This is a genomic window from Microbulbifer sp. YPW16, assembly GCF_021290385.1.
GTDB lineage: Bacteria > Pseudomonadota > Gammaproteobacteria > Pseudomonadales > Cellvibrionaceae > Microbulbifer > Microbulbifer zhoushanensis.
The window spans coordinates 2,807,307-3,037,992 of record NZ_CP089928.1; the positions used below are offsets into that span (position 1 = coordinate 2,807,307).

Consider the following 230,686-nt stretch of genomic DNA (forward strand, 5'->3'; position numbering starts at 1 on the left):
AACACCGTATCACCGTGCAGCCGGCATTGCGCCAGCTGCTGCGGCGGATTGATGTGGAATTCCGCCTGTTGCAGGGCCGTGGCGGCCAGGTGCTGGATGCGCCCCTGGACCGCGGCCTGGTCCGCAACCTCCTGTTTTACGTCTACATGGCCGGGCCAAACGGCCCGCGCTGCCAGCAGCTGTACGACACTTTTGCCCTCGATCGGGCGGTGCCGGGAACACCACGGCCCGATACTGGCGAGGCGCTTGCCATGGGCCCCGAGGCCATGGGCACCGCCGTGGCCGCCCTGCGCGAAGAGTTGCAGAGTGTGCGCGAGGCTCTGGACCCCACCGTCGCTGCAGCCGAAACGGTTTCCCTCGCTGACACCGCTACGATCGCCCAGCGTATCGCCGATACCCTGGGGGTCCTGGGGCTGGAAAATCATCGCATACGCGCCCGCGGTATCTACGAAAGCCTGCGCGATGCGTCGCGCAGCGGGGATCCACAGGAACTCCTGTTGCAGGCCGCGGGTGAAGTGGTACAGCTGGATTCGGCACTGGCTGCGACAGTCAGCCGCCAGCACCAGGAGCATGCGGAACAGCCCCTGATGGGCGACGCCACCGACTCGGTACTGAGGGAGGCGCGCGCGGGCCTTGAGTCAGTAAAGGAATCGGTAGTCGAGTACATCGCCAGTCACTGGGATGTGCGGCACCTGGACAGGGTCCCGGAACGGCTGCAGGAAGTCGGCGGTGGTCTGGAGATGGTGGGTTACCGCCGCGCAGCGGACATTGTCTCTGCCTGCACCCGCTATATTTCCGAGCGCCTGATCGAGGCAGCCGAGCAGCCTGAATGGAAGCTGCTGGATACCCTGGCAGATGCCATTACCAGCGTCGAGTACTACCTCGAGCGGCGCGCGGACGGCATCGAGGATGCCGATATGCTGCTGGCCCTGGCGGAGGACAGCGTCACCGCCCTGGGCTTCCAGGTTAAGGGTGACAGTGCCGACGCAAGCGTATCGGAACTGCAGGACGACGCAGGGGTTGCCGCGGAAGCTGTGCCGGCGGTGGAAGAGCCCACCGCTCCTACAGCGGATTACTATGCGGACGAATCCCTCAGCGGGGACGCAGGTGCTGCGACAGAAATCCCGGTCGCGGAGGCAGGGCCGCCCTCGCCAGAGGAAGCGACAGAATTCCCGGCTGCCGATTTGCAGCAAGGCTCGGCTGAAGCGGAACCCCCGGCCGAGACCGCCGCATCCGCCTCGTTTGTCGATGACGACGATGAGAGCCTGATCGACGACGAAATCCTCGAGATTTTCCTGGAAGAGGCCGCCGAGGTCCTGGAAACAATCGGCGAGTACTTCCCCCGCTGGGCTGAAGATTTCAGCGACCACGATGCCCTGATCGAGTTTCGCCGGGGCTTCCACACCCTCAAGGGTTCTGGCCGCATGGTCGAGGCGCTGGATATCGGCGAACTGGCCTGGTCGGTTGAGAACATGCTCAACCGCGTGATCGATGAGACGGTCAAGCCGCAGCGTGGCCATGTCCACCTGATAGAGCATGTCTGCGCCAAGCTGCCATCGATGATCGAGGGCTTTCGCCTGCAGACCGGCGATCCGGAGCCCGAGCGTACCAGCCAGCTGCAGGAGTGGGCCGACCAGTTGTCCCGCGGCGAAGTCCCCGCAGGCCTGTCCGCCCCCGAAAAAGGTGCTGCGGTCCCGCAGGAGGACCAGCCTGCCGCAGAGCCCGTGCCTCCGGCGCCCGAGGATTCCGATTTTGATGACAATGCGCAGTTGTGGGAGATTTTTGCCCAGGAGACCGAGACGCATCTAGCCACCCTGGATGAGTACCTTGCTGCAATGCGCGAGGCCGCGCCGGTCTACGATGTGCCCTCGGATCCACTGCACCGCGCCCTTCACACCATGAAGGGGTCTGCCCATATGGCGGAAGTCACCCCGGTGGCAGAACTGGTCGCGCCGCTGGAGCGATTCGTGAAAGAGCTGCGCACTTACCAGGTGCGTATCGACGAGGACATTTACGAGCTGCTCGCGGATGGCGCCAGTTACGTGCGCATCGTGCTCGAGCAGATACGCGGCCAACAGCCGATCCACATCGAGAAGGCTGAACAGTTCCTCGCCCGCACCGAAGAGCTGCAGGAACGCTCCGTCGGTCACCTGATCCGCGAGCGCGAAGCGAGCGAACCGCGGGAGGTCGATCCGCACCTGCTGGCGGTCATCATGGCCGATGGCATGAAGGTCCTGCTGGATGCGGACGAGGTGCTGAACGCATGGCGGCGCACCCCGGAGAATACCGCGCAGCTGAAACCTGTGGCGGAAGAGTTGGAAGTGCTGGGTGAGGCCGCACGCCGTGCGCAGCTGCCAACCCTGGCAGAGCTGTCCCAGTTACTGCTGGAAGTTTACGTGCGCATCCTCGACGGACGGCTGGAGGGCGAACCGGCCCTGTGGTCGACGCTCGACCAGGGCCACAGCGAATTGCTCGACCTGGTGGATGCGGTGGCCGCGGCCCAGGACCTGCCGGACGTCAGCGATGCGGTGGGCGAGGCCCTGCGCTCACTGGCGCACGGTGAGAGCGTCAGCGAGGATGACGACTTTGATTGGGCTGAGCTTGGAATCGACCGGGCCGACCTGCCGTTAACCGGTGACAGCGAAACGGAAGCTGAACCGGCGGCCGGCAGTGATGATGCCGCAGGCAGCTCGGCCGGAAGCGACTGGGCCGGTCTGGGTATCGATAGCGGCGACCTGCCGACAACCCGGGGCGGTGAGCAGGAGTACGACCTGGCCGGGCAGGATGACTTCAGTGACCTGGGGCTCGACCCGGAACTCCTGGGCGAGTCCGGCAACGGGGATAAACCTGCTACAGCCGGTGAGGAGCAGCCTGCTGCGCCGGTTGTGGAGCCGTCCAGCACGGCGGCACCAGCCACTGGCAGTGACCAAACCGCGCACCTGAATGCCCTCCTGGCTGACATCGACCCGGATGTGGTGGATGTATTCATGGAGGAGGCCGGTGACCTGGTCGATGAACTGGAAGAGTTGATCCAGGGCTGGGAGGCCGATCCCGCGGACTACAGTCGTGCGGAAGCACTCAAACGCGTACTGCATACGTTCAAGGGCGGCGCACGCATGGCTGGCCTGATGGGGCTGGGTGAAGTGGCCCACCGTTTCGAAACCGTAATTGAGGCTATGCCTCCCCGCGAGCACCCAACCGGCGGTTTCTTCACCGATGCCCATGGCATCTATGATCGCATCGCTGCCGGTGTTGAGACCGTGCGCGCGTGGATGGGCGGTGATTCCCTGGAAGAGTTTGCCCTCCTGCTCGAAACTGCCTGGGCCGACAGCCAGGTGGCCGATCTGCTGCAGGTGGCGGAGATCATCGAGGAAGACGGGGTAAGCCCGGTCGAAGCCGGCCAGCCGGAAGGCGATAGCCAGGCTGCCGACGACGACGGAGCGGTTGAACCGGAGCAGGAAAAGGACGAGCAGCAGGTGCCGGCATTGCTGGGTGCTGTGGAAGTGGGTCCGGCCCCGGCCACTACGGTCGAGTCGGCTGCCAATGTGCTGCCGTTTGTACGTAAGAAAGACAGCCTGAAGGACAGCGACCAGCGCTCCGGAAACCGCGGGCAGCCGCAGGAAATGGTGCGGGTCGCGGCGGAGCTACTTGAGGAACTGGTGAACCTGGCGGGGGAAACCTCAATCTCCCGCAGCCGCCTTGAGGAGCAGGTGAGTGAGTTCGGTTTTGCGCTGGACGAGATGGATTCGACCATCACGCGCCTGAACGAACAGCTGCGCCGCCTGGATATGGAAACCGAGGCGCAGATCCTGTTCCGCCAGGAGCAGCTCGCCGAGCAGGATGACAACTTCGACCCGCTGGAAATGGACCGCTACTCATCCATCCAGCAGCTGTCGCGCTCTCTGCTGGAGTCCACCTCGGACTTGCTGGAGTTGCGCAACACCCTGGGCAACAAGGCCCGTGATACCGAAACGTTGTTGCTGCAGCAGTCCCGTGTAAACACCGAGTTGCAGGAAGGCCTCATGCGCAGCCGCATGGTGCCTTTCTCACGCCTGGTGCCGCGCCTGCGCCGTATCGTACGGCAGGTCAGCGCTGAGCTGGGCAAGCAGGTCGACCTGGTCTTCTCCAACGTAGAGGGGGAGCTGGACCGTTCCATGCTCGAGCGTATGGTGGCACCGCTGGAGCATATGCTCCGCAATGCGGTGGACCACGGGATTGAGTCGCCGGAATTGCGCGCGGAATCTGGCAAGCCCGAGCGCGGTCGGATCACTGTCGCACTGGAGCGCGAGGGCAGTGAGGTGGTGCTCACCATCAGCGATGATGGTGCCGGTATCAACCTGATGAAAGTGCGTGAGAAGGCGATCGAGCGCGGCCTGATGCGTGCCGATGCGGAGCTTTCGAACAACGAGATCCTGCAATTCATTCTCAAGGCGGGCTTCAGCACCGCCGACCAGGTGACGCAGATTTCCGGTCGCGGCGTGGGTATGGATGTGGTGTCCGCCGAGATCAAGCAGATCGGTGGCGCCGTGCATATTGAGTCGCAATACGGCACCGGCACCAGCTTCACTGTGCGTCTGCCCTTTACCGTGTCGGTCAACCGGGCACTGATGGTGAGTGTGGGGGATGATGTTTTCGCCCTGCCGCTTAATACCATTGAGGGTATCGTGCGCCTCAGCCCCTACGAGCTGGAGCACTACTACAAATCCCCGGATGCCCGTTTCGAGTATGCCGGTGAACCCTACCAGGTGAATTACTTCGGTACCCTGTTGCAATCCGAGGCGCGGCCCAAGCTGGGACTCGATGAATCCCAGCTGCCAGTGTTGCTGGTGCGCTCCGAAGGGCATGCAATGGCATTGCAGGTGGATGCCGTGCTGGGCAGTCGCGAGATCGTGGTAAAAAGCCTGGGGCCCCAGTTCGCCGCGGTGCAGGGGGTCTCCGGGGCCACTGTAACCGGTGACGGTACCGTGGTAGTGATTCTTGATGCCCACGCGCTGTTGCGCCAGCAGGCCGCCCTGCTGGCACGTCCCCCGGAGCCGACCCTGGCGCTGGCGCCGCGGGTGAGGCAGGAAGCGGAACAGGCACAACAGCGGGTCATGGTGGTGGATGACTCGGTTACCGTGCGCAAGGTCACCACGCGCTTCCTGGAGCGTGAGGGTTACCTGGTGAATACCGCCAAGGACGGTCAGGACGCCGTGATCCAGCTGCAGGATATCCAGCCCGATGTCATCCTGCTGGACATCGAGATGCCGCGGATGGATGGTTTTGAGGTGGCGCGCCATATTCGCGGTAACAGCCTCCTGCGCGACATCCCCATCATTATGATCACATCGCGGACCGGCCAGAAGCACCGTGAGCATGCGCTCTCCCTGGGGGTAAACCACTACCTGGGCAAGCCCTACCAGGAAGAGGTGCTGCTGGAGGCAATCCGCGAGTACACCGCAGAGACGGCCGGCCAGTGACGGGGACAGAGACGATCGTGAGAGAGGTGGGTGTATGAGTGGAACAGAAGCGCTCTCGCTGGAGACGCCCCAGGAGGTCAGCAGCCTGTTGCTGCCCCTGGCGGATGGCCAGCTGCTGGTGCCGGTGGATATCCTGTCCGAGGTAATTGCCCTGCAGGCGCCGGTATCGGCTTACGATGCGCCGGACTGGTACCTGGGCGAGATCAACTGGCGTGAGCAGCGGTTGCCAGTGCTGTCTTTCGAGGTAATGCGCGGCCAGTCACTGTCATCCATGGACGACAGCGGTCGCATTGCCGTGCTGGCCACCGGTAACCCCGCCGGACGCCTGCCGTTTTTCGCCATGGTGCTGCGCGGCACGCCGCGCCTGGTACGGGTTACGCCTGACCAGTTGATGGGGCGGGACCGTCCCTGCGCCATGGGTGAGTTGATGCATGTTTCCCTGGCAGGCGAAGAGGCGGTGATCCCGGACTTTACTGCCCTCGAGCGCGCCTGCCTCGAGTACCGGAGCCGTAACTAGCCTTACTCCTCACCGGTACCATCCAATAAAAAACGGGGCCAGCTGGCCCCGTTTTTTATTGGCAGGATAGAGCCCCTGATCGGGGCTGCGACTGCGATTCCGGCCCGATCAGAACAGTTCCTCGGGCAGGGACTCCTCTTCTTCTTCATTGTCACCGGCACTGTTACCGGAAGAGGGGTAGCCGGGCCGGTAGGAACTGTAGGACTCGTGTCCGGGCACGCGGTTCTCACGGAAGACCTCGAACATGCCGCCACGGGAGGTGCGCAGTCCGGTGCGCGGGTTGATGCGCACAGTAACGATATTGTCCGGCTGTGGCAGGTGGCGTTCCGGCAGGCCCTCGAGAGCGGTTGACATGAAGTCGATCCAGATTGGCAGGGCGGCGGAGCCACCGTACTCGTTCTTGCCGAGTTCAGTATTGGAGTCGAAGCCCACCCAGGCGCTGGTGGCCAGGTGCGGGCTGTAGCCGGAGAACCAGGCGTCGCGCGGGCCGTTGGTGGTACCTGTCTTGCCGGCAATATCGCCGCGCTTCATGGAGAGTGCCTTGCGGCCGGTGCCGCGCTTGACCACGTCCTTGAGCATGGAGTCGATGATAAACGCCGTTTCCTCGGTCATGGCGCGCGGGGCGCGCGGCAGAGCCTGGGCGGTGGGATCGGCATTGAGCGGATTAACCTGCAGCGTGCGCAGCTCGATCGGCTCCTCCTCCGGCAGCACCTCTTCGTCCTGCACCTCGGCCAGGTCGATGGGCTCCGCCGCCAGTCCTCCTTCCCCCGGTTCTTCGGCCAGGTCCCCAGGCTCGTCGCAATCGCGACAGACTGTCAGCGGCAGTGCCTGGTATATGGTTTCACCATTGACGTCCATCACCCGGTCGACCAGGTAGGGCTCTACCCGGAAGCCGCCGTTGGCAAAGGCCGCGTAGCCGCGCACCATCTCCAGCGGCGTGAGCGCCGAGCTGCCCAGGGCGATGGTGAGGTTGCGGGCCAGCTTGCTGCGCTCGAAGCCGAAGTTCTCGGCGAAATCCAGGGCATAGTCGATGCCGAGCGCCTGCAGGAGGCGGATCGACACCATGTTGCGGGACCGGTACAGGGCCTTGCGCAGGCGGGTGGGGCCGAGGAAGGTGCCGGTATCGTTCTCGGGACGCCAGACATCCTGCAGGTTGGTCTCCTCGAAGATGATTGGCGCGTCATTAATCATGCTGGCGGCGGTGTAGCCCTTCTCCAGAGCCGCTGCGTAGATGAATGGCTTGAAACTGGAGCCCGGCTGCCGCGCTGCCTGGGTGGCACGGTTGAAGTGGCTCTGGCGGAAGTCGTAACCACCAACCAGCGCGCGGATGGCGCCATCCTCCGGGGCCAGCGAGACCAGGGTGCCCTGGGCCGCAGGTACCTGGGCGAGGTGCCACTCGACACGTACCTCCGGCTCCTCCAGCACTGCCGCCGGCTCGCCGGGATCCGCAAAGGGATCGGCTACCGGCTGGCGGTCATCGGCATCAGTAAGCTCCTCGGTCGCGTCGACGGCTACCGCCTCCTGGTCCCGGGGGTCGATTTCCACGCGACGCAGCCGGATCACGTCTCCCGGTGCGAACATCTCCTCTGCCGATTCAATGCGGGCGCCGCGGGCATTTTCGGAAATGTAGGGCCGGATGCTGCTCAGGCCATTTTCCCAGAGCACCTCTACCACACTGCGATCGCGCAGCTGTACCTGCAGGCGCTTGGGTTCTACGGCGGTGACCACTGCCGGCTCCAGCCCGCCGAGGACCGGAATTTCATTGAGCAGGTCGACCATCTGGTCGTTGTCATCCAGTAGCTCTTTCTCCAGGCGCTGCTCGGGGCCGCGGTACCCGTGCCGGCTGTCATAGGACTCGAGGCCTTTCTGCAGCGCGTCCTGGGCCGCCTCCTGCAGGCGGCTGTTGACGGTAGTGATGACCTGGTAGCCCTCGGTGTAGGCGCTGTCCCCGAACAGGTCGACGGCCTCCTTGCGGGCCATCTCGGCAATATAGGGGGCGTGCAGGTCGAGGTCGCGGCCGTGATAGCGGGCGGATACGGGCGCGGTGATGGAGTTCTTGTATTCCGCCTGGCTGATATAGCCCAGGTCGAGCATCCGCTTCAGGATCCAGTTGCGGCGCACCAGCGCCCGGGTTGGATTGGCAATCGGGTTGTAGGTCGACGGTGCCTTGGGCAAGCCGGCCATCATCGCCCACTGCGCCAGGCTCAGGTCACTGATCTCACGACCATAGTAAACCTGTGCTGCGGCCTGGAAGCCGTAGGCACGGTTGCCGAGGAAAATCTTGTTGATATAGAGCGTGAGGATCTGGTCTTTGCTCAGCTCGCGCTCGATCTGCAGTGAGAGCAGGATTTCATTGAACTTGCGCAGGAAGCGCTGCTCCCGGCTGAGGAAGAAATTGCGGGCGACCTGCATGGTCAGGGTGCTGCCACCGGACTGAATGGAGCCCGTTTGCAGGATTTGTGAGGCAGCTCTCATTAGGCCTTTAATGGAAACGCCCTTATGGGAGTAGAATCCCGCATCCTCTGCCGCCAGCACCGCCTTGATAAACATCTCCGGGGTTTGCTCGATCGTTATCGGAGTTCGGCGCTTTTCGCCGAACTCTCCGATCAACTTCATATCCTGGGAGTAAACGCGCAGGGGAGTCTGCAGGCGAATATCGCGCAGGCTCTCAATCGAGGGCAGCCCGGGCTTCAGGTAGATATAAATGCTGGAAAACGCCATGCTGGCGGCAGCGACCCCGGCAAGGGCGAGCCAGAGCAACGATAGCAGACGGTTGCGGGCTTTTTCGGTCATGAAAGTACTTCTGTTCAGTCTGTTCAGGTCTTAACCGGGTCAGATTAACAATTATACGAAGATTGTGCGCTATTACCTATGAAAATGCTGGTTGCAGCTTTAATTTAAAGTGCTATAACATCAAACCCTCATAACCCACGGAAAAGATAAGAAAAATGGGGATGCTCCCTTTTCTCAATAAAGGTCCCAGAGCCATGCTGGGCCTCGATATTAGCTCGACCGCGGTAAAGTTGCTGGAGCTGAGTCGCAACGGCAGCAAATACCGGGTCGAATGCTATGCAGTCGAGCCGCTGCCGCCCAATGCCGTTGTGGATAAGAATATCAACGATATCGAGGCAACGGCGGAAGCAATCCGCAAAGTTGTGCGTCGCTCCAAGACCCGCCTGCGCCGTGCCGCGGTTGCCGTGTCGGGCTCGGCAGTGATTACCAAGACCCTGGAAATGGCCTCCGACCTCAATGACGACGCACTGGAAGCGCAGATCGCCCTGGAGGCGGACCAGTATATCCCCTACCCGCTGGATGAGGTGAACCTGGATTTTGAAGTGCAGGGTCCTTCCAGTCGCGGTGAGGGCCAGGTAGAGGTCCTGCTGGCGGCCTGTCGCAGCGAGAATATCGACCAGCGGGTCACCTCCCTGGCGGGGGCCGACCTGCAGGCAGCCGTGGTGGACGTAGAGGCCTACGCAATCGAGCGCGCCTATACCCTGCTGGAGCGCCAGTTCCCGCCGCAGGAGCAACTGGTGGTGGCGGTCGTGGATATCGGCGCCACCATGAGTGCGCTGTCGGTACTTGTTGATGGTAAGACTGTATACACGCGCGAGCAGCTGTTCGGCGGCCGCCAGCTTACCGATGAGATTCAGCGCCGCTACGGCCTGTCCGCGGAAGAGGCAGGGCTGGCCAAGCGCCAGGGCGGCAGCGGCCTGCCCGATGACTATTACCCGGAGGTGCTGGAGCCGTTCCGGGACGCGGTGATCCAGCAGGTGACCCGCTCCCTGCAGTTTTTCTATTCCTCTACGTCATACAGTGACGTGGATTACATCCTGCTCGCCGGTGGCGTGGGGGCGATGGACGGGCTGGCCGACCTGGTCAGTGAGAAGCTGGGCAAGCCCACGGTCGTGGCCAATCCTTTTCACGATATGGCAGTGGCCTCGCGGGTTAACCGCCAGGCGCTGGCGAGCGAGGCCCCCTCACTGATGATTGCAGCCGGCCTGGCAATGCGCGAACGGGAGTTCTAACCATGGCAAATATCAACCTGTTGCCCTGGCGCCAGGAATACCGCGAGCAGAAACAGAAAGAATTCTCCCAGGTGCTGGTGGCAGTAGTCCTGGCTGCCGGTGTGGCGTCCTTCCTGTGGATGAAGGCTGTCGATGGACAGATCGACAACCAGAACGAGCGCAACCAGATACTGCAGGCCGAGATCAACGTGCTGAACAAGCAGGTCCGCGAAATCAAGGACCTGAAAAAGCGACGCCAGGAATTGATCGACCGCATGCGGGTTATCCAGGAGTTACAGGGTAATCGCCCGCTGTCAGTGCGTTATTTCGATGAGATGGTCCGCGCTACGCCAGAGGGGCTGTGGCTGGACAGCCTCAAGCGCAGTGGCAAAACCATCCAGGTCGCCGGCGTGGCCGAGTCCAACAACCGGGTGTCCTCTTTTATGCGCAACCTGGACGGCTCGGACTGGTATCAATCGCCCAACCTGACGGGGGTCACCGCCCGTCCCGAATTTGGCGAGCAGGCCAGCGCTTTCCAGCTGACCGTGGACGTGACCGGGCGCAAAAAAGACGGCGAAGAGTCGGAAGAAGAACAGAACGCGCAAGCGGGTAAATAAAGGAACCGGTTCATGGCATTGGAGGATACGCTCAAGCAGCTCAACGAGCTCGATATCAGTGATATCGATTTTTCCCGCGTGGGTGTCTGGCCAGTGGCTGGTCGCGTGGCACTGCTCACTCTTGTGTCGGCCCTGATCGTCGGGTTGGCTTACTACTTCCTTATCAGTGACCGCTACCAGCAGCTGGAGTTCGCGCAGAAAAAAGAAAAAGAGCTGTTTGTCGAGTTTGAGAAGAAATCATTTGAGGCCGCCAACCTGGACGCCTATCGGGAGCAGTTGGCCGAGATGGAGGAGACCTTTGGCGCATTGCTGCAGCAGCTACCCAAGGATACCGAGGTTCCTGGCCTGCTGGAGGATATCGACGAATTTGGCCGCGGCAGTGGCCTCACCATCCAGAAAATTGCGCTGGAGCAGGAGCAGGTGGGCGAATTCTATGTCGAGCTGCCGATCCGCATTGAGGTGCAGGGTGGCTACCACGAGTTTGGCGCCTTTGTGAGTGGTATCGCCGGGATGCCGCGGATCGTGACACTGCACGATTTCACCATTCAAACCAGCAAGGATGGTGGTGCCCTGCTCAATATGGCCATCAATGCCAAGACCTACCGCTACAAAGAGCAGGAGGGTGAAGGATGAGCAGGCATTGGATCCCATTGCTGGGCCTGATGGTCCTCTCCGGTTGCAGCCTGGATGGCGGGCACAGTGATCTGCGGCAGAAAATGACCGAGATCAAGCACAAGCCCAAGGGCCAGATTGAGCCCATCCCGACGTTTACCCCTTACAGCCCATATGTCTACAGTGCCGCGGCTGAGCGCAGCCCCTTCGCGCGCCCGGTACTGGAGTCAGACCAGCGCCTGGTGGGCCGGCGGCTCGATGTGGCCCCGGACTCGGATCGCCAGAAAGAGTTGCTCGAGCAGTTCAACTTCGACGCGCTGTCAATGGTCGGTACGCTTGCCCGTGGCGGGCAGTTGTGGGCACTGATCGACGACGGTGATGGGGGGATTCACCGGATCACCGTGGGTAATTATGTCGGCAAGAACCACGGCAAGGTGGTCAATGCCTCGAAATCACAAGTGGATGTACTGGAGATCGTGCCCGATGGCACCGGGGGCTGGATTGAACGGCCCCGCGCTCTGACTTTGGAAGAGAAGGACAACAACTAATGAACAACAAGCAGCTCGCCAAGGTTTTGGCTCCATTCAAGGCGCTGTTGCTGGGACTGGCGCTGTTTCCGCTTGCGCTTCATGCTCAGACGAACCAGTTGACTGACATCCAGTTCTCGGAACTGCCGGGCAGCCGCTTACAGCTGCGTCTATCGTTTTCGGACACCCCACCCGAACCCACAGGCTACACCATTGAGGAACCCGCGCGAATCGTGATGGATTTCGCCGGGGTCGAGAGTGTCCTGCCACAGAAGAAATACTCCCTCGGTGTGGGGGCGGCACGCAGTGCCGTGGTGGTTTCCAGTGATGACCGCACCCGCCTGATCGTCAATCTCGATGAGCTGCCGGTGTATACCAGCGAACGCCAGGGCAACCAGGTGGTGATGGAAATCGGCGCCGACTCCGCTGCCACCGCCAGCGCGACTTCGGCGCCGGCTGCCGCAGCGAGCACAGGCTCCAGTGGTGCCATTGACCTGGGCGGCCAGCAGCGTTTCCGGGCGGCATCCAATGTGGCGATCAACAATGTGGATTTCCGTCGCGGTGAAAGCGGCGAGGGCAAGGTGATCGTCAGCCTGAGCGACCCGGCGGTCAATATTGATGTGGAGCGCACCCGGGGCAAGATCTACCTGACGTTCCTGGGCGCCGACCTGCCGGACTCCCTGCGCCAGCGACTGGATGTCACTGACTTCGCCACGCCGGTCAATGCAATTACCGTGGATTACGATGGCCGCAATACGGTCATAACCGTGGATCCCAACGAATCCGACTACGACTACCTGGCCTACCAGGCGGACAACGAGTATGTGCTGAGCGTGAAGCCGCTGACGGTGGCCCAGCAGCGTGAGAAAGCCCAGGAGTTCCAGTTCAGCGGGGAGAAGCTGTCGCTGAACTTCCAGGATATCGAGGTGCGGTCGGTATTGCAGCTGATCGCGGACTTCACCGACCTGAACCTGGTGGCCAGTGATACCGTGTCGGGCCGCATTACGCTGCGCCTGGACGGCGTGCCCTGGGACCAGGCGCTGGAGCTGATCCTGCGCGCCAAGGGCCTGGACAAGCGCCAGGAGGGGAATGTGATCATGGTGGCGCCGGCGGCAGAGATCGCCGAGCGCGAGCGCCAGGAGCTGGAAACCCGCAAGCAATTGCAGGAGCTGGCGCCGCTGCGCACCGAGTATATCCAGGTGCGCTATGCGGATGCGCGGGAACTGTTTTCCCTGTTCTCCGGCCGCGGTGCCGGTCAGGGTGGCGGGGACCGGGGTAACTTTGCCGGTGGCCAGCAGGATTCAAGCGACCAGCGCAGTATCCTCTCCGCCCGCGGCAGTGCGATCGTCGACGAGCGCACCAACACTATTATCCTCACCGATACCGAGGAGAAGATTGCCCAGTTCCGCGAGCTGATCGAGGCCATCGATGTGCCCATTCGCCAGGTGATGATCGAGGCGCGCATCGTCAATGCCAATACCGACTTTATGCGCGAGTTCGGTGTGCGCTGGGACTATACCGAGGATCACGACATTAGCGACGACACGATTGGCATCGGTTCCGGGCGCCAGGCTTCGGGAATTCGTGACGGTGATGGTTCCGGTCCGGATGTCAACGCGCCCCAGGCCGCATTCAGCCCGGTTATTTCCGACCTGAGTGTGACCAACCCGGCGGGCAGTATTGCCTATGCCATCCTGAAGGAAGACTTCTTCCTGGGCCTGGAGCTGTCCGCTCTCGAGGATGTGGGTAAAGCGGAGATCGTCTCCCAGCCCAAGGTGGTGACCGGTGACAAGCAGCAGGCCAGCATCCAGTCCGGTGTGGAAATCCCCTACCTCGAGGCCACTTCCTCCGGTGCCGCCTCGGTAACTTTCCGCGAAGCGGTGCTGGAACTGAACGTGACGCCGCAGATTACGCCGGACAACAATATCATCATGGACCTGACCATCGACCAGAACAGTGTCGGCGAGCTGTTCACCGATATTGTCAGTGGCAGCCAGATCCCCGCCATCAACATCAACTCGCTGCAGACCAAGGTGCTGGTGCGAAACGGTGAGACCATTGTGCTGGGTGGCATCTTCGAGAGCCAGGTGCTGGAAGGGGAAACCAAAATCCCGCTGCTGGGTGATATCCCTTACCTCGGTCACCTGTTCAAGACCACAACGCGTAGCAATGACAAGCGTGAGCTGCTGATGTTTATCACTCCGCGCATCATGGAAGACGATCTCTTCTTCACGAAGTAAATTCCGGTGATCAACCGTGCTATCTTTCTTGTCGGCCCCATGGGGGCCGGCAAGTCAACTATCGGCAAACTACTGGCGGCGGAGCTGCAACTTCCCTTCGCCGATTCTGACCGGGTGCTGGAAGAGCGCACCGGGGCGGATATTCCATGGATCTTCGACGTCGAGGGCGAGGAGGGGTTTCGCCGTCGGGAGACCGATGTGCTGCGGGACCTGTGCCGTGGCCCGGTGCAAGTTGTCGCCACCGGAGGCGGTATTGTGCTGGCGGAAGAGAACCGGCGCCAGTTGCGAAAACACGGGCTGGTGGTCTACCTGCAGGCGAGCCTCGACCAGTTACTCGAGCGCACTTCCAAGAACAGCAACCGTCCACTGCTACAGGTACCGGATCCCCGGGCCCGCATCGAGGAACTGTTGCGCGAGCGCGATCCGCTGTACCGCGAGGTCGCCGATATTATCTGCGATACCGATTACTGTACGCCGCGGCAGGCAGCGTTAAGGGTTGCCGCCCGCCTGACCTCGTCGGTTTCCCCGGCCGACTGAGCGGGGCCGGACCCGCCAATTTCCTTTCCAACGGTTGTGATAAAGTGCGGTTCGTCGCAACCAGCAGGCGCTGGCCTGTTGTCTGATTCCCGCTATGGGCCATTGCCATCGCCAACCGGAGGGCGCAATGCACGAATTGAATGTCGAACTCGGGGAGCGCAGCTATCCCATCCTTATCGGATCCGGGTTGTTGAGTGAAAAGCGTTACCTCGCTCCCTATATCCGTGGCCGCCAGGTATGTGTCGTCACCAACGAAACAGTGGCGCCGCTCTATCTGGAAAAGTTACTGGATGGCCTGCCGGAATGCGACCTGCTGGACACGATTGAGTTGCCCGACGGCGAGGCCTTCAAGACCCTGGAAACCCTGAACCGTATCTTCGACCGCCTGCTCGAGCGGCGCCATAACCGCAGCACGACCCTGGTGGCGCTGGGTGGCGGCGTGGTGGGGGATATGACCGGCTTTGCGGCCGCGTGCTACCAGCGAGGCGTGGATTTTATCCAGGTACCGACCACCCTGTTGGCCCAGGTGGACTCCTCTGTGGGCGGCAAGACCGGGGTCAACCACGCACTGGGCAAGAACATGATCGGCGCCTTCTACCAGCCGCGCCTGGTGCTGGCGGATATGGATACCCTGGCCAGCCTGCCGCCGCGGGAACTCGCCGCCGGAATTGCCGAGGTGATCAAGTACGGCATGATCTGTGATGCGCCATTCTTCGACTGGCTCGAGCAAAATATGGCGCAGCTGCTCGCCCGCGATCCTGCAGCGCTGGCGTTTGCGGTCGAACGCAGTTGCCGTGCCAAGGCGGCAGTGGTGGCGGAAGACGAGCGGGAATCCGGTCGCCGGGCGATCCTCAATTTTGGCCATACCTTCGGTCACGCCATTGAGACGGTGCAGGGGTACGGCAGCTGGCTGCATGGCGAGGCAGTCGCTGCGGGTATGGTGATGGCTGCGGAGCTCTCCCGGTTGCGCGGTGAGGTTGAGCCGGAAGTGGTCGACCGGCTGCGCCGCCTGCTCGATCAGGCGCAGCTGCCAACCAGGGCGCCGGAGGCCATGTCTGTCAGTCAGTTCCTCGATGCGATGGCAGTGGACAAGAAGGTGATCGATGGCCAGCTGCGGCTGGTTTTACTGCGCAATCTCGGCGAGGCGCATGTCGTTGCGGGCACCTCCCGTGAACTGCTGGTCGAGGCGTTGCAAACCTGCGGGGCGCTATGACAGCAGGCGCCCCAAAGCCGGGCAACTGAGGACTATTTAACAAAAGCCTATACTGAAAGAAGATAAGTCGGTTTTTGCCTCTCTGAGCAGAAGATAAGACTGCCAATTCTTGCAATTTCAGGAGGGCGCAAGTAATATTGCGCGCCCTTTGGAAAAAGCGGCCGAGAAAAAGCGCCAAATAAGAAAAAAGCCCCGCACGAGGGCTTTTTTTGTCTGGGCCCGGCCAAAAGATAATGCGAGGAGATCTATGGGTAACGGTCTTTACAGGTTGGACGAGTTCAAGGACAACTGCGGCTTCGGCCTGATCGCCCATTTGAAGGGCGTAGCCAGCCACAAGCTGCTGGAAACTGCGATCGAGTCCCTGACCTGCATGACGCATCGCGGCGGTATCGCCGCCGATGGCAAGACCGGCGACGGGTGCGGCCTGCTGATTCAGAAACCCGACGCCTTCCTGCGTGCAGAGGCGCGCAGTGCCTGTGGCGCAGAACTGACCGATAGTTACGCTGTCGGCGCGATCATGTTGCCCCTGGATGAGGCGACTGCCAGCACCGCCCGGGATATCCTCGATGGCGAAATGGAGGCCCAGGGGTTCCGTGTGGCCGGCTGGCGAGAGGTGCCGACCAACCCCGAGTGCCTGGGGCCCATTGCCCTGGAATCCCAGCCCCGTTTCGAACACCTGCTGATCAACGATGCGGAAAAGCCGATGGGCGAGGCACGCTTCAATGCCCGCCTGTTTGTTGCCCGCCGCCGCGCAGAGCAGAAGCTGGCCGAACAGGGCCTGGATGAGGTCTATATCGCCAGCCTGTCGGCCCAGGTTGTGTCCTACAAGGGCCTGATGATTCCCGCCGACCTGCCACGTTTTTTCCCCGAGCTGGCTGACCCGCGCCTGGAAACTGCGATCTGCGTGTTCCACCAGCGCTTCTCCACCAACACCATGCCCCGCTGGCCACTGGCGCAGCCGTTCCGCCTGCTGGCGCACAACGGCGAGATCAACACCATTACCGGCAACCGCAACTGGTCTGTGGCCCGCACACCGAAGTTCGCCAGCGAGCTGCTGCCGGAACTGGCGGAACTGGCACCACTGGTGAATCGCGAGGGGTCCGACTCCTCCAGTCTCGACAATATGCTGGAAATGCTGACCATCGGCGGCATGGAACTGCACCATGCGGTGCGCATGCTGGTGCCGCCGGCATGGCAGAACGTGGAGGGGATGGATTCCGACCTGCGCGCCTTTTACGAGTACGTCTCCATGCACATGGAGCCCTGGGATGGCCCCGCTGGCCTGGTAATGACTGATGGGCGTTACGCTGTCTGCACCCTGGACCGCAACGGCCTGCGCCCGTCGCGCTGGGTGATTACCAAAGACGATTTCATCACCGTGGCTTCGGAAATCGGCACCTACGACTACGACCCGAAGGATGTGGTCGCGAAGGGCCGCCTGGGCCCGGGCCAGATGCTGTCGGTGGATACCCGCGAGGGGAAGCTGCAGCACACTGCCGACATCGACAACATGCTCAAGCAGCGCCAGCCCTACAAGCGCTGGCTGAAGGACAAGGCGCGCCGTATCCGCTCCACCCTGGTGACTGCACCGGTGGACAACAATTTTTCCTACGAACAGTTCAAGGTTTACCAGAAGCTGTTCAGCTCCTCGCTGGAGGAGCGTGACTCTGTCGTGCGCCCGATGGCCGAAGCCGGCCAGGAGGCAGTGGGTTCCATGGGGGACGACACGCCCATGGCGGTGCTGTCGCGCTACAACCGCTCGATTTACGACTATTTCCGCCAGCAGTTTGCCCAGGTGACCAACCCGCCGATCGATCCGCTGCGGGAAACCATCGTCATGTCCCTGGAAACCTGCCTGGGACGGGAAAAGTCGGTGTTTGAGGAAACGCCGGAGCACGCCAATCGCGTGATCCTCTCGTCGCCGGTACTTTCGCACATGAAGTACACCGCGCTGCTGGACGTCAACCGGGTGGGCTTTGAATCGCGGATCTTCGACCTGAATTACGATCCGTCCAAGCTCGACCTGAAATCAGCCGTGGAGCAGCTCTGCGCCGACGTGGAAAAGGCGGTTCGTGATGACGGCATCGTGCTGGTGGTCCTGTCGGATCGCGAAATAGCCGACGGCAAGCTGCCAATCGACGCGCTGCTGGCCACCGGTGCCATACACCACCACCTGGTGCATGCCGGCTTGCGCTGTGATTCCAATATCGTGGTGGATACCGCCAGCGCCCGCGATGCGCACCAGCTCGCCTGCCTGGTGGGCGTGGGCGCGACCGCGGTGCACCCGTACTTCTCCTACAGCATCATCAATCACCTGATTGAGACCGGGGAGCTGCTGCTGGATGCCGCCGAGGCCCAGAAGAACTACCGCAATGGCATCATCAAGGGGATGCTGAAGATCCTGTCCAAGATGGGCATCTCCACCGTGGCCTCGTATCGCGGCGCGCTGCTGTTCGAGCTGGTGGGCCTGGACCGCGAGGTGGTGGACCTGTGTTTCCCGGGCGCTGCCAGCCGTATCCAGGGGGCGGGCTTCGCTGACCTGCAGGCGGATATGGCCGCGCGCGCGAAGATCGCGTGGAAGTCCCGCAAGCCGGTTTCCCCGGGCGGGCTGCACAAGTTTGTCTACGGCCAGGAATACCATGCGTTCAACCCGGATGTGGTCATGTCGCTACAGCAGGCAGTGCGCACCGGCGACTACTCCGCCTGGCGCGACTACGCCGAGCTGGTGAACAAGCGCCCGGTGGCCACACTGCGCGACCTGCTGGCCTTCCGCGACGACCTGCAGCCGGTACCCCTGGAAGAGGTGGAGCCGGCGGAGAGTATCCTGCGCCGTTTCGACAGCGCCGCCATGTCCCTGGGGGCACTCTCCCCAGAGGCCCACGAGTCGCTGGCGCAGGCGATGAACCGTCTCGGCGGCCGCTCCAACAGCGGCGAGGGCGGTGAGGACCCGGCGCGCTTCGGCACCGACAAGGTATCCAAGATCAAGCAGATCGCCTCCGGCCGCTTCGGTGTCACCCCCCATTACCTGGTCAATGCCGAAGTCTTGCAGATCAAGGTGGCCCAGGGCGCCAAGCCCGGTGAGGGCGGCCAGTTGCCAGGCGGCAAGGTCAATGACCTGATCGCGCGCCTGCGCTACTCCGTGCCCGGGGTGACCCTGATTTCCCCGCCGCCGCACCACGACATTTATTCCATTGAGGACCTGGCGCAGCTCATCTATGACCTCAAGCAGGTCAACCCGGATGCGCTGGTTTCGGTCAAGCTGGTATCGCGGCCGGGTGTCGGCACCATTGCCGCGGGCGTGGCCAAGGCCTATGCGGACCTGATCACCATTTCCGGTTATGACGGTGGCACTGCCGCCAGCCCGATTACCTCGATCCGCTACGCCGGTTCCCCGTGGGAGCTGGGCCTGGCGGAAACCCACCAGACCCTGCGGGCCAATGACCTGCGCGGCAATGTGCGGGTGCAGACCGATGGCGGGCTCAAGTCCGGCCTGGATGTGGTCAAGGCGGCAATGCTCGGTGCCGAGAGTTTCGGTTTCGGCACTGCGCCGATGGTGGCGCTGGGATGTAAGTACCTGCGTATCTGCCACCTGAACAACTGCGCCACCGGTGTTGCCACCCAGAACCAGCAGCTGCGGGATGAGCACTATATCGGCACCGTCGAAATGGCGATGAACTTCTTCAAGTTTGTTGCCGAGGAGACGCGCGAGTGGATGGCGCGCCTGGGTGTGCGCACTATGGATGAGCTGGTGGGCCGCGTGGACCTGCTGCAGGCCCTGGATGGGGATACGGACAAGCAGAAAAAGCTGGACCTGTCGCCACTGCTGCATACCGACGAGTTGCTGGCCAGCAAGCCGCAGACCTGCCAGGTATCGCAGAACGATCCCTGGGACAAGGGCGAGCTGGCGGAGCAAATGGTTGCCGAAATCCTGCCGGCGATCGACAAGCTTGCCGGCGGCGAGTTCAGCTATCGCGTGACCAACTGCGATCGTTCCATTGGTGCGCGCCTGTCCGGTGAGATCGCGAAGCGCCACGGCAACCAGGGCATGGTGGACGCACCGGTGAAACTGCGCCTGGAGGGTGTTGCCGGCCAGTCGTTCGGCGTATGGAATGCCGGTGGCCTGGAGATGTACCTGGACGGTGACGCCAACGACTATGTGGGCAAGGGAATGGCCGGTGGCAAGCTGGTCATCCGTCCACCGGCGGGCAGCAGCTTCGAGTCACAGAAAACCAGTATCGTCGGCAACACCTGTCTTTACGGCGCGACCGGCGGCAAGCTGTTCGCCGCCGGCCGTGCGGGCGAGCGATTTGCCGTGCGCAATTCCGGTGCCTTTGCGGTGGTGGAGGGTGCCGGTGACCACTGCTGTGAATATATGACCGGCGGTATGGTGGCGGTGCTGGGCAAGACCGGGGTCAACTTCGGTGCCGGGATGACCGGCGGCTTTGCCTACGTGCTGGACCTGGAACGCGACTTCTTCGACAAGTGTAACCACGAGCTGATCGAGCTGCGCCGGATCAGCAGTGAGACCCTCGAGCCCAACCAGAGCCACCTGCGCGAGGTGATCGAGGAGTATGTTAACGAGACCGGCAGTGAATGGGGCGCGGAGTTACTGGATAACTTCGACGATTATCTCCACCGCTTCTGGCTGGTGAAACCCAAGGCCGCGAGCCTCGCCGGCTTGCTGGCGGATGTGCGCAAGCGTGGCGAATAAAGGGGTGATGAAAATATGAAAGATCGATTGAGCAATGATTTCCAGTTTATCGATGTGGATCGCACCGATCCGCCGAAAAAAGACATCATCACCCGCACCAATGAGTTTGTGGAAATTTACCAGCCGTACAGTGAGCGCCAGGTCGCCAACCAGGCGCACCGCTGCCTGGATTGCGGTAATCCCTACTGCGAGACCGGCTGCCCGGTACACAATTTTATTCCCAACTGGCTGCGTCTGATCTCCGACGGCAACATCATGGAAGCGGCCGAGCTGAGCCACCAGACCAATACCCTGCCGGAGGTGTGTGGCCGGGTATGCCCCCAGGATCGCCTGTGCGAGGGTGCCTGTACCCTGAATGATGGTTTCGGTGCAGTTACCATCGGCAATGCGGAGAAGTACATTACCGATACCGCCTTTGCCCTGGGCTGGCGGCCGGACCTGAGCCATGTGGTCAAGACCGACAAGCGCGTTGCCGTGATCGGCGCCGGCCCGGCGGGTCTGGGCTGTGCCGACGTGCTGGTGCGCAATGGCGTGCAGCCCGTGGTGTTCGACAAGTACCCGGAAATCGGCGGCCTGCTCACCTTCGGCATCCCCGAGTTCAAGCTGGAGAAGTCGGTGATGCAGCGCCGGCGCGAGATCTTTACCGAGATGGGCATCGAGTTTTGCCTCAATACCGAGATCGGCAAGGACATCAGCTTTGAGCAGTTGCTGAATGACTACGATGCAGTGTTCATGGGTATGGGCACCTACACCTACATGAAAGGCGGTTTCCCCGGCGAGGACCTGCCCGGTGTGCATGACGCACTGCCGTTCCTGGTGGCCAATGTAAACCGCAACATGGGCTGGGAGAAGAACCCGGAAGAGTTTATCTCTGTTGAGGGAAAGCGCGTCGTGGTACTGGGCGGTGGTGATACCGCCATGGACTGTAACCGCACTTCCATCCGCCAGCGGGCGCGCAGCGTTACCTGTGCTTACCGCCGGGATGAAGAGAATATGCCCGGCTCCCGCCGGGAGGTGGCCAATGCCAAGGAAGAGGGCGTACGCTTCCTGTTCAATCGCCAGCCGGTCGAGATCGTTGGCGATGGCAAGGTGGAAGGCGTCAAGGTGGTGACCACCGAGCTGGGTGAGCCGGATGAAAACGGCCGCCGCCGCCCGCAGGTGGTGCCCGGCTCGGAGGAGATCATCCCTGCGGACACGGTGCTGGTGGCCTTCGGTTTCCGTCCCAGCCCGGCGGACTGGTTCGGCGAGCACAAGATCGACACCGCTGACTGGGGCGGTGTGGTGGCGCCGGAGGAGCAGGAGTTCAAGTTCCAGACCTCCAATGAAAAGGTCTTTGCGGGTGGTGACATGGTGCGCGGCTCCGACCTGGTGGTGACCGCCATCTGGGAGGGGCGCCAGGCTGCCGAGGGCATCCTCGACTACCTCGACGTCTGATCCCTGCCATCCGGTCCCCGGTCGCCGTACTCCTGGCGGCCGGGGGCGCAATTGCCTCCCACTGTCCTAGACCTGCTGTCCTCTGTACAATGGCCGCCCATTTTTCGACCGCGGCCAAAGCACCCATGTCCGACAGCAGCTATCCCGAACTGAAAAACGACCGTTTCCTCCGTGCCCTGCAGCGCCAGCCGGTGGATCGCACCCCCGTATGGATGATGCGCCAGGCCGGTCGCTACCTGCCGGAGTACCGGGCTGCGAGGGCCCAGGCGGGCAGTTTCATGGACCTGTGCCGCAATACCGAACTGGCCTGCGAGGTGACCCTGCAACCGCTGGAGCGCTACCCGCTGGACGCCGCCATCCTGTTCTCCGATATCCTCACCATCCCCGATGCCATGGGGCTGGGGCTCTATTTCGAAGAGGGCGAGGGGCCCAAGTTCCGCAAGCCGGTCCGCACGCGGGCCGAAATCGAGTCGCTGGAGGTGGTGAACAGCGCCCGTGACCTGGACTATGTCATGAATGCCGTGACCACTATCCGTCGCGAGCTGAACGGCCGGGTGCCGTTGATCGGTTTTTCCGGCAGTCCCTGGACCCTGGCAACCTATATGGTGGAAGGCGGTTCCAGTCGCGATTTCGCACGCTGCAAGGAGATGCTTTACTCCCAGCCCGAGCTGATGCACCACCTGCTGGGGGTGCTGGCCGACTCTGTTACTGATTACCTCAATGCCCAGATCCGCGCCGGCGCCCAGGCTGTGCAGATTTTTGACACCTGGGGGGGTGCCCTGAGTCACGGTGCCTATCGGGAGTTCTCCCTCCAGTATATGGCGCGCATCCTGCAGGGACTGATCAAGGAGGCGGACGGGCGCCCCGTGCCGGCGATCCTGTTCACCAAGGGCGGTGGCCAGTGGCTCGAGGCCATGGCTGATACCGGCGCCACTGGCCTGGGCCTGGACTGGACCACGGATATCAGCGCCGCGCGCCAGCGGGTAGGGGATCGTGTGGCCCTGCAAGGGAACCTGGATCCGGCTGTACTGTATGCCTCACCGGAGAAAATCCGCACCGAGGTGGCGGCGGTGCTGGAGTCATTTGGTCACGGTTCCGGGCATATCTTTAACCTGGGGCACGGCATTACACCGAAAGTCGATCCGGAACATGCACGGGCCATGATCGAGGCGGTCTGCGAGCTGTCCCCCCTGTACCACCAGTAAAGTTTCCGTTGGGGCGGAAGGAAGTTTCCTGTTCTGGCAGGAAACTGGCGGTTTCTGTCACTGTAACTATCGAGATCGTGCACCAGAGTGGAATCTCGTGCTATAAAGACGAACTGGTACAGGCGCGGGTGAGCACTGCGTCACTTAAATAATGTGAAATAAATAAAATTTGACGGAAACCCTCACGAGCGTGGCGATCCAGCAGGTCAAGGTTTATACGGAGCAGCTACAGCGCGGCATGTTTGTATCCCGGCTCGACCGGCCGTGGACGCATACACCCTTTGCGCTGCAGGGCTTCTACATCCGTGACCTGGAGGAAGTTCGCCAGCTGCAGAAATACTGCCGCTACGTCTATGTCGATATCACCAAGACGGTGGGCGATGTAGGCGCCAGTTTGCGACGGTTGTCACGCCTGAATGCGGGCGGTGACAGGGAGCCCGTGGCCGCTTCATCCCGCAACCGGGCAAAAGTACCTGCCCTCATACCCTGCCGGCCCGTGCAGGTTTCCCACCAGGCCTATCCGCCGCCGGTCGCCGCACGCAAGGCCGCACCCAGGGCACGAAGACTACTCCGGCAACTCGAGGCATGCCTGCACGAGGTGATGGTGCAGGTCAGTAGCCAGGGGCCGCTGCCCATCCCCCAGGTAACTGCCGTGGTGGAAGAGCTGGTGGACAATGTGCTCCGCAGCCCCGACGCCGCAGCCTGGCTTGCCCGGGTGCGGGAAAAAGACGAATACACCTACAAGCACTCGATGCGGTCCGGCATCTGGGCGGTCATCTTCGGTCGCCATATTGGCCTGGGGCGTCACGAACTGGTGCAGCTGGGACTCGCCTGCCTGCTGAAGGATGTCGGCAAGCTGCAGCTGGACGACAGGGTGCTGCGGGCGGGGCGGAGAAATGCCAAGGTTGAGCGGGAGTATCGCCGCTTTGTCGATTACAGCGTCAAATTGCTGTCCACAGAGCCCCGCCTGGATCCGCAGGTGGTGAATATTGTCCATTGCCACTGTGAACGCCATGACGGCAGTGGTTTCCCGAGGGGCCTGCGGGGAGACAAGATCCCGGTACTGGCACGCATGTGCGGCATCGTCACGTTTTACGATGAGGCCACCAATCCCCGCAGTGAGGCTTTCCCGGTGGCACCATCCCGGGCGGTCGCCCAGCTCTACGACCTGCGGGGGATCGGCTTCCAGGAACAGCTGGTGGTGGAGTTTATCCAGGCAATAGGCCTGTACCCCACCGGCACTGAGGTCGAGCTGTCCACCGGCGAGGTGGCGGTAGTGGTGGAGCAGACATACCATCATCGCCTTCGCCCGCGGGTAATGGTGGTGCTGGACCGGGACGGGCAGGCGCTGCCCAAGCCCCGGTTACTGGACCTGGCCGTGGATGACGATCGCAAGCAGCGCCTGATAGAGCGCGGCAAGCTGGGTCCCAACGACAAGATCACCATCGTCCAGGATCTCGAGCCGAGCCGTTACCCCGGTGTGGATGTTGCCGCGATAAGGGATCACTACCTGCTCAAGGATGGCGGCATCGCGGCCGTATTTACCCGCCTGTTCTCCCGCTAGATTCCTGTTGCCCGGGCCTTACTTGTTGCCGGCGGTATTCGGCTGTCGGGGGATGGGCCCGGCCAGCATCGCTAGCAGTATTGACCCGGCCACCATGCCTCCCAGTGAACCCGCCAGCGTGGCCACGCTGATTCCCAGATCCAGCAAAATCCCCACCACTAACGGCGACACAGCGGTCGACAGGATCATCACACCCTGCGACACCGATCGAATTGCGCCCAGGTGGCGGGTGCCGTAACGCTCCGGCCACAGGGCGCCGGCGGCAGTGCCGGTGCCCGCCTGGGTGATGCCGAACAGGGTCAGGTAGGCGAGTGGTGCCCAGGGAGCCTCGAACAGGGCCAGTAACAGCAGTCCCGCCACCATGGGCACTAGGGCCAGCGGCAGGCTGCGCTGCGCACCGAACCTATCCACCAGGCTGCCGGCCAGGAAGAGCATCAGCAGGTGGCCCGCCGCATAACCGCTGAAAGCGGTCCCCAGTAATGTGAGGGACCAGCCCCGGGCCTCGCCGATTGCGGCCTGGTGGAAAAGAACGGCGGTTACGACTACCGGGGTCATCAGGATCGCCGGCAGCAGCAGGTAGAAGCCCGGGTCCCGCAATACCTGGGCCCGGCTGAAACCCTCCCCGGCGTCCTCGTTCCCGTCCCCTCCGGCCTGGCTGTGCTGGCCGGCGCGGGCGAGCCACAGCAGGGTGGGCAGTGCCAGGCCCAGCAGCAACAGTGCTGATGCGATCCAGGCGCTGCGCCAGCCGAATGCCTCGATCAGCCAGGCACCGCCGGTGGGCAGCAAGGCCTCGGCGAGTGGAAAGCCCAGTGCGGCCACTGCGATCACCTTGCCCCGGTTGCTGCTGAAATAGCGCCCCGCGGTGGTCATACCCAGGTGGGTCATAAAGCCCTGGCCGGCAAAGCGCAGCAGGAAGAACCCGGGCAGCAGCATCAGGGCGTGATTGGCAAACGCCATCACCAGGCAGGCTGCCGCCAGTAGTACAACGATCAGGGCCGTGATGCGACGCAGCGGCCAGCGGTCCACCAGGCTGCCGCAGGCCAGCAGGGCCAGGGCCGAAACCAGGGTGGCGGCACTGTAGCTGGCGCCGTACCAGGCGTTACTGAGGGCGAATTCCTCGCGCAGTGCACCGCCGAAGATCGAGATAAAAAAAGTCTGCCCGAACCCGGAGGCGGCCACGGCGAGCAGCGCGAAAAATACCAGGTGGGCGCGTTCGCGCATGAATGCGGGAAGCTGTGGCATTGCAGTCAATTCATCCGTGGGAGGGAGCGGCCCCGCGCCGGGGCCGCTATGGTGTGTGGATCAGGCAATATCGCCGAAGTGCCGGCCCATGCGGACCTCGGTTTCCGCCGTCAGGGATTCGAGCCAGTTCACCCGCTCGGCGCCGAACAGCATGATCACGGTGGAGCCCAGTTTGAAACGTCCCATTTCCTCGCCTTTCTCCAGCTCTACCGGTTTGCTGTCGCGATAGTTGATGGTCTGCACCCGGCGCTTCAGCGGGGCCACCAGGCCGGCCCAGACGGTCTCGATGCTGGCGACGATCATGGCCCCCACCAGGATCATTGCCATGGGCCCGGCCGCCGTGTCGAAAACACAGACCACACGCTCATTACGGGCAAACAGTCGCGGTACGTGCTCGGCAGTCACGTCGTTCACGGAAAACAGCTGCCCGGGGACGTAAGTCATGCTGCGCAGGGTGCCGTCCACCGGCATATGCACACGGTGGTAGTCCCTGGGGGAGAGATACACCGTGGCGAAGTGGCCACCGGTAAACTGGGCCGCCAACTGGGCATCCCCGCCCACCAGCTCCATCAGGCTGTAGTCGTGGCCCTTGGCCTGGAAAACGCGGCCGTTCTGGATTTCACCGAGCTGGCTGATGGTGCCGTCGGCCGGGCAGGCAATGGAGTTCTCCCCCTCGACCACCGGCCGTGCACCGTTTTTCAGTGCCCGGGTGAAGAAATCATTGAAGGATGCGTAGGCGGTGTAGTCCGGCTCTGCAGCCTCGCTCATGTCGACGCCGTATTTCTCCACGAACCAGCGGGTAAACGGGTCCTTGATCGCCTTGATGCGGGTCTCCGCCAGCCAGCCGGCGGCGCGGGACAGGGCGTGTTGCGGGGTAAGGTACTGCAGTGTGGTAAAGACTTTTGGATGCATATCAAATGCCTGCTGGCCAGGCTCCTAACTGGTAAAACTTGGAATATATCGATGCCGGGTGAGTGCCTAGGTTTCCACCGGGGTGTCCGGCAGGTTGCCCCACTCGCTCCAGGATCCTGGGTAAGCGCGGATATCCAGGCCCAGGGACCTGCCCACCAGCCAGGTAAACCCGGAGCGGTGGTGGCTCTGGCAGTGGGTTACGATTTTTTTACTGTCGTCGATGCCCAGCGCCGCCAGGAATTCCCGCGCATCCGCGCGGATGCGCAGGTTACGACCGGGATCCATCAGCTGGGTCCACTCGCAGTTGATGGCGCCGGGAATATGGCCACCGCGCATCGCCACCACTTTCTCGCCGCTGTATTCCTGCGGTGAGCGCGCATCCCAGACACAGAAGCTGGGGGAGTCGAGCTGCTGGCGGATCTCGTCAGTATCCATTAGCGGTGCCGGGTCGATTGCCAGGGAGATCTCGCTGGGGGTAATTTCGGGCTCGTCGGTCGTCAATGGCAGGCCTGCAGCGCGCCAGGCGTGCATGCCGCCGTTGAGATAGCTGTACTGCCGGTGCCCGATAACCTCCAGGGTCCAGAGGAAGCGACCGGCCCAGCCGCCACCCTCGTCATCAAAGGCCACCACGTGGAGGTCCGGGCGCAGGCCGATGGCGCGGAACACCTGGGTCAGGCGCTCGACAGTGGGCAGTTTGCCCGGTGCCGGTGGAGTTCCCGCCAGCAGGGCCTGGAAGGGCAGGTGCAGGGCGCCGGGAATATGGCCGCTGGCATAATTCTGGGGGGAGCTCAGGTCTACCAGCAGCAGGTCCTCGTTCCCGAGCCGGGCGGCGAGCTGCTCCGGTTCGACGATCAGTGGCAGTGATGCGGACAAGGTGCGTCTCCTTTCATTCGATTCCCGCTGATCCCGCTCTCCGCTGGCGCAACCGGCGGATCGGCGATCATTCCTCCTGCAGGCTGTTGCGCAGGTGGATAAAGCTGTTCATGCGTCGTTCGCTGATTTCGCCCCGGGCCAGGGCCTCGTTGATGGCGCAGCCCGGTTCGCCCTGGTGGCGACAGTCCCGGAAACGACAGTGACCAATAAATGGCCGGAACTCGACGAAGCCCTCGAGCAGGTCCGCCTCGCTCATATGCCACAGGCCGAATTCGCGAATGCCGGGGGAGTCTATCAGATCACCGCCGGTGGGCAGGTGAAACAGTTCTGCCGCGGTGGTGGTATGGGTGCCTTTCTGGGTCGCCTGTGACAGCTCCCCGGTGCGCGCTCCGGCCTCCGGCAGCAGCGCATTGACCAGCGATGACTTGCCCACGCCGGACTGCCCCACGAATACACTGGTGCCCTGTGCCAGGGTTTCCAGCAGCCCTGGCAGCCCCTCCCCGGTTTTGGTGGACAGCCGCAATACCGGGTATCCCAGCCCGGGGTAGGGAGCCAGCAGGTCCTCGAGCGCGGCGCGGTTGCTGTCGTCGATCCGGTCGATCTTGTTGAGAACCAGCAGCGGGTGTATCCCGGTGGTTTCGGCGGCGACCAGGTAGCGATCGATGGCATTGGCGAAGGGCTCGGGATAGGGGGCGATGACGATCAGGATGCGATCGATGTTTGCGGCCACGGTCTTCAGGTCACCATAGCGATCCGGCCGCTGTAATTCCGACTGTCTTTCCAGGCGGGCGCCGACGACGCCAGTGCCACCGCTGCGCTCACCGAAGGCTGGCCGCCAGGCCACCCGGTCCCCGGTCACCAGGGTGTCGATATTGGCGCGCATATGGCAGCGCTGGCGCAGCTCGGGGTCGCTGCTGCTCTCCACCAGTACCTGGGTACCGTAGTTGGCGATCACCAGTCCGGTCTGTTCCGGCCCCAGGTCGCCTTCTTCGAGGACGTGTTCAGCACCTTCCGCGCGTTTGCGGGCACGCGCCTCGCGTTCCTGCTGGATTTTCTCAATGCGCCACTTCTGGCGCCGGTTCAGTTTGCGTTTGCTCATCTGCTCATCGTAATCGGTGCCGGTGGCGATTCGTCGCGGATTATAGCCTGACCGAAGCGCCCGGCGTTGTTTTCGCGGTTTAGTTTGCATCCGGGGGCAGTTGCGGTAACTTGCTGCCATGCAGAGGAGACCCGCAGTGGACCAGAACAACCTTATCTGGATCGACCTGGAAATGACCGGCCTCGATCCGGAAAAAGAGCGCATCATCGAAATTGCCACCATCGTTACCGACTCGCGGCTGACCATACTGGCCGAGGGGCCCACCATGGCCGTTCACCAGAGCGACGCCTTGCTGAATGCGATGGACGAGTGGAACACCGAGCAGCACGGTGGTTCCGGGCTGGTGAAGCGGGTGCGCGAATCCACTATATCCGAGCGCGAGGCCGAGCGGGAAACCATCGACTTCCTGCGCCAGTGGGTGCCGGAGGGGGCCTCCCCCATGTGCGGCAATTCCATCGGCCAGGACCGCCGCTTCCTGGTGCGCTATATGCCCATGCTGGAGAGCTATTTCCACTATCGCAACCTGGATGTGAGCTCAGTCAAGGAGCTGGCCCGGCGCTGGCGCCCGGATGTGCTGGAGGGGGTCAAGAAGGAAAGCAGCCACCTGGCGCTGGACGATATCCGCGACTCCATCAACGAGCTGCGCCATTACCGGGACAACTTCTTCCGGCTCTGATGCTCTGCGGGAGTGGTGGCACAAAAGGGCGGACACAAGGTGCGCCCCTACGTGCGTGACGGGCCCCGGAGAGGTGGGCGAGGACCGGTTTCAACGCTGGACCGTAGGGGCGGATCTTGTATACGCCCGGTTGCCGGCTGGCAGCGGTGACAAACGCAGGGTTTCTCCTATGGCTCCCGCCTGATTTTGCGTTTTCGACGTCGCCCGCTGCGCAGGCGCGCCAGCGCCCACTGGATATGTTCCGCAACCAGCGGCGTGGTGCTTGCAAGGCGCTGTTCCAGCGCCGCGATCACTTCCGGGCTTGCCTCGCCGTTGCCCAGGGCCACCGCCAGGTTGCGCTGCCAGCGCTCGTAGCCGATGCGGCGGATGGCTGAGCCGGCGGTGCGATCCAGGAACTCCTGTTCGGTCCAGCCAAACAGGGTCAGCAATTCGCCGTCGTCGAGGCCGTGGCGCGGGTGGAAATCCGCTTCCGCGGTGGGTTTGGCGAATTTATTCCAGGGGCAGATGATCTGGCAGTCGTCACAGCCGAACACCCGGTTCCCCATGGGCTCGCGGAATTCCTCGGGAATCGCGCCCTTGTTCTCGATGGTCAGGTAGGAAATGCAGCGCCGCGCATCCAGCTGGTAAGGGCCCACAAAGGCATCCGTCGGGCAGACCTTCAGGCAGGCGGTGCACTCGCCGCACTGGTTTGGCTGTTCACTGTGATCCACCGGCAGGGCCAGGTTGGTGTAGATTTCACCGAGGAAGAACCACGAGCCGGCGCCGCTGTTCAGTACCATGCAGTTCTTGCCGATCCAGCCCAGCCCGGCCTTTTCCGCCAGTGCCCGCTCCATCACCGGGGCGCTGTCGGTAAAGGCGCGGCCGCGGGCGTCCAGGCCGTGGTCCGCGCAGAATGCTTCGATCTGTGCCGCCAGCCTGGCCAGCCGCTTGCGGATCAGCTTGTGGTAATCGCGGCCGGTGGCATAGCGGGATACATAAGCCTTGCCCGGGTCCTTCAGTACCCGAACGGGTTGGGTGTCTGGTGGCAGGTAGTCCAGGCGCACGCTGATGGCGCGCAGGGTGCCGGGCTCCAGCAGGTCCGGCCGCCAGCGCTTGGCGCCGTGGGCCGCCATCCAGTCCATATCACCGTGGTGGCCGGCGTCGAGCCACTGCTGCAGGCGCTCACCGTGACTCTCCAGCTCGCAGTCGGTAATGCCTACCTGCTGGAAGCCCAGCTCCCGCGCCCAGGTCCTGATCCTGGCGGCCAGTTCAGAGAGCAGTTTGTCGGTGGCAGCGGTGTCGCTCATGGGGCTCCGTTGGGCCGCGCCTCAGGAGGCGGCGGGATCGTGGGACAGGGGACAAATTATACGCCCGGAAAGGTATACTCCCGGGTATTCCGCAGGGCCGGGGAAGGCCCGGCGGCGGCTATTCTGCCACAGATTAAAAATTAACCACACTGGAGCCTCCCAGGGAAGCGCAATGGAAGTCCCACATCCCCTCTACAGCGCCGAGTCGGTCCGCGAGCTGGACCAGCGCACCATCGCCGCGCTCAAGATCCCGTCGATCACGTTGATGAAGCGGGCCGGCCGTGCCGCCTTCGCCCAGCTGCAGGCGCGCTGGCCCGAGGTGGGGCGTGTGCAGGTGTTCTGCGGTGGAGGCAACAACGGCGGCGACGGTTACGTGATTGCGGCCCTGGCGGCGCAGAAGCAGATCCCGGTGACTGTCTATGCATGCGTGGAACCGCAGAAACTGTCCGGCGATGCGCAGGAGGCCTTCCGCTACGCAGAACGCGAGGGCGTGCATATCGTGACCTCGCTGGCCGAGATGGACAGCGCCGACGCACATACCGTGATTGTCGATGCCCTGCTGGGCACGGGCTTTTCCGGTGCGGTGCGGGAGCATATGGCCCATGCCATCGAACGCATCAACAAGTCCCCGGCGCCGGTGCTGGCGGTGGATATGCCCTCCGGGGTGGAGTCTGACAGTGGGGCAGCCGGGACCGCGGTCCAGGCAGATATCACTGTAACCTTTATCGCGCGCAAGTTCGGCCTGTTCTGCGGCCGCGGTGCGGCGCTGAGCGGCGAGGTGGTGTTTGCCGGCCTGGGTGCGCCGGATTCGGTATATCGGGATATGCCCCTACTGGCGCAACGTTACGACGGCGCCAGTGTGCCACGGCTGCCAGAGCGCCCGGCGGATGCTTACAAGAACCAGTTCGGCCACGTGCTGGTGGTTGGGGGTGATCGCGGCTTCGGTGGCGCGGCGATGATGGCGGCGGAATCTGCAGCGCGCACCGGCGCCGGCCTGGTTTCCCTCGCCACCCGGCCCGAGCACCTGCCGGCGGCGCTGACGCGATGCCCTGAGGTGATGGCGCGCCCGGTGATTTCCGGGCAGGAGCTCGAGCCGCTGCTGGATGCTCCCAGCGTGATAGCGGTGGGCCCGGGGCTGGGTCGCGACCCCTGGGGCGAACAGCTGCTGGCGCGCGCTGCCCGCGCACAGGTGCCGGTGGTGCTGGATGCGGATGCCCTCAATATCCTCGCCGGTGGACGCGTGCTGGCGGGGCACCGGCGCGACGACTGGATTCTTACGCCCCATGTGGGTGAGGCGGCAAGGCTGCTGGGCTGGGAGACTTCCGAGGTGCTGGCTGACCCGCGCGGTGCCGCGCAGGCGATTCAGGAGAAGTTCAGCGGTGTGGTGATACTCAAGGGAGTGGGAACCCTGATTGCCCACGAGGGCGGGGTGGACCTGGTCAACAGCGGCAACCCGGGCATGGCCTCCGGGGGCATGGGCGACCTGCTTACCGGGATCGTCGCTGCGCTGGTTGGGCAGCACATGCCGCTGCCGAAGGCAGCGCAGCTGGCAGTGTGGCTCCATGGTGAGGCGGGTAACCGCGCAGCCACAGATGGCCAGCGCGGCCTGCTGGCCACCGACCTGCTGCCCTGGATAAGAAAACTGGTGGACTGATGGAACTGAACCGGCAGCTGGCTGACGAAGAGTCCACTGTGGCAGCGGGGGAGGCGCTGGGTCGCGCCTGCCTGGCAGTGGGGATGCCGGCCGGCATGACTGTGCACCTGCACGGCCAGCTGGGCGCGGGCAAGACGACATTCTGTCGGGGCGTGCTGCGGGCCTTCGGCCATCGCGGCGCAGTCAAAAGCCCCACCTATACGCTGGTGGAGCCCTATGAGCAGGGGCCGCAGCGGGTGTACCACTTCGACCTCTACCGCCTGGGCGACGCCGAGGAGCTGGAGTTTATGGGGGTGCGCGACTATTTTGCGCCCGATAGCCTGAGCCTGGTGGAATGGCCGGAGCGGGGTGAGGGTGTACTGCCGCCCGCGGACCTGGTGGTGGCACTGTCGGTGCCGCAACAGGGGCGGGCACTGCGCATGCATGCGCAATCCGGGCAGGGGGAGCGGGTGCTCAGGGCAATTGCTCCCCTGTTGGGATAAACTTACCGCCGACAGGGCAGGGACAAGCGGCAAGAATAACGTTAACAGGGCTGAACCATGAATCGAGTCTGGCGTCGACTTAGCGGCCCGGCCTGTGTGCGGGCAGCGGCACTTTTTCCTCGACATCTTTCACGGCTTCTCGCGCAGCATCGCGGTCAACAGCGTCTAACTTTGCCGGGGGCACTGGCCCTTATTGCAGTGCTGTTGCTCCCTGCCGGGGGGGCGCTGGCGACCGAAGTCCAGGGGGTACGCCTGTGGCGGGCCCCGGACCACACACGACTGGTATTCGACCTCAGCGGTCCCGCCGAGCACAAGCTGTTTACCCTGAATAACCCGCACCGGGTGGTGATCGATGTGGACGACACCCGCCTGGCGGCAGCGATTGAGGGGCTGGAGCTGGAAAACACGCCTATCGAGCAGGTGCGCCATGCCCGGCACAACAAGAAAGACCTGCGGGTGGTGCTGGACCTGAAGCAGGAAACCAAGCCGCGCAGTTTCGCCCTGCGACGCCTGGACGAAAAACCCGATCGCCTGGTGATTGACCTCTACGATCACGTCGTGCAGCAGGAGAAAACCGTGCTCGAGGTCAGCCGGGAGCGCGATATCGTGATCGCCATCGACGCCGGCCACGGCGGCGAGGACCCGGGCGCATCCGGTCCCGGTGGGCTGCGCGAGAAGGATGTGGTGCTGGCCATCAGCCGGCAGCTGCACAAGGCGATCGACAGTCGTCCCGGTTTCAGTGCCAAGCTGGTGCGCACCGGTGATTACTATATTCCACTGCGCGAGCGGGTGAACAAGGGGCGCAAGATGCGCGCCGACCTCTTCGTCTCCATTCATGCGGACGCCTTTACCCGCAAGGATGCCCGCGGCGCCGGTGTGTACGCGGTCTCCTCCCGCGGCGCCACCAGTGAAACCGCGCGCTTCCTGGCGCAGCGGGAAAACGAGTCCGACCTGATTGGCGGTGCCGGCAGCCTCAACCTGGGCGACAAGGACGACACCCTGGCTGGCGTGTTGCTGGACCTGTCGATGACGGCAACCATGAATGCCAGCCTCGATGTGGGCGCGAGTGTCCTGGCGCAGCTGGGCCAGGTGACCCACCTGCACAAGAAGCAGGTGGAGCAGGCCAATTTCTCGGTGCTGCGCTCGCCCGATGTGCCCTCGATCCTGGTGGAGACCGGCTTTATCACCAACCCCCATGAGGCTCGCCGGCTGCGTGACCCGTCATTCCAGCGCAGGCTGGCACAAAAACTCAGCGAAGGTATAGTGGCGCACTTCAGTAGCCGCCCGCCGGCGGGATCCTGGCTCGCCGCCAATGCCGGCCAGAACCGCAAACACACCATCGCCCGCGGGGATACCCTGTCGGCGATTGCCGCGCGCTACAACGTTTCGGTTACCGCGCTGAAAAAGGTCAACGGCATCAGCAATTCGGTGATCCGGGTGGGCCAGACGCTGAGGATTCCCTCGGGCTGAGGCCCGTCACATAAAAAGACCCCCGATACAGGAGCCTGTTCACAGGCCGTTATTCCCGTTTATGCACGACAAGATCCAGCAACTCTCCCCGCGCCTCGCCAACCAGATCGCCGCCGGCGAGGTAGTCGAGCGCCCCGCGTCCGTGATCAAGGAGTTGCTGGAGAACAGTCTCGATGCCGGCGCCACGCGCCTGGACGTGGAGATCGACAACGGCGGCATCAAGCGTATCAAGGTGCGGGACAACGGCAAGGGCATCGGCCAGGATGACCTGCCCATGGCCCTGGCCCGCCACGCCACCTCCAAGATCCATGCGCTGGAAGACCTGGAAGCGGTGGCTACGCTCGGTTTTCGCGGCGAGGCGCTCGCCAGTATCTCGTCAGTGGCGCGCCTGGCGTTGACCAGCAGCCGCGACGAGAGTGGCAAGGGCTGGCAGGTCAGTGCCGAGGGCCGCGACATGCAGGCGCAGGTGGCCCCCGCCGCGCACCCGCGTGGCACCACCGTCGATGTGCGCGACCTGTTCTTCAATACGCCCGCAAGGCGCAAGTTCCTGCGCACCGAGAAGACCGAGTTCAACCGGGTTGACGACACCATCAAGCGCCTGGCGCTGTCGCGGTTCGATGTCGCCATTACCCTGCGGCACAACGGCAAGGGGGTGCACAACCTGCGCGCCGGCAGTGGCCGGGTGGAAATGGAGCGCCGGGTATCGCAGGTCTGCGGCCCGGCCTTTATGCAGAATGCCCTGCACATCGACGTGGAGCGCAGTGGCCTGCGCCTGTGGGGCTGGGTGGCGGAGCCGGCCTTCTCGCGCTCGCAGGCCGACCTGCAGTTTTTCTACGTCAATGGGCGCGCCATTCGCGACAAGGTGGTCAGCCACGCAGTGCGGCGCGCCTTCGCCGACGTACTCTACCACGGCCGCCATCCCGCGTTTGTCCTGTACCTGGAGCTCGACCCGGCTTCGGTCGATGTCAATGTGCACCCCACCAAGCACGAGGTGCGCTTCCGCGACAGCCGCCTGGTGCACGATTTCCTCTTCGGCAGCCTGCACCGGGCGCTGGCTTCCGTGCGGCCGGGGGACCGGGACGACGCCAATGGCGGCGAGGCCCCCGCGGGCCAGCCGCTACAGCCATCGCCGGCGCCGGCGGTCGCGGGAGTGGCGGCGGGGGAGTTTGCCGGCCAGCAGCGTATGCCCCTGTCCTCCTCACCTTCGCCGGAGCGTTTGCAGGGCCAGATGCAGGGGTACGGGGCGCTGCACCAGCCCTATGCTGGTGGCGCCGCGGTGGCCGAGGCATCACCTGCCGCCCCGGCATCGCAGGGCTGGAATGCATCCCTGCCGGCTGAGGCCGATGACGCCGCGGCGCCCCCCCTGGGCTTTGCCCTGGCGCAGCTGCATGGCATTTATATCCTGGCGCAGAATGACCAGGGGCTGATTGTGGTGGATATGCATGCGGCCCACGAGCGTATCGTTTATGAACAGATGAAGACCGCCCATGCCGCCGGCGGTATCCAGGCACAGCCATTGCTGGTGCCGGTGAGCCTGGCGGTGAGCCAGCGCGAGGCGGATTGCTTTGAGGAGCGCAGTGAGGTCTTTACCGCGCTAGGCTTTGTTCTGCAGCGGGCGGGACCGGAGACCCTGCTGGTGCGGCAGGTACCCACCATGCTGCATGGCGCCGAGGTGGAGCAGCTGGTGCGGGACGTACTTTCTGACCTGCTGGCCCAGGGTGGCAGCGACCGGATCGGGGAGCGCATCAACGAGGTGCTGTCCACCATGGCCTGCCACGGCTCGGTGCGGGCCAATCGCAAGCTGACGGTGCCGGAGATGAACGCCCTGTTGCGGGATATGGAGCGCACCGAGCGCAGCGGGCAGTGCAACCACGGCCGCCCCACCTGGACCCAGGTGAAGCTGGGCGACATGGATAAGTGGTTTATGCGCGGCCAGTGAACCCGCGGCAAGGATGATGCAAGCTTGAAAAATGCCAACGGCGGCGACCTGCCGCCCGCCATTTTCCTGATGGGCCCGACGGCCTCGGGCAAGACCGACCTGGCCATGGCGATCGCCGACCGGTTGCCCGTGGAGCTGGTCAGCGTCGATTCGGCGCTGGTCTATCGCGGCCTGGATATCGGTTCGGCGAAGCCCGGTGCCGCCGAGCTGGCGCAATACCCCCACCGCCTGATCGATATCTGTGATCCGGCCGAATCCTATTCCGCCGGTGATTTCCGCCGCGATGCGCTGGCGGCCATGGATGAAATCACTGCCGCCGGGCGCATCCCTTTGCTGGTTGGCGGAACAATGCTGTATTTCCGTGCTCTATTGGAGGGAATGGCTGAACTGCCTGCGGCGGATCCGGCCGTGCGTGCCGAGATCGAGGCGCGGGCGGCGCGGGAGGGCTGGCCGGCACTGCACGCAGAGCTAGCCGGGGTGGACCCGGAACTGGCTGGCGAGCTGCATCCGAACCATTCGGTGCGAATCGAGCGGGGCCTGGAGGTTTACCGCCTTACCGGGCGGCCGCTGTCGGAGCTGCGGCGCGAGCAGGCTCGCGACCCGCTTACCGATCGCTACCGCGTGACCCAGCTGGCACTGCTGCCGCGGGACCGCGCGCTGTTGCACGAGCGCATAGAGCGACGCTTCCTGCGGATGCTGGAGCACGGGTTCGTGGATGAGGTGCGCGCCCTGCACGCGCGGGGCGACCTGCACGCGGACCTGCCGGCGATTCGCGCAGTGGGCTATCGGCAGGTATGGCAGTACCTGGCCGGTGAGCTGGATTACGACGAAATGGTCGCCGCGGGGATCGCCGCCACCCGGCAACTGGCCAAGCGCCAACTCACCTGGCTGCGGCGCTGGCCGGACCTGGCGCGGATTTACCTCCAGGCGCCGGATGGCACATTGCGCAAAAATGACGAAATCTTGGCGGAAGCCTTGAAATTTCTCGCATGAGCAGCCATAACGTGGGTGTGCCGTCCTCAGGTCGGTATTGATCAGTCAGTTATTATCACAGAGTCCGGCGATTTCCGGCTCATTTTGTACGCGTATTCAACCGTAACCGTTCTTTAGTTCGCGGCGTTCGCGAGCGCGATTATGGCCTGCATACGGCTTCCAGCTTTTGACAAGGAGAAAAAAGATGTCAAAAGGGCACAGCTTACAAGACCCTTACCTCAACGTTTTGCGCAAAGAGCGTATCCCGGTTTCCATCTATCTCGTAAATGGCATCAAGCTTCAGGGGCAAATTGAATCTTTTGACCAGTTCGTGGTGTTGCTCAAGAACACCGTGAGCCAGATGGTATACAAGCACGCCATCTCCACCGTAGTGCCGTCCCGTGCGGTGCGCGTGCCGCTGCTGAACCCGGCGGCCCAGGGTGGTGCTGAAGGTGCTGGTGAAGGTGGTGAGCGCGACAGCTTCGCCTGATCCCGCCCTGCCCGAAACGCAGTGAGTGCCCCGGCCCGCCGGGGCTTTTGCGGTTGGGGGGCGGCAATAGCCGTGCCCGCAACAAGCCTTTTCTGCCGTGGGGAGCGGTAACCGTGATTCCCCGGCAACAGTTGAGAATTCCCATTGTTTTTTGATCGACCGGAATCCGGTGAACTGGCGGTGCTGGTGCACCTGGAACTGTCAGCAGTCGACAGCCCCGAGGACCCGCGCGAATTCGAAGAGCTGGCCCTGTCCGCCGGTGCGGACCCGGTCACGTTCATTTTTGGCCAGCGCGCCAAGCCCGATCCCCGTACTTTTGTGGGGCGCGGCAAGCTGGAGGAAATCCAGCAGGCGGTCAAAGAGCACGGCGCCGAGCTGGTGATTTTTGACCACAACCTGTCGCCCAGCCAGGAGCGCAATGTCGAGCGTGAGCTTCGCTGCCGGGTGCTGGATCGCACCGGCCTGATCCTGGATATCTTTGCCCAGCGCGCCCGCACCCACGAGGGTAAGTTGCAGGTGGAGCTGGCACAGCTGCGGCATATGGCCACGCGGCTGGTGCGCGGCTGGACCCACCTGGAGCGCCAGAAGGGCGGTATCGGCTTGCGCGGGCCCGGTGAGACACAGCTGGAAACGGATCGCCGGCTGCTGCGGGCCCGTATCGACTCCATCGAGAAGCGCCTGGAAAAGGTACGCCGACAGCGCGACCAGGGGCGCCGCGCCCGCACCCGTGCCGAGGTGCCCACGGTATCCCTGGTAGGCTATACAAACGCGGGCAAGTCCACGTTATTCAACCGGCTGACCGATGCCGGCGTATATGTCAGGGACCAGCTGTTTGCGACGCTCGACCCCACCATGCGACGGGTTGAGCTGCCGAGCGTGGGTGGCATGATCCTGGCCGATACCGTGGGCTTTGTCTCGCACCTGCCGCACCGGCTGGTCGAGGCGTTCCGCGCCACCCTGGAAGAGGCGGCCAGTGCCACGCTGTTGCTGCACGTGGTGGATGCTGCTGCGGACGATCGCCTGCACCTGATGGAGGAGGTGCAGTTGGTACTCGAGGAAATTGACGCCGCTGACTTGCCGCAGCTGGTGGTGTACAACAAGATCGACCTGCTGGCGGCGAAAGAGCCCACCATCGATCGCGATGCCGACGGCGTGCCGCGGGCGGTGTGGGTGTCGGCGGTCACCGGGGCCGGGTGTGACCTGCTGGTGGAGGCCATTTCCGAACGCCTGGGCGAGCAGATGGTGCGGGGGCAGCTGCTGGTTGCCCCGCGCCACGGGCGCCTGCGGGCACAGCTGTACGAAATCAACGCGGTCAAGCACGAAGCCTACCGCGACAACGGCGACGTCGAGCTGGAGCTGGTATTGCCGCGGGGCGACCTGCAGCGATTACTGGCACCCTATGCCGATGCCGGCGACGGACCGCAGTGGCGGGCGTCGGAGTGACGGAAAACCGGTAGCGATCAATGCTAGAATCGCGCCGCAACGAACAAGATTCTCAGAGAGTTGGAGTAAGTCGATGGCCTGGAACGAGCCGGGTGGTAATAACAAGGACCCCTGGGGCGGCGGTGGAGGTAACAATCCCAACGGCGGCCCGCCGGACCTGGATGAGCTGCTGCGCAAGCTGCAGCGCAAGTTGAGCGGCATTTTCGGTGGCGGTGGCCCCGCCAGCGGCGGCGAGTCCGGCCGCTTCCCGTGGGCGCTGGTGGTGATTGTCGTGGCAGTCCTCTATGGTCTGCTGGGCTTCTACCAGGTCAACGCCAACGAGTCGGCCGTGATCATGCGCCTGGGCAAGTACCACGGCACCGAGATGTCGGGGCTGCACTGGAATCCGCCGCTGATCGACAGTGTCACCAAGGTGAACATGACCGAAGTGCGTACCGAGCGCACCACCGGCCAGATGCTCACCGAGGACGCCAACATCGTCGAGGTGGTGCTCACGGTCCAGTGGCATATCGATGACGCGGAGTCCTTTGTGCTGCGGGTGGCCGACCCCCTCAAAAGCCTGCAGGAAGCCACCGACAGCGCGCTTCGCCATGTGGTCGGCTCGGCGACGCTGAACGGGGTTATCTCGCAGAACCGGACCCAGGTCTCTGCCGACACCCAGCAGCGCCTGCAGGAGTACCTTGACCTCTACCAGACCGGTATCCGCGTCGACGTGGTCAACCTGACCGATGCCAAGGCGCCGCGCGAGGTGCAGGACGCCTTTGATGACGTGACCAAGGCCCGCGAGGACGAGGTGCGCTTCAAGAACGAGGCCCAGGCCTACGCCAACCAGGTGATCCCGGTGGCACGCGGTAGCGCCCAGCGCATGATCGAGGAGGCCGAGGCCTACAAGGCCCGCGTGGTCGAGCTGGCCCGGGGTGAGACAGTCCGCTTTGAAAAACTGCTGACCGAATACCAGCTGGCCCCGGCGGTGACCCGCGAGCGCCTGTACCTGGACACAGTGCAGGACGTGATGAGCAATACCTCCAAGGTGATGGTGGATGTCGAGGGCGGCAACAATATGATGTACCTGCCACTCGACAAGCTCGCCGAGGGCACTGCCAGTAATGCGGCCCAGCGCAAGGATACTTCCCCCCAGGTGATCGACGAGATCTACCAGCGTGTGGTGGAGCGCCTGCGCACCGAGGCTGCCAACAGCCGCCGCAATCGCGATGTACGGTAAGGGGGGAGAAGCATGAACAACAGAACTCTCGTAATCATCGCCGCGCTGCTGCTGGCAGTGCTGGCGATCTCCTCCAGTGCCTTCGTGGTCAAGGAGACCGAAAAGGCGGTGCTGCTGCGTTTCGGTGAACTGGTGCGGACCGACTATGAGCCGGGTCTTTATTTCAAGATTCCGCTGGTACATGAGCTGCGCAAGTTCGACGCGCGAATCCAGACGGTCGATTCACAGCCGGTGCGGATGCTCAACTCGGAAAACAAGTTCATGATGGTGGACTCCTATGCGAAGTTCCGCATCTTTGACGTGAGCCGTTTCTATGTCGCCACCCGCGGCGACGAACGCAACGCGGTGCGCCTGCTTTCCGAGCAGATCAATAACCGCCTGCGTAACCAGTTCGGTGTGCGCGACCTGCACGAGGTGGTGAGTGGCCAGCGTGATGAGCTGATGTCCGAAATCACCACGAACCTCAATGAGGTGGCGCAGACAAACCTGGGCGTGGAAGTGATTGACGTGCGGGTGAAGCGCATCGACCTGCCGCCGGAAGTGTCGGAATCCGTGTTCCAGCGGATGCGTGCCGGCCGGGAGCTGGAAGCCCGTGACCACCGCGCCAAGGGCCAGGAGGCCAGTGAGCGCATCCGCGCCAATGCGGACCGCCAGGTGGTGGAGATCGAGGCCGAGGCCGAGCGCAAGGCCGAGGAGCTGCGCGGTGAGGGGGATGCCACGGCAGCTTCCATTTACGCGGCCGCCTTCAGCAAGGACCCGGAGTTCTATCGCTTTACCCGCAGCCTCAAGGCCTACCGGGAGTCCTTCAACGATCGCGCGGATATGCTGTTGATCGAGCCGGACAGCCAGTTCTTCCGCTACCTCAAGGATGCCGAGGGGGAGAGGGACTGAGTCCCCCCTAACCGGCCGGTCAGGGCACATAATGCGGTGCCGGGGGGGCATGGTGCCCCCGGCCCGGTTGTTACCCCTACCTTCCGCCGGCCACTTGATGGTAAAATCATGCAAACCGGGCGTCGCCCGGTTTTTTTGTGGGCTGCCGGCCTGTCCGGCCGGTTCCCGTCGCTTCACAATCAGCGCCTGTTGCAATCATGACCCAACCAGATCGCTGGATGCTGCCGGAAGGCATCGCCGAAATCCTGCCCGCGGACGCCAAGTGCATCGAAACGTTGCGCCGTCGCCTGCTGGACCTCTATCACAGCTGGGGCTACGAACTGGTAATCCCGCCGATGGTGGAGTTTACCGATTCCCTGCTGATCGGCATGGGCCGCGATATCGACCTCAGCACCTTCAAGGTGACCGACCAGTTGTCCGGGCGCACCCTGGGCATTCGTGCGGATATCACTCCCCAGGCCGCGCGCATTGACGCTCACAGCTTCCCGCGTGCCGGCGCCAACCGGCTGTGCTATGCCGGCCAGGTGCTGCATACGCGCCCGCGCACAGCCATGGGCTCCCGGGCCCCGATCCAGATCGGTGCCGAACTCTATGGTGTCGACAGCCTGCAGGCCGATATCGAAGTCATCTCGCTGATGCTGGAAAGCCTGCTGGCCGCCGGGGTGGAGCAGATCCACCTGGACCTGGGTCATGTGGCAATCTACCGCAGCCTGGCGGCAGCCGCCGGCCTGGATGCCGAGCAGCAGGGCGAGCTGTTCGGGATGCTGCAGAGCAAGGCCAGCGCCGATATCCAGCAGTGGGTCGCCGACAATATTGGTGAAACCCGCATCGCCAGCTGGCTGTGTGCGCTGCCGGGCCTCGCCGGCGGCAATGACTGCCTGGCACGGGCGCGGGAGCTGTTCGACGAGGCGCCGCAGGCCCTGCGGGAGGCACTGGCGGACCTGCAGCAGGTGGCTGACGCCCTGGCGCAGCGCTACCCGGCAGTGGAGCTCTTCTTTGACCTGAGCGAAGTGCGTGGCTACGACTACGAAACCGGGCTGGTGTTCGCCGCCTATACCCCGGGCCACGGCCAGGCTCTGGCAAATGGCGGCCGCTATAACGGTATCGGGTCGGTGTTCGGTCGCGAGCGTCCGGCCACCGGCTTCAGTACTGACCTGGTGGCCCTGAATACCCTCGGCCGCGATTCACTGGCGGAGCCCGGGGCAATCTTTGCCCCGCAGGTGGATGGCGAGTCCCTGTGGCGCAAGGTGGATGCCCTGCGCCGCGCGGGAGAGGTGGTGATTACCGCCATGCCCGATATCGGTGAGGGGGAGATCCTGGAACGTTGCGACCGTGAACTGGTTGAGCGCGATGGTGAATGGGTGGTGCAGCCGCGGGGCTGAACCGGACTAAGATTATTGAATTTGCAGCGGCGGCCGCTGCAGTATCACGTGGATTCAGAGATTTAGGCAAATGGGTAAGAACGTAGTAGTGCTGGGCACCCAGTGGGGCGACGAGGGCAAGGGCAAGATCGTCGACCTGCTGACCGAAAAGGTCTCCCTGGTGGTCCGCTTCCAGGGCGGGCACAACGCCGGCCACACCCTGGTCATCGACGGTGAAAAAACCGTCCTGCACCTGATTCCCTCGGGCATCCTGCGCCCCAGTGTCACCTGCCTGATCGGCAACGGCGTTGTGCTGTCGCCGGAAGCATTGCTGAAGGAAATGGCCGAGCTGGAGGACAAGAGCGTGCCGGTGCGTGAGCGCCTGCGCCTGTCCCCGGCCTGCCCGCTGATCCTGCCGGTGCATGTGGCCCTCGACCAGGCCCGGGAAAAGGCACGCGGCGATAACCCCATCGGTACCACCGGGCGCGGCATCGGCCCGGCCTATGAGGACAAGGTGGCCCGCCGCGGCCTGCGCCTGGGCGACCTGTGCAACTGGGATTACTTCTGCGAACAGCTGAAAGAACTGCTGGAATACCACAACTTTGCCCTGACGCAGTATTACAAGGTGGACCCGGTCAGTTATGACGACATGGTGGCGGAGGCGAAGGTGTGGCGCGACCAGCTGGTGCCGATGATCACCGACGTGGCCGACTGGCTGCACTGCGCCCGCGAGCGCGGTGAGCACATCCTGTTTGAGGGGGCCCAGGGCTCCCTGCTGGATATCGACCACGGTACCTATCCGTTCGTGACCTCATCCAACACCACCGCCGGGGGCACCGCCACCGGCTCCGGTTTCGGCCCGCTCTACCTGGACTATGTACTGGGTATCACCAAGGCCTATACCACCCGCGTCGGCGGCGGTCCTTTCCCCACCGAGCTGGGCTGCGACGTCGGCCGCCACCTGGGCGAGAAGGGCCACGAGTTTGGCGCCACCACCGGGCGCCAGCGTCGCACCGGCTGGTTCGACGCCGTGGCGGTGCGCCATGCCATCCGCATCAACAGTATTTCCGGCCTGTGCTTGACCAAGCTGGATGTGCTCGATGGCCTGGACGAGGTGAAGATCTGCACCGGCTACCGCAACAGCGCCGGTGAGGAAGTGCCGGTACCCTTCGACGCCGCTGGCTGGGAGGGAGTCGAGCCGGTATATGAGAGCCTGCCCGGCTGGAGTGATACCACCTTTGGCGTCCGCCGCGAGGCTGACCTGCCCGCCAATGCGCGTGCCTATATTGCCCGTATCGAGGAACTGGTGGGTGCGCCGATCGACATCGTCTCCACCGGCCCGGATCGCAGCGAGACCATCGTGCGTGAAACCTCGGCCCTGTGCGAGATGGGTATCCACAACCCCAGCGTCTGAGCCGCCGGGATCGATAGCCAGCGCGGCCGGGAGCCTGCCCGGTCGCGTTGCCGGAGCCCCCGGCCGGGGGCTCACGTTGACCAATTCCTCCTGCCTGTATTGTGAACAGCCGGTCCGTCATGGCCCTTGCTTTCCTCCCCATCTCTGTTGATGATGGAACCCGTTTTCAGAATTTGGTCACATTCCTGTGCCATACTCCAGACTCATGATTTTCCGGGGTAGTCCATGTCATCCAGTACCGCCGTCTCGCGCTACAGTCTCGCCGAGGAAATCGCCAACAGCGTCACCCACGGCATCGGCGCACTGCTCGCCATTGCCGGGCTGGGCATACTGTGCGGGTTCGCCGCGGTCTATGGGGATGCCTGGCATATTGTCAGCTGCAGCATCTACGCTGCCACGCTGATTCTCTGTTTCGGTGCCTCGACCCTCTATCACAGTGTCACCCACGAGCGCGCCAAGGGCGTCCTGCGCACCATTGACCATGCCTCCATCTTCCTGCTGATCGCCGGCAGCTACACGCCTTTTACCCTGGTTACCCTGCGCGAGGCTTCCTCGCCCGCGGGCTCCTGGGGCTGGTGGCTGTTCGGGATTATCTGGGGGCTTGCCCTGGCGGGGCTGGTGATCCAGTTTACGCCGCTGAAAAAGGTGCGTGCCCTGTCGATTACCCTCAGTGCCCTGATGGGGTGGGTGGTGGTGGTGGCGGCCAAGCCACTGCTGGATAACCTGGCACCCGGTGGCCTGTGGCTGCTGCTGATCGGCGGCCTCTGTTATACCGGGGGTATCGCCTTCTACCTCTGGCGCAGCCTGCGCTTTCACCATGCCATCTGGCACCTGTTCGTACTGGCCGGCGGTATCCTGCATTTCTTTGCGGTGCTGATTTACGTTATCCCCTGATTCCGGCGGGCCGTGGGTGACGACGGGGTTGGCGCCAGTGCTTGACCGGCGTCACGCTCTACACGATTCGACTTTCAGTTTGCCGTCGCCGGCTCTACCCTATGGCGAGCACTGACTGTCGAAGGAGTTTGCATGTCCAGTCTGCCCGTATTGCGGCCCGCACTGTCCCAATGGCTCACCCGTGCGGGGCTTGCCCTGTGCCTGGTTTTCTCCACACCACTGTTGGCCGCTGATGCGGGCTTCCAGCAATGGGTGAAGGAATTTCGCCAGACCGCCCTGAATAACGGTATTTCCCCGGAAGTGTTCGATCGCGCCTTTGAGGGCATTGATTCTCCGGATCAGTGGGTACTGGACAAGGCCAGCTACCAGCCGGAGTTCAAGGCGCCGGTGTGGCAGTACTTTGACAACCGGGTGCAGAAGCGCGCGATCCGCATGGGCCGTGCCAAGAAAGAAGAGCTGCAACCCTGGCTGGACAAGATAAAACAGCGCTATGGGGTCAATCCCAATATCCTGCTGGCGATCTGGTCGATTGAATCGAGCTTCGGTGCCATCCTCGATAATGACAGGGTAATCCGCAATGTGGTGCGGTCGCTGGCAACCCTGGCCTATGCGGATCCCAAGCGCAGCAAGTTCGGTCGCCAGCAGCTGCTGGCGGCGCTGAAAATCCTCGAGAGTGGCGACGTCGACGAGAAGCACCTGGTGGGTTCCTGGGCCGGCGCCATGGGGCATACCCAGTTTATCCCCACCAGCTACCAGGCCTATGCGGTGGATATCGACGGCGATGGCAAGCGCGACATCTGGAACTCCGTACCGGATGCCCTGGCCACGGCCGCCAGCCTGCTCTCCAGTAACGGCTGGCGCCGCGGGGAGACCTGGGGTTATGAGGTGACGATCCCCGAGCGCAAGCTGCCTGCCGGCAAGCTGCCGCTGCGCAAGTGGGAGCAGCTCGGCGTCAAGCGGGTCAATGGCAAGCCGTTCCCGCGCCCGGATGATATTGCCGAATTGAAGCTTCCCGCCGGTCGCGAAGGCCCGGCTTTCCTGATGCTGAAAAACTTCTTTGTGCTCAAGCGCTATAACAACTCCGATCGCTATGCCACGGCGGTGGGCCTGCTGGCGGACCAGATCGGCGGCGGCAAGGGACTGGTCAAGGACTGGCCGCGCCCGTTTACCCCGCTGGACCCGGCCCAGGTGGAGGAAATGCAAAAACTGCTGAAGGCCCGCGGCTATTACGAGGGTGAGATCGACGGCAAGGCCGGCTCGGGTACCCGCAAGGCGGTGCAGCAGTTTGAGAAGGAGATCGGTGTTGAGGTCCAGGGCTACCCGAGCAAGGAGGTGCTGGAAGCCCTGCGCGAGCGCCAGTAATAGTGAAAACCCCTGTTTAATCCAAACAGTGCCGGGCTTCAGCCCGGCACTGTTGTTTCAGGGCCGCTCAAAAGTTCTCATCCGGCAGCAGGCTGTCCTGTAACAGTTCCAGGTTCTCGGCCACTTCCTGGGGTTCATGGAAGTAGGCAATATGGAACATGGCATCGCCTTCCTGCACCAGCGGGAGGTTCTGGCGCCCGATCACAATGCCATCGGCATTACAGGGTACCCGGTCGATCTCCTCGCCGAACAGGTCGGAGATGGAAGCCAGCGCCTCACCTTTCAGTACATGGTCACCCAGGTCCTTGCGATAGTTAACTATGCCGCTGCCGGTGGCCCGCAACCAGCCACTGCGCCTGGCCACAAAGGGTTCGATATTGCCCTTTTTCTTCACTCGCGGCAGCATTTCCAGGTGACGCATGACATTGATGATGCCCTTGTGGCCCGCCCGTACGCAGAACTCGTCAAAACGCAGGGCCTCGCCGGCCTCGTAGAGCAGGATACGCACGCCCAGGTCGGCTGCCGCCTGGCGCAGGGAGCCGTCGCGCAGGGTGCTGTTCAGCAGCACGGGCACACCGAAGGCGCGGGCCATGTCACGGGTGGGCTGGTCGTCGAGGTTGGCGCGAATCTGCGGCAGGTTGCTGCGGTGGATGGCGCCGGTATGCAGGTCGATACCGTAGTCGCACTTGGAGACAATTTCCTCCAGGAACACATGGGCCATACGCGCAGCCAGTGAACCCTTGTCGGAACCGGGGAAGGAGCGGTTCAGGTCGCGCCGGTCCGGCAGGTAGCGGGACTGCTCCAGAACCCCATACACATTGACTACCGGTACCGCGATCAGGGTGCCGCGCAGGTTCTTGAGGCTGCGACTGCCAATAAGTCGGCTGATGATTTCGATACCGTTCAGTTCATCGCCGTGAATGGCGGCACAGACGAACATGGTTGGACCCGGTTTCTTGCCGCGCTTGACGTAAACCGGGATCGCCATGTCTGTGCCGGTATAAAGCCGGACAATCGGCAGTTCGATGCGGCGGGTTTCCCCCCGGGCAACCTCGACACCGCCAATAGAAAACTTTTCTGCCATTGCTCCCTTCCTGGCTGCTGCTGGCACTCATTGTAGGTGCAATAGGGTCGGGAAAGCGATGGCCATGATTTCTGCGCCTGGCAGGCCGGGAGTCATCCTTCCGACAGGGCTATTCCGCGGGACAGAAGTACCGGTGACAGGGGCTGGTGGTGGCAGCCTTTGGGCACACGGTAACCGCAGTTTTGCGAACAGGTAACAGGTGTATGATCGGGGCAGCCGCCGGCAGCGGATTGCCGTCCGTGTTAGGGTAGGCAATCTGGCGCAACGATTGGAAATTTGCCTGGGGGAATAACCGTGGCTATTAAAGAATCCGGTTTTGCCATGCCGCCGTTGCTCGACACCAAATCCGGCGAGCGCCGCCGGGTGGGTTTTGAGCTCGAGTTCTCCGGTGTGACGCTGAAGCAGGCCGGTGAAGCGGTACAGTCGGCGCTGGGTGGGGAATTACACTCCGATTCCGTGGCCGAGCTGTCGCTGCACAACGAGCTGGGCCGCTTCAACATCGAAATCGACTGGGACTTCCTCAAGCGCGAGGCCGCCGAAGCGGGGGCCGAGGAGGGTGGCGACGGCTGGCTGGAGTTGCTCAGCCAGGCGGCGTCCCTGGTGGTCCCGATTGAGGTGGTCTGCCCGCCATTGTCCCTCGATCGGCTAAAGGATCTGGAGCCGCTGGCCCCGGCATTGCGCGAGGCCGGTGCGAGGGGTACCGAGGATTCGCTGATCGCCGCTTACGGGGTGCATATCAATGCCGAAATCCCGCAACTGAATGCCGAGACGCTCGACGCTTACCTGCGCGCATTCGCCCTGCTGCAGTGGTGGCTGGTGCAGGCGCATCGGGTGGATATCGCCCGGCGTGTCAGTCCCTATATCGACCTCTACCCGGAAACCTATATCCGCCTGTTGCTGGAGCGGGAAAAACCCACCCTGGACAACGTCTTCCGCGATTACCTGCAGCACAATGCGACTCGCAACCGCGCCCTGGACCTGTTGCCACTGCTGGCGGAAATTGACGAGGCGCGTGTGCGCCGGGCCGTGGACGACCCCCGCATCAAGCCGCGCCCGGCTTTTCACTACCGCCTGCCCAACTGCCAGATTGAAAAGCCGGGCTGGTCGCTGGCCTCCAGCTGGAATACCTGGTGCGTGGTAGAGGCCCTGGCAGCGCGACCGGAATGGCTGGCAGAACTGGGCGAGGCATACCTGGCGCGGAGCCAGCCCCTGCTGGGCGTGAACCGTGGAAACTGGACTGAGTTTATGTCGGTATGGCTGAGCGACCACGGATTGGTGTAACCGGCACGGCCAGCCGCTGGTCGCCGGGCTGGTGGTGTACGGCCGCTGCGCTGCGACTGGCGGGCGCGACACCGGAGCGTATCAGCGTCCGCCATAAGCCCACGGGCCGCCCCCTGCAGGGGCTGGTCATTGGTGGTGGCGACGATATCAGCCCGGAACACTATCACGGGGACCTGCGGGAAAAAGTGAAATCCGACCCCGAGCGCGACCTGCTGGAAATTCACTGGATTGAATATGCCCTCAAGCATGGCCTGCCACTGCTGGGTATCTGTCGCGGCGCCCAGCTGATCAATGTGGTGCTCGGTGGCGACCTGCACCTGGATATCCGGCCATTGCGGCGGAAAACCTACAACCGTCCCGGGCTGCTGCCCACCAAGCAGGTGTTCCTCACAGAGGGATCGGCATTGTCGCGCCTGGCCTCACGCAAAAAGTTACGGGTCAACAGCCTGCACCACCAGGCAATCAACCGGCTGGGCTGGGGCCTGCGAATCGTCGGTGAGGACCTCGACCATTTCACCCAGGCCGTGGAGAGTGCCTCGGGGCAGCCCATCATCGGTGTCCAGTGGCACCCTGAGTACCTGTTCTACCTGCCCTCCCAGTTCGGGCTGTTTCGCTGGTTGCGGAGATGTGCCGGGTGATAGTCGAGTACCTGATCCTTTTCTCCTCTGCTTTTCTCGCCGCGACCATCCTGCCTTTTTACTCTGAGGTGGTACTGTTCGCGCTGTTGCGGGAAGGTGGTGACCCGGCACTGCTGGTGGCGGTGGCAACACTGGGGAACACCCTCGGTGCCGTGGTGAACTGGGTGCTGGGGCGCTACCTGCTGCATTTCCAGGACCGGCGCTGGTTTTATTTCTCCCGCAAGCAGATCAGCCGTGCCCAGGAGTGGTTCCAGCGCTATGGTTTCTGGTCCCTTTTGCTGGCCTGGATGCCGGTGGGCGGTGATGCCCTCACCCTGATCGCCGGCATCATGCGCGTGCGCCTGTGGCTATTCGTACTGCTGGTGGGGATCGGCAAATGTTTGCGTTATATCTCTGTGGTGTACCTGCAGCAATGGTCGGCCTGGTAGTTCCGTAGCGGCACTAGTCGAAAATAATCGCTTAAGCCCCCTGTGCCCTGCCGGGGCAGGGCACCCTTCACCATTGTCTCTTCCCGTATTGCTTTGTACCGGACGCTGTCACCGCAGCAGGCGCTAGCGGGGCCCGGGGCGCTGGACTAGGCTGGGACTGCATACCAACTATTGTGTAGATGTGCCCGGGCGTTCGCTGTGACAGGCCTGGGATCCTGGGATTACCCTCTCTTGTCGGGCTGGGGACATGGCGGCGGACAAGCAAAGTGAGACAAACGGCGGAGCCGCGAGTAAGCGGCAGGTGCGTGGGTGGCTGATATTACTGGCCCTGGCGTCGCTGGCATCGCTCTACTTTTACATCCGCTACCAGGAGCAGCAGGAGGTCTTTACCAATACCTACTACTTCCGCACCCTGCAGGAAGTCGCCGCAGAACTGGATACACGCCTTGAGCAGCTCTACAACGTAAACTGGTGGGGCGAGAGCGACGTCAAGATAGTTTCTATTTTCCCGACGTATAAACCGGCCTCTGACGCGGATTGCCTCGGGGTCAGGGAAGTAGTGCGAAAAGGGGAGCAGAAGGCCCACGATTCCGTCTTTACCCTGAAGGGAAGCCATGTCATCGGCTGTCTCGGTTCCGGCAGGGGTTACGAGGTTTCCATCAGTGATGTGCTTCCTGATCCGGGCGGCGACTTTGTCCTCTACCTGCTCGCCGATGCGGGTGGCAGGGTTCTCGGCAGCACTGGCGGGGCCTCAGGTCTTTCGATCATCGATACGCGCGCGATCAGTCGTGAAATCCAGGCGCAGGGAGGACAGAGTTGGCTGGGATTGGTCTCGAAGAAAGAGGGCCCCGAGATCGACGAAAGGAAAGAGTTGCCAGGGCACAGCTATTACGTGGATATGGTACTGAGTTCCGGGGCGTCGCGGGTATATATCCAGCCATACCGCCTGCGCTCGGGAGTCGATTTACTGATTCCGCGGAGCGATGGAGAGAATGGGGAGGGGTTCGCGCCATCAGACCACCTGTACCTGATAGGGGTGCTGCCCGACCGGTTGCTGGACCTGAAGGAGGACAAGCGCTGGAATCTCAGCCTGCTGCTGCTCTCAATCATGTTCCTGGCTTCCTGCTGGACCGTCGCGCGGCTGGTGATGATGTCCCGCAACGAACCGCTGGGTACGTTTTTTTACTGCGCCACCTTTGCGGGTACTTTTGTTGTCTTCATTATGGTTGTGGCCCTGTGGCTCGCCTGGGGTGAGCGCGCCGCAGAGGTCGCCCGCAAACAGGCCAACGCAAGGGAATTGTTACAGGAGACCTCCGCGCGCCTGGAGAGCGAGCTCTACTGGCTGTTCCGCGACCTGGAGAGCTTCCACACCTATTACGCCCGGCTGTTGTCATCCGGGGTTCACCCAGAGGCAGGCACGAAACCTGAAGGCACGCCCGGCGCTGCGGGCGAGCTACGGGATCCCGGGTTACTGGTGCTGCCAGGGGGGAATGTTAATTGCCGCCAGGTTGAGGCAGTGACCCTAGGAGACGGGAGCGGCTATGAACGACCCGAGGAAGCTGAAAAGGAATGGACCCTCAGTCCTGATGAGGTTGCGGTTGCACGCAGTATCACCGACAAGCGTTCTGAGGGGCTGCTGCCATTTTCCCAGGTTTACCTGTTTGGTTGTGGTGCGCGACTTGTCACGCCAGGCGAGGTCGGCGAGAGGTTCGATAGCAGCCAGATGGCTGCACAACGCGGACCCAAGTTGATCAATGTCTTCCTGATGAACCAGAGCGGCGACCGGGTGTTGCCGACCTTCCAGTTTGTCGAAAGCAACAAAACACCGATCAGTTATCCACTTGGGCACCGGGATTATTTTCGCGAAGTGCGCGCGGGTACAGGCTGGCACGGGGTTTTCGCGCGCGGTAGCGGGCCTGCGCCGGTCAGTGGATGCTGGGCCACTTGCGCCGACCCGGAGCATGGCATCGACGAAGGGGATACCCGCAGTATCCACAATTTTTATATCCAGCGCCTGTTGAACTTCAGCAGCGGAACTCGCGGCACCACGGTCGGTATGCCGCTGGCTAAAGAAGGGGTAGGGGCGGCAGATGGTGCCGACTGGCCGCCCGGCGACTATATCCTCGGGTCCGATATCCTGTTGCCCTCGATGACGCTCAATGAGTGGCACGAGCCGCAAAAATTGCAGGACCTGGTGTTGATGGTGGTGGATCGCTCCACAGGTGACGTCCTGTTTCATATGGATCACCGACGGACCATGGTGGAGAACCTGTTTCACTCGGGGCAGGGAACGGTAGCAATCAGTCAGGTGATTCGCTCGGGCCTGTATCGCAACCGGGCGGTGCCCGGGTTTTACCGCGGCATCTCGGGTGATTTTATTGCCGGGCGGTTGCCGCTGGAGCAATGGGTGGCTGTGGCGTTTATTCCCGACGATGGTACCGACAGCCTGATGACGAATTTCTTCCTGTCGATGACGGCGGGGATGGGACTTTCGCTGCTGCTGGTGACCGCACTGCTATACGCACTGCCCGCCATTTTTGGGGATCCCAAAGCGCGGCTGGGTATCCCGCTGGCGATCAACCGCCATAACACACTGTTGTTTACTTCAATCCTGATTGCCAGCCTCTACCTGGGTTTCCGCATGGGCTCGGTGATACTGGGGGAGCTCGGCGAGGGCCCTGTATCGACGGCGGCCCCGGTATGGGCGCCCGTTATCGCACTGTTGCTGGTGCTGGCCTGGGGGTGCTGTCGCTATTTCCACATGCGGCGCGTCTCCGGTGGTGATGCAGGGCTGGCACCGGACCGCGGGCTGCTGGTCCTGCTGACGCTGTATTTCCTGTTTGGCCTGGCGATTATTGGCCAGCTGCAGCGTGTCGGAAATACACCGGTTTCGGCGATGCACTGGTACTTTTCCAGCAAGCTCTACCCGGCACGTCTCAACCAGGAGCTGGCCGAACTGGAAACGATCGCGCTGACCCGTTACCCCAATACTATCAAGCGATTTGCTGCTGATCCGCTGGACCTGTTACCGATCAGCCCGCGCTGGCGGACGGCGCTGGCCTGCACCCGCGACGGCAAGCCTTCGAACCAGCGGCATCGGCTGCCGGCAGAAATCGGCACCTTTAGCCAGCTCACAGCCACCACTGGGGTGGCGAACTGGCTTCGACGCTATGTGCTCGGATGGACCAATGACGGTCGCTGGCGGGCAGGCCACGCGCCCGATCCGTGCGACGATGTTGGGAAAGTCGACAGCCCTGGCGGTGGGCAGGCAGAACTCCCCGATGCCAGCCCTGCTGGTGACGGCACATTACAGCTGGCTGGCCACATGGCGTTGTATGTTGTCCTGCAGGTGCTGGTATTCCTGGTGATCTGCCGTCTCTGGCTGATGTTCTACCGGCGTGTTATTACTCCCAGGATGTTTGGTACGCCGGATTTCCTTGTGCACCTGAAGCAGCTCTCAGGACCGGGCGGGCGCCTGCGCGGCGTTCGGCCGGCACCAGGACTGGTTGTGGATTTGTGTGATAAGGAAGTCACGGGTATCGGCCTGGATATGCTGGTGCACCAGGCCGGCCAGGACAATGGTCCCGCCACGCCGGTACTGGACCTGCTGCTGGCCCACTGCCCGGCGCTGCGTACCAGCAGTGAGGATGAAGAGCAGTTTCCCGAGGTGCGTGTCCGGCTCAATGGGATGGGTTCCCGGGGCGGGGCACCGGTCGCCGGCAAGGCGCCAGCAATCTGCCTGGAAAATATCGAGACCTGCCTCGCTACCCCGCCGGGGCGCGCGCGGTTGCTGCAGTTGGTCCGGCAGTTAAAGTCCATGCAGCTGTCAGGACGTTTGTCGGAACTGCGCCTGTGCCTGGAGAGCCAGTGCTTCGAGACCTTGTTGCTCAATGCCCATGCGCCGGCGCCCGGACGCAGCTGGCCCGATGCGCAGGAGCGGGCAGCCTGGGCCGAGTTGCTGATGGACTTTACCGTCGACTTGCCGCAGGCGCTGGTGGAGCGCGCAGATCCGGCTTTTGTGATTGAGGAGTGCCGGGGTGGCCGGTTGCTGCGCTACCTGATCCCTGAACTTGCCGAGCACGCGCGCGGGTCAAGCGGTCGCCTGCGACAGGGCTGGCGCACCCTGCTGGACCGGCACAAGACTGGGCCGGAGTGGGCCTCGATTCTGTGTATCCTGCTAAAGGCCGGCGCCCGTTTCCGCTACCAGTGGGAAGCCTGCTCAAGTGAAGAGAAGCTGGCCCTGTACTACCTTGCGCGCGGCAAGCGCATCAATCCCGCAAACACCCAGGTACTTGAACAGCTGGCGATACAGGGCCTGGTGCGCATCGAAAACGGCCGCGTGCAGATCGTGAACAACAGCTTTGCCTACTTTGTCCTGAACGCCGAGGATCTGGAGTCCATGCGCCAGTTGCTGGAGAGCGGTCACCAGGGCGCCTGGCTCACTTACCGGTTGCCGGTGACGCTGGTGATCCTGCTGCTGGTTGGGGCAATCGCCATCAGCTCGGGGAACTCGATTTACCTGATAGTGGCCACAGTGATGGGATTGCTGGGTAGCATTGGCAGCCTGGTTGGCAGCGCGCGGATGATTCATGAGAACCTGCGCTAGCCACCGTACACACTTCGGGCAGGACTCTCTCGGCAGGGGTTGATCGCGGATTTTGCTGGCAGGTTCGTAAGAAGCTTCAACAGGCGGAATGCGATGCCTTGGCGTGGCTTTGTCGAGCAACCGGGCTGGTCCCATTATTGGCGACTCTATCCCAGTCGGCTGGCCAGCTGCAGCTGCCTGCTTCCGAGCTGAACTACTCCTATACAGGCCCGCGGCCGGAATACTGGTTGCCCGCACCAGGTAAAAAGCACGCAGTCTCCGCGCGGCGCACTGCAGGCGCCGAAGTTATTGCGTCGCCTCTTTTCATTCTGGGGTCCTGTTGCGCCACTCGTGCCGCCAGTGGTCCGGCTTGTCGCGCAACCCGGCAACCGACAGGCGGAAATATGCGAACATAACGCCAAATTTCTGCCAGGGAGATAATGATTCGTGAATCAGGACCAGAACGCACCGTTGCGAGAGGATGTCCGCCTGCTTGGCGAGGAGCTCGGATCGGTTCTGCGTGAGCAGGCCGGCGAACCGCTCTTCGAAACCGTGGAAACCATACGCCAGGCGGCGGTGGAGAGCCGTGGCCAGGGTGAGATGCAGGCGGGGCGCCTGCGCAAACTGCTGGACCCGCTGGACGATGACACCCTGCTGGAGGTAGCGCGGGCGTTCAGCCAGTTCCTCAACCTGGCCAATATTGCCGAGCAGCGCCATCGCGAGCGCCTGCACCGGCATCACCAGCGTTTTCCGGGAGACCCGGACACCGACCAGGGCCTGCGACAGGTACTTGCCGAGCTGAAAAAAGCCGGTGTCGACAAGGCTAAGGTGCGCTCGGTGCTGGACCAGTTGTCTGTGGAGTTGGTGCTTACTGCACATCCTACTGAGGTCACCCGCCGCACCCTGATTCGCAAGTACGACCGGATTGCCGACCTGCTCACCGACCGGGACCGGCCCGACCTCACCGAGGAGGAGGCGGAGCACCTGCGCCGCCACCTGCGCGAACAGATCCTGTCCGCCTGGAGCACCGACGAGATCCGCCGTGAGCGCCCGACGCCGGTGGATGAGGCCAAGTGGGGGTTCGCCACTATCGAACAGTCCCTGTGGCGAGCGGTGCCGGCAGTCATGCGCGAAATCGAGGCGGAGCTGGAGCTGGCGGGCCTGGACCCGCTACCGGCAGACTGGGTGCCGATCCGCTTTGCCTCCTGGATGGGCGGCGACCGCGATGGCAATCCCAATGTGACTGCCGCTGTTACCCGCCGGGTGCTGCAACTGGCCCGCTGGATGGCCGCGGACCTGTACCTGCGCGATGTGGAAAACCTGCTGGCTGACCTGTCCATGCATCGCGCCAGTGATGAGTTGCTGGCGCGCACCGGGCCCAGTCATGAACCCTACCGGTTACTGTTGCGACAGGTTCGCGACCAGCTGCAGTTGACCCGCGAGCAGATGGAAGCGCGGGTCAACGGCAATCCAGAGCCGGCGGGAGAGGGTTACACCAGCGGCGCACAGCTGGCCGGCGAGCTGCGCCTGATTGATCGCTCCCTGCGCGAGGTAGGGCTGTCCGCCATCGCTGATGGCCAGCTGAAGGATACCCTGCGCCGGCTAAACTGTTTCGGCATCACCCTGCTGCGCCTGGATATCCGCCAGGAGTCCACCCGCCACAGCGACGCACTCGATGCCATCACCCGCTACCTGGGCCTCGGCAGTTACGGGGACTGGGACGAGCCGACCCGGCAGCGCTTCCTGCTGGCGGAACTGGAGAATCGCCGGCCGCTGGTCGACAGCGCCTTCTACCAGAGCGAGTTCTGTGATGACGAGGTACGCCAGGTGCTGGAGACCTGTGGCGTGATTGCAGAGCAGGGACCGGAGGGGCTGGGTGCCTACGTGATTTCCATGGCCCGGGCCTCGTCCGATGTGCTGGCGGTAATGCTGCTGCAGAAGATTGCCGGGGTGCAGGAACCCATGCGGGTGGTGCCGCTGTTCGAGACCCTCGATGACCTCAACAACGCCGGCGATATCATGAGCGCGCTGCTGGAGATTCCGTCTTACCGGCAGCGTGTGGCGAAGGGCCAGGAAGTGATGATCGGTTACTCCGATTCCGCCAAGGATGCCGGCTTCCTGGGCGCGGCCTGGGCCCAGTTCCGCGCACAGGAGGGACTCACGGCAATTTTCCGCGAGCACGGTATCCCGCTCACCCTGTTCCACGGTCGCGGTGGCTCCATTTCCCGCGGTGGCTCGCCCACCCGCATGGCGCTGTTGTCGCAGCCGCCGGGGTCGGTCGCCGGCCGTATCCGGGTCACCGAGCAGGGCGAGATGATCCGCTTCAAGTACGGGCGGCCGTCCGTGGCCGCCTACAACCTGGAGCAGTACGTGGCCGCCACCCTGGAGGCCACCCTGTTGCCCCCGGCGGAGCCGCGCCCCGAGTGGCGCGCGGCCATGGACCGGCTCACCGAGGTATCGGTCAACAGCTATCGCGAAGTGGTGCGCGACGATCCGGCGCTGGTGGGTTACCTGCGCACCGTCACGCCGGAAACCGAGCTCAGCCGCCTGGCCCTGGGTAGCCGGCCGGCACGGCGCAAGCCCGGCGGTGGGGTCGAGACCCTGCGGGCAATTCCCTGGGTGTTTGCGTGGACCCAGATCCGGCTGATGCTGCCCGCGTGGCTGGGCACCGGCGCGGCGCTGGAGAGTGCCCTGCAGAGCGAGGAGGGCGCCGCCACCCTGCGCACCATGAGCGGGGAGTGGCCGTTTTTCCAGACCGCGGTGGATATGCTGGAGATGGTGCTGGCGAAATCCGACACCCGGGTGGCGTCCTGGTACGAGGAGCGGCTCACCGGCGACGCTGAACTGGTTCGCCTCGGTGGCCTGCTCCGTGAGCGGCTGGCTCACACGGTATCGGCACTGCATGAACTGACCGGCCATGAGAGCCTGCTCGACAACAACCCGGTCATGCGCTGGTCGATTCGCGTGCGCGACCCCTATACGGATCCGCTACACCTGCTGCAGGCGGAGCTGATGGCGCGGCTGCGCGAGCGCGATACCGACCCGGTGCTGGAGAGCGCGTTGATGGTCACCATTGCCGGCATCGCCGCGGGGATGCGCAATACCGGCTGATGCCCGCCGCCGGATGGGGCAGAAATAAAAAAGGCCGACTCGCGAGAGTCGGCCTTTTTTGGAATTGGTGCCCAGGAGAAGACTTGAACTTCCACGACCTTGCGGTCACTAGCACCTGAAGCTAGCGCGTCTACCAATTCCGCCACCTGGGCAATTCGACGGTGTGCGCCGTCGAGGGTGCGCAATATAAAGAATTTCCGGGGCGTGTCAATCGCCGACTGTGACCGGTGCGACCCGAATCGTTAGTGCGGCGTAGGACAGGGGGCAGGGGGCCCCAACGAAAAAAGGCCGACTCTCGCGAGTCGGCCTTTTCGGAATTGGTGCCCAGGAGAAGACTTGAACTTCCACGACCTTGCGGTCACTAGCACCTGAAGCTAGCGCGTCTACCAATTCCGCCACCTGGGCAATTCAGCGGCGTGTGCCGTTGAGGTCGCGAACTATAGAGATTTGGCCGCAGGGTGTCAACGGCCTTTTTTGCGTTTAATTCAACTTTTTCTGGTATGGTCGGGAAACGCGGGGAAATCGCTTATACTGCCAGCAATGAGCGGCAACACCGACCGGCCGGTTCCCGGCCATATTCTCAATTCCCCGCCGCCTGCAGACTCCGCCGGATGATCCCGGCGACCGTGGATGAGCCGCGGTTCCCCAACAACGGACGATGTTTTGACACGAGACAAACCTACAAACCATACCGACGCCGATCCCCACGCCCAGCGCGAGGCGGAGAAATACGACAAGCCGGTGCCCAGTCGCGAATACCTGCTGCAGCTGCTGGAGCAACAGCATGAGCCGGTGTCCTGGGAGGCGGTGGCGGAACTGCTGGATATCCACGATGAGGATCGCCGCGAGGGCGTGCGCCGGCGCCTGATCGCCATGTCCCGGGACGGGCAGATTGCCAGTAACCGCGCCGGGGATTTCGGTGTGCTGGACAAGATGCACCTGGTGCGCGGGCGTGTGATCGGCCATCGCGACGGCTTTGGCTTTGTCTCGCCCCGTGACGGTGGCGACGACCTGTTCCTGTCCCACCGGCAGATGCGCAAGGTATTCGACGGGGACGAGGTGCTGGTACGCGAGACCCCCGGTGGCTTCCGCGGCAAGCGCGAGGCGGCGGTGGTCCGGGTGCTCAAGCACAATACCCGGCAGCTGGCAGGTCGCCTTTACCAGGAAAATGGCATCTGCTTCGTGCGCCCGGACAACCCGCGCATCAACCAGGACATCATGGTGGCGGCGGACAAGGTGGCCGGTGCGGCGCACGGCCAGTACGTGGTGGTGGATATCGTCACCCAGCCCAGCCGCGACAGCCTGCCCCAGGGCGAGGTGGCGGAAGTGCTGGGCGACCACCTGGCGCCGGGGATGGAGATCGATGTCGCCATCCGCAATTACGGCCTGCCCCATACCTGGCCGGCAGCGGTGCAGAAAGAGGTGGATGCCATCGCCGATGAGGTGGGGGAAGCGGACAAAAAGGCGCGGGTCGACCTGCGCCAGCTGCCGCTGGTGACCATCGATGGCGAGGATGCCCGCGATTTCGATGATGCCGTGTTCTGCGAGCTGATGCCGGACAACAGCTGGAAGCTGCTGGTGGCCATCGCCGACGTGTCCCATTATGTGCACCCGGGCAGTGCCCTGGACGAGGAGGCACACAGTCGCGGCAACTCGGTGTATTTCCCCGATTTCGTGCTGCCCATGCTGCCGGAGAAACTGTCCAACGGCCTCTGTTCCCTGAATCCGGAGGTTGATCGCCTGTGCATGGTCTGCGAAATGCAGATTGACCAGCGCGGGGAGATCCGCGATTTCCGCTTCTTCGAGGGCGTGATGCGAAGCCATGCGCGCCTGACCTATACCCAGGTGGGGCAGATGATCGAGGAGCGCGACAGCCGCGACAGTGGCCTGCGCAAGCAGTTCGCCGCGCTCACTCCACACCTGGATAACCTGCACGACCTCTACCGGGCACTGCGGGGCGCGCGGGACCGGCGCGGCGCGATCGATTTCGAGACCACCGAAACCCGGATCCTGTTCGACCAGCAGCGCAAGATCGAGCGCATCGTGCCGGTGCAGCGCAACGACGCCCATAAGTTGATCGAAGAGTGCATGCTGGCGGCCAACGTCTGTGCCGCCAAGCTGGCGGAACTGTCGGAACTGCCTTCACTCTTCCGTGTGCACGATACCCCCAAGGAGGAAAAGCTCACCAACCTGCGGGAGTACCTGGGTGAGCTGGGGCTGCGCCTGCCAGGCGGGGCAGAGCCACAGCCGATGGATTTCCAGGTGTTGATGGAGCAGGTGGAGGGGCGTGCCGACGCCCACATCATCCAGATGATGATGCTGCGCTCCATGAACCAGGCGGTGTACCAGCCCGAGAATCGCGGGCATTTCGGCCTGGACTATGAGGCCTATGCCCATTTCACTTCGCCGATCCGGCGCTACCCGGACCTGCTGCTGCATCGCGAACTGCGCTGGCTGATTCGCAATGGCAGCGCCAACCCGGCGGCGGTGGCCAAAAAGGTTCACCCGGTGCCGGGTGCTGAAGCCATTCCCCGGGAAAAGATCATTCCCTACGACATGCCCGCCATGGTCCAGCTGGGTGAGCACTGCTCGATGACCGAGCGCCGGGCCGACGACGCCACCCGCGATGTGGTCAGCTGGCTCAAGTGTGAATACCTGCAGGACCACGTGGGTGAGGTCTATCCCGGGGTGATCAGTGCGGTCACCGGCTTCGGCCTGTTCGTGGAACTGGACCAGCTCTATGTCGAGGGGCTGATACATGTCACCGCGCTGCCCAAGGACTACTACCACTTCGAGCAGGCGCACCAGCGCCTGGTGGGTGAGCGCAGTGGTACCCGCTACCACCTGGGCGATTCGGTAACCGTGCAGGTGGCACGGGTGGACCTGGAAGAGCGCAAGGTGGATTTCACCCTGGAAGAGCTGTTGACGAGCCCCAAGCGCAAGCGCCCGCGTAAAGGAAGCGGGGGTAAAGAGAGCGGAGGCAAAGAGAAAGAGACCCGGGTCAGCCCGCGCGCCATGGAGATGGCGGTTGAACACCAGCAAGAGCGGGGCCGGCGCAATGGCTCGGGTGGCGCCAAGGGCCCGGAACGGGATGCTGCAAAAAAAGCCGGCCGTGCCGCCGGTAGCCCCTGGAAGAAGCGCCCGGAAACACCCCCGGGCGAAACGCCATTCCGCAAGCGCAAGGTGGGATCCGCTGAGACCGAACCGGTTGCAGCGACCCCGGCCACAGGGGAATCCGCCCCTGCCGGTGGTGAACAGGGGGAAGAGGCGCCCCGCCGGCGCGGTCCGCGCCGGACCCCTCCCCGCAAGGGAGGCAAGCGCCCCGCAGTGGCCGCACGCAAGGCGGCGCAGAAAGCCGCCAAGGCCGGTAACGGCAAGGGCAAGAAGAAAGTCCGCAAGAAGCATGTCGCCGCCAAGGGCAAGAAGAAAAAGTAGCCAGGCACGTGCAGGTTCCCGTTGACCCAACCAGTTGAATTGGATTTATGGCCACAGAGATCGTCTATGGCCTGCACGCAGTGCAGGCTCTCCTGAAAAGCTCTCCCCAGCAGGTACAGGAACTGCTGCTACTCCGTGGGCGGCGGGACCAGAAGCTGCAAAAGCTGGTCCGCCAGGCGGAGAAAAATGATATTGCCCTGCGCTATGTGGACCGTCGGGCCCTGGATGAAAAGGTGGGAGACGATGGCAACCACCAGGGCGTGGTGGCCGTATGTGCGGGGGCCGCGAAAGTCTACGATGAACGGTTCCTCAAGGAACTGCTGGAAACGCTCGACCAGAAATCCGAGGCGCCTTTCCTGCTGATCCTCGACGGCGTAACCGATCCCCATAACCTGGGCGCCTGCCTGCGCTCCGCCGAGGCCGCGGGGGTACACGCGGTGATTGTGCCCAAGGACAAGTCCGCCGGTCTCACACCGACTGCGCGCAAGGTTGCCTGTGGCGCAGCCGAAGTCCTGCCGCTGGTGACAGTCACCAACCTGGCGCGCACCATGCAGCAACTGCAGCAGGCGGGGGTATGGATTTTCGGCGCCGCCGGCGAGGCCGAGCAGGATGTGTTTGCTGCCAGCCTCACGGGTGGTGTCGCCCTCGCCATGGGTGCGGAGGGCTCGGGCCTGCGTCGCCTGACCCGGGAGCACTGCGACCACCTGATTCGCATTCCCATGGCTGGAGAGGTGAGCAGCCTCAACGTCTCCGTTGCCACTGGTGTCTGCCTGTTCGAGGCGGTGCGCCAGCGCGCCAGCTGAACCCCGGAATAGCGGTCCCGCCGCCATTGCGTTATCCCATTGCTGAAAGCTGTGCCGGTTGCGATAGTGGCCGGCAAGCCTTTTTTTGCCAGGCAATTGAAACCTCTCGCAAAATCCGGCGGTAATCGACGCCTGGGTTCAGGCGTTGCGTCAGAATACACCCCCCTCCTGCTAAATTTTCCCCGCGGCAGAATTTTCCGGAACCCTCTGTCCCGCCCGCTCGTGTAACAGCGACAGGCCGCCTCAGCAGTATGCCTCCCCTCCGGGGACTTCCGCATTGGGCCGGCATTACCCCAAGTTCCAGCCAATCGGGAGTAGTGGTTTGAATACCTGGCTGACGCGTTTTTTCCATGCCCCGCGCTCACCGGAAGACCGGTTTGTGTCCCTGGTCTCGCCCCACCTGCGCCGAATGTACCGCATGGCTTACCGGTGGACCTTGAATGCTCACGAGGCCGAAGACCTGGTGCAGGACGTGCTGGTGCGGCTGTTGCCGAGAACGGCAGAGCTGGAAAGCGTCGAGCGGCTGGGACCCTGGCTGGTACGGGTGCTCTACCGGCGCTTTGTCGATCTTTACCGCCGCCGCTGCGCATCACCCATTGATCCCAGCCAGTCGCTGGATGACACGGATCAGGAGAGTCGATTGCCCGGTGATGGCGGTGAAGATCTCAGGCGTACTGAAATGCAGCGCGCATTGCAGAGGGCCCTGCAGGAGCTGGACGATGAATGGCGCGATATCGTGTTACTGCACGATATGGAGGGCTACACCACAATCGAGGTGGCGGACATCATGGATATCAGTGTGGGGACTGTGAAGTCCCGCCTGCATCGCGCCCGCGCCAAGCTTAAAAAAAGTCTCTCCCCCGGAACCCTTCAGATTTCTGAAGCGTGTTAGTGAGCATAGGAGCAGCTCATGCGATCGAGGCACACAGTGAATCATCCCGCCCCCGCGCAACTGGCCGACAATGAGTTAATTGGCGTTCTCCGGGATATGCCAGTCCCGCAGCCGGACGCCGGTTACGAGCGCCGGGTACTCCGTGCGGTACTGGATTCGCAGCAAGCCCGAAATAAGCGTCCGGCCTGGTTTTTCCAGCCGACGCGCTGGCCGGTGGCAGCTGCCGCCATCATGTTGCTCACCCTGGTTTTCTCCCAGGGCGCACTGCGGGAACGGTCGCCGATGGCGGGCCAGGCATGGGCTCCGGTTGGGCAAACTCCGCATACAGTGCATGTGGTGCTGGATAGCCCGCGCCAGCTGCGGGGCGCAATCATCCGTGTGACCTTGCCGGCCGGTGCTGTGCTGGAGGGGTACCGCGATGTCGATACCCTGCAGTGGCAGGCGGATATTCCTGCCGGTGGCAACCGGCTGTCCCTGCCGCTTCTGGTGCAGGAGGGTATCAGCGGCGGGACTGTCCAGGTGGAAATAGAGCATGGCGGCGCGCGCAAGGCGCTGGAAATTTCAATCCCGTCGCCACCGGATGGCGGCGGTGCGTCCATCACCAAAACCTGAAAGCAGGTTGTTTTTTTCCAGAAGAGGTAAAGGAAGATGTTACGGAAAAATCTACTCGTCCTGGGGCTGGCCACTGGCGCCTGCCTGGCATTGCCAGCCCATGCCCAGGAAGTTGAAAGCCAGGCCGACCTGGATGTCACCATGTCGGTTGTCGAGGACGCACAGGATGCACAGGATGTGCTGAACAGCATTGAATTGCCACCGGAGTTGCGGGAAGTGGCGGAGCAGCAGATGGCAGCCATCATGGCGGCGATGGAAGCGGCCCGGGCAGGGGAGTCGTCAGGTGAAAGCCCGGCCAGCCTCGATCCCGAGACCCAGGCGCGATTTGCCGAGGCCCTGGAGCGCAGCCGCGAGCTGGCTGCCAGTAATACTGCCGCCGCCAATGCCGCAGTAGCGGATGCCCAGCTGGCCGCCGAAGCCGCGCGTGAGGCGATCGAGGAAGCGGTGAAGAACGGACTTACCGGCGCGGAAGTCGAGGGCATTATCGACCAGATGATGCAGGATATTCTCAATAGCCTGCCGGATGATGTGCGCGAGCAGATGCCGGCTGACATCAATACCCTGATTGAGGACGCGAAAGGCACCAGTACTGAAAGTCCCGAAACCTGACCTTGGAATGTAACCGTGCCGGCACCGGGCCCTGTCCCGGTGCCGGTACTCGAATTGCAAATGGATAGGTAACAACGGGGTAAGGAAAGTGAAGGTAAAGGAATACCTACGGGGCCTGGCGCTCGTGACCGCTCTGGCTGCGGCATCACATTCGATGGCAGCAGTCGAGCTGGACGATGGTGTTGAGGCTTTCAGGGGTGGGGACTACCAGCGCGCACTGGTAGTCTTTAAATCGCTGGAGGCCCGTGGAAACGACAGCACGCGACTGAAATATAATATCGGCGTCACGCTGGTGAAGCTGGGGCGCCATCGCGAGGCCGGAACCTATTTTTACCGGCTCCTCGATGACCCGGAGTGGCGCGACCTGGCGCGCTACAACCTGGCGCTTACAGCGGAGAAGCGCAAGCGGCCACTATTGGCTGCAAAGCACTACCGGCAGGTGGCGCAGACTACTGATTCGGAAAAGCTGCGCAAGCTCGCCGCAAGCCGCCTCAACGCACTGGCTGCCGATGAACGCGGGGCCATGTCCCGCCAGTGGCTCGGACTCGCCAGTCTTTCAGCCGGCTATGACGATAACGCCTACGCGCTACAGAATGACCTGCTCGCCGATGTGGAAACAGGGGATGACAATTTCACGGAGCTCTTTGCCTGGGGGCAGTACCGCCTGCATGGGAGCCCGGCAGATGGCTGGCGGCTGCATGGATACGCCTTCAGTCGCCGTTACCGGGAACTGGAAAGCCTCAACCTGAACAGCGTGAGTGCAGCCCTGTCCCGGGACCGACGCTGGAATGGCTGGGACACGGAATTGGGGGTGGCCGGGGAGTTTATCTACCTTGGTGGCGACCAGGTTTCCCGACAGCTCAATCTTGTGGGCCGGCTTGTGAGGGAGTTCGGTCTGGGTAGCCTGTCACTGTCTTACCTGCCGGGCTATTACCTGGGCGGGGAGGGCTACGAATACCTGGACGGCTGGCGGCAGCGGGTGGCGGTAAAGTGGCGCCGTCCGCTGCTGGCGGGTGAACTTCTGGCATTCTACCAGTACGACAGTAACGACCGTGCCGATCTGGAGCGGGAAGCCCGGGATTATTACAGCTACTCGCCGGCCCGGCATTCGCTGGGCGCTGAGCTGGAATGGCCGCTGACACTGCGCTGGAGTGTTTCCGCCGGAATGGAGTTTCGCCAGAGTGTGTATGACGGCACCAACCAGGTGACCGGTGATGACGGCTCTGTCGTGCGGTATCAGCGTGAGTCGGATCGATTCAAGTCCTGGCTCGAGACGCGCTACCGGCTGAGCCCGAGATTCAGCCTCGATGGTAAGGTACTCAATATCGATAACCGTGAAAACCGGGATATCTATACATTCGATAAAACCGAGTTCAGTCTGGGGGTCAGTTATATTTTCTGATCCCGGCGGAATCGGCCGGGGAGGGTAGAGCTGCATGTTTTCCCTGCCCGTCACTCCCTGGCCAGAGGTGCTTTTCCGGCGGCTTCATCGAATCCTGTAGACCTCTCCCTTGTCTATGCCGTGAAGCCGCCATTTTTAATTACAGTTTCATGTTCGTTGGTAATCTATTTATGCTTCGCACTTTCCCTTATTCAGGGGGCGAAGCCCGATAGAAAATATATTTTTCTTCGAGTGGCCCCTCAATCTTCAATCCCTGCCCGGATTGCCTCTCCTTTGCCTTTGTGAGTCTTAAATTATTGCTTCCCTGGTTTTTGCCTGCTTTGTTGGTTGGGTCGCGGTCATGCCGGGCCAAAAAGGTAAGCAAGATTATTGCTGCGCCAAAATTTTCCGCCATTGGATTTGCCGTGCTTTCGCTTGTGACCTGCCGCAGTGATGAGAACCCTGGCCATGTCACTTCCGGCCGGCGCACGGGGGTTTACCCGGGAATGGTGCGATACGGTCTGCGTAACCTGCGTGGGTAATACTACCGGTTGCCTGAATAAGGATGGCACCTTCGCCAGTAACGCCAGTAACGCCAGTAACGCCAGCATCTGCAGTGATCCCGCCTCTGCCTACGCTGTTGTGCGAGCCGGAACTGGAGGAAGGGGGCTCGACTGCCCAGTGACCGCCACCAACCTCAGTGAGGTAGTGGATTTCAAGATGCTGCACCTGTTTCACCTGCAGGGCCGTGTGAGCTACCGCGTGAACCAGTTGTTCTATCCCCCCCCGGACCTGGAGGGTGTGTATGCGCGGGTGTTCCTGCCGGCATCGCATTCCCTGTTGGGTTACCTGCGCAAGTGCCAGGGGGGCGGCAACAGGCCGCCGCTTACTGCCGGGTGCCATAGAGCTCGGCCGCCGGGCGGTACATCACCCATGAGGTGAGCACATACTTGTCACCGGAGGTGGGTACATTGCCCCGATGGGTATGGGTGAAACCGCAGGGTGACAGTACCAGGCTACCCCGCCGCGGCTTCAGGCGAATATCCTGGTAAATGAACTCGGTCTCGCCCCCCTCCTCCACATCATTCAGGTAAAGAAGCCAGAACAGCACCCGGTGCAGGGATTTCTGCCCGGGATCGGTGGGGTGTGGGTAGTGTTCCGAGTGCCAGTGACGGAACCCGCCGGTGGATTGGCGGTAGTGCTGGAAATTGATGCCGTCGAAGTGGAAGATCCCGGAGACCAGCATCCGCAGCTGCTCATCGGGAAGCTGCGCGATATCGTCGCTGGCCAGGTTCCGTGGCGCCTGCAGGCTGTCATCGTAGATGGTCGGGGAGAGGGCGCCGGTAAGCATATGCGGGTAGCGCCGGCAATAGGCCATCAGTGCGCGCAGCACCACCTGGTTGACGGAGGTGCACTCCTCCCGCCAGGACTCCATGCTGGAGATATACAGGTCAGAGCTGTTTTTCTTGCTCTTGTCCACACCGGAGCCGATGCGGCCCGCCTGCTTGTCGGGTGCGCTGTCGAAGCGCTGTATCAGGTGATCGCATACTTCTGCCGGAACCGCATCTTCAAACATTGCGACCAGGGAATCCATGAAAACCGCCTCTCTGTAGTTATTCTTGTGATCGTGGCGCCCGCAGTGCAAGGCCTGCAGTGCCGCTACGGAATATTCGCATGTAGTGCGGGGACAGGAAAGCGGTGGAGATCGTGACAATGGCCGGGGACCAGGCACGGGTTGCCGTCCCGGTCACCAGTGCTGCAGTCCCCGGTGCCCATTGTCATCACTGTGCGGGCATTTGCCCCACGAGTGTTGCCGGGGGAATTCTTCTGGCGGGTGCGGGTCGAAGCCAGTCAACGGCTTGCGCAATCGTGATCGCGTTATATGCCTGTCTTTGAGATCCCTGTTTCTCCTTGCCGGCAGTTAATGGTTTTTCATTGCAGCAAAACTGTGCGGAACGTCTGTTTGGGCGAAGCCTGTGGGGCGTTGGGAAAATAATTGCTCCTGCCCGGGAACCTTTTCCCTGTCTGACACGTGTAGGATGCACAAGCAGTCTGTGTGCGATTTCTAGGGGGAACGGGTAAGCCCGATGACGTTTTTACGCTGGCCGAAAAGACCGGAAGACCGGTTTACCGCCCTGGTGCGCCCGCACCTGCGCCTCCTGCATCGCATGGCCTACCGCTGGACACAGAATAACGACGAGGCTGAGGACCTGGTGCAGGACATCCTCACCCGCCTGTTTCCGAGAGTCGACGAGCTGGAGAGGGTGGACAAGCTGGGCCCCTGGCTGGTCCGGGTGCTGTATCGGCGCTTTGTCGACCTCTATCGTCGCAATGCCAACTCCCCCATTGACGATAGTGTCGAGCCCTCCGGGGATGATGCACTGTTTGACGAGCGGCTCACCGTAGAGAGTGAGCAGCTGGAGAGGTTGATCCTGCAGCGCGAACTCAACCGGGCCCTGTCCTCGATCGACAGCGGCTGGCGGGATGTGGTTCTGCTTCACGATGTAGAGGGTTATGCGGTGCTGGAAGTGGCCGAAATCCTCGACCTGAGTGTGGGCACGGTGAAATCGCGATTGCACCGTGCACGAAAAAAATTGCGTTTGGCGCTGGAAACGGGAACCAAAACCGTTGCCGAGTCGTGTTAAGGGACAAACGGGAGCGAATGATGATGCATTGCAGACAGGCACAGCAGCAGCTTGAACAGCTCAAGCCCGAAAATGAGCCGGATCTGCTGGCACACCTGCGTCGCTGTCATGATTGCCGGGAATATGCCGAGGACCTGCGGGTCGCTCGCCTGCTGCGTACCATGCCGGCTCCCGAGCCGGAGGCAGGCTTCGAGAGTCGTGTTCTGCGCACAGCGATCAGCCAGTCGCGCGGGGTGCCGCAGGGGGCGAATGCTGTCGGCTGGAAATTGGCCACTGCCGCGAGCCTGCTGCTGGCGATCTTCCTGGCCCTGCCCCGGCAGGCGCCGACTCCAGCGGAGCCGGTTGGGCAGCTGGCGGGAACCGTGAGCCCAGGGGTGATGCCGGTAACACTTGCCCTGAAGAGTGGGCGGGACCTGGCAGGTGCAAAAATCCGGGTGGTAATGCCAGAGCACCTGGAAGTGGACGGATTCGAGAACCAGCGCGACCTGCAGTGGCGCACGGACCTGAAGGCCGGGGCCAACCGCCTGACACTTCCGATACGCCAGCGTAATGATCGCGGAAATGATGTGATTCTGATCGAGATAGAGCACGAGGGTGCCCGCCGGGAATTCCGGGTACCGGTCCCCGGCGGTAATGGTGCCGTCTTGCAGGGGCAGGATGCACAGGGAATGCAAAAGATATAGAGAGAAGTTGAAAAGCGAACCACGATGAGGTGGACAATGAAAGCTTATAAGAACTTGCTGATTGCAGCCGTATTCCTGTCGTCCCAGGTTGCACTACCAGCGCTCGGACAGGAAGAGGCCGATAATGACGACCTCGATATTGAAGTAACCGTGGTCGAGGCAAACGAGAGCGCCGCAGACGCTGTCAACAATATCGAGCTGCCGGAGGCGATCAGTGATGTTGCCCGCATGGCGATCCAGGAAGGTGGCCTGGCGGTGGCCGAGGCGGCACGCAGTGGCGAACTGGGCGGTGATGACCAGGAGCTGGAAGAGGTGGCCGGGGATGTAGAGGCTGCTGAAGAAGCGGCCATGAATGCGGAAGCAGCACTGGCCGAAGCGGCAGCCAATGCCAATGAGGCCGCTCGTGAGGCTATTAATAATGCGCTCTCCGGTGGGGGGTCCGCTGAGGAAATCCTGGAGAATATCCCGGACGATGTGATTGAGAACCTGCCTGAGGATGTGCTGGACAGGTTAAACGAAGTGCTGGATAACAGGCCGGATATAGAAACCCCCGAGGTCGACACGCCATCGGGCGGGTGATTCGCGCAAGGAAAAATGTGGTTTCAGGCTGGGCAGGAATGCCCGGCCTTTTTGTGTATATAAAAGAGGTGTTTTGTGCGCACGATAATAAATGCATTGGCAGCCTGTTGCCTCGCCTCCAGTGCGACCGTGGCAAGCGCTGAGCAGGATGCTTTCTCCCAGGGGACCACTGCATTCAAGCGCGGAGACTATGGCGTGGCCCTGGAGCGTTTCGAGGCCGCCCGTGCGCGTGGCAACCGTAGTAACAACCTGTCCTACAACCTGGGGGTGAGCCTGTACAGGCTGGGGCGCTATCCGGAGGCCAGCGTCTGGTTTGAGTCCCTGCTCGACAGCCCGCAGTGGCACGACCTGGCACTGTTCCAGCTGGGGCTGGTGGCAGAGAAGCAGGGAGACCGAAAGCTGGCGCAGCGGCGCTATAAAAGAGTAGCGGCGTCGCGCTCGGAAAAGCTGCGTCGCCTCGCTGGTGTCCGGCTGGATCACCTGGATGACCCAGCCAGGCCTGCCGGGCCCGCGCGTGACAGCGGGGCGGCCCGCGGTGGCGGCCGGCGCGGCTCGGCGCTGCTGAGACTGGCCGCGGGCTACGATGACAACGCCTACGCCCTGCGGGATGAGCTGCTGGCGGGTGCGTCCGAAGGGGAGGATAGCTATACGGATCTTTTTGCCTGGGGCCAGTACCGGCTGGCAGGCACGCCAAGCGACGGCTGGCGCCTGCAGGGGTACGCCTTCCGGCGTTCTTACTCCGAGTACAGCTCCCTCGATCTCAGCAGCCTCAGTGCCGGTGTCGCCCGGGACCTGAGTTGGGGGGCCTGGCAGCTTGAGCTGGGCGGTGCGGCCGAACAGGTGGGCCTCGATGGCGAAGAGGTTTTCCGACAGCTGCGCCTCCAGGCCAAGGCCCGGCAGCGGATCGGTGACGGCGAACTGGAGCTTTCGTTTGTGCCCTCACGGTTTTCCGGTGGCAGTGGCTACGAATACCTGGATGGGACGCGCCAGCGGTTCGGGGCCGACTGGGAACAGCCCCTGGGCCGCGCGCAGTTGGAAGTGGGCTACCAGCTGGACCTGAATGACCGCGACGACCTGCTGGTTGCCACGGAGACGGGTGACAACTTCTACAGCTACTCCCCGGTCCGGCACACCTTCGGCGCCGAGGTGCAGTGGTCGCTCGCTGGCAACTGGTTACTGTCTGCAGGTTCCGAGTACCGGCTGAGTACCTATGACGGTGAGAACCGGCTGGTTGACACCGACGGTGTCGTGCGCGAGGCGCAGCGGGAAGCCGATCGCCTCAAGGCGTGGCTGGGCTCCCAGTGGCTGGTGTCGCCGCGGCTGCGCCTGGCGGGCAACCTGACATTCACCAACAACGAGGAGAATTTCGCGGTGTATGACCACGACAAAACCGAGGCCAGCCTCGGCGTCACCTACACCTTCTGATTGTCCCCGACGGCCCGTCGACAAGCGGGCCGACAGTTTTTCCCGGCGCACAGGGAAGCGTGCCGGCTTTATTCCAGCCAGCGTTGCAGTTCCGCAACGATGGCGTCCGGTGCCCGCAGCCAGCTCAGGTGCGGGTTGCCGCCGGTCAGCGGTAGGTCGAGGTGGCGTACCTCGCCCCCCAGCAACGAGGCCAGTCGCGCAGTTGCCGCCGGTGGCGCGAAGTCATCGCCGCTGATGGCCAGGTGCAGGGAGGGTCCTGCCCGGTTCTCACCAGTTTGCCGCCGCTCCGGCGCGAAGCGTCCGCTGAATACTGAGGCTGCCCAGTCCGTCATTACCCCGCGCGCCTCGCGACCGCCAAAACCCAGTACCCGGCCGGGGAAATAGCCCAGCAGGTGGCCGCTGCCCCAGGCCAGCCCCGCCAGGGCCAGCACTTTCATACGCATGCTGCCCTGCCAGCAGCGGAAATGCAGGTGTCCCGCGGCGACCGTGACAATACGCGCCTGTCCCGTCAGCCCCTCCCTCGCAGCCAGTGTCGCCACCTGGCCGCCGATACTGTGGCCGAGAACTGCCGTCGGCAATCCCAGCCGCTCCAGCAATGAAGGCAGGAACCCGTGCACCAGGTCGTTGTAACCGAAGTCCGAGCGCCGCGATGGGCGCGGCCGGCTGGTCCCGGTGCCAGGCAGCTCGGTGACCGCACTGCTGTAGCCGGCTTCCGCCAGGCTCTCCTGCAGGCGCTGGTAGCGGGAGGCGGGCACGCCCAGGGCGGGCAGCACAAGCAGCAGCGGGGCGTCGCCGCGGGGCCTGCGAAGCATGACCGGTACCCGGAAGGGACCGAACTGGTGATCGAGTATCTCCTGGCTGGGTGCCATGGCAGCTCCTGAGTTTCCGGGGTGGAGGGGAGTAAGTTACCCCCGGTCGGCGGATGCTGACATGACTGGAAAGATGAAACCGGTTGGCCACTTGCCCCGGGGGTGGCTGAGGGTATGCTGGATCGATTGATCAACTTGCAACCAGGGTGGCAAGTGCATAGAATACGCCGCCCGCGATGTGCCCCCGCAAACAGGGCCGTCGCTCTCCTTGCCTCACCGGACTGTCCGGGAGGCTGTTTAACCCGTAAGGAGCAAAAATGCGTCATTACGAAATTGTATTCCTGGTTCACCCGGACCAGAGCGAGCAGGTACCCGGCATGGTGGAGCGTTACACCGCCACCATCAAGGACAGCGGTGGCCAGGTTCACCGCCTGGAAGACTGGGGCCGTCGCCGCCTCGCCTACCCGATCAACAAGATCCACAAGGCGCACTACGTTCTGCTGAACGTCGAGTGCACCGAAGAAGCTCTGGAAGAGCTGACCACCAACTTCCGTTACAACGATGCCGTGCTGCGTAATATGGTGATTCGCGAAGATGAAGCGATCACCGAAGAGAGCCCGATCATGAAGGCGGAAAAAGAGAGCCGCGAGCGCAAGGCCGCCCGTGCCGAGCGCAGTGAGCGCCGCGAGCGCGCCGAGAAGGACGACAAGTCTTCCGGCGAATCCAAGCCCAGCGAAGAGCAATCTTCCGACCAGGCAAGCGAAGAGTAAGGGGGTTACCAGATGGCACGTTTTTTCCGTCGTCGTAAGTTCTGCCGTTTCACCGCGGAAGGTGTAAAGCGTATCGACTACAAAGATCTCGATACCCTGAAGGCCTACGTTTCCGAAACCGGCAAGATCGTACCGAGCCGTATCACCGGTACCAAGGCCCGTTACCAGCGCCAGCTGGCCACTGCGGTCAAGCGCGCTCGTTACCTGGCACTGCTGCCGTACACGGACAGCCACGAAGCCTAAGCAGCCGTTTTGCTTAGAATCGTTACAAGAGAAGCTATCTAAATATGCGCGCCCTGGCTGAGTTTATTATGCGCGGGCGCGTGCGGGCGGTGCTCACTGCGATGGTGGGTATCCCCCTGATCAGCCCGGCAGCGCTGGCCCTGGTGAGCCTGCGCAAGGGGACCAACGATGGCCTGATGGTGCTGGTCTGGGCCTTGTTGCCGGTGGTTGCCGGTGGCATGAGCGGGGTCTTTTCCCCGCTGATGACAGGCCTGGGAGCCACGCACCTGGCAGCGGTCTTCTGTGGTGCCCTGGCACTGCGCGGGACCCGCTCCTGGACGTCGGGGCTGGTGGTGCTCACCGCAGTAGCCTCAGCGGGAATCCTGGCGACATCGCATTTCAGCGGTGGCCTGCTGGAGACCCTGTTGCAGGCTGCCACGGAATCCGGTGGTGCACAGGCCGACCAGTTGCGCCAGGTCTTCAACAGTGAGGCCCTGGCCACCGGTTACCTGGCACTGGTGTCGGCGATTACCGCCACCCTGGCGCTGGTACTGGGCCGCTGGTGGCAGGCGCTGCTGTACAACCCTGGCGGGCTGCGTGAGGAGTTCCACCAGCTGCGCATGCCGCTGCCGCTGGCGGCGACGGCCATGTTGCTGTGGGTATTCTGCCTGTTGACCCCGGGGCTGGCTTTCTGGGGCGCAGTGGTCGCCTTCCCGCTGGTACTGGCCGGCATTGCGCTGATCCACTCGCTGGTAGCCCAGCGGGGCTGGGGGCGCGGTCCACTGGTGGCCATGTATGTGGCGCTGGTAATCGCGGCACTGCCGCTGGCCGGGTTCCTGTGTGGGCTGGCGCTGATCGATAGCTGGATTGATATTCGCGGGCGTTCCGCCAACAAGTAGGAACGGGCCGCACAATACTGAAATTGAGGAAACCGAGATGGAAGTTATTCTGCTCGATAAAGTAGGCAAGCTGGGCAACGTGGGTGACCGCGTTGAGGTCAAAGCCGGTTTCGGCCGCAACTTCCTGCTGCCCACTGGCAAGGCCATCCGTGCTACTGCCGCCAACATCGCCGAGTTCGAAGCCAAGCGCGCCGAGCTGGAAGCTGCCGCCGCCGAGAAGGTGAAGGCTGCCGAGGAGCGTGCCGAGAAGCTGTCCGGCCTGACTGTTACCATCACCGCCAATGCCGGCGATGAGGGTAAGCTGTTCGGTTCCGTGGGCGCCGGTGACATCGCCGAGGCAATTACTGCCGACAGCGTTGAAGTGGCCAAGGCCGAGGTCAACCTGCCGGAAGGCACCCTGCGTGAGACCGGTGAGTACGACATCGACGTACAGCTGCACGCTGACGTTGTCGCCACCGTCAAGGTTGTGATCGTCGCAGAATAAGCGCCACGCGCTTATCTGGCGGCCGGGCGGCCCCTGCGGTTCGCCCGCCGGGCCGGGCATTCTCCCGGGTGAACCTGGTTCACTCCAATGGGATGCCCATCTGCGGCCCAGTCGCGCTACAATCGGGCGCTGGATTCCCTGTGGGTCCAGCGCCCGATCTGTTTCTGGTAGTCAGTTATTGCAATGAACGAAGAATACGCCGCAGCGGAAGAAGAACTGCAGACCGAGGAGACCTCGCCCCTGCCGCACTCTGTAGAGGCGGAGCAGTCGGTGCTGGGCGGCCTGATGCTGGATTCCAGCCGCATCGATAGTGTGGCGGAGCAGCTGGGCGAGCAGGACTTTTTTGTCGCCAGTCACCGGGTGATCTTTGGCGTAATGACCCAGCTGGCGGACGCGGAACAGCCGCTGGACATCGTCACCCTGGCCGAGGCCCTGGCCAGTCGCGACCTGCTGGCAGACGTCGGCGGGCCTGCCTACCTGGCTGAACTGGCCGAGAACACCCCCTCCGCGGCAAACATCGTCGCCTACGCCAAGATCGTGCGTGAGCGCTCGATGCTGCGCCAGCTGATTGCCGCTGCTGGCGAGATCAGTCGTACCAGCTTCAACCCCGGCGGCCTGGCCTCGGCGGACCTGCTGCAGATGGCCGAGCGCCGGGTGGCGGAAATTGCCGAGGGGCGGGCGAAGGACGGTGGCTTTGTCGGTGTCGACGCGCTGCTGAAAAAGACCGTCGAGCGGATCGACGAACTCTTCAAGACCGAGGGCGACCTCACCGGCCTGGGGACCGGCCTCACCGAACTTGACCAGCGCACCTCCGGCTGGCAGCCCGGCGAGCTGATCATCCTCGCCGCGCGCCCGTCCATGGGCAAGACCGCGCTGGCACTCAACTTTATCGAGACGGCGATGCTCAGCCAGGAGCGACCGACGCTCGTGTTCAGTATGGAGATGCCCTCCGACTCCCTGGTAATGCGGATGCTGTCCTCGATCGGGCGCATCGACCAGGGCCGTATCCGCAACGGCAAACTGCAGGAAGATGACTGGCCCAAGCTCTCCAGTGCGGTGCAGAAGATGAAGGGCAAGGCCCTGTATATCGATGACACCCCCGCGCTGTCCCCCAGTGAGGTGCGGGCGCGGACCAAGCGCACCGTGCGCGATCACACCAACAAGCTGCTGCGGGAGAATCCGCAGATGAGCCGTGAGGACGCCGAGGCGAAGAGCCAGCCGGCCCTGATCATGCTGGATTACCTGCAGCTGATGCAGGTGAAGGGGGCCACCGAGGGGCGTACCCAGGAGATCTCGGAGATTTCCCGCTCCCTGAAAGGGCTGGCGAAAGAGTACGAATGCCCGGTCATCGCCCTGTCACAGCTGAACCGGGGTGTGGAGCAGCGCCCCAACAAACGGCCGATGAACTCTGACCTGCGGGAATCCGGTGCAATCGAGCAGGACGCGGACGTGATCCTGTTTATTTACCGCGACGAGTATTACAACGAGGACAGCCCCGACAAGGGGATGGCGGAGCTGATTATCGGCAAGCAGCGGAACGGCGAGATCGGCACCTGCCGCGCGGCCTTCGTGGGCAAGTACACGCGCTTCGACAACCTGGCGCCGGAGTATTACCAGGGCGACGACTGACGCCCCGTTTCCCCCTCCTGAAACAGAAAGGGCGATCCACCCGGATCGCCCCTGTCATATCCACAGCCGTAATCACCTGGCTGTGCGGTCTGCCCTATAACTGCACCACTACGTAGACCTCCTGGCCATCGCGCTGGGTGGGCATAAAGTACTGGTCGCCGTAGCGGTAGTACTGGACCCCGTTGATAATCTCCGCCGTGTAGCCTGTGGGCAGGCTGTCCAGGACTTCTCCCGGTGCGTAGCCAGTGCCACCCTTGACCGGCCCGCTGCCGCCTTTTATCGGGGCTGCGGGCACGGGTGGCACGGGTGGCGCGAGTGGCGCGGGTGCCGCTATATTGGCCCCGGCGGGCGGGGGGACAACCACATAGACCCGGCGCGCGGGATGCCACTGGTAAAAGGCGTCGGCGTACTGGTAGAAGATCGCGCCACCGATTTCCACCCGCACGGCGCTGCCCGGCAGGGAGACCACCGAGGCACCCAGGGGGGCGGAGACCACCACGTAACCGGCCGGACCGTGGCGGTAGAAATGGCCACCGTGGTAGTAGAAGGGCCTGCCACCGACACTCAGGTTGACAAAGCCATGGGGCAGTACCGGGAAGGTCAGCCCCAGCGAGATTCGCGGGCCGTGGCTGCCGCGCCAGTGGCGGGGGCCGTGGTGATGGCGCTTGAAGTGATGATGGCCGTAGCCGTGGCGCTCGTAGCCGGCGCCGCGGGCGTCGGCGGCGGGGGCAAACGCAAAGGCAGTCAGCACCACCACGGCGGCCACCCATAGCGTCGTTTTCAACGATTTCATGGCTTCTCCGGCGAAGCGAGTACTTACATTAGTTTAAATTTTAACCCCTTTCATTGGCCCGGCGCCATGGCCATTTGTTAAGAATTGTTGCCTGCTCCGCCCGGAAACCCCCGGTCACTGCCGGTTGCGCTGGACAATACCCATCAGTTTGTAGAGCAGTTGGGCGGCGGCGAAGTCATAGGCGTGGAAGCCCTCGATGGGGGCGAACTCGAGCAGGTCGAAACCAATGATCTCCCGCTGCCGGGCCACCGATTCGAACAGGTTCAGCGTCTGGTACCAGCCGAGCCCCCCGGGGACCGGGGTGCCGGTGGAGGGGAAGACCGATGGGTCGATCCCGTCCACGTCCAGGGTAAAGAACACCCTGCTGGGAAAGTCCTCGGGCAGCGCAAACTCCTGGACATTGGCAGGTACCAGCTCGTGGGCATCCAGGTAGTGCACCCCGTACTTCTGTCGCGCCCCCATTTCCTCCTCGCAGTAGGCACGGATGCCCAGCTGGAACAGTGGCACACCGGCCTCCACCACCAGGCGCATGACACTGGCGTGGCTGTGCTTCTGGCCCTCGTAGCGGTCGCGCAGGTCGGCGTGGGCATCGATCTGGACCACGCCGAAATCCTCCACCCCTGCATCCAGCAGGCCCTTGATGACTCCCCAGGTGACAGAGTGCTCACCGCCAATTCCTACCGGCATCTTGCCCAGTTCCAGCACCTCGCGGGTAGCGGCGGCAATGTTTTCCATCACCTGTTCCGGTGTGCCGGAAACATTCACCGGCGAGCGGGTATGGATGCCGAGCTCGCAGGGTGAGGAAAAATTATCAAAGGTTTCCAGCTGCCAGGAGGCCTCGAGGATCGATGCCGGCCCCTTGCCGGTACCGCCACCGTAAGACACCGTTTCCTCATAGGGGATGGGGATAATATGGAACAGGGCATCCTCGGCGCGGGGCTGGTCGATCTCGGAGCCGAGGAAGATGGGGTAATCTTTGTCTGAAAGCATTGTTGCTCGTCCCTTCGGGGCGGATTGGGTTAACGGGTTGCGCCGGGCTGGCCGGCCACCTGCGCACTGGCGGTCAGGAGAGGCGGCCCTTGAAGTCCTCATAGCCGAACTCCTTCACGATCTCCAGCGCGTCGGTAGACGAATTCCACAGCGCGATGGCTGGCAGTGGAATGCCGTTGAAAGTGTTGGTCTTGACCATGGTGTAGTACGCCATCTCCTCGAACACCAGCCGGTCGCCCACCTGCAGGGGCTCGGCGAAACTGTACTCGCCGATACTGTCGCCGGCCAGGCAACTCTGGCCGCCCAGCTTGTAGGTATGCGGCAGTTCCCCCGGGCGTGCCGCACCGGTGATGTCGGGTCGGTAGGGCATTTCCAGGGTGTCGGGCATATGGCAGGTGGCAGATACATCCAGGATTGCCTGGTCGACGCCGTTCCATGCCAGGTCCACTACCTCGCCCACCAGCACACCGGAAAACAGCGAGATGGCCTCGCCGGGCTCCAGGTAGACCTGCACGCCATGGCGTGCCGAGAAGGCCCGCACGGCATCCACCAGCGCATCCACCTGGTAGTCACCGCGGGTAATGTGGTGGCCGCCGCCGAAGTTGATCCACTCCATCCGGGGTATCAGCTCGCCGAACTTCTCCTCCACCGCGGCAATCGTGCGCGCCAGCGGGGCGAAATCCTGTTCACACAGGGTATGGAAGTGCAGGCCGCTGATACCGGCCAGGTCCTCGTCCTCGAACAGCGCACGCGGGATTCCCAGCCGCGAGCAGGGCGCGCAGGGATCGTAGAGGGCGTTGGTGCCCTCGGAGTGCTCGGGGTTGATCCGCAGGCCGAAGCGTAGCTCCGGGCGCTGTTGTTGTGCCTCCAGGCACAGGGCACGGTAGCGCTTCCACTGGGAAAAGGAGTTAAAGATCACATGGTGGGCAATGCCAAGGATCTGGCGCAGCTCGTCCTCCTTGTAGCCGGCGCTGAAAACATGCACCTCACGACCCTGGTCGCGACCGCCGTACTCCTCGTAACCGAGGCGCGCTTCGTGCAGGCCGCTGGCACAGGTGCCGCTCAGGTACTCGGCGATGAGATGCCCGGTGCGGAACATGGAGAAAGCCTTCAGCGCGGCCAGCACTCTGGCGCCGCTGCGTTCCTGCACATCGGCCAGCACAGCGAGGTTGTCCCGCAGTGCCGCCTCGTCCACCACGAAACAGGGGGAGGGAACCCGGGAGGGATCGAAATTACCGAAATAATCTTTGCGGGGCGTCAGGTCCATAGGTGCTCATTGTTACATGCCGGGCGCCGCCCCCCTGTGACGGGGCGACAGCGGCGGTCCCGGCTGGTGTGTGGGAGGGCGTTACTGGAATGGCTCGTCCAGCCAGGTTTCCTGCCAGGGCAGGCCGTACTGGTTCAGGTCGTGCATAAAGGGATCCGGGTCCAGCTGTTCCAGGTTCCACACCCCGGGCTTCATCCATTTGCCCTCCAGCATCATCTTGGCACCGATCATTGCCGGTACACCGGTGGTGTAGGAAATGGCCTGGGATTTTACCTCCCGGTAACACTCCTGGTGGTCACAGATGTTGTAGACGTAGTAGATCTTTTCCTGGCCGTCCTTGTTGCCGCGGACGATATTGCCGATACAGGTCTTGCCCTTGGTCAGCGGTCCGAGGCTGGCCGGGTCGGGCAGCAGCGCCTTGAGGAACTGGATCGGCACAATCTCCTGGCCCTGGAACTCGATCGGCTCGATGCTGGTCATGCCCACGTTCTGCAGCACCTCCAGGTGCTTCAGGTAGCTGGCACCGAAGGTCATCCAGAAACGGGCGCGCTCGATCTCGGGGAAATGCTTCGAAAGCGACTCCAGCTCCTCGTGATAGAGCAGGTAGATGTCCTTCTCGCCAATGCCCGCAGGGAAGTCGAACACGCGCTTCTCTTCCATCGGCTTGGTGGTGATCCACTCGCCGTTTTCCCAGTAGCGGCCGTTGGCGGTGATCTCGCGGATATTGATCTCGGGGTTGAAGTTGGTCGCAAACGGCAGGCCGTGGTCACCGGCGTTGCAGTCGATGATGTCCAGCGTCTTGATGCGGTCAAAATGGTGTTTTTTTGCATAGGCGGTAAACACACTGGTGACGCCGGGATCAAAACCGCTGCCCAGCAAGGCCATCAGGCCGGCCTTCTCGAATTTTTCCTGGTAGGCCCATTGCCACTTGTACTCGAACTTGGCCTCCTCGGGTGGTTCGTAGTTGGCGGTGTCCAGGTAGTGCACGCCGGTTTCCAGGCAGGCATCCATGATATGCAGGTCCTGGTAGGGCAATGCAACGTTGATCACCATGTCCGGCTTGACCTTCTCGATCAGGGCGACCATTTCCTTCACGTTGTCCGCATCTACCTCTGCAGTATCAATCTTGCGCGGCAGCATCCCGGCTATCTTGTCGCACTTGCTCTTGGTGCGACTGGCGAGGGTGATGTGCTCGAACACTTCCTCGACCTGGGCGCACTTGTGTGCCACTACCTGGCCGACGCCGCCGGCGCCGACAATCAATACGTTGGCCATGCAAATCCTCCGTTAATTTCCGTGCCCGGGTAAGGGTAATTGTTCTGGTAGCCCGCTACCCGGTTACTAAAAAAGGCCTTAATTCAGGGAGCGCCCGGGGTTATTTCCCCGGCGGCGCCCATGGCTATTTTCAAAAGCCCCGTGGCTATTTCTCAAAATAGGTATAACCGCTCATGCTGGCGGTATAAGTGTGCAGTATCTGCTTGCGCTGTTGCGGGCTGATGCGGCCGTCCTTGACTGCCTTTTCCGCCAGCTTGCGGAACCGTTCGAACATGTCCTGCGGGCGGTACTCAACGTAGCTCAGCACATCGGCAATGCTGTCACCCTGTATTTCGCGGTTGTAATCGACGCTGCCGTCGCCGTTGATCCGTACATTAACCACATTGGTGTCGCCGAACAGGTTGTGCAGGTCGCCGAGGGTTTCCTGGTAGGCGCCCACGAGGAAGGCGCCCAGGATATAGTCCTCGCCGTCTTTCAGGGGGTGCAGCGGCAGGGTTTTCTGTTCTTCCTGGCGGCCGATAAAGCGGTCGATCTTGCCGTCGCAGTCACAGGTGATATCCGCGATGATCGCCGAGCGGGTAGGCGCCTCATCGTGGCGATGAATCGGTACGACCGGGAAGACCTGGTCGATGGCCCACATGTCCGGCAGTGACTGGAACACACTCACATTGGCGTAATAGATATCAGACAGCACCTCGGGTAGCGCCTGCAGGTCCACCGGGATTTCCTCGGCCTCGTCGAGCAGGGCGCGAATTTTCTGCGCCGCCTGCAGGAACAGGTTCTCCGCGTTGGCGCGCTCGCGCAGGCTCACCTGCCCGTGCAGATAGAGCGAGCGCACTTCATCGCGGTAGTACAGGGCATCGTTATAACTCTCCTGCAGGTTCTTTGCGGTCACATTGTTAGCCGCATCCTGGAGATAACGCAGCATCGGGTGGTCGTCTTCGGTGATTTTCGTGTGTTCCAGTTCCACCGGCTCAAAGCGGGTGGTGTCGAGGATGTCGAAAAGCAGTACCGAGGAGTAGGCCACGGTGGCGCGGCCCGATTCGGTAATGATCACCGGGTGGGCCACGCCCTCGCTGTCCAGGGTGCCCATGATCGCTTCCACCACATCCACGCAGTACTCGTCGAGGGAGTAATTCTTGCTGTGCGTGTAGTTGGTCTTGGAGCCGTCATAGTCCACTGCCAGGCCTCCGCCCAGGTCCAGGTAGCCCATCGCGGCGCCTTCTTCCACCAGGTCCGCATAATAGCGGCACGCTTCCAGAACGCCGGTGCGAATGTCGCGGATGTTCGGTACCTGTGAACCCAGGTGGTAGTGCAGCAGCTTGAGGCAGTCGAGCATATCGTGGTGGCGCAACTGGTCCACCATGGCGATCAGGTCGTTACTGCCCAGGCCGAAAATACTGCGGTCGCCACTGGTGGCATTCCAGTAACCGCCCACCTTGGAGGCCAGCTTGATGCGCACGCCGATATTGGGGCGCACCTGCTCCCGTTCGGCGCAGGCGATAATGGTGGCCACTTCCGATGGTGTCTCCACCACAAAAAATACCTGCACGCCCAGGCGCTGTGCCTGCAGGCCCAGATTGATAAATTCCTCATCCTTGTAGCCGTTGCAGACAATCAGGGACTCGGTATTGTCGAGTGTCGACAGCGCCGCAATCAGCTCAGCCTTGCTGCCCGCCTCCAGGCCATGATTGAACGGGCTGCCAGCGCGTGCAATTTCCTCGATCACCTGGCACTGCTGGTTCACCTTGATCGGGAAGACGCCACGGAACACATTGTTGTAGCCGCACTGCTCGATGGCCCGTGCGAAGGACGTGTTGATCAGCGCAACCTGGGCGTCCAGCAGGTTTTCGATGCGCAAAAGCAGCGGCATGCCCAGGCCGCGCTCCATGGCGCCCCGTGCAATTTCCAGCATGGACACGGACTGCGTGTTGCCATCAGTAGTGGGTGCCTGCGCGGTAATCTCGCCTGCCTCGTTAAGGTCGAAATATCCTGCCCCCCAGTTGCGGATACCATACAGGTCCGCGGAATCTTCCCGGGTCCAGTCTATTATCTGCTGCTGCTTCATGGCGTCTTATCTGTTGCGTTTGTTCGGGCGCGAATCTTGGGCCCATCGCTTTCCGAAAGCAATAACTATAGATTCAAAAAAACCGCTTTTTTACAGCGGAAAAATTAAATTTTTATTCGGTTTTTTCGCGGCCGGTTTTGTCGGCGTGAAAAGCTTTCCCTGGAGGAGCCTGGATAGGCTCCATGCTGCCCGGTTTGCGCGCACAGGAGCGTGAAACACAGCGCACTTCGGCAAGCTGCCGGCATCTTTTCGCCGGGCTGCGGGTCGCCGACAAGAAATGAATGAAGTTTCAGTTTTGTGGCGCTGGTTACTTTATGGCGCCGGGCAAATTAATGCCGGGAGGGATCGGTGACTGGATTGGTAGGGGCAGCGGGCAGGCATAAAAAAGCGGCCCGGGGGCCGCTACAGGTCTGCTGATGGAGTCGCCTGGGGGATCAATAGAACCCGGGGTTCTCGACAATCCGGTAACCGCGGTGTCTGTGATCCCAGACGTAATAAGTGTCATAGGCCACGTAGTAATTGAGCCCGCCGAAGGTCAGGGAAATCGCTGTGCCGGGCAGGCTGGTGACCACCGCGCCGATGGGCGGGCGGGCCACTACATAGCCGTGATCGTGGCGACGATAGAAGATCCCGTCACTGTAGAAGAAGCCGATGCCACCCAGGCTGATGCGAACATAGTTGCGCGGCAGGTGGCGCCAGCGGTAACCGTAGTGGTAGTGTGACGGGCGCCAGTGGTGGCGGTGCTTGCGATAGTGGCGCTTGGTGTAATAGCGGTCCTTGTAATGGCGCTCTTTGTAGTGGCGTTTCTTCCAGTGCTTACGCTCGTGTTTCTTCCAGTGCTTGCGCTCGTGTTTTTTCCAGTGCTTGTCGTGTCCGCGTCCCGGGTGGCCATCGTGGCCCCTGCCGGTATGCTTGTAGCGATCACCGTGGCCCCGGCGATCGCCGTCGTAATCACCCCGGCCGCGACCCCGGCGATCACCGTCGTAGTCACCGCGGTCATGACGCTTGCGCTTGTGGTCACCGCGGCGCTTGCCGTGGTCCTCACGCTCGGCGCGGCGGTGCTTGCGCATGGCGTCGTCAAAGGCCGACCCGGACAGCTGGGAGTCTTTCTGGTAACCGCGGAAACCGCTACGGCCTTCCCGGTCAGCAAACGCCGGGCCCGCCAGAAGCAGGCTGGTGGCTGCGATTACAGTAATCAGTTTTTTCATGGCTCTGTCTCCATCGTGCGATCGAGGCGCAGGGGGCCACCTCTCGTACTGTGGGGCACAGTGTGACGGGATGCGACTGAATCTTTCCTGAACCGATGCACAGATTTCCATTCAGGTTGCCGCGGTGCGGCAGCGCGGACCGGGGGATAAAACCGAGGAATTGTTCTGGTTTGGCGAATCTGCCGGCTTTTAGGGGTGTTTTCGCCGCGTTTTTGGCGGAGATGGGCGATTCTGTGGCGCTGCTTATATTGTCCAACGGATAGCCAGCGAGTATGATGCGGCGCTATTCGAGACCCCTTTCGCTACCCCTGAAGTGATTGCGATGCAAGTATTCCACCATGTGGCCAGCCTGCGTGAGGCGCTGGCCGAGGCCCGCAGCGCCGGCAAGACCATCGGTTTCGTGCCCACCATGGGCAACCTCCACGATGCCCATATCCAGCTGGTCGAGACCGCCCGGCAGCACTGTGACGTGGTGGTGGTATCCATTTTCGTCAACCGGCTGCAGTTCGGCCTCAATGAGGACTGGGACAAGTATCCCCGCACGCTGGAAAACGATATGGCGCGCCTGCGGGCGGCCGAGTGCGACTTCCTGTTCCACCCGGAGGAGAGCGAGATCTACCCCAACGGCATGGACCAGCAGACCCGCGTCGTCTGCCCGGCCATGACCGATGTGCTCTGTGGCGCCAGCCGCCCCGGGCACTTTGAGGGTGTCACCACGGTGGTGGCCAAGCTGTTCAATATCGTACAGCCGCACAAGGCGGTCTTCGGGATCAAGGATTTCCAGCAGCTGGCGGTGATCCGCCGCATGGTGGAGGACCTGTGCATCCCGGTGGAAATCGTCCCGGCACCGGTACACCGGGAGCCCGACGGCCTCGCCATGAGCTCCCGCAACAGCTATATCACGGCACAGGAGCGCCCGCGGGTACCGGTGCTCAACCAGTGTCTGAACTGGGTAAAGGAGGAGATCGAGGGCGGGCGCCGCGATTTTGCCGATCTCGAGGCAGAGGCGTGGAAACGCATCGAACAGTCGGGTTTCAAGGTGGACTATTTCTCCATCTGCAACAGCCGTAACCTCGAGCCGGCCGCACACGACGATACCGAAATCACCATCCTGGGCGCCATGTACACCAGTGCCGCGCGCCTGATCGACAATGTTTCCCTGGAACTCTGAGGGGAGGTAGCCCGATGCAGATCGAAATGTTGAAGTGCAAGCTGCACATGGCGGCAGTGACCCAGGCTGAACTCTGGTACGACGGTTCCTGTGCCATCGACCAGGACCTGGTAGAGCTGGCGGGCCTGCGCGAGTTCGAGAAAATCGATATCTACAACGTCAGTAACGGCGAACGCTTCCATACCTATGTGATCCTGGCGGAGCGCGGCTCCGGCATCATCTCCATGAACGGTGCGGCCGCGCGCCGGGTACAGGTGGGCGATCGCATCATCATCGCTTCCTATGCGCAGGTGAGCGAAGCCGAGGCGGACAGTTTCAAGCCGAAGCTGGTCTACCTCGACGAGCACAACCGCGTCGAGCGCAGTACCAACACTATCCCGGTGCAGCTGGCCGAGGCCTGAGTCACCGCAAGCGACCGGGGATCAACCAGCACCCGGATCTCCCCCGGGCCCGTCTCCACTGAACTTTATTTGCTCCCCGCCCCTGTAGGGGCGAGCCCTGTGTTCGCCGGGGCGGTGGGCGGGAACGGGCGGAGACAAGATCCGCTCCTGCGGCATATTCCCCAGAGCTAATGGATACACGGCGGGTTCCATTCGCCAGTCACGCCGCCCATCTGGGGGCCTTGGGAGCCGGCAATCCCCAGCCTACCATCTGCCTGTTGCCCGCAACCCGACAGGCACCGTCATGCTTACCTGCCCGAAATCCGGAAAGGCAGTGTCCTGGGCAGACCTGCTGAAATCCGGGTGCCGGATCTTTATCGGCTCCAATGCCGCTGTTCCCAACGCCCTGGTGGCGGACCTGATCGATCACAGCCGTGGCCTGCACGACATCGAGGTCACCCATATCCTCACGCTGTCCGACAACGTGTGGGCCGAACCCCGCTACCGGGACCTGTTCAAGGTGAATTCACTGTTTATCGGTGGCGAGAAGGTGCGCGATGCGATTGCCGAGGGCCGTGCCGACTACACGCCCTGTTTCCTGTCGGAAATCCCACAGCTGTTCCGTGAGCAGGTCCTGCCCCTGGACGCGGCGCTGGTGATGGTCGGCCCCCCGGATGAGTTCGGCTACTGCTCGCTCGGGGTCAGTGTCGATGTGGTTTCGGCCGCAGTAAGGTTTGCCCGCAGGGTGGTGGCCCAGGTCAATCCACGGATGCCGCGCACCAGTGGCCACAGTTTCGTGCACGTGCAGCAGATTGATGCCTGGCTGGAACAGGCGCAGGAGCTTCCGGAAATACAGCCGCCGGAGCTGGACCAGGTCACCGAGCAGATCGGCCAGTACGTCTCGCTGCTGGTGGATAACGGGGCCACGCTGCAGCTGGGTATCGGCAAGATCCCCGATGCCGTACTGCGTTACCTGGGCAACCACCGCGACCTGGGGGTGCACAGTGAGATGATATCCGACGGTATTATCGACCTGATGCAGAGTGGGGTGATCAATAACCGCAGGAAAACCTTTCACCGCGGCAAGGCCGTGACCACTTTCTGCATGGGCACGCGTCGCCTTTACGATTTTGTTGACGGTAATCCGCACGTGGAGTTCTACCCGGCGGAACATGCCAATTCCCCCACCAGGATTGCCCGCAATGACAAAATGGTTTCCATCAATGGTGCCATTGAAGTAGACCTGACCGGGCAGGTGGTGTCCGATTCCATTGGTCGGAAGTTCTACAGTGGTATCGGCGGCCAGGTGGATTTTATCCGCGGTGCGGCCCTCAGCCGCGGTGGCAAACCGGTTATCGCCCTGCCGTCCACTACCCGTGACGGGCAGCACTCCCGTATCGTGACCACTATTACTCCCGGTGGCGGGGTCGTTACCTCCCGCGGCCACGTGCATTACATTGTCACCGAGTACGGCATTGCGTCGCTGCACGGCAAGAGTATCCGCGAGCGCGCCCTGGAGCTGATCCGCATTGCCCACCCCAGGTTCCGCCGCGAACTGCTCGAGCAAGTGCGGAAATTTTACTGGGTACCTGAATACCAGGAGCTGGCGCCCACCTCGGTGCCGGAACTGGGGCCGGTGGAATCGAAGCGGTTTACCTTTGACGGTATCCGCTACACCCTGCGCCCATTGCGGCCTGCGGATGAGCGCCTGTTGCAGGAATTCTTCTACACCCACAACAAGGAGACCCTGCTGATGCGCTACAACCACCACGTGACGCAGATGTCGCGGGAAAAGTCCTGCAGCCTTGTGAGCGTTGACCAGCGCCGCGACCTGGCGCTGTGTTTTACCGATCGCCAGGGGCAGGCCGAGGTGATCCAGGGAGTGGGGCGCTATTACTACATTGCTGCCGACAACAGCTGCGAAGTGGCATTCGTGATCAAGGAGAGCCGCCGGGGCAAGGGGATAGCCACCACGCTACTGGAGGAGATGGAGGGCATTGCCCGCAGTCGCGGGATAGACCGCATGGTGGCCTGTGTGCGCCGGGACAATCACCCGATGCTGGCGGTATTCGAGAATCGCGGCTTCCAGGCCATACCCGGCGAAGACCTGGATGAGGTCACGCTGGCACTGGATCTCGGTGGGGAAAAACCGGCATAGTGGGGTCCTCTTCCCGTTTGGCCTCAGGCAGCAACCGCCAGGAGCGCAGCATGTCCATCGGTTTCTTTACCCACCCGGCCTGCTCCCTGCACGAGATGGGTGAGGGCCACCCGGAGCGGCCCGCCCGACTGGCCGCGATCCAGGACCAGCTGCTGAGCAGCGGGCTGGATTTTGTCCTGCGCCACTTCGAGGCCCCGGCGGCCACCCGGGCGCAGCTGGAGCGGGTACATGAGCCCGCCTATGTGGAGTCCATCTTCGCCCGGGCGCCCAGTGATGGCCGCGAGATCCTGGATCCGGATACATCCATGTGCCCGGATTCCCTGGAGGCCGCATTGCACGCCGCCGGTGCGGCTGTGGCGGCGGTGGACCGGATTATGGCCGGCGAAATACCCTCTGCTTTCTGTGCCGTGCGCCCCCCGGGGCACCATGCCGAACGCGATCGCGCCATGGGCTTCTGCTTGTTCAACAATATCGCCATCGGCGCGGCCCATGCCCGCCAGCACCACGGCCTGGAGCGCGTGGCGATCGTCGATTTCGATGTGCACCATGGCAACGGCACCGAGGATTTCGTGCGCGGTGAGCAGGGCTACCTGTTCTGCTCCAGTTTCCAGCACCCGTTCTACCCGTTTTCCGGTACCGGCGACCTCCCGGCACATATCATCAATTCACCACTGGCACCCGGTGCCGGGGGGGGCGAGCTGCGTCGCGTGGTGGAAGAAGACTGGTTGCCGGCACTGGAGGCTTTCCGGCCGCAGATGGTATTCATCTCCGCCGGCTTTGACGGCCACATCGAGGACGACATGGCACAACTGCGTTTTGTCGAGGAGGATTACCGCTGGGTAACCGACCGGGTGCGGGAACTGGCCGGGCGCCATGCGCAGGGACGCATTGTATCCACCCTGGAGGGCGGCTACGCACTGGGTGCCCTGGGGCGCAGCGTCGCGGCCCACCTGCAGGGGCTGATTGGCAACTGAGCCCGGCGCCAGGGGCGGGCTATTCCTCGTAGATGGCGTAGAACTTCTTTACCGATCCCAGGGTCTCCCAGGTGCCCCTGAAGCCTGCTGGTATGCAGAAGGCATCACCGGTGGCCACGCGCTCGCTGTGTCCATCGCTGTCGGTGATTACTGCCTCCCCCTCGATGATGTAGCAATACTCGTCCTCACTGTAAGTGAGCTCCCACTTACCGGCATCAGACGACCAGATGCCACAGAAAAAATTATCCCTGGAATTGGTGAAAAAGTGCTCGGTAAGTTGCTGCGGCTGTCCCGCCAGCAATTTGTCCGGTGCCACCGGGCCCGCCTCGCGCTCCCCGGCGCCCTCTTCGATTCGCAACAGTTTAACGGCCATGTTGCCGGTACTCCTTCTTATGATTCTCCAATCACAAAAATGTGATCACTTTTTTATGGGTGCTTATTGTGCCAGCGAGCGGCAAAAATGGCACGTGAATCCGTGGGCGACCGGGATTCATTTTTGCCTGCGCGTTATGATGGATTGGAAGGCTGGCTGACAGCGTTGTCATCCTGTCGTTGCCAGTGGTATAACAGGTCGGGATACTGGCCGGCGTGCCCAGCAGCCGCTCTGCCGCCGGCCAATGCGCTACCCTCTGGAGACATGTCAGCCAGGGCGTACGCCAACAGCCCGATAATTCTAATAAGGGAGAAAACGATGTCCGAAGTCCATACTCATCCCGTACCCCCGGAATTTGCCGCCGACGCGCATATCAGTGCGGAGGACTACCAGGAGTTATACCGACAGTCCGTGGAAGACCCAGAGGGGTTCTGGTCACAGCAGGCCAAGGATTTCCTGCAGTGGGAAAAACCCTTCACCCGGGTGGTGGAAGAGGACCTGAAGAAAGGCCATGCGGCCTGGTTCGCCGATGGCGAGCTGAACGTCACCGTCAACTGTATCGACCGGCACCTGCCCGCGCGCGCAGAACAGACTGCGATCATCTGGGAGGGTGACGATCCCGCTGACAGCAAGCACATCACCTATGCCGAGTTGCACGAGCAGGTATGCCGCCTGGCCAACCTGCTCAAGGCCCGCGGCGTCAAAAAGGGCGACCGGGTCTGTATTTACATGCCCATGATTCCCGAGGCCGCTTATGCCATGCTTGCCTGCGCCCGCATCGGGGCTGTGCACTCGGTGGTCTTCGGCGGCTTCTCCCCCGATTCACTGAAAGACCGCATTCTCGACAGCGACTGCCGCCTGGTGATCACCGCCGACGAGGGTGTTCGCGGGGGGCGCAAGATTCCTCTCAAGGCCAATGTGGACAAGGCGCTGTCCAGCTGCCCGGATGTGCACACTGCCATCGTGGTCAAGCGCACCGGTGCCAATGTGGACTGGGACAGCAAGCGCGATATCTGGTATGCGGAATCAGTGGCGGAGCAGGAAGCAGAGTGCGAGCCCGAGATAATGAACGCGGAAGACCCGCTGTTTATCCTCTACACCTCCGGCTCCACTGGCAAACCGAAAGGCGTGCTGCATACCACCGCCGGCTACCTGCTCATGGCCACCATGACATTCAAGTTCACCTTCGATTACAAGGAAGGGGAAGTGTTCTGGTGCACCGCGGACGTGGGCTGGATCACCGGCCACAGCTATATCGTGTACGGCCCGCTTTGTGCCGGCGCCATAACGCTGATGTTCGAGGGTGTGCCGACTTACCCGGATGCTTCCCGCTGCTGGGAGGTGGTGGACAAGCACAAGGTCAATACTTTCTATACCGCGCCCACTGCTATTCGTGCATTGATGGGGGCCGGCGATGAGTTCGTGACAAAAACCGACCGCGGCTCCCTCAAGCTGTTGGGTACGGTGGGGGAGCCCATCAACCCGGAGGCCTGGGAATGGTATTACGAGGTGGTGGGCGACGGCCGCTGCCCGATCGTGGATACCTGGTGGCAGACCGAGACCGGTGCCCACCTGATTACCCCGCTGCCGGGGGCCATGGATATGAAGCCCGGCTCCGCCACCCGACCGTTCTTCGGTGTGCAGCCGGCACTGCTGGACGAAAAGGGCCGGGAAATCGACGGGGAGGGCGAGGGTGCCCTGGTAATGAAGGCCAGCTGGCCCAGCATGATCCGCTCGGTGTTCGGTGACCACCAGCGCATGATCGATACCTATTTTTCCACTTTTCCCGGTTACTACTTCACTGGCGACGGCGCGCGCCGCGACGCGGATGGCGATTACTGGATCACCGGGCGTATCGACGACGTGCTGAATGTGTCCGGCCATCGCCTGGGCACGGCAGAGATCGAGAGTGCTATTGTCCTGCATGATGACACTGCCGAAGCGGCGGTGGTGGGGTATCCCCACGATATCAAGGGCCAGGGCATCTACGCCTATGTGACGCTGAAAGCCGGCCACGAACCCTCCGATGCGCTCAAGCAGGAACTGATCGACCTGTGTGTGAAGGAAATCGGGCCCATCGCCAAGCCGGATATCATCCAGTGGGCCCCGAGCCTGCCCAAGACACGTTCAGGCAAGATCATGCGCCGCATCCTGCGCAAGATTGCCGGCAACGAGCTGGATTCGCTGGGGGATACGTCCACCCTGGCGGACCCCTCGGTGGTGGAGGACTTGATCGAGCAGCGAGCCAACCGCTGATACTGGCGCTGGCTACCTGCCGGCAGTAGCCCGGCCGCAAAAGCGAACCCCAGGGGTTCGCTTTTTTTGTTTTCCGGCTGGAGGTCGGTGCCCGGAATCGAGGGATGCAGCGGAATTGCATTCCTGTGCCCGGAGGCAGGGAAGGTATCAAGAAGGCCTGCAGGAACTACCGACCAGAAAACAGGGCGTCGACGGGATCCGCGCTGCCGGCAGCGCGCCTTAAAAATTTCGGTGCCCTCACGCTTCAACTGATCGCGGTACCCCGCTGCCGGTGCATTCACACTGAAGTGTATCGCTGCCCGAAAACCAGGAGCACTGGTGTGCTCGATTATTTTGTCGGGTAGTATGTCCTGCATGTCCCCCGATAGCCCCGCGAACGAAGACATGACACCATTGAACCAGCAGCAATATCTCTGTGAGCACTATCGCTTTAATGCGGAGCAGCGCCTGAAGGGGTTTAATTTCTTTGTTGTCCTGTCGATTTTTGCCGAGGGCGGTATCTTTACTGCTGTTGAGAAAGGCTTCCACCCGCTGATCCTTACCCTGCTGGGTGGCTTTGTGCTGATTCTGTGCTGTGTTTTCTGGCTGGTGGACGCCCGCAGCCGGCAACTGCTGGCCATGGCCAAACCGGGGTTGAAACTGCTGGAGGCAGACCTGCCGCCGGCAGCGCGTATATTTACCCGCGACAGCGAGGAACGGGGCGGGTTGGTGCGGTTCACATTTGCGATCCGCGCGTTACTGGCAGCGCAGTTTATTTTCGGTGCCGGAGTGGCCTTTTACGGCCTCTGGCAGTGGCTGGTATAAATCGGGGGAATCACCTTGAACCCGGATGGCTTTCAATCCCGCTTGCCCACACTAAATGGGGACGGTGTGCAGTTACGGTGGCTGGAACCGGCGGACCTTCCTGTATTACAGCGGCTTTTCGGTGATGACGAGGTGGTGCGCTTCATGGCCCTGTCCCGCCTGGAAACACGAGCCCAGGCAGAGGTTTTCCTGGAGTCCATTGTCGAGGGGTTTCTCGAGGGCAGTCTGTACCAGTGGGGCCTGGAAGCGGGAGGGCAGCTCGTGGGGACCTGTACCCTGGCGGGTATCGACCGCGACAACCGGCATGCGGAGATCGGCTTTGCACTGGAGCGCGCCCATCGCGGGCGCGGGCTGATGGCACGTGCCACCCGGGCACTGCTTGGCTTCTCTTTTCGCTTCCTGGCGCTGCACCGTATCGAGGCAGATGTGGACCCGCGCAATACCGCCTCCATCCGACTGCTGGAAAAACTGGGGTTTGCACGAGAGGGGTTGCTGCGGGAGCGCTACCGGGAGCAGGACGGTTACCAGGATGCCCTGGTCTACGGGCTGCTGGCGCGGGAGTGGCAGGGAATACCCGCCACGGATTCACAGCCTGTCGGTAGATAGTGACCCGGGTCACCCGGTGCAGGCAGCTGTCGGTTCCCCCTGTGCCCGGCCCCCTGCATGTATCCCATGCCCGCCTTCAGGGTGGGAGAGATTGACTACACTTCCGGCATATCGTTGAAGCCCTGTTCCCTTTTTCCCGATTCGCCGGAGGAAGTCGTTAATGCTCGACCATGTTGGCGTGCATGTGCACAGCTATGAACGCAGCAAGGAATTTTACCGCCTCGCCCTGGCGCCGCTGGGTTACGAGTTGATCCTGGAATATGCGGGCTGGGCCGGCTTTGGCTGGGCCGACCGGCCAAGCCTGTGGATCCGGGGCGGGACCAGCATGACCCCGGCCCTGCACCTGGCTTTCCGGGCCGAAGACCGCGACGCGGTGCGGGAATTTCACCGGGTCGCGCTGCAGGCAGGCGGCAAGGACAATGGAGAGCCCGGCCTGCGGCCGGAACAGCATGCAGATTATTATGCGGCATACGTACTGGATCCGGATGGCAACAATGTGGAAGTTGTTTGCCACTTGCCGGAACTGTCCGAGCCCTGAGCCGCAGGGTTAGCCCCCGGGTTGCGCCGGGGGCCGACGGCCCGGTAATGCGGTCCGGGCAGCCTCTTTTCTTTTCCGGTATCCTGCCTGGTCACCAATATTAACAATAAATAACCAGCAACCATGCAGAATGTATTTATTACCGGCAGTGGCAGCTTCCTGCCCGGTTTGCCGGTGGATAACCGGGAAATGGAAGGGCGCATTGGCCTGCTCGGCCCCCACAGCCGTCGCCTCAAGTCGGCGACCCTGCGCCAGAATGGAATTCGGCAGCGACACTATGCAATAGGTGCAGGTGGCGACTACCTGTTTACCAATGCGGAAATGGCTGCGCGGGCGGTCGAGGCTGCATGTGACCGGGGTCGGCTGGACAGCAGCAGCCTGGACTACCTCGCCGCCAGCACCACCCAGGGGGATATGCTGGTGCCCGGCCATGCCAGTGCCGTTCATGGTGAGCTGGGCAATGGCGCGCTGGAATTGGGGTCGTTCCAGAGCGTATGCGCCAGCAGCATGATGGCGATCAAGTCAGCGTACCTCGGCGTGAAGGCAGGGGAGCACCGGCGCGCGGCCGCCTGCGGGAGCGAGTTCTCGAGTCGCTGGTTCCAGCCCGGGTTTTACGATTCAGTTGACTTTTCCACGATGGGGACCGGGGAAGCTTTCCAGTATGAATTCCTGCGCTGGACACTGTCCGACGGCGCCGGCGCACTGTTGATGGAGACGGAACCACAGCCCGGTGTGCCCTGCCTGCGTATCGACTGGATCGAACAAAAATCCTTTGCCCACCGTTTCCCCTCCTGCATGTCCGCTGGCAGTTCCCCCGGCCCAGATGGCAATCACCGTCCCTGGGCGCATTTCGGTTCCCCGGCCGGTGCCATCGAAGGGGCGGCTTTCCCGCTGCGCCAGGATTTTACCCTGCTGGAACAGATGTTCCCGGTCTGGGTTGGCTATTACCTGGAAGTGTTGGAACGCCGGGAAATTGATCCCGCCCGCGTGAAATATTTCCTGCCCCACTATTCGGCCCGGGCCCTGGGGGAGCGCATGAAACAATTGCTTGCAAGTGCCGGGGCGATGATTCCGGAAGAGCGATGGCGCAATCACCAGGACCAGGTCGGTAATGTGGGCAGTGCTTCAATTTTCCTGTTGCTCGACCGCCTGTTACGGGAAGAGCAGCTACAGGAGGGGGACAGGGTCCTGTGCTTTGTCCCGGAGAGCGGCCGTTGCCTGGCCGCATTTATGTGCCTGACGGTGGTATGAAAATATGGGAAGCGAATTGAGCGAGGCCCAGAGGCTGGTCCGCGAGCTGGGGCAGACCTGGGCGGAATTTGAAAGCCAGCTGGTACAGGTGCCCATTATCGCACGGGCGCTAAGGGGGGCCATTCGCCTGGAGGATTACCGCCAGTTACTGCACGATCACTACCAGCAGGTTATTGACGGCGCCTGCTGGATATCCCGGGCGGCCTCCTCAATTGGCCGCGAGCATCTCGAGCTGCGCTCGCAGTTCCTGCGCCACGCGGGCACCGAACACCGGGATTACCAGATGCTGGAACGGGATTACCAGGAAGTCGGTGGTGAACTGCGACAGTTGCGAGAGGGGCAGAAGAACATCGGGGCCACTGCACTTTCGGCCTGGATGATGCAACGGGCTTCGCAGCCGGATCCACTGGACCTGCTGGGGGCCATGTTTATCATCGAGGGGCTAGGCAAGCATTTCGCCGGTATTTTTGCCCGCGCCCTTCAGCAGCACCTGAACCTGCAGGATAGCCAGGTGAGTTTTTACCGCTACCACGCCGCACATGATGAAGATCACCTGCAGCAGCTCCACGACGTGTTCGATTCGGGCCTGTTGGAGGTGCCGGGAATGGCGGGGCGTATTGCGCACACCGCGCGGGTGACCGGTCGTCTTTACCTGTTGCAGCTGGAAGAGCTGGGGAATTACTGATGGGCTGGAAAAGCGATTTTGAACAGTCGAACCTGAACCATTCGGATCCAAATCCCTGGCTGGTGCTCTACCTCGATCGCAGCCTGCCAATCCATGACGGTGCCAAGCGCGCCTTGCTGGCCGGCCACAATACCTGGTCGCGCCGGCTGCTGTTGCCGGTGGTGCGGCCGCTGGCCCGTCTCTCCATTGTGCTGGTGCAATTGCTCCGCCTGCTGATCCCGGAGCGCTGGCATTCCTCGCGGATATTACACCGCACCATTTACTGGGGACTGCGGTACTTTGTGCGTGCGGACGCCAACTACCTAATCCTGCGCCACTTCAATATCGGCACGGAACTGCTGCAGTTTATTGCCGACAATGTCGGCGGCGTTGAGATCGGCAGTACCCGCCCGTTGCGGCCGCGGGAGCTGGCAGACCTGCTGGATGATACATTCCTGGTCCATGACCTCAATATTTATAATTTTATCGGCGACCTGAACAGTCAGCTGGCGGAGCAGGGGCGCGAGATCCTGCCGGCAACTGAGCTGGACTTCAGTGCCATCTCCGATGGGGATTTTGACCTTGAGCCGGGCGGGCAGTATGCCACCAGTGTCCTGGACCTGCAGACGGCGATCGAGTTGTACACCCCCCTTTACGCTCTTTTCCTTTCAGATCACGATTTCTGGCGTGCCAGTAACTCCCTGCAGCTGGATGAAACCATTTCGATCTATATTGGTAAGTTGCTAAACGACAGTACGGCCCTGTCGCTGGTCAATAATCGCCACCCTATGGTCCCCCACACAACATTGCAGGCGGGGTTCCGCCTGATGCTACATGGCCTGGATGCAGAGATCCTGCACGGCTACCTGCGACAGCTGAAACGGGCGGGCCAGTCCGGGGCAGCGGAGCAGGTGAGTGATGAGGGACGCGAACATGCCGTTGCCGGGACCTGATTGGCGGCAGTGATGAACGCGGAGCCGGGGCGACAGGTTCGCCTTGCTCCGGAACAGGATTGGCTGGGCTTCCAGCATCAACTACAAGGATATCGCCATGCGACCCCATGCTGCCCTCAGTGTTCTCAGGATTGTCCTGGTTATTACCGGGCTGTTTTTCATCTTTGGCATCTACGCCATGATGATGTGGGTCTGGCCCGAGGGCTGGGGCTGGACGCCAAGGCAGCCCGAGTATGAACAGATGATCATGGGTATCTACGCCACCCTGGGCGTGTTCCTGGTTCTCGCCGCGCGGGACCCGCTGGCCAATGCCAGCCTGATCTGGTTTACCGTCTGGTCCAGTCTGGTACATGGCCTGATCATGCTGGTACAGGCCATTGTCGACAGTACCGAGCGGGCCAACCTGCTGGGGGATGTGCCAGCGCTGTTGATCCTGGCTGCGGTGCTGGGCTACCTGATGCGCCGGGCCAGCCCCGCGCCCGCCGGCTAGGCAGGCCGCCTGCGAGGTTTGTGCGCGGCCGGGGCGGCGCGTTAGCATAGCTGCCCATTATCAAGCCGGTTGCCGATATGTCCGCAAACCCACATCCCTACGATGGCCTGACACCCGACGTGGTCATCGACTGCGTGGAGACCACCGGGCTGCTGTCCGATGCGCGCATATTTCCGCTCAACAGCTATGAAAACCGCGTTTACCAGGTGGGAGTCGAGGACGGTGAGCCGCTGATTGCCAAGTTCTATCGGCCGGGTCGCTGGAGCGATGCCCAGATTCGCGAGGAGCACAGCTTTTCACTGGAGCTGGCCGCGGCCGAGATCCCCGTGGTGGCGCCGCTGGAGTTCGATGGCCGCACCCTGATGGAGGCGCACGGCTTTCGTTTCGCGCTGTTCCCGCGCCGCGGGGGGCGCCAGGTGGAGCTGGATAACTTCGAGCACCTGGAGCAGGTGGGGACCATGCTCGGCCGGATTCACGCCGTTGGGCGGGCGCGGCCCTTTGAGCACCGGCCGGCACTGTCCCTGCAGCACTTTGCCATCGACAGCCGCGAATTCATCCTCGCCGGGGATTTCCTGCCGCGGGAAAACCGCGACGCCTATGCCACGGTGACCGGGCATATCATCGACGAGATAGCGCCCCTGTTCGAGCGAGACTGGGAGACGCTGCGCCTGCACGGCGACTGCCACGCGGGCAATTTCCTGTGGCGCGACGACACGCCCTGGTTTGTGGACCTGGACGATTGCCTGACCGGGCCCGCAATCCAGGATATCTGGATGCTGCTCTCGGGCAACCGTGCCGACCAGACCGCTTACCTGGACACAGTGATCGAGGGCTATGAAACTTTTTCTCCCTTCAACCCTCAAGAGTTGCAACTGGTTGAACCGTTACGCTGCCTGAGGCAGATGCATCACGCGGCGTGGCTGGCGCGGCGCTGGGAAGACCCGGCGTTCCCCCTGGCGTTTCCGTGGTTCAACAGCCCGCGTTACTGGGCGGAGCATATACTGGCATTGCGCGAGCAACAGTCGGCCCTGCTGGAGCCGCCGCTGACCCTCGGCGCGATCTGAATCCACAGCGAACGGCGCGGTTGCCTGCGCCGCCAAGGAGCGATACCCGATGGAAGCCCATCAGCTCAATACCGCCGCCCGGGAGGGCGATGCACTCTGGCAGCAGATCCGCGCTGACGTGGCGCAGCAGGTGGAGCGCGAGCCGATCCTGGCCAGCTTCCTGCATGCCACGATCCTCAACCACAGCACGCTGGAATCCGCACTGAGCTTCCACCTGGCCAACAAGCTCGACAGCCCGGTAGCCCAGGCGCTGTTGATCCGCGAAGTGATCGACGAGGCGCTCGACAGTGACCCGGCCATCGGCCGCGCCGCACGGGCCGACCTGAAGGCGGTACAGCAGCGGGACTCGGCCTGTTCCTCGCTGTATGAGCCCTTTCTCTACTTCAAGGGCTTCCACGCCCTGCAGGCCTGGCGGGTGGCCCACTGGCTGTGGCAGCAGCAGCGGCGCTCACTGGCGCTGTTCCTGCAGCACCGTATTTCGGTGGTGTTCAGCGTGGATATCCACCCGGCGGCGACGCTGGGGCAGGGCATCCTGCTGGACCACGCCACCGGCATCGTGATCGGCGAGACCGCGGTGGTGGAGGACAATGTGTCCATCATGCAGTCGGTAACTCTCGGCGGTACCGGCAAGGAGAGCGGCGACCGGCACCCGAAGGTGCGCGAGGGTGTGCTGATTGGCGCCGGCAGCAAGGTGCTGGGCAATATCGAGATCGGGCGCTGTGCGCAGGTGGCCTCGGGCAGCGTGGTACTCAAATCAGTGCCGGCGAAGAAGCTGGTGGCCGGCGTGCCGGCCCGGGTGATCTGCGATGCCAGCTGCGACGCGCCGGCCCTTTCCATGGACCACTGCGCCCTGACCCAGGTGGACCGGCAGCTGCCCTGATTACTGCCATCAAAGTGACCCGCCTGGATCAATTGTTCCCGTTTGTTGTCGGAATTGCTTCCTCCTGTGCCTAGACTATGCGCAACCGTTGTTCTGCCCGGCTCCGGCCGGGGGAACGCCGGTGGCACGGGTGATCGGTAAACACAACTATCCTGATAGCCATGAAATACAGTCTCAGCGCCAAAAACCTTGTCTGCCGCAACCTGGAATCACGCGCCAGTTATTGCGCCGGGCTGACCAACCCCGACCAGACCCGGGAAATCACCAGCATTGTGCGCAGCGATAGCGGGTTGCTTTCGCATAACTTCAACCAGGCGGTCACCAATGCGGTGGTCCCGGCGATGATCCTGAAGCGCTTTGTGGTGGACTATTTTGCCGAGCGCCACAGCCCGTTCACCCTCTGGCACTGTGCCAGCAAGCCGATGGACGAGGCGGAACTGGCAGAGCTGGGGCTGGCCCACCGTGACACCCTGGTGGCGATGGCCATTGAGATACAGCGGCTGGCGGCGGACGAGAATCTGCCGGATGAGCTGCGCGACCGGCTGGAGATAGTGGCTGTGGGCGCTGAGCAGCTGGGGGAATACGGCGACCTGCAGGCCCAGCCCTTTGACGGCACCCGGGAGGCGCCGCAGGTGCGCAAGTTCTACCAGAAGCTGGCGGAAATCCCCGAGCAGAAGCGCAGCCGCCTGAAGTTTTACCTGGCCCGCCTGGATGGCGAGGCAGTAGCCTCGGGTTGCCTGTTTGCCTCGGCCGATGCGCTGGGGATCTATGATCTGGAAACGGTCGAGGCTCACCGTGGCAAGGGCATCGGCCGTGCGCTGTTCAACCACCTGCTGGCCCAGGCCCTGCACAGCCACCACAAATATGCGGTGGCACTGACCCCGGAGAACCGCCAGAGTGCGTACCTGGACGCCGGCTTTTTCGCGGTCGGCCAGGTCAGCCGCTACCTGTTCGAGCCCTGAGTCCGCGCCAGCAGCTCAGGCGCGCCCGACCGGAAAGGCGATGACTTCCTCGATCCGCCGGTAGCCGCCGGCCAGCATCAGCAGCCGGTCGATACCCAGGGCCACACCGGCACACTCGGGCATGCCCGCCCGCAGCGCCTCCACCAGCCGTTCCTCATAGGGATAGACGTGCAGCTTGTGCGCGCCGCGGTAGCGGTGATCGGCCTCGAAGCGCCGCAACTGTTCTTCGGCATCGGTCAGTTCCCAGTAGCCGTTGGCCAGTTCCAGTCCGCCGACGTAGGCCTCGAACCGCCGCGCCACCGGCCTGCCGGTATCATCGGGCAGCACCTTGGCCAGTGCCGCCTGGCTGGCGGGAAAGTCGTACAGGAGGGTAATGCCCGGTCCCATCCGCGGCTCCAGGTAATGGCTCATCAGCAGGTCCAGGCATTCGTCGCGATCGGCAGGGGCGAATGAGAGTTCCACATTTTCGGCGGTACACTCGCGCAACGGTTCGATGCCGGCGGTATGGGGGTCCAGCCCCAGGTGTTGCAGGAACAACTCCCGGTAGCTGAGGGATTCCACCGTTTCGATATCCAGCAGGGTGCGCAGCAGCTCGCCCACCTCGAGCATCAGGGCGCGGTCGTCCCAGCCGCAGCGGTACCACTCCAGCATGGTGAATTCCGGGTTGTGGCGACCGCCGGCCTCTCCCTCGCGGAAAGCCTTGCCCAGGTAGTAGCAGTCGCCCAGTCCGGCCGCCAGCAGGCGCTTGAGCCCAAATTCCGGGCTGGTGGCGAGATAGGCCGCGTCGCCGTTAAGCAGGGCGGTAATGGAATCGATATGGGGGTCGCTGGTGGCGCGGCGGGAGAGCACCGGAACTTCCGCTTCCAGCACCTGGCGCTCGGCGAAAAACTGCCGCACCCGGGCCAGCAGCGCGGCGCGCTGGCGCAGTGCCGCGAGGGACGCTGTAGGTTGCCAGGTATGTTCGGTCATTGTGCGGGGCCTCATGCAGGAACGGCCGCTGGCCGCGACCGCTGGTGGCCCGGGCCACCCTCAATCGCGGCCAGCGGCCGCCCATACAGGAAATAGTGTGCCGGAATCAGTCGTCCTTGGCGCGACCCAGGTACTCGCCGGTACGGGTGTCGACCTTGATGGTCTCGCCAATCTCCAGGAACAGCGGTACCTTGACCACGGCGCCGGTGGACAGGGTCGCGGGCTTGTTGCCGCCCTGGGCGGTATCGCCGCGCAGGCCCGGGTCGGTATCGGTAATCTCCAGGATTACATGGTTGGGCGGGGTCACTGCCAGCGGGGAGCCGTTGTAGAGGGTGACGGTGCAGATATCCTGCTCTTTCAGCCACTTGGCGGCATCACCCACCGCTTCGACGCTGGCCGGGTGCTGTTCGAAGGTGTCCGGCTCCATGAAGTGATAGAACTCACCGTCGTTGTACAGGTACTCCATTTCCCGGTCCATCACGTCGGCGGCTTCGAGGCTCTCGCCGGAACGGAAAGTGCGCTCCCAGACCCGGCCGGTCTTGAGGTTGCGCAGCTTGACCCGGTTAAATGCCTGGCCCTTGCCGGGTTTGACGAATTCGTTCTCCACGATGGAGCAGGGATCGCCGTCCAGCATTACTTTCAGACCGCCCTTGAATTCGTTGGTGGAATAACTAGCCATGAGTTCCTCTAAATCAGAAAAACGGTGCGGTTCGCATAAAAAGCACCGCCCGCTCTTTAAATTTCACTGTAACTGCTTAAAATTTGCGCGCTTTGCGCCACAGAATAGCCGCTTATGATACAGCACGTCCCAGCCGCCAGTGAAATCGTTGCCCGGGAGGAGGCTCCCGCTGCCTCCGGCCGCCGCTGGCAGGAAGAGATGACCGACCTGGTCACGGACCCCGCCGAGCTGGTGAAGCTGCTCGGGCTGGACCCGGAACAGCTCCCCGCCGCCCTGCGCGCCGCCGACGGCTTTGCCCTGCGGGTGCCGCGGCCCTATCTGCGCCGCATGCGCCCGGGGGACCCCCGCGACCCCCTGTTGTTGCAGGTGCTGCCGGGGGCCCCGGAACTGGAGCCGGCGGCGGGATTCACCAGTGACCCGCTGGCGGAGGCGCAGGCCAACCCGGTGCCGGGCGTGGTGCACAAGTATCGCGGGCGCCTGCTGCTGATCGCCGCGGGCCAGTGCGCCATCAACTGTCGCTACTGTTTCCGCCGTGAATTCCCCTACAGCGACAATCACCTGACCCGCAGCCAGTGGCAGGGGGCGCTCGACTATATTCGCGCGCAGGACGAGCTGCGTGAGGTCATCCTCAGCGGCGGTGATCCGCTGGTGCTCAATGACCGCCAGCTGGCACGGCTGGTGGAAGAGCTGGCCGCGGTACCGCACCTGGACAAGCTGCGCCTGCACACCCGCCTGCCGGTGGTGGCGCCCAGCCGGGTTACCGATGAGCTGGTGACATGGCTCACCGGTTCGCGCCTCAGGCCGGTGCTGGTTTTGCACTGCAACCACGCCCGCGAGATCGACGATGAAGTCCGGGCGGCACTGCGGAAGCTGCGCGCTGCAGGTGTCACCCTGCTTAACCAGGCGGTGCTGCTGCGGGGCGTCAATGATTCGGTGGCGGCCCTGTCGGCACTGGGGGAGGCCCTGTTCGCCAGCGGGGTGCTGCCCTATTACCTGCACCAGCTGGACCGGGTGCGTGGCGCGGCCCACTTCGAGGTGGATGATGGGACTGCGCGGGACCTGGTGCGAGGCCTGAGGGAGAGCCTGCCCGGTTACCTGGTGCCGAGACTGGTGCGGGAGATACCCGGGGAAAGGTCGAAAACGCCAATCTAGTTTAGCTGGGTGACAGCGCTGGCAGAAGCATGTCGGGTTAGACCTGTTTGGCGCTTTTGGCGTGATCGTTGTCTCAATATTGTCGCATAAAGCTTCTTTATGGGCTTGTGAGTCTAATTTCGCTCTTCTTATACTGCTGTAACCCAACGGACGGTTACAGTAATAATGATGGATGATATAGATGCCGCCGCCCCGGCCCGGGCGAGCGCCCCCGCGAGCTTTGCCAGCAAGCTCGGATTGCCCTCACGTGCGCTGCCCGCCCTCAGTTGCGGCTGCGCCAGCGAAAGCCAGCTGGACCGGTGGCTGAGCCAGTACGAGCTGCATCCTTTCCACCCCTCCGACCAGCAGCGGCTGGTGACTTTGCTGGCAGGGCTGGTGGAGGAAGTTGCCCAGTGGCGCGCACCGGCAGCCACCCGCCTGCCAATCCTGGAACTGCTGCGCCAGCATGCCGTCACTTGCGGCGATGCCATCGTCACCCAGCGCAGTGCGCTCAGTGCCACGCAACTGGAAAAGCTGCGCCGAAGCCTGCAACCGGTGGTGGGGCTGCTGCAGAAACTCTTTGTGGCCTACGCCAGCCTGTGGGTGCAGCTGGAGGACACCGCCGGTGTTCCTTTCCTGATGCGGGAAAAACGTGCCCGGACCCTGCACCGGGCCGTCGATGCCGGCGGCCGGCTGCTGCGGGTCACTTCCCTGTTCGGCCTGGCGCCCCCGGAGAACTGCTGGCGCAACCTGCATCTGCTCCTGCAGCGCGGCTTCCCGCAGCAGGTGGCGTGGCGGCGGGTGTCGGATCCACTGGAATCCCGCGGCCGCACCAGTGCGGTAGATGCCTATATCAGCGCGGCGCTGTTTTTCAGTGCCAATCCCGGCCAGTTGGACGGCGAGCAGCAGGATGCGTTCTGGTGCCGGACCCGGGACTGGTGCCGCCTCGGCACGCTGGAGGAGAACTACACCGAAACGGGCGATAGCCTGGTGGCCTCCACGGAGCTCGACCAGGCGCCCCTGCCCGCGGGCAGGCTGTCCGCCAGGGCGGTCGACAGCGACCGGTTCCGTGCGCCGCGGGGCTGGAGGCTGGGCCTGTCAGCGGTCCTGCAGCGGGTGGAAAAGCACCTGGAAAAGAATTTCGATCCCCTGGTGGAGCGTGCCCGCGATGCATGGGGCGGTGCCACGGGCCGTGGCGAGGAGCGCAAGCCGGGGCAGGCGGAGTGCGTGGTCAGCATCGGCCTCGGGGCTACCTGTTTCAACCTGCGGGAAAAGGATGGCAGCGGGCCGGGTACTGGCGATATGACTGCCTGGCTAGACCGGGAAGAGGAGCGCGTATGCCTGGAGGCGGCAGCGGTGGATTACCAGTCCGGCCGCACCATGGCGGAATACGATGTCAGCCTGCCCTGCGCACCGAGTCTCAGGAGCGAGCGCAGTGCGGGGACCAGCGGCGCCGCCCGCCACTACCAGACCGAAGTCGCCGAGGTATTCAACCGCAGTGCCCGCGGTCTGGGGTTGAGGCTCTCGCCGGCCGCTGGAGAGCGCCTGCGGGTTGGTGAGCTGGTCGGCGTGCGCATGCCAAATGGCTGGCAGGTGGGGGTGATCCGCTGGCACCTCAGCCGGGTGGACTACAGCGATGCCGGTGTCGAGATCCTGGCTCGCCACGTGGCGCCGGTGGAGGTTCGCCGGCGCAATTCCGCCGGTCGCGCTTCGGCGCCAATCCCGGCCCTGCTGACCCGCGAGGGTGACGGCAAGTGTGTTGCCCTGGTCCTGCCAGTCCCCCTGTTCAAGGCCTACGACGAGGTCGAGGTGATTACCGGCAGTGTGACCCGCCCGGTTAGCCTGCAGCGACAGACGGTGGCAACCCCCTCCGTTGCCCGGTTCGATTTTGTGTGAGGTCTATCTCCATACCCGTGTGCGGTGGCTACCCGCTCTTGTAAGCCACCGACGCCGCGACCTACACTTAGCGCTCTTGCGCCGCTGTCCCAGCGGCGGCGCACTGACGGCCCGTAACACCGTCCCGGGACCGCAGATGTAAGTATCAAGAGCATAATAAATGAGCAGCAACGACACGATTCGTCTCCTTCTGATTCACGACACACCCTCTGAAGCCCAGCGCCTGGTCAGCATGCTGCACAATGCCGGCCGCCCCAATCGTGCCCAACACGTGCCCAGTGAGCCAGCACTGACAAAGTTGCTCCAGGACAATACCTGGGATCTCCTGATTGCCGCGGAAAGCAGCAAGCAGGTGCCGCCACCCGTGGCCCTGCGCACCATCAGCAAATTGCAGAAAGATGTACCGGTCCTGCTGCTCACCGAGCGCAGCGGCGCCCAGCCGGTGGTGGAGGGCCTCAAGCTCGGGGCCCGGGATGTGGTGACCGTGGATGAGGACCAGCACCTGCTGATGGTGATCCAGCGGGAGATCACCGCGCTGCGCAACCGGCGCCAGGCGCGCATGCATGATCGCCGTTATCACGCCGGGCTGGCCCGGGCCCAGGAGCTGCTCGACAGCTCCAAGGACGCTATTGCCTACATTTCCGACGGCCTGATCGTCTATGCCAACCAGTCCCTGGCCGAGCGCCTCGGGTACAAGGACCGGGACGATGTGGAGTACCAACCGCTGATCGATATGGTGACCGAGGGGGAGCAAGAAGACGCTCGCGCCTTCCTGCGCCAATGTGCAATCGACAATAACGATGTCGAGGCGCAGGAGTGGAAATTCACCGCCAGGTCCGCCTCCGGCCGGCCAGTGCCGGTACGCGCCGAGGTGCTCTCCACTGTCTACGATGAGGAGAACTGCCTGCAGGTCCGTATCGCGGCGAGCTCCGGCAATACCGAGGAACTGGAAGCACAGCTCAGCGACATCAAGAGCCGTGACCCCCTCACCGGCCTCTACAACCGGCAGCATTTCCTGCGCATGCTCGACGCCGCGATCAAGGCCGCCGCCAGCTCCCAGCGTACCGGTGGCCTGATGTATATCGAAGTGGATCGTTTCGAGGAAACCGTACAGAAAGCGGTCGGCGTCGCGGGTGCCGATGCGCTGCAGAAGAAAATAGCGGAGCTGTTGCAGTCGAGCGTGCGTCGCGGTGACGTAGTGGCCCGCTACGGCGAAAAGAGCTTTTGCCTGATGATGGCAGAGACCACCCCGGACAGTGCCGAGCACCGAGCCCGGGAGCTGATGAAGAAAATCGCCGACACCATCTTCGATGCTGCCGGCAAGACGGTACAGGTCACCGCATCGATTGGCGTGTCCCTGCTCAGCGAAGCCTCCGTTAATGCCCAGAAGGTTCTTGACCAGGCGCTCCAGGCCCACGAGCAGGCACTGCAGGACAGCGAGCAGGGCAATGGTTTCGCGCTGTTCGAGCCGGGCGCCGACCAGGAGGGCGATGCCGATACCTACCACCGCGCGCGGGTAATCCAGGCGCTGGAGGCCGGCAACCTCAAACTGCTGTACCAGCCGGTGCTCAGCCTGCAGGGCACCGGCGAGCAGATGTACGAGGTGCTGGTGCGCATGGTGGATGGCAAGGAGGAACTCTCACCCCTGTCATTCCTCGAGGGGTTGGGAGACGACAGCCTGGCGATCAAGATGGACCGCTGGATAATCCTGACCGCAATCAAGGCGGCTGCCGCCCAGCGCGCCCGGGGCAAGGATGTTTCCCTGCTGCTACATATTTCCGCGGCGTCGCTGAAGGATTCCGGCTTGACCGCCTGGCTGAAGGTTGCCTTCAAGGCGGCCAAGGTGGCACCGAAATCGGTGTCATTCCAGGTCAGCCAGGGCGATATCAACAGTAACCTGCATGCGGCACGGGATTTCATCAAGCAGGTGCGTGAGTTCGGCAGCCGGGTAGTGGTGAGCCGCTTCGGCGCCGGTCTCAATCCTTTCAAGACCCTCGAGCATGTCACCGTGGATATCGCCAAGGTGGATCCGTCCTTTGTCCGGGAAGTACAGGATGAGGGGGAGAACAGCGATACCCTGGTAAACATGGTGCAGCAGCTGGCCGAGGCGAATACGCGGGTGATTGTGCCCCATGTGGAGCAGGCCAGTATGTTACCGACCCTCTGGCAGAGCGGCACCGACTATATCCAGGGCTATTATGTGCAGGCGCCCGCCGAGCACCTGAATTTCGATTTCAGTCTCGATTGACCCGCCACAGATGCTTCCCTCGTCCTGCCGGGCCCACAGGCCCGCAGGACACAGATTTCCCGGCGGGCAGTCATTTGGGTATGCTTTGCCGGATTTTCCCTTACAGCACCAATAAGCAGAATTGACCTGGAGTCATCTATGTTGCCCCGCATACTCTGTAGCAGTTTGCTCTGCAGCGCCCTCGTCCTTGCGAGCGGCTGCTCCAAACCGGAATCCGACGGCGCGGCGGGCGAGCCCGCAAAACCCGAGGTCGAAGCAACCCAGCCTACCGCGAATGGTGCCGATGCAGCGCCCGCCGCGGAGGACCAGGGGAGTGCCCAGGCGCCGGAATCGGGTGTGGACTATCACTCTTTCGCCAACACCGGTGACTACCGTGTACGGCACCTGGACCTCGACCTGACGGTGGATTTTGACCGCAAGGTACTCGAGGGCGAAGCGGTACTCGACTTCAAGCGCCTGACGCAAAAGAATCCGCCGATGGTGCTGGATACCCGCGACATCAAGGTTGAGGCGGTGCGCGCCGGCCACGGCGGGGAACTGAAGCCGGTAGAGTTCTCCATGGGTAAAACCGACCCGGACCTGGGGACGCCGCTGAACATCCAGCTGCCCAAGAAAGCCACCCGTGTCGCCATCCGCTACCAGACCTCGCCGGCCGCTTCCGGTGTCCAATGGCTGGAGCCGCAGCAGACCGCCGGCGGTGAACACCCGTTCCTGTTTACCCAGGCGCAGGCCATTCACGCGCGCAGCTTCGTGCCGCTGCAGGATTCACCGCAGGTGCGCATCACCTACAACGCCACCATCCGCACGCCGGAAGAGCTGCTGGCGGTGATGAGTGCGAACAATGACCCAAAGACGGAGAAAGACGGCGTTTACGAGTTTGAAATGCCGCAGCCGATCCCGTCTTACCTGCTGGCGCTGGCCGTGGGCGACCTGGAGTTCAAGCCCATGGGCGAGCGCACCGGCGTCTATGCCGAGCCGGAGCTGCTCGATTCCGCCGCAGCGGAATTTGAGGATACCGAGTCCATGCTCGAGGCGACCGAAGAGGCCTATGGCCCCTATCGCTGGGACCGCTACGACCTCTTGATCCTGCCACCCAGTTTCCCCTTCGGCGGCATGGAGAACCCGCGCCTGAGCTTTATTACCCCGACCGTGATCGCCGGCGACAAGAGCCTGGTGGCCCTGATTGCTCACGAGCTGGCGCACTCCTGGTCCGGCAACCTGGTGACCAATGCCAGCTGGCGCGACCTGTGGCTGAACGAGGGTTTCACCACATACCTGACCAACCGCATCATGCAGAATATCTACGGTGACCAGCGCTATCGTATGGAGATGGCGCTGGGCTATGACGACCTGCAGGCGGACCTGGAAGACCTGGACAGCCGCGACGAGATCATGGCCATCGACCTGCGTGGTCGCGACCCGGACAAGGTGTTTTCCAATATCCCCTATGAGAAGGGCTCCCTGTTCCTGTATGAGCTGGAACAGAAGATTGGCCGCGAGGCGTTTGACCAGTTCCTGCTGGAGTACTTCAACAACTTCGCGTTCGAGAGCATCACCACTGAGGACTTTATCGAGTACCTGCAGCAGACCCTGCTCAAGCAGTACCCGGACAAGCTCGATGAGGCGCGGATCCGCGAGTGGATTTTTGAACCGGGCATCCCCGAGGGTGCGCCGCAGCCGCAGTCCGATGCCTTCAGCAAGATCGACCCGGTGCGCCAGCAGTGGCTGGACGGCGAGATCGCCGCGAAGGACATCGATACCGGGGAGTGGACCTATCACCAGTGGAAGTATTTCCTCGATGGTATGCCGGAAGAGCTCAGTGACGAGCAGCTGGAGGAGCTGGACAGCGCCTTCAACCTGACCGAGTCAACAAACAACGAGATCGCTTTCAGCTGGCTGATGATTGCCGTGCGCAACGACTACCAGCCCGCCTTCGGGCGCCTGGAGAGCTTCCTCACCGAAATCGGTCGCAATAAGTTCCTGCGCCCGCTGTATCGCAACCTGGTGGAGAGCGGCAAGCAGGAAATGGCGGCGGAGATTTTTGAAGAGGCCAAGCCCGGCTATCACCCGCTGACAGTCAAGGTGAACAGCCGCATCATTTACGGCGACGACGCCCAGTAACAGCCGCGATCCCGGCTGGCCCGCCACCCGCGGTGCCCGGCCGGGAACCTCAGTCACCAGTGCCGGTAACGCGGACACCGGTAACCTGCCAATGCCCGGCCGGGCACCGCCCATCCGCGCAGGGGTTCACAGCGATTGAAAGAGTTGTAGAATCAGCTGCCACCTTGGCATCCGGGCGGCTACCCGCGGAAACCGGAAGTACAGTAAAGTGGTCAGATATGGTGGTCGGGACGGATTATTTTTGGCCTGTTCCCCCGGCTATCCGGGCCCGTTCACGGACGAGCGATTCAGGCAGAAACACACAGGAGCCGCGGGACGATGCGCTGGTTAAAAATTTTTGGTTTATTCGCATTGTTGGCCTTTGCCGGCTGCAGTGAGCAGGCGTGCTTCGAGCGCGGCAAGCCACCGTCATTGCCTTTCCCGCACGCCTTCGCCGTCAGCTGATTCGTAGCGGCAGCTCACTGCTGCAGTTCAGTCGGCCTGCAGCAGGGCAATCTGTTGGTCGTTGAGGCCAAACAGGTAAAGAGCCGCATCGAGCCCGAAATGGGTGATGGCCTGGGGGGCTTCCAGGCGCACCTTGGGTTTGGGGTGAATCGCGATGCCCAGTGCCCCCAGGTTCAGCATGGGGATATCGTTGGCCCCGTCTCCCACTGCAATCACACTCTCCAGTGCCAGGCCATGTTCCGCGGCCATCTGCTCCAGCAGGATACGCTTTCGCTGGCCGTCCACGATCGGTTCGATGACTTCCCCGGTGAGTACACCGTCGGCGAACTCCAGCTCATTGGCGTGGACGAAATCCACCGCCAGCTTTTCCCGCTGCAGGTAGTGTGCGAAATAGGTAAACCCACCAGAGAGGATTGCCGTCTTGCAGCCCAGGGCCCGCAGGGCCTGCAGCAGTTCGCGCGCGCCCTCCTTGATCGGCAGCTGCGGGGCGATGTCAGCCAGGCGCTGCTCGGAGAAACCCTGTAGCAGGGCCATGCGCTTTTTGAAACTCTGGCGGAAATCCAGTTCTCCCCGCATGGCAGCCTCGGTAATGGCAGCCACGCGATCGCCAATGCCGGTGATCCGGGCCAGCTCGTCGATTACCTCGGCGTCGATCAGGGTCGAGTCCATGTCGAAGCCGGCCAGTCGCGGTGGCTGTTGGGTAACGCCGGCCTGCAGCACCAGGTCCACGCCAAGCCTTTCCGCCAGTTGCAGGCAGGCGTGCCGCGCCGGGTTGAATTCCAGTTCCGCCTGCAACTGGAAGCGGATCACCGTGCGCTCCCGCGCTCGCGACAGGGTGTCTGCGGCCTGCAGGGCCCAGCCCTGCTCGCGGAAAAATCCCAGCAGGGCGCGCAGTTGCTCCAGGGTCGCCGCAGGCGAGAGCAGGGTGACGCACCAGGGGGCCGTGACCGCGGCGGCGGTGTCGGGCATCGCGACAGTGTCCGACGGGCTGGCGTCGAAGGGTGGGGTGTCCCGGTACCCGATCCCGACCCGCGCTGCGCCGCCCTGGTAATCCAGGTAGTGCAATGGGCAGTCCGTTGCAGGTTCCATCAGTGTTTCCAGGGGGAGCCGGAATTCCCGGTAGTCTGGCGTTGCGCCCATAGTGCCCTTCCGTGTTTTGGTTTTTGCGGGGCGGGCATTATAGCCCCCGGGACTTTATTCGCTAAAATCCACGGCAACGTGATAAACCCAAGAATACGCGCCCTATCCATGAATGCCCTGAAAAAAGAAATCCAGCGAGTTTACGCCGGGATGCCGCGGCACCTCCGCCAGCAGCTGATTGCCGCCGGTATCTGGCTGGTGCTGGCCTGTTTCTGCGCGGTGGCGCTCAGCAACTACTATGCCGGCCAGCGCGACGCGGCGATCGCCCGCGACCGGGTCACCGCGGAGGTGGCCGCGGCCTTCGTGGCCAGCCAGAGCCTCGAGAGTATCGTCGCTGGTGATCGCATCAGCCTGCAGCTGCTGGCCAGGAATATGCTGGAAATGCCGGTGATCTCCGGGATCGCGATCCAGGACGTGGAGTCCAGCGCGCTGGCGCAGGGGGGCGACCTGGATAGTGGGGAGACCGTCAGCGCACCAGTGGTGTTGCACGACAGTATCGCCGGCAACGTGATTGTCCACCTGCAGCCGGGCGAGGGCGTGCGCTACCCCTGGGCAAGCCTGTTACTGAGCCTGGTGTTCGCGCTGCCGGTCAGTGCGGCGGCGGCCCTGGCGGTCGGCAGCCTGGCGGCCCGGCGCACGCCGGTGGTGGCGGCCCGCCCGGCGCCGCAACCGGAGCCGGAGGTCCTGGTGGGACTCTACCTGCGCCCGCTGAACTGGAGCCAGCTGGGTAACCAGTTGAGCCGCTCGGCGCTGGAGCGATTGCAGGATGAGCTGCGGGAACGCCTGGCCCTGCTGGGCAGGATCTACGATGCGCGGCCGCTGAAGCATGCCGGTCCCCAGCAGGGACTGGGCTTCTGCGGTGACGATGCCGCTTTCCGGGCCGTTTGCTGTGGCCTGTTGCTGCGCGAGTTACAGGCCGGCGGCCGCTCCAGTGGCCTGCAGCTGGCCACCGCTGTGGTGCCGGCAGCGCTGGAGCCGGCGGATTTCGGCGGTGAGCCGTTGCTGGGCCAGGCCCGCGACCTGGCCTTGCACGATGACCTGCTCGAGGCACCGTCCCTGAAAGGGCGCATCGCGGTGCACTCCGCCAGTTGGGGTGCCGCGGTTACCGGCCTGGATGACACCTACCAGAAGCTGCTGGACAGCCAACTGCGGCAACTGCAGGGCGCCTGATTCCTCTTTTCCTTACCGCCCGGCCCGCCAGTGTGACTGGCGGATCTGCCTGGGTCGGTTTTACCTCCTCCCTTTACGTTTACGTTAACGTAAACCTCTGCTAGGCTCCTGACACTCTTTCAGGAAGCCACTATGAAGTCCGAGCAGAGCAAACCCGAAACGGAATCCGTGGCGGGTGCCGAACCCAGCAGTTACAGCATTTCCGACCTGGCCCGCGAGTTCGGTATCACTACCCGCGCCATCCGCTTTTACGAGGACAAGGGCCTGATCAGCCCGGCCCGCCGCGGCCAGACCCGTGTCTACCGCCCCGAGGACCGGGTACGGCTGATGCTGATCCTGCGCGGCAAGCGACTGGGTTTCTCCCTGGATGAGAGCCGCGAAATCATCGACATGTACGACCCCGAACACGGCAATGTCGAACAGCTGCAGCGACTGCTGCAACACATCAAACAGAAACGCGCGCAGCTGCAGCAACAGCTGCGCGATATCCAGAGCCTGATGGGCGAACTGGACGAAGCGGAGGCCCGTACCCGGGCCTCGCTGGCAAAAACCAGAGAACACTGATGAGAGACAGATACACGGAGTCGCTATGAATACCGCCTACCGCACCCTCAACTTCGGCCTCGGCGAAGAGATCGATATGCTGCGCGATATGGTCTACAAGTTCTGCCAGGCAGAACTGGCGCCACGGGCGGCACAGATCGACGAGGACAACCTGTTCCCGGCCGACATGTGGAAAAAGTTTGGCGAGCTGGGCCTGCTGGGGATGACCGTCGAGGAGGAATTCGGTGGCTCCAACATGGGTTACCTGGCCCATGCGGTGGCGATGGAGGAGATCTCCCGCGCCTCGGCTTCCGTTGGCCTGTCCTACGGGGCCCACTCCAACCTCTGCGTCAACCAGATCCGCAAGAACGGTACCCGCGAGCAGAAGGCGAAATACCTGCCCAAGCTCTGTTCCGGCGAACATGTCGGCGCCCTGGCCATGAGCGAGCCCAACTCCGGTTCTGACGTGGTCAGCCTGCAGTTGCGCGCGGAGAAGAAAGGCGATCGCTTTATCCTCAATGGCAACAAGATGTGGATCACCAACGGTCCCGATGCCGATACCTACGTGATCTATGCGCGCACCGAACCGGGCATCAGTTCCGGTGGCATCACCGCTTTTATCGTCGAGCGCGGCTTCAAGGGATTCTCCCAGGCGCAGAAACTCGACAAGCTGGGCATGCGTGGCTCGAACACCTGTGAGCTGGTATTCGAGGACTGTGAAGTGCCGGAAGAAAATATCCTCGGCGAGCTGAACGGCGGCGTGCGGGTATTGATGAGCGGCCTCGACTACGAACGCACTATTCTCTCCGGCGGCCCGGTGGGCATCATGCAGGCCTGCCTGGATGTCGTGGTGCCCTATGTGCACGAACGCAAGCAGTTTGGCAAGGCGATCGGCGAGTTCCAGCTGATGCAGGGCAAGCTCGCCGACATGTACGCCGACCTCAACGCCAGCCGCTCCTACCTGTATGCGGTGGCGCAAGCCTGTGATCGCGGTGAAGACTCGCGCAAGGATGCTGCTGCGGTGATCCTGTTTACCGCCGAGCGCGCTACCCAGATGGCCCTGCAGGCAATCCAGACCCTGGGCGGCAATGGCTATATCAATGAGTACGCCACCGGACGCCTGCTGCGCGACGCCAAGCTGTACGAGATCGGCGCCGGCACCTCAGAGGTGCGCCGCATGCTGATCGGCCGCGAGCTGTTTAACGAGACCCGCTGACCGGTCACCACCGCAAAATTGTCGTAGGAGCGGCCCCGGGCCGCCCCTACAGCCCAGACAAGGTTTACCTGCAAAGGCGAATCAGAGTTTATGAACCAGCTACAGAGCAAAATTAACACCCGCGACGGGGCTTTCACGGCAAACCGCGAGCAGATGGAAAAACTGGTCGCGGACCTGCGCGACAAAGTGGAAACCATTGCCCGGGGCGGCGGTGAGCGCGCTCGGGAAAAACACCTGGCCCGCGGCAAGCTGTTGCCGCGGGATCGCATTGACGCGCTGCTGGACCCGGGCTGCCCTTTCCTGGAGTTTTCCCAGCTCGCCGCCCACGATGTTTACGGCGAGGAAGTGCCGGCGGCCGGTATCATCACCGGGATCGGCACAGTGTCCGGCCAGCCATGTGTGATTGTCGCCAACGACGCCACGGTAAAGGGGGGGACCTATTACCCCCTGACGGTGAAAAAACACCTGCGGGCCCAGGCCATCGCCGAACAGAATAACCTGCCGTGTATTTACCTGGTGGATTCCGGCGGTGCCAACCTGCCGCGCCAGGATGATGTCTTCCCGGACCGCGAGCACTTTGGCCGTATCTTCTTCAACCAGGCCAACCTGTCGGCGAAAAATATTCCGCAGATTGCCGTGGTGATGGGCAGCTGTACCGCTGGCGGCGCCTACGTGCCGGCGATGGCGGACGAGTCGATCATGGTAAAAGAGCAGGCCACCATTTTCCTGGCCGGCCCGCCGCTGGTGAAAGCCGCAACCGGGGAAGTGGTCTCGGCCGAGGAGCTGGGTGGGGCCGAGGTGCACTGCAGGACCTCCGGTGTGTCCGACCACTATGCCAACAATGACGTGCATGCGCTGGAGCTGGCACGCCGCTCGGTCAGCCGCCTCAACCGCATGAAGCAACCGGGCCTGGATGTGCAGCGCCCGGTGGAGCCAATTTACCCGCCGGAGGAAATCTACGGTGTGGTTCCCGCCGACTCGCGCCAGCCCTACGACGTGCGCGAAATTATCGCGCGCGTGGTGGATGGTTCCGAGTTCGATGAGTTCAAGGCCCTGTACGGTACCACCCTGGTGACCGGCTTTGCCCGTATACATGGCTACCCGGTGGGTATCGTCGCCAACAACGGCATCCTGTTCGCCGAAAGCGCCCAGAAAGGCGCGCACTTTATTGAGCTGTGCGCCCAGCGCAATATCCCGCTGGTATTCCTGCAGAACATCACCGGCTTTATGGTAGGCAAGCAGTACGAGGCTGGCGGCATCGCCAAGCACGGTGCCAAGATGGTGACCGCGGTTGCCACTGCCAGGGTGCCGAAGATCACCATCCTGATCGGCGGCTCTTTCGGTGCCGGCAATTACGGCATGTGCGGCCGCGCTTACGACCCCAATTTCCTGTTCATGTGGCCCAACGCCCGTATTTCGGTGATGGGCGGTGAGCAGGCGGCCGGGGTGCTGGCCCAGGTCAAGCGCGACCAGATGGAGGCCCGCGGCGAGCAATGGAGCGCCGATGAGGAGCAGGCATTCCGGCAGCCGATCGTCGATGACTACGAACACCAGGGGCATCCCTATTATGCATCCGCCCGGTTGTGGGACGATGGGGTGATCGACCCTGCGGATACCCGGCGTGTTCTCGGCCTGTGCCTGGCTGCCGCAACCCATCGCGAGCCGGAAGAGACCAAGTTCGGCGTATTCCGGATGTAAATGGGGCGGCCGGTGGCTGCTCCTGCAAGAAATTGAAACACGCCCGAAGACAAGGACCCGATTATGAGTGACAAGCTGCTGAGCGAAGTCGACAGCGAAGGTGTGGCTACGGTTACCCTCAACAGACCGGAAATTCACAACGCCTTCGACGATGACCTCATCCACCAGCTGGGCGAAACTTTCGACCGCCTGTCGCAGCAGCCCGGGGTACGCGCGCTGGTGCTGGCTTCGGAGGGCAAAAGCTTTTCCGCCGGTGCCGACCTCAACTGGATGAAGCGCATGGCGAACTATTCCGAGGAGGACAACCGCCGCGATGCCGCGGGCCTGGCGGCGATGCTGTACAGGCTGGATAACTTCCCCGCGCCCACCATCGCCCGCGTCCAGGGCGCAGCTTTCGGCGGTGCCGTGGGGCTGGTGAGCTGCTGCGATATCGCTGTGGCGAGCGAGCGTGCCAGCTTCTCCCTGTCCGAGGTCAAGATCGGCCTGTTGCCGGCCACCATCAGCCCTTACGTGATCAACGCCATCGGTGCGCGCCAGGCGCGCCGCTACTTTGTCACCGCCGAACGTTTCTCCGCCGAACGTGCGCGGGAGATCGGCCTGGTATCCGAGGTCTGCCCCGAGGGCGAGCTGGACCTGACCGTGCAGAAGCTGGTCAACGCGATCACCGACAATGGCCCCCGCGCTGTGGCGATGGCCAAGCAGCTGGCGATGTCCATGTCCAACCGCGTGGTGAACGAGGAGTTGCAGGGTCAGACCAGTGCCCTGATCGCCGCGGTGCGCGTTTCCCCGGAGGGGCAGGAGGGCCTGCAGGCGTTCCTCGACAAGCGTGCCCCGGAGTGGATGAAAGGCAGCGACTGAGCGCCCTTTAACAGCAAGACAGGCTGCCGGGCCGATAGCCGGCGGCCACAGTGAATGAAGAGCAAAGCATGATTCGCAAACTGTTGATTGCCAATCGCGGCGAGATCGCCTGCCGCGTAATCCGCACTGCCCGTCGCCTGGGTGTGGCGACTGTGGCCGTGTATTCCGATGCCGACGCCAACGCATTGCATGTGCAGTTGGCCGACGAGGCGGTGCGCCTGGGGCCGGCCCCGGCACGGGAATCCTACCTGGATATCGACAAGGTAATCGGGGCCGCCCGGCAGACTGGCGCCGATGCCATTCACCCGGGTTACGGTTTCCTGTCCGAGAATGCCGTGTTCTGCCGTGCCTGCGCCGAGGCGGACATTATTTTTGTCGGGCCGCCGGCTTCTGCCATCGAAGCGATGGGCTCCAAGTCCGCGGCCAAGCGGATTATGGAGGAAGCCAATGTCCCGCTGGTGCCCGGCTACCACGGCAACGACCAGGATGCCGGGACCCTGGCCGAACACGCCGAGCGTATCGGTTACCCGGTGCTGCTGAAAGCGGCGGCCGGCGGCGGCGGCAAGGGCATGCGCCGGGTGGACAGTGCGAAGGACTTCCATGACGCGCTGGAAGCGGCCAAGCGCGAGGCCCAGAACGCCTTCGGGGACGACCTGATGCTGGTGGAGCGCTATGTTCTGAGCCCGCGCCATGTGGAAATCCAGGTTTTCTGTGATGGGCAGGAAAATGGTGTCTACCTGTTCGAGCGCGACTGTTCCGTGCAGCGCCGCCACCAGAAGGTGGTGGAGGAAGCGCCGGCGCCGGGCCTGGACGAGGACCTGCGTCGTGAAATGGGTGAGGCGGCCCTGCGCGCGGCCCATGCCATCGGGTATGTGGGTGCCGGCACGGTGGAATTCCTGCTCGATGCCAGCGGCGACTTCTATTTCATGGAAATGAATACCCGCCTGCAGGTTGAGCACCCGGTGACCGAGATGATCAGCGGCCAGGACCTGGTGGCCTGGCAGCTGGCAGTGGCCGCGGGCGAGCCACTGCCCCTGGAGCAGGACGACCTGCAGATCGATGGCCACGCCATGGAAGTGCGGATTTATGCCGAGGATCCGGACAGCGATTTCCTGCCGGCTACCGGCACGCTGCTGCGTCATCGCCCGCCGAGCGAGACCGATTCCGTGCGCGTGGATACCGGTGTGCGTGACGGCGATGAAATCAGCGTGCATTACGACCCGATGATCGCCAAGCTGATCTGCCATGGCCGCAATCGCCGCGAAGCCCTGGCGAAGCTGGACCGCGCGCTGGGGGAATACCAGATCGCCGGGGTGCGCCACAACATTGAATTCCTGCGCCGGGTGATCAACCAGCCGGACTTTGCCGAAGGTCGTGTCACCACCCACTTTATCGACGACCATGCCGATGAGGTATTGCAGCCGCAGCGGAGCCTCACGCCGCTCAAGTGCGCAGCTATGGCGGTGGCGATCCATCGCCGCGAAGTGCGCGAGATGCGTGGGCGGGCACCGGCCGGGGACCAGTATTCGCCATGGCATGCCGGGGATAACTGGCGCAGCAACCTGACCAGCCAGCGCAACCATGTGGTCGACTACCACGGCCTGCACGCACAGCTCAGTTTCTCGGTGGTGGGTGACCGGTTGCAATGGCAATGCTCCGCCGACGATGCGGAAGACCTGGACGGCGAACTGCGCCTGTTACCCGGCGAAGATATTTCATTGCCGGACGGCCGCCGCGTGACACTGACCAGTGTGGATACCGTGGAGGGCGGCTCGGTCTTCTTCGATGGCGGGCAGGTAGAGTACCGCCTGCTGCCGCCGGATATCGGTGAGGGCGGCGAACATGCGCTGGGACTGGAAGCGCCCATGAACGGCACCATTGTCTCCCTGCTGGTGGAACCCGGTAGTGCGGTGGAAAAGGATCAACCGCTGCTGGTGATGGAGGCAATGAAAATGGAGCACACCCTGCGCGCGCCGGCTGCCGGTACCCTGCAGCAGTATTTCTGTGCCGCCGGGGAACTGGTGGACGGCGGCAGCCTGTTGATTGATTTTGTCGCGGAGGAATAAGCGTGTCGCTGCCAGCAAAAGTAAAAATGGTTGAGGTGGGCCCGCGCGATGGCCTGCAGAATGAAAAACAGGAAATTTCCGTGGCCACGCGGGTGGCGCTGGTGGACCGTCTCAGCGCCGCCGGCCTGCCGGTGATTGAGGCGGGCAGTTTTGTCAGCCCGAAATGGGTGCCGCAGATGGCCGCCAGTGAGGAAGTTCTGGCTGCGATCGAGCGCCGCCCCGGAATTACTTACAGCGCGCTGACCCCAAACATGAAGGGCTACGAGCGGGCCCTGCAGGCCCGCGCCGACGAGGTGGCGGTGTTCGGTGCCGCGTCCGAGTCGTTTACGCAGAAGAATATCAATTGCTCCATCGCCGAGAGCCTGGAGCGCTTTCGCCCGCTGCTGGAGCAGGCGCGCGCTGACGGTATCCGGGTGCGCGGCTACGTGTCCTGTGTGCTGGGCTGCCCCTACGAGGGCGATATCGCTCCGGAAAAGGTAGCCGAGGTGAGCGCCGCGCTGCTGCAGATGGGCTGTTACGAGATTTCACTGGGTGACACCATCGGCGTCGGCACCCCGGAGGCCGCACGCAAAATGGTCGAGACGGTGGCCGCGTGCGTGCCCATGGAAAAACTGGCGGTGCACTTCCACGATACCTACGGCCAGGCGCTGGCAAACATCTATGCGGCGTTGCAGGCCGGGGTGACGGTGGTGGATTCGGCCGTGGCCGGGCTGGGAGGCTGTCCCTATGCCCGCGGTGCCTCTGGCAATGTGGCCAGCGAGGATGTGCTCTATATGCTCAATGGCCTGGATATCGACACCGGGGTCGACCTGCACAAGCTGGTTGCGGCCGGAAACTTCATCTCCGCCGAGCTGGGCCGCGAGAGTAACTCCCGTGTTGCCCGGGCCATCACTGGCTGATCCCCACCGCCCGGGGGCTGCCTGAGCCCCTTCGGGCGGCCCCTGCCATACAGAATCTGCTAACATCGGCGCAAAGTCACCGAAACTGCAATGCCGATGAAACTGCTGAAGATTTCCCTCCTCGCCCTCACGTTCCTGCTGGTTGTTGTTGCCCTCGCCGCCCCCGGATTTATCGGTCCTCAGGTGGAGCAGCAGTGGCAGCAGCAGTTCGCGCGCCTGCAGGGGGCCGATAACACCGGCTACCAGCGGGGCTGGTTCGGAGCCGAGGCGGGCACACGGGTCAGTGGTCGTGACGGTGACACCCGACTGCGCAGCGAGATCCAGCACGGCCCGGTGGTGTTTACGGCTGCAGGCCCGCGGGTGGGCCTGCTCTACAGCGAGACCCGCCTGTCGGTGGAACAACTGGCACCGGCGCTGCGGACCCAGCTGGAAAAAATTTACGGGCGCCTCGACCATAGCCCGGCGGTGCTGGAATCACTGGTGGGTGCCGACAACAGGGTCCGCAATGTGCTCAGGCTGGAGCCCTTCACCCGCAGCGACAGCGGCGGTGAGCTGAGTTTCGGCGGGGCCGAAATCGTGGTCGAGAGCGATTATGCCGGCACTGCGGTCGCCGGTACGCTGGAGATCGGCGCTGTGCAGCGTCGCCAGTTCGCGCTGGACAAGTTTTCGTCCGCTGCAGTGACTGGTCGCTTCAGCTTTATCCCGGGCGAATCCGGGGAATTGTCCCTGTCGCTGCCGGAACTGAAGGCCGACTCCGATGCCGGCCCGGTGGAAATCCGTGAGGCTACGCTGGCGCTGCGGGCCCGGCGGCTCGATACCGGGAACCTCGAAGTCCACTCCGATCTACAGGTGCCACAGGTCCAGTCTGCCACCCCGGTCTCATCCTTGCAGCAGCAGGTAACCCTGCCGGATATTGCGCTGGCGGACCTGGGGCATTTCCTCCATGCCCTGTTGCTGGTGCCCGCGGCAGAGCGCGACTGGCCCGAGATCATGCGCAGGCCATTGCAGCTCCAGCAACAGGCGGCAATCCAGTCGGCCAATGGTCCCATGCTGATGGACCTGGATATGGACTGGCGTGGCATGCCGGCGGGGATGCGGCCGGCAAAGCAGGCCCCCGGCCAGTGGCTGCAGCCGCTGGTGGGGACCATGACGTTCACTTCCGCCGAGCAGGCATTGATGCAGTCGCCGCTGGTGGGGCAGGCCATCGCGTTGCGGGAATACGGCCTGTTGCTGCAGGAGGGTGATGAGCTGCAGATGCTCCTGGAGGTCAATCGCGGTGACCTGCGGGTAAACGGCCAGCAACTGCCACCGGACCTCTTTATGCTGGCCCTGGGCGGCGGTTTCTAGGCGGTGCAATTGGCGCTGGAGGGGATAATGTCGCCCGCCGCCAGCAAGGCAGCGGGCTGGTATGCGAGGTCGGTTACCGGTCAGTAAGCGGGCCGGTTGTCTGCCAGTGTCAGCCAGCCACGTACCACGCGGTAGACCACCCACACCCAGCTGATGCCCAGGATCAGGAAGCCGAGGCCCATGATCCACCAGGTCAGGGAGCCGATCACAAACCACAGCAGGCTGAACCAGAAAGTACGGATCTGCCAGCGGAAATGCGACTCGGCCATGGTGCCGCGCACGTCGCCGCGCTTGACGTAGTTGATCAGCACCCCGACAAAGAAGGGCACCGCGGTAAACAGGCTGATGGCCTGGATCAGGTAAACGAGGGTGGCAAGGTCACGCCCGGACTGCTCGCGTGCTTCCTGGTTCTGGATCGGGTATTGCTCGGTCATCGCTTCTCTCACAAGGGGTTCCGGCCATTATAGTGCGGCCCCGATACCGCTTTTCAAGCCGGACCCCATTTCGCACCGCCGCGTGCGCGGCTCACTTTAACGCCCAGGCGGTGTGCACGTTGCGGTCCCGCCAGGCCTTCAGCTGCTGGATGGAAGAGCGCATCATATTCAGTACTTCCGTGCGTTGGTGGCGACAGTACTCGCGCTCACTGTCGGTGCCCAGAGAGTCGGCCAGCGTGCGCAGGCGAGAGGCGATGGCCTCGAGGCCGACTTCCTCGGAGCTGGCGGCCGCGGAGCGCGCCTGCTGTTCCGCATCCAGCCAATGGCGGCCAGTCAGGGCGCTGGTAAGGGAGGTGATGCGCTTGGGCAGGGCAGCAATGCGGCTGCTGAGCAACTCGGCAAAGGCCAGGTGGCCCAGCGTGTCCCGCTGGCGCTCCAGCGTGGCGGGGTTCAGCAGGCGGGAGGTGTCCGCCTTGGCCGGGCGGCGCGGCTGTTGCCGGGCGCGGCGGGAGACCCAGTTGAGCAGCTGCTGCAGCTGTGTATCCATCACCGGCCGGGCGAGCACCCCGGTCAGCCCCTCGGCCTGGTAGCGCTCCTTCTCGCCGCCCAGCAGGGCATTGACCAGCGCAAAAATCGGCAGGTCGCGGCCGGAATGCCGCCGGATCTTGCGGGTCACCTCGACACAATCCAGCTGGCCCAGGTCGCAGTCGAGTAGCACCAGGTCGAATTTGTCCCGGCCCGCGGCCTCGGCGCCGTCGAGGCCATTGGTCATACGCACGACCCGGTGTCCCCGTTGCTCCAGCGCCCCCAGCAGGGTGTCCTGCTCTTCGTTCTCCACCAGTAATACCGACAGGCTGCCCGACGAGCGGGCGGGCTGGGTGCCGGGCTCTGCGACCGGGATATCTGCACCGCCGCGTCGCCGCAGTTGGGACAGGGCCTGCAGGGCGGCTTCCAGTTGCCGCTGTGCCATTTCCGCCAGCCCGGCCGACTCGGGGTCGCCACCCCGCAGGAGCAGGTTGAGGGTACCCTGCACAGCTTCCAGGGGGCGCTGGAGCCGGTGGTTGATGGTGGCGTGCACATCGTTGCGCTCCTGCCGGAGCAGCTCAACGGTGTCGCGGGTTTCACTCAGCTGTACGTCGCGCCGGGCGACCTCGTTGTTGGTGGCCTGCAGGCGCCGGTACAACTTGGTGTTGTCGGACTTGAGGCGCTCGATAGTGGCGCTCGATTGCATTGCGGCGTGCCCGGCGCGCTGCCGTATAAAAAGGGCGGCAACCGCTGTCGCCACCAGCGCTGTGGCCAGCAACACTGGCCATACGAGTGCCACCTGGGTATCGGTAAACAACTCCGGCAGGGGGGCAGCGGAGGCGGGGGCGGCACCGGCGAAGGCGAGCACCGCCAGGGCGGCGCGCACGGGAATGCCAGCGCGATCCATGGTATTTATCATCCTTGTAACCATTCGCTGTGGAGCGGACCAATTCCTGCGGTCCGGGGGTATTGGGGCGGTCGTAACCACCCTGCGGTTCAATCCTCAATACTAGATAATGCAAAAGTCTGCACTATACAAGCGAGATGGGGGGATAAACCGGACAGTTTGGGGTGCGTTGGTACTAACTGAGGCGCCCTGTCAGGCGGCGCAGGGCAGCCTCTGCCGCAACAACTGCAGCATGCGCTCAGAGGGCAGGAACAGGTGGATGCCCTCGCAGTGACGCAGCAGCTCCGGATAGAAATAATCGAAGTGAGTGCAACCGAGGATCAGGATCTGCACACCGCTCTTGACCAGGGCGGCGGCCAGGTCGTCGAGGGCATGCTGGCGCACGATCACCTCCGGCGGGATCTGGTCCTCGATGTCCTCGACGATCTGCAGGTTGCCAATACCGATGACCTTGGCGGTATTGTTGCGCGAAAGGATCTCGCGCTCGATATTGGCACAGCTCTGGCAGTTGGCCGCCAGCAGGCCGAAGTTGCGATAGCGCCCGGTCAGTTCGGCATAGACATCGAGTGGGGAAATCACCTCGATCGGGGCCGAGGCGCGCACCTTTTCCAGGTCCACGGCACCGGAAAGGGAGTTGCAGTAGATCATGGCCGCATCGGCGCCGGCCCGGTGCAGCTCGACAATTGCATCCACCAGCTGGCTGGTCAGGGCGTTGCGATCCAGGGCCTGCAGGTTGGTCTGGGCCTGGGGAGATGCGGACAGGGACAGGCCGATACCCCGGACCTGGCGCTCGGCAAGGAAAGTGAGCCCGAACTGGGTGTCTGTGGCGGTGCCGGCGACGATGCCGATGGTCAGGTCACTGTTCTTTATCTCGTTTTCCAGCACTACTGACCTCATTGCGGATCCAGCGTCATGGTGGCGTCGATGCCGCGGGACCGCCTATTTATCCACATCCGGCGCAGCCAGTCGAGATAAATTCCGTAGGGCCGGCCCAGGGCGCCGGCAATGACCAGGAAGGTGGCGCTGGCCGTGGCGATCTCGGCCCAGCTGGCGCCACCCAGCAACATATTGCCCACGTAGAGCGGGAACTGGAAGCTGAGGAAAACAAAGGTGTCCAGCAGGTAGGCATTGACTGGCCCACGCCCGCCAAAGCGGTCCGCCACCCAGTGGCGATAGACCCCGAACGGGCGCGCGATCAGGGTATTGAACACCACCGCCATCAGGCGTACCTGGATATGCTCCTGCAGGCTCATGCCGGCCAGCAGCAGCTCGATCGGGATGGCAACGGCCCAGGAGAAGCTGTTCATGGCAAAGATGTCCAGCACTAGCTCCCGTCGCCGGCACAGGGTGTGGCCGGGGGGCGCCTCAATGGCGGGCATCTCCGGTGGAGTAATGGTGGTGGCAGTTGACATGGTACTTCTGGATTTCAGGGGCCGCTAAGCGGGCCGTTGGGTTCAATCACTGGATGAGGCGGCGATTATATCTACAGTTCGGATAAAATCTAGTCTGCATATATTAAGAATATGTAAAAAATAAACTGTATATCTCGATCTATGCTTTTTATTGGGGCAAATATCACCCTCAAGCCGGTCTTCGGGTAAGGTTGGTCATCACTGATCGGGACAGCCGGGGTGGGCAGTGAAGAGGGTGCGGGCCCGCGGGTGCCGGGTGGGGGCAAAGGGGCAAAGGGGCAAAGGGGCGAAAGGTGGGGTTGAGCGGCGATTGAGGGGGCAGGGTGGTCGCCGGACCACCCGTTTCCAGCGGCAGGAGCCGCAATCAGCGGCGGGCCTTTTCCACTACCAGGCTGCCAATGGAATAGCCGGCACCGAAGGAGCAGATGACCCCGCGGTCGCCCGGTTGCAGGTCGTCGCGATAGAGGTGGAAGGCAATGACCGAGCCGGCGCAGCCGGTGTTGGCATAGCGGTCCAGTACCACCGGGGCGCGCTCTTCACTGGCGCCATCGCCCATCAGCTTTCGCGCGATCAGGTTGTTCATGTTGATATTGGCCTGGTGCAGCCAGTAGCGGGCCAGCTCTGCAGGGGCGCCCCCGGTTTCGCGGACATGTTTCTCAATGTGCGCGGCGGCCATGGGGCAGACTTCCTTGAACACCTTGCGGCCGTTCTGGCGGAACAGCTTGCCATCGCCGAACGGATCCACATCCGCGGCGCGGGAGGTGTAGCTGAAGTTGGAGCGGATGTTGTTGGAAAACACCGTCTTTGCGCGGGTACCGAGAATCTCCCAGGCATCGTCGGCGGTACAGGTCTCGGCGCTCTCGACCACACTCGCCACCGCCACATCGCCAAAAATGAAGTGGCTGTCACGGTCGGTGTAGTCGACCTGGGGCGAGGCCAGCTCCGGATTGATCACCAGCACGGTTTTCGCCGCACCGGAGCAGATGGTATCCACCGCGCGCTGCAGGGCGAAGGTGGCGGATGAGCAGGCGACTTCCATATCGAAGGCAAAGCCGTCGATGCCCAGTGCACCCTGGATCTCGATGGCGATCGCGGGATAGGCCCGCTGCAGGTAGGAGGCGCCCACGATCACCGCATCGATATCCCCCGGTTTCTTGCCGGCGGCGGCCAGCGCGTCCCTGGCGGCGGCCAGGCCCATCTCCGCCTGCAGGCAGAGCTCGTCGTCAGCGCGCTCAGGCAGGTAGGGGCGCATGCGTTCCGGGTCGAGGATACCTTCGCGGCTGACCACAAAACGGCTCTTGATACCCGACGCCTTCTCGATGAACTCCGCCGATGACAGCGGCCTGGCAGCTATCTCTCCGGCCTCGATGGCATCCGCATGTTCGGCGTTGAAGCGCTCGGCGAAGCGGTTGTAGGCGTCGACCAGCTCTTCGTTGCTGATCGAATGGGGCGGTGTCCAGAGGCCGGTGCCGCTGATCACCACACTGCGCGGCAGCTTGTTGTCACTCATCGCTGGGATTCCCGTCTGGCGCTCGACGGCGTGCGAGCGGCTGGTCACTAGGTATAACGTTAGCAGCGCTGCCCCCGGATTGAGACTCCGGTGCCAGGCTGGCGTGGGGCGCTATTCTGACGGGATGTCGTTTTCCGGTCTATTTCCGTTGAGGACGGAGTGTCAGGGGGTTCTGGCCAGTGCGAAGGCGCTTATAGACACGGCACCGGCGGAGTGCAGGGTGCGCGCCGCCGCCTCCAGGGTGGCGCCGGTGGTCATCACATCATCCACCAGCCCCACATGCAGGCCATCGAATCGCCCGCGGGCGACAAAGCAGCCCTCCAGGTTGCGCAGCCGCTGCCGCCGGTCGAGTCCCCGCTGGCTGGCGCCGGCCCTGGCCCGGCGCAGCTTGCCGGTATGGACCGGGAGCCCCCACGCATCCCCCAGCTTTGTCGCGATCACCTGGGCCTGGTTGAAGCCACGCTGCCAGTAGCGGCGCCAGTGCAGGGGAACAGGGACCAGGATATCGGGCGGTGGGGCCGGGGGGCCGAGCTGTGCAGCCGCCAGCATTGTGAGACTGTGCGCCGCCGCCATATCCCCCCGGTCCTTGAAGCGTCGCACCAGCTGCGCCACCGGGTAGGCGTAGTGCCAGGCACAGTGTGCCGCGTCGAAGACCGGAGGCCGGCGCAGGCACCGGGGGCAGGTGGCCGCCACCGGCAGGGGAAGGGCGCAGCGGGGGCAGGCGCATTGCAGTTGCGGCAGATCCGCGCTGCAGGCATGGCAGATGCCGGCGGCAGTGCCCGCAGGGCGGCTGCACAACAGGCACAGTGCCAGCCTGCGTGACAAAAAATGTGAAATCAGTCTGTAAACCATTCCCTGGCCATTTGGTTGACAGCGGTCCGGCCACCGCTAAACTGGCGACTTTACCGGTGCCATCCATAACAAGCCGCCGCCAATAATCGATGGGAGACTACCCCTGTGACCGCCGCCCAGCAAATGACCAACGCCTCCTCCCTGTACGCCGGGGAGCGCCACGACTGGACCCGCCAGCAGGTCCTGGACCTGTTCGCGCTGCCGTTCAATGACCTGTTGTTTACCGCCCAGCAGGTGCATCGCATGCACTTCGATCCCAACCGGGTACAGGTGAGCACCCTCTGTTCCATCAAGACCGGCGCCTGTCCCGAGGATTGCGCCTACTGCCCACAGAGCGCCCGCTACGATACCGGGCTGGAGCGGGAGCAACTGATGAAGGTGGAAAAGGTGGTCGAGGAGGCGCGTGCGGCCAGGGCCAGTGGCGCCACCCGTTTCTGCATGGGGGCCGCCTGGCGCTCACCGAAGAAAAAGGACATGCCGTATGTCACCCGCATGGTGCGGGAAGTGAAAGCGCTGGGGCTGGAGACCTGCATGACCCTGGGTATGCTGAAGGACGAACAGGCCCGCGAACTGGCCGAGGCGGGGCTCGACTACTACAACCACAACCTGGATACCTCGCCGGAGTACTACGGCGAGATCATCACCACCCGCACCTACCAGGACCGCCTGGAAACCCTCGACCGGGTTCGCGCCGCGGGCATGAAAGTCTGTGCGGGCGGTATCGTCGGCCTGGGCGAGGGCGAGAAGGACCGTGCCGGGCTGCTGATGCAGCTGGCCAACCTGCCGGAGCACCCGGAGTCGGTGCCGATCAATATGCTGGTGAAAGTGGCCGGCACCCCGCTGGAAGATGAGAAGGACCTGGACCCGTTCGAGTTTATCCGCTGCATCGCCGTGGCCCGCATCATGATGCCAAAGTCCCACGTGCGTCTGTCCGCCGGGCGCGAGGCGATGAGTGACGAGATGCAGTCGCTGGCCTTCCTGGCGGGTGCCAACTCGATTTTCTACGGTGAGAAGCTGCTCACTACCGGTAACCCCGAGGCCAACGAGGACATGCAGTTGTTCGCCCGCCTGGGCATCCAGCCGGAGGAGTACCAGCAGTACGCGGATGAATCCGAGGTGGAGGCAGACCTCGGTGCCCGCATCGCCGAACAGGAAAACGACCCCTACTTCTACGACGCCGCAAAATGACTGCCGCCAGTCCGCTGGCGGATATGCTCCGCCAGCGCCTCGATGAGCGCCGCGAGCGCAAGCTTTACCGCCAGCTGAAAACCCTGGCCGCCGCGCCGGGGCCGGAAGCGGAAGTGGACGGCGCTCCGCTGGTGGCTTTCAGCAGCAATGACTACCTGGGCCTGGCCACCCATCCGGCGGTCATTGCCGCGCAGCAGGCCGGGGCCGGGCTGGGCGCCGGTGCGACCGCTTCCCACCTGGTCAACGGGCACCTGCAGGTGCACGAGCAGCTACAGCAGAAAATCGCCGAACTTACCGGCCGCGAGGCGGCGCTGGTATTCTCCAGCGGCTATATGGCCAATGTCGGCACCATCTGTGCCCTGGTGGGGCGCGGCGACAACATCATCTCCGACAAGCTCAACCACGCCTCTCTGATCGACGGCGCGCGCCTGTGCCGCGCCGAGAGCCTGCGTTTTGCCCATAGCGACTTGCCTGCACTGGAGCGCCAGTTGCAGCGGGCGCAGCGCAACGGCGGCAATATCCTGGTGGCGGTGGACGGTGTCTACAGCATGGACGGCGACTGTGCCCCCCTGGCCGGGATTGCTGCGCTGTGCCGGCAGTACAACGCCTGGCTGATGGTGGACGAGGCCCACGGCTTCGGGGTCATGGGCAGCGATGAGCTGCCTGCCGCCGGCAGTGCGGCGGCTGCGGGCCTGGGACCGGAGCAGGTACCGGTGTTGATGGGTACCCTGGGTAAGGCGGCGGGCAACGCTGGTGCCTTTATTGCCGGTTCGCGGCAACTGGTGGATTTCCTGGTGCAGTTCGCCCGCCCGTATATCTATACCACCGGTATGCCGCCGGCGGTGGCCGCCGGCAGCATCGCCGCGCTGGAGCTGATGCAGGGCGAGCCCGCCCACCGCCGCCGTTTGCAGGCACGTATCGACCAGTTCCGCCAGCGGGCAGGCGAGCTCGGGCTGCCTCTCATGCCCTCCGCCAGCGCCATCCAGCCACTGCAGCTGGGGTGCGAGGAAACTGTGGTGCAGGTCGCCGCCCGGCTGCAGTCACAGGGCTACCTGGTAGGTGCCATCCGCCCACCGACGGTGCCCGCCGGTACCGCGCGGTTGCGAATTACCCTGTCCGCCGCCCACAGCGCAGCGCAGGTCGAGGGCCTGCTCGCCGCCCTGGCCGCGGCACTGCCCGGTGGCGTTACCCGCGATGTGACCACGGGAGAGCAATCGTGAATGAGTCCCTCTCGCTGGTATTCCTGCACGGCTGGGGCGGTGACAGCCGCATCTGGGAGCCACTGTGCACGCAGCTGGGGGAATCCTCCGGCCTGCCCACAGTCACCATCGACCTGCCGGGCTTCGGCAGTCGCGCCGGCGAACCCTGGCCCGATGACGAAACCCTGCTCGCCGATATCGCCGCCCGTTTACCCGGGCCCTGTGTGCTGGTGGGGCACTCCCTGGGGGGCATGCTGGCGTTGCGGCTGGCGGCGCACGAGGCCCGGGACGGCAACGGCAAAATCCGTGGCCTGTGCACCATCGGAGCCAACGCCAGTTTTGTCGGGCGCGAGCAGTGGCCGGGGATGGAGCCGCGGGTATTCGAACAGTTCTGCCGCGGCTTTGCCGCGGATCCGGCGGCGACGCAGGCGCAGTTCTGCGGCCTGCAGGCCCGGGGCGACCGGGCGATGCGGCCAGTCATGAAACAACTGAAACAGTGGATACAGCCCGTGACCGGGCCCGCCTGGGGGCGGGCCCTGGAGGTTCTGGGGCGCTGGGATAATCGCGCCCTGATAGCCGGCTGGCAGGATTCGCGCGTGCCCGCCCTGCACCTGCTCGGTGAGGGTGACGCGCTTGTGCCCGTGGCAGCAGCGGCCGAGCTGCGGGCGCTGGGCGCCGATGCGCGGGTGCTGGAGGGGGCTGGCCATATGCCGCAGCTCTCCTGCCCCGGACTGGTGGCGAAGCAACTCTGTGTTTTTCTCCAGGGAATCCACGAAACCGAAAGCGACGGGGCGCCCTTCGACAAGCGCGCGGTGGCGCGCTCCTTCGGGCGCGCCGCCAGCAGTTACGACCGGGCAGCCCACCTGCAGCGGGCCGTGTGCCGGCAGCTGCTGGGCCGCCTGGAAACCAGCCGGCCACCGCAGCGGATTCTCGACCTGGGAAGCGGCACCGGTTACGGCTGTGAGCTGCTGCGCCGGCGATATCCCGACGCCGAGATCATCGCGCTGGACCTGGCCGAGGGCATGCTGGACTACGCGCGTCGCGAACGCCCGGTGGCAGACCACTATATTGCCGCCGACGCGGAATTCCTGCCGCTGGCGGACGCCAGTGTCGACCTGGTGTTCTCCAGCATGGCGCTGCAGTGGTGTTACCGGTTGCCGGGGCTGTTTGCCGAGCTGCGCCGGGTGCTGGCGGACAATGGCAGCTGCCAGGTGGCAACACTCGGCCCGGGGACCCTGGATGAACTGCGGCGCAGCTGGGCCGCCGTGGATGGCGGTGTGCACGTCAATCGTTTTCTCCCCGCCGGTGACTGGCTGGCGGCTGCGAGGGGGGCCGGGTTGTCCGGTGCGCTGAAGTCCGAGGGCCGGGTGCTGCACTTCGATACCGTGATGGAATTGATGCGGGAGCTGAAAACCATCGGTGCCCATAACGTCAATCGCGATGCCGGGCGCGGATTGACCGGCCGCGCGCGCCTGCAGGCCCTGGCGGAAGCCTATGAGCAGTGGCGGACGCCCGCCGGCCTGCCGGCCAGTTACGAGCTGCTCTACCTGGATCTCGAGGCCGGGCAGGCGTCGAAAAACAAAACGGGCGCCGGCTGTACAGCGGGCGCCCGTCGGATGATCTAGCTGGTCCCGGAGGGGATCAGGGGTAGATGGAGATAGGGGTGGGGGTATCCACCATGGCCCAGATCTCGTCCATCTCACGGTTGTTCACCGCGATACAACCGTCGGTCCAGTTCATCCTTTTCAGGTAATCTTCCATACCGGTCCACTGCGGCTTGATGCCGTGGATCATGATATCGCCACCGGGATTGACACCCAGGCGCCGTGCGCGGGCCTTGTCCGCCCGGTTCGGGTAGGAGATGTGGATCGAGCGGTAAAAGCGGCTCTGCGGGTTTTTCCAGTCGAGGGTATAGCGGCCTTCCGGCGTGCGCTCGTCACCCTGCTGGATTTTGTGACCACGGGGGTTGTCGCCAAAAGAGACCTTGTAGCTCTTGAGCACGCGGCCATTTTTCTTCAGCTGCATCAGCGCCTTGGATTTATACACGACGACCTCGTCCGCCTTGGTCACAGCGGCGGAGGCAAAGAACGGGGCAAGCAGCAACAGGGCAAAAGCAATGTATCGCATAATCTCGGTAACGCGTCTGGTTGGTCAAGGTTCCGGTTGTGTCAGCTTCCCTGCTATCGCATGGCGCGGCGGTCAGGAGTCACGCTGGGTGGCTCCGGCGGCACGGCACATACGGTGCGACTTTGATGGCAATGCTGGGTGACAGCGCTGTCCTTGATTGCCAGCCCGGTAAACCCGGGACTTTCATTGGAGAAATTATCCTAACCCGGGGCTATATACAGCGGCCGGCTGATTAATAATTACTCTAAGTGGGTAATTTATCAGCAAGTAGACGGCGTTTAAAGAGGCGTCAAGAAAAAAACTGCAAATTCAGGAGGGGTACCAGTGGCCAGATCCTTTTTCGTTGCCGGCACCGACACCGAGGTCGGTAAAACCCATGTGACCGCGGCCCTGCTGGCCGCTGCTGCCGCTCGCGGGCTGCAGACGGCAGCGGTGAAGCCGGTGGCCTCCGGCTGTGAGTGCACCCATGAGGGCCTGCGCAACGCCGACGCGCTGCTGCTGCAGGAAGCGATGACCATGGAGTTGCCCTACCAGCAGGTCAACCCGATCGCGCTCGAACCGGCCATCGCCCCCCATATTGCTGCGATGGAGGCGGGCAAGCGCCTGGACGTGGGGCGCCTGGCCGGCGTGTGCCGCGGGGTCATGAATAGCGGTGCCGACCTGGTGCTGATCGAGGGGGCGGGGGGCTGGCGCACCCCGTTGGGGCCGCGCGGGTTCCTGTCCGACCTGCCGCGGGAGCTGGATATCCCGGTGATCCTGGTGGTGGGAATGCAGCTGGGCTGCATCAATCACGCACTGCTGACTGCAGAGTCGATACGCCGTGATGGCCTGCAGCTGGCCGGCTGGGTGGCCAACTTTGCCCGCGAGGGCATGGCGCGCCCGGAAGAAAACCTGGCCACACTGCACCACCTCCTGCCGGCCCCGCTGCTCGGGGTGGTGCCGTTCGATGAGGCGGCCGACTACCGTGTCGCTGCGGAGCACCTGGGCCTGGATCCGCTCCTTTCCTGAGCACGGGCCAGTGGGTTCCCGCTGGAGTCCACTGGCCCGGGCTGCGGGTATCCGGTCGAGAGCCCGCATCCCCCCATCTGCCTGTCCGCGCCTCCGGTGCATGCAAAGACAGTTGACAAGTCCCTGCTGCGCGCCTAGATTCAAACGGCTGTTTGAAACAACTGAATGAGGCACACGGAGCATGGCTGACTACAAGGCCCCCCTGCGGGAGATGAACTTCCTGCTGCACGAAGTTTTTGCTGCGGATGAGCTCTGGGCACGCCTGCCCGGGCTGGCCGGCGCGGTGGATCGCGAGACCGCTGACGCGATTCTCGAGGAAATGGCCAAGCTCGCCGCCAACACCCTGGACCCGATCAACCGCTCCGGCGACGAAGAGGGCTGCCAGTGGGACGACGGCGTGGTCACTACTCCGGCGGGCTTCAGGGAAGCCTATGCCACTTTCTGTGAGGGCGGCTGGGGCGCACTGCTGGGCAACCCGGAATACGGCGGCATGGGCATGCCCAAAATGCTGGGCGCACAGGTCGAGGAGATGATCAACTCCGCCAATATCTCCTTCGCCCTCTATCCGGTGCTGACTGCCGGTGCCTGCCTGGCGCTCGATGCCCACGGCAGTGAGGAGCTGAAGCAGAAGTACCTGCCGAAGATGTACGAGGGTACCTGGTCCGGTGCCATGGACCTGACCGAGCCCCACGCCGGTACCGACCTGGGCATTATCCGTACCAAGGCCGAGCCGCAGGACGACGGCAGCTACAAGGTCACCGGCAGCAAGATCTTTATTACCGGCGGCGACCAGGACCTGTCCGAGAACATCATCCACCTGGTGCTGGCCAAGCTGCCCGATGCGCCGAAGGGACCCAAGGGGATCTCCCTGTTCCTGGTGCCGAAGTTCCTGGTGAACGAGGACGGCAGCCTGGGCGAGCGCAACGCGGTCAACTGCGGTTCCATCGAGCACAAGATGGGCATCAAGGCCTCCGCCACCTGCGCGATGAACTTCGACGGCGCCACCGGCTGGCTGGTGGGCGAGGTGAACAAGGGCCTGGCGGCCATGTTCACCATGATGAACTACGAGCGCCTGGGTGTGGGCATCCAGGGCCTGGGCGCCTCCGAGCGCTCTTACCAGAACGCGCTGGAGTACGCCCGCGAGCGTATCCAGAGCCGCTCCCCGGCGGGCCCGCAGCAGGCCGACAAGGCCGCTGACCCGATCACCGTACACCCGGATGTGCGCCGCATGCTGCTTACCCAGAAAGCGCTGATCGGTGGCGGCCGCGCCCTGTCCACTTACGTGGCGCAGTGGCTGGATATCGCCAAGTTCGGTGAGGGTGATGAGAAGAAAAACGCGGAAGCGATGGTGGCCCTGCTCACCCCGGTAGCCAAGGCCTTCTTCACCGATATGGGCCTGGACTGCACCGTGACCGGCCAGCAGGTGTTTGGCGGCCACGGCTATATCCGCGAATGGGGCCAGGAGCAGCTGGTGCGCGACGTGCGCATTACCCAGATTTACGAGGGCACCAACGGTATCCAGGCTCTCGACCTGGTGGGCCGCAAGACCGTCGCCAACGGCGGGGCCTTCTTCAACCTGTTTGCCGACGACGTGCAGGCGTTCGTCGACACGCACATCGATAACGAACACCTGGCCGAGTTCGTACAGCCGCTGGCGGAAGAGCTCCAGCGGCTGCGGGATGTCACCGGAAAGATCATCGAGGCCGCCAAGGCCGACCCCCACGCGCCGGGCGCCGCCTCGGTGGAGTACCTGCACCTGTTCGGTTACGTGGCCTACGCCTTTATGTGGGCCAAGGCTGCCGCCGTGGCCCTGCCTAAAGTGGATGGGGACAGCTTCTACAAAGGACAGGTCAAGACCGCGCGCTTCTATTTCCAGCGCCTGTTGCCGCGCACCCGCGGACTGGCCGCCAGTGTCGATGCCGGCAGCCACAGCCTGATGGATATCGAGGAGGAGCTGCTGTAGGCAGCCCCGCTGTAAGCGGCCCCCTCGACCTGTTTCCAAGCAGCCTTGCCAGCCCCGCCCAGCGGGGCTTTTTTTTGCCTGCTTGCCGGCCGCTTTTACCGTCAGCGGCTTTCTCCTAAACTGCTCCTGAACTCTCCGCGCGGACCCGGGGGCATAACAACAGGCGAAATATCCCATGAACGATAAGAAAAAACTTTCCGACGAGGACCAGGCACGGGTCGACAGATTCCTCCACAGCGGCGTCAACGAGACCGAGCGCAAGCCGTTCCGCCCGCTGCTGTTGCTCGGTGTGATCGTGGGGGTGCTGACCCTGCTCTCATTGCTCAGCCTCTTTATTGCCAGCACCAAGGGGGTGGTCTGATGGGGGCCCCGGGTGAGTTTGTGCCGCTGCAGTTTGAGCCGCTGGGTGAGACAGAGATGTGCAGCCGCGCCAGCGCGTTTTACCAGTTGATGCGCCGGCGGCGCACGGTGCGCGACTTCAGTGCCGCGCCGGTGCCCCGTGCGGTCATCGAGGATGCGATCCGCACTGCCGGCAGCGCCCCCAGCGGGGCCAATATGCAGCCCTGGCATTTCGTGGTGGCCGAGAGTGCGGAGATCAAGCGCAGGATCCGCCTGGCGGCGGAAGAGGAGGAGCGTGAATTTTACCAGCGTCGTGCCTCGGAGGAGTGGCTGCAGGCCCTGGAGCCGTTGGGCACCGACGCCCACAAACCCTTCCTGGAGACGGCGCCCTACCTGATCGTGGTGTTCCTGAAAAAATTCACCAGTGCCGGGGACGGCGAGCGGCGCAAGAATTACTACACATCCGAATCGGTGGGCATTGCCACTGGTATGCTGATCGCCGCCCTCCACAACGCCGGCGTCGCGACACTCACCCACACACCCAGCCCGATGAGGTTCCTCAACCAGATCCTCGGGCGCCCGGCCACGGAAAAGCCGTATATGATCCTGGTGGCGGGCCTGCCGGCCGAGGGGGCGGAGGTGCCGGCCATCGACAAGAAGCCGCTGGGGGAAATCGCGGACTTTGTCTAGCCCACTGCTGGTCTGCGGTGCCCCGGCCGGGCTATAGTCAGCTGGCAAGAGCATAATGGGCCTTTAAACTATGAAAATAAGAAAATTTATTCTCACGCTGGGCCTTGTGATGGGCCTGGGCGGTTGTAGCAGCCTGGCACAGATATTCCTGGAGAATGCCAGTGACAGCCGGATTCGCTACAGCTCCCATTGCCAGAGCCTGCGTATGCAGTGTCGCGGGGAGAATTACCGCGAGTGGGAGACCTCAACCGGCCGCCGGGGCTGTTCCTGCGACGGTCCCTCCAACCAGCAACCCACACCGGGGGATGTCCTTGGCCCCCGCTGAACCGGCCCCTGCCCAATAAGCGGCGCCGGGGATCAGCCCCGTCCCATTCGCAGCAGGTGGCGCCATTCACCCGCGGCCACCGGCTGCACCGACAGGCGTCCCTGCTTTACCAGCACCATTTCCTGCAGGTCGGGGTCGGCCTTGATCGTCGCCAGCGGCACCGGCCGCGCGAATTCTCCCTGCCAGCGTATATCCACGCAAAACCAGCGCGGTTTTTCCTGCGTCGCCTTGGGGTCAAAATAGGCTGATTCGGGGTCGAACTGGGCCGGATCCGGGTAGGCCTCCCGGACCACCACGGCGGTGCCCACCACGGCCGGCACCCGGCAGGCGCTGTGGTAAAACAGCACCCCGTCCCCTTCCCGCACCCGGTCCCGCAGGAAATTGCGCGCCTGGTAGTTCCGGATCCCGTCCCAGCGTCCCGTGCGGTCCGGCTCAGCGGCCAGGTCCTGCAGGCTGTATTCATCGGGTTCGGACTTGAAAAGCCAGTAGTTCAAGGGGGCTCCTGCGGCAGTCTGTTGCCAGGCTGCGCCCGGCGGTATTTCGCCCGGGGCAGCGGGCAATTAGTATGTTTGACCAAAGTGGGAAGGGCCCCGTTCGGCCCCAGTGGCCGCATCGGCGGCTTCCCGGCAGTAAATTCTGCGCGGATCCCGGTCCGCGCGCAATTGCGGAACCATATGGGCAACAATGTCTTTCACTGGCTGGCCGAGAGGCTCGCCACGCATCGCTGGCAATACCGGGCCCTGCAGCTTTCCGGCTGGGGCGGTTACACCCTGCTCACGTTTGTCGGCAGCTTCTTCTGGGTGGAGAACCACTGGCTGCATACCGGTTATATCGCCGCGGCCACCGCGTCCGGCGTGCTGCTGTCCGAGGTCATGCGGCGAGGTTTCCAGCGCCTGTGGAACAAGCCCCCGGCGCTGCGACTGTTCGGGTCCCTGGGCGTGGTGGCGCTGGCGGCGGTCCTCTGGGCGGCAATCAAGTTCGCGGGCTCGGCCTGGCTTTACGGCACCGAGAAGGGCGAGCACCCGGCAGTCCTGGCCGTCTACTGGTTTTCCTACTCATTCCTGATCCTGATGACCTGGGCGGCGCTCTATTACGGCATCAAGTACTACCAGACCTCGCTGGCGCAGCAGGCCAAGGCTCTGCGTGCCGAGTCCATGGCGCACCAGGCGCAGCTCAAGATGCTGCGCTACCAGCTCAATCCGCATTTCCTCTTCAATACCCTCAATGCCATCTCCACGCTGATCCTGGACAGCCAGGGGCGCACGGCCAACGACATGGTGTCGCGCCTGTCGCAGTTCCTGCGCCACTCGCTGGATAACGACCCGATGCAGAAGGTCACCCTGGCCAAGGAAGTCGAGGCGCTGATGCTCTACCTGGATATCGAGAAGGTGCGCTTCGATGACCGCCTGGCGGTAAACGTCGACCTGGATGGCGACTCGCCGCGGGCACTGGTGCCCAGCCTGTTGCTGCAACCGCTGGTGGAAAATGCGATCAAATACGCTATCTCACAGCGGGAGTGGGGCGGCGAGATCAATATCAAGGCGCGGGTGTTTGCCGGTGAACTGTTGCTGGAGGTAAGCGACAATGGCCCTGGCGTATCCGAGGAGGTGCTGGCTGGCCTAGGGTCCGGGCAGGGCGTGGGTATCCGCAACACCTGCGAGCGCCTGCGTGCACTCTATGGCCCGGAGCAGAAGGTGCGCTTCCGCAACCGCAATGAGGGAGGGCTGGCAGTGCATATAAGAATTCCCTACCAACAGGAATCGAGACATGAGTGGCAACCGAGACAGACTGAGAGCCATCGTCATTGACGATGAACCCCTGGCCCGCAAGGGCCTGCGCCTGCGGCTGCAGGCCCTGGGTGATGTAGAGGTGATCGGCGAGTGCAGCAATGGTCGCGAGGCCCTGGAGCAGGTGCCGGCACTGCGGCCGGATGTCCTGTTTGTGGACATCCAGATGCCCGGGGTCGACGGCTTGCAGATGGTCCAGCAACTGCCGCGGGAAGAGATCCCGCAGGTGGTCTTTGTCACCGCGTACGACCAGTACGCGGTGGAGGCGTTCGAGGTCAATGCCGTGGACTACGTGCTCAAGCCCATCGAGGAAGAGCGGTTGCGGACCGCCATGGAGCGGGTGCGGAACAAGATCGCCAGCGCTGATATTGCCACCCAGCGGGAGCAGCTGCTGGAAGCGGTGGCGGACCTTACCAGCGAATCCCCCGAGGTGCTGGAACAGAAACTGGCGGCGGGAGATCTCCAGGGGGAGTGGGGCGGTAGCCGCTACCCGGAAAAGATAGCCATCAAGGATGCGGGCCGGATCACCCTGGTGCCCGCCGCCGACATTGACTGGATCGATGCCGCCGGTGACTACATGTGCGTGCACGCCAATGGCGAGACCCATGTCATGCGTATCACCATGAAGGAGCTGGAGCAGCAGCTGGACCCGGCGAAATTCCAGCGGATCCATCGCTCCACTATCGTCAACCTGGGCCGGGTACGGGAGATATGCGCGCATATCAACGGCGAGTACCACCTGGTACTTAATAATGGCGAACGCCTCAAGATGAGTCGCAGCTACAAGAACAAGGTCCAGCACTTTCTCTGAATCCGCTGGCCGCTGCATAGTCCCTCCCGCGCCGGCCGCTAGCCGGCGGACTTTGAAGGCTAATCCTGGCCAGTGTCGTGATCTGGTTGCGGGACCGGCCGTGGCTCGCGGCGGCGCCAGCTGAGGCGGTTCTCCAGCAGCCGGATGCCACATTGACTGTGGGGTTCTGCGTCCATTGCATGGACTTGGGCGGTTGAGTGCCTGCCATGCACATTACCGCCACCGCCACCGCCACCGCCACCGCCACCGCCACCGCCACCGTCACCGTCACTATCGCGACCGGGACAGCCGCAATCGCTCCGACCTGGCGCGAATCTATCGGTGCTGACAGGCTGGAAAAGCGGCTGGACTACACTGAAAACTGAGTCCGCGGATGCATCCGGCACCCGCGCGCTCGTGCATTTCTTACGCCAGGGACTTTCATGGACTGATACGGCTATGGTGGGTGATCCCGGACTTTCCCCTCCGTGCGCTCGTGGCGCAACACTGCCATTGCCCTCCCGGGCGGCAGCTTTCCTGCTGGCATTACTGCTGACTCTTTTTTCCTGCCAGGCGCTGGCGCAATTACCCGGCACCAAGAAGCCCGAGGAGTTTGCGCCGGAGATTCCCGATTTCGATAACCTCTCCGCTGACTGGTGGACCGGCTGGCCCGACGCCACCCGGGAACAACGGGAGCAGTGGTATGGGGAATTGCGGGAAGCCTGGCAGGAGCGACGCGAAAAACTACCGGACAGCAAACCGGTACAGGATCTCGCCCGTTCGATCACTACCACGCTGGAGGACATCGACAATACCTGGGACCGTTACCGGGAATACCAGAAAACCCCCTTCCTGCCCGACGTCGAATACCCGCAGAACCCCAATGTCCTGCAGTGGGCCCAGACTGACCAGATTGTCGCCCAGTCCCGCCGGCGCCTTTCCAGCATGCAGCTGGAAGCGCAGAGTCTCGATGAATCCCAGGCCGCCTCCCTCGACCGGTTGCGCAAGCAGGTGGCGGCGCTGCGGGAAGTGAGTGGCGATCCCACCGCGGTGCAGGTGGCCACCCTGAACCTGCTGCTGGCCCAGTTGCGTCACCTGGATGTGGTGGAGCGCCGCAAGACCGTGGCGGAACGGACCTCTGCCTGGGAAGAGGAAATCCGGCTCGCCGAGCAGCAGCTGGAGCGCATGCTGGCGGAACTCCAGTACAGTGAAGCGGCCGCGGAAAAACTGCAGCAGGATATCGAGAAGAAGGAGGAGGCGATCAGCGAGACCTCCGCCCAGGAGAAGCAGCTGGCCGAAACCCGGCCGCGCTCAGCCGATCCCGGCTTGCGACTGGAGCGCGAGCTGCGACTGATGGAGTTGCGCCTGCAGGAAACGGAAGAGCAGTTGCGCCGGCACAAGCTGGAGCAATTGCTGGCCATGAATAACGTCCTCAACCCGGACGCGGAAGACGTGAACCTGGTGCAGAGTCGCGAGCTGGTGGAGCGAGCGCGGGGCGTGGTGGATAAGACGTTACGCGAGCTGAACGTACGCCAGCGACAGGTGGCCAGCTGGCGGCGGGAAGACAGTGAGGTAATGAACCGCTGGTGGAATTACTTCGAAAAAGTCAGTAACGCAGTAACCCGCATCGATGACCTGGTTGAGGATGCCCTGCGTTATGAGTCCGCGGCCCTCAAGGTATTCCAGCAGCGCCAGGGGTGGTGGCGCACCGTGCGCGAGCAGGCCGGTTACCTGGGTAATGTGGTGGCCACCAGCTGGCGCAACCTGGCGAATTACAAACTGTTCAGTATCGCGGAAAACCCGATTTCCCTGCGGGACATCGCCAAAATCCTGCTGGTGCTGATCGGGGCCTTCGTGGTTTCCAACCTCGCCCGCCGCTTCCTCGGCCGGCTGGTGGCCAAAAACCGGGCCAGCGAATCGTCCATGTACAACCTGGGGCGGGTGCTGCACTACTGCCTGATCGCAACCGGCCTGTTAGTGGCTTTGGTCATGCTGGGACTGGATACGTCGAAGCTGGCACTGGTTGCCGGTGCCCTGTCGGTGGGTATCGGTTTCGGCCTGCAGGCAATCTTCTCCAATTTTATCTCGGGCCTGATCCTGCTGTTCGAACAGCCGCTGCGGGTCGGCGACCTGGTGGAGCTGGAGTCGGGGGTGTTCGGCCGTATACGCGACATCAATGTCCGCTCCACACGCATTACCACGCGCGACAATATCGATATCCTGGTGCCCAACACCGAGTTCGTTGCCGGGCGGGTGATCAACCACACACTGGATGACCCGGTGCGGCGTATCCATGTGCCGTTCGGGGTTGCCTACGGCTCGGATCCCGATGTCGTGCGCGAGGCGGCCATGGAAGCGGCCGAGCGGGTGAACATCACCCACACCGACTGGCAGCGCAAGACCGAGGTCTGGCTGATGGAATTCGGTGACAACGCACTGAACTTCAAGCTGGTGGTCTGGGTAAACAGCAATATGGTTTCGCCCCTGGGGGACCCCTACGCCCTCTATAACCTGGAGCTGTTGCGCGAGTTCAACCAGCGCGGCATCGAGGTACCCTTCCCGCAGCGCGATGTGCACGTACGCAGCTGGGAGCCGCCGGTACCGCTACACCTGCAACGGGGCGAGCGGGAATAGTGAGGCAGGTCCCGGGCACCGGCGAGCTAAAACTTTTCCCGTGTGTCTGGTAAGGTCGAATATGACGCAACATGTGGGCATTGCACCGGCATGACCCACATTTCCCCCGGAGTCCCGAAAGCAATTTGACGATCGGTGCCCGATAAGACATTTTTGCGCATGGAAAAAGAAAGAAGGAACAGCGTTCTGCGCCCGGCCTTCCATCCATACCCGGTGCTGGCACCATGACGCGACCTGCAAGGACATCCCATTGCTGATTATCCCTGTCCAGAACAAGCCCGACTGGCGCCGGCCCCCGCTGATGTGCTTTGTGCTGATCGCGATCAACCTGCTGATGTTCGTTTTCTACCAGGGTGGGGATGAGGAGCGCTGGCAGAAAGCCGAGAATTACTATTTCTCCAGTGACCTGCCGGTCCTCGAGGAGCAGCGGTTCCTGATCTACGTGAATGAAGAGCACCCCGAGTGGCGCATGCAGATGGACGCCATGGGGGAGGATTTCGTGTACCGCGAGCTGCTGTGGAATGTCGAGTTCCACCAGTGGTTGCTGCCCCAGTTACGCAGTGAGGGCGAAACGGAATGGCTTGCCCAGCGGCAGCACTTTGCCGGGTTGCGGGACCGGGTGAGCACGCTGGCACTGGGGCTGGTGCCGGCGGATCCCGACGCCAAAGGCCTGCTGGGGCATATGTTCCTGCACGGCAGCTGGGACCACCTGATCGGCAATATGCTGTTCCTGCTGTTATTCGGGCTGTCGGTGGAGCTGGCCCTCGGCGGAATCTGGTTTGCCGCCTTCTACCTGCTCGGTGGGCTGGCCGCGGCCGGACTGCATATGGCAGTGGAGGCCGGCAGTGCGGTGCCGATGGTGGGGGCATCCGGTGCCGTATCCGCGGTGATGGGGATGTTCGTGGCTGTCTACGGTGTGCGGCGGCTGCGCTTCTTTTACACGGTGGGGTTCCTGTTCGGCGAATTCAGCGCGCCGGCGTTACTGGTCCTGCCACTGTGGCTGGGCAAGGAAGTATTCGGCTACTTCTACGGCGATGCGGGCATTGCCTACTGGGCGCATTTCGGCGGCCTGGTGGCCGGTTTCATCGCCGCGCTGGCCTATGTCGCCTACCGCGGCGGGGTTCACGCACTGCCTGTGGAGGGCGCGACCGACGAGGGAGAGCTGCCCTCCGGTGAACACCACGCCCTGGAGCGTATCGGTCACCTGCACGAAGAGGGGCGGCTGGACGAGGCGGCCCGGGCATCGCTGGCCGCGCTGGGGTCATTCCCCCGCTCCGTGCCGCTGATTGAACTCGCGATCAGCCTCAATGCCGTCGCGCCGGACAGCGAGGGTTTCCACCGCGCCAATCTGGCCCTGTTCGGGCTGGCTGACGATGCCGCTGTAGACGGGCATACGCTCGCAGCCAACTACTACCGCTACCTGGACCTGACTGCACAACCGCGGGCTCTGACCGGCCGCGCCTGTCTGTTGCTGGCCCGCCGGGCCGCCCGCGATCGCAACTGGGGCTGGCTCGAGGACCTGCTCCACCGCCTCAACCAGCAGCAGGTACAGCACCCGCTGCTGCCACGGCTGGGAATGGCGCTGGTGGAGCACTACCGGCGACTGGGGGAGGAAGTGCGGGCGCGGGAAATCCTGCGGCTGACACAGACCGCCGGAGCGCCGGACTGATCAGCCGGCCAGGATTCCCTGCAGGGTACTGATCTCATCGCGCAACTGGCTGTCCGGGAAGTTCTTGCGCAGGAAACTGAGCAGCTTGCGCGCCGTGTCCTCGCGGTTGAACCCGTCGATATAGACCCTGGCGAGTAACAGGTAGGCAGCGTCGAGTGCGCCGTAAGCGGGGTCGTCGCGATGCAGGTTGTTCAGCAGCTGCGCCGCCGGGCGGAATTTCTGTTGCCGGTAGAGCGCATCGGCCAGGGCGTGGCGAAGCCGCGAGTTGTCGATGACAGGCACCGGGTCAGTTGCCATGTACAGTTCTGCTGCCTTGTACGCCCGGTCCAGGCGGACGAACTTCTCCAGCAGGTGGGGCGCCAGTTCCCGCAGGGCCCCGGTATCGCGCTGGGCAAGTAGCAGCCGGTAGTAGCGCTCGTTGAGGGCAGGGTCCTCACTGTAACGCCGCAGTGTCTGCACCAGCGCCTGGCGCGCCCCTGAATAATCCCCTTCACTGAGCAGGATGTGGGTTTCTGCCAGCGTCCTCGCCCGCTCGAATTCTGCCTCGTCCATCAGCTCTGCATCGTCTTCCGGGTCCGGGCTGATACCCAGTTGCCGCTGTCGCGTCAGGCAGATGTAGCCCATCATGGCGCTGGTGACAATATAGAAATAGCCGGTACTGGCGGCGATGACCGGCATGATGGCCCAGCGCGGCAGTTCGTCGCCGATTGCCAGGATCAGGTACCCCGGCGCCGAAGACACGGCACCGGTGGTGAGCCACAACAGCCAGTAGGGCCAGCCTATGACCACCGTGAAATAAAACAGCTTCAACGGATTGATGGCTGCGCGCAGGCTGCCTTCCACCGCGAGGATGATCATGGCGGCTGGCGCCAGCAGGGACAGAGCGATCGAGTACAGCTGTAGCGCCCGTTCCCCCAGCGGTATCAACTTGTAGCCGACAAAGCCGGCCACCAGCATCATCGCGATCACCTTCAGGAACAATACGGCGCTGCGCCCATCCAGGGCTTCACCCAGCGCCGGGGCCTTCATGCGACCCCGGGCCAGGGTCTCGATTACCAGCAGGTTGTAGCGGGTCACCAGGGCCATGGCGCCCACCAGCATCGCCAGGGACAGCAGGTTCAGGCCGGAAATCAGCAGGCTCGCCAGGGCACTGAGGGCGACAACGGTGAGGGGGCCGGGTTGCAGGGCATAGCGGAAGAAAAAGGGGCCCATCTGCCAGAAGGGCCGGGCATTATTGCAGGCACCTGTGTATTCCAGCGGTTTGCGGCAAAGCGGGCACTCGGGCTGGCCGTTGTGGTAGTTGGCAGCGGCGCCCGGTATACAGCCGCGGCAGAAATCTTTCGCGCAGGACGCGCAGTGCCATTCGGCAGTCGAGCGGCGGTGGTAATCGCAGGATTGCGCCATTGTGCCTTCCCTGAATCTGGCAGAAATTCCTTTTAATTGGCGCAAGTGTAAACGGTCCGTTGAAACGCCTGCAATTTCACCGGATTACACCACCTCGGGCCTCGCATTATGGATATGGGTAAGAAAAGGCGTCAGGCCGGCTGTCGGGTGTTTGCCACGCGCTGCTGCAGTGCCTGGACCTGGCGAGCCAGGCGACCGCGCGGGAATTCCCGCCGCAGGTAAAGCAACAGCCGCGCAGCATCATCCGGGCGCTTGAGCCCCTCCAGGTAAATGCGTGCCAATAGCAGGTAGGCCGCCTCCAGTTGCCGGTAGTGGCTGTCCTCGCGGTGCAGGTTTCTGAGCAGGTGTGCCGCCTCTACAAACTTGCGCTGGCGGAACAGGGCCTCGGCCAGGGCGTGGCGCAGGTGTGACTTGTCAATAATCGGGCGGGGTGTCGTGGCCAGGTAAAACCTGGCCGCTTTGTGGGTGCGATTGAGCCGCACGAGCTTTTCCAGCAGGTGCGGGGCCAGTTCCCGCAGGGACCGGGTATCCTTTGAAACCAGCAGCAGCCGGTAGTAGCGCTCGTTGAGTTCCGGATCGCCGGTGTACCGGCGCAAGGCATCCATCAGCACACGTCGGGCGCCATTGTAATCCCCCTCGACGGTCAGGATCCTGGCCCGGGCCAGAGCACTGTCGCGGTCAGTGTCTTCGGGTGTTGCGGGGCTCCTGCGCCGTTCGGTGCGTGGTGTTACCGCGGTTACGCTGGCTGCCGGCCTGCGTCGCCGTGCGAGGATAAATAGTACGATGAGGGTAACCGTTACGCCCCAGACTGCCGGGACCTGCCACCGTGGGCCGGAGGGGAGGAAAAAACTTGCGGCCGCTGCAAGCGCCAGCAGGGCCAGGGGCAGCGGGTGGCGCAGTGGAGCGAGAACACTCAGCCAGCGGTGCAGGCCAACCGGGGCGCGGGGGGTAAGGGGCTTGCGGCACAGTGGGCAGCGCAGCGATCGTTCCCGCCACTGTTGAGGATCGGCTGCGGCAGCGGGAAAGCAGGCCATGCAAAACCCCCGTATACAGCGTTCGCAGTTATGGGTGGCCCGGTTGGCCGGATGGTAATTGCAGGCGGCTGCCATAATGAATTCCCGGAATCTGTTGCGGCGGCGGAAACAGGTACTGAGCGCCGACCCATGGGCGGCTCGCGACCGAGCAGGCAGGTATCGCCGCCTGCGCCTGTTAGAATATTGCGCAAATCGATGGAACAAACTGTAAGCCAATTCACAACAAGGTGGACTATGACGAAAGCAATGCAGGTCAAGCTGGAACAGAACCCCGCGGCAGAAGCATGGGGTGACAAGGCACTGCTGAGTTTCTCCGGCGCCGTGGCCACGGTACACACGCCAGGTGCCAACGGTGACGGCAATGTTGCGGCGCAGCGGGCTGCGCGACGGCTCGATGGCATGGGTGTACCGGCCGTGGAGCTGGCCGGGGACGGCTGGGACCTGGAAAGTCGCTGGGCATTCTGGGCCGGTTACTACAACCCGCTGAAGGACAACCAGCTGGACTGGGGCCTGTCTTCCGGTCGCCAGCTGAAGGAATTGCAGGCCCGGGAGGCCGCGGCGCGCTGGGTACGGGAGGTGACCAACGGCACGCCGGAGGATATCTCCCCGCGGGTACTGGCGGAGAGTGCGGCCAACATGCTGCAGAAGCTCGCGCCGGATGCGATCAGTTACCAGATCATTGCCGGGGATTCCCTGCTCGAACAGGGGTTTGCCGGTATCCACAATGTGGGCCGCGGCAGCGTACGCGAGCCGGCCATGCTGCAGCTGGACTACAACCCGGGCGGTGACCCCGAGGCGCCGGTGGATATCTGCCTGGTGGGCAAGGGGATTACCTTCGACTCCGGTGGCTACAGCATCAAACCGTCGAACAATATGGCGGCGATGAAATCCGATATGGGTGGTGCAGCCATGGTCAGCGGTGGCCTCGCGCTGGCGATTGCGCGCGGGCTGAAAAAGCGTGTCAAGCTGTACCTGTGCTGCGCGGAAAACCTGATTTCCGGTCATGCCTACAAGCTTGGCGATATCATCCGCTACAAGAACGGTGTGACGGTGGAAATCCTCAACACCGATGCGGAGGGCCGATTGGTGCTGGCGGATGGCCTGATTGCCGCCTCGGAAGAGGAGCCCCGCTGGATCCTTGATGCCGCCACGCTGACCGGTGCCGCCAAGATGGCGGTGGGCCGCGATTACAATTCTGTCATGAGCTTTGAGGATGACACCGCCCAGCGGGTGCTGGACGCCGCCGCCGCAGAATACGAGAAGGCCTGGCGCCTGCCGCTGGACAGCTTCCACCTGGAGCAGATCCCCTCCGGTTTTGCGGAGATTGCCAATGTGGGCGTGGAAGGCAGTCCCGGAGCCTCCACTGCCGCGGCATTCCTGGCCCGCTTTGTGCGTGATACCGGCCGCAACTGGGTGCATATGGACCTGTCCGGCTCCTACCTGCCATCCGGCAACGACCAGTGGGCCCAGGGGGCGAAGGGGCACGGCCTGCGCACCATCGCGCGTTTCCTGCAGGACTGCTGACATAATCGGCCGGCCACGCTGATGGGCGGGGCCGGCCGGCGCCGGAGCAACCCAATAATAAAAAACGGAAATCACTGAGATGCACACTGAAACCGTCACAGCGGGGGAGCCGGTTGTTACCGGGGAAGCCGTGACAGACACCGCTACCCCCTCCCACCCGCGAGCCTGTGCCAATTGCCAGACGCAATTGCTGGGGCCGCACTGCCACCAGTGTGGACAGCCGGTCAAGGGGCTGGTGCGGCACTTCTCGAGTGTGATTGGCGACCTGTTCGATACGCTACTGGCGCTCGACTCCCGCATCTGGCGCACCCTGGTGCCGCTGTTATTGCGACCGGGATATCTCAGCCGGGAGTACCTGGCGGGCCGTCGGGTAAGCTATGTAAGCCCCGTGCGATTGTTTATCTTCCTCTGCCTGACCACCTTTTTCGTGATGCGCCTGACCACTGACTGGGGTACGGAACTGGTACCCGACAAGGTAGTGATGGGCGATTTTGCCGATGCGGAAACGGTGGCGGAAGTCGAGGAGCTGCGCCGGGAGGCGCTTGCCGGGCTGGACAAAGCCATCGTCGAGGGCCAGCAGGAGAATGTTCCGAGCGTACTGAATGATGGTCTTGCAGCTGCTCGGAAGCAGGTCGACCGCCAGGCCGACCGGCGTATCGAACAGTTGGGTGGTGAGTTGCCCACAGAATCTGCTCCGGTGGAATCCGAGGCGGTGACGGGCGCGGAAGAGCCTGGATCACCCGATGGCAGCGAGTGGACTGAAGTGAAAAACTTCAGTCCGGGGGTGAACGCCTGGCTGAGCGAGCGGTTGCAACGCGTGGATGAAAATGCCCGGGTAATCCGTGACGACCCGAACCTGTTTCGGGAGGCTCTTATCGGGGCTATTCCCTCCATGCTGCTGGTCCTGTTGCCGCTTTTCTCCCTGATGCTGTGGGTGCTCTATGTTTTCCAGCGTCGCCTGTACATGGAGCACCTGATAGTCGCCCTCCACAGCCACGCCTTCCTGTGCCTGGCGCTGTTGCTGATTGAATTGTTGAGCGAGGTGGAGGATACCCTGGCACCGGGGGTCCTGCGGGGTGCCGTGGGGTGGGCTGGCATGTTGCTGGCCCTGTGGATGCCGCTGTACCTGCTGCTGATGCAAAAACGGGTGTATGCACAGGGCTGGGCCATGACCCTGCTTAAATACAGCGTGCTGGGTATCCTGTACTGTATTCTGGTGGGCCTCGCGACCACCATTACAGCGCTGGCAACCCTGGTCAGTCTCTAGCTCTGATGCTCCTCCAGGCCTCCGCCGATGGCTGCCTCGGGAGGGATGCTGAGGATCGGGGGGCTGCCCGGGTTACCACTCTGGCGCCCGCCTCCCATGGTGGGCAGGCAGGTGGTGCCCCGCTTTACCAGCGCCCTCGGCGGCAGCACCTTCACTACCTCCCCCGAGCCGGGGAAACCCACCGGACCGCTCTCGGCCAGGGAGTTCGAGCAGCGTAATGTCATTGCGCAAAGTCCCGACGAAGCCGCCACCCTATCGCGGTGCCAGGGTAGTGAACTGGTGACCCAGCTTCCTCATCCCTCTGTGGCCGGCATATAGCGAAAGAGTCGCTGTTCGATGATATCCACCCGATACCGGGTTCTTTCGACCGGAACCCAAGTGGGGCCCTCACCGAGGCTGGCGTCGGCCTTCCAGGCCCAGGTGGCGGAAGGTGAAATTGTGGACGTGCTTATCGCCCGCTCCGCGGCCGCGCATGTCTGCCTGTTCCCGCCGGGTCAGCACTTCCCCCCACAAGGCGCCAGTTGACCAGGCCGCGGGAGTGGTGGATGCGAACACCCGGAAACCACTCGAGGGTAGAGTGGCGATATAAAAATCGTCGCCTACACGGATGGTGCCGGGGTCCGGGTTAAAGCCGGGCAGGATGGGGTTGCGGATGCGGTGGGTGGTGGCCGGCGGTGGTGGGGACTGCATGGGTATCCCCGTGTGCAAAACCATTATTTGCAGTATGATATTGATGTGAACTGCACAAGCTTGTAAGAAAAACCCTAATAAATATAAAAATATTGATAACACCGTATCCGGGGAATCAAGATGCACAGCGCTCTGGTGTACGAAAACGTCGACCTGCCGGCGGGGCAGGCGGTCAAGGTGGCGCGCTACCACTTTCCCGAGGGCAACCCGCTGGAAATTGCACCGCATTTTCATATGTTGCTGGAAGTGATGGTGTTCGTCCGCGCCCGGGGTTACGCCATGCTGGATGGCGAGCGCTTCGATATCGAGTCCGGCAGTGTGCTGTTCCTGTCTTCGCTGACGGTGCACGAGTTGCACATGGAGGGCGGCGACCAGGATTTTTTCCTGCTGCAGTTCGATCCCTCCCTGCTGGAGGGCCAGGAGCTGGAAGCCGACCTGCAGAAGTTTGCCCCCTTCCTGAACCGGGTGGACGGCCGCGAGCTGGAGCGCCTGACGATGCTGCTGGACTGGTGTTGCGATATTAATGAGCAGCCGGCACAGGTAACCCTGCGCAACCGGGTCATGCAGTTGCTGGTGCACAACCTGTCACAGCTGGTGGCGAGCCGGGGCGCCGGCCTGGCTGGGCACTCGTCGGCGGTGGGGCGGCTGGAACCGGTACTGCAGCACTTCAAGGACAGCAAGCAGCTGTCGTTGCCGCTGGATGATGCGGCAGCACTTTGCGGTATTTCCCGCAGCCATTTCTCGCGGCTGTTCCACCAGACCCTGAACCTCCGCTACCAGGATTTTCTCCTCAAGCGCAAGCTGCAGCACGCGGTCTACCTGCTGGTGAATACCCGGCTGCGTATCGCCGATATTGCCTGCCAGTGCGAGTTCAGTGACAGCGCCCACTTCTGCAGCAAGTTCAAGCGACTTTTCTCCGTCACGCCGCAGCAGTTCCGCAAGGCGACGGTAGAAAACCTGTAATCAATTCCGTTGCCGGGACCCGGGGGCGACCGGCAATGCGCCCGTAATTCCGATGGGAGGAGCTGTGCATCACCGGCACAAACGGCCCTATAGTGAGCCCGAACTGAGCCCCATGGGCATGGGCTGCTGAGCAGTTAGTATGCCGATGGAGTTTCTTTGCCGGAGAGCGATATCCGGTGCCGGGCCGGCGGGTGGTACGCGGGCGCCTATTCCAGCACGTCCCGCAGGCCGGTTTTCGGGTTGGTGCCGTACTCGTTCCGGCCGGGTTCGCTGTCCAGCAGCATAAATACCAGCAACACGATGGTGCCCAGCACGGGGATCAGCGCCAGCAGGAACCACCAGCCGCTGCGGCCGGTATCGTGCAGGCGGCGCACCGTGACGGCGATGGAGGGGACCAGCACCAGCAGCGCGTAGATGCCGCTCACCGTGCCCAGCCCGGTTTCCGGGTGGAACATGCCGGTGGCGCTGTCGACCGCGCCCAGCACCAGGCTGATCAGGATATTGAACAACACGAAGTACCAGTATTCCTTGCGCCGGGCCCGGCCGCGGAATACCGCATATTTTTGCAGGGCTGCCAGGTACCAGTTCATGGGGAATCTCCGCTGCCGGTTACGCCTGTTGCCTCGATGTGGCCACGGGACCGCACCTTAACTTGAGGTTAGACCAGTCCCGGGCAGTCAGGCGCCTGGCAGTGGCCTCCGGAAGGCGCCGGATTCTGCCGGCAATGCCGGTCCCGCCAGTGGCGCTGCCAGCAGGAACTGCCGGCGCAGCCGGCGCGACAGCCAGTCGGCGCCGAGAATCAGCGCGGCATTGACGCCGATCAGCAGGATGGCCACGTCGAAGCGCATAAACTGGAAGGCCGAATCGATATAGAACCCCAGGGTGGGGATGCCCAGCACACCCAGCATGGCGGTCTCCCGAATAATGATCTCCCAGCGGTAAAAGCAGTAGGCCAGGAAGCGCTGGTACAGGGTGGGCACGTAGAAGTAGGCGAAGCGGCCCAGCGGGCCCGCCGGTACGGGTGGCGGCGGGACTTCATCGCTGTGCCGGCCCAGCAGGTGACCGATGATGGCGCCATTGTGCAGCGTCATGGCCAGTGCCGCAGGCAGCATCGAGGGGCCCAGCACAATCAGGAAAATAAAGTTCAGCAGGTACTCCGGCAGCGAGCGCAGTACCAGCAGCAGGCTGTCGCCGGCGCGGCGGGACCAGCCGCTGACAAAGTGGGAGGAATTGAGTGGTGATGCCAGTAGCGCGAACAGGGCGGTCAGCACCAGCGCCACCTGGGCCAGCAGCACGGTGTTCCAGGTGCCGGCCAGGACCTGCTCACCCAGCCAGCCCAGCCAGCGCTGGGTTTTCTCCAGCGGCCAGTCCTGGCGCAGTGGCGCCGGCACACACTCCCACAGGAAACGCAGCAGGTTGGCAGCGCTCCACTCCGCAGTGACCGGCCTGGCGACAAAGGCAGCCGGTACCAGCAACAGCAGCCAGCGGGCGCGGAACCAGAAACGCAGGGAGTACACCAACGCCAGCACTGTCAGCAGCAGGGCGCTGGCGGCGCTGTACTCACCGGTGCGCAATGCGGTCTCCAGGTGAAAGCCGATAGTGGGCAGGCCGATGAAACCCAGCACCACTGATGAGCGAATCGCGCATTCCATGCGGTAGGCGGTGTAATTGCGCATGGCATGCAGGGCCAGTGGCAGGCGGGTATAACAGAAATGGCTGATACCGCCGCGACCGGGGGAAACCGCGCGGGCGGGACGCTGGTCGATTTCCTCCAGCTGCTCACCGAACACCTTGGCGATGGTGCCGCAGAAAGGCAGGGCGATGGCCAGCACGCCGGTCAGGGAAGAAAAGCCGAACACCTGGATAAAAATCAGCGCCCAGAAAAGCTCGTGCACCGAGCGCAGGCCCGCCGCCAGCCGCCGCGCCCAGGGTCGCTGGTAAAACGCGGACAGCACCAGCCCCAGTGCCGCCGCCAGTGTCACACCCTGCAGCGCGAACGCCACGGTGGTCAGGCTGGCATCCAGCCACTGGTCCAGGTCGGCAATGCGCGGGCTGAACAGGCCCGCCAGCATCAGCCCCAGTTCGTGGCCCGGGTCCGGCGCACTGATCTCGATATCCGCCAGTGCCAGGCACAGCAGCGCCGATACCGCGAAGTAAAAACTGAGCCGGCGCAGGCTGCGGCGCTGGCTGAAAAAGCGCAGCGCCGCAGTCACTGGTAGAGCCGCCGCAGGGCGCTTTCTTCCAGCTGCTCCACGGGCAGGTCGAACTGGATACGCCGGTCCTGCAGGCCGATCACCCGGTTGCAGGTGCGCAGTCCCAGGTCCGCCTGGTGCAGGGCCACCACCGCGGTGGTGTGCTGGCCCAGCAGGTGCGTGAGCACCCGCTCACCCTGCTGGCGATCCAGTGCCGATACCGGCTCATCGGCAAGCAGGAAGGGATTCTGCTGGTACAGGGCCCGGGCCACGGCCACGCGTTGCTGCTGGCCGCCGGACAGTTCATCGGTCTTGCGCCAGAGCAGCTCGTCGATGCCCAGGGCGGCGGCGATCTCGCCGATCTCCGCCTTGCACGTTGCTGACGGCAGGAACAGCGTCCTCAGGTTGGCCAGCCCGGAGTGGCGGTCCAGGCCGCCGGCGTAAATGTTGTGGAATGCCTTGAGTTGCGGCACCAGCGATGTCTCCTGCGGGCACCAGCTGGCGGTGCCGGGGAGCTGGCTGCGCAGGTGGCGCAGCAGGGTGCTCTTGCCGGAGCCGCTCCTGCCCAGCAGGGCGATACGGTCCCCCTCGCGGATGGCCAGGTGCCCGATGCGCAGGGCGAGCTGCTCCGGCCCGCCCGCGTCCGGGGCCGGGTAGGACAGGTCACAGTCGTGCAGCTCAATCGCAATCGGCATCAGAAGTCGTCGAGCAGGCCAATGGCGGTGGCTGTTTCCTCGATCGCCCGGTAAACGTCGTTATCCGCGGGCACAAAGCGGGAGCGCGGGAAGGCCCGCAGGATCGATTCGTCCTCAAGTTTCAGCAGCGCACGGGTCAGTCGCTGCTTGAAGCCGGCACCCAGTTGCCGGTCGATATCACCCCGCACGGTCCACTGGTAATCGGCATAGGCGGGCGTGGTCCAGATCACCGATACCTGGTCCGGGTTCACTTCCCCCTTGTCCACGGCCTTTTCCCACACCGCGTAATTCACCGCGCCCACCTGGTAGGCACCGGACTGCACCAGGGCAATGGTACGGCTGTGGTCACCACTGAAACCCACCCGCGAGAAAATCTCGCCGGGGGCCTCGCCAAAGGTTTCGCGCAGGTGGAACTCGGGCATCAGGCGCCCGGAAGTGGAGCCCTTGGAGCCGAAGGTAAAGGTCTTGCCGCGCAGGGTGTCGGACAGGGTTTCGGCTGGTTGCAGGCCGGCGCTTGCGTGGGCGATAAAGTAGGTCTTGAAGAACTGGTCCTCGTAGCCCTGGGCAATGGCCTCGGAACCGGGCACGGCGCGCCGCGCCTGCACACCGGACAGGCCGCCAAACCAGGCCAGCTGCACCTGGTTGTTGCGAAACGCGGTAATGGCCGCCGGGTAGCTCTTTACCGGCATGTATTTCACATCGACATCCAGTTCTTTGGAAAGGTAATCGGCCACCTGCTGGAAGCGTCGCACCAGCTCGGCCTCGTTCTGGTCGGGAATGGCGGTGAAGGTAAATTGCGGGCGCTGGTTATCGGCAGCGGTGCTGCCGAGGGATACCAGCAGTGCCAGTACGGCGAACAGGTAGCGCATGTTTCGGTGCCTTGCGATGGAAATGGTGGGATTGCGGGGGGCCGTTTTAGCCCAGGGGGCGCGATTATACAAGCGCCCTGCCGGCGCATTGCCCGCCCGAATCCGGGGTAGGGGCAGGGGCGGGGGAAAGTGCGGATGAATTCTCTGTCAGGTGACCCATGCTGGTGCATGGGCAGGACCCTACTGGTCCGGAGCTGCCACACTGTCGAGGAAATCAATCAATGCGTTGGCCAGCGCCTGTGGCTGCTCGGGCAGCATCGCGTGGCCCATATTGGGATAGGCCACCAGGCGGGTGTCCGGGCGACGCTGGACCAGGTTCCAGGCGTTCTGCGGCGGCGCGATCCTGTCGTCCAGCCCCTGGATTACCAGCCCCGGTGCCGTGCCGCCCAGGTAGATGGGCTCGAAATCGGTCTGCCGGGCGGCCTCCATCTGTTTCTGTGCGGTTTCGCCATGCCAGCCATCCTTCCACAGCGAGGGGTCGCTGCCGGGGGAGAAGAAAGAGTCGGCCACTGCCTGCAGGTGCTGCTCCTGCGGCAGGTCGGGATCGAACACCTTCTGGAATTCCTCCCATACCGCCCGGTCCGGCTCAATCTCGCCACCGGCGGCCATCAATACCAGGCCAGTCACCCGTTGCGGTTGCAGCCACGAGGCCGCGCGTGACACCCGGTTACCGAAATTCTGGCCGACGATAAACACCCGGTCGAGCTGCAGGCTGTCGGCCACGGCCCAGAGATCCCGCGCCAGCACCTGCAGGTTGACGTTATCCATTGGCCCGGTGCTGCCGCCGATGCCCCGCGGGTTGACCAGGACCACCCGGTAGCCCGCCGCCGCCACGCTCTCGCCCACCTGCATAAAGTCCTGCGCCGGGCGACCCAGGGAGGGATGCATCAGCACCGGCCTGCCACTGCCCTGCTGGAAAATTTCCAGCTTGGCCCTGCCCAGGTCGACCACCGAACGCTGCCAGTTGCCGTCCGCCGACCCCGCGACCTGCGCATTGGCGAGCTGGCCCAGGAAGAGGCTGGCAAGAATGCTGAAACGGAAAACGGCATGAAGCACGCGGTGGTGTCCTCCCCGGCATGAACGCTACAAGCATAGCGAACCCCCGCCGCCCGGCCCTTTTTCCGCTTGAATGCGTGGCAGCGCATCACTAAGGTTTGGGAAGACCACCACCCCGGGACACCGATGAAACGTACATTTATTTTCTGCCTGTCGCTGCTGGCCCTGCTGGTAATGCCAGGAGCCAAACTCGCCGTTGCCGGCCCCGCCTCCTCGCTACCGGACAGCCACCCGGGGCTCTGCCTGGACGGGGACGCCTGCGCGGCGGTGCGGCTACACAATGCGGTGCGCAAGCAACTGAATCGCGGCCGGCTGGCCAACAGCCCCAAACCCCTGCCACCGGTGGATATGCTGGTGCACGACCGGGCCCTGGGCATCACCGCATTTAACTGGGCGCGGCAGATGTGCGAGCGCGACGCCATGAGGCACAACCGCAACCGGGTGCGGGATTTCCACGCCAATGGCGGCAACCCGCATTACCGGCACATTGGTGAGAACCTGGCCGTATTCTCATCCACCCGGGGGGATATTTTCCCGGTGGGGGAAGGGGCCATCAGCCGGGCGGTGGATTCCTGGCTGTCCGAGGCCAACCAGTACCGCTACCGGCCCTTCACCAGCCGCGGCCCGGTAGTGGGCCATTACACCCAGCTGGTCTGGAATGCCACGGAAGTGTTCGACAGCGCCGGCAACCGGCTGCCCAAGGCGGTGGGCTGTGGTTCATACCAGTGTCGGTCGGGCAAGTGGTACAAAACCTATATCGCCTGTAATTATGCGCCGGCGGGCAACTTCAGGGGCAAGCTTCCCTACCGCGCGGAATAACATGGGCCGGGACTTTTATCCGTGCCGCTGCAGCAACAGCGGCTTTCGACCGGGTCCGGCAATCACTCAGATCCCGAACTCGATCCATAATGGGTAATGGTCGGATATCCGGTAGGAGACCGATGTGCGGCTCAGGCCCAGCCCGGCATAAAGGTGGGGCATAAAGTCAAAGCTGCCGCCGCTACGCACTTCCATGTCCAGCAGGGCTTGGTCGCCGACGGTAAACCATGCAATCTGGTCATAGAAAGCGTCGTCATCCGGATCCCCGGGATCATCGAAGATGGTCCTGGGTTGGTTGATCAGGATGTCCGGCACGGTCAGGCCGGAGGAGATAAAAACATCGTGCCCGGGACTTCCCTGGCGGTCTATGTTGAAGTCGCCGAGCGTCAGCAGGTTGTGATGGAAGCGGTTCGAGCGCCGCGCCCAGTCGGCCATCCAGTTTGCCACGCCCCTGAGTTCTGGCAGCCGGTCTGTCTCCCGGTCACCATAAAGCACGTGCAGTGTCACCAGGATAAAGGTGGTGTCGCGGCGCTGGAAACTGACGGCATATGGCGGGCGCACGAACTGCTCGTGCAGCACTTCCTGCCCGGTGTCTTGCAGCTGCTCTGGGGGGATGACAATCTCCGCAGCCAGACCTGAAGGGCGTACCCGTGAGCGCTGGAACAGGAATACCAGCCGCTCATCATTACCCGCGTCACCGATATTTACATCGGTCATCAGGAAGGCCCAGTCCTCACCGAGGAATGCCAGTGCATCCCGCAATGCGCGCAGGTCACCCTTTACTTCCTGGATGGCAATCACATCGAACCGCGAGAGGATCTCAATGATCGCCCGCAAGCCGCGCAGGTCTCGCTTGGGACTGTCATCACCGGTGGCGGTCCACTTGCGCGTCAATGAGGCGAACGAGCGGATATTCCAGGTTGCGATCAGCAGGTTGCTGGTGGCCTTTGGCGGAATCTCGGCATCCAGGGCAGCGCGCAGCGCGTCGAGCTCGGCGCGGACGGCTGCAGGTGGATTGTCATGGATCGAGGCCATTGTCCCTCCGGCGCGGGCGTCCGGTATCCCGTTGACGGCGTACCCTGTTGCTGAAAGCATAGTCCTGCCGGGCCCTATACTTTGATCTCCAGCGGCATGTCGCCTGATGCGTTTTGCTGTCGGCCGGGGCCGACTCCAACCGGGGAAGCCATGAACGAAGTCCTGATACAGGCGCGGGACCTGTGCGTGTCCTATCGCAACGGGCGCGAGCGGATCGACGTGCTGCGGGGACTGTCGCTGGAATTGCGGCGCGGTGAGGCGGTGGCCATTATCGGCCCGTCCGGCTCCGGCAAGAGCACCCTGCTGAACCTGCTCAATGGCCTGCTGCAACCGGACAGCGGCAGCCTGCGGGTGCTCGACCGGGACGCGGCCGGGCTGGCAGAAAACGACTGGGCCCGGCTGCGCCGCACGCGCATTGCCACCCTATTCCAGGACGGCAACCTGGTTCCCACGCTGACAGTGGAGCGCAATATTGCCTTTCGCGCCGGACTCGCCGGCCTGCAGCAGCATAGTGGCCAGGCATTGCTGGAGCGCCTGGATATTGCCGACATTGCCCGGCGCTATCCCGACCAGGTTTCCGGCGGCCAGCGACAGCGGGCGGCACTGGCGTGCGCCTTCATCATGGAGCCGGAAATCATTTTGGCCGACGAGCCCACCGGCAGCCTGGACCAGGCCACCGCCCGGCGGGTAACGCCGCTGTTCTTCGACGCCATCCGCGAGCGGGCGCTGGGCGCCCTGATCGTCACCCACAATACCGAGCTTGCCCGGCGCTGTGACCGGGTGCTGGAACTGCGGCGGGGAGCCCTGGAGCCATGGGACTCGGCACTGTCTTCCTGAGCCACTACCGGCGCCATCCCGGGCAACTGGCCGGCCTGCTGCTGATCCTGGCCTGCGCCGCCACCCTGTGGAGCGGGGTGCGCTCCCTGACCGGCCGCGCGGAGGAGGCCGTCGCCCAGTCCCGGGCGGCGCTGGAGCCGCGCCTGAGTGTGTTGCGCGTCGACGGCCGTGCCGTGGGGGTGGAGGATTTCGCCCGCCTGCGCCGGGCGGGGCTGTGTGCCTCGCCGCGGTTGCAGGTTTATATACCGGTGAGCGAGGCGCCTGAAGTCGTGGGTATCGATCCGTTCACGGCCGGTTGCCTGCGGCAGTACAGCGGCGAATCTCCGCTGGTGGAAGAACTGCTGGCCGGGCCCGCCCGCCCCCTGCTGCTGGGCAATGCGCGGGACCTGGCGCGCTGGCGGCAACTCTCCCTGCCGGGCAGCGGCGATTACCGGCTGCAACCGGCCGAGGGCATACCGCCGGGCCTGTTGCTGGCGGATATCGCCGTCGCCGCGGAGCTGGCTTCCGGCGGGCGTGCCGACCTCGAGATCCTGCTGCCGGCGGCTGAATTACAGGGGCGGGCGCTGCCGCCGGGGTATACCACCCGGGTCGAGGACTACGGTGTCGAACCGGAGTCGCTGGTGGAAGCCTTCCTGCTCAACCTGGATGCGCTGGGGGCGCTGGCACTGCTGGTGGCCGCGCTGCTGGTGCGCAGCATCTACCGTTTTGCGCTGGAGCAGCGACGCCGCAGCCTCGAGATCCTGGTGCGCCTGGGCGTGCCGGTGGCCCGGTTACGGCTGGTGTTGGCGGCGGAGGTGCTGCTGCTGGCGGTGGCGGGCGGCAGTGTCGGTGTGTGGCTGGGGGCCATGCTGGCATCTGCGCTGGCCGGCGGCTTCCAGTGGACGCTTAGCGGCCTGTTCAGCGTGGACATCCTGGCGCAAAGCCCGCCCGCGCTGGAAACCTGGCTCGGCATGGTGCTGATCCTGGTGCTGGTGGTGGGCTGGGCCTGTATCGACCTGCTGCTACTGCGGCGCGTGCGGCCGGGCACGGAACTGGAAGGCGGGCGACGCCGGCAGCTGGCCCTGCTAATGGTGGCACTGCTGCTGGTGCCGGCCTCCCTGGTTGTATTGCTGGCGACGGAAAAACTGTGGCTGGTATTCCTCGCCGCCACCGGCTGCCTGGTGGGCGCCGGCCTGCTGTTGCCCGCGCTGCTGGACCGGCTGCTGGCGCGGGCCGAACGGCGCAGCCGCGCGGCGGGGATGGGCAGCGGTGCGCCGCTGCTGGAGTGGTCCTGTTCGGAGATGCGCGCACTGTGCCGGCTGCTGCAACTGCCGCTGGTGGCACTGGCATTCGCCATTGCGGCGGCGATCGGGGTGCAGGCGATGGTCACCGGGTTCGAGTCCACGTTCGGGCGCTGGCTCGACCAGCGCCTGCAGGGCGATCTCTACCTGGATCCCGGCCGGCCCGTGGCGACCGCCGCGTGGAATAAACAGCTGCAGCAATTGCCCGGAGTGAAAACGGTGTTGCCCATGGTACGCGGTCGCGGCCTGCTCGACGGCCAGGCGGTGGACGTCATGGCCGTGGACCCGGCCTCGCCGCTGGTGCGGGACTGGCCATTACTGGCTGCCGCTCCCGGGCCCTGGGCCGCACTTGCCGCACAGGGAGTGATGGTCAACGAGCAGCTGGCCCGGCGACAGTCGCTGTCGGTGGGGGACCGGGTGCGGTTCCGGCTTGGCAGCGCGCCACTGTCACGGCAAGTGATTGGTATCTATGCCGACTACGGCAGGCCCGAGGGCGAACTGCTGCTACCGCTGGCGCTGGTGCCGGACTCCCTGCCCGAGCGCTACACCACCTTTGTGCTGGGGGTGAACGACACAGCCACTCCGGGCTGGCAGGACTGGCCGGAGCAATATCCCTGGCTGGCGGGCGGGCGCCTGCGGGACCAGCCGGGCCTGAAGCGCGCCGCCAGCGCCGCCTTTGCGCGAACCTTCCGCATGACCCGATTGCTGAATATCCTGACGCTGGCCCTCGCCGGCACCGCCCTGGCACTGATGGGGCTGGTGATTTTCCGCCTGCGGCAACGCAGTTATACGCTGCTGCATGTGTACGGCGTGCCGCGGCGGCAGCTGCGCTGGCGGCTGGTGGCCCACAACATGCTGGTCACCGGCTTGCTGGCAATCGTGGCAACGCCACTGGGAGTTTTCCTCAGCTGGGTGCTGGTGGCGCGGATCAATCCGGTTGCCTTTGGCTGGTCCCTGCCACTGGAACTCTACCCGGGTTTCTGGCTGCAGGTGTGGCTGGCCAGCCTGCTGATCGGTGCCCTGGTGGGCCTGCTGATGCGCAACCCGGTGCGACTGGAGACCCTGAAAAATGAATAGCCTGCTCCGGCTCGCACTGCTTGCTCTGATACTGGCCGGTTGTGGCGAGCGCGCCGGTAACAGCGAAGGAGGGGAATCCCTCGGCGCCCTGAGCGACGCCCCCGGGCAGTTTCGGCAGGCGCTACCGGGTATGACCGTCCGCCTGCCGGAGGATATGGGGGCGCACCGACAATACCGCCTCGAGTGGTGGTACCTGACCGCCAACCTGCAGGGCGCCGGTGGCGAGCGCTTCGGTGTGCAGTGGACACTGTTCCGGTTTGGCCTGAAGCCCGGGCCCTTTGAAAACCCTGAGCCCGGCTGGCACCGCAATGAGGTCTGGCTCGCCCACGCGGCACTCAGCCGCCCGGGTGATCACCGGTTTGTCGCCCGCAGTGCCCGCGGCGGCACCGGCCAGGCCGGCATCACGGTACGGCCCTTCAGGGCCTGGATTGACCACTGGCAGCTGGAAAGTGACGAAGGCAAACCCTGGTCGCTGGCGGTGGACGGTGGGGAGTTCGCCTACCGCCTGCAACTGCAGCCACGTTTGCCCCCGGTATTTCACGGTGAGCGCGGCTTCAGTGCCAAGTCCGCCGGTGGCGGCGGCTCGATGTATTTCAGCTATCCAATGCTGGCAATTGACGGCACGGTGCAGGTCGATGGCCAGGATTTTCCGGTCAGCGGGCGGGGCTGGTTCGACCGGGAGTGGAGCAGCCAGTACCTGAAACCGGACCAGCAGGGCTGGGACTGGCTGGCGCTGCACCTGGAGGATGGCCGTCACCTGATGGTGTTCCGCCTGCGCGGTGCCGACCCCTATTTTTCCGGCACTTTAGTAGAAGCCGACGGCACCACCCGTAACCTCAGTGCCGGCGACTTCAGCCTGCAGCCCCGTGAATACCGCGACAGCCGCTTTGGCCGGGTGCCGGTCGCCTGGCAGCTGCGGGTTCCGGCTGCCAACCTGGACCTGGTAGTCCGTTCCTGGCCCGGCGATTACTGGAACCCGGGCAGCCTGCGCTACTGGGAGGGCCCGGTCAGTGTCAGCGGCAGCCACGCCGGTGAGGGCTACCTGGAGATGACCGGCTACGGCAACTGAATATGCCCGGCGCGCTGCCGGCGTCGCGGGAAATTTCCCGCCCCTGCCTGATTGCACCTCCTCCTTTCTCATATCGCGCTGCGGGGGCAGGCCCGGCGCGGCAATATACCCTGGTTGCGGAATAGCAGATGTAAGTCGCAGGACGGGCGCGCCAGTCACCGGTCCCAGGCGGCGTGGCCTCGAATGCCATCCTATGATTCCTGCAACATTGTGTTTCCCCGATGCCCGGCTGCGGGAGGATTAAATGCATCGCTTCAGCCAGTTACTGCTGCTTTCCCTGTTGCTCACCGCTTGCGGTGGTGAAAACGAAAAGCCCGCACCGGAACCGGATGCAAGTGCCGGCGCGGAAAATGGTAAGGCGTCGGCAGGGCCAGAAGTCCCGGCTGGCCATGCGGAGACTGGAAGCACTGATACAGAGGCGGCAACCGGGGAAAGGGATGGCGATGCGGCTGCCGGCAATGTCACCGGCGACATAGCCACAGACGTCTATTTCGGGAACTTCCACGTCCACACCAGTTACTCATTTGATGCAGTAACCAATGGCGCCACCACCACCCCGGATGACGCCTACCGCTGGGCGAAGGGTGAGGCCATCTCCGCCGGGACACTGGGTGGCGAATTGCAGATCGAGCGGCCACTGGATTTCTACTCGGTATCCGACCACGCCGAGTACCTGGGCGTGTTCAAGAAGATGTACGACCCGGAGAGCCCGGCCAGCAAGCTGCCGATCGCGAAGGAAATTACCTCGGACGATACCAAAGTGGCATTCGATGCCTATGCCCGTGTGCTGGACTCGATGCAGCCGGGCAACTCGGACCCGGCCTTGTCGGATCCGTCGATTACCAAACCCATCTGGCAGGAAATGGTGGAGACTGCTGACAGGCACTACAAGCCGGGCAAGTTCACCACCTTCCCCGCCTTCGAGTGGACCTCGAACCCGGACAAGCTGAACCTGCACCGGGTGGTGGTATTCCGCACCTCCGAGGGTGTTCCGGATATGCCTTACTCGGCGCTGGACTCCGACGATCCCCGCGACCTGTGGAAATGGATGGCGAAGATGCGCGAGGGCGGCGCCACCCTGTTTGCCATTCCCCATAACGGCAATGCCAGTGACGGGCTGATGTTCCCGGTGGCGCTCGATGGCGAGCCACTGACGGCGGACTATATCGAGACCCGGGTCCGGAATGAGCCGGTATACGAGGTCTCGCAGATCAAGGGCACATCGGAAACCCATCCGGAGCTGGCGCCCAACGACGAATTCGCGGGTTTCGAGATCTGGGATTACACCCTCTCCTCCACCAGGGTGGAACGCCCCAAGAACAAGAAAGGCAGCTACGCCCGCCAGGCCTATCTCGATGGGCTGGCCATGGCCGCCAAGGGCAGGGGCAACCCCTATGTGTTCGGACTGATCGGCGACTCCGATACCCACAATTCCGCGGCCACCATAGAAGAGGACAACTACACCGGTAAATTTGGTATCGAGTCGAAAGCGGAACACCGGCTGGATGGCCCGGTACCCGGTGATGAGGTGAACAACCAGCGCGTGCGGGAATTCAGCTCAGGTGGCCTTGCCGCGGTGTGGGCGCCGGAAAATACACGGGAAGCCATCTGGGATGCAATCAAGCGCAAGGAAACCTACGCAACTTCCGGCACCCGGATGCAGGTGCGCTTCTTCGGTGGTTGGGATTACGACAAGGACAGTATGCAGGGCGACTGGGCCAGGGCTGCCTATGAAAAGGGCGTCCCCATGGGTGGCAACCTGGAGCCAGGCAGTGGCGACAGGAAACCGGTCTTCCTGGTGCAGGCGATGAAAGACAGCGCCGGGGCTAACCTGGACCGCATCCAGATCATCAAGGGCTGGGTGGACAAGGACGGCAAGCAGCACAAGAAAATTTACGATGTGGCGCTGTCCGGCGATCGCAAGCCCGGCAGTGATGGCAAGGTGCCGCCGGTGGGCAATACCGTCAATGTGGAAAAGGCAACCTACACCAACGATATCGGCTCCGGCCAGCTCTCCGCAGTATGGACGGACGAGGAATTCGACCCGGCACAACATGCTTTCTATTACGCCCGGGTAATCGAGATCCCCACACCGCGCTGGTCCACCTACGATGCCGCAAAGCTGGGGCGCGAACCGCCCGACAGCCTGCCGGAGACAATCCAGGAACGCGCCTGGACCTCGCCGATCTGGTATTCGCCGTAAGCAGGGTGGGCCGCTAGATTGTCTCTTGGGGCTGGATACTCCGTGAGGCCAGCGAGGTAAGGGTCTCCGGCAGGCGCGAATGAATCATCAACCCGCCAGCGGCCACGATGACGAGGGACGGCAAGCCGACGGCGAAGGTGCCGGACAGGGTCGAGTACTCCGTCAGCAGTTGCCCGACGCCAGCGGCCACCAGGCCGACATAGGACCAGCTCATAAAGTAGGCGTGAAGGTTCATCCACCCGTAGGCCGGCCTGCGCAGGAAGGCCGGGATAAACCCGGCGCTGAGGGTGGCGAGGCTGATCCAGGCAAGAATATGGAAGGGGCCGGCGGTGCTTGAGTCCTCATACACCGACAGCGCGCTCAGGTTAGCCAGCAACAGGGAGGCGCAGTACAGGTAGCCCGGCCAACGATGCTTCCTCCCGCCTTTTTTCTGCAACAGCGCCACCGCTCCAAATGCGAGACACGCGCAGGCGAGTACAAAGTGAATAGTGCCCAACATGATTCAGGTTCCCTCCCGGCCGGGCCAGCTTGTATGCACCGGCATCTATCCCTAGTTGTTTTCCAGCGCGTGAACCAGCGCCTGTTCCCTACTACCCCGTGGTTTTGCCCAGGCCCCGTGCCCGGATACCGCGCTACACAGTAAGTCGGATTTCCTGACCCCGGTCAAGCCACCGTTCTCACCCGGGACCGGGCCGGTATCCGCCATCCATGACCCGGCAGCCGCCCTTGGCGCAACCTACCGCGCCTGATTTACAATGGCCTGCCGGTATTACCCGGCCCGGCGCCAAGACGCCGTGCAGCAGTCATATCCTGAATAGAGACCCAGTATGAGAATCCAGTACCCCGCCAGAATCCTGGCCGCCTTTGCCCTGGCCGCCTCCGTCCTGGCCCTGCTTGCGGGCTGCAGCAGGCCGGAGACCCCGCAGGAGGTCACCCAGGCTTTCTGGGGCGCGGCGGTGGATGGCGATGGCGGCGATGTGGCCCGCTATTCCACTCTGGGCCACCCGGACGCCTTTGACGGCTTCGCCCGCGACTGGGAAGGCTACCGCCCGTCCTGGGGCAGGGTGATCATCGATGGCGACCAGGCCAGCGTGGTGTCGGAATTTGCCCGCCCCGATGGCGCGCGCGACAGCGAGCGCTCCTTTGTCACCTACCTGGTGCGCCGCGACGATACCTGGCTGGTGGACTACGACCGCACCGCCCGCAGCGTCAACGGCGGCCTGTTCGGCGACATGTTCAACCAGTTCGACCGCCTCAGCCGCGAGTTCTCGCGGCAGTTCGACCAATCGACCAAGGACGCCAATGCCGAGGTGGAGCGCATGCTGGAAGAACTGGAGGGCGCCGGCCAGGAGCTGGGCGAGCAGGCCTCCGAGGCGCTGGAACGCTACTCTGAGGAGCTGGACAAGGCCCTGCAGGAAATGGAGCAGTCCATCGAGCAATCGCTGGAGGAAGACCAGAACAGCCTGCCGGCGCCGGAACAGAAGCCGATGGATTCTGCAGCCGTTGGCCCGCTACAAGGTAAGAGCACGGTCTTCGAATGGAACCGGCTTCCTGCCTGATTGATATCTGGCCTGGTAATCCTTCCAACTAAATAGAGAGCCCTGCGGTGCACGGTGTACATGCACTGCGGCTGGCTGCTCATTCATGGAAATGTCAGCTCGGCCCTGTAGGCCACCTGCGTCAATTGAGCCGAGTCTGCCGGGGCCGTTAGTCGACCTTGAAGTCCGGTATACGAATGCTCTGCATCGCCAGGTGCACTTCGCGCAAAAAGAATGCAAGCCCGGCAATCAGCGCCAGCATCGCGGCGGCAAACAAGGCTCCGACGACGCTACCCAGTGGGGCATCAATCATCACGCCAACAAACAGCATGGCGATCACCACGCACAGCAAGAGGGCTGAAATCGTCGAGGCTGTAATTGCCACACTGGAGTAGTGTCTCCGGCGATCGAGGGCTCGGAGTTCTCCAGCAATCGAGTCCGGCTTGATGAGCGAGAAGTCAATCTCACCCTCTGCCAGGGCCCTGCCGCGATCGATGATCCTGGCAAGGCGGCCAGTCATGACGGCGAGCATCCCGGCAATCCCGGTCAGCAGGAAAGCGGGCGCCAGTGCAAGCTGGATCGCGCTTGCACTGGCATTGAGGATTTCAGGGGTTGAAGCCATATTGCTAGCTCGTCACGAGGCACATATTTATTGGCGATAAAGTGCTTATCTTTCAGGTGCACACCCGGTCGCATTCTCGACCTGCTGCCCGGACGCTCAAGGCATTGGATAAATGGCACGGGTTTTCGCGATAGCGTACCGGACTTTTCCGCAGGTCTCCACCGGCCGGTTGATCGGATTATCAGGCGCGAAAACCAGCCGCGCTCCGGGGAAGGAAAATGTAAGCATGAGTGAAGGTGCGGCCAGTCGTCTCGACTATATCCGCGTCGAAGATATCGGGTAGGCGCCAGCTGTGACTGGCCGGGTACCAGACGGCAACCGCTATTCGTTGCAGCGGTGGCCGAACAGCTCGAGCCCCTTCTCAAGATAATTGGCCAGCAGCGGGTGGCCGACCAGGTACTCTGCAGTTTGCGGTGTCCAGTCATCGGCAGCCTGCGCCAGTGCCTCTTGCCACTCCCCCAGGCTGTAATCCTCGCGGCCTAACCACACCAGTGCGACCAGCTCCTGCTGCTGGTCCGGCTCCAGGTCGTCCACAATGGACTTGAACTCCTGAAAAGTCTTGTCGCCCCCGTGGCTGGCCAGGATCTGCCGTGCCCAGTCCCCACTGGCATTGTCCGGCTCATCGGGAAAGCTTACCCCCTCCTGGGCATGAAATTCCTTCGCCAGGTCGATGAGGCGGCAGGTTGTGTCGAGGTTAAGACTGAGCATAGTGTTCTCCCTCAGGCAAGATTGCGGCACCGTAGCGGCAGGCGTTGCGACAGCCAAAATGTCAGCATCTCTAAAGATTAGGCTTTTTTGCCAAGGGTGGAATTAGCGGGACGCAGTGGCTTAAGCGCCAGGCAAGTCGCTAATACCCAATCGCGCTCGGGTGTCATTTGGCGCCACTGTGAGAGTCTAATTGTGCTGGCCGCGCCCTCCGTCAATTGAAGAGTCTTTATAACTTATTGAAATTAAGGAATTGTATATTTTATTAGGGCATGTCATGCCCGCAATTGTGCCCCCCAAAACTAGCTTTGTGGTCGTTAGATGGGCTCATCCCGACCTTTGCTAATTGGCATGCATGCGGGAAGCGCATTTCTGGCTCTATTACCTAGCGGGCGAGTAGGCCCAGTTACCCTGGGCCCTTTGTGGATCCGCTGCAAGAAAAAATGACGGGTATTGTAAGTTTCTTATCTGGGGTTGGTGCTGAATAGGCTTAGTTTCTCGATGAGAAACGGTATTATTCTGCCTCGTTCTAAGTGATATCGAGAAATACGCTGCTCAAGGTTTCTAGTTTTATCGGAACTATTGAGTTGGGAAAATTCCGCGTCACTAAGAAGGGCATATTTAATCCACATTGCCATGATTTTTAGCGTATCGTAATAGCTACCCTCTCCCATTTCATCAGATATGCCTGTTTGCTGGCAAAGCTCTGCATAGCTTATGTTGCCTTTCTGTAATGCAGTGAATATCTCAGGTCTAATGACCTTGATTACGGACAGAAATGAAATTATCGGGGGTAGCCGTAATTGACGTTCAGTAGATGCTGCATAGAAAAGTGCAATATTCGTATAAACGCGCTCTAATTGCCGTAGCGAAAGGTCGAAATGTTTCGCCAGTGCTTCATTTCCCCTAAGGAGGGCGTCTTCATCACCCCAGGCTTCAATTTCATGTAATTCCATCAATCTTTTATTATATAGAGTGATGTCATTAAGGGGCGAGTCCCAACTCCGTTTGGGTAGTGACGTTTCAATATTGATGAATTTCTGCAGGTAGGTATGCGCATCTATATTAGTGCCATAAACACACTTAACTGCTTCTTCTAGTTGGCGTCTGTGCATAACTAGAATGAATATTACATTTCTCACCGAGAAGAGATGCTTTATCTTTTCGATAAGCTCTACGGCATAATTGGGTCTGCATCGATCAAGTTCGTCAACAATAATTATTAGTGGAGTTTCTCCTGTAGGAGTAAGCATGCTGGGGATTTGAGAGAGAGTTGATTTAAAAGATTCAAGGGTTTCTATATCCTTTTCGTGACAGGTTAAGCGCTCTTCAATAAAGTCGCCAACAACGCCGGAAACACCTGTTGCGACTTCATTCTGTATGTCTCCCAGCGCTTCTATATCACTATCCTTAATTGCTCCAAGAGTCGCCGCTCTTAAACCTATTTTTGCCGTCCAGGATAAAAGCTGAGCACCAACATTTTTCGTCTTATCCAAAAAATCTTTTATTTTGTCTTCATCGGTGCAGTTAGCGTTTTGTTCAATATAGGCGTTAATGGCGCTCGCAACTGAGATGAATGGCTCGTCGAAATAGTCATTAGCGAATGCATCTATGTAAACACAAGGTATGTTTTGTTCACGCAACATTCCTTGCCACATCCTAGAGAACGTTGTTTTCCCTTCGCCCCATCGGCCGTCTAAAGAGATGACTAGCTCATCACTTGACCGAGTTACTAGATTTAACAGCGCCTCTCCGAAATCCTTTCTCCCCAATGCATCTTTTTCAAAAGCCTCTGAATCTTCAACAACTATTGGGGGTGTTACTATGTGCATAGTTCCTCACTTGTTCTACTTCATGCTCATGAGCACTACATGGTAGATATATAAAGGTCCCACTCTGATTGGATAAATAAGGCCAGATATTGGAGCTTATAGGGTGCCTTGTGTGTATTTAACTTACAGCGCAAGGGGAAATTAGTCCACTATAAGCGGGTATATTCAGTACTAAACACCACTGGGAGTGGACATCGATATGTATCTGCTTGGCGACATGCAGTGAGCGTCTGAGGCGTCGCGGGCTTGGGCGTCAAGTCATGGCGGTCCGTCCCAGTCATCGAGGCCGAGCCAAGTTAGTCGGTACAGTATTGGCTCGCGTTTTGCGATTAGATAGAGAGTTATTTGTATTCAGCCCAGCTGCTTTAGTTCTTTGCGGTATCGTGAAGCTGTATTTTTATCGCACCCTATAGGGTCATAATCCGAGAGACTGCACTGAGAATAGTTGGGGCCAGAGAAAAATATTGATGTCGATATCAACTGTCCATCTGGAGGTTATACCGAGCTTGTTTCAGGAGCCCCGTAATACGTTCCTTTGCATCAAAGGCCGCCTGCCGTATATGGTTTCTCGTTTCGTCAAGCTTCCAGTATTCCACCTCATCGGGTAACACATGGAAGTGTGTCCGCACATAGTATTCAGCCAGGGACTCACCCGTCTTGGGGTTCAGGTCCCGCTTTACGGCAAAGATCTTCTTGTAGCTTCGCGGGGCCAGGTAAAAATACAGCATCACCTGGTCCCAGGTGGTGAGCTTGGCAGAGGGGGTGTTGCCGCTCTCGGTCCATGTGTGTGACTTGCACTCGACAATCACTTTCTGCCCCGCGCATCCCAGGTCGAACTTGTGTTGTTTCTGGTTGAGGTGGCCGATGGGTAGCCAGAATGGTCGGGCAAGTGCTGGAAAGAAAGCTGTTAAGAGCGAGTGCACCAGCTCTTCGAAATCGGCCCCGACAGCGGCGTTACTTGCTGCATTTTTTCGTTGGTGGTTTGTCATTGGTTTTGCGTGAGCATATTGAACGCTACCGTGCTCGCGGTCTGCGTTGATTTACTTGTTATTGTTTCTGGACGTATTTCGATTCGACAGTGCGTATCTTATTTTGTCGAACACTATTGGCTACAGTAAGTCGCATTTTGAAATGAGCGTCAACCGTATATCTGGCTGAAATGCGGGGTGTACTTGATGGGGAGAGGAAAATGGTGGGCCCTCCGGGACTTGAACCCAGGACCTGCCGATTATGAGTCGGATGCTCTAACCAACTGAGCTAAGGGCCCCCATGGAGTGCCTGCTGATGGAGCAGGCGGTCGGGAAAAGTACTCGATTTTCCCCGTTAAATCAACGGCTTTTGCCTGTCGCGCGGTGCTACCAGGCCCAGCTGAAGCCCAGGCCGGCGCGCAGGCCCTGCCAGTCGTGATCGTCCACCGAAGTGCGGTAACGGAGGTCGAGGGACAGGTCCCCCATGGGTAGGGTGAGCAGGCGTGTGCCCACACCCAGTTCCATCCAGCGGGCGCCGCGCTGGTGGCGCAGGTCTGCGGCGCTGGAGCTGTAGAGTTCGTCGTCGCCATCCAGGATCTGCCACAGGTTGGCATAGGCGAAGTGCGGGCGGTCGCTGCGGTAGGCGCGCACCCCCGCACGGAGTGCCAGCTCCGGGGTGACGTCGGAATCGACCGCGTAGCGGCCGGCGTCGATCACTGCCAGGTTGGTGTAGTTGGCCAGCAGCTGCAGCTGGGGCTCGATGCCGTAGCGCTCGGTCAGGGCAAGGTCGTAGCCGGCTTCCGCGGCCAGAGCGAGCTGCACGCCGTGGGTGTCGCCGCTGGCGCCGCGATAGGTGTCGGTCTGTACGCGCAGGTAGGCGACCTTGGCCTGCAGGTCCAGGTAGCGGCCGCTATTGCGCAGGTCGCTGAAGTAAGCGCCAACAAAATAGCTCTGCAGGTCGTTGGTGCCCACCTGGCCATTGCTGCCATCGCGGCGGCGGGCAAAGCTGTCGCCGCTGGCGAAACTGCTGCCGGCGCTGACCCCGGCCTGCTGGCTGCCGTTGCAGGTGGGGCCGGCGAAGAAGTCGTGGCTGGCGCGGAAGCCGGTCAGGGTGCCGTCAAAGCGGCTCGGGGCATCGCCGCGCCAGTCCAGTTCCAGCCCGCCGTGGTGCAGTTGCAGGCGGCTGTTGCTGTAGCCCATTGGTGCATTGCGCCATTCCTCCCGGCGTTGCTGGAAGCCGTCGAGCTGTTCGAGGGAGACCTGCTGGGCGAGTCGCTTGATCTGGGCGAACACGACCAGCTCGCCACGATCGGCGGCCTGGGCGTGGGAGAGCGCGGGGGCGACGCAGAGCAGGGCGAGCAGCCCTATAGTCGCCAGAAACTTTGGTGCCATAAACCTTCCGTGGTTGATGCTTTATGGGCAGTGGGGAAAGTTTAGACGGGCGTACGAATTGTGGCGCGCGGTGGCGGAGATTTCCTGGCGCGGGGCAGGAGTGGTGCATGGGCGCGGCGAACGCCGCAGGAGGATCAGGTGACCCAGCGCGGCAGCAGGATGCACACCCAGGTGAATAGCCACATCAGCAGCGACAGGGATACCGCGGCCGAACCGGTGTCCTTGGCGATCTTTGACAGCGGGTGCTTTTCCGGGCCGATGCGGTCGATCGCGGCCTCCACGGCGCTGTTCAGCAGTTCCACGATCATCACCAGCAGGGTGACGCCGATCAGCAGGGCGCGCTCGATGCCTGTCTCGCCCAGCCACAGGGCCAGCGGGATCAGGAATACGGCCAGGCTCACTTCCTGGCGGAAGGCGGCCTCGTTGCGCCAGGTGGCCAGCAACCCCTGCCAGGAGTAGTTGGTGGCATCGATCAGGCGCGGGATACCGGTCTTGCCCGGCTTGTTGACGAACTCTTCCTGCATTACGGTTTCCCTCCGGCGGTCATTCCCTGTGGCGGTGGTATCGGTCAGGCGCGGTTTCCTGGCCACGACTGTGTAACCTGTTGGTAAAAAAAAGCCCGGCGGTGCCGGGCTTTGGGTGCTTATCCTTCGTCGAGGAAGCTTCGCAGGTGCTCCGAGCGCGACGGGTGTCGCAGCTTGCGGAGTGCCTTGGCCTCTATCTGGCGGATACGCTCGCGGGTCACGTCGAACTGCTTGCCCACTTCCTCGAGGGTGTGGTCAGTGTTCATGTCGATACCGAAGCGCATGCGCAGTACCTTGGCCTCGCGCGCGGTCAGGCCGCCGAGCACGGAGCGGGTGGCGTCGTGCAGGCCGGTCTGGGTGGCGGTATCCACCGGGGACGACTGGTTCTGGTCCTCGATGAAGTCCCCCAGGTGCGAATCCTCGTCGTCGCCGATGGGCGTCTCCATGGAGATCGGTTCCTTGGCGATCTTGAGTACCTTGCGGACCTTGTCCTCCGGCATTTCCATGCGCTCGCCCAGCTCTTCCGGGGTCGGCTCGCGGCCCATCTCCTGCAGCATCTGGCGGCTGATGCGATTGAGCTTGTTGATGGTCTCAATCATATGCACCGGGATACGGATGGTGCGCGCCTGGTCCGCGATGGAGCGGGTGATGGCCTGGCGGATCCACCAGGTGGCGTAGGTGGAGAACTTGTAACCGCGACGGTACTCGAACTTGTCCACCGCCTTCATCAGGCCGATGTTGCCCTCCTGGATCAGGTCCAGGAACTGCAGGCCACGGTTGGTGTACTTCTTGGCGATGGAGATCACCAGGCGCAGGTTGGCCTCGACCATTTCCTTCTTGGCGCGGCGGGAGCGGGCCTCGCCGATGGACATGCGGCGGTTGATCTCCTTGATCTGGCCGATCTCCAGCCCGGCCTGCTCGCGGCACTGGGCCAGTTTGCGCTGGCAGCGGATGATGTCTTCCGCCAGGTGGCGCAGGTTGTCGGAGTAGTCGCGCTTCTTCTTGACGATACCGGGGATCCAGTCCTCGTTGGTCTCGTTGCCCGGGAACTCCTTGATGAAGGTCTTGCGCGGCATCCGGGCTTTCTTGATGCACAGGTGCATGATGGCGCGCTCCTGCAGGCGCACCTCGTCGAGGATGCTGCGCACCTGCTGGTAGAGCGGGTCGAACTGGCGCGGGGCCAGCTTGAAGTAGCGGAACACCTCGCCCACGGCCTCCAGGGCCTCGCCGGCCTGCTTGGAGTCGCGGCCGTGCTTCTTGATGGCGGCGTCGGCTTTCTTCTGCGCGGCGATCAGCTTGTTCATGCGCTCGGCGAGTTCTTCCGGATCGATACCGCCGACGTTCTCTTCCTCTTCCTCGGAGGAATCGTCGTCGTCATCGTCGGAGTCGTCGTCATCGGACTTGTCGCTGCTCGGGGCGGGGGCGGCGGCCTGGCCGGTCTGGGCGCCCGGCGGGACCTCGTCGGCCGGGTCCAGCCAGCCGGCGATCACGTCCGGAATGCGGCGCTCGCCTTCCTCGATCAGCTTGTACTCGTCGATCACGTGCTGGACGGCACCGGGCCAGTAGGCCAGGGCTGCCATCAGTTCACGCAGGCCTTCCTCGATCCGCTTGGCGATGGCGATCTCGCCCTCGCGGGTGAGCAGCTCCACGGTACCCATCTCGCGCATATACATGCGCACCGGGTCGGTGGTGCGGCCCACGTCGGATTCCACCGCGGCCAGGGCGGCGGCGGCTTCGGCGGCGGCTATCTCATCGGCGGAGCTGTCGCCCTCGGCCATCAACAGTTCTTCGGCATCGGGTGCACTCTCGAACACCTTGATACCCATGTCGTTGATCATGCCGATGATGTCTTCCACCTGATCGGGATCGGAAATATCTTCCGGCAGGTGGTCGTTTACTTCTGCATAGGTCAGGTAGCCCTGCTCTTTACCGCGGGCGATCAGCTCCTTGATGCGGGAAGTCGTCTGCTGTTGGGTTTTGTCGGTCATGCACAACCCTGAAATCTTGGGGGTTAAAAAGTCGGGACAAAGACGCGGGATTATAGCGTATTTGCGATAGCAATAACCACTCTGGCTGTCAAGTGACGCCGTGGTGCGAAGTCTGTTGTGCTCGGTTCCCGATCCCGTCTCCCGTCCGGGGTTTATCGATATGGTGCTGGGCCCCGGTATTTCAAGGCCCGGCACCTGACTAGTCGTCCTTGCGCCGCCAGTTGGCCAGCAGCGCCCGCTGCTCGTCGCTCAACTGGCCGCCACCGCTGCGCAGCTGCTCCAGCAGGCCGCGATTGTGCTCGCGTGCCTCGCTGCGCTCCAGCTGCTGCAGGCAGTCCCTGAATTCGGCCTGGGGGTCGTACTCCAGGCCCGCGTCGCCGCGGGCCAGCTGGCGTACGCCGCTGACCAGCTGGGAGGCCGCCAGTTGCGCCAGGGTGTCGCAGGATGCGGCACCGTGGTGGGCGCGCCAGTAACCCAGCAGCTGGTTCAGATTGTAGTCTGGCCGCTGCCGAAGCAGCTCCACCAGGTCGGCGAACAGGGCCAGGTCCGCCACGCCGCGATTGCGGAACTGCGCGCTGTCGGCGATCTGTGCCGCCAGCTCCGGGTGGTGCAGCAGCAGCGCAATCAGCATGCGCTCCGGCGGCAGGCGGTACTGGCCGCTGCGCCGGCGCGGGGTGGCGGCTGCCGGTGCCGGCTCCGGGGCGGCCATGTCCGGGGGCTGGTCGAACTCGTCGATATAGTCCTGGGGCGGCTGCGGCGGCATCTCCCCGGGGCCCGGGTCCGGGCTGCCCGGGGCGGCTTCGCCGCGCGGTGCAGCCGGCTCACTGCGCGGGGCGCTGTGGGGCTGCGGCGCGGTTGGGGCCGCTTCCGGTGGGCGGCTGGCGCGGCTGGCCTGCTCTGCCTCGATGATTTCTTCCAGCATCTCCCGGTCGAGGCCGGTGCGCGCCGCCAGTTGCTGGAACATCAGCTGGCGATAGACGCCGGCCGGCAGCAGGTCCAGCAGGGGGGCGGCCTGCTTGGACAGGCGCGCGCGCCCGTCCATGGTCTGCAGGTTGATGCCTTCCCCCACCAGGTCGAACAGGAAGTCTTCCAGCGGCCGTGCCTGCTCTTCCACCAGTTGCGTAAAGCGCTCGCCCCCCAGCTGGCGCACCAGGGTGTCCGGGTCCTCGCCTTCCGGCAGCAGCAGGAAGCGCACACTGCGGCCGTCCTGCATCTGCGGCAGGGCGGATTCCAGTGCCCGCCGGGCGGCCGCGCGGCCGGCGCGGTCGCCGTCGAAGCAGAACACCAGTTCGCCGGTATGGCGGAACGCCAGCTGGATATGTTCCTCGCCACAGGCGGTGCCCAGGGTGGCGACCGCGCAGCGGATGCCGAACTGGGCCAGCGCCACCACATCCATGTAGCCCTCCACCACGATCAGCCGCTGCAGGTCGCGGTTGGCCTGGCGCGCCTCCCACAGGCCGTAGAGTTCGCGGCTCTTGTGGAAGATCGGGGTTTCCGGCGAGTTCAGGTACTTGGGCTTGTCGTCACCCAGTACCCGCCCGCCGAAGGCGATGGTGCGTCCGCGCTGGTCGCGGATCGGGAACATGATCCGGTTGCGGAAGCGGTCGTAGTGGTGGCGTCCGCGGGAGGCGCTGTTGCCGTTGCTGTCCTGGCGGCGAATGGCCAGGCCGGCGCGCTCCAGCTGGTCGGCCTTGTCCGGGGTGTCCGCCAGCTCGTTGAGCAGGTTGTCCCAGCCCGGCGGCGCCAGGCCGATACCGAAGTCGCGGGCGATCTCACCCGACAGGCCGCGCTGTTTCAGGTAAGTGATCGCTCGCCCCGCGGAGGGGTGCGAGCGCAGCTGGGCGCGGTAGAAATCCGCTGCCTTGCCGGTCAGCTGGTAGAGCGACTGGCTCTCCCGCTGGCGCTGCTCGACGCCAGGGGCCAGCTGCTCGCGTGGCACTTCCAGGCCCTGGCTGGCCGCCAGCTTTTCCACCGCCTCGGGAAAGCCCATGCGGTCGTATTCCATCAGGAAGCCGATCGCATTGCCGTTGGCACCACAGCCGAAGCAGTAGTAGAACTGTTTGTCGGGGCTTACGGTAAAGGACGGGGTTTTTTCGTCGTGAAACGGGCAACAGGCGGAATAGTTTTTCCCGGTCTTGCGCAGTTTCACCCGGCTGTCGATCACCCCGACGATATCGGCCCGTGCGAGCAGGTCGTCGATAAAATGCTGGGGGATCTTTCCGGCCATTCAGTCGTTCCACGAGATTTGCTGCGGCCGGGCGGCGCTGGGCACCCGGCGTAGTGTAGGAATGGCCCGGCTCAGGCGAGCTGGGCTTTCACCATTTTGCTCACCGCACCCATATCGGCGCGGCCCTGTACCTGCGGCTTCACCTGGGCCATTACCTTGCCCATGTCGGCCATGCCGCTGGCCCCGGTGTCCTTGACCGCGGCGCTGACGATCTCGGCGAGTTCGGCCTCGCTCAGCTGCTCCGGCAGGAACTCCTGGATGACGTCGATCTCGGCCTGTTCCACGGCGGCCAGCTCGGCGCGGCCGGCTTTCTCGTACTGGGCGATGGAATCGCGACGCTGCTTGGTCATCTTGTCCAGCAGGGCCAGGATGCGGGCGTCGTCCAGCTCAATACGCTCATCCACCTCGACACGCTTGATCTCGGCATTGATCAGGCGCAGGGTCGCCAGGCGCTCCTTGGCACGGGCCTTCATGGCCTCCTTGGTGGACTGGGCGAGGGTATCCTTGAGAGTGCTCATGGGTATGGATCCGGTCTTTAGGGTTGTTATTCACCCGGCCGCGCGGGCGGCGGGTCAGTATCCGGGCCGCCGGCATGCACGGGGCATCCCGGTGGGGTGGCGGGGCGGGGCCACGCCTTTTAACTCCAGCACAACGCAAAACGGCGCGCGAGTCCAGCTCGCACGCCGTTTTTCGATCACCGCCCCGGGGTTCTGGCCCCGGCCGGCCTCGCTGAGAGCAGCCTCGGGGGCCGCTGCTTAGTAGAGGCGCTGGAACTTGCGGTTTTCGCGCTGCAGCTTCTTGGCGTGACGCTTCACAGCCGCGGCAGCCTTGCGCTTGCGAACGGCAGTCGGCTTCTCGTAAAACTCGCGACGACGTACTTCAGACAGTACACCGGCTTTCTCACAAGAGCGCTTGAAGCGGCGCAGGGCGATATCGAACGGTTCGTTGTCTTTGATTCGTACAGAGGGCATAAGTTACCTGTAAAATTCGTTTCTCTCGGCCTTCCGGCAATTGCTCTCGCAGATGCAATCCGGGGGCCGGTTCACAGCGAGGGCGCAAATTCTAAACACTTGGTCCGGGGATCGCAAGCCTGTCAGCGCCCGGTTTATAGCCATTTCCGCCCGTCTCTGCGGGTCGGTGGCGCCGGTATGCCCCTATATAGGAAGAAAAGCATCCCGGCAGCAGCGGAAATGGCGCCAGAGGGCCGTCTGGCGGGGGCTTTGGCCCGCCTGCGGGTGCCATATGCAGCTTCCCGGGGGATGCCTGCACCCTGACTACCCTTTCAAGTATGATAGGCGCCCTTTGATTCAGCCACGAGTGTGAGACCAAGTGCGGATTCTGGGTATCGAAACCTCCTGCGATGAAACCGGCGTAGCCCTGTACGACAGCGAACGGGGCCTGCTGGAGCATGCGCTCTTCAGCCAGGTGGACCTGCACGCCGATTACGGCGGTGTGGTGCCGGAACTGGCCAGTCGCGACCATGTGCGCAAACTGCTGCCACTGGTGCGCCAGGTGATGGAGCGTTCCGGCACTGCGCCGGCGGACCTGGACGGTATTGCCTATACCGCCGGTCCCGGCCTGGTGGGCGCGCTGATGGTGGGGGCCTGTGCCGGGCGGGCCCTGGCATACGGCTGGGGCGTGCCGGCGGTGGAGATCCACCATATGGAGGGCCACCTGCTGGCGCCGATGCTGGAGGAGAAGCCGCCCGCCTTTCCTTTTGTTGCCCTGCTGGTCTCCGGCGGCCACACCCAGCTGGTGGATGTGCGTGGTCTGGGGGAATACGAACTGCTGGGCGAGTCCCTGGATGACGCCGCCGGGGAGGCCTTCGACAAGGCCGCCAAGATGCTCGACCTGGACTATCCGGGCGGGCCGCGCCTGGCCGCGCTGGCGGAGAAGGGCGATGCGGCGCGCTTTACCTTTCCGCGGCCCATGACCGATCGCCCGGGGCTGGACTTCAGCTTCTCCGGCCTCAAGACCTATACCCTGACCACGGTGCGCGACCACGCCCTGGCAGACGGGCTCCCGGACAACCAGACCTGTGCCGATATCGCCGCGGCTTTCCAGGAAGCGGTGGTGGACACCCTGGTGATCAAGTGCCGCCGCGCGCTGAAGGCGTCGGGCCGCAAGACCCTGGTGGTGGCCGGCGGGGTCTCCGCCAATAAACTGTTGCGCGAGCGCCTGGAGAAGGCGCTGGCCAGGGATGGCGCGGAGGTCTATTACCCGCGCCAGGAATTCTGCACCGACAACGGTGCCATGATTGCCTACGCCGGCTACCTGCGCCTCAAGGCCGGGCAGCAGTCGGGCCTGGGTGTGGAAGTGCGGCCGCGCTGGCCGATGACGGAACTGGAAGGAGGCCTGGCCGGCTGATGGATATCGTTTATATACGGGACCTGAAAGTGAACACCATTATCGGGATCTACGACTGGGAGCGCGAGGTGCGCCAGACCGTGAGCCTGGACCTGGAGATGGCGTTCGATATTTCCGAGGCGGCGCGCACCGACGATATCGAGCACACCCTCAACTACAAGGCGGTGGCCAAGCGGCTGATCGGCTTTATCGAGGGCAGCGAGTTCCTGCTGGTGGAAACCATGGCGGAACAGGCGGCAGGCATTGTGCGCGACGAGTTCAGCGTGCCGTGGCTGCGGCTGCGGCTGTCGAAGCCGGGGGCCGTTCGCGGTTCCCGCGATGTGGGTGTGATTATCGAGCGCGGCGAACGCCCGGCCAGCGGCGCCGCCGCAGGAGTGTGAGCGTGGCACAGGTATACCTCAGTCTCGGCAGTAACATCGACCGCGGGCGGCATATTCGTGCCGGCCTGGATGCGCTGGCCGCTGAATTCGGCAACCTGAGTGTCTCGCGGGTATTCGAGAGCGAGGCCGTGGGCTTCGATGGCGACAATTTCTATAACCTGGTGGTGGGCCTGCACACCGACCTGCCGGTGGGCCAGCTGGCACTGCGACTGCGGGAGATCGAGGATGCCAATGGCCGGGTGCGCAGCGGCCCCAAGTTCAGCGCGCGGACGCTGGATATCGATATCCTCACCTACGACGACCTGGCCGGCGAATTCGATGGGGTAAAACTGCCCCGCGGCGAGATTGTGAAAAACGCCTTCGTGCTGCAGCCCCTGGCCGAGCTGGCGCCAGCCCAGCGCCACCCCCTCACCGGCCAGACCTTTGCCGAGATGTGGGAAGATTACGACAAGGACAAGCAGAAACTCTGGCCGGTACACTTTCCCTGGCCCTGACTGTCTTTGTCCTGCACCCGGGCCCCAGTGCCAAAACCGGCGCGTGGGGCTGCGGGCGTACCCGCTGGGAGCAACGGCTACGCTGCCTTACAGCCAGCCGCGCACCGCATCGATGTAATCACCTGGCAGTATGTGGCCTCCCGTGAGCGCCTGGTGCTTCTTGTCTGCGCTTGCAATCGCATCGTACAGCTGCAGGTTGTCCTCTTTCGAAGCGTACTCATCATCCTCTGCAGTGATCAGGAGAACTCCGGGTTTTTTAATCAGGCCGGCAAGGTTCCTGGGCGCCACGACCGCCGTCTTGTCGTCGATATGTGGCGGCACCATAGCGATAACCCGGTCCACGCGCGGGTCGAGGGCCGAGGCCAGCAGGGCGACCTGCGCGCCCATGCTGTAACCCGCCAGGGTCAGGTTGCCACCGTCCAGGTCCGGTTGCTGAGCGATCCAGTCCATCAGGACCCGGTAATCGAGGACCGTGTCCCGGATCATTGCTTCGTAGTCGCGCTTGTCCCCGAAGTAATGCAGGTCATTCATGATCGACGCCAGGGTGCGGTTGGGGTCTTTCCTGGTGCCGTGAAAGCGTGCATCGATGGCGACCACCACATAGCCTTTTTCGCTGGCGAGCTCGGTGATTTCATTCACCCGGGTCACTGTCGGGCGTCCCTTGAAGGAGTCCACCCACCAGCGCTGGTAGCCTCTTCCCATGGCCGCCATGCCGACCAGCACGGGATATTTTTCCTGTTTTACGGAGGGATAGCTGATGCGGCCGTTGACCAGTGCCCCGTCAAAGCTCCGGTACGAAAACTCAAACTGGCCTCCCCCGATTTCTTCCATCGACATGCCGATATCCGCCGGCGTTTGGTAAGCGTAGGACGCCACGATTGCATCCCGGGCTACCGGCTCCTCTTTCAGCGCTACAAAGGTATACCAGAGGGCGGTAAGGCAACCGATTGCCAGCCCTGGCAGCAGGATCATTCGGGTCGTAAATTTCAGTTTCTTGCTCATGGTTTGGTTCTCCTGATTGATGGGGGAAGTCTGCAGGTGGCCCGGTAAAATTCAGGTGAAAATTCCGGCCGAAGCGTGTGCGATGCAGTATTGCCGGGGGAAGGCTGGTTCACTGGCGGTGGGCTCTATGAGCCCACCGGGTCTGGCAGGGGGCATTGAAAGCTCCTGGCCGGGTGCGCAGGCCGGTCGCGGCCTGGCTCACACGGAAATACGAAGCCGGGGCGACGGTCCTGGTTACACCTGTTTCCCCTGTTGCCACTTTTTTGCAGCGGACAGCAGCCGCACGATATCCACCGCCTTGCCGACCCGTCCCTGCATCACCGCGACAATGCCGTGCATCGCCAGTAATCGCCGGTTGATTGCTTCCCCCTCACCACTGGCCGCCTGCTGGAATGTTTCCAGCCTGGTCAGGGCGCCGCGGTGGCCATCGGTTTCATAGGCCAGTAGCAGCTCCACGGTGTTTTCTTCACTGGTAACCTTTCGCTGTACCGGTTGATAGCCCAGTGTTTTCACCATTTCCTCGGCGAGTGCCCATACCGACCAGGGGTTTTGCCCGGTAACCAGCCTGCCATCGGTGCTGACCTGGCGCAGGTAGGCCGGGCCCGCCTCGAACACGGCGCCGTTCTCCCGCAGCCGGGATTCGAGCAGGAAGGGAAATACTTCCTCCGCCTCCGGAATCAGGAACAGTTCCTCTTCGTTGGTAAAGCTACTGATACGCCGCCCCTGCAGCAGCGGCACCCCCGGCTCCAGCTCTATATCGGCAAGTGCTGCCGGTCCGTGGCAGACCGCGCCGACGACACCGGCGTCCCCATAGATGGATGCCACCAGGTTGTGGATGTCGGCATTGCCGGGGAAGTCGAACATGGCGCCCTTGCCACCGACAAAGAAAATACCGCGGTAGTCACCTGCATTGGCCTGTGCCACCGGGATGCTGTCGTGCAGCTTTGCCTTCACTAGTTGGTCGTTCAGGAATGCGTATTCGATTGGCCCCATATCGTCCCGGTCGATCACTGCCGGCGGCTCTCCGCCCCGGGGGCTGGCGATATCCACGGTAAAGCCATTGGCGGTAAATACGTAGTAGGACCGCGCGAGCTCGGTCAGTTCGTATCCGGTGTCCTTGCCGTGCTCACCCATGGTGGAGGCACTGGTCACCACCATCAGGATTCGGCCGCGGTCACCGGCGGGCCGGGGTTGCTGGAGATAGGGGATATCCCCGGGCTGTGTCTGCGCCAGGGCCTGGTGATCCGGCGGTGGGGGAATCAGGCTTTTCAGCCAAAAGCCGGTGCCGGCGAGCAGTGTCACGCTGAATAATATTGTTAACAGGATTTTCTTGGCCATGATGATTCTCCTTGCTGTTTCAGGAGCATCGTGGCGCAGTGCGCGTGAAGCGCTGGTGAAATTCCTCGGGAAATATCGTGGAGGAACGGGCGCGGGCCAGGCGGGATGTCAGGCCGGATAGATGGAGATTGAGAACAGCTGTTTCTCGCAGTTGGCCCCATAGCCCCACCCCTGCGCATTGAGGATCCGGCTTGCCAGGTACAGTCCCTGGCCGAGACCGTCACTGCCCGGCCTGCGGGTGCCGGCGAGGAAGAGGTTTTCGGTATCGGTGTTTTCCCTGACCGGGTTGGTGAAGCTCAGCCCACTGCCGCTCGCATGAATCTGCAGGGCGGGCCCGGCGGCATGCCGAATGGCATTGTCCAGGAGGATATCCAGCAGCAGTACGGTAAGGCGGGGGTTGCCATTGACCGGCAGCTTGTCCGGCAGCGCGAGATCCAATTGGAAATTCTCTCCCGCTGCGATCTCGCGCCGGGCCAGCAGCCTCTCTTCCAGGAGGGGGCGCAGGTCAAAAGTGGAGCGCTCGATTGATTCGGCGCGCGCCAGTGCCAGCAGTGTGCTGACGGTCTTTTCCATTGCCGTCAGCGTCGACCAGAGTTCGTGTTTCTCGCTGTCCTGCAATTCCCGCTGCCGGGACAGTGCGATGGTGTTGGTGGCTATGGCGAGGCCGGTGCGCAGTTCATGGCTGACATCGCGGGTAAATTCCGCTTCCCGCTGTTGGGCCTGCTGCAGCTCGTTGAGGCTGCGCTCCAGCGTTCGCGCCAGGAAGCCGATCTCGTCCTGGTTTTCGGTGGCGGAAAGGGCGACTGGCTGACGGTCATTGTGTTGCTGCTGCACTTCCCGGGCGAGGCCCAGCAGGGGGCGGATGGTACCGGCGGCCAGCCGGTGTGCCAGCCACAGGGCCAGGGCAGTGGTAGCGAGCAGCGCAGCCAGTAACAGCCATACGAGACGGCCGGACTGGCGCGATACTGTCAGCAGGTTGCCCACGTCCGCAGCGAGTACCGGCCCACCGTCGAGTTCCAGGCGCCGCAGGTGGTAATGCTGTTCCCCGGTAACAAACAGCTCGGCGCTTTTCCGGCCGCCTGCCAGGGCGACCCGGAAGTTGCTCGGGGCATCGCCGGCGGAAGCGTACAGGGAAAAATTGGGCAGTCGTGGTGTCGGCAGCTTGCCGTGGGTATGGAACTGTCGCTCGATATACCGGGCTTCGTCCGATATCAGGTTATCGAGCAGCTGGTCCTCGATGATGTAAGCCGCCATGATCCCGATGCCGCTATAAACCAGGCAGAGCACCAGGGTGAAGCTGCCGAATATCGTAAATACCCGGCGTTGCAGGCTCCGCTGCGGCTGCTCAGCCTTCATCTGGCAGCTCCAGCCGGTAGCCGATATTGCTGATGGTGCGCAGCATGGGGCTTGCGAATGGCCGGTCCAGCTGGCGGCGCAGGCTGTAGATATGGGATTTCAGCGCGTCGCTGTCCGGCGGGTTGTCGCCCCAGATGCGGTGGCAGAGCTCAGCGCGGGTCAGCGGCTCGGGATAGGCACAGGCCAGTTCCCAGAGGATATTGAAGGTGATGGCGGTGAGCCTGAGGGGCTCGCCATCGCGTTCCGCCTCACGCCCGCGCCCGCGGACTTGTAAAGCGCCGATCCGGATTTCGTCATTGCGATGTAGCTCCCGCCGTCTTGCCAGGGCGCCGCACCGCAGTGCCAGCTCGCGCGGGTCGAAGGGTTTGCACAGGTAGTCGTCGGCACCGGAATGGAAACCCAGGGCCTTATCGTCGAAGGCGTCGCGGGCAGTGAGCATCAATACCGGGGTCGTGACCGTGGCGCGCTGGCGGAACTGGCGGCACAGCTCCACGCCGTCCATGTCCGGCAGGTTGAGGTCCAGCAGGACCAGGTCGTAAACCTGTTCCAGGGCCAGCTTCAGGCCCAGCCGCCCGTTATCGGCAAAATCCACCTGCCAGCCATGCCCCTCGAGGAATTCGCCGGTCTGGCGGGCGAGGGTGGGGTTGTCTTCGACCAGGAGTATCTTGAGGCTGTTCACCGGGGGCTTTCCGATTACCGACGTGGAAAGGCATTGTGGCAACTTCCCGGTGAAATTGCAGTGAAATATGGTCGGGCCGCGTAGTTCGGGCCGCGCAGGTCGGGCCGCGCCCGGGGTGGATCAGATATTCAGGCTGCGCCCGCCATCCACGGCCAGTACCTGGCCGGTGATGTAATCCTGGCCACTGACCAGGAAGCGCACGGTACGGGCGATATCCGCCTCGCGGCCGGTGCGCCCCATGGGGATACGCTGGAGGATGCCGGCCTGGGTTTCGCTGTCCACGGCCTCGTCCTCGCTCTCCGGCCAGAGGATGGCCCCGGGCGCCACGGCATTGACCCGTACCTGTGGTGCCAGCTCCAGCGCCAGGCTCTTGGTGACCATTACCAGCCCCGCCTTGGCGGCGCAGTAGATGGTGTGCTGCGGCATGGGCCGCTCGGCGTGGATATCGGCCATATTGACGATGCAGCCGTTATCGCGGGAAAGGCTGGGTGCCAGCGCCTGGCTGAGGAAAAAGGGCGCTTTCAGGTTGCTGCCCATCAGTTCATCCCAGACGGACTCGTCGGCCTCGCCGATGGGGGTGGGATGGAAGGCCGAGGCGTTGTTCACCAGCGCATCGATGCCGCCCCACTGCGCCGTTGCCGCCGCTGCCAGGGCCTCGCAGTCCGCCTGGCTGGCAAGCGGGCTCTGGATGGCAACGGCGGAGTCCGCACGGATACCGTTCAGCTCTTCGGCCAGGGCCCGGGCCCGGGTGCCGGAACTGCGGTAGTGGATCACCACCCGGTGGTCGCGGTGGAGTTCGCGGGCGATGGCGCGACCCAGGCGGGCGGCGGCGCCGGTGACGAGGGCGTTACGCATCTGCGTCCTTCTGTTCCTGTTCTTTCTCTTTCATGACCTGCGCAATGGCGTCGATCCGGGCCCGGTCCAGTGCCTGGCCCAGTTCCGCACCCTCGTAGCCCTGCTCGATCAGTGGTTGTACCGAGACGGCCTCGGCGGCGGCGCGCACCCTGCGCAGGAAGTCCGGCTGGGGGTAGTCGCGATCTGCCAAGCCCGCGCGCCCACGGGCGTCGGCCTCGCAGGCCAGCAGGAAATCCTCGAAACGCTCCGGGCGTCGCAGGGCATCCAGGGCGCGCAGCATTTTCATCAGCGTCTGGGGGCGCAGCTCGAAGGCGCGGTGGCAGTGCAGGTGATATTCGCAGACGCCGGCAGCGAGTGCGGTCAGTTGTTTCGGCACCCGCCAGCGCTTGCATACGTCGCGCACCAGCGGCAGGCCGGCCTTTTCGTGGCCGCGGTGGCTGGGCAGGACCTCTTCGGGGGTGATGCCCTTGCCCAGGTCATGCATTAACACTGCGAAGCGCACCTCCAGGCGGGGCGGTGCGATACGCAGGGCGAGCAGCACATGCTCGCCGGTATCCACCTCCGGATGATGCCTGGGCGGCTGCGGCACGCCGAACAGGCGGTCAACTTCCGGCAGCAGTATCTTCAGTGCGCCGCATTCCCGCAGCACGCGGATAAACACATCCGGGTCCGGCTCGGTGATTGCCCGGCTGATTTCCTTCCATACCCGCTCGGCCACCAGGTGCTCGACCTCACCGGCCTCAACCATCTGGCGCATCAGGCCCATGGTGTCGTCGGCAATCTGGAAGCCCAGGTGGTGGTAGCGGGCGGCAAAACGGGCCACCCGCAGTATGCGCAGGGGGTCCTCGGCGAAAGCGGGGGATACGTGGCGCAGCAACCGGGCTTCAAGGTCGGCGCGACCGTTATAGGGGTCGATCAGCTCGCCGCTGTCATCCTCGGCCATGGCGTTGATGGTGAGGTCGCGGCGCAGCAGGTCCTGCTCCAGGGTGACGTCGGGGTCGGCGTGAACGGTGAAACCACCGTAACCGTGGCCGCTCTTGCGCTCGGTGCGGGCCAGGGCGTACTCCTCGCTGGTATCCGGGTGCAGGAATACGGGGAAGTCGCGGCCTACAGGGGTGAAGCCCTGCGCGCGCATATCGTCTTCGGTTGCACCCACGACCACCCAGTCCCGCTCGTGCACCGGGCGCTCGAGGAGCCTGTCGCGGACTGCGCCGCCCACCAGGTAGATTTTCATCGCGGGGGCCTCGCGGGGGGAATACTGCTGTGCCGGTCTCGGCTCTGTACCACTGTAATTCCTTGCGTCCGGCGCCGTGGAGAGCGTTCAAAGAGGAGGGGATTGAGCTTCTGGAAGATAAAAAAAAGGCCCCGAAAAAACAAGGGGGCCCAGGGTCTTAGGGTATACGCGTCGGCCCGGGGGCCGAAAAAGACTGTGCCCGGGGACGGGCGGAGTCGCCGGGCGACTCGGGTGGCAGTAAAGACCTGACTGCCAGATGATGACAATTCTATTAAACCTGTCTTACCTGTCAACAATTCATTTCGAGATTTTATTGAGGGACTTGGGATTACGTTCGTTAATACACTATGAGGCCGAGCTAACGGCTGATTTTGCCAAAGCAAGCAGCATATTTTATAAGGGTAGGTCGATATCACAGCATAAATGCGCGTCGGCGGGGGGTGTTGGCCCCGTACGGTGGCGCAGATTTCGACATGGCCTGTAAGTAACCGCAGATGTTGGGGGAAATAAGAACGATGAACGAACTGCATGTGCTCACCACCGGGGAAGCGGCGCGTTATTGTGGGGTTAATTTCCGTACGGTGATCCGCTGGATCGAGCGGGGCCAGTTGAAGGCCTACAAGCTGCCGGGGCGGGGCGACCACCGGATCTGTGTGGAAGACTTTGTTGGCTTCCTGCGCGACAACGCCATGCCGGTCCCGGCAGAACTGGCCGCGGCCAGCCGCAAGGTCCTGATTATGGCGCAGAGCCAGGAGCTGATTGCTGCGGGTCGCCAGGCGTTGCAGCAGGGGGGCTGCGAGGTGGATGTGGCCGGCAACAGTTTTGTGGCGGGCACCATGCTGGCGGCGGCCAAGCCGGCCCTGCTGGTTATCGATGTCAGCCTCGAGCACAACAACGCCTTCGGTATCATCGATCACCTGCGTTCGCGCAATGAGTTTGCGAATGTGCGGGTACTGGTCGTGACCGAAGCGTCCGAAAGCGACTCGCAGCGCTGGCTGGATGCGGGGGCAGACGCCGTAATCCAGGGGCCGGGGGATCGCGCCGAACTGGTGGCCAAGGCGAAGCTGCTGCTGGAAATGTGAAGCGCCCGGCTCAGATGGGCTTGGGAACCAGCATGGACTCCTCTTCCCGTTCTGTCCGGTCGCGCCCCTGGTCCGGGCAATGAAAGCTTGCGGTGATCTCATCACCGTGCAGGCTGTTCAGGTGCACATCGAACCCCCAGAGCCGGTGGATATGCCGCAGCACTTCCTTGGTGTCCTTGCCCAGGGGGCGGCGGCGATGCTGGGTGTGGTGGAGCGTCAGTGAGCGGTCGCCGCGGTTGGCCACCGAGAACACCTGTATATTGGGCTCGCGGTTGCCCAGGTTGTACTGTCCCGCCAGGTTAGCTCGCAACTGGCGGTAGCCGTCCTCGTCGTGAATGGCGTTGACCACAATTTCATTTTCGCGGTCGTCATCACTGATACAAAACAGTTTCATATCCCGCATTACCTTGGGCGACAGGAACTGCAGGATGAAACTCTCATCCTTGAAATCGCGCATGGCAAATTGCAGGGTCTCCTTCCAGTTGCTGCCGGCGATGTCCGGGAACCACTCCCGATCCTCTTGCGTCGGCGCCTCGCAGATACGACGCAGGTCGCTGAAAATACTGAAGCCCAGGGTGTAGGGGTTAATGCCGTTGTAATACGGGCTGTCGAACGCCGGCTGGTAGATGACATTGGTGTGGCTCTGCAGGAATTCGATCATGAATCCCTCGGTCACACGCCCGCGCTTGTACAGCTCGGTTAGCAGCGTGTAGTGCCAGAAGCTCGCCCAGCCCTCGTTCATTACCTGCGTCTGGCGCTGCGGGTAGAAATACTGCGCCAGCTTGCGCACGATCCGCACCAGCTCCCGCTGCCAGTTTTCCAGCAGGGGGGCGTTCTTCTCGATAAAGTAGAGGATGTTCTCCTGCGGCTCTTCGGGGAAGCGGTGTGGGCTGTTGCCCTCATCGTCCTCTCCCATTTTGGGGATGGTCCGCCACAGGTCGTTCAGCTGGCGCTGGCGGTATTCCTCGCGCTCTTTCTGGCGTCGCTCCTCCTCGACCGCGGAAATTGGGTAGGGCCGCTTGTAGCGGTCGACGCCGTAGTTCATCAGTGCGTGGCAGGAATCCAGCACGGCTTCCACCTCGGCCTGGCCGTGGCGCTGCTCACACTCGCGGATATAGTTCTTGGCAAAGATCAGGTAGTCGATGATGCTGCTGGCATCGGTCCAGGAGCGGAACAGGTAGTTTCCCTTGAAAAATGAGTTGTGGCCGTAGCAGGCATGCGCAATCACCAGCGCCTGCATGGTCATGGTGTTCTCTTCCATCAGGTAGGCAATACAGGGATTGGAGTTGATCACAATCTCGTATGCCAGGCCCATCAGTCCGCGCTGGTAGTTATTCTCCACACTGATGAATTGCTTGCCGAACGACCAGTGGTTGTAGCCCACCGGCATACCCACCGAGGAGTAGGCGTCCATCATTTGCTCGGAGCTGATTACCTCGATCTGGTTGGGGTAAGTGTCGAGGCCAAACTCCTCGGCAAGCTCGGCTATGGCGCGGTCGTATTCCCGGATCAGCTCGAAGGTCCACTCGGATGTAGTGGATATGGGGCCCTCGGCATGCGCATCCGGCGAAGAGCTGGCTTGATCGAACATTACGCGCTCACCTTCTGGCTGAACAACTGGCGGAAGACCGGGTAGATATCCTGTACATCGACGATCTGCTCCATGGCGAAGTGCTCGGGAAACAGCGTCCGGACACTTTCGTACTCCTCCCAGAGTGCCTGGTGGTCCCGGGGCGTAATCTCCACATAGGAGTAGTACTGCACGTGGGGCATGATGTCGTCGATCAGGATCTTGTGGCAGGTGCTGGAGTCGTCGTTCCAGTTATCGCCATCGGAGGCCTGGGCACCGTAGATGTTCCACTCGCTGGCCGGATACCGCTCGCGCATCACCGTGCGCATCAGCTTGAGGGCGCTGGAGACGATGGTGCCGCCGGTTTCCCGTGAATAGAAGAATTCCTCCTCGTCCACTTCCTTGGCGCTGGTGTGGTGGCGGATAAATACCACCTCGGTGTATTCGTAGCTGCGTTGCAGGAACAGGTACAAAAGAAGGAAGAAACGCTTGGCCATGTCCTTGGTGGCCTGGTTCATGGAGCCGGACACATCCATCAGGCAGAACATCACGGCACGGGAGCGGGGCCGGGGCTGCTTCACCAGCAGGTTGTATTTCAGGTCGAAATCGTCGAGGAAGGGAACCCGTTTCACGCGTCCACGCAGGTCGGCGATCTGGCCCTGCAGCAGGTCCACGCGGCGCTGGTCCCGCAGTGCGGGATCCTTGTTCTCTTCCTGCTCGAGCTCCTCCTCCAGCAGGCGGATATTGCGGCGCTTGCTGCTGGTAAGTGCAATCCGGCGGGCGTGAGCCGCGCGGAGGGACCGCACTACGTTCAGGCGGCCGGGCGTACCCTCGTTGCTGATACCGGCACGCACCACCTGAAAGGATTCATTGCCGGCGAGTCGGCGCTTGACCATGTTCGGCAGCTGCAGGCCCTCGAACATAAAGTCGAGAAATTCCTCCTGCGAGATCTGGAACACAAACTCGTCCATGCCCTCGCCGCTGTCGCTGGCACTGCCGCCACCGCCGCCGGAGCCGGACTGCTGCCCCTGACGGGGAATCCGGTCGCCGGTGGAAAACTGCTTGTTGCCCGGCAGTACCCTGTCTACATGACCGCCGGCGCCGTGGGAGAAGATGGGCTCGCTGATATCCCGGGTGGGAATACTGATACGCTCGCCCTTCTCCATATCGGTGATCGAGCGACTGTTCATCGCCTCGCCTACAGCCTTCTTGATATGCGCTTTATAGCGCTGCAGGAAACGCTGCCGGTTCACCGTGCTCTTGTTTTTACCGTTGAGCCGACGGTCGATGATGTAGCTCATAAACCCCTACAGCCGGTTACTGCGATTTGCGTACCCGCAGGTACCACTCCGATAACAGTCGAACCTGTTTCTCGGTATAACCCCGTTCCACCATGCGATCGACAAAGTCGGCGTGCTTCTTCTTGTCGTCCGCTGAAGCCTTGGTGTTGAAGGAGATAACCGGGAGCAGGTCCTCGGTATTGGAGAACATTTTCTTCTCGATCACTGCGCGCAGCTTTTCATAGGAGCGCCAGTCCGGGTTTTTGCCCTGGTTGTTGGCGCGGGCGCGCAGCACGAAGTTGACGATCTCGTTGCGGAAGTCTTTCGGGTTGGAGATGCCGGCGGGCTTCTCGGTCTTCTCCAGTTCCTCGTTCAGGGCGCCGCGGTCGAGAATCTCGCCGGTCTCCGGGTCGCGGTACTCCTGGTCCTGGATCCAGAAATCGGCGTAGGTGACGTAGCGATCAAACAGGTTCTGGCCATATTCGGCGTAGGACTCCAGGTAGGCGGTCTGGATTTCCTTGCCGATAAACTCCACATAGCGCGGTGCCAGGTATTCCTTGATAAAGCCCAGGTACTTCTCCTGGTATTCCGGCGGGAACTGCTCCTGCTCGATCTGCTGCTCCAGCACGTAGAGGAGGTGTACCGGGTTGGCGGCCACTTCGGTGGCGTCAAAGTTGAATACCTTGGAAAGGATCTTGAACGCGAAGCGGGTAGAGAGGCCGTTCATGCCCTCATCTACACCGGCATTGTCACGGTATTCCTGGATGGTTTTGGCCTTGGGGTCGGTGTCCTTGAGGTTCTCACCATCATAGATTCGCATCTTGGAATAGATACTCGAATTCTCCGGCGCCTTGATCCGGGATAACACGGAGAATTGCGCCAGCATGCGCAGGGTGTCGGGCGCACAGGGGGCCCTGTTCAGGGAGCTGTTTTCCAGCAACTTCTGGTAGATCTTGATTTCTTCCAGCACCCGCACGCAGTAGGGAACCTTGACGATATAGATGCGATCGAGGAACGCCTCGTTGTTGCGGTTGTTGCGGAAGGACTGCCACTCGGACTCGTTGGAGTGGGCGAGAATAATGCCATTGAATGGGATGGAGCCCAGGCCCTCGGTGCTGTTGTAGTTGCCTTCCTGGGTTGCAGTCAGCAGTGGGTGGAGCACCTTGATCGGCGCCTTGAACATCTCCACAAACTCCATCAGGCCCTGGTTGGCGCGGCACAGGCTGCCCGAGAAGCTGTAAGCATCGGGGTCATTCTGGGGAAAGTCCTCAAGCTTGCGGATATCCACCTTGCCCACCAGCGAGGAAATGTCCTGGTTGTTCTCGTCGCCGGGCTCGGTCTTGGAAATTGCCACCTGGTCGAGAATGGACGGGCGGACTTTCACCACCCGGAACTTGCTGATATCGCCCTGGTACTCATGCAGTCGCTTCATGGCCCAGGGAGACATGATGGTATTCACGTAGCGGCGGGGAATGCCGTAATCCTCCTCGAGAATCTGCCCGTCCTCTTCTGGAGAGAACAGGCTGAGGGGCGATTCAAACACTGGTGAGCCCTTGATGGCGTAAATGGGGATCTTCTCCATCAGCGCCTTGAGCCGCTCCGCCAGGGAGGACTTGCCGCCACCCACCGGACCCAGCAGGTAGAGGATCTGCTTTTTCTCCTCAAGGCCCTGGGCTGCGTGGCGGAAGAAGGAAACGATCTGCTCGATCGCTTCCTCCATGCCGTAGAACTCGCTGAAGGCAGCGTAACGCTTGATCACTTTGTTGGAAAAGATACGCGACAGGCGTGGATCGTGGGAGGTGTCAATCAATTCTGCCTCGCCGATCGCCATCAGCATGCGTTCCGCCGGAGAGGCGTAGGCGCTGGGGTCCGCCTTGCACAGCTCCAGGTAGTCCTGGATGCTGAGCTCCTCTTCCTGGATGGACTCGTACCTTTCCTGGTAGTGATTGAAAATCGTATTCATTGACAACTCCCTGTAGCGTGTCGGGCGACCTTCGTGTTCCAGTCGGGGCTCAGGCTCGCGGGATACTGCGCCGGGGGTGACCAGGCCATGGACTGTCGGCGAGATGGTGGCGCCCTGGGGGCGACACTGGTGCTGAATCGCGCTGCTGCGCTTAAACCAAAATCTATCTTTATTTCCGGTCCCTCGATGACCGGGCGGCGCTGCCGGGACGCGCCGGGCGAGGAAAATTACTTTTTGCTCTCGCTTTTCCAGCATAGCTCTCCCTTAAAGGGAGACGCCGGAGAGACCTCAATACAGGTTGAAAAGGGCGGCAGTTTTGCGCTCTACTTACGCCCCATTCCCGAGAACTAAAAAATGAAGGGCCAGACCCATGGCAATACTTGTGACCGGCGGGGCCGGCTACATTGGCACCCATACCTGCGTGGAACTGATCAGCGCTGGCTGGCAGCCGGTGGTGCTGGACAACCTGTGCAACAGCAGCGAGGCCGCCCTGCACCGGGTCGAGGCCATTACCGGCCAGCCGGTCAGTTTCCATCGTGGGGACATCGCCGATGAGCAGGTGCTGCGGGAAATATTTTCCCAATACCAGATAGATGCGGTGATTCATTTTGCCGGCCTGAAAGCCGTTGGCGAGTCGGTGGCACAGCCCCTGCGTTATTACGAGAATAATGTGGCGGGGACCCTGGCCTTATGCCGGGTCATGGAGGAGTTTGGCGTCAGGCAGCTGATCTTCAGTTCCTCCGCAACGGTCTACGGGGATCCGGCCAGCGTACCGATCCGCGAGGATTTCCCCACCGGCGCCACCAATCCCTACGGTGCCAGTAAGTTGATGGTGGAAGACATTATGCGTGACCTGTGCGCGGCCCCTGATGCGGGCTGGAAGGTCAGCCTGTTGCGCTATTTCAATCCCATCGGCGCCCACGAGAGTGGCACTATCGGTGAAGATCCCCAGGGTATTCCCAACAACCTGCTGCCATATGTTGCCCAGGTGGCCGTGGGGCGCCTGCCCGAGCTGCAGGTGTTCGGCAACGATTACCCGACTGTGGATGGCACTGGCGTACGCGACTATATCCACGTGGTGGACCTGGCTCGCGGCCATGTGGCAGCCCTGGAGAAGTTGGGCCGTGGGGACACCGACAGCGGATGTTACACCTACAACCTGGGGACCGGTCGAGGCAGTTCCGTGCTGGAAATTGTAAAAGCTTTTGAAGAGGCCTCCGGTCGTGCCATTCCTTTCAAGGTGGTGCCGCGCCGCCCCGGCGATATCGCCGAATGCTACGCCGACCCGACAACGGCGGAGCGAGAGCTGGGATGGAAAGCGGAATATGACCTGCCGCGCATGGTGGAAGACACCTGGCGCTGGCAGTCGCAGAATCCTCAGGGCTACCAGGGCTGACCCTGCCGGAAAGGGATGCCCACGCCTGGACAAGTGATGACTGTTGCCGCTACCACTCCAGGAAGAAGCTGGTATCGGCCGCCCCCGGGCGGAGTTGCCCACCAAAGCGGCGGCACTCGCGGTCCAGTTTCTTCCTGAGCCACTCCCGGTCCATCTCCGGCGCCTGCTCCAGTCGCAACCGCCGCGACTGGAGTGGGATCAGCTCCAGCGACTGCAATGCTCCATCTTCATTCAGCTCCACGCAGTACAGCACCCGCAAGTCCGGCCGGAACTCTTCCTGGCCACCGATACCTTCGTAGTCGTTAATCAGGTCACCGCAGCCGTACAGGATCGGCCTGTCGCGGTAGACTTCGATTGCCTTCGGGTGATGGGAGGAGTGACCGCACACCAGGTCGATGCCGCCTTCTATCAACCGGTGGGCAAATTGTTGTTGCTCGGCGGGTACGGCGTATCCCCAGTTGCCGCCCCAGTGTACTGACACCATGGTGACGTCTCCGGGGCTGCGGATGGCGTTGATGCGACTAACAATATTGTCGGCCATCTCCGCTGACAGGTTGTCTGCACGGCACACTCCGGCCGTGTCCGGCGTGGCCGCCCAGACCGGGGGAATGCCACTACTGCCATGACCACAGGCAAGTACCAGCAACCTTTGCGTGCCAGCTTCCATGACAGCCGGCCTGCAGGCATCCTGTATCAGGTTGCCTGCACCGACTGTTTTGATTTCCACTTCGCGAAGACGCGCCAGTGTCTCTTCCAGTCCTGCATAACCCCAGTCCAGGACATGGTTATTGGCGAGGCTACAGATGTCGACTTCCGCCACCGTAAGGCATTGCAGGTTGGCCGGGTGCATACGGTAGTGGATACCCTTGCCCGGCCAGCAGTCGTCACTGGTGGTGACAGCCGTTTCCAGGTTAATGACCCGTAAGTCTGGACGACGGGCCTGCATGACTGTAAGGGCATCACCCCAGATGTAGTCCGGTGAGACGGGCAGGGGAATGGGGCCATTGCGCTGCTCGGCGAGGGCTACATAGTCATAGGCAGATTTCAGCCAGGACTCGTAGATTCTCGGATTGCAGGGGCTCGGGAGTATCTGGTCGATACCCCGTCCGGTCATGACATCGCCGGCAATAAGCAGTCGCATATCCCGGGCCACTCCTTATAGACAAAAATAAAAACCCAATAACAGAGTTTCTTCGTCTACATTTGAAATTATATTCTCAAGTAAAATTGAATAAAAAAATTAAACTCTCCATATGATTCTTGATTTGACGAGCATTTGGGGCGAATGAAGAATTTTAGTGCATAATTTTCTAATAGCTGTCAGAAATATTTTCATTTTTTTTCAATAGCTGAATGTTTATTCAAGGCTTGTAATTAAATGTAATGAGACAGTTTTGAATTTTACCAATATGGCATGTAAAACACCGTCCCTGTTTTCTTATTCAAGAGGGGAATGTCGGCGGTGTCAGGGTTGTTCCGTAACCAGGTATTGCAGCGACAAGCGGATCGCCTGCACGGGGAGATCCTGTTACTGCCTCGCCTTTCCCATTTGGCTATTCTGGCTCTGTTATTGATTTGGGTGATTGCAGTTGTCGCATGGCTTTGCAGCAGTAATTACGCGCGGCAGGAAACGGTGCAGGGTTGGCTTGAGCCAGCGTCGGGCGTGGTGCGTGTCTATACGGATAGCCCGGGCATCATAAAGCAGGTATTGGTAGAGGAAGGGGAAAGTGTTGTCGAAGGCCAGCCGTTAATCGTGGTCAATGGCGATCGCATCCTAGACAATGGCAAGCACCTGGAATCTCTACTGTTGGCAGAGTATAAAAGTCAGCGCCAACTGCTTAATGAGCAGTTGGCGCGCAGCGAGAAGATCTACCGGCAACAACTACAAGACATACAGCAACAGACTGCTGCGACGAGACAGGATCTGTCGTTGCTGGAAAAGCAAATTGTGACGCACACTCGTCGCTACACACTAATTTCGGAGCAGGCGGAGCGTTACCGGATTCTCAACGATAAAGGCCATGTTTCCTCTGCAGAGCTGGAAAGTGTGTTGGCGCAGGAACTGGAAATGCGCGCCGAGCGCCAGAGCCTGGAGCGCAACCGAGTCAAGCTGCAAAGCCAGATCCAACAATTAAAAAGCAAAATGGTGTTGCTGCCAGAAGAGCATGCCGATGTCGCCGACCAGTTGCGCGCGAGGCTTTCGGATCTGGCGCAGCGGGTTGCCCAATTGCATGGACAACGCGCCTACATCGTCAAGGCTTCCCGGGCGGGCGTAGTCAGTAATTTACAGGCTGAAGAGGGGCAACAGGCGCAAACAGGAGTCCCAGTCCTGTCCCTGGTGCCCGACGGACAAGCTTTGACAGCGCAGTTGCTGGTGCCAGTCCGCTCCGCTGGTTTTCTCGATGCGGGTCAATCCTTGAATATTCGTTACGACGCCTTTCCTTTCCAGAAATTCGGGCTCTATAGCGGCAGCGTGCTGGAAGTCTCCGATACGGTCATGCTCCCAGATGAGCTGCTCAACACGCCTGTATCGGTACGTGAGCCTGTGTTCAAGGTTTCCGCGCAGCTGTCTCAGCCATCGGTCCGCGCTTATGGCGAGAATTTCCCGCTCAAGCCGGGTATGACTCTATCCGCCGATGTGCAGCTCGCCGAACGCAGTCTTCTGCAGTGGCTGCTGGAACCCATCTATAGCCTGAAGGGACGGCTGTAATGGACGCGACTGCCCAGCAAGGAGCACGCCAGCCGCGCCCGGAGCAACTACTGCATTTTGCTACCGGTCGACGCCTGCCGGCAATACAGCAGACAGAGGCCGCGGAGTGCGGTCTGGTATGCCTGGCGATGATTGCCGGCTTCCATGGCTACGATACGGACCTGACAGCGCTACGTAGGCGTTTCAGTATTTCGAATCACGGTACCAACCTCAAAACCCTGATGGACATGGCCGGCCGCCTGAATCTGGCAGGCCGCGCGCTGCGCCTGGAGCTGGAGCAGCTGGGAGAGCTTCAACTTCCCTGTGTGCTGCACTGGGATATGAACCATTTCGTGGTATTGAAGTCGGTGCAGCGCAGCAAGGTGACTATTCACGACCCTGCGATGGGCGAACGGGTGCTGACCCGTGAAGAGTTCGGTCAGCACTTTACCGGTGTTGCCCTGGAGCTCACGCCCACACAAGAATTCCAGGCGGGTGAAGATCGCAAGCACCTGAAGCTTCGTCATTTCTGGTCGCGTGTCACGGGGCTCAAGCGCAGCCTGGTACAGGTATTGCTGCTGTCCCTGTTGTTGCAGATTTTCGCCGTAGTCGCCCCTTTCTATGTGCAGACGGTGGTGGATGATGTCATTCTGCGCGGTGACGAAAACCTGTTGCTGGTACTGGCCATAGGCTTCGGTTTGTTGCTGTTGATACAGACCGGCACCAGCGCTCTACGCCAATGGGTGATACTGTATATTTCCAGCCGGCTCAATATGCAGATGGCCGCCAATCTCTTTCGTCACCTGATCCGGCTGCCAATGAGCTATTTCTCAACTCGGCATATGGGGGATGTGGTGTCGCGCTTCGGCTCCCTTAGCCAGGTTCGGGAACTGTTGACCACAGGGCTGGTCGCGGCGTTGGTGGACGGGGTTATGGCCCTTATCACGCTAACTGTCATGTTCTTCTACGACGTAGAGCTAACACTGTTAGTCCTGCTGATAGTGATGCTGTATGCAGTGCTGCGCCTACTACTTTTCCGGCCGTTGAGGCTGCTTACCGAAGAAAAGATCGTGGCCCAGGCGAAACACGATTCGCATTTTATGGAGTCCGTGCGCGCCATCCAGACTGTGAAGATATTCCAGCGCGAGAATGACCGCCAGGCGCAGTGGCAAAATCGCCTGGCGGATACCATCAACAAGGATATCCGCATCACGCGCTGGAATATCGGCTATGACACCATCAATCGACTCCTTTTTGGTCTGGAAAATCTGCTGGTCATCTATTTTGCCGCCACTGCGGTGATGGGAAATCTTTTCACGGTAGGGATGCTTTACGCCTTTATCAGCTATAAGACCCGATTTGTAGAGTCTATGGATGCGCTGATCGTTAAATGGATCGAAATCAAGATGCTCGGTCTGCACCTGGACCGTCTGTCCGATATTATTTTTACGCACATCGAAGAAATCGACTCGGTAAATACCCTGGCGATAGGGGGCGGTGAATCTAAGCAGACCCTTGGCGGCACTATCGAAGTACGCAATCTGGGCTTTCGCTACGGTGAGGCGGAAGCACCCGCCTTCCAGAATCTGAACTTTTCCATCGAAGCAGGGGAAACTGTTGCCATTGTTGGTCCCAGCGGCTGTGGCAAGACAACGCTCCTTAAATGTCTGATGGGACTGCTAGAGCCGAACGAAGGCGAAATACTGATTGACGGTCAGCCACTGAAGCAGGTGCCTAATTTTCGCTGCCAGATCGCCGGTGTTATGCAGGACGACCAGCTGCTCGCCGGAAACATAGCCGATAACATTGCCTGCTTTGAGCCACAGCCGAATCTGCAGCGCATTGCGTACTGTGCTCAAATGGCTTGTATACACGAGGAAATTCTCGAAATGCCGATGCAGTACAACACGCTGGTGGGCGATATGGGAACGAGCCTCAGTGGCGGGCAGAAGCAAAGAATTGTGTTGGCGCGTGCGCTCTATCGTGCGCCTCGCATACTTTTCATGGATGAAGCGACCAGTCACCTGGATGTGGCGAATGAATCTTTGGTCAACGACCATATCAAGCAGCTCGCTATTACCCGGGTATTGGTGGCTCATAGGCCGGAGACGGTCGAATCTGCAGGGAGGCAGATAGAACTGATTGGCAGTTAGCCAAATCTTCATTGAGATAAGGAAATAGAGTTATGAAAGAACTGGATGCCGCTAGCCTTGAGCTTGTAGTGGGTGGAGCAACGGATACTGAGGCTGCCATCTCTGGTGGTTTGATGGGAGCTTTAGGGGGCGCTGGAGCAGGTGTTGTAGTAGCTACGGTGGCTGCTACGCCCTTGGGCCTGAGCGTCTTGGCGGGGGCGGCCGTTGTAGGCGGTATTTCTGCAGCGTGGTCATTTGCGACTAATGAGAACTAAGGAGGGAGATATGCAAGAGTTAAATCGAGATCAACTTGAGGCTGTGGTAGGCGGCTCAGAGATGACGGCGGTTATTGGAGGAATGTCGGGAGGAGCGTTAGCAGGTGCTTCTACCGGTGCTGGCATCGGCTTTGCCATCGGTGGCCCTGCGGGGGCGGCTGTTGTTGGGTTGATGGGGGCAGGCATTGGAGGTATATCCGGTGCACTAGCTGCAGCGTTTCGGTAGTTCTTGTAGGGCCCTCGCTTAGAGGGCCCATGCACTAGTATTCAATAGGTGTTAAGAATAGTAATTGATCCTTTGGGACCGTTGCATGGTTAAAACTGCTGGAGGATATGAGCTTACTCTATTTGGGAATTACTAACACTGTTATTATGTGTTTATGGTTAGGCGTTTTTTCCAGGCTTTTATGTGGTGCATTATCCGGTGAGTTCATATGGGAGCCGATGTTTTAGTTTGGCTAATCTCTAGGTAAAGAGTTCTTCGAATAATTGGCTTGTGTCTTGATTGATTGTTTTGTGGTTGAGTATTTTGGTTTGATTTGGTCATGAATATTATCTTTTTTTGGGTCTCTGTATTAGTTTCTTACTTTCTGGTGGTTTATTTTTCATCGCTGAATTTTAGCTGGGTGCCTGTCTATATTATAAATGCTGTCTTTATAGGGGTTTCGATTTACTATCGTTACTTGAGAGGATAGAGGATGGGTTTTATAAATAATGGAATGAAGAAAGCGAGCAAGCTTTTATCTATAGTATAAAGATGTAATTGAATTGTAGCCGATATGGCTGCAATTTATTTTTCAGTGAGACTCTTAGCAGTTTAAAATGATGAAATTTACGTCGAATCGTGAGCCTGGATAAAAATGATAAGGGAAATCAGCAATGAATTTTTCTGAAGAAAGTATGTCTACTAATACAGAGGAATGCGGCCAGGGGCATCTCCCAAAATGCGGACTGTTGCCAAATCCTTGGTACGCCACTAGCTGGCTTGTCGTATTCGCAATCCTTCACTTTGTGGGCGTTTTTCTCTATATCGCCGGCTATGGTGGTTACCTGGGTGCGCAGCTGGGAGCGCAGGGGGAGGTTGTCGATCCAGCGTCGATCCAGCAGGCCGTGGAGATGCATATCCAGACGCCCGCTGCGTTGGCAGGGATGTACCTGACCCAGTTCTGCCTGATATTGCCTGCGCTATTGTTTGCATCCAGATTCGAGACCCAGACACGGCGGGCGACGCTGGCCATTTCCGGTTTCCGGTTGGACTCCCTATGGCGCTGGCTGTCACTACTCGTGGTATTCATGATCGCACAGGTGGTGACGGTGAAGTCTCTCGGTGTCGAGCAGGGGGAATTTATGCAGATGCTGGCGGGCAGTCGCCATTTGCCGCTGGCGCTGGTGGTGGTATTCGCCGCGCCGTTACTGGAGGAGTTGCTGTTTCGGGGATACCTGTTTGGGGCCTGGCGACAGACCCGGCTCGGTTTCAGTGGCACTCTGTTGCTGACCTCTGGCTTGTTTACCCTGATGCACTGGGGGCAATACCACTGGGTGCAGTTGAGTTTCGTTTTTGTACTGGCGCTATTGTTGGGGCTGGCACGGGAGAAGAGCGGTTCGGTATTACTGCCGATGCTGCTGCACTTGCTGAATAACCTTGTCAGTGCGGTTGTGGTTATATATCTGGGAATCTTGTAAGGCGTCCCGCAAGCCAGTATTCACTGTGGGATACTGGCTCGCTTTATGAGCCGCAATCCGCACAAAAAAACTTCTCATCACTAAGCCGCATTGCAGTCAGATACCCGCCCCAGACACAGCCAGTATCCAGCGCATAAACGTTCTCGGTATCAGCCCTTCCTTCCAGCGCCGCCCAGTGGCCAAAGATGATCTTGTCCTTCCTGGTTTTGCGCTCTGGAAAGCTGAACCAGGGGTGGTAATCGTTATGCTCCGCTTCCGGACCGCGCTTGGTGACCAGGTCCAGAGTGCCGTCGGCCTTGCAGAAGCGCATGCGGGTGAAATAGTTGGTGATAGAGCGCAGGCGCTCGATGCCCAGCAGGTGCTCGTTCCAGCAGTGCGGCTCATTGCCATACATGCCGTAGAAGAATGCCTTGGCGAGGGCGTCGTCAGCAAGGGCGTGGTGTACTTCCCCGGATAGCTCGATTGCTTTGGTGATACTCCAGATGGGCGGTATGCCGGCGTGGACCATGGTGAAGCCCTTCTTGTGGACTACCAGTGGCAGGCTCTGCAGCCACGTCAGTAGCTTGTCGGCGTCCTTCGCACGCAGGACCCTGGCCAGGTCGTGCTCCCTGTCTGTCAGGCGCTTGGCGCCATGGGCCAGCGCCAGCAGGTGCAGGTCGTGGTTACCCAGTACCGCGGTCACCTGGGAACGGTGTTCGTAGAGGAAGCGGAGGGTGCTCAGGCTGTCGTGGCCGCGGTGCACCATGTCGCCGGCCAGCCAGAGCTTGTCCCGGTCGGGGCGGAAGTGGATTTTATCCAGCAGGCGCATAAACGGGTCGAAGCACCCCTGGATATCGCCAATTGCGTAGGTCGCCAAAACGCTGTCCCTGTGTCTCTGCTATGCCGATTCAGGATTCGAGTGTGGCACAGTAGTTTGCCAGTTCGACAAACTCTTTCACACTGAAGGTCTCCGGACGGCGGCTGGCATCCAACGGCAGGGCAGCGGTGTCCAGGTCGGGGTAGAGCGGCTTGAGGGCATTGCGCAGGGTCTTGCGGCGCTGCTGAAAGGCCACGTTGACGATGCGTTCCAGCAGGCCTTCGTCGCTCGCCGCCAGCTCTGGTTTGTCGCGGGGGGTGAGCCGGACAATAGCGGATTCCACCTTGGGCGCCGGCCGGAAGGATTGCGGCGGCACCGGGAACAGGCCCTGTACGCGGCAATGGTACTGCACCATTACGCTCAGCCGCCCGTACGCCTTATTCCCGGGCGTGGCACTCAGGCGGTCCACTACCTCTTTCTGCAGCATAAAGTGCATATCCTGGACCATGCCGCGGAAAGAGAGCAGGTGAAAGAGCAGGGGGGTGGAGATGTTGTACGGCAGGTTGCCGACGATCCTGAGTGGCTTGTCCCGGGCCAGGGTGCTGAAGTCGAATTTCAGGGCGTCCTGCTCAATGATGCTGAAGTCGGGGTAGTCGCGAAACTTGAACTCCAGCATCGGGATCAGGTCGCGGTCAAGCTCAATGGCAGTAAGGCCGGGGCAGCGTTGTAGCAGCAGCGCGGTGATAGCGCCCTGACCGGGGCCGATTTCCACCAGCCGGTCTGTCTCCTTCGGCCCGATGGCGCGCACAATGCGCTCGATGATGTTTTCATCCACCAGGAAGTTCTGGCCGAAGCGCTTGCGCGCTTTGTGCTCGAAAAAATTATCCATAGAAAGAGTCTGTCAGTCAGAATGCGCGCAGTCGGGCCATTTGCACCGCCTGCGCCAGGGCGGCGCGCAGGCTGCCACTGTCGGCCTCGTTGCGGCCGGCAATGTTGAGCGCGGTGCCATGGTCCACGGAGGTGCGGATAAACGGCAGCCCGAGAGTGATATTCACTGCGTGCCCGAATCCCTTGAATTTTAACACTGGCAGGCCCTGGTCGTGATACATGGCCAGGACCGCGTCGCAGCGTGACAATTGCGGCGGTGTGAACAGGGTGTCGGCGGGCAATGGCCCCAGCAGTTTCAGGCCCAGGGACCGCAGCATTTCCAGGGAGGGCTCGATGACCTCGATTTCCTCCCGCCCCAGGTGCCCTCCCTCCCCCGCATGGGGATTGAGCCCGCATACACCGATACGCGGTTCGGGAATCCGGAACTGGTCGCGCAGGCTGCGGTGCAGGATGGTGATTACCTGTTCCAGGCGCTCGGAGGTAATCGCAGCGCTGACATCCTTGAGCGGCAGGTGCGTGGTGACCAGGGCTACCCGGAGGTCGGCGGCGGCCAGCATCATGACCACGCGCTCCACGCCGGCGATTTCGGCGAAGAGTTCGGTATGGCCGCTAAAAGCGATGCCCGCGTCGTTGATCACGCCCTTGTGCACCGGCCCGGTGACAACGGCATCGAAGGTGCGGTCCAGGCAACCGCGTGCAGCGCTGCGCAGGGTATCCAGCACGTAGCGTGCATTGGCGGGATTGAGCGCCCCGGGCTGCGCCGGTTCGGCGAGGGCCACTGGCTGGACGTAGAGTGTGCCGGCGGGGGTGTCCGCTGGTGGCTGGTCGGGGTCAAAGGGAATCAGTCGCAGGGGGAGCCGCAGCTGTGCGGCGGTGTCCTCGAGTAACGCGGGATCGGCCACTGCCACGATCTGTGTCGGCCCGTGGTGCCGGTGGCCGTGATCATTGCCATTGCCGGAGGCGTAGTCCACCGCGCGCTCGGGGCCCAGGCTGGCCAGCTTGACCGCCAGCTCGGGGCCGATACCCCCGGGTTCCCCGGGGGTTAGCGCGATGCGCGGAATCATTGCTGTTCCTGTTCCTCTTCCCCGGATTCCCCGGCATCGTCACCGGCGCCCGGCAGCTTGATATCCACAAAGGCCTGGTCACGGATTTCGCGGCGCCAGTTCTGCAGCTCTTCCTCGTAGCGCCGGTTGCGCAGCAGATTGGCAGCCTGGTTGCGAATGTACTGGTCGGTCATATCCTGGTTGCGGCGGCCGTCAACCCGCAGGATGTGCCAGCCGAACTGGGACTTGAACGGCATGCTGATCTCGCCCACCGGGGTGTTGTTCATGGCCTGGGTGAACTCGGGCACGAACTGTCCCGGCATGGACCAGCCCAGGTCGCCGCCGGCGAGCATGGTGCCGATATCCTCGGAGTGCTCGCGGGCCAGCTCATCGAACTTGGCTTCGTCGTCCAGGAGTTGCTTGCGCAGGTCAATCAGCAGGTTGTAGGCAGCATCGTCATCGCGGATAGCACTGGTCTTGACCAGGATGTGGCGCACCTTGGTCTGCTCCACTACCTGCTCATTGGAACCGCGCTGGGCATGGATCTTCAGCAGGTGGAAGCCGGCGTCACTGCGGAACGGCTCACTGACATCGCCCACGCCCAGGCCGTCCAGCGCGTTGGCAAACAGGCCGGGCAGCTCCACGGTCTTGCGCCACCCCAGGTCACCGCCGGACAGGGCGTTCTGGCCTGCAGAGTTGGCGATGGCGAGTTCGCGGAAATTGGCACCAGCGGAAATCTGTTGCGCCAGTCGCTCGGCCTTCTCGCGGGCTTCCTGCACTTCGTCGGCAGGCGCGCTGGCACTTACCGGGATCAGGATATGGCCCAGCTCAAACTGGGGAGATTTCCAGAATTCGCCTTCCTTGGACCGGAGGAAGTTGTCGATATCCTGGTCGGTGATCTGGATCCGGTTGTTGACGCTGCCCTGTTCTACGCGGCGGATCAGGATTTCCCGGCGGATCTGCTCGCGGAACTCGCGCATGGTGATGCCGTCCGCCTCAAGGCGCTGGCGGAACTCCTCGGGGCTGCTGCCGGCGTTCTGCTGTACGCGGGCTATGGCCTGCTCCAGCTCAGCATCGGAGACGCTGACCCCGGCGCGCTGGGCCATCTGCAGCTGGAGCCGTTCGATGATCAGCTGTTCCAGCACCTGGCGGCGCAGTACGTCCATCGGCGGAGCCTGTACCTGCTGGGTGCGGATCTGGTTCTGGATGGTATTGAGGCGCTGTTGCAGTTCACTTGCCATCACGACGTCGTCGTCGACTACGGCGACCACCCGGTCCAGGGCCTGTACCTGGCCCAGGGCCGCGCCGGTGAACAGGGCGCAGGCGGCGGCGAGTGCCAGCAGGCCTCTCTTTGCGACGGACTTTGTCATTATATTCTTCACTGTTTCAGTACTTCTCTCTGTTGAAAGTTGGGTATCCCCTGGCTGAGCATGTTGGTGACGGTGGTGCCCAGGCCGGCGAGCCCTTTCAGCTGGAACTCGATATATACCCCTTCGTCGTAGGTCAGCTCTTCAGGAGTTACCACATCCGCCAGGTCGTTGTCCAACGTGCGCCGCCAGGCCAGGCGCACCTGGTAACAGCAGCTGTCATATTCGACGCCCGCCATGTACTCCAGTTCCCGGTCGAAAGTGACGTCATAGTTGGCCCGGGCCAGAATCGAGGTGCCGTTGGCCACCGGCAGTACCATGGAGGCGTCCAGTTGCTCGATGGGACCCTGGATCAGGTTGTCGCTGGCGTCGAATCTCTCTTCCCTGCGCAGGTAGCGATAGCTGAAGTTAAACAGGCGCAGGTCTTCGTCCAGGTAGCGGACGGTGAAGTCACCCCGGTCCAGCTCCATATCCTCATCATCGTAAACCAGGTCACTACTGAGGCGTAGTGATTGCAGGGGGCGGCTTTCCAAGCGGGCGGCGAACTCCGAGCGGGGCGATTCGATGATCGGGTCCCTGAGCCCGACCTGGATGTCTTCCGAATAAAAGACCTGGCCGGCACTGGCCGCCAGCAGGTCCCGGCCGCTGGTCGGGTCGATGAACCTTGTGGTCAGGCCCAGGGCGATCCGGTCCGCGTCATCGATTCGGTCATTGCCATTGAAGCGACTGTCACGGAATAGCTGGTCATAGCTGAAAGTGAACAGTGAGGTATCGAATAGCAGGTCGTTACCGCCATCTGCCGGATTGGTGGTGATATTGAGGAAGTCTTCCTGCTCGGCATTGGAGCTGACCAGGCCGAACAGGCGCGGTTCCAGTGTCTGTACATAGTCGAAGCCGCGGAACTGGCCATTGCGCTCGAAGAAGAGGCCTGTATCCAGGGTGAACTGCGCGGCGGAGGCCTCGGGCGTATCGGAGCTCTCCGGCTTAAGGAACTGGTCGTTCAGGTCGTAACTCAGGTAGCGCATTGCCACGCCGGGGGTGAAGTAGCCCCACAGCCACTGGCGGTCCCAGTCCAGCTCGTAATCCAGCCGCGCGCGGTCGGCGGTAACGAAATCGCGGGTGCGCGTGGTGACACTGTTTATGTCGCCGGTGTCATTGATAAAGCGGATGGTCTGGGTTTCGTCGTGATCGAAGCTGGTCATCTCGTGCTCGAGATTGAGCAGCCAGTCCCCCCAGCGGTAGTTGCCGTCAATGTCCAGGCGCGGCAGCTGACTGTAGGTATCAAAGCGGTCCTTCACCAGCTGCTGGTATTCCTGCAGGCGCAGGTTGGCGGTCCAGTGCTCGCCCAGCAGGCCGAACTGGGCCCGCTGGCTGAGCGCGGTTTCGGCCGACACACTCAGGTTGGAGGTGTCCAGGTCGCGGAAGTAGTCCGCGTCACTGACTTTTGTGTAGTCCACGTTGGTGCGCCAGGCGGACCCGCTGCTGCCCTGTTGTTCCACGTTCACGAGCCAGCGGTCCTCGCCCTTGGCGGGTAACACCAGTTCCTCGGGGAAGCCCTGGCGGATCAGCTCGCGGGCGTCCTCATCGTCGCCGCCCTCGTCGTCAGGCAGCCCGGCAAGGCGAACCTCGGTATTGAACCAGGGGTGGAGGTGGCGCACCTCCAACTCCGCGCCGGTACCGCGGTACTGGATATAGCGCGGCACGATGGTGGCATCCATCTGCGGGGCGATGTTCCAGTAGTAGGGGATGGCAATATCCCAGCCATTTTCATCGCTGTTGCTGATGCTGGGAAACAGCAGCCCCGACAGGCGTGCATCCCCCACGGGGAAGCGCAGGTAGGGAAAGTAGAATACCGGCACATCGAGGATCTCGAGGCGGACATTGCGCGCCACGCCCTGTCGCTCGACATTGTCGATATTGATCTCGCCGCCGTTCATGCGCCAGACCACGTGGCCCGGTTCACAGCGGGTGTAGTTGCCGGCAGACAGGTTCAGTTCGCCGCTGGCCTCGCGGGAAGCGTAGGCGGCGCTGCCATGAATGAACTGGTCGTGGATTACGTAGGTGGCGTCCTCAATCTCCGCCGCCTTGCTGCCGGTATTTACCTCTGCCGCACGGCCCCGCACCAGCAGGTTGGGTTCGCGCATTTCGATGGCACCGCGCAGGTAAGCGGTCTGGTTTTGGCGGTCGACATCCACCTGGTCTGCAAACAGCTGGCGGTAACCCTGGGTGATATGCACGTTGCCGCGCAGCTGCGCGGTGCCGTCATCCAGCCATTCCGAGCTGTCCGCGGTCGCCCGCAGCGGGGCCTCCTCCGGCAAGCGGTCGGCATTGAGATAATCGCGCGGCGGTGCCACAAACGCGCCGGAACAGACCGGCGGCAGGCCGGCCTGCAGTTCCGGGGCCAGTTGCGAGGCGGGCATCCAGTCGAGGAAAAGGTAGGGGTTGTCGCCCCCGGTTGCGCCGGGAGGGAGCTCCTCAGCTTGCACCCACACGGGCTGTGCGGCCATCAGGCCGATCGCCAGGGTTCGTGGGCGTGAAATCTGGGCGATCGCCAGTGTCAGGCGGCGCCAGCGGGAGGCTTCCAGCATCAGGTGATAAGTTCCGACTATCTTTAGAGTCTCTTCCCTAGGGAGCGGTGTGCAAAAAACAGCGGGTGATTCTACTTGAATGTAGAGACGGTTAACACTAATAGCACGCGGGCAGCCGGGCGTGGCGGCAATTTTTGCCGGGTTCGCTGGACGGCGGCAGTGGCGCCGTTACAATGCGGCCCGGAACTGGTGGAGTAGCAGCGGCGCATGAGTGAGCGTTCGACAGATGAGATAGACATGCGGCGCACTGAGCTTGGCCAGTGGGCCACGCGGGCACTGTCGGCGGCGCAGCCGGTACAGTTACTGCCGCTGTCGGGCGATGCCGGCTTCCGGCGCTACTTCCGCACGGCTGGTGAATCACGCCTGATTGCGGTGGATTCCCCGCCCGAGCGCACTAACCCGGCGCGATTTGTGGCGCTGGCCGACTATCTCCGTCGTTTTGGCATCCATACTCCCCTGGTCATCGCGGCGGATGTCAGCCGCGGCTTTATGCTGCTGGAGGACCTGGGCGACCGACAGCTATTGTCCCTGCTCAGCGAGGACACGGTCGAGGGTCTTTATGGTGAGATGCTGACCGAGCTGCTGTGCCTGCAACAGATTCCCCGATCGGAGGAGCTGTTGCCACCATACAGCCGCGAGTTGCTGCAGATGGAAATGCGCATCCTGCCGGAGTGGCTGGCGGAAAAGCTGTTGGGCTATACCCTGGGGGCAGATGAGCAGCGACTGCTGGACCGGACCTTCAGCCTGTTGCTGGACTCTGCGGAGGAGCAGCCCCAGGTGCTGGTGCATCGCGACTACCACAGCCGCAACCTGATGGTGCGGGAGGGCGAACGCCCGGGAGTGGTGGACTTCCAGGATGCGGTCTGGGGTCCGGTTACCTACGACCTGGCCTCGTTGTTGCGGGATTGCTATATCCGCTGGCCCCGTGAACAGGTGGAGAAGTGGGCCCTGTGTTACGCGGCGACGGCGCAGTCGGCCGGTATCCTGCCGGAGGTGGATCGCGATACCTTCCTGCGCTGGTTCGACTGGATGGGCCTTCAGCGCCACATCAAGGTGCTGGGTATCTTCCCGCGGCTGTTCCTGCGCGACGGCAAGCAGGGCTACCTGCCGGACTTGCCGCTGGTAATGCGTTACACCCTGGAAGTCGCCGGTCGTTATCCCGAGCTAAAGCCCTTTGCCGAGTGGTTTGGCACCGAACTTTTGCCGCTCGCCGAGCGTCAGAGTTGGTACCGCGACTACCGCACGGCAGGAGAGCGCGCCCGTTAAACCCAAGCTGCGAAGCGCACGAAGACTGTAATGAGCCAAGCAAACGATAATCAGGTCCCCGCTGCCATGGTACTGGCGGCCGGGTTCGGCAAGCGCATGCGGCCCCTGACCGATAATACACCCAAGCCGCTGCTGTCGGTGGCGGGCAAGCCGTTGATCGAGCACGCCCTGGATCGCCTGGCTGCGGTTGGGGTGCGCCGGGTGGTGATCAACCTCGGGTACCTGGGCGAAAAGATCCGCGAGCGGGTAGGCAGCGGTGAGCGCTGGGGGCTGGAGGTCCGCTACTCCGTCGAGGGGGAGCCGGTGGAAACTGCCGGCGGCATCCTCAAGGCGTTGCCCCTGCTGGGAGAGGATCCCTTCCTGGTGGTCAACGGCGATGTCTGGTGTGATTTTGACCTTTCCGGCTGGCTGGGGCGTCCCCTGCCGGCCGGCTGTCCGGGCCGCCTGCTGATGGTGCCCAATCCGCCGCACAACCCCGAGGGCGACTTCGGCATCGACAACGGCCTGCTGTCCGGCACTGCCACCCCCCGCTACACTTTTGCCGGCATCAGCTGGCTGCGGCCCGAAATGCTCACTGACTATCCGCGCCGGCGCACCTGCTTCGGTCTCGGGGAAGTCTTTGTGCATAATGAGGACCGCCTGCAGGCGGAGCTCTACGAAGGCGACTGGTGCGATGTGGGCACCCCGGAACGCCTGCAGCGCCTGGATGCACGCCTGTGCGGCAAAACTGAACAATAAGCAACAGGACTCACCATGCCCGACTTCAAGATTGCCCCGTCGATCCTTTCCGCCAACTTTGCCCGGCTCGGGGAAGAGGTGGATGCCGTTCTGGCAGCCGGCGCCGACTGGGTGCATTTCGACGTGATGGATAATCACTACGTGCCCAACCTGACCATCGGGCCCATGGTCTGCCAGGCGCTGCGCAAACATGGCGTCGAGGCGCCGATCGACGTGCACCTGATGGTGGAGCCGGTGGATGACATGATCCGCATGTTCGCCGATGCCGGGGCCACCTACATCACCTTCCACCCGGAGGCATCGCGCCACGTGGACCGCTCGCTGCAGCTGATCCAGGGCCTCGGTTGCAAGGCCGGCCTGGTGCTGAACCCGGCTACTGGGCTGGAATCGGTGAAATACGTGATGGACAAGCTCGATATGATCCTGCTGATGTCGGTTAACCCCGGCTTCGGCGGCCAGAAGTTTATCCCTGCCACCCTCGACAAGCTGCGCGAGGCGCGCCAGCTGATCGATGATTCCGGCCGCGATATCCGGCTCGAGATCGACGGCGGTGTCACCCGGGACAATATCGCCGAGATCGCGGCCGCCGGTGCCGATACCTTTGTGGCCGGTTCGGCGATATTCAATGCGGACGACTACGCCCAGGTGATTGGCGCAATGCGCCGTGAACTCGCCCCCTGACCCGGTGCCCGCCGGGGCGGGCCTTGCCCCCTCGGCGGCAGGTTTGTAAACTTGCCAGCTCGACTGACGAGGCCACCCCGTGAACGCACCTGCTTCCCACTTCCACAGCTGGCGATGGCGCCACTGACCCGCTGACCGGCGCGTCCCTTAGAGAGGCCTGCGCCTGGCATACCGCGGGCGGAGTTTGTCCAATCCGCTCGGGTGATAACCCAGATCAACACGATTGGTTTCAATCTTCTCCGGAGTCGCCATGACCCCCAGTGAATACACCCAGCTTGCGTCTGCTGGATACAACCGCATACCGCTCGTCCGCCGCGTGCTGGCGGATATTGAAACGCCCCTGTCCACTTACCTGAAGCTCGCCGCCGGCCGCTACAGTTACCTGCTGGAATCCGTGCAGGGGGGCGAGAAGTGGGGCCGTTACTCGATTATTGGCCTGCCGGCCAGCACCATACTGCGGGTGCGGGATCACCGGGTGACGGTAGAGCGTGACGGCGAGGTCGTGGAGACCCACGATGTCGAGGACCCGCTGGCTTTCGTCGAGACGTTCCAGCAGCGCTATCGCGCCCCGGAACTGGCCGGCCTGCCGCGTTTCAATGGCGGCCTGGTGGGCTATTTCGGCTATGACTGCGTGCGCTATATCGAGCCGCGCCTGGCGGACACCTGCCCGCCGGATACCCTGGACAACCCGGATATCCTGCTGATGGTGAGCGACGAGCTGGTGGTGTTCGACAACCTGGCCGGCGCGGTTATTTTTATTGCCCATGCTGATCCGTCGGTGGAGGGGGATTTCGAGCGAGTCCAGCAGCGACTGGATGAACTGGTGACCCAGCTGGCGCGCCCGCTGCCCGATACCCCGCCGCTGGACCTGGACGGCAGCGGCATTGAGGAGGAGGCTTTCGAGTCCCACTACGGCGAGGCCGCCTTCAAGCACAGCGTCGACCGGGTCAAGGAGTACATCCTGGCCGGGGACGTGATGCAGGTGGTGCCGTCCCAGCGGCTCTCGGCACCCTACAGTGCGCCGCCGCTGAACCTCTACCGGGCCCTGCGCAGCCTCAACCCGTCGCCCTACATGTATTTCCTCGACCTGGGCGACCACCAGGTGGTGGGCTCCAGCCCGGAGATCCTGGTACACCTGGAAGATGGCGACATGACCGTGCGGCCGATCGCCGGCACCCGCAAGCGCGGTGCCACCGAGGCGGAGGATGAGGCCCTCGAGCGGGAGTTGCTTGCGGACCCGAAAGAACTGGCCGAGCACCTGATGCTGATCGACCTGGGCCGCAATGATGTGGGCCGGGTGGCCGAGACCGGCAGCGTGCGCGTCACCGAGAAGATGGCGGTGGAGCGTTACTCCCATGTCATGCATATCGTTTCCAATGTGACCGGCCGGATCCAGCCCGGCCTGACGGCGATCGACGCCCTGCGGGCGGCATTGCCGGCCGGTACCCTGTCCGGGGCGCCGAAGATCCGCGCCATGGAAATCATCGATGAGCTGGAACCGGAGAAACGCGGTATCTATGGCGGTGCGGTGGGCTACCTGGCCTGGAATGGCAATATGGATACCGCGATCGCCATCCGCACGGCGGTCATCAAGGATGGCCAGGTGTTTATCCAGGCGGGGGCCGGCCTGGTGGCCGATTCGGATCCCCAGTCTGAGTGGGACGAAACCATGAACAAGGCCCGGGCGCTGTTCCGGGCTGTGGCAATTGCGGTGGCTGGTGAATCCCGGCCGGCCACCGGTGCGAGTGATGACGAGAGTAGTGAGACGGTCAACCATGAGTGAAATGGAAATGACAGCGCCGGCGCGGACCGGTGTTGCCGATGCCTGTGCCCGCCTGGTAGCGGCGCCGTTGTTCAACCAGGTAATTATCGGCCTGATCCTGCTCAATGGCGTCGCCGTTGGCCTGGAGACCTCGGCCTGGGTCATGGAGCGCTTCGGCGGTTTCCTGCACGGCATCAACCAGCTGATCCTGGTCTCCTTCGTCCTCGAGGCGCTGGTCAAGATGGCGGCACATGGCAGCCGCCCGTGGCGCTATTTCGCCAGCGGCTGGAACTGCTTCGATTTCTCCATCATTGTGCTGAGCCTGGTGCCGGCCGCCGGCCCCATGGCCACGCTGGCGCGGCTGGTGCGCGTGCTGCGTGTGCTGCGGCTGGTTTCGGCATTTCCGGAATTGCGGCTGCTGGTGGATACACTGCTGCGCAGCCTGCCAAGCATGTTCCATATCGCGCTGCTGATGGGGATCATCTTTTATATTTACGGAGTGGCCGGTTATTTCCTTTTTGCAGAAATCGACCCGACCCACTGGCGCAGCCTGCCGATCGCGCTGCTGAGCCTGTTCCGGATTGTCACCTTTGAGGACTGGACCGACATCATGTACACCGCCATGGAGGTGATGCCCTGGGCCTGGCTCTATTTCGTCAGCTTCGTGGTGATGGGCGCATTCGTGATGATCAACCTGTTTATCGGCGTGGTGCTGAATAACCTCGAGGAGGCCAAGCTGCGCCGCCTCGATGAACTGCAGTTGCCGCCCAGCCAGACAGAGATACTCCGCGAGCTGCGCGCCACCCAGGAAGCGCTGGCACGCCTGCAGAGACGCATGGACAGAACCGCCACACAGCCAACTGGAGAGGCCGCTGAACAATGATTCTGATGATCGACAATTACGACTCCTTCACCTGGAATGTCGTGCAGTACATGGCCGAACTGGGAGCGACAGTGGAGGTGCGGCGCAACGACGAGATCAGTGTGGCGGATATCGAGCGCCTTGCGCCGGAGAAAATCGTGATCTCGCCCGGGCCCTGTACCCCGAATGAGGCTGGTATCTCCATGGAAGCCATCCGTCGCTTTGCTGGTGAAATCCCGATCCTCGGTATCTGCCTGGGTCACCAGAGTATCGGCCAGGTGTTCGGTGGCCGGGTGGTTCGTGCGGGGCAGGTGATGCACGGCAAGACCTCTCCCATCGTGCACAACAACCGCGGGGTGTTCCACAACCTCTCCAATCCGTTCGAGGCGACCCGTTACCACTCACTGGTGGTGGAAAAGGGCAGCCTGCCGGATTGCCTTGAGGTAACTGCGTGGACTGAAACCGAGAGTGGTGAAATCGACGAGATCATGGGTCTGCGCCACCGCGAGCTGGCGGTTGAGGGAGTGCAGTTCCATCCCGAGTCCATACTCACCCAGCATGGTCACGACATGCTGAGGAACTTTCTGGATGTCTGAATAATAACGACCAGGGGAAACGCTATGGATATCAAGCAGGCCATTGCCAGGCTGGTGGAGGGGGAACACCTCAGCCGGGCTGACATGCGCGCGGCCATGGGCCAGATCATGCGCGGTGAGGCCGAGGACGCCCAGATAGGTGCCCTGCTGGTGGCACTGCGCATGCGCGGTGAGACAGTGGATGAAATTGCCGGCGCGGTGGAGGTCATGCGTGAGCTGGCCACCCCGGTGGATATCGACCTCACCAACGCGGTCGATATTGTCGGTACCGGTGGCGACGGCGCAAACCTGTTCAATGTGTCCAGTGCGGCGAGCTTTGTCGCTGCCGCGGCGGGCGCGCGGGTGGCCAAGCACGGCAACCGCTCGGTGTCGTCGAGCACCGGTGCCGCCGACCTGCTGGAGCAGGCCGGTATCTACCTGCCCCTGACGCCGGAGCAGGTGGCCCGCTGTATCGAGACCATCGGTGTGGGCTTTATGTTTGCCCCCAGTTACCACAGTGCCATGCGCCATGCCATCGGGCCGCGCCGGGCACTGGGGCTGCGTACCATTTTCAACCTGCTCGGCCCGCTGACCAACCCGGCCGGCGTCCGCCGCCAGGTGATCGGCGTTTTCGACCGCCGCTACTGCCACATGCTGGCCGAGGTGTTGCAGACCCTGGGGTCTGAGCATGTGATCGTCATGCACAGTGACGACGGCCTGGATGAGGCGAGCATCGCCGCGGATACCCACGCGGTGGAACTCAAAGACGGGGAGCTGCACGAGCGCTGCTACCGGCCCGAGGATTTTGGTATCGAGCGGCGCAGCCTTGAGGGGCTGGAGGTGGCAGATGCCGGTGAGTCACTGTCACTGATCGGTGATGCCCTGGGCAAGCGCGACAGTGCCGCGGGGCAGAAAGCCGCCGATATGCTGGCACTGAATGCCGGCCTTGCGGTCTACGTAAGTGGTGTGGCCTCGAGCGCGGAAGAGGGCGTGGCAATGGCGCAGGACGCCATCGCCAGCGGGCTGGCCGGGGAAAAAATCAAGGACCTGGCGGCGTTTACCAGCGCCTTCCGGCCGGAGGATGTGGAATCATGAGTACGCCGACGATCCTGAAGACTATTGTCGAACGCAAATGGCAGGAAGTGGCCGAACGCAAGGCCGGGATGCCGCAGGCCGAAGTGCGCGCACTGGCCGAGCAGCAGCCGGACTGCCGCGGCTTTGTGGACGCGATCGAGGGCCGTATTGCCGCCGGCGAGGCGGCAGTGATCGCCGAGATCAAGAAGGCCTCGCCGAGCAAGGGGGTAATCCGCCCGGACTTTATTCCCGCCGAGATCGCCAGCAGCTATGCCCGCGGTGGCGCGGCCTGCCTGTCGGTGCTTACCGATGTGGACTTTTTCCAGGGCGCCGACGCGTACCTGCAGCAGGCCCGTAACGCCGTGCGCCTGCCGGTGCTGCGCAAGGATTTCACAGTCGATCCCTACCAGGTGTTCGAGGCACGGGCCATTGGCGCGGACTGTATCCTGCTGATCGCCGCCTGCCTGGACGACGCGCAGATGCGCGACCTGAATGCCCTGGCGCTCGAGCTGGGCCTGGACGTGCTGGTGGAAGTGCACAACCGCGCAGAGCTGGAGCGTGCACTGGTGCTGCCCAATCGCCTGGTGGGAATCAACAACCGCAACCTGCATACTTTTGAGGTCCAGCTGGAAACCACATTCAAACTGCTGGACCTGATTCCCGACGACCGGATTGTGGTCACCGAAAGTGGTATCCACACCACCGACGATGTGGCGGCCATGCGCGGCCATGACGTGAATGCCTTCCTGGTTGGGGAGGCCTTCATGCGCGAAAAGGAGCCGGGGCGGAAGTTGCTGGAGATGTTCAACTGACGGGATTACGTTGCCCGGACTTTGCCCGGGCAAGCAATAAAAAAGGGCGAACCCGTGGGTTCGCCCTTTTTTTGTGCTGGGGAAAAGGCGGGCTCAGCGGGTGCCGTAGACCACCATGGTCTTGCCTTTCACCGACACCAGTCCCTGTTCTTCCAGGGTCTTGAGCACGCGGCCGACCATCTCCCGGGAGCAGCCCACAATACGGCCGATTTCCTGGCGGGTGATCTTGATCTGCATGCCCTCGGGATGGGTCATGGCATCCGGCTCGTTACACAGGTCGAGCAGGGTGCGGGCCACACGGCCAGTCACGTCCAGGAATGCCAGGTCGCCCACCTTGCGGGTGGTATTGCGCAGGCGGCTCGCCATCTGGGTGGCCAGGGAGAAGAGGAACTCCGGATGCTGGCGTGTGAGTTCCTGGAACTTGCCATAGGAGATCTCCGCAACCTCGCACTCGGTCTTGGTGCGCACCCAGGCGCTGCGGGTGTCCTGGTCGAACAGGCCCATCTCGCCGAAGAAGTCGCCATCGTTCAGGTAGGCGACAATCATTTCCCGCCCTTCGTCGTCCTCGATCAGGACGGTTACCGAGCCGCGCATGATGAAGTACAGCGATTCACAGCGGTCGCCGGCATAGATGATTGTGCTCTTGGCCGGGTAGCGGCGCCGGTGGCAATGCGCAAGAAAGTCTTCGATATTGCCAGTGGACATGGATTCTTCGGTAGCAACCGTCACGGATCTACTCCTTATTCTTAAATTTGTGCCTGATCCCCGCCGGGAGTGCAATCAACGCGATGCCGGCAAATTATCCCCTGAAAAGCCGGTCCCCGACAGTGGCACCACCCGGGAATCGCTCGCGTTGTGACCTGAAACACCGTCACCGTGCCAACTGCTTTTGCTCTGGCCGGATGTGGGCTCGCAACGGAGTCTGTGAGAGGGCGGTCAGTACAGCTGCCTACTATACCGCATTGAGCGCCTGCGAAAAGGCTGGGATGACGATTGGTAATGACTCCCGGGACGCGGTCGAGTTCCCCTGTGATAAGCTTGCCGCCCGTTTTTTTGAGATTGCAGAGGAGCAGGCGCATGCAGGCCAGAGTAACCTGGGTGGACGGTGTCACTTTTGTCGGTGAGGCCGGTAGTGGCAACTCCGTGGTGATGGAGGGCGGTGAGAAGAACAACGGCATTCGCCCGATGGAAATGATGCTGCTGGGAGCGGGTGGTTGCGCCTCCTACGACGTGGTCACCATCCTGCAGAAGGCCCGGCAGGACGTGATCTCCTGCCACTGTGAACTTACTGGGGAGCGGCCGGATGCCACACCGGCACCTTTTACCCGTATCGAGATGGAATTTGTCGTACGCGGCAGGAACATCAAGGAAAGCCAGGTGGCCCGGGCGGTGGAGTTGTCTGCGGACAAGTACTGCTCCGCCTCCATCATGCTGAAGAATGCCGGGGTGGAGATTGTGCACCGCTACCGGATCGAGGAGGCGTGAGCCTCCTCCCCGCGACCCGAAGTGATTAAACCCGGTAACTGGCCGAGGTCATTACCTTCGACACCAGTGTCATCAGGCCTTTTACCGGGGCCGGAAACCGGGCGCCACCGGCGGCGAGTGCCGCGTGCTGGTGCTCGGCTTCATCCTCCCGCATCTGCTCGACAATGGCCCGGCTCTTGGAGTCCTGGGCCGGCAGCTGTTCCAGGTGGCTGTCCAGGTGCTTGCAGACCTGCTCCTCGGTGGCGGCCACAAAGCCCAGGCTGACCCGGTCGCTGACCTTGCCGGCCGCGGCGCCGAGGCCGAAAGAGAGCCCGTACCACACCGGGTTGAGCAGGCTGGGGCGGCTGTCAAGTTCGCGCAGCCGCTGCTCACACCAGGCCAGGTGGTCCACTTCCTCCTCGGCGGCGTGCTCCATCTCCTCGCGCACATCGGGCAGCTTGGCTGTCAGTGCCTGCCCCTGGTAGAGGGCCTGGGCACAGACTTCCCCGCTGTGATTGACCCGCATCAGGCCCGCCACATGGCGGCGCTCACGCTCGTTCAGCTCGGGCTCCTCGCACCCCCTGGCCGGAGATGGCCGCGGATGGGAGGGCGCTCCAGGGCTGAGGGTGCGCAGGGCGCGGTCCGCCTGCAGCAGCAGGCGATCCAGGCCGGTCAACTGGCGTTCTCTGGACATGGCTGGCCTCCGGGTCAGTACTCAGGTGCTCGGGTTATTGCTCGGTGGACTGCTGTTCCCGCTCAACCGCACGATAGCCGATATCCTTGCGGTAGAAAACGCCGTCCCAGTAGATCCCGCGGGCGGCGTTATAGGCATTGGCCTGGGCATCGGCAACCGTGTCGCCCAGTGCCGTCGCACACAGTACCCGTCCACCGCTGGTGACAACCCGCTCGCCGTCCAGCGCGGTACCAGCATGGAACACCTTGGCGTTTTCGCCGTCGGCCCGCTCCAGGCCGGAGATGGCGTCGCCCTTGCGATAGCTGCCGGGATAGCCATTGGCGGCCAGCACTACACCGAGGGCCGGGCGCGAATCCCATTCCACGCTGACCTGGTCGAGGCGCTTTTCCACCGCCGCCTGGCACAGTTCCACCAGGTCGGACTTCAGCCGCATCAGGATGGGCTGGGTTTCCGGGTCACCGAAGCGGCAGTTGTACTCGATTACCTTGGGGGCGCCATCGGCATTGATCATCAGTCCCGCGTAGAGGAAGCCGGTGTAGGGCATGCCCTCTTCAGCCAGGCCGCGCACCGTGGGTTCGATGACCTCTTCCATGATGCGCTGGTAAACCTGGTCGGTGACCACCGGGGCCGGGGAATAAGCGCCCATGCCGCCAGTGTTCGGGCCGGTGTCCCCGTCGCCCACGCGCTTGTGGTCCTGGCTGGTGGCCATCGGCAGGATATGCTCGCCGTCAACCATTACGATAAAGCTGGCTTCCTCGCCGGTGAGGAACTCCTCGATCACCACTCGGCAGCCGGCGTCGCCGAAGGCATTGCCGGACAGCATGTCGCGTACCGCCAGTTCTGCCTGCTCCTCGCTCTCGGCGACGATCACGCCTTTGCCCGCGGCCAGGCCGTCGGCCTTGACCACGATCGGGGCACCCTGCTCGCGGATATAGGCAACGGCGGGCTCAATCTCGGTGAAGTTACGGTAGGCGGCAGTGGGAATCTGGTGCCGCTCGAGGAAGTCCTTGGTAAAGGCCTTGGAGCCCTCGAGCTGTGCAGCCGCCTTGGAGGGACCGAAGATTGGCAGGCCGCGGCTGTTGAACAGGTCGACAATGCCGTCGACGAGCGGTGCTTCCGGGCCCACGATGGTCATCTGCACATCGTTGGTCTCGGCAAATTCCGCCAGGGCGGAAAAGTTGTCGACGCCGATGGCGAGATTCTGCACTTTGGGTTCGCGGGCAGTGCCGGCGTTACCCGGTGCCACGAATACCGTCTCGACCGCAGGGTTCTGCGCCGCTTTCCAGGCCAGTGCGTGCTCGCGGCCGCCGGCGCCAATTACCAGTATGTTCATCCTCAACTCCCCCTGTATCGGCCGATTGGATGCAAATTTGTTGCGCTATTTTAGCCCGAATTCACTCCGGGATTGTGACGGGGCGGCAGGGTCGGGAAAATCCCGCTCCTGCCGCCGCCACTGCGGTCGGTGAGACTCTGGTCAGTGGCGGAAATGACGCATGCCGGTGAGCACCATCGCCATATCGTGCTCGTCGGCGGCGGCGATCACCTCGTCATCGCGGATCGAGCCGCCTGGCTGGATCACACAGCTGATGCCGACCTTGGCGGCATTGTCGATACCGTCGCGGAAGGGGAAGAAGGCATCGGAGGCCATAACGGAACCCTGTACCTCCAGCCCGGCGTGCTCGGCCTTGATGGCGGCGATACGGGCGGAATTGACACGGCTCATCTGGCCGGCGCCCACACCGATGGTGCGCCCGTCCTTGCCGTAGACGATGGCGTTGGACTTGACGAATTTCGCTACCTTCCAGGTGAACAGCAGGTCGCGAATCTCGGCCTCGGTGGGTTGGCGCTTACTGACCACTTTCAGGTCTGCAGCGGTGATTACCCCGTCATCGCGGTCCTGTACCAGCAGTCCGCCATTGACGCGTTTGTAGTCCAGCGCCGGGGTGCGCTCGTTGTCCCACTCGCCGCAGGCCAGCAGGCGCACGTTCTTTTTCTCGGCCACGGCGGCGCGCGCCTCTGCCGAAATGCTGGGGGCGATGATCACCTCGACAAACTGCCGTTCGACAATCGCTTTTGCGGTCTCGCCATCCAGCTCGCGGTTGAACGCGATGATGCCGCCGAAGGCGGATTCCTTGTCGGTCTCGAATGCCAGGTCGTAGGCATTGAGGAGGCTGTCAGCAATGGCCACACCGCACGGGTTGGCGTGCTTGACGATCACGCAGGCCGGTTCGTCGAAGGCCTTGACGCATTCCAGTGCCGCATCGGTGTCGGCGATATTGTTGTAGCTGAGTTCCTTGCCCTGCAACTGCTCGGCAGTGGCAATGCCGGCCTCGGCCGGATCGGCCTCGACATAGAAGGCCGACTTCTGGTGCGGGTTCTCGCCGTAGCGCAGGTCCATTTTCTTGATGAACTGGCTGTTGAAGGTGCGTGGGAAGGGCTCCTTCTCGCCCTCCTTGATGGAACCCAGGTAGTTGGCGATGGCGCCGTCGTAGCCGGCGGTGTGCTCGAAGGCTTTCACTGCCAGGTCGAAGCGCTGCGCCTGGTCCAGGGCCCCGTCATTGGCTTTCATTTCACTGATGATGGCGTCGTAGTCGGAGGCGTTGACCACGATCGCGACGTCCCGGTGGTTCTTGGCCGCAGCGCGCACCATGGTCGGGCCACCGATATCGATATTCTCGATGGCGTCGGGCAGGGTGCAATCCGGTTTGGCCACGGTCTGGGCGAAGGGGTAGAGGTTGACCACCACCATGTCGATGGGGGTGATGCCGTGTTCTGACATGACACTGTCGTCTGTGCCGCGCCGGCCCAGGATGCCACCGTGGACTTTCGGGTGCAGGGTTTTAACGCGTCCGTCCATCATCTCCGGGAAGCCAGTGTAGTCGGAGACTTCCACAACCGGGATGCCGGCTTCCTTGATCTGGCGGTGGGTGCCGCCGGTAGAGAGGAGCTCCACGCCCATTGCGGCTAGTTCGCGGGCGAATTCAACGATTCCGGTCTTGTCCGACACGCTGATCAGCGCGCGGCGAATCGCAACCTTGTCAGTCATAACATTGGGTCCGTCTGTTTTCTGAAAGGAGTTGGTGCCGCCGATCCCGTCAGCGGCAGGGCCCCGGGAGATTCCGGTGCCGGTAAAATAGACTTACAGTAAATAAGTGAGGGGGGATGAGTGTCCCCATCCCCCCTCGCGATAAACAGTGCGCTGGGCGCCCGGGCTCAGAGGAGTCCGTAGCGCTTCAGTTTCTTGCGCAGGGTGCCGCGGTTCAGTCCCAGCAGCTGTGCCGCGCGGGTCTGGTTGTGGCGGGTGTATTTCATCACCACTTCCAGCATAGGCGCTTCGATCTCGGACAGGACCATGTCGTAGACATCGGTGACCATCTGGCCGTCCAGGTGGCGGAAGTAGTTCTCCATCGCATGCTCGACAGCGTCGCGCAGTGACTGCTGCTGCGGCTGTTGGAGTTGCGTCTGGCCCCCGGTGGCTACTTCTTCTTCGTTGCCCGTATCCGGAATGATTGCTTCGTTGTTCATGCCGCTTGTGCCCCTCTCGTTATTCGGCGTTCAAACCACTCTTGAACGCTGGCATGTTGTGCTTCTGCGCTGTCTAGTTGGAAAAAGGTCTTGCGAAAGGACTCGCTGTCCGCGAGTGTCTTCAGGTACCAACCCACATGCTTGCGGGCGATACGGACCCCCATCACTTCACCGTAAAAACGGTGCAATTCACCCAAGTGGGCGAGCAAAATATCCCTGACTTCTTCCGGTGAGGGTTCGGGTAGCCGCTCGCCAGTGGCGAGGTAGTGGGCTATCTCCCGAAATATCCATGGCCGTCCCTGCGCTGCTCGGCCAATCATCACTGCAGCGGCTCCGGTATAGTCGAGCACCTCGCGGGCGCGCTCGGCACCGGTTACGTCCCCATTGGCGAAAACCGGGATCTTCACCCTGGATACAATTTCGGCAATGGTATCGAATTCAGCGTGCCCGTGGTAGCCACAGGCACGGGTGCGGCCGTGCACCGCCAGGGCTGAGATGCCCAGCTCCTCTGCCATTCTGGCCACGGTGACACCGTTGCGGGACTCTGTGCACCAGCCTGTGCGAATCTTCAGCGTCACCGGTACCGGTACCGCCTCAACCACTGCCCGGAGAATGTCCCCGACCAGTTTTTCGTCCCGGAGCAGGGCGGAGCCCGCCGCTTTTTTGCAAACTTTCTTTGCCGGACAGCCCATGTTGATATCGATGATCTGGGCGCCCCGGCGCACATTCTCCTGTGCCGCCTCGGCCATCATCTCCGGGTCGCCGCCAGCGATCTGCACCGAGATCGGCTCTTCCTCGCCGGTGTGGTCGAGGCGCAGGCGCGACTTGCGGCTGTTCCACAGGCGCGTGTCCGAAGTGACCATCTCGGATACCACCAGGCCCGCCCCCATGCGCCGGCACAGCTGGCGGAACGGACGGTCTGTAACGCCGGCCATTGGCGCCAGAATTACCGGGTTGCCGATAATGTAGGGCCCTATGGCGATGTTGCTCGACAAGGTCTGCTCCGCGGAGTGGGCGTCAAAAGAGCCGCCTATGATAGCGGCTGACCCGGGATTGGAAAAGCGAAAAACCGTGCAAATTGGTTGCGAGCTGTGCGTTTAGGTTGATGATTGCGCAATTTTCGCCGTTTTAAGCGCCAATTCCGCCACTTTATTATTGTCTGTATAGTCAGTTGGCAGTCAGCAGCTCGTAATTGATTGCCTCACGGCCCGGATCCTCGATCTCTATGGCGATATGCACCGGGCTGCCGGATGGCATTTCCCTGCGCCCGGCCAGTTCGCCCTGCAGGTATTCGCGCGGGGCGAAGCGCCGGCTGGCCACTGGCTGGTTCTTCAGGTTGCTGAACCGCAGCAGCAGGTCCGGGAATGGCTGGTCGAAGTCGGCGGTATTCAGCAGTACCGCGTCCACTACCAGGGCCCCGGCGATCTCCGGGTGGCTGCGGACCACCAGGTTGGAGGTGCGGATTGCCTGCAGGTCCCTGAGTTCGGGCAGCTGGCATCCCAGGGCCGGGCAGGCCCAGGTGTAGACGGTACGCCAGGGCTGCTGCCGGGCCAGGCTGTCAAAGCGATAAATGCCCAGCTGTAGCACCAGCGCCAGGGACAAAAGAACAGCCAGCAGTCCCCACAGCCACCCGGGGACACGGCGCTGCTGCTGTGGGGCCCAGCTCACTTCCAGTGGTGCCGGCTCGATCGAGGAAAGCAGGCGTTCGCGCTCGGGACGGTCATCGCCCGGGACAAGCCTGTCGCTGTGATCGTCTGCCTCGGCAGGGTCGGTGGGAGGTTCTCGATAGCCTGCCCATGGATCGCCGGCGGCATCGAGCTCGCTCGGGCTTGATCCGGGGGATGCTTCCCACGGTGAAGAGTCCGGTTCCTCCTCATCCTCTTCCCGGAGCACGGCTTCCGTCTCCGGCTCTTCCGCCTCCTCGCCGGGGGCAGCGCCTGCATCCAGGTCGCGCCACTGGGTTTCGCCAAAAGCGTCGCCAATCAGGGGCTGGTCTTCATCCGCGCTGCTTTCATCATTCCCCGGGGAGTCGGTCGCGGCGCTGGCAGGCACGGTGGGCGGGGCCGCACTCTCCTCATCGTCCAGCAGTATGTCGTCGTGGATCAGGAAGTCGTCGTCTTCCAGCAGGGCCTCCAGTTCCTTCTGCGAGTCCACCTCGCTGTCGGCGAAGAGGATATTCTCATCGGCACGAAAGACCTGCAGGCAGGAGCCACAGCGCACCGCACCACGGGCGGCGCGCAGCTGCTGTTCGCTGACATGAAAAGAGGTGCTGCAGTGGGGGCAGCGGGTAACCAGTTGCGACATTCGACTTTGGCAGAATTTATTCGGTGGACAAGTTTAGGCGCCCACGGAGTCGCGGGGCAAGACCATGTAAGGGCGAGTAAGCGGCAGACGGTAAGTAACTGCTCGCCTGGCCTGCTCCCGCCAACACCGTTGGCCGCGACGGGGGTCATTCTTTCGCAAGGCAGCATGGCTGCCGATATTAGCGTGGTCAGGCCCTAGGTACGACGGGTGCCGCTCAGGCGCACCCATTCCTCCCGCTGGCCATCTTCCTCGAAATCGACCCACTGGCTGTAGGCCTGGCGCACCTGCTCCGCCTGGCTGGCGAGGATGCCCGAGAGGCACAGGCGCCCGCCCGGGCGGGTCAGTGCCACCAGCTGCGGGGCCAGCTCAACCAGTGGGCCCGCAAGGATATTGGCCAGCACCAGGTCAACCGGCTCCTGCGGCAGCTTTTCCGGCATGTACACCGGGAAGCGCTCCGGGGCTAGGCCATTGCGGACCGCATTGTCGGCACTGGCGCGCAGTGCCTGTGGATCGATATCGGTGCCCAGGGCGCGCTTTGCGCCCAGCAGCAGTGCTGCGATTCCGAGGATGCCGGAACCGCAGCCGAAATCTATTACTGTCTTGCCCTCCACCGGTTCGCGGGCGAGCCACTGCAGGCAGAGAAAGGTGGTGGGATGGGTGCCGGTACCGAAGGCCAGTCCGGGATCCAGCATCAGGTTCACCGCCCCGGGATCCGGTGGTTCGCACCAGCTGGGACAGATCCACAGGTTGTCGTCGCACTGGATCGGGGTGTAGTGGGCCATCCACTCCCTTTCCCAGTCCTTGTCTTCCAGCTGTTCCCAGCGCGCATTAGGCAATGGCTGCCCCAGGGCGGAAGCCGCCATGGCCTCGACGCGGGCGGTATCCACCTCGGCATCGAAGAGGCCGGTCACCCGGGTATTGTCCCACAGCGGTATCTCTCCCAGCCCCGGTTCAAGGATCGGCTGGTCGGCATTGTCCTGCAGGGTGACGGAGACAGCGCCCGCGGCGAGCAGTGCATCCTCTATGGGTTCCGCCTGTTCGCGGTGGGTATCTATGCGGAGCTGGAGCCAGGGCATGTTCGGGACTCGGGTAGTGATTGGTGGTCGTGCGCTCGGGTGGCGCTAGTGTAGGGGGGAACAGGGCGATCGCCCAGGGGGCCGGCACACGGGGCCGTGCGGCCCCGTGTGCCGGTAGGTCGGTCAGAGACCGAGCTTTTTCTCGAGATAGTGGATGTTGACCCCGCCCTCGGCAAAGGCGCTGTCGCGTACCAGCTCCTCCTGCAGTGGGATATTGGTCTTGATGCCGTCAACGATCAGCTCGGAGAGGGCCACGCGCATGCGTGCCAGCGCCTCCTCGCGATTCTCGGCGTGGGTGATCACCTTGGCAATCATCGAGTCGTAGTTGGCCGGTACCGTGTAACCCGAGTACAGGTGTGAGTCCACCCGCACGCCCAGCCCGCCGGGGGTGTGGAAGTTGTTGACCTTGCCGGGGCAGGGGAAGAAGGTCTTCGGGTCCTCGGCATTGATGCGGCATTCGAAAGAATGACCGCGGATCACCACGTCTTCCTGGCGGATGGAAAGCTTCTCACCGGCGCACACACGGATCTGCTCCTTGATCAGGTCGAAGCCGGTAACCATCTCGCTGACCGGGTGCTCTACCTGGATGCGGGTATTCATCTCGATAAAGTAGAAGCGCTCGTCCTCGTACAGGAATTCGAAAGTGCCGGCACCGCGATAACCGATATCGATGCAGGCCTGGACGCAGGATTCCTGCACGTCGCGGCGGACATCGTCGGGGATGCCGGGGGCCGGCGCTTCCTCGAGCACCTTCTGGTGGCGGCGTTGCAGCGAGCAGTCGCGGTCCCCCAGGTGGATGGCATTGCCCTGTCCGTCGGACATCACCTGGATTTCCACGTGGCGCGGGTTCTGCAGGAACTTCTCCATATAGACGGTGCTGTCGCCAAAGGCGGCACCGGCCTCGGACTTGGTCACGGAGATGGCATTGAGCAGGGCCGCCTCGGTATGCACCACGCGCATGCCGCGACCACCGCCGCCGGCGGCGGCCTTGATGATTACCGGGTAACCGATTTCCCGGGCGATCTCGATGCAGCGGTCGCCGTTTTCAGGCAGTGACCCGTTGGAGCCCGGCACAGTGGGTACGCCGGCCTTTTTCATGGCGGCGATCGCGGACACCTTGTCGCCCATCAGCCGGATCACGTCCGCGTCCGGGCCGATAAAGGTAAAGCCGCTCTTCTGGACCTGTTCGGCGAAATCGGCATTTTCGGCGAGGAAGCCGTAGCCGGGGTGTACCGCCACGGAATCGGTGATCTCCATCGCCGAGATGATCGCCGGAATATTCAGGTAACTTTGCGGGGACGGGTTGGGGCCGATGCACACGGCCTCGTCGGCGAGGCGCACATGCTTGAGGTCGCGGTCCACCTGCGAGTGCACGGCGACGGTGGAAATGCCCATCTCCTTGCACGCGCGCAGGATTCGCAGCGCGATCTCACCCCGGTTGGCAATCAGTACTTTATCAAACATGCTGGATTATCCCGGTCAGACGATGGTGACGAGCGGCTGGTCGAATTCCACCGGCTGGCCGTCCTCGACCAGGATGCTCTCGATGGTGCCGGCCTTGTCCGCCTCGATCTGGTTCATCATTTTCATGGCCTCGACGATGCACACCACATCGCCCGGCTTCACTTGCTGGCCCACTTTCACAAACGGTTCCGCGCCGGGGCTGGAAGCGGCATAAAAAGTGCCCACCATGGGGGACTTGATCGCATGGCCGGTCAGGGCCGGGACGGATTCCTCCGGCTCGGAGGCCGGGGCAGCGGGCGCTTGCGCTGGGGCGGCTGCCGGGGCCGCGGGGGCCACCTGGGCCGGCATCTGCGCCATCATCGGTTGTGGGGCGTTGCTGACCCCACGGCTGATGCGCACCGATTCCTCACCTTCCTTGATTTCCAGCTCGCCGATATCCGATTCCTCGAGCAGTTCAATCAGTTTTTTAATTTTGCGGATATCCATAGTTCTCACTCGCAGTCTTGGGTGATGACAGTATTGGGTTGGTTAAAGTTCGTTTAGCGCCGCCTGCAGCGCCAGGGTGTAACTCGCCGGGCCGAAGCCGCAGATCACGCCCCGGGCCAGGTCGGAAAAATAGGAATGGCGACGGAACTCCTCCCGCGCGTGCACATTCGACAGGTGCACCTCGATAAACGGGATAGCCACGGCCGCCAGCGCATCGCGCAGGGCCACGCTGGTATGGGTAAAGGCGGCGGGGTTGATCACGATGCAATCAATGCCCTCGCGGCCAGCGGCGTGCACTCGCTCGATCAGTTCCGCTTCGCTGTTGCTCTGCAGGGATTCCAGCTGGTGGCCGGCCGCTGCGCACTGCTGGCGCGCTGCGCGGTCGATCTCCGCCAGCGTGGTCGCACCATAGACCGCCGGTTCACGCGTGCCCAGCAGGTTGAGGTTCGGTCCATGCAGCAGAAGGAGGCGTGCCATAGCTTGTCCTGAAGAAAAAGCGCGAAACGGTCACAAAAAATTAGCGAAAATTGGCTAACTTGCCGGGAACGGTCACGTTTGCGCCCCGGATGGCCATAATCGGGGCGAGTGTGCCCCAAAAATGACCCCCTGTCCATGACCTGGAGCACGGATTATTGACGTTAGGCGCAGTTCGGCGAATTTTGCCGCTAAATTAGCTAACTAGTCGATGTGCAGTGGCTTGATCGCCAGATTGGTTGGCTATAAAGACCGGCCGGTCACAGGCTGGCGGAAGCGGGCGTGCGGGCCGCTCTATCCAGGGCCTCCAGCAGTCCGTCGCGGCTGAGGACCTGTGGCAGGATGCGGGGCTCGCCGCCACCAGCGGGGTAGAGCAGGTACAGCGGAACGCTGGTGCGGCCGTGGCGCGCCAGCAACTCGCTGATCTGTGGGTCCTGGTTGGTCCAGTCGCCCTTGAGCGCCACGACGCCCAGTTTCTCGATGGCGGTGCTGACTTCGTCGCTCGACAGCACCACTTTTTCATTGGCCAGGCAGGTGATGCACCAGGCTGCCGTCATATTGGCCAGTACCGGGCGGCCCTCGGCGCGGGCGCGATCCAGGCGTTCTGGTGAGTACGATTCCCAGTACCCCGAATTGGTGGCCACCTGCGTCACGGTTTCCAGCCGTGGCAGCAGGGCCACAGCGATGGCGATGGCCGCGATGGCCGTACCGCCCTTGAACCAATGCCACTGGGGGCGCGGCCACAGCCACAGGGCGAAGGCAATTGCCACCGCCCCGGCGAGCACCAGCGCCACGCCGTCGCTGCCACTCTGGCGGCCCAGCACCCACAGCAGCCAGACTGCGGTGAGGTACATGGGGAAGGCGAGCAGTTGCTTGAAGCGATCCATCCAGGGCCCCGGCCGCGGCAGCCGTTCCACCAGCCCCGGTGCATAGGTCAGCGCCAGGAAGGGGGCGGCCATCCCGGCCCCCAGGGCCGCAAATACCGACAGGGCAACCGGGGCGGGCTGGGTGACTGCAAACCCCAGGGCGGAGCCCATCAATGGCGCGGTACAGGGGCTGGCCACGAGCGTGGCCAGGGCGCCGGTGGTGACCGAGCCGCGCAGGCCCGGGCTGTTACTGACGCCATGGCCGATACCCATCAGGCGACTGCCGAACTCGGTGACCCCGGAGAGGCTCAGCCCCATGGCGAAAAACAGGTAGACCAGTACCGCCACCAGTACCGGCGACTGCAGCTGGAAGCCCCAGCCGATCGCCTCACCGCCGGCGCGCAGGGCCAGCATCAGGCCGGCGATGGCGACAAAGCTCGCCACTACACCGGCGCTGTAGGCCCAGCCGTGGGCGTGGCGCTGCGCCGGCACGCGTGCTGTCTCACTGATCGCCAGCAGCTTGATGGATAGCACCGGGAACACGCAGGGCATCAGGTTGAGAATCAGCCCGCCGATAAATGCCCCCAGCAGGGCCAGCGGCAGCGAGAGGCTTGAGCCCCCGGCGCCAGGGTCCGCGCCACCGGGGGGAGTGGATGCGGGGGGAGTCGTCCCGCCACTGGCCGGTGTGGCGGTACCGTTGCCGTAGTCCAGGTCAAAGACCCGTGTTTCCGGCGGATAGCAGAGGCCGGCATCGGCGCAGCCCTGGTAGTGGACCTCCACCCTGGTGGTGCCTTCGGCCTGCGGCAGTGGGATTTCCAGTTGCAGCCGGTAGACCTCGGTCTCTTTCTCGAAATAGTCGTCCCAGATTACCTCGCCCTCGGGCAGGTTGAGGGGCAGCTCGGTGCGCTGGTCGCCGTCGATCTGGTAGAGGGCGAGTTTGTCGCGATAGAGGTAGTAGCCCTCGGCAATCTGGAAGATGGTGCTGGCGCCGCTGTCGCTGAACAGGAAGTCCTGCTGGTAGGCTTCGTCCACCTTCAGGAAGGCCTCATCCTGTGCGGCCCCGCCCAGGGGAGTGCCAAATGGGGACTGTGATGCCTGCGCAACCGCGTGCATCGCGCCGAGTACCAGGGTGGCCAGGACCAGCAAAAGGGGGAATTTTTTTCGTAAACCGTTGGTCATCACAGTCATCACAGTTCAAATTCTTTAAAGTCAGCATTAATCTGACTGTCCGGACCGTCACGGGTTCATTGCGAAACCGGCGGCGGAAGCAGTATAACGGTGACTGCGGTGCAAAAAAACGGTACAAAAAAACAACATCTGGAGTTGGGCTTGTCGAATCACTCGGGATTCCGTGCAGTAGCGGGCGCAATGGTGCTGGCCTGCTGGCTTACGGGGTGCGTTACTTCAACACCGGTCCCCGCCCCGCGGGCGGTGCCCCTGCCTGAGCCAGCGAAGCCGGCCGGCCCGACGCCGGAGGAAATTCGCCAGCGCAACGTGGAGTTCTTCCTGGCCCGCGCCGAGGCCGCCCAGCGGCAGGGCTTCCTGACCCGGCCACCCGGTGCCAGTGCCTTTGACTATTACCTGCGGGTGCGCCAGCTGGATCCGGACAATCGCCGCGCGGCCAGTGGTATCCAGACGATTGTGATCGAGTTTGTCGAGCGCGCGCGGGATGCCCTGCGCCGTCGCTCCTTTGGTGAGGTCAATGCATACCTGAACCGTGCCGACGAGCTGGCTCCTGATAACCCGCTGGTCGGCGAAGTCCGCGCGCAGCTGGCGCGGGAGCGGAGCCGCGCCAGTGCGGGGCTGCCCGAGGGGGAGTCGGTCAAGTTGTCACCCGGCGCCCTGTCGGCGAAGTCCCCGGAGATGGTGGCGACGTTAAAGGACCTGGCCCAGCGTATCCGGCGGGAGAATCAGCGTATTATCATCATTGCGCGCCAGGATGCCGAGGGACGCTGGATCTACCAGAAGCTGCGCGAGGCGGTACCCGGTTACCGCGTGCGCGGGGATATCAAGGTCGGTGGGACGCCACAGGTGATCCTGACCGGCTCCATGGGGGGAGCTGAATAGTGAAGCAATGGCTTCTTTGTTGCCTGGCAATGGCGGCGCTCAGTGGCAGCCCGCTGGCGGCCGCGGCACTGGATATCGACGGTTATGCCCGCGAGACACTGCCGGGTGCCACCATGTCGGCAGCATACCTGACGCTGCGCAATGGCGGGGATACCGCCCGCACCCTGGAACGGGTAGAGTTACCGGGGGTCGAGGGCGCCCGGGCGCAAATACACAGTACCGTCAGGGATAACGGAGTGAGCCGTATGCGTCCCCTGACGGCGCTGCCGGTTCCTGCGACCAGTTCAGTGGCGATGGCGCCGGGGGGGATTCACCTGATGCTCAGCGGGGCCGAACTCAGGGCAGGCGGGCAGGTCCAATTGCGACTGCATTTCGCCGACGGTGAAGTGCAACTTATCAGTGTGCCGGTGCGCGGTGCCGCCGGCCAGGCGCACCACCACTGACTATAGGAATTTAGCGCCCGCGCACGCGGGTGGATAAAGACAAACTGGAGGTATCAATGAAAAAAATTGTGATCAGTCTGCTGGCAGTCCTGATGGTGGCCTGTGCCCACAGCCCGGTGGAAATCCAGGTGCGGCCGCAAGTCGATGTTGCTCCCGAGGCTTTCGGTACTGGCTTCTCGGTCAGTGTCCAGGGCGCCAACAAGCTGCCCGGCGGCGGACTGGGTTCCCTGGGGGGCATTTACGCCGATCAGTCTCAGGTTCGGCTGGGCAACAATGTCGAGGACGCCCTGGCTGAGACCCTGAAAGAAGGGTTCCGGAACTGGTCGTTTGAACCGGTATTCAGCGGCGCCGACGTCCAGGTAGTGGCCAGCCTGACCAGCCTGAAGTACGACAGCCCCAACGGGCTGGTGACGAGTAAGGTGGATTCCTCCGCGGAGGTGCAGTTGGCGGTGACCATCGGGGGTTCCACTTACTATGGCAATTACCGCTCCAGCGGCAAGGATCGCAACCTGATCAAGCCGGCCAAAGAGGAAGTGGAAGGGCGTATCAATGGCCTGCTGAGCGCCACGCTGCAGCGGGCGTTCGAAGACGAAAAACTCAAGAGCTTCCTGCGAGCGAATCTCTGACGGGAGCTGGTGAAGCGGCACTGCTGTGCCGTTCGCCGCGCCCCGTTGGGGTGCCCAGCTCGCGCGAGGCAGGGACAGCCGAAAACACTGTGAGCCCGCAACCTTGACCAAATTCGATCCGAAATCCGTGTCAGAACTCGGCCCGCTGGCGCAGGCCGGGCACACCCAGGCCGCGGCCGGCCGGATCAGCGCAGCTGCCGCTGAACTGGCGCTGGGCGCCGTGGCTGACGGGGTTCTGGTCGCCGACGCGACCGGGCGGATCACCTACTGCAACCCCCTGGTGGCGGAGCTCACCGGCGGAGTGGTGGCATTGTTGCCGGGGGAGTCGCTCAACGAGAGGCTATCCCTGTGGAACGAGAGTGGTGAGCAGTTGCCACCGCTGTTGCCTGACGGCGCCGAAGCTGCCTCCCATGAACTGACGGCCTACCTGCAGTGCCCCACCGGCGACAATGACCCGGCCCCACTCAGCCTGGGTGTGAACGTGGTGCGCGACGGATCCACGCTTGAAGGCTTTGTCATTATCCTGCGCGATACCACTGCCGCGCGACGTCTCTCCTCTCGCCTGAGCTGGCAGAATACCCATGATGCCCTGACGCACCTGCCCAACCGGCAACTGTTTGAATCGGAACTGCAGCAGAGCCTGTCCGCCTGCGAGGACCGCCGCCACCACCATGTACTGCTCTACCTGGATGTTTACCAGTTCAAGGTGGTGAACGACACCCTGGGCTACCGCGCCGGAGACCAGTTACTGGTGCAGCTGGCGGAGTTGCTGGCGGCCTGCCTCGCGCAGGAGGACCTGTTCGCCCGGGTCGGTAGTGACGAGTTCGCCATCCTGTTGCGCGATTGCTCGATCGAAGAGGCTCGTCGCGTGGTACTGCGCCTGCGGGAGACGGTCAAAGGGTTCTCATTCCAGTGGGAGGGCAGCGACAGCCGGGTGGCCCTGTCCATCGGTGCGGTAGCAGTCGATCACCACGCCAGTTCCGTCAGCCAGCTGCTCGCCTCCGCCAATGATGCCTGCAGCGCGGCCCGGGACCAGGGCCGCAACCGGGTAAAGCTGTTCAGCGATTCACGCAAGGTGCTGGAAAAGCGCCGCCAAACGATCTGGGTGGCTGAAATCCATGCGGCCCTGCGGGAGGACCGGCTACTGCTGCACCGCCAGCCGGTGGTCAGCCTGGGCGGGGAGCGGGGTGTCCACCATTACGAGGTGCTGGTGCGCATGCGCGGACGGGACGGGGACCTGATTCCGCCGGGGATGTTCCTGCCGGCCGCAGAGCGTTACGGCCTGATCGAGGAAGTCGATCGCTGGGTGATTCGCCGGGTGTTCCAGCATATGGCCGCCGAGTCCGGCGGCGACGAGGAAAGCTATGCAATCAACATCTCCGGCCTGAGCCTGGGGGATGAGGCCTTCGTGGACTTCGTGCTGGCGGAGCTGGCGGACGCAGGGGTGGCGCCGTCGCGGGTACAGTTCGAGATTACCGAGACCAGTGCCATCAACAACCTGCAGCGGGCCCTGATCTTTATCCACAGGTTACGCGCCGCGGGCTGCAGTTTTGCGCTGGACGACTTTGGCCAGGGCGCTTCGTCCCTGGCTTACCTGCGGCAGCTGCCGGTGGATTACCTGAAAATCGATGGCAGCTTCGTGCGCAACATGCTCGACGACGAGATCGACAGCGCCATGGTGAGCACCATCGACCACCTGGCCAAGCAGATGGGCATCAGCACCATCGCCGAGTATGTGGAAACGCCGGAATTGATGGAGAGATTGCGGCAGATGGGTGTCGATTACGCCCAGGGATTCGGTATTGCGGCAGCGGCCGAGTTTCCCGACCGGGAAGCCGGCAGCAGCTGATCCCGCTGCCGGGTATACACTCAGCGGGCGGGTCCGCTGTTGCCCTCCGCCAGTTCCGGCTCCTGCTGCAGGTCGCCGTATTGCCCGGCCCGCAAGCGCGGTCCGTACTGGCTCACCACCCGGGCGGCGGCGCGACAGGCCAGTTTGCCCGCCTCGGCAAAGCCCATACCGCGGTTCAGGCCATAGATAAACGCCCCGGCAAAGGTATCGCCGGCGCCATTGGTGTCGATCGCGTGCACTTTGGGGGCCGCCACCTGGTGCTGGCGCTCGCCGTCCCACACCAGTGCGCCATCGCCGCCCAGGGTGATGGCAAAGCTGCGACAGTGCCGGGCCAGTGCCGCCGCGGCCGCCTCGACTGAATTCGTGCCGGTATATCCCAGCGCCTCATCCCGGTTGCAGAACAGCAGGTCGACACCGTTGCCGATCATTTCCCCCAACCCGTCGCGGAACAGCTGGACCATCGCGGGGTCCGAAAGGCTCAGGGCGGTTTTTACGCCGGCCGTCTCGGCCTCCTCGCGCAGGGTAATGGCCGCCTGGCGACCGGTGTCGGAGGAAACCAGGTAGCCCTCTATGTAGGCCCAGCGGGAGGCCCGCAGGGCTTCCCGGTCCAGCTCGGCCACAGACAGCTCACCGCTGATCCCGAGGAAAGTATTCATGCTGCGCTCGGCGTCCGGTGTCACCAGCACCAGGCACTTGCCGGTAATGCCAGCGTCGGCCTGCTCCAGTGCCGCAGGGTAAGAGACGCCGGCCCGGGACAGGTCGGCCCGGTAGAAGTCGCCATTGTCATCACCGGCTACCTTGCAGGAGTAGAAAGTGCGCAACCCCAGGTAACTGGCGGTGATGATGGTGTTGGCCCCGGAACCCCCGCAAGCGCGCTTGGCCGTCACCAGGTGGTCCTGCAGGTCGCTGACCAGCTGGGCCTGGCGCGATTCATCCACCAGGGTCATGACGCCCTTGTCGACACCCAGTGACTGGAGGTCGCCGTCGGTAACCTCGATTTCGGTGTCCAGGAGGGCGGCGCCAATGCCGTAGAGATCGTACTGGTGCATAGGGGTCCTTGTTCGGGGATGGATTGGGGCTGGTTCAGGGGGCATTATGGCCGCCGGCAGGTCAAGTGCAAGTCGGCCGGGTTTGACATGTCCGTTGCAGGGCTTATAAATGCCCGGCCCGGGGCGTGTGCTGCGGTCCGGGGAAGCATGAGGTAATTTGGGAACGGCGCGGACGTCCCCCTATCTATAGTTTACGTATTGGGTTGGTACTGCATCGCTATGGCTGCAACTAAGCGCAAACGCGCGAAATCTTCAAAACAGGCAAGACTGCACCGCTGGCTGGTGCGGCTGGGACTGCTGGCGCTGGTGGGCGCCCTGGCCCTGGCGGGCTATATGGTCTACCTGGATATGCAGCTGCGTGAACGGCTGGACAGCCGCCAGTACCAGTTGCCGGCCCGGGTATTCGCCCGCCCGCTGGTCCTGCGGGAGGGGATGCCCCTGCGTCCGGATGAACTGATGGCTGAGTTCGATGCCCTCAGCTACCGGGAGAAGAAACCGCTGACCGAGCCGGGCCAGTGGCACCGCGAGGGCATGGAGTTCCGTATCTGGCGGCGGGATTTCGCCCATGCAGACGGCCGAGAGCCTGCCGCCCAGGTAACCTTCCGCCTGCGGAACGACGAGCTCAGTAACCTGCGCGACGAAAATGGCCAGAAAATCGGTAAATTCCGCCTGGATGCGGCGCCCATTGGCACCCTCCTGGGTGGGGGGGACGACCGCAACCCGGTGCGCTTCGCCGATATTCCACCATTGCTGGCCAACACCCTGATCGCCGTGGAAGACCAGGATTTCCTGCACCACTTCGGTGTTTCACCCCGGGGCATCGCACGCGCCATGATTGCCAATATCAAGGCCGGCAGTGTGGTGCAGGGTGGATCCACGATTACCCAGCAGCTGGTCAAGAACATCTTCTTCGACCACAAGCCGAGCCTGCAGCGCAAGATCAATGAAGCGTTGATGGCCATCCTGATGGAGCTCCACTACGACAAGCCCTATATCCTGCAGGAGTACATCAACGAGGTGTGGCTTGGCCAGCAGGGCAGCCGCGCCATTTATGGCTTCGGGCTGGCGGCCGAATTCTATTTCCAGAAACCGCTGGATACCCTCGAGCCGCACGAGATGGCCCTGCTGGTGGGGCTGGCCAAGGGGGCGTCCTACTACAATCCCTGGCGCCATCCGGAGCGGGCGCTCGAGCGCCGCAACACTGTCCTCGATGTAATGATGGAGCAGGGCCTGATCTCCGAGGAGGCCCACAAGGACTATCGATCCCGCCCGCTGGATGTGGCCAGCGCCGGTGCCGCGGCGCAGAATCCCTACCCGGCGTTTACCGAACGGTTACTGGAGGAATTGCGCCCCTACTACTCCTATGAGGAGCTGCGTACTGCCGGGCTGCGGGTTTATACCTCGCTGTCGCCCTGGATCCAGAAGCTGGCCGAGGACGCGGTCAGTGCCCGCGCCGAGCAGATCGAGAAGGACCGCGGTATCCAGGAGGACTCCCTGCAGGCGGCCACGGTATTGCTGGATAACAACAGCGGTAATGTACTGGCGATGGTGGGCGATCGCCGCCCCCACTACCCGGGTTTCAACCGGGCCCTGGAGGCGCGTCGCCAGGTGGGGTCGCTGATCAAGCCGGCGGTGTACCTGACGGCGCTGGAGCGGCCGCACCAGTACAACCTGGCCACACCGATCGAGGACGCCCCCATCCGCGTGGAGGGTGACAACGGCGATGTCTGGATGCCGGCGAACTTCGGCAACAAAAGCCATGGCCCGACGCCCCTGTACCTGGCCCTGGCCAAGTCGTACAACCAGGCGACTGCCCGGCTGGGGCTGGACCTGGGACTGGAGAACGTGCGCCAGACCATCCGCCGGCTGGGGGTGCAGGCGGACCTGCCACGGGTTCCCGCCCTGCTGTTGGGGGCCGTGGAAATGACCCCGTTCGAGGTGGCAGGCATGTACCAGACCATCGCCAATGGCGGCGAGCATGTGGAGCCGCGCACCCTGCTGGCGGTGGCGAACGCGGACGGCGAGCA

General features: G+C 62.7%; 197 protein-coding genes and 3 tRNA genes (2 of these 200 only partly in view). 121 read left to right on the top strand and 79 right to left on the bottom strand.

The genetic code is table 11. The annotated features are described in order from the left end of the window. Both LVE68_RS12110 and LVE68_RS12115 read left to right on the top strand, forming a co-directional pair. A protein-coding gene (locus LVE68_RS12110) for a hybrid sensor histidine kinase/response regulator (protein WP_232940664.1) crosses the window boundary here: on the top strand, positions 1-5,459 show its 3' portion. It extends 679 nt beyond the left edge of the window; only the last 5,459 of its 6,138 coding nucleotides appear in the window; its start codon lies beyond the left edge, outside the window; its stop codon occupies positions 5,457-5,459. Between the two features lie 34 nt (positions 5,460-5,493). After that, positions 5,494-5,976: a chemotaxis protein CheW gene (locus LVE68_RS12115; RefSeq protein ID WP_232940665.1), complete on the top strand. Its 483-nt coding sequence runs from the start codon at positions 5,494-5,496 to the stop codon at positions 5,974-5,976. 108 nt (positions 5,977-6,084) lie between these two features. Here LVE68_RS12115 and LVE68_RS12120 read toward each other — a convergent pair whose 3' ends face one another. Then, positions 6,085-8,769, bottom strand: a complete 2,685-nt coding sequence (locus LVE68_RS12120) for a penicillin-binding protein 1A (RefSeq protein ID WP_232940666.1) — start codon at positions 8,767-8,769, stop codon at positions 6,085-6,087. Positions 8,770-8,924: 155 nt separating this feature from the next. Here LVE68_RS12120 and LVE68_RS12125 point away from each other — a divergent pair, with 155 nt between their 5' ends. The 11 genes from LVE68_RS12125 to LVE68_RS12175 all read left to right on the top strand — a co-directional run bounded on the left by LVE68_RS12125 (position 8,925) and on the right by LVE68_RS12175 (position 24,640). Further along, a complete protein-coding gene (locus LVE68_RS12125) occupies positions 8,925-10,001 on the top strand; it encodes a pilus assembly protein PilM (RefSeq protein WP_232940667.1) in 1,077 nt (358 codons plus the stop codon). A gap of 2 nt (positions 10,002-10,003) precedes the next feature. Continuing rightward, complete coding sequence (locus tag LVE68_RS12130; protein ID WP_232940668.1) at positions 10,004-10,597, top strand: PilN domain-containing protein; 594 nt, start codon at positions 10,004-10,006, stop codon at positions 10,595-10,597. Between the two features lie 12 nt (positions 10,598-10,609). Continuing rightward, a complete protein-coding gene (locus LVE68_RS12135) occupies positions 10,610-11,230 on the top strand; it encodes a type 4a pilus biogenesis protein PilO (RefSeq protein WP_232940669.1) in 621 nt (206 codons plus the stop codon). Further along, positions 11,227-11,757 carry a pilus assembly protein PilP gene (locus LVE68_RS12140; RefSeq protein ID WP_232940670.1) on the top strand — a complete coding sequence of 177 codons (531 nt, stop codon included), beginning with the start codon at positions 11,227-11,229 and terminating at the stop codon, positions 11,755-11,757. The genes LVE68_RS12135 and LVE68_RS12140 overlap by 4 nt, the downstream gene beginning before the upstream one ends. Then, on the top strand, positions 11,757-13,976 hold the full coding sequence (pilQ, locus tag LVE68_RS12145; RefSeq protein ID WP_232940671.1) for a type IV pilus secretin PilQ: 2,220 nt from the start codon (positions 11,757-11,759) through the stop codon (positions 13,974-13,976). Before LVE68_RS12140 ends, pilQ begins: the two co-directional genes overlap by 1 nt. 9 nt (positions 13,977-13,985) lie before the next feature. Further along, positions 13,986-14,513, top strand: coding sequence for a shikimate kinase AroK (aroK, locus tag LVE68_RS12150; RefSeq protein ID WP_255701182.1), 528 nt, complete (start codon positions 13,986-13,988; stop codon positions 14,511-14,513). A gap of 127 nt (positions 14,514-14,640) precedes the next feature. Continuing rightward, entirely contained in the window at positions 14,641-15,726 is a 1,086-nt protein-coding gene (gene aroB, locus LVE68_RS12155; protein WP_232940672.1) for a 3-dehydroquinate synthase, read from the top strand. Between the two features lie 247 nt (positions 15,727-15,973). Continuing rightward, a complete protein-coding gene (gene gltB, locus LVE68_RS12160; RefSeq protein ID WP_232940673.1) occupies positions 15,974-20,437 on the top strand; it encodes a glutamate synthase large subunit in 4,464 nt (1,487 codons plus the stop codon). A 15-nt stretch (positions 20,438-20,452) separates the two neighbouring features. Continuing rightward, positions 20,453-21,871, top strand: a complete 1,419-nt coding sequence (locus tag LVE68_RS12165; protein WP_232940674.1) for an FAD-dependent oxidoreductase — start codon at positions 20,453-20,455, stop codon at positions 21,869-21,871. A gap of 125 nt (positions 21,872-21,996) precedes the next feature. Beyond that, positions 21,997-23,076, top strand: coding sequence for a uroporphyrinogen decarboxylase (hemE, locus tag LVE68_RS12170; protein WP_232940675.1), 1,080 nt, complete (start codon positions 21,997-21,999; stop codon positions 23,074-23,076). 190 nt (positions 23,077-23,266) lie between these two features. Further along, the gene (locus tag LVE68_RS12175) at positions 23,267-24,640 is read left to right on the top strand and encodes an HD-GYP domain-containing protein (protein WP_232940676.1); all 1,374 of its coding nucleotides are present in this window, start codon (positions 23,267-23,269) and stop codon (positions 24,638-24,640) included. Positions 24,641-24,658: 18 nt separating this feature from the next. Here LVE68_RS12175 and LVE68_RS12180 read toward each other — a convergent pair whose 3' ends face one another. From LVE68_RS12180 to rsgA, 4 genes are all read right to left on the bottom strand, one after another. Then, the gene (locus LVE68_RS12180) at positions 24,659-25,882 is read right to left on the bottom strand and encodes an MFS transporter (protein WP_232940677.1); all 1,224 of its coding nucleotides are present in this window, start codon (positions 25,880-25,882) and stop codon (positions 24,659-24,661) included. 60 nt (positions 25,883-25,942) lie between these two features. After that, positions 25,943-26,794, bottom strand: coding sequence for an archaetidylserine decarboxylase (gene asd / locus LVE68_RS12185; RefSeq protein ID WP_232940678.1), 852 nt, complete (start codon positions 26,792-26,794; stop codon positions 25,943-25,945). A 66-nt stretch (positions 26,795-26,860) separates the two neighbouring features. Next, positions 26,861-27,667 carry a sulfurtransferase gene (locus LVE68_RS12190; RefSeq protein WP_232940679.1) on the bottom strand — a complete coding sequence of 269 codons (807 nt, stop codon included), beginning with the start codon at positions 27,665-27,667 and terminating at the stop codon, positions 26,861-26,863. Positions 27,668-27,734: 67 nt separating this feature from the next. Further along, positions 27,735-28,766, bottom strand: a complete 1,032-nt coding sequence (gene rsgA, locus LVE68_RS12195; protein WP_232940680.1) for a small ribosomal subunit biogenesis GTPase RsgA — start codon at positions 28,764-28,766, stop codon at positions 27,735-27,737. 136 nt (positions 28,767-28,902) lie between these two features. Here rsgA and orn point away from each other — a divergent pair, with 136 nt between their 5' ends. After that, positions 28,903-29,442, top strand: coding sequence for an oligoribonuclease (orn, locus tag LVE68_RS12200; RefSeq protein WP_232940681.1), 540 nt, complete (start codon positions 28,903-28,905; stop codon positions 29,440-29,442). 167 nt (positions 29,443-29,609) lie between these two features. Here the strand turns inward: orn and queG are convergent, their stop codons facing one another. Further along, a complete protein-coding gene (queG, locus tag LVE68_RS12205) occupies positions 29,610-30,728 on the bottom strand; it encodes a tRNA epoxyqueuosine(34) reductase QueG (RefSeq protein WP_232940682.1) in 1,119 nt (372 codons plus the stop codon). Positions 30,729-30,900: 172 nt separating this feature from the next. On the opposite strand from queG, the gene LVE68_RS12210 reads away from it, so the two are divergent. The 13 genes from LVE68_RS12210 to LVE68_RS12270 all read left to right on the top strand — a co-directional run bounded on the left by LVE68_RS12210 (position 30,901) and on the right by LVE68_RS12270 (position 46,322). Next, on the top strand, positions 30,901-32,382 hold the full coding sequence (locus tag LVE68_RS12210) for an NAD(P)H-hydrate dehydratase (RefSeq protein WP_232940683.1): 1,482 nt from the start codon (positions 30,901-30,903) through the stop codon (positions 32,380-32,382). Then, on the top strand, positions 32,382-32,864 hold the full coding sequence (tsaE, locus tag LVE68_RS12215) for a tRNA (adenosine(37)-N6)-threonylcarbamoyltransferase complex ATPase subunit type 1 TsaE (protein ID WP_232940684.1): 483 nt from the start codon (positions 32,382-32,384) through the stop codon (positions 32,862-32,864). Before LVE68_RS12210 ends, tsaE begins: the two co-directional genes overlap by 1 nt. A 198-nt stretch (positions 32,865-33,062) precedes the next feature. Beyond that, entirely contained in the window at positions 33,063-34,334 is a 1,272-nt protein-coding gene (locus LVE68_RS12220; protein WP_370636824.1) for an N-acetylmuramoyl-L-alanine amidase, read from the top strand. A gap of 61 nt (positions 34,335-34,395) precedes the next feature. Further along, complete coding sequence (mutL, locus tag LVE68_RS12225) at positions 34,396-36,273, top strand: DNA mismatch repair endonuclease MutL (protein WP_232940686.1); 1,878 nt, start codon at positions 34,396-34,398, stop codon at positions 36,271-36,273. Positions 36,274-36,342: 69 nt separating this feature from the next. Next, the gene (gene miaA, locus LVE68_RS12230; RefSeq protein ID WP_233006713.1) at positions 36,343-37,266 is read left to right on the top strand and encodes a tRNA (adenosine(37)-N6)-dimethylallyltransferase MiaA; all 924 of its coding nucleotides are present in this window, start codon (positions 36,343-36,345) and stop codon (positions 37,264-37,266) included. 184 nt (positions 37,267-37,450) lie between these two features. Further along, positions 37,451-37,735, top strand: a complete 285-nt coding sequence (gene hfq / locus LVE68_RS12235; RefSeq protein ID WP_232940687.1) for an RNA chaperone Hfq — start codon at positions 37,451-37,453, stop codon at positions 37,733-37,735. Positions 37,736-37,879: 144 nt separating this feature from the next. Beyond that, positions 37,880-39,178: a ribosome rescue GTPase HflX gene (gene hflX / locus LVE68_RS12240; protein ID WP_232940688.1), complete on the top strand. Its 1,299-nt coding sequence runs from the start codon at positions 37,880-37,882 to the stop codon at positions 39,176-39,178. A 73-nt stretch (positions 39,179-39,251) separates the two neighbouring features. Further along, complete coding sequence (gene hflK / locus LVE68_RS12245; RefSeq protein ID WP_232940689.1) at positions 39,252-40,400, top strand: FtsH protease activity modulator HflK; 1,149 nt, start codon at positions 39,252-39,254, stop codon at positions 40,398-40,400. Positions 40,401-40,412: 12 nt separating this feature from the next. Then, a complete protein-coding gene (gene hflC, locus LVE68_RS12250; protein ID WP_232940690.1) occupies positions 40,413-41,291 on the top strand; it encodes a protease modulator HflC in 879 nt (292 codons plus the stop codon). 197 nt (positions 41,292-41,488) lie between these two features. Beyond that, a complete protein-coding gene (locus tag LVE68_RS12255) occupies positions 41,489-42,673 on the top strand; it encodes an ATP phosphoribosyltransferase regulatory subunit (RefSeq protein ID WP_232940691.1) in 1,185 nt (394 codons plus the stop codon). 70 nt (positions 42,674-42,743) lie between these two features. After that, the gene (locus LVE68_RS12260; RefSeq protein WP_232940692.1) at positions 42,744-44,066 is read left to right on the top strand and encodes an adenylosuccinate synthase; all 1,323 of its coding nucleotides are present in this window, start codon (positions 42,744-42,746) and stop codon (positions 44,064-44,066) included. Between the two features lie 225 nt (positions 44,067-44,291). Beyond that, a complete protein-coding gene (gene trhA, locus LVE68_RS12265; protein WP_232940693.1) occupies positions 44,292-44,960 on the top strand; it encodes a PAQR family membrane homeostasis protein TrhA in 669 nt (222 codons plus the stop codon). A gap of 132 nt (positions 44,961-45,092) precedes the next feature. Continuing rightward, positions 45,093-46,322 (top strand): lytic murein transglycosylase, encoded by a 1,230-nt coding sequence (locus LVE68_RS12270; protein WP_232940694.1) that lies wholly within the window; start codon positions 45,093-45,095, stop codon positions 46,320-46,322. A 67-nt stretch (positions 46,323-46,389) separates the two neighbouring features. On the opposite strand, the gene LVE68_RS12275 is transcribed toward LVE68_RS12270, so the two are convergent. After that, positions 46,390-47,406 (bottom strand): succinylglutamate desuccinylase/aspartoacylase family protein, encoded by a 1,017-nt coding sequence (locus LVE68_RS12275; RefSeq protein ID WP_232940695.1) that lies wholly within the window; start codon positions 47,404-47,406, stop codon positions 46,390-46,392. 294 nt (positions 47,407-47,700) lie between these two features. Here LVE68_RS12275 and LVE68_RS12280 point away from each other — a divergent pair, with 294 nt between their 5' ends. From LVE68_RS12280 to ppc, 5 genes are all read left to right on the top strand, one after another. Then, positions 47,701-48,687 (top strand): amidoligase family protein, encoded by a 987-nt coding sequence (locus tag LVE68_RS12280; RefSeq protein WP_232940696.1) that lies wholly within the window; start codon positions 47,701-47,703, stop codon positions 48,685-48,687. Next, positions 48,660-49,325: a gamma-glutamyl-gamma-aminobutyrate hydrolase family protein gene (locus tag LVE68_RS12285; protein WP_232940697.1), complete on the top strand. Its 666-nt coding sequence runs from the start codon at positions 48,660-48,662 to the stop codon at positions 49,323-49,325. The genes LVE68_RS12280 and LVE68_RS12285 overlap by 28 nt, the downstream gene beginning before the upstream one ends. Continuing rightward, positions 49,322-49,753, top strand: a complete 432-nt coding sequence (locus tag LVE68_RS12290; protein WP_232940698.1) for a YqaA family protein — start codon at positions 49,322-49,324, stop codon at positions 49,751-49,753. Before LVE68_RS12285 ends, LVE68_RS12290 begins: the two co-directional genes overlap by 4 nt. Before the next feature lie 301 nt (positions 49,754-50,054). Next, the gene (locus LVE68_RS12295) at positions 50,055-54,359 is read left to right on the top strand and encodes a hypothetical protein (protein ID WP_232940699.1); all 4,305 of its coding nucleotides are present in this window, start codon (positions 50,055-50,057) and stop codon (positions 54,357-54,359) included. A gap of 426 nt (positions 54,360-54,785) precedes the next feature. Then, positions 54,786-57,449 (top strand): phosphoenolpyruvate carboxylase, encoded by a 2,664-nt coding sequence (gene ppc, locus LVE68_RS12300; RefSeq protein WP_232940700.1) that lies wholly within the window; start codon positions 54,786-54,788, stop codon positions 57,447-57,449. Positions 57,450-57,514: 65 nt separating this feature from the next. Here the strand turns inward: ppc and LVE68_RS12305 are convergent. Together LVE68_RS12305 and LVE68_RS12310 are read right to left on the bottom strand one after the other, a co-directional pair. Beyond that, positions 57,515-57,601 (bottom strand) — tRNA-Leu (locus LVE68_RS12305). A 166-nt stretch (positions 57,602-57,767) separates the two neighbouring features. Continuing rightward, positions 57,768-57,854, bottom strand: a tRNA-Leu gene (locus tag LVE68_RS12310). A 225-nt stretch (positions 57,855-58,079) separates the two neighbouring features. On the opposite strand from LVE68_RS12310, the gene rnr reads away from it, so the two are divergent. The 7 genes from rnr (at position 58,080) to LVE68_RS12345 (ending at position 66,123) form a co-directional block, all read left to right on the top strand. After that, entirely contained in the window at positions 58,080-60,884 is a 2,805-nt protein-coding gene (rnr, locus tag LVE68_RS12315) for a ribonuclease R (protein ID WP_370636649.1), read from the top strand. Between the two features lie 47 nt (positions 60,885-60,931). Beyond that, positions 60,932-61,687, top strand: coding sequence for a 23S rRNA (guanosine(2251)-2'-O)-methyltransferase RlmB (gene rlmB / locus LVE68_RS12320; protein ID WP_232940702.1), 756 nt, complete (start codon positions 60,932-60,934; stop codon positions 61,685-61,687). A 322-nt stretch (positions 61,688-62,009) separates the two neighbouring features. Next, positions 62,010-62,579 carry an RNA polymerase sigma factor gene (locus LVE68_RS12325; protein WP_232940703.1) on the top strand — a complete coding sequence of 190 codons (570 nt, stop codon included), beginning with the start codon at positions 62,010-62,012 and terminating at the stop codon, positions 62,577-62,579. Positions 62,580-62,597: 18 nt separating this feature from the next. Then, a complete protein-coding gene (locus tag LVE68_RS12330) occupies positions 62,598-63,191 on the top strand; it encodes a hypothetical protein (protein ID WP_232940704.1) in 594 nt (197 codons plus the stop codon). Between the two features lie 36 nt (positions 63,192-63,227). Beyond that, on the top strand, positions 63,228-63,800 hold the full coding sequence (locus tag LVE68_RS12335; RefSeq protein WP_232940705.1) for a hypothetical protein: 573 nt from the start codon (positions 63,228-63,230) through the stop codon (positions 63,798-63,800). Positions 63,801-63,954: 154 nt separating this feature from the next. Beyond that, positions 63,955-65,202 (top strand): hypothetical protein, encoded by a 1,248-nt coding sequence (locus tag LVE68_RS12340; protein WP_232940706.1) that lies wholly within the window; start codon positions 63,955-63,957, stop codon positions 65,200-65,202. 447 nt (positions 65,203-65,649) lie between these two features. Next, positions 65,650-66,123: a hypothetical protein gene (locus LVE68_RS12345; RefSeq protein WP_232940707.1), complete on the top strand. Its 474-nt coding sequence runs from the start codon at positions 65,650-65,652 to the stop codon at positions 66,121-66,123. On the opposite strand, the gene LVE68_RS12350 is transcribed toward LVE68_RS12345, so the two are convergent. Beyond that, the gene (locus LVE68_RS12350; protein WP_232940708.1) at positions 66,068-66,775 is read right to left on the bottom strand and encodes a 2OG-Fe(II) oxygenase; all 708 of its coding nucleotides are present in this window, start codon (positions 66,773-66,775) and stop codon (positions 66,068-66,070) included. The genes LVE68_RS12345 and LVE68_RS12350 overlap by 56 nt on opposite strands. A gap of 493 nt (positions 66,776-67,268) precedes the next feature. Here LVE68_RS12350 and LVE68_RS12355 point away from each other — a divergent pair, with 493 nt between their 5' ends. The 4 genes from LVE68_RS12355 (at position 67,269) to LVE68_RS12370 (ending at position 70,513) form a co-directional block, all read left to right on the top strand. Beyond that, positions 67,269-67,826 (top strand): RNA polymerase sigma factor, encoded by a 558-nt coding sequence (locus LVE68_RS12355; RefSeq protein ID WP_232940709.1) that lies wholly within the window; start codon positions 67,269-67,271, stop codon positions 67,824-67,826. Between the two features lie 20 nt (positions 67,827-67,846). After that, complete coding sequence (locus LVE68_RS12360; protein ID WP_232940710.1) at positions 67,847-68,509, top strand: hypothetical protein; 663 nt, start codon at positions 67,847-67,849, stop codon at positions 68,507-68,509. A 36-nt stretch (positions 68,510-68,545) separates the two neighbouring features. Further along, entirely contained in the window at positions 68,546-69,088 is a 543-nt protein-coding gene (locus LVE68_RS12365; RefSeq protein ID WP_232940711.1) for a hypothetical protein, read from the top strand. Positions 69,089-69,163: 75 nt separating this feature from the next. Beyond that, positions 69,164-70,513: a tetratricopeptide repeat protein gene (locus LVE68_RS12370; RefSeq protein ID WP_232940712.1), complete on the top strand. Its 1,350-nt coding sequence runs from the start codon at positions 69,164-69,166 to the stop codon at positions 70,511-70,513. A gap of 68 nt (positions 70,514-70,581) precedes the next feature. Here LVE68_RS12370 and LVE68_RS12375 read toward each other — a convergent pair whose 3' ends face one another. Then, the gene (locus tag LVE68_RS12375; RefSeq protein WP_232940713.1) at positions 70,582-71,382 is read right to left on the bottom strand and encodes an alpha/beta fold hydrolase; all 801 of its coding nucleotides are present in this window, start codon (positions 71,380-71,382) and stop codon (positions 70,582-70,584) included. A 257-nt stretch (positions 71,383-71,639) separates the two neighbouring features. Between LVE68_RS12375 and rpsF the strand changes: the two genes are divergently transcribed. The 5 genes from rpsF to dnaB all read left to right on the top strand — a co-directional run bounded on the left by rpsF (position 71,640) and on the right by dnaB (position 75,326). Beyond that, positions 71,640-72,092, top strand: coding sequence for a 30S ribosomal protein S6 (gene rpsF / locus LVE68_RS12380; RefSeq protein WP_232940714.1), 453 nt, complete (start codon positions 71,640-71,642; stop codon positions 72,090-72,092). Between the two features lie 12 nt (positions 72,093-72,104). Continuing rightward, positions 72,105-72,335, top strand: a complete 231-nt coding sequence (gene rpsR / locus LVE68_RS12385; RefSeq protein WP_091514984.1) for a 30S ribosomal protein S18 — start codon at positions 72,105-72,107, stop codon at positions 72,333-72,335. A gap of 44 nt (positions 72,336-72,379) precedes the next feature. Then, on the top strand, positions 72,380-73,213 hold the full coding sequence (locus LVE68_RS12390; protein WP_232940715.1) for a hypothetical protein: 834 nt from the start codon (positions 72,380-72,382) through the stop codon (positions 73,211-73,213). Between the two features lie 37 nt (positions 73,214-73,250). Further along, positions 73,251-73,697 (top strand): 50S ribosomal protein L9, encoded by a 447-nt coding sequence (gene rplI, locus LVE68_RS12395; RefSeq protein ID WP_232940716.1) that lies wholly within the window; start codon positions 73,251-73,253, stop codon positions 73,695-73,697. Positions 73,698-73,880: 183 nt separating this feature from the next. Continuing rightward, positions 73,881-75,326, top strand: coding sequence for a replicative DNA helicase (gene dnaB / locus LVE68_RS12400; RefSeq protein ID WP_232940717.1), 1,446 nt, complete (start codon positions 73,881-73,883; stop codon positions 75,324-75,326). Between the two features lie 94 nt (positions 75,327-75,420). On the opposite strand, the gene LVE68_RS12405 is transcribed toward dnaB, so the two are convergent. The 6 genes from LVE68_RS12405 to LVE68_RS12430 form a co-directional block, all read right to left on the bottom strand. Next, a complete protein-coding gene (locus LVE68_RS12405; RefSeq protein ID WP_232940718.1) occupies positions 75,421-76,119 on the bottom strand; it encodes a DUF6515 family protein in 699 nt (232 codons plus the stop codon). A 114-nt stretch (positions 76,120-76,233) separates the two neighbouring features. Next, positions 76,234-77,109, bottom strand: coding sequence for an agmatinase (gene speB / locus LVE68_RS12410; protein ID WP_232940719.1), 876 nt, complete (start codon positions 77,107-77,109; stop codon positions 76,234-76,236). Positions 77,110-77,182: 73 nt separating this feature from the next. Further along, the gene (gene nspC / locus LVE68_RS12415; RefSeq protein ID WP_232940720.1) at positions 77,183-78,376 is read right to left on the bottom strand and encodes a carboxynorspermidine decarboxylase; all 1,194 of its coding nucleotides are present in this window, start codon (positions 78,374-78,376) and stop codon (positions 77,183-77,185) included. 81 nt (positions 78,377-78,457) lie between these two features. After that, complete coding sequence (locus LVE68_RS12420) at positions 78,458-79,651, bottom strand: saccharopine dehydrogenase family protein (RefSeq protein ID WP_232940721.1); 1,194 nt, start codon at positions 79,649-79,651, stop codon at positions 78,458-78,460. Positions 79,652-79,796: 145 nt separating this feature from the next. Next, positions 79,797-81,719 carry a biosynthetic arginine decarboxylase gene (gene speA / locus LVE68_RS12425; protein ID WP_232940722.1) on the bottom strand — a complete coding sequence of 641 codons (1,923 nt, stop codon included), beginning with the start codon at positions 81,717-81,719 and terminating at the stop codon, positions 79,797-79,799. 434 nt (positions 81,720-82,153) lie between these two features. Continuing rightward, a complete protein-coding gene (locus LVE68_RS12430) occupies positions 82,154-82,927 on the bottom strand; it encodes a DUF6515 family protein (RefSeq protein WP_232940723.1) in 774 nt (257 codons plus the stop codon). Between the two features lie 322 nt (positions 82,928-83,249). Between LVE68_RS12430 and panC the strand changes: the two genes are divergently transcribed. The 4 genes from panC to LVE68_RS12450 all read left to right on the top strand — a co-directional run bounded on the left by panC (position 83,250) and on the right by LVE68_RS12450 (position 87,610). Further along, positions 83,250-84,098, top strand: a complete 849-nt coding sequence (gene panC, locus LVE68_RS12435; protein ID WP_232940724.1) for a pantoate--beta-alanine ligase — start codon at positions 83,250-83,252, stop codon at positions 84,096-84,098. 14 nt (positions 84,099-84,112) lie between these two features. Further along, positions 84,113-84,499: an aspartate 1-decarboxylase gene (gene panD, locus LVE68_RS12440; protein WP_232940725.1), complete on the top strand. Its 387-nt coding sequence runs from the start codon at positions 84,113-84,115 to the stop codon at positions 84,497-84,499. 313 nt (positions 84,500-84,812) lie between these two features. Further along, a complete protein-coding gene (locus LVE68_RS12445) occupies positions 84,813-86,636 on the top strand; it encodes a bifunctional acetyl-CoA hydrolase/transferase family protein/GNAT family N-acetyltransferase (RefSeq protein ID WP_232940726.1) in 1,824 nt (607 codons plus the stop codon). Between the two features lie 50 nt (positions 86,637-86,686). Next, a complete protein-coding gene (locus tag LVE68_RS12450) occupies positions 86,687-87,610 on the top strand; it encodes a histone deacetylase family protein (RefSeq protein ID WP_232940727.1) in 924 nt (307 codons plus the stop codon). Positions 87,611-87,629: 19 nt separating this feature from the next. Here LVE68_RS12450 and LVE68_RS12455 read toward each other — a convergent pair whose 3' ends face one another. Next, positions 87,630-87,983 carry a cupin domain-containing protein gene (locus LVE68_RS12455; RefSeq protein WP_232940728.1) on the bottom strand — a complete coding sequence of 118 codons (354 nt, stop codon included), beginning with the start codon at positions 87,981-87,983 and terminating at the stop codon, positions 87,630-87,632. Positions 87,984-88,301: 318 nt separating this feature from the next. On the opposite strand from LVE68_RS12455, the gene acs reads away from it, so the two are divergent. The 11 genes from acs to LVE68_RS12510 all read left to right on the top strand — a co-directional run bounded on the left by acs (position 88,302) and on the right by LVE68_RS12510 (position 98,451). Beyond that, entirely contained in the window at positions 88,302-90,239 is a 1,938-nt protein-coding gene (gene acs / locus LVE68_RS12460) for an acetate--CoA ligase (protein WP_232940729.1), read from the top strand. 384 nt (positions 90,240-90,623) lie between these two features. Next, the gene (locus LVE68_RS12465) at positions 90,624-91,043 is read left to right on the top strand and encodes a hypothetical protein (protein ID WP_232940730.1); all 420 of its coding nucleotides are present in this window, start codon (positions 90,624-90,626) and stop codon (positions 91,041-91,043) included. Between the two features lie 66 nt (positions 91,044-91,109). Continuing rightward, positions 91,110-91,649 carry a GNAT family N-acetyltransferase gene (locus LVE68_RS12470; protein WP_232940731.1) on the top strand — a complete coding sequence of 180 codons (540 nt, stop codon included), beginning with the start codon at positions 91,110-91,112 and terminating at the stop codon, positions 91,647-91,649. Positions 91,650-91,809: 160 nt separating this feature from the next. Beyond that, complete coding sequence (locus LVE68_RS12475; RefSeq protein WP_232940732.1) at positions 91,810-92,187, top strand: VOC family protein; 378 nt, start codon at positions 91,810-91,812, stop codon at positions 92,185-92,187. 123 nt (positions 92,188-92,310) lie between these two features. After that, entirely contained in the window at positions 92,311-93,438 is a 1,128-nt protein-coding gene (locus LVE68_RS12480) for a 3-oxoacyl-[acyl-carrier-protein] synthase III C-terminal domain-containing protein (RefSeq protein ID WP_232940733.1), read from the top strand. A gap of 4 nt (positions 93,439-93,442) precedes the next feature. After that, a complete protein-coding gene (locus LVE68_RS12485; RefSeq protein ID WP_232940734.1) occupies positions 93,443-94,123 on the top strand; it encodes an iron-containing redox enzyme family protein in 681 nt (226 codons plus the stop codon). Then, positions 94,123-95,055, top strand: a complete 933-nt coding sequence (locus tag LVE68_RS12490) for a DUF6999 family protein (protein WP_232940735.1) — start codon at positions 94,123-94,125, stop codon at positions 95,053-95,055. The genes LVE68_RS12485 and LVE68_RS12490 overlap by 1 nt, the downstream gene beginning before the upstream one ends. 97 nt (positions 95,056-95,152) lie before the next feature. Further along, entirely contained in the window at positions 95,153-95,545 is a 393-nt protein-coding gene (locus tag LVE68_RS12495) for a DUF6632 domain-containing protein (protein WP_232940736.1), read from the top strand. A gap of 77 nt (positions 95,546-95,622) precedes the next feature. After that, the gene (locus tag LVE68_RS12500) at positions 95,623-96,609 is read left to right on the top strand and encodes a serine/threonine protein kinase (protein ID WP_232940737.1); all 987 of its coding nucleotides are present in this window, start codon (positions 95,623-95,625) and stop codon (positions 96,607-96,609) included. Between the two features lie 49 nt (positions 96,610-96,658). Then, positions 96,659-97,489 (top strand): serine O-acetyltransferase, encoded by an 831-nt coding sequence (gene cysE, locus LVE68_RS12505; protein ID WP_232940738.1) that lies wholly within the window; start codon positions 96,659-96,661, stop codon positions 97,487-97,489. A gap of 161 nt (positions 97,490-97,650) precedes the next feature. Next, positions 97,651-98,451: a GNAT family N-acetyltransferase gene (locus LVE68_RS12510; protein ID WP_232940739.1), complete on the top strand. Its 801-nt coding sequence runs from the start codon at positions 97,651-97,653 to the stop codon at positions 98,449-98,451. A gap of 15 nt (positions 98,452-98,466) precedes the next feature. On the opposite strand, the gene epmA is transcribed toward LVE68_RS12510, so the two are convergent. After that, positions 98,467-99,420 carry an EF-P lysine aminoacylase EpmA gene (epmA, locus tag LVE68_RS12515; protein ID WP_232940740.1) on the bottom strand — a complete coding sequence of 318 codons (954 nt, stop codon included), beginning with the start codon at positions 99,418-99,420 and terminating at the stop codon, positions 98,467-98,469. Between the two features lie 106 nt (positions 99,421-99,526). Beyond that, on the bottom strand, positions 99,527-100,099 hold the full coding sequence (gene efp, locus LVE68_RS12520; RefSeq protein ID WP_232940741.1) for an elongation factor P: 573 nt from the start codon (positions 100,097-100,099) through the stop codon (positions 99,527-99,529). Positions 100,100-100,213: 114 nt separating this feature from the next. Here efp and epmB point away from each other — a divergent pair, with 114 nt between their 5' ends. The 5 genes from epmB to LVE68_RS18175 all read left to right on the top strand — a co-directional run bounded on the left by epmB (position 100,214) and on the right by LVE68_RS18175 (position 107,939). Further along, positions 100,214-101,251 (top strand): EF-P beta-lysylation protein EpmB, encoded by a 1,038-nt coding sequence (epmB, locus tag LVE68_RS12525; RefSeq protein ID WP_232940742.1) that lies wholly within the window; start codon positions 100,214-100,216, stop codon positions 101,249-101,251. 165 nt (positions 101,252-101,416) lie between these two features. Further along, positions 101,417-103,126 carry a hypothetical protein gene (locus LVE68_RS12530; RefSeq protein ID WP_232940743.1) on the top strand — a complete coding sequence of 570 codons (1,710 nt, stop codon included), beginning with the start codon at positions 101,417-101,419 and terminating at the stop codon, positions 103,124-103,126. 160 nt (positions 103,127-103,286) lie between these two features. Further along, a complete protein-coding gene (locus tag LVE68_RS12535) occupies positions 103,287-105,374 on the top strand; it encodes a GGDEF/EAL domain-containing response regulator (protein WP_232940744.1) in 2,088 nt (695 codons plus the stop codon). A 138-nt stretch (positions 105,375-105,512) separates the two neighbouring features. Next, positions 105,513-107,495, top strand: a complete 1,983-nt coding sequence (locus LVE68_RS12540) for a M1 family metallopeptidase (RefSeq protein WP_232940745.1) — start codon at positions 105,513-105,515, stop codon at positions 107,493-107,495. Between the two features lie 318 nt (positions 107,496-107,813). Then, on the top strand, positions 107,814-107,939 hold the full coding sequence (locus LVE68_RS18175) for a hypothetical protein (RefSeq protein ID WP_255701128.1): 126 nt from the start codon (positions 107,814-107,816) through the stop codon (positions 107,937-107,939). Positions 107,940-107,966: 27 nt separating this feature from the next. Here the strand turns inward: LVE68_RS18175 and serB are convergent, their stop codons facing one another. After that, positions 107,967-109,079: a phosphoserine phosphatase SerB gene (gene serB, locus LVE68_RS12545; RefSeq protein WP_232940746.1), complete on the bottom strand. Its 1,113-nt coding sequence runs from the start codon at positions 109,077-109,079 to the stop codon at positions 107,967-107,969. A gap of 108 nt (positions 109,080-109,187) precedes the next feature. On the opposite strand from serB, the gene LVE68_RS12550 reads away from it, so the two are divergent. The 8 genes from LVE68_RS12550 to LVE68_RS12585 all read left to right on the top strand — a co-directional run bounded on the left by LVE68_RS12550 (position 109,188) and on the right by LVE68_RS12585 (position 118,876). Further along, entirely contained in the window at positions 109,188-110,249 is a 1,062-nt protein-coding gene (locus LVE68_RS12550) for a hypothetical protein (protein WP_232940747.1), read from the top strand. A 132-nt stretch (positions 110,250-110,381) separates the two neighbouring features. Continuing rightward, complete coding sequence (locus LVE68_RS12555; protein WP_232940748.1) at positions 110,382-110,813, top strand: MerR family transcriptional regulator; 432 nt, start codon at positions 110,382-110,384, stop codon at positions 110,811-110,813. A 25-nt stretch (positions 110,814-110,838) separates the two neighbouring features. Next, on the top strand, positions 110,839-112,008 hold the full coding sequence (locus LVE68_RS12560; RefSeq protein ID WP_232940749.1) for an isovaleryl-CoA dehydrogenase: 1,170 nt from the start codon (positions 110,839-110,841) through the stop codon (positions 112,006-112,008). Between the two features lie 90 nt (positions 112,009-112,098). Beyond that, positions 112,099-113,706: a carboxyl transferase domain-containing protein gene (locus tag LVE68_RS12565; protein WP_232940750.1), complete on the top strand. Its 1,608-nt coding sequence runs from the start codon at positions 112,099-112,101 to the stop codon at positions 113,704-113,706. A gap of 63 nt (positions 113,707-113,769) precedes the next feature. Next, positions 113,770-114,564, top strand: a complete 795-nt coding sequence (locus LVE68_RS12570) for an enoyl-CoA hydratase/isomerase family protein (RefSeq protein ID WP_232940751.1) — start codon at positions 113,770-113,772, stop codon at positions 114,562-114,564. A 68-nt stretch (positions 114,565-114,632) separates the two neighbouring features. After that, positions 114,633-116,630: an acetyl/propionyl/methylcrotonyl-CoA carboxylase subunit alpha gene (locus LVE68_RS12575; RefSeq protein ID WP_232940752.1), complete on the top strand. Its 1,998-nt coding sequence runs from the start codon at positions 114,633-114,635 to the stop codon at positions 116,628-116,630. A gap of 2 nt (positions 116,631-116,632) precedes the next feature. Further along, on the top strand, positions 116,633-117,529 hold the full coding sequence (locus LVE68_RS12580; RefSeq protein ID WP_232940753.1) for a hydroxymethylglutaryl-CoA lyase: 897 nt from the start codon (positions 116,633-116,635) through the stop codon (positions 117,527-117,529). Between the two features lie 90 nt (positions 117,530-117,619). Further along, on the top strand, positions 117,620-118,876 hold the full coding sequence (locus tag LVE68_RS12585; protein ID WP_232940754.1) for a DUF945 family protein: 1,257 nt from the start codon (positions 117,620-117,622) through the stop codon (positions 118,874-118,876). Positions 118,877-118,956: 80 nt separating this feature from the next. Here the strand turns inward: LVE68_RS12585 and LVE68_RS12590 are convergent, their stop codons facing one another. From LVE68_RS12590 to LVE68_RS12615, 6 genes are all read right to left on the bottom strand, one after another. Further along, positions 118,957-119,322: a DUF4870 family protein gene (locus LVE68_RS12590; RefSeq protein ID WP_232940755.1), complete on the bottom strand. Its 366-nt coding sequence runs from the start codon at positions 119,320-119,322 to the stop codon at positions 118,957-118,959. Between the two features lie 79 nt (positions 119,323-119,401). Beyond that, positions 119,402-120,754, bottom strand: a complete 1,353-nt coding sequence (locus LVE68_RS12595; protein ID WP_232940756.1) for a response regulator — start codon at positions 120,752-120,754, stop codon at positions 119,402-119,404. Between the two features lie 180 nt (positions 120,755-120,934). After that, positions 120,935-121,639: an aspartate/glutamate racemase family protein gene (locus LVE68_RS12600; RefSeq protein ID WP_232940757.1), complete on the bottom strand. Its 705-nt coding sequence runs from the start codon at positions 121,637-121,639 to the stop codon at positions 120,935-120,937. Continuing rightward, a complete protein-coding gene (gene alaE / locus LVE68_RS12605; protein ID WP_232940758.1) occupies positions 121,636-122,154 on the bottom strand; it encodes an L-alanine exporter AlaE in 519 nt (172 codons plus the stop codon). Before alaE ends, LVE68_RS12600 begins: the two co-directional genes overlap by 4 nt. A 364-nt stretch (positions 122,155-122,518) precedes the next feature. Beyond that, positions 122,519-123,664 carry a beta-ketoacyl-ACP synthase III gene (locus tag LVE68_RS12610; protein ID WP_232940759.1) on the bottom strand — a complete coding sequence of 382 codons (1,146 nt, stop codon included), beginning with the start codon at positions 123,662-123,664 and terminating at the stop codon, positions 122,519-122,521. Between the two features lie 162 nt (positions 123,665-123,826). Then, positions 123,827-124,489, bottom strand: coding sequence for a ComF family protein (locus tag LVE68_RS12615; RefSeq protein WP_232940760.1), 663 nt, complete (start codon positions 124,487-124,489; stop codon positions 123,827-123,829). A 150-nt stretch (positions 124,490-124,639) separates the two neighbouring features. Here LVE68_RS12615 and bioB point away from each other — a divergent pair, with 150 nt between their 5' ends. Genes bioB through bioC form a run of 3 tightly spaced genes read left to right on the top strand, consistent with a single transcriptional unit; the run spans position 124,640 to position 128,528 of the window. Further along, on the top strand, positions 124,640-125,704 hold the full coding sequence (gene bioB, locus LVE68_RS12620; protein WP_233006714.1) for a biotin synthase BioB: 1,065 nt from the start codon (positions 124,640-124,642) through the stop codon (positions 125,702-125,704). Beyond that, positions 125,701-126,924 carry an 8-amino-7-oxononanoate synthase gene (gene bioF / locus LVE68_RS12625; RefSeq protein WP_232940761.1) on the top strand — a complete coding sequence of 408 codons (1,224 nt, stop codon included), beginning with the start codon at positions 125,701-125,703 and terminating at the stop codon, positions 126,922-126,924. Before bioB ends, bioF begins: the two co-directional genes overlap by 4 nt. Continuing rightward, positions 126,921-128,528, top strand: coding sequence for a malonyl-ACP O-methyltransferase BioC (gene bioC / locus LVE68_RS12630; protein WP_232940762.1), 1,608 nt, complete (start codon positions 126,921-126,923; stop codon positions 128,526-128,528). Before bioF ends, bioC begins: the two co-directional genes overlap by 4 nt. Positions 128,529-128,544: 16 nt before the next feature. Here the strand turns inward: bioC and LVE68_RS12635 are convergent, their stop codons facing one another. Further along, entirely contained in the window at positions 128,545-129,030 is a 486-nt protein-coding gene (locus LVE68_RS12635; protein ID WP_232940763.1) for a L,D-transpeptidase family protein, read from the bottom strand. 324 nt (positions 129,031-129,354) lie between these two features. Between LVE68_RS12635 and bioD the strand changes: the two genes are divergently transcribed. The 5 genes from bioD (at position 129,355) to LVE68_RS12660 (ending at position 133,355) form a co-directional block, all read left to right on the top strand. Beyond that, positions 129,355-130,038, top strand: a complete 684-nt coding sequence (gene bioD, locus LVE68_RS12640) for a dethiobiotin synthase (RefSeq protein ID WP_232940764.1) — start codon at positions 129,355-129,357, stop codon at positions 130,036-130,038. Positions 130,039-130,219: 181 nt separating this feature from the next. Further along, entirely contained in the window at positions 130,220-132,001 is a 1,782-nt protein-coding gene (locus tag LVE68_RS12645) for an acyl-CoA dehydrogenase C-terminal domain-containing protein (RefSeq protein ID WP_232940765.1), read from the top strand. A gap of 175 nt (positions 132,002-132,176) precedes the next feature. Beyond that, positions 132,177-132,362, top strand: a complete 186-nt coding sequence (locus LVE68_RS12650) for a DUF3094 family protein (RefSeq protein WP_232940766.1) — start codon at positions 132,177-132,179, stop codon at positions 132,360-132,362. Next, a complete protein-coding gene (locus tag LVE68_RS12655; protein ID WP_232940767.1) occupies positions 132,362-133,030 on the top strand; it encodes a nitroreductase family protein in 669 nt (222 codons plus the stop codon). Before LVE68_RS12650 ends, LVE68_RS12655 begins: the two co-directional genes overlap by 1 nt. Positions 133,031-133,100: 70 nt before the next feature. Beyond that, positions 133,101-133,355: a hypothetical protein gene (locus tag LVE68_RS12660; RefSeq protein WP_232940768.1), complete on the top strand. Its 255-nt coding sequence runs from the start codon at positions 133,101-133,103 to the stop codon at positions 133,353-133,355. Positions 133,356-133,387: 32 nt separating this feature from the next. Here the strand turns inward: LVE68_RS12660 and LVE68_RS12665 are convergent, their stop codons facing one another. After that, on the bottom strand, positions 133,388-133,849 hold the full coding sequence (locus LVE68_RS12665; protein WP_232940769.1) for an EVE domain-containing protein: 462 nt from the start codon (positions 133,847-133,849) through the stop codon (positions 133,388-133,390). Positions 133,850-133,933: 84 nt separating this feature from the next. Between LVE68_RS12665 and LVE68_RS12670 the strand changes: the two genes are divergently transcribed. The 5 genes from LVE68_RS12670 to LVE68_RS12690 all read left to right on the top strand — a co-directional run bounded on the left by LVE68_RS12670 (position 133,934) and on the right by LVE68_RS12690 (position 140,235). Then, positions 133,934-135,163 carry a sensor histidine kinase gene (locus tag LVE68_RS12670; protein WP_233006715.1) on the top strand — a complete coding sequence of 410 codons (1,230 nt, stop codon included), beginning with the start codon at positions 133,934-133,936 and terminating at the stop codon, positions 135,161-135,163. Then, positions 135,123-135,953, top strand: coding sequence for a LytR/AlgR family response regulator transcription factor (locus LVE68_RS12675; protein WP_232940770.1), 831 nt, complete (start codon positions 135,123-135,125; stop codon positions 135,951-135,953). Before LVE68_RS12670 ends, LVE68_RS12675 begins: the two co-directional genes overlap by 41 nt. A gap of 206 nt (positions 135,954-136,159) precedes the next feature. Beyond that, entirely contained in the window at positions 136,160-136,318 is a 159-nt protein-coding gene (locus LVE68_RS12680) for a hypothetical protein (protein WP_232940771.1), read from the top strand. A 127-nt stretch (positions 136,319-136,445) separates the two neighbouring features. Continuing rightward, positions 136,446-138,566, top strand: a complete 2,121-nt coding sequence (locus LVE68_RS12685) for a mechanosensitive ion channel domain-containing protein (RefSeq protein ID WP_232940772.1) — start codon at positions 136,446-136,448, stop codon at positions 138,564-138,566. A 250-nt stretch (positions 138,567-138,816) separates the two neighbouring features. Beyond that, complete coding sequence (locus tag LVE68_RS12690; protein ID WP_232940773.1) at positions 138,817-140,235, top strand: rhomboid family intramembrane serine protease; 1,419 nt, start codon at positions 138,817-138,819, stop codon at positions 140,233-140,235. Here the strand turns inward: LVE68_RS12690 and LVE68_RS12695 are convergent, their stop codons facing one another. Both LVE68_RS12695 and LVE68_RS12700 read right to left on the bottom strand, forming a co-directional pair. Next, positions 140,236-141,639: a hypothetical protein gene (locus LVE68_RS12695; RefSeq protein WP_232940774.1), complete on the bottom strand. Its 1,404-nt coding sequence runs from the start codon at positions 141,637-141,639 to the stop codon at positions 140,236-140,238. It lies immediately after the preceding gene. Positions 141,640-141,770: 131 nt separating this feature from the next. Next, the gene (locus LVE68_RS12700; RefSeq protein ID WP_232940775.1) at positions 141,771-142,673 is read right to left on the bottom strand and encodes a tetratricopeptide repeat protein; all 903 of its coding nucleotides are present in this window, start codon (positions 142,671-142,673) and stop codon (positions 141,771-141,773) included. Between the two features lie 234 nt (positions 142,674-142,907). On the opposite strand from LVE68_RS12700, the gene pepB reads away from it, so the two are divergent. Then, a complete protein-coding gene (gene pepB, locus LVE68_RS12705) occupies positions 142,908-144,197 on the top strand; it encodes an aminopeptidase PepB (protein WP_232940776.1) in 1,290 nt (429 codons plus the stop codon). Between the two features lie 79 nt (positions 144,198-144,276). Further along, on the top strand, positions 144,277-145,464 hold the full coding sequence (locus LVE68_RS12710; RefSeq protein ID WP_232940777.1) for a DUF3667 domain-containing protein: 1,188 nt from the start codon (positions 144,277-144,279) through the stop codon (positions 145,462-145,464). On the opposite strand, the gene LVE68_RS12715 is transcribed toward LVE68_RS12710, so the two are convergent. Beyond that, the gene (locus LVE68_RS12715; RefSeq protein WP_232940778.1) at positions 145,461-145,688 is read right to left on the bottom strand and encodes a dihydroxy-acid dehydratase; all 228 of its coding nucleotides are present in this window, start codon (positions 145,686-145,688) and stop codon (positions 145,461-145,463) included. The two genes, LVE68_RS12710 and LVE68_RS12715, sit on opposite strands and share 4 nt — an antisense overlap. Positions 145,689-145,851: 163 nt before the next feature. Beyond that, positions 145,852-146,154, bottom strand: coding sequence for a family 43 glycosylhydrolase (locus tag LVE68_RS12720; protein WP_232940779.1), 303 nt, complete (start codon positions 146,152-146,154; stop codon positions 145,852-145,854). Between the two features lie 120 nt (positions 146,155-146,274). Between LVE68_RS12720 and LVE68_RS12725 the strand changes: the two genes are divergently transcribed. Further along, complete coding sequence (locus LVE68_RS12725; protein WP_232940780.1) at positions 146,275-147,117, top strand: helix-turn-helix transcriptional regulator; 843 nt, start codon at positions 146,275-146,277, stop codon at positions 147,115-147,117. 206 nt (positions 147,118-147,323) lie between these two features. Here LVE68_RS12725 and LVE68_RS12730 read toward each other — a convergent pair whose 3' ends face one another. The 5 genes from LVE68_RS12730 to LVE68_RS12750 form a co-directional block, all read right to left on the bottom strand. Then, positions 147,324-147,707 (bottom strand): DUF805 domain-containing protein, encoded by a 384-nt coding sequence (locus tag LVE68_RS12730; RefSeq protein WP_232940781.1) that lies wholly within the window; start codon positions 147,705-147,707, stop codon positions 147,324-147,326. A gap of 87 nt (positions 147,708-147,794) precedes the next feature. Then, complete coding sequence (locus LVE68_RS12735) at positions 147,795-149,330, bottom strand: PhnE/PtxC family ABC transporter permease (RefSeq protein WP_232940782.1); 1,536 nt, start codon at positions 149,328-149,330, stop codon at positions 147,795-147,797. Then, positions 149,327-150,004: an ATP-binding cassette domain-containing protein gene (locus tag LVE68_RS12740; RefSeq protein WP_232940783.1), complete on the bottom strand. Its 678-nt coding sequence runs from the start codon at positions 150,002-150,004 to the stop codon at positions 149,327-149,329. The genes LVE68_RS12735 and LVE68_RS12740 overlap by 4 nt, the downstream gene beginning before the upstream one ends. Then, positions 150,004-150,873, bottom strand: coding sequence for a putative selenate ABC transporter substrate-binding protein (locus tag LVE68_RS12745; protein WP_232940784.1), 870 nt, complete (start codon positions 150,871-150,873; stop codon positions 150,004-150,006). Before LVE68_RS12745 ends, LVE68_RS12740 begins: the two co-directional genes overlap by 1 nt. 180 nt (positions 150,874-151,053) lie before the next feature. Beyond that, positions 151,054-151,929, bottom strand: a complete 876-nt coding sequence (locus tag LVE68_RS12750) for an alpha/beta fold hydrolase (protein WP_232940785.1) — start codon at positions 151,927-151,929, stop codon at positions 151,054-151,056. Between the two features lie 126 nt (positions 151,930-152,055). Between LVE68_RS12750 and LVE68_RS12755 the strand changes: the two genes are divergently transcribed. After that, entirely contained in the window at positions 152,056-152,748 is a 693-nt protein-coding gene (locus LVE68_RS12755) for a CAP domain-containing protein (protein WP_232940786.1), read from the top strand. A 66-nt stretch (positions 152,749-152,814) separates the two neighbouring features. On the opposite strand, the gene LVE68_RS12760 is transcribed toward LVE68_RS12755, so the two are convergent. Continuing rightward, positions 152,815-153,783 carry an endonuclease/exonuclease/phosphatase family protein gene (locus tag LVE68_RS12760; protein WP_232940787.1) on the bottom strand — a complete coding sequence of 323 codons (969 nt, stop codon included), beginning with the start codon at positions 153,781-153,783 and terminating at the stop codon, positions 152,815-152,817. Between the two features lie 150 nt (positions 153,784-153,933). Here LVE68_RS12760 and LVE68_RS12765 point away from each other — a divergent pair, with 150 nt between their 5' ends. The 4 genes from LVE68_RS12765 to LVE68_RS12780 all read left to right on the top strand — a co-directional run bounded on the left by LVE68_RS12765 (position 153,934) and on the right by LVE68_RS12780 (position 160,249). Next, positions 153,934-154,620 carry an ABC transporter ATP-binding protein gene (locus LVE68_RS12765; protein WP_232940788.1) on the top strand — a complete coding sequence of 229 codons (687 nt, stop codon included), beginning with the start codon at positions 153,934-153,936 and terminating at the stop codon, positions 154,618-154,620. Continuing rightward, positions 154,596-156,977, top strand: coding sequence for an FtsX-like permease family protein (locus LVE68_RS12770; RefSeq protein ID WP_232940789.1), 2,382 nt, complete (start codon positions 154,596-154,598; stop codon positions 156,975-156,977). The genes LVE68_RS12765 and LVE68_RS12770 overlap by 25 nt, the downstream gene beginning before the upstream one ends. Further along, complete coding sequence (locus tag LVE68_RS12775) at positions 156,970-158,046, top strand: lipocalin-like domain-containing protein (protein ID WP_232940790.1); 1,077 nt, start codon at positions 156,970-156,972, stop codon at positions 158,044-158,046. Before LVE68_RS12770 ends, LVE68_RS12775 begins: the two co-directional genes overlap by 8 nt. Positions 158,047-158,290: 244 nt before the next feature. Beyond that, a complete protein-coding gene (locus tag LVE68_RS12780) occupies positions 158,291-160,249 on the top strand; it encodes a DUF3604 domain-containing protein (RefSeq protein ID WP_232940791.1) in 1,959 nt (652 codons plus the stop codon). Positions 160,250-160,262: 13 nt separating this feature from the next. Here LVE68_RS12780 and LVE68_RS12785 read toward each other — a convergent pair whose 3' ends face one another. Next, positions 160,263-160,748 carry a DUF2306 domain-containing protein gene (locus LVE68_RS12785; RefSeq protein WP_232940792.1) on the bottom strand — a complete coding sequence of 162 codons (486 nt, stop codon included), beginning with the start codon at positions 160,746-160,748 and terminating at the stop codon, positions 160,263-160,265. Between the two features lie 328 nt (positions 160,749-161,076). Here LVE68_RS12785 and LVE68_RS12790 point away from each other — a divergent pair, with 328 nt between their 5' ends. Beyond that, a complete protein-coding gene (locus LVE68_RS12790; protein WP_232940793.1) occupies positions 161,077-161,808 on the top strand; it encodes a hypothetical protein in 732 nt (243 codons plus the stop codon). 148 nt (positions 161,809-161,956) lie between these two features. Here LVE68_RS12790 and LVE68_RS12795 read toward each other — a convergent pair whose 3' ends face one another. The 11 genes from LVE68_RS12795 to rpsU all read right to left on the bottom strand — a co-directional run bounded on the left by LVE68_RS12795 (position 161,957) and on the right by rpsU (position 173,016). Further along, positions 161,957-162,409, bottom strand: coding sequence for a DUF2721 domain-containing protein (locus LVE68_RS12795; protein ID WP_232940794.1), 453 nt, complete (start codon positions 162,407-162,409; stop codon positions 161,957-161,959). A gap of 321 nt (positions 162,410-162,730) precedes the next feature. After that, positions 162,731-163,117 carry a DUF3775 domain-containing protein gene (locus LVE68_RS12800; RefSeq protein WP_232940795.1) on the bottom strand — a complete coding sequence of 129 codons (387 nt, stop codon included), beginning with the start codon at positions 163,115-163,117 and terminating at the stop codon, positions 162,731-162,733. 461 nt (positions 163,118-163,578) lie between these two features. Next, positions 163,579-164,946: a KAP family P-loop NTPase fold protein gene (locus tag LVE68_RS12805; protein ID WP_232940796.1), complete on the bottom strand. Its 1,368-nt coding sequence runs from the start codon at positions 164,944-164,946 to the stop codon at positions 163,579-163,581. Between the two features lie 476 nt (positions 164,947-165,422). Next, a complete protein-coding gene (locus LVE68_RS12810) occupies positions 165,423-165,935 on the bottom strand; it encodes a hypothetical protein (RefSeq protein ID WP_232940797.1) in 513 nt (170 codons plus the stop codon). A 201-nt stretch (positions 165,936-166,136) separates the two neighbouring features. Further along, positions 166,137-166,213: transfer RNA gene (locus tag LVE68_RS12815), tRNA-Ile, on the bottom strand. An 88-nt stretch (positions 166,214-166,301) separates the two neighbouring features. Continuing rightward, positions 166,302-167,306 (bottom strand): autotransporter domain-containing protein, encoded by a 1,005-nt coding sequence (locus LVE68_RS12820; RefSeq protein WP_232940798.1) that lies wholly within the window; start codon positions 167,304-167,306, stop codon positions 166,302-166,304. Between the two features lie 134 nt (positions 167,307-167,440). Beyond that, on the bottom strand, positions 167,441-167,830 hold the full coding sequence (locus LVE68_RS12825; protein WP_233006716.1) for a diacylglycerol kinase: 390 nt from the start codon (positions 167,828-167,830) through the stop codon (positions 167,441-167,443). Positions 167,831-167,949: 119 nt separating this feature from the next. Beyond that, a complete protein-coding gene (gene rpoD / locus LVE68_RS12830) occupies positions 167,950-169,818 on the bottom strand; it encodes an RNA polymerase sigma factor RpoD (protein ID WP_232940799.1) in 1,869 nt (622 codons plus the stop codon). Between the two features lie 199 nt (positions 169,819-170,017). Further along, positions 170,018-172,045: a DNA primase gene (gene dnaG, locus LVE68_RS12835; RefSeq protein WP_232940800.1), complete on the bottom strand. Its 2,028-nt coding sequence runs from the start codon at positions 172,043-172,045 to the stop codon at positions 170,018-170,020. Positions 172,046-172,116: 71 nt separating this feature from the next. Beyond that, a complete protein-coding gene (locus LVE68_RS12840; protein WP_232940801.1) occupies positions 172,117-172,563 on the bottom strand; it encodes a GatB/YqeY domain-containing protein in 447 nt (148 codons plus the stop codon). Positions 172,564-172,800: 237 nt separating this feature from the next. Then, positions 172,801-173,016 carry a 30S ribosomal protein S21 gene (gene rpsU, locus LVE68_RS12845; protein WP_020411530.1) on the bottom strand — a complete coding sequence of 72 codons (216 nt, stop codon included), beginning with the start codon at positions 173,014-173,016 and terminating at the stop codon, positions 172,801-172,803. Between the two features lie 358 nt (positions 173,017-173,374). On the opposite strand from rpsU, the gene tsaD reads away from it, so the two are divergent. The 3 genes from tsaD to folK are packed head-to-tail and all read left to right on the top strand — an operon-like array spanning position 173,375 to position 175,286. After that, positions 173,375-174,412 (top strand): tRNA (adenosine(37)-N6)-threonylcarbamoyltransferase complex transferase subunit TsaD, encoded by a 1,038-nt coding sequence (tsaD, locus tag LVE68_RS12850; protein ID WP_232940802.1) that lies wholly within the window; start codon positions 173,375-173,377, stop codon positions 174,410-174,412. After that, positions 174,412-174,792, top strand: coding sequence for a dihydroneopterin aldolase (folB, locus tag LVE68_RS12855; protein WP_232940803.1), 381 nt, complete (start codon positions 174,412-174,414; stop codon positions 174,790-174,792). The genes tsaD and folB overlap by 1 nt, the downstream gene beginning before the upstream one ends. Positions 174,793-174,794: 2 nt before the next feature. Beyond that, the gene (folK, locus tag LVE68_RS12860; protein ID WP_232940804.1) at positions 174,795-175,286 is read left to right on the top strand and encodes a 2-amino-4-hydroxy-6-hydroxymethyldihydropteridine diphosphokinase; all 492 of its coding nucleotides are present in this window, start codon (positions 174,795-174,797) and stop codon (positions 175,284-175,286) included. Between the two features lie 87 nt (positions 175,287-175,373). Here the strand turns inward: folK and LVE68_RS12865 are convergent, their stop codons facing one another. The 6 genes from LVE68_RS12865 to LVE68_RS12890 form a co-directional block, all read right to left on the bottom strand. Then, complete coding sequence (locus LVE68_RS12865; RefSeq protein ID WP_232940805.1) at positions 175,374-176,288, bottom strand: dienelactone hydrolase family protein; 915 nt, start codon at positions 176,286-176,288, stop codon at positions 175,374-175,376. 234 nt (positions 176,289-176,522) lie between these two features. Further along, entirely contained in the window at positions 176,523-177,626 is a 1,104-nt protein-coding gene (locus tag LVE68_RS12870; protein ID WP_232940806.1) for a type 1 glutamine amidotransferase domain-containing protein, read from the bottom strand. 108 nt (positions 177,627-177,734) lie between these two features. Further along, the gene (locus LVE68_RS12875) at positions 177,735-178,982 is read right to left on the bottom strand and encodes a HAMP domain-containing sensor histidine kinase (protein ID WP_232940807.1); all 1,248 of its coding nucleotides are present in this window, start codon (positions 178,980-178,982) and stop codon (positions 177,735-177,737) included. Further along, complete coding sequence (locus LVE68_RS12880) at positions 178,972-179,661, bottom strand: response regulator transcription factor (RefSeq protein WP_232940808.1); 690 nt, start codon at positions 179,659-179,661, stop codon at positions 178,972-178,974. Before LVE68_RS12880 ends, LVE68_RS12875 begins: the two co-directional genes overlap by 11 nt. Positions 179,662-179,781: 120 nt before the next feature. Then, positions 179,782-180,516 carry a pteridine reductase gene (locus LVE68_RS12885; RefSeq protein ID WP_232940809.1) on the bottom strand — a complete coding sequence of 245 codons (735 nt, stop codon included), beginning with the start codon at positions 180,514-180,516 and terminating at the stop codon, positions 179,782-179,784. Continuing rightward, a complete protein-coding gene (locus tag LVE68_RS12890) occupies positions 180,509-181,750 on the bottom strand; it encodes a multifunctional CCA addition/repair protein (protein WP_232940810.1) in 1,242 nt (413 codons plus the stop codon). The genes LVE68_RS12885 and LVE68_RS12890 overlap by 8 nt, the downstream gene beginning before the upstream one ends. Before the next feature lie 515 nt (positions 181,751-182,265). Between LVE68_RS12890 and LVE68_RS12895 the strand changes: the two genes are divergently transcribed. Then, positions 182,266-182,832, top strand: a complete 567-nt coding sequence (locus LVE68_RS12895; protein ID WP_232940811.1) for a response regulator — start codon at positions 182,266-182,268, stop codon at positions 182,830-182,832. 10 nt (positions 182,833-182,842) lie between these two features. Here LVE68_RS12895 and LVE68_RS12900 read toward each other — a convergent pair whose 3' ends face one another. From LVE68_RS12900 to LVE68_RS12910, 3 genes are read right to left on the bottom strand one after another with little or no spacing between them, the layout of a single operon-like run. Further along, complete coding sequence (locus LVE68_RS12900; RefSeq protein ID WP_232940812.1) at positions 182,843-184,423, bottom strand: SpoVR family protein; 1,581 nt, start codon at positions 184,421-184,423, stop codon at positions 182,843-182,845. Then, positions 184,423-185,703: a YeaH/YhbH family protein gene (locus tag LVE68_RS12905; RefSeq protein WP_232940813.1), complete on the bottom strand. Its 1,281-nt coding sequence runs from the start codon at positions 185,701-185,703 to the stop codon at positions 184,423-184,425. The genes LVE68_RS12900 and LVE68_RS12905 overlap by 1 nt, the downstream gene beginning before the upstream one ends. Before the next feature lie 16 nt (positions 185,704-185,719). Next, positions 185,720-187,645: a PrkA family serine protein kinase gene (locus tag LVE68_RS12910; protein ID WP_232940814.1), complete on the bottom strand. Its 1,926-nt coding sequence runs from the start codon at positions 187,643-187,645 to the stop codon at positions 185,720-185,722. Positions 187,646-188,015: 370 nt separating this feature from the next. Here LVE68_RS12910 and galE point away from each other — a divergent pair, with 370 nt between their 5' ends. After that, the gene (gene galE, locus LVE68_RS12915; protein ID WP_232940815.1) at positions 188,016-189,041 is read left to right on the top strand and encodes a UDP-glucose 4-epimerase GalE; all 1,026 of its coding nucleotides are present in this window, start codon (positions 188,016-188,018) and stop codon (positions 189,039-189,041) included. A 49-nt stretch (positions 189,042-189,090) separates the two neighbouring features. Here galE and LVE68_RS12920 read toward each other — a convergent pair whose 3' ends face one another. Beyond that, on the bottom strand, positions 189,091-190,182 hold the full coding sequence (locus tag LVE68_RS12920; RefSeq protein ID WP_232940816.1) for a CapA family protein: 1,092 nt from the start codon (positions 190,180-190,182) through the stop codon (positions 189,091-189,093). A gap of 321 nt (positions 190,183-190,503) precedes the next feature. Between LVE68_RS12920 and LVE68_RS12925 the strand changes: the two genes are divergently transcribed. The 4 genes from LVE68_RS12925 (at position 190,504) to LVE68_RS12935 (ending at position 195,820) form a co-directional block, all read left to right on the top strand. Then, positions 190,504-191,751 carry an HlyD family secretion protein gene (locus LVE68_RS12925; protein WP_233006717.1) on the top strand — a complete coding sequence of 416 codons (1,248 nt, stop codon included), beginning with the start codon at positions 190,504-190,506 and terminating at the stop codon, positions 191,749-191,751. Continuing rightward, the gene (locus tag LVE68_RS12930; RefSeq protein WP_232940817.1) at positions 191,751-193,883 is read left to right on the top strand and encodes a peptidase domain-containing ABC transporter; all 2,133 of its coding nucleotides are present in this window, start codon (positions 191,751-191,753) and stop codon (positions 193,881-193,883) included. Before LVE68_RS12925 ends, LVE68_RS12930 begins: the two co-directional genes overlap by 1 nt. A 264-nt stretch (positions 193,884-194,147) precedes the next feature. Continuing rightward, positions 194,148-194,363, top strand: a complete 216-nt coding sequence (locus LVE68_RS18235) for a hypothetical protein (protein ID WP_439651241.1) — start codon at positions 194,148-194,150, stop codon at positions 194,361-194,363. 653 nt (positions 194,364-195,016) lie between these two features. Beyond that, positions 195,017-195,820 (top strand): CPBP family intramembrane glutamic endopeptidase, encoded by an 804-nt coding sequence (locus LVE68_RS12935; RefSeq protein ID WP_232940818.1) that lies wholly within the window; start codon positions 195,017-195,019, stop codon positions 195,818-195,820. A 43-nt stretch (positions 195,821-195,863) separates the two neighbouring features. Here the strand turns inward: LVE68_RS12935 and LVE68_RS12940 are convergent, their stop codons facing one another. Genes LVE68_RS12940 through LVE68_RS12960 form a run of 5 tightly spaced genes read right to left on the bottom strand, consistent with a single transcriptional unit; the run spans position 195,864 to position 202,502 of the window. Beyond that, complete coding sequence (locus LVE68_RS12940) at positions 195,864-196,676, bottom strand: symmetrical bis(5'-nucleosyl)-tetraphosphatase (protein ID WP_232940819.1); 813 nt, start codon at positions 196,674-196,676, stop codon at positions 195,864-195,866. 31 nt (positions 196,677-196,707) lie between these two features. Then, on the bottom strand, positions 196,708-197,505 hold the full coding sequence (gene rsmA, locus LVE68_RS12945; RefSeq protein WP_232940820.1) for a 16S rRNA (adenine(1518)-N(6)/adenine(1519)-N(6))-dimethyltransferase RsmA: 798 nt from the start codon (positions 197,503-197,505) through the stop codon (positions 196,708-196,710). Positions 197,506-197,521: 16 nt separating this feature from the next. Continuing rightward, positions 197,522-198,568, bottom strand: coding sequence for a 4-hydroxythreonine-4-phosphate dehydrogenase PdxA (gene pdxA, locus LVE68_RS12950; protein ID WP_232940821.1), 1,047 nt, complete (start codon positions 198,566-198,568; stop codon positions 197,522-197,524). Beyond that, complete coding sequence (locus LVE68_RS12955; protein ID WP_232940822.1) at positions 198,565-199,917, bottom strand: peptidylprolyl isomerase; 1,353 nt, start codon at positions 199,915-199,917, stop codon at positions 198,565-198,567. Before LVE68_RS12955 ends, pdxA begins: the two co-directional genes overlap by 4 nt. An 8-nt stretch (positions 199,918-199,925) precedes the next feature. Further along, positions 199,926-202,502: an LPS-assembly protein LptD gene (locus tag LVE68_RS12960; RefSeq protein ID WP_232940823.1), complete on the bottom strand. Its 2,577-nt coding sequence runs from the start codon at positions 202,500-202,502 to the stop codon at positions 199,926-199,928. Between the two features lie 207 nt (positions 202,503-202,709). Between LVE68_RS12960 and LVE68_RS12965 the strand changes: the two genes are divergently transcribed. The 8 genes from LVE68_RS12965 (at position 202,710) to trpC (ending at position 210,272) form a co-directional block, all read left to right on the top strand. Continuing rightward, on the top strand, positions 202,710-203,768 hold the full coding sequence (locus LVE68_RS12965) for an aminoglycoside phosphotransferase family protein (RefSeq protein ID WP_232940824.1): 1,059 nt from the start codon (positions 202,710-202,712) through the stop codon (positions 203,766-203,768). A 30-nt stretch (positions 203,769-203,798) separates the two neighbouring features. Continuing rightward, the gene (locus LVE68_RS12970) at positions 203,799-204,506 is read left to right on the top strand and encodes a nucleotidyltransferase family protein (protein WP_232940825.1); all 708 of its coding nucleotides are present in this window, start codon (positions 203,799-203,801) and stop codon (positions 204,504-204,506) included. A gap of 15 nt (positions 204,507-204,521) precedes the next feature. Beyond that, the gene (gene rpe / locus LVE68_RS12975; protein WP_232940826.1) at positions 204,522-205,187 is read left to right on the top strand and encodes a ribulose-phosphate 3-epimerase; all 666 of its coding nucleotides are present in this window, start codon (positions 204,522-204,524) and stop codon (positions 205,185-205,187) included. A gap of 250 nt (positions 205,188-205,437) precedes the next feature. Further along, positions 205,438-206,970, top strand: coding sequence for an anthranilate synthase component I (trpE, locus tag LVE68_RS12980; protein WP_232940827.1), 1,533 nt, complete (start codon positions 205,438-205,440; stop codon positions 206,968-206,970). Further along, positions 206,963-207,832, top strand: a complete 870-nt coding sequence (locus LVE68_RS12985; RefSeq protein WP_232940828.1) for an ion transporter — start codon at positions 206,963-206,965, stop codon at positions 207,830-207,832. Before trpE ends, LVE68_RS12985 begins: the two co-directional genes overlap by 8 nt. After that, on the top strand, positions 207,829-208,407 hold the full coding sequence (locus tag LVE68_RS12990) for an anthranilate synthase component II (protein WP_232940829.1): 579 nt from the start codon (positions 207,829-207,831) through the stop codon (positions 208,405-208,407). The genes LVE68_RS12985 and LVE68_RS12990 overlap by 4 nt, the downstream gene beginning before the upstream one ends. Before the next feature lie 24 nt (positions 208,408-208,431). Continuing rightward, positions 208,432-209,481 (top strand): anthranilate phosphoribosyltransferase, encoded by a 1,050-nt coding sequence (trpD, locus tag LVE68_RS12995; RefSeq protein WP_232940830.1) that lies wholly within the window; start codon positions 208,432-208,434, stop codon positions 209,479-209,481. After that, positions 209,478-210,272, top strand: a complete 795-nt coding sequence (gene trpC / locus LVE68_RS13000; RefSeq protein WP_232940831.1) for an indole-3-glycerol phosphate synthase TrpC — start codon at positions 209,478-209,480, stop codon at positions 210,270-210,272. Before trpD ends, trpC begins: the two co-directional genes overlap by 4 nt. Before the next feature lie 93 nt (positions 210,273-210,365). Here trpC and crp read toward each other — a convergent pair whose 3' ends face one another. After that, the gene (crp, locus tag LVE68_RS13005) at positions 210,366-211,001 is read right to left on the bottom strand and encodes a cAMP-activated global transcriptional regulator CRP (RefSeq protein ID WP_255701134.1); all 636 of its coding nucleotides are present in this window, start codon (positions 210,999-211,001) and stop codon (positions 210,366-210,368) included. A gap of 348 nt (positions 211,002-211,349) precedes the next feature. Between crp and LVE68_RS13010 the strand changes: the two genes are divergently transcribed. Beyond that, entirely contained in the window at positions 211,350-211,757 is a 408-nt protein-coding gene (locus LVE68_RS13010) for an OsmC family protein (protein WP_232940832.1), read from the top strand. Between the two features lie 25 nt (positions 211,758-211,782). Here the strand turns inward: LVE68_RS13010 and coq7 are convergent, their stop codons facing one another. The 11 genes from coq7 to LVE68_RS13065 all read right to left on the bottom strand — a co-directional run bounded on the left by coq7 (position 211,783) and on the right by LVE68_RS13065 (position 223,813). Further along, a complete protein-coding gene (gene coq7 / locus LVE68_RS13015) occupies positions 211,783-212,430 on the bottom strand; it encodes a 2-polyprenyl-3-methyl-6-methoxy-1,4-benzoquinone monooxygenase (RefSeq protein ID WP_232940833.1) in 648 nt (215 codons plus the stop codon). Positions 212,431-212,464: 34 nt separating this feature from the next. Beyond that, positions 212,465-213,763: a phosphoribosylamine--glycine ligase gene (purD, locus tag LVE68_RS13020; RefSeq protein WP_232940834.1), complete on the bottom strand. Its 1,299-nt coding sequence runs from the start codon at positions 213,761-213,763 to the stop codon at positions 212,465-212,467. 141 nt (positions 213,764-213,904) lie between these two features. After that, complete coding sequence (purH, locus tag LVE68_RS13025; RefSeq protein WP_232940835.1) at positions 213,905-215,476, bottom strand: bifunctional phosphoribosylaminoimidazolecarboxamide formyltransferase/IMP cyclohydrolase; 1,572 nt, start codon at positions 215,474-215,476, stop codon at positions 213,905-213,907. Between the two features lie 167 nt (positions 215,477-215,643). After that, the gene (gene fis, locus LVE68_RS13030) at positions 215,644-215,955 is read right to left on the bottom strand and encodes a DNA-binding transcriptional regulator Fis (RefSeq protein WP_232940836.1); all 312 of its coding nucleotides are present in this window, start codon (positions 215,953-215,955) and stop codon (positions 215,644-215,646) included. Further along, positions 215,952-216,890, bottom strand: a complete 939-nt coding sequence (gene dusB, locus LVE68_RS13035) for a tRNA dihydrouridine synthase DusB (protein WP_233006719.1) — start codon at positions 216,888-216,890, stop codon at positions 215,952-215,954. The genes fis and dusB overlap by 4 nt, the downstream gene beginning before the upstream one ends. Before the next feature lie 232 nt (positions 216,891-217,122). Continuing rightward, positions 217,123-218,259 carry a DUF3426 domain-containing protein gene (locus LVE68_RS13040; protein ID WP_232940837.1) on the bottom strand — a complete coding sequence of 379 codons (1,137 nt, stop codon included), beginning with the start codon at positions 218,257-218,259 and terminating at the stop codon, positions 217,123-217,125. Between the two features lie 194 nt (positions 218,260-218,453). Beyond that, on the bottom strand, positions 218,454-219,335 hold the full coding sequence (gene prmA / locus LVE68_RS13045) for a 50S ribosomal protein L11 methyltransferase (protein ID WP_232940838.1): 882 nt from the start codon (positions 219,333-219,335) through the stop codon (positions 218,454-218,456). A 123-nt stretch (positions 219,336-219,458) separates the two neighbouring features. Further along, positions 219,459-220,799, bottom strand: coding sequence for an acetyl-CoA carboxylase biotin carboxylase subunit (gene accC / locus LVE68_RS13050; RefSeq protein ID WP_232940839.1), 1,341 nt, complete (start codon positions 220,797-220,799; stop codon positions 219,459-219,461). Between the two features lie 15 nt (positions 220,800-220,814). After that, entirely contained in the window at positions 220,815-221,285 is a 471-nt protein-coding gene (gene accB / locus LVE68_RS13055; protein WP_232940840.1) for an acetyl-CoA carboxylase biotin carboxyl carrier protein, read from the bottom strand. Between the two features lie 42 nt (positions 221,286-221,327). Beyond that, the gene (gene aroQ / locus LVE68_RS13060; RefSeq protein ID WP_232940841.1) at positions 221,328-221,762 is read right to left on the bottom strand and encodes a type II 3-dehydroquinate dehydratase; all 435 of its coding nucleotides are present in this window, start codon (positions 221,760-221,762) and stop codon (positions 221,328-221,330) included. A 257-nt stretch (positions 221,763-222,019) separates the two neighbouring features. Next, positions 222,020-223,813 (bottom strand): protein-disulfide reductase DsbD family protein, encoded by a 1,794-nt coding sequence (locus tag LVE68_RS13065; protein WP_233006720.1) that lies wholly within the window; start codon positions 223,811-223,813, stop codon positions 222,020-222,022. 141 nt (positions 223,814-223,954) lie between these two features. Between LVE68_RS13065 and LVE68_RS13070 the strand changes: the two genes are divergently transcribed. The 4 genes from LVE68_RS13070 (at position 223,955) to LVE68_RS13085 (ending at position 227,610) form a co-directional block, all read left to right on the top strand. Beyond that, on the top strand, positions 223,955-224,692 hold the full coding sequence (locus LVE68_RS13070; protein WP_232940842.1) for an N-acetylglucosaminyltransferase: 738 nt from the start codon (positions 223,955-223,957) through the stop codon (positions 224,690-224,692). Then, positions 224,692-225,135: a copper chaperone PCu(A)C gene (locus tag LVE68_RS13075; protein ID WP_232940843.1), complete on the top strand. Its 444-nt coding sequence runs from the start codon at positions 224,692-224,694 to the stop codon at positions 225,133-225,135. The genes LVE68_RS13070 and LVE68_RS13075 overlap by 1 nt, the downstream gene beginning before the upstream one ends. 56 nt (positions 225,136-225,191) lie before the next feature. Next, positions 225,192-225,761, top strand: coding sequence for a YajG family lipoprotein (locus LVE68_RS13080; protein WP_232940844.1), 570 nt, complete (start codon positions 225,192-225,194; stop codon positions 225,759-225,761). A gap of 103 nt (positions 225,762-225,864) precedes the next feature. Further along, a complete protein-coding gene (locus tag LVE68_RS13085) occupies positions 225,865-227,610 on the top strand; it encodes an EAL domain-containing protein (RefSeq protein ID WP_232940845.1) in 1,746 nt (581 codons plus the stop codon). A 20-nt stretch (positions 227,611-227,630) separates the two neighbouring features. Here the strand turns inward: LVE68_RS13085 and LVE68_RS13090 are convergent, their stop codons facing one another. Next, positions 227,631-228,659, bottom strand: coding sequence for an adenosine kinase (locus LVE68_RS13090; RefSeq protein WP_232940846.1), 1,029 nt, complete (start codon positions 228,657-228,659; stop codon positions 227,631-227,633). A gap of 219 nt (positions 228,660-228,878) precedes the next feature. On the opposite strand from LVE68_RS13090, the gene mrcB reads away from it, so the two are divergent. Then, positions 228,879-230,686 carry the 5' portion of a penicillin-binding protein 1B gene (mrcB, locus tag LVE68_RS13095; RefSeq protein ID WP_232940847.1) on the top strand. 847 nt of this gene lie beyond the right edge of the window, so the window shows 1,808 of its 2,655 coding nt (coding positions 1-1,808); its start codon is at positions 228,879-228,881; its stop codon lies off the right edge, out of view.

Bases quoted from the DNA above. Each gene is read 5' to 3' on its own strand.
- LVE68_RS12115 (WP_232940665.1), top strand. From the start codon at position 5,494: ATGAGTGGAACAGAAGCGCTCTCGCTGGAGACGCCCCAGGAGGTCAGC.
- LVE68_RS12120 (WP_232940666.1), bottom strand. From the start codon at position 8,769: ATGACCGAAAAAGCCCGCAACCGTCTGCTATCGTTGCTCTGGCTCGCC.
- LVE68_RS12125 (WP_232940667.1), top strand. From the start codon at position 8,925: ATGGGGATGCTCCCTTTTCTCAATAAAGGTCCCAGAGCCATGCTGGGC.
- LVE68_RS12130 (WP_232940668.1), top strand. From the start codon at position 10,004: ATGGCAAATATCAACCTGTTGCCCTGGCGCCAGGAATACCGCGAGCAG.
- LVE68_RS12135 (WP_232940669.1), top strand. From the start codon at position 10,610: ATGGCATTGGAGGATACGCTCAAGCAGCTCAACGAGCTCGATATCAGT.
- LVE68_RS12140 (WP_232940670.1), top strand. From the start codon at position 11,227: ATGAGCAGGCATTGGATCCCATTGCTGGGCCTGATGGTCCTCTCCGGT.
- pilQ (WP_232940671.1), top strand. From the start codon at position 11,757: ATGAACAACAAGCAGCTCGCCAAGGTTTTGGCTCCATTCAAGGCGCTG.
- aroB (WP_232940672.1), top strand. From the start codon at position 14,641: ATGCACGAATTGAATGTCGAACTCGGGGAGCGCAGCTATCCCATCCTT.
- gltB (WP_232940673.1), top strand. From the start codon at position 15,974: ATGGGTAACGGTCTTTACAGGTTGGACGAGTTCAAGGACAACTGCGGC.
- LVE68_RS12165 (WP_232940674.1), top strand. From the start codon at position 20,453: ATGAAAGATCGATTGAGCAATGATTTCCAGTTTATCGATGTGGATCGC.
- hemE (WP_232940675.1), top strand. From the start codon at position 21,997: ATGTCCGACAGCAGCTATCCCGAACTGAAAAACGACCGTTTCCTCCGT.
- LVE68_RS12180 (WP_232940677.1), bottom strand. From the start codon at position 25,882: ATGCCACAGCTTCCCGCATTCATGCGCGAACGCGCCCACCTGGTATTT.
- asd (WP_232940678.1), bottom strand. From the start codon at position 26,794: ATGCATCCAAAAGTCTTTACCACACTGCAGTACCTTACCCCGCAACAC.
- rsgA (WP_232940680.1), bottom strand. From the start codon at position 28,766: ATGAGCAAACGCAAACTGAACCGGCGCCAGAAGTGGCGCATTGAGAAA.
- queG (WP_232940682.1), bottom strand. From the start codon at position 30,728: ATGAGCGACACCGCTGCCACCGACAAACTGCTCTCTGAACTGGCCGCC.
- LVE68_RS12210 (WP_232940683.1), top strand. From the start codon at position 30,901: ATGGAAGTCCCACATCCCCTCTACAGCGCCGAGTCGGTCCGCGAGCTG.
- tsaE (WP_232940684.1), top strand. From the start codon at position 32,382: ATGGAACTGAACCGGCAGCTGGCTGACGAAGAGTCCACTGTGGCAGCG.
- mutL (WP_232940686.1), top strand. From the start codon at position 34,396: ATGCACGACAAGATCCAGCAACTCTCCCCGCGCCTCGCCAACCAGATC.
- miaA (WP_233006713.1), top strand. From the start codon at position 36,343: ATGGGCCCGACGGCCTCGGGCAAGACCGACCTGGCCATGGCGATCGCC.
- hfq (WP_232940687.1), top strand. From the start codon at position 37,451: ATGTCAAAAGGGCACAGCTTACAAGACCCTTACCTCAACGTTTTGCGC.
- hflK (WP_232940689.1), top strand. From the start codon at position 39,252: ATGGCCTGGAACGAGCCGGGTGGTAATAACAAGGACCCCTGGGGCGGC.
- hflC (WP_232940690.1), top strand. From the start codon at position 40,413: ATGAACAACAGAACTCTCGTAATCATCGCCGCGCTGCTGCTGGCAGTG.
- LVE68_RS12255 (WP_232940691.1), top strand. From the start codon at position 41,489: ATGACCCAACCAGATCGCTGGATGCTGCCGGAAGGCATCGCCGAAATC.
- LVE68_RS12260 (WP_232940692.1), top strand. From the start codon at position 42,744: ATGGGTAAGAACGTAGTAGTGCTGGGCACCCAGTGGGGCGACGAGGGC.
- trhA (WP_232940693.1), top strand. From the start codon at position 44,292: ATGTCATCCAGTACCGCCGTCTCGCGCTACAGTCTCGCCGAGGAAATC.
- LVE68_RS12270 (WP_232940694.1), top strand. From the start codon at position 45,093: ATGTCCAGTCTGCCCGTATTGCGGCCCGCACTGTCCCAATGGCTCACC.
- LVE68_RS12275 (WP_232940695.1), bottom strand. From the start codon at position 47,406: ATGGCAGAAAAGTTTTCTATTGGCGGTGTCGAGGTTGCCCGGGGGGAA.
- LVE68_RS12285 (WP_232940697.1), top strand. From the start codon at position 48,660: ATGGCTGAGCGACCACGGATTGGTGTAACCGGCACGGCCAGCCGCTGG.
- rnr (WP_370636649.1), top strand. From the start codon at position 58,080: ATGAGCCGCGGTTCCCCAACAACGGACGATGTTTTGACACGAGACAAA.
- rlmB (WP_232940702.1), top strand. From the start codon at position 60,932: ATGGCCACAGAGATCGTCTATGGCCTGCACGCAGTGCAGGCTCTCCTG.
- LVE68_RS12330 (WP_232940704.1), top strand. From the start codon at position 62,598: ATGCGATCGAGGCACACAGTGAATCATCCCGCCCCCGCGCAACTGGCC.
- LVE68_RS12335 (WP_232940705.1), top strand. From the start codon at position 63,228: ATGTTACGGAAAAATCTACTCGTCCTGGGGCTGGCCACTGGCGCCTGC.
- LVE68_RS12340 (WP_232940706.1), top strand. From the start codon at position 63,955: ATGGCAGCAGTCGAGCTGGACGATGGTGTTGAGGCTTTCAGGGGTGGG.
- LVE68_RS12345 (WP_232940707.1), top strand. From the start codon at position 65,650: ATGTCACTTCCGGCCGGCGCACGGGGGTTTACCCGGGAATGGTGCGAT.
- LVE68_RS12350 (WP_232940708.1), bottom strand. From the start codon at position 66,775: ATGGATTCCCTGGTCGCAATGTTTGAAGATGCGGTTCCGGCAGAAGTA.
- LVE68_RS12355 (WP_232940709.1), top strand. From the start codon at position 67,269: ATGACGTTTTTACGCTGGCCGAAAAGACCGGAAGACCGGTTTACCGCC.
- LVE68_RS12360 (WP_232940710.1), top strand. From the start codon at position 67,847: ATGATGCATTGCAGACAGGCACAGCAGCAGCTTGAACAGCTCAAGCCC.
- LVE68_RS12365 (WP_232940711.1), top strand. From the start codon at position 68,546: ATGAAAGCTTATAAGAACTTGCTGATTGCAGCCGTATTCCTGTCGTCC.
- LVE68_RS12375 (WP_232940713.1), bottom strand. From the start codon at position 71,382: ATGGCACCCAGCCAGGAGATACTCGATCACCAGTTCGGTCCCTTCCGG.
- rpsF (WP_232940714.1), top strand. From the start codon at position 71,640: ATGCGTCATTACGAAATTGTATTCCTGGTTCACCCGGACCAGAGCGAG.
- rpsR (WP_091514984.1), top strand. From the start codon at position 72,105: ATGGCACGTTTTTTCCGTCGTCGTAAGTTCTGCCGTTTCACCGCGGAA.
- LVE68_RS12390 (WP_232940715.1), top strand. From the start codon at position 72,380: ATGCGCGCCCTGGCTGAGTTTATTATGCGCGGGCGCGTGCGGGCGGTG.
- rplI (WP_232940716.1), top strand. From the start codon at position 73,251: ATGGAAGTTATTCTGCTCGATAAAGTAGGCAAGCTGGGCAACGTGGGT.
- dnaB (WP_232940717.1), top strand. From the start codon at position 73,881: ATGAACGAAGAATACGCCGCAGCGGAAGAAGAACTGCAGACCGAGGAG.
- LVE68_RS12405 (WP_232940718.1), bottom strand. From the start codon at position 76,119: ATGAAATCGTTGAAAACGACGCTATGGGTGGCCGCCGTGGTGGTGCTG.
- speB (WP_232940719.1), bottom strand. From the start codon at position 77,109: ATGCTTTCAGACAAAGATTACCCCATCTTCCTCGGCTCCGAGATCGAC.
- nspC (WP_232940720.1), bottom strand. From the start codon at position 78,376: ATGGACCTGACGCCCCGCAAAGATTATTTCGGTAATTTCGATCCCTCC.
- LVE68_RS12420 (WP_232940721.1), bottom strand. From the start codon at position 79,651: ATGGCCAACGTATTGATTGTCGGCGCCGGCGGCGTCGGCCAGGTAGTG.
- speA (WP_232940722.1), bottom strand. From the start codon at position 81,719: ATGAAGCAGCAGCAGATAATAGACTGGACCCGGGAAGATTCCGCGGAC.
- LVE68_RS12430 (WP_232940723.1), bottom strand. From the start codon at position 82,927: ATGAAAAAACTGATTACTGTAATCGCAGCCACCAGCCTGCTTCTGGCG.
- panC (WP_232940724.1), top strand. From the start codon at position 83,250: ATGCAAGTATTCCACCATGTGGCCAGCCTGCGTGAGGCGCTGGCCGAG.
- panD (WP_232940725.1), top strand. From the start codon at position 84,113: ATGCAGATCGAAATGTTGAAGTGCAAGCTGCACATGGCGGCAGTGACC.
- LVE68_RS12450 (WP_232940727.1), top strand. From the start codon at position 86,687: ATGTCCATCGGTTTCTTTACCCACCCGGCCTGCTCCCTGCACGAGATG.
- LVE68_RS12455 (WP_232940728.1), bottom strand. From the start codon at position 87,983: ATGGCCGTTAAACTGTTGCGAATCGAAGAGGGCGCCGGGGAGCGCGAG.
- acs (WP_232940729.1), top strand. From the start codon at position 88,302: ATGTCCGAAGTCCATACTCATCCCGTACCCCCGGAATTTGCCGCCGAC.
- LVE68_RS12465 (WP_232940730.1), top strand. From the start codon at position 90,624: ATGACACCATTGAACCAGCAGCAATATCTCTGTGAGCACTATCGCTTT.
- LVE68_RS12475 (WP_232940732.1), top strand. From the start codon at position 91,810: ATGCTCGACCATGTTGGCGTGCATGTGCACAGCTATGAACGCAGCAAG.
- LVE68_RS12480 (WP_232940733.1), top strand. From the start codon at position 92,311: ATGCAGAATGTATTTATTACCGGCAGTGGCAGCTTCCTGCCCGGTTTG.
- LVE68_RS12485 (WP_232940734.1), top strand. From the start codon at position 93,443: ATGGGAAGCGAATTGAGCGAGGCCCAGAGGCTGGTCCGCGAGCTGGGG.
- LVE68_RS12490 (WP_232940735.1), top strand. From the start codon at position 94,123: ATGGGCTGGAAAAGCGATTTTGAACAGTCGAACCTGAACCATTCGGAT.
- LVE68_RS12495 (WP_232940736.1), top strand. From the start codon at position 95,153: ATGCGACCCCATGCTGCCCTCAGTGTTCTCAGGATTGTCCTGGTTATT.
- LVE68_RS12500 (WP_232940737.1), top strand. From the start codon at position 95,623: ATGTCCGCAAACCCACATCCCTACGATGGCCTGACACCCGACGTGGTC.
- cysE (WP_232940738.1), top strand. From the start codon at position 96,659: ATGGAAGCCCATCAGCTCAATACCGCCGCCCGGGAGGGCGATGCACTC.
- LVE68_RS12510 (WP_232940739.1), top strand. From the start codon at position 97,651: ATGAAATACAGTCTCAGCGCCAAAAACCTTGTCTGCCGCAACCTGGAA.
- epmA (WP_232940740.1), bottom strand. From the start codon at position 99,420: ATGACCGAACATACCTGGCAACCTACAGCGTCCCTCGCGGCACTGCGC.
- efp (WP_232940741.1), bottom strand. From the start codon at position 100,099: ATGGCTAGTTATTCCACCAACGAATTCAAGGGCGGTCTGAAAGTAATG.
- epmB (WP_232940742.1), top strand. From the start codon at position 100,214: ATGATACAGCACGTCCCAGCCGCCAGTGAAATCGTTGCCCGGGAGGAG.
- LVE68_RS12530 (WP_232940743.1), top strand. From the start codon at position 101,417: ATGATGGATGATATAGATGCCGCCGCCCCGGCCCGGGCGAGCGCCCCC.
- LVE68_RS12535 (WP_232940744.1), top strand. From the start codon at position 103,287: ATGAGCAGCAACGACACGATTCGTCTCCTTCTGATTCACGACACACCC.
- LVE68_RS12540 (WP_232940745.1), top strand. From the start codon at position 105,513: ATGTTGCCCCGCATACTCTGTAGCAGTTTGCTCTGCAGCGCCCTCGTC.
- LVE68_RS18175 (WP_255701128.1), top strand. From the start codon at position 107,814: ATGCGCTGGTTAAAAATTTTTGGTTTATTCGCATTGTTGGCCTTTGCC.
- serB (WP_232940746.1), bottom strand. From the start codon at position 109,079: ATGGGCGCAACGCCAGACTACCGGGAATTCCGGCTCCCCCTGGAAACA.
- LVE68_RS12550 (WP_232940747.1), top strand. From the start codon at position 109,188: ATGAATGCCCTGAAAAAAGAAATCCAGCGAGTTTACGCCGGGATGCCG.
- LVE68_RS12555 (WP_232940748.1), top strand. From the start codon at position 110,382: ATGAAGTCCGAGCAGAGCAAACCCGAAACGGAATCCGTGGCGGGTGCC.
- LVE68_RS12560 (WP_232940749.1), top strand. From the start codon at position 110,839: ATGAATACCGCCTACCGCACCCTCAACTTCGGCCTCGGCGAAGAGATC.
- LVE68_RS12565 (WP_232940750.1), top strand. From the start codon at position 112,099: ATGAACCAGCTACAGAGCAAAATTAACACCCGCGACGGGGCTTTCACG.
- LVE68_RS12570 (WP_232940751.1), top strand. From the start codon at position 113,770: ATGAGTGACAAGCTGCTGAGCGAAGTCGACAGCGAAGGTGTGGCTACG.
- LVE68_RS12575 (WP_232940752.1), top strand. From the start codon at position 114,633: ATGATTCGCAAACTGTTGATTGCCAATCGCGGCGAGATCGCCTGCCGC.
- LVE68_RS12585 (WP_232940754.1), top strand. From the start codon at position 117,620: ATGCCGATGAAACTGCTGAAGATTTCCCTCCTCGCCCTCACGTTCCTG.
- LVE68_RS12595 (WP_232940756.1), bottom strand. From the start codon at position 120,754: ATGATAAATACCATGGATCGCGCTGGCATTCCCGTGCGCGCCGCCCTG.
- LVE68_RS12600 (WP_232940757.1), bottom strand. From the start codon at position 121,639: ATGAGGTCAGTAGTGCTGGAAAACGAGATAAAGAACAGTGACCTGACC.
- alaE (WP_232940758.1), bottom strand. From the start codon at position 122,154: ATGTCAACTGCCACCACCATTACTCCACCGGAGATGCCCGCCATTGAG.
- LVE68_RS12610 (WP_232940759.1), bottom strand. From the start codon at position 123,664: ATGAGTGACAACAAGCTGCCGCGCAGTGTGGTGATCAGCGGCACCGGC.
- bioB (WP_233006714.1), top strand. From the start codon at position 124,640: ATGACCAACGCCTCCTCCCTGTACGCCGGGGAGCGCCACGACTGGACC.
- bioF (WP_232940761.1), top strand. From the start codon at position 125,701: ATGACTGCCGCCAGTCCGCTGGCGGATATGCTCCGCCAGCGCCTCGAT.
- LVE68_RS12635 (WP_232940763.1), bottom strand. From the start codon at position 129,030: ATGCGATACATTGCTTTTGCCCTGTTGCTGCTTGCCCCGTTCTTTGCC.
- LVE68_RS12645 (WP_232940765.1), top strand. From the start codon at position 130,220: ATGGCTGACTACAAGGCCCCCCTGCGGGAGATGAACTTCCTGCTGCAC.
- LVE68_RS12650 (WP_232940766.1), top strand. From the start codon at position 132,177: ATGAACGATAAGAAAAAACTTTCCGACGAGGACCAGGCACGGGTCGAC.
- LVE68_RS12655 (WP_232940767.1), top strand. From the start codon at position 132,362: ATGGGGGCCCCGGGTGAGTTTGTGCCGCTGCAGTTTGAGCCGCTGGGT.
- LVE68_RS12660 (WP_232940768.1), top strand. From the start codon at position 133,101: ATGAAAATAAGAAAATTTATTCTCACGCTGGGCCTTGTGATGGGCCTG.
- LVE68_RS12675 (WP_232940770.1), top strand. From the start codon at position 135,123: ATGAGTGGCAACCGAGACAGACTGAGAGCCATCGTCATTGACGATGAA.
- LVE68_RS12680 (WP_232940771.1), top strand. From the start codon at position 136,160: ATGCACATTACCGCCACCGCCACCGCCACCGCCACCGCCACCGCCACC.
- LVE68_RS12695 (WP_232940774.1), bottom strand. From the start codon at position 141,639: ATGGCGCAATCCTGCGATTACCACCGCCGCTCGACTGCCGAATGGCAC.
- LVE68_RS12700 (WP_232940775.1), bottom strand. From the start codon at position 142,673: ATGGCCTGCTTTCCCGCTGCCGCAGCCGATCCTCAACAGTGGCGGGAA.
- pepB (WP_232940776.1), top strand. From the start codon at position 142,908: ATGACGAAAGCAATGCAGGTCAAGCTGGAACAGAACCCCGCGGCAGAA.
- LVE68_RS12710 (WP_232940777.1), top strand. From the start codon at position 144,277: ATGCACACTGAAACCGTCACAGCGGGGGAGCCGGTTGTTACCGGGGAA.
- LVE68_RS12715 (WP_232940778.1), bottom strand. From the start codon at position 145,688: ATGACATTACGCTGCTCGAACTCCCTGGCCGAGAGCGGTCCGGTGGGT.
- LVE68_RS12720 (WP_232940779.1), bottom strand. From the start codon at position 146,154: ATGCAGTCCCCACCACCGCCGGCCACCACCCACCGCATCCGCAACCCC.
- LVE68_RS12725 (WP_232940780.1), top strand. From the start codon at position 146,275: ATGCACAGCGCTCTGGTGTACGAAAACGTCGACCTGCCGGCGGGGCAG.
- LVE68_RS12730 (WP_232940781.1), bottom strand. From the start codon at position 147,707: ATGAACTGGTACCTGGCAGCCCTGCAAAAATATGCGGTATTCCGCGGC.
- LVE68_RS12740 (WP_232940783.1), bottom strand. From the start codon at position 150,004: ATGCCGATTGCGATTGAGCTGCACGACTGTGACCTGTCCTACCCGGCC.
- LVE68_RS12745 (WP_232940784.1), bottom strand. From the start codon at position 150,873: ATGCGCTACCTGTTCGCCGTACTGGCACTGCTGGTATCCCTCGGCAGC.
- LVE68_RS12755 (WP_232940786.1), top strand. From the start codon at position 152,056: ATGAAACGTACATTTATTTTCTGCCTGTCGCTGCTGGCCCTGCTGGTA.
- LVE68_RS12760 (WP_232940787.1), bottom strand. From the start codon at position 153,783: ATGGCCTCGATCCATGACAATCCACCTGCAGCCGTCCGCGCCGAGCTC.
- LVE68_RS12765 (WP_232940788.1), top strand. From the start codon at position 153,934: ATGAACGAAGTCCTGATACAGGCGCGGGACCTGTGCGTGTCCTATCGC.
- LVE68_RS12770 (WP_232940789.1), top strand. From the start codon at position 154,596: ATGGGACTCGGCACTGTCTTCCTGAGCCACTACCGGCGCCATCCCGGG.
- LVE68_RS12775 (WP_232940790.1), top strand. From the start codon at position 156,970: ATGAATAGCCTGCTCCGGCTCGCACTGCTTGCTCTGATACTGGCCGGT.
- LVE68_RS12780 (WP_232940791.1), top strand. From the start codon at position 158,291: ATGCATCGCTTCAGCCAGTTACTGCTGCTTTCCCTGTTGCTCACCGCT.
- LVE68_RS12785 (WP_232940792.1), bottom strand. From the start codon at position 160,748: ATGTTGGGCACTATTCACTTTGTACTCGCCTGCGCGTGTCTCGCATTT.
- LVE68_RS12790 (WP_232940793.1), top strand. From the start codon at position 161,077: ATGAGAATCCAGTACCCCGCCAGAATCCTGGCCGCCTTTGCCCTGGCC.
- LVE68_RS12795 (WP_232940794.1), bottom strand. From the start codon at position 162,409: ATGGCTTCAACCCCTGAAATCCTCAATGCCAGTGCAAGCGCGATCCAG.
- LVE68_RS12800 (WP_232940795.1), bottom strand. From the start codon at position 163,117: ATGCTCAGTCTTAACCTCGACACAACCTGCCGCCTCATCGACCTGGCG.
- LVE68_RS12805 (WP_232940796.1), bottom strand. From the start codon at position 164,946: ATGCACATAGTAACACCCCCAATAGTTGTTGAAGATTCAGAGGCTTTT.
- LVE68_RS12810 (WP_232940797.1), bottom strand. From the start codon at position 165,935: ATGACAAACCACCAACGAAAAAATGCAGCAAGTAACGCCGCTGTCGGG.
- LVE68_RS12820 (WP_232940798.1), bottom strand. From the start codon at position 167,306: ATGGCACCAAAGTTTCTGGCGACTATAGGGCTGCTCGCCCTGCTCTGC.
- LVE68_RS12825 (WP_233006716.1), bottom strand. From the start codon at position 167,830: ATGCAGGAAGAGTTCGTCAACAAGCCGGGCAAGACCGGTATCCCGCGC.
- rpoD (WP_232940799.1), bottom strand. From the start codon at position 169,818: ATGACCGACAAAACCCAACAGCAGACGACTTCCCGCATCAAGGAGCTG.
- dnaG (WP_232940800.1), bottom strand. From the start codon at position 172,045: ATGGCCGGAAAGATCCCCCAGCATTTTATCGACGACCTGCTCGCACGG.
- LVE68_RS12840 (WP_232940801.1), bottom strand. From the start codon at position 172,563: ATGAGCACTCTCAAGGATACCCTCGCCCAGTCCACCAAGGAGGCCATG.
- rpsU (WP_020411530.1), bottom strand. From the start codon at position 173,016: ATGCCCTCTGTACGAATCAAAGACAACGAACCGTTCGATATCGCCCTG.
- folB (WP_232940803.1), top strand. From the start codon at position 174,412: ATGGATATCGTTTATATACGGGACCTGAAAGTGAACACCATTATCGGG.
- LVE68_RS12865 (WP_232940805.1), bottom strand. From the start codon at position 176,288: ATGAGCAAGAAACTGAAATTTACGACCCGAATGATCCTGCTGCCAGGG.
- LVE68_RS12870 (WP_232940806.1), bottom strand. From the start codon at position 177,626: ATGGCCAAGAAAATCCTGTTAACAATATTATTCAGCGTGACACTGCTC.
- LVE68_RS12875 (WP_232940807.1), bottom strand. From the start codon at position 178,982: ATGAAGGCTGAGCAGCCGCAGCGGAGCCTGCAACGCCGGGTATTTACG.
- LVE68_RS12885 (WP_232940809.1), bottom strand. From the start codon at position 180,516: ATGCGTAACGCCCTCGTCACCGGCGCCGCCGCCCGCCTGGGTCGCGCC.
- LVE68_RS12890 (WP_232940810.1), bottom strand. From the start codon at position 181,750: ATGAAAATCTACCTGGTGGGCGGCGCAGTCCGCGACAGGCTCCTCGAG.
- LVE68_RS12895 (WP_232940811.1), top strand. From the start codon at position 182,266: ATGAACGAACTGCATGTGCTCACCACCGGGGAAGCGGCGCGTTATTGT.
- LVE68_RS12900 (WP_232940812.1), bottom strand. From the start codon at position 184,423: ATGTTCGATCAAGCCAGCTCTTCGCCGGATGCGCATGCCGAGGGCCCC.
- LVE68_RS12905 (WP_232940813.1), bottom strand. From the start codon at position 185,703: ATGAGCTACATCATCGACCGTCGGCTCAACGGTAAAAACAAGAGCACG.
- LVE68_RS12910 (WP_232940814.1), bottom strand. From the start codon at position 187,645: ATGAATACGATTTTCAATCACTACCAGGAAAGGTACGAGTCCATCCAG.
- galE (WP_232940815.1), top strand. From the start codon at position 188,016: ATGGCAATACTTGTGACCGGCGGGGCCGGCTACATTGGCACCCATACC.
- LVE68_RS12920 (WP_232940816.1), bottom strand. From the start codon at position 190,182: ATGCGACTGCTTATTGCCGGCGATGTCATGACCGGACGGGGTATCGAC.
- LVE68_RS12930 (WP_232940817.1), top strand. From the start codon at position 191,751: ATGGACGCGACTGCCCAGCAAGGAGCACGCCAGCCGCGCCCGGAGCAA.
- LVE68_RS18235 (WP_439651241.1), top strand. From the start codon at position 194,148: ATGCAAGAGTTAAATCGAGATCAACTTGAGGCTGTGGTAGGCGGCTCA.
- LVE68_RS12935 (WP_232940818.1), top strand. From the start codon at position 195,017: ATGAATTTTTCTGAAGAAAGTATGTCTACTAATACAGAGGAATGCGGC.
- rsmA (WP_232940820.1), bottom strand. From the start codon at position 197,505: ATGGATAATTTTTTCGAGCACAAAGCGCGCAAGCGCTTCGGCCAGAAC.
- pdxA (WP_232940821.1), bottom strand. From the start codon at position 198,568: ATGATTCCGCGCATCGCGCTAACCCCCGGGGAACCCGGGGGTATCGGC.
- LVE68_RS12955 (WP_232940822.1), bottom strand. From the start codon at position 199,917: ATGACAAAGTCCGTCGCAAAGAGAGGCCTGCTGGCACTCGCCGCCGCC.
- LVE68_RS12960 (WP_232940823.1), bottom strand. From the start codon at position 202,502: ATGCTGGAAGCCTCCCGCTGGCGCCGCCTGACACTGGCGATCGCCCAG.
- LVE68_RS12965 (WP_232940824.1), top strand. From the start codon at position 202,710: ATGAGTGAGCGTTCGACAGATGAGATAGACATGCGGCGCACTGAGCTT.
- LVE68_RS12970 (WP_232940825.1), top strand. From the start codon at position 203,799: ATGAGCCAAGCAAACGATAATCAGGTCCCCGCTGCCATGGTACTGGCG.
- rpe (WP_232940826.1), top strand. From the start codon at position 204,522: ATGCCCGACTTCAAGATTGCCCCGTCGATCCTTTCCGCCAACTTTGCC.
- trpE (WP_232940827.1), top strand. From the start codon at position 205,438: ATGACCCCCAGTGAATACACCCAGCTTGCGTCTGCTGGATACAACCGC.
- LVE68_RS12985 (WP_232940828.1), top strand. From the start codon at position 206,963: ATGAGTGAAATGGAAATGACAGCGCCGGCGCGGACCGGTGTTGCCGAT.
- LVE68_RS12990 (WP_232940829.1), top strand. From the start codon at position 207,829: ATGATTCTGATGATCGACAATTACGACTCCTTCACCTGGAATGTCGTG.
- trpD (WP_232940830.1), top strand. From the start codon at position 208,432: ATGGATATCAAGCAGGCCATTGCCAGGCTGGTGGAGGGGGAACACCTC.
- trpC (WP_232940831.1), top strand. From the start codon at position 209,478: ATGAGTACGCCGACGATCCTGAAGACTATTGTCGAACGCAAATGGCAG.
- LVE68_RS13010 (WP_232940832.1), top strand. From the start codon at position 211,350: ATGCAGGCCAGAGTAACCTGGGTGGACGGTGTCACTTTTGTCGGTGAG.
- coq7 (WP_232940833.1), bottom strand. From the start codon at position 212,430: ATGTCCAGAGAACGCCAGTTGACCGGCCTGGATCGCCTGCTGCTGCAG.
- purD (WP_232940834.1), bottom strand. From the start codon at position 213,763: ATGAACATACTGGTAATTGGCGCCGGCGGCCGCGAGCACGCACTGGCC.
- purH (WP_232940835.1), bottom strand. From the start codon at position 215,476: ATGACTGACAAGGTTGCGATTCGCCGCGCGCTGATCAGCGTGTCGGAC.
- fis (WP_232940836.1), bottom strand. From the start codon at position 215,955: ATGAACAACGAAGCAATCATTCCGGATACGGGCAACGAAGAAGAAGTA.
- dusB (WP_233006719.1), bottom strand. From the start codon at position 216,890: ATGGCCGGCGTTACAGACCGTCCGTTCCGCCAGCTGTGCCGGCGCATG.
- LVE68_RS13040 (WP_232940837.1), bottom strand. From the start codon at position 218,259: ATGTCGCAACTGGTTACCCGCTGCCCCCACTGCAGCACCTCTTTTCAT.
- prmA (WP_232940838.1), bottom strand. From the start codon at position 219,335: ATGCCCTGGCTCCAGCTCCGCATAGATACCCACCGCGAACAGGCGGAA.
- accC (WP_232940839.1), bottom strand. From the start codon at position 220,799: ATGTTTGATAAAGTACTGATTGCCAACCGGGGTGAGATCGCGCTGCGA.
- accB (WP_232940840.1), bottom strand. From the start codon at position 221,285: ATGGATATCCGCAAAATTAAAAAACTGATTGAACTGCTCGAGGAATCG.
- aroQ (WP_232940841.1), bottom strand. From the start codon at position 221,762: ATGGCACGCCTCCTTCTGCTGCATGGACCGAACCTCAACCTGCTGGGC.
- LVE68_RS13065 (WP_233006720.1), bottom strand. From the start codon at position 223,813: ATGACTGTGATGACCAACGGTTTACGAAAAAAATTCCCCCTTTTGCTG.
- LVE68_RS13080 (WP_232940844.1), top strand. From the start codon at position 225,192: ATGAAAAAAATTGTGATCAGTCTGCTGGCAGTCCTGATGGTGGCCTGT.
- LVE68_RS13090 (WP_232940846.1), bottom strand. From the start codon at position 228,659: ATGCACCAGTACGATCTCTACGGCATTGGCGCCGCCCTCCTGGACACC.